Consider the following 230686-nt stretch of genomic DNA (forward strand, 5'->3'; position numbering starts at 1 on the left):
TATCTGATGAGCGTCTTTAATCCGCTGATGCCCTTTAATTTCCTCTTCACCGATATTGAGCAAGCCGACCGTGGGGTTAGCATTGTCGTCCACCGCTTTAGCCAGCACCGAACCCATGACCGCAAACTGTGCCAAAGTGTCTCCATCTACGCCGACATTCGCGCCCAAATCGAGCACATGGACATGGCCTTTCATAGTGGGCATGGAGGTACAAATGGCTGGACGATCAATATCAGGCAAGGTTTTCAAAACAAACTTGGCAACCGCCATCAGCGCACCGGTATTCCCCGCACTGACGCACGCCTGCGCCTCATCTTCTTTTACCTTATTCAAGGCGATACGCATCGAGGATTGACGTTTGTTTCGCAACGCTTTGGAAGGCAAATCATCCATTTCAACCACTTGTTCGGCGTGGCAAACGGTGACGCGGGACGCGTCGTATTGATGCTTAGACAGCTCCGCTCGGATCAGTTCTTCTTTTCCGACCAGGACAATGTGGATATCTGAAAATTTTGAGAGAGCATCGAGAGAGGCTGGAACGGTGACCGCGATCCCGTGATCACCGCCCATTGCATCGATGGCAATTTTAATACTCAAGACCAATTAGCCTTTATCTTGAACGACTTTCTTGCCTTTGTAGTAACCATCTGCAGTAACGTGGTGACGACGGTGAACTTCACCCGTTGTTTGATCTACAGTCAATGAAGGTGCAGACAACGCATCGTGAGAACGACGCATACCACGTTTTGAAGGGGTTTTACGATTCTGTTGAACAGCCATGTCAATCTCCTAGTTTACAATCTATTTCTTTAACCCTTGCAGCACTGCAAACGGGTTACTCTTTTGAGAACCACTCGTTTCGGAGTCGTTCTCCGCATTCTCATCCTCGGAAGGCTCTTTGGTATTTTCATACTCCATTGAGCTTCCTTCCTTGATTGGAGAAAGAGGCACGCATAACAGCAACTCTTCCTCAACCCACTCCGGCAGAGACACCTTCTCTTCCAGAAGCTCAAATATTTCGACATCCTCGGGAAGCTCATCCACCAGATCCGACGCTTCGACCAACACCCCTTTAACTTCGGCCTTAACCGGCAAATCAAAGGTTTCCAATGAGCGTTGGCACAGCAAATTCAAACTGGTTTCAAGCTTCATAATAAAGGCTGGCAATTTCAGCGCTTTATCATAAAAAAAATCCAACTCAACCAACACGTCACGATCGTGATCAACCAACTGCTCAGCAAGGCGTTTAAAACGTCCCTGGTTGACTCGAGCTTCAATATGTTTATTATGGTTGACAAGGTTAAGTGGATCGACCCATTCGGGTAGCTTCTCAAACATAGCGGCGCATCATACCTGTATACAATGATTAAGTCAAAAAAAACACGTGTTTTTTCGTTTTTTTCTTCAATTGGCGCAATTTCATTAAACAGTCGGGAAAACAACGAGATACTTCATTCTCGCCACGCCCGAATCAGAGAATCGGCCTTTCTGAAAAATCGCTGACCGTATCCAGATCAAAACTCAGAAAATGTCGCCAACCAGAATCGAACAAAATTATACCATTGGCACTATGAAAACCATCAAACAAAAAAAACAACTTCCACCTATTGTTTTAGGTTCGTCCTCTCCGTTTCGAAAACAGCTCCTGGAAAAGCTGCAACTCCCCTTTAGCCAGCACGCGCCGGACATCGACGAAACCCCTCTGAAGAACGAATCACCGCAACAATTGATCGAACGCCTCTCTTTACTGAAAGCGCAAGCGGTGGCCGAAAGCCACCCAGAACACATTGTGATCGCATCCGACCAATGCGCGACCTTTGACAATCGTCCGATCGGCAAACCCCATACCCATGAAAATGCGGTGAAACAACTCACTCAGTTCAGCGGCAAGACGATTATTTTTTACACAGGCCTGGTCGTCATCGATCCGCGTGACGGCGTCCACCACCAAACCCTGGACATCACTCAAGTCAAGTTTCGCCAGTTATCCCCGCAAACCATCGAAAACTATCTGCGCGCCGAACAACCTTATCAATGCGCCGGCAGTTTTAAATCTGAAGGCTTGGGCATCACCCTGTTTGAAGCCATCGAAAGCCAAGACCCCAACGCTCTGATCGGCCTGCCCCTCATTAAATTGACCTCCATTTTTCAAGACATGGGCATCACCCTCCCACTGGCCGACTGAATTTATCGCAAAAAAAACCGGCCAATCCGCCGGTTTTCTCATACGTTCATTTTTGAGCCGGTCTTTACCCCATATGTATGCGCGGCGTTAACCAACTGTGCAACTCCTGCAGTGAGTCAAAATGCGCTAACGGTTCATGTTCATCAAGTTCATGAGATTCATGCACCCCATAGGACATCGCCACCCGATCCATATCGATGTTTTTCGCCATCTGCAGATCAAACGTCGTATCCCCAACCATCAACGCACGCTCAACTGGCACATCCAGTTCCTGCAAAATCTGCTCCAGCATCAGCGGATCGGGTTTGGAGGCAGATTCCACGGGGGTACGTGTCATATCAAAATAAGGCCCCAATCCGCATTCCTGCAGCACCTGGTCCAAGCCGCGGCGACTCTTGCCAGTGGCAATCGCCAACTTCACACCGCAGCTTTTAAGCCCCAACAACAGTGATTCGGCGCCATCAAACGGTGCCATTTCCACCTGACTCTCTTGCAAAAAGCACTGCGAATAGGCATTGGCCATTTCAGCCACCTGTTCGTCACTGGCATCTGGGTAAAGTCCTAGAATAGCCTTATCCAGACTCAAGCCGATAATCTTTTTGGACACTTCATCCGGCAATACCGGCAACCCGCAACGCTCGGCGGCCGTCTGAATCGAAGCCACAATGCGTGCTTCGGAATTCATCAAGGTGCCATCCCAATCAAAAATCACTAACTGATATTTACTCACACTCTCGTCTCAACTCAATAAATCTCATTCAACGCAGCAACCATAAACCGAACAGGCCTGTTCGGGTTGCGGTCATGACGACTCGCCTTTTTCAGGCAGCGCCAACCGTTCGATAATTTTTTCAAAATCCGGCCACAATGGCGCTTCAATGCGCATACGCTCCTCGGTCACCGGATGGATAAAACCTAAAATGTGCGCATGTAACGCCAAGCGCTTTAACCCTAACGGACGGAAGCGCTTATTAAGGTCACGATCACCGTATTTATCATCCCCCACCAATGGACATCCTTGCGACAGAGCATGCACACGAATCTGATGGGTGCGCCCTGTTTCCAGCTTCACCGCCACCAGATCGCAACCCTGCAAATGCTGCTTGACGCTAAAATAACTCACTGATGACTTACCATCTTTCGCCACCACCACATGCCATCCACCCTCCTTAGGGCGATCTTTGCGCAACGGCAAATCGACCTTATGTTTATGCTGCGGCCACCGTCCTTTAATAAGGGCGAGATAGCGTTTTTCAAACTGATGGTCACGTATCTGCTGTTGCAACGCCTTAAGCACCGAGGCTTTTTTAGCCACCAATAGACAACCGGAAGTATCCCGATCGATCCGGTGCACCAATTCCAATCGACGCGCATGCGGTCGCAAAATTCGCAGCACCTCGATCACCCCCCAGTTCACTCCAGTACCACCATGTACCGCGACCCCGGAAGGCTTGTTCACCACCATCAGATCTTTGTCTTCATATAATATACTGTCTTCAATCCGTTTCAGCTGGGCGTGAGGAATCTCACTTTCCATCGCCTCATTTTTTTCAGGCAAGCTCACAGGGGGAATACGCACGACATCCCCGCTCTTCAAGCGGCTTGATGCCTGAACCCTTCCTTTATTAACGCGCACTTCACCTTTACGAATAATTCGATAAACCAAGGTCTTAGGTGCCTTTCTTAAAAAACGCATCAAAAAATTATCCACTCTTTGACCTGCGTCTTCCGAAGTCACTTCAACAAATTGAACCTTAGACGTTTTTGAAGACTGAGACGATTGATTTGACACCATAAAAACCCACTGAAACAAAACAAAGTAAGCAGGCTTGCCCCTAACCGCACTACGCAGATAAAACAATACGCCACTAAAAATCGATTATTCAACCAATAGATAGAGGCCAGACAAAAATCGGCCTGCTTAATAAATTGCGCTCAGTTTACATGTAGAAATTGAATCTGTCATTGCATACCCCCTAAATGAGTGATATATTTGCGAGGCTTAAAATGTGTAAGCAAAGGTTAGAGATGGCGCAACTCAAAACTGCGCAAGGAATTTATAAAACACGGATTTAATACCGAAAAAACAATTTGTTAGCGGTATTAAAGCTTTTTTAACGACCACATCGAAACCCCTTACAGCTAGATAGAGCATATGAAAGACCCGTTTCATTACAACCTAGTAATGTAATGACGGGCCCAAAAGTTAACAGGCGCAGCTACATTTAAACCTTTCAGCCTAAGACGCCTGCTTAACCATACGGGACACAACACGTTATAAAAAAGAATGTATATCGTTCAGACAACGGTCTGGACATGGCTAGAGCTTGGTGCAAAATCCTAAAAACAAAGCCCATCAAGCTCGATAAAAATGTTGTAAACAAGCAGGAGCGTAACACAGGTTAACATCCAATGATCCCTTCGAGATCATTCAAGCCGTGAATCAATACGGTTTCACGCAACACCTAACCCCTGTGAACATTAACGCCTGCGCAAACTTAAAACGGACAACAAAACGCCCCTTCTCATTCTTGCATTCGTCCAATCATAAACGGACAAATGCCATGGTCATGCGACCCCTCGTTCCCGTCAATCATGCCCCTATCGAACCTGTACCAGGGTTTCGGACCTAACAAAGAGAACAGCATGAAAAGAATGCTTATAAATGCGACTCAGCCAGAAGAGCTGCGCATTGCCCTTGTCGATGGACAAACCCTTTATGATCTAGACGTTGAAACGCCACACCAGCAAAAGAAAAAAGCCAATATCTACAAAGGCCGGATCACCCGCATTGAACCCAGCTTAGAAGCTGCGTTTGTTGATTACGGTGCCGAGCGCCACGGTTTCCTCCCCTTCAAAGAAGTGGCTGAAGAGTATTATCCGGACAGCAAACCGGAATCGGGACGCCTGTCGATTAAAGATGTGCTCACCGAAGGTCAGGAAATCATTGTTCAGGTTCAAAAAGAAGAACGCGGCAATAAAGGAGCGGCACTGACCACTCAAATCACCCTGGCCGGTCCTTACATCGTCATGATGCCAAACAACCCTAAAGCGGGCGGAATTTCGCGTCGCATTGAAGGGGAAGACCGCTCTGAAATTCGTGACGCTCTGCGTGACATCGACATTCCAGAAGGCATGGGACTGATCATCCGCACCGCCGGCGTTGGTAAAAGCCCGGAAGAGCTACAATGGGGCGTCAACTACCTGATCCAACTTTGGGACGCGATCAAAAAAGCCGCAGATTCTAAACCCGCGCCATTCTTGATCCACCAGGAATCGGACATGGTGATTCTCGCGATTCGTGACTATTTGCGTCAGGATATCGGTGAAATCATCATCGACGACATGGACACCTTTCATAAGGCGCGTGACTTCATTCAGCACGTGATGCCACAACAGGTCTACAAGGTCAAACCTTACCAGGATAAAATCCCACTTTTCACACGCTTCCAGATCGAATCGCAAATCGAATCGGCCTATCAGCGTGAAGTGACTCTGCCGTCCGGCGGTGCGATCGTCATCGACATCACCGAAGCCTTGACCGCGATCGATATCAACTCGAGCCGTTCAACCAAAGGCGGTGACATTGAGGAAACCGCTTATCACACCAATATGGAAGCGGCTTGCGAAATCGCACGCCAACTGCGCTTGCGTGATATTGGCGGCCTAGTGGTTATCGACTTTATTGACATGCACTCCAACCGCCATCAGCGTGAGGTGGAAAACAAAATCAAAGAAGCGGTTAAATCGGATCGCGCCCGTGTGCAAATCGGCAAAATCTCGCGCTTTGGGTTATTGGAGATGTCTCGCCAGCGTCTGCGCCCTTCTATCGAAGAGTCCACCCAGATTGTCTGCCCACGCTGCCATGGGGTTGGTGTGATTCGTGGCGTAGAATCGCTTGGTTTATCGATCCTGCGTCTGCTTGAAGAAGAGTCAATGAAGGAAAACACCCGTCGCGTTACCGTCCAACTGCCGGTAGACGTCGCCACCTTCTTGCTTAATGAAAAGCGCAACCAGATCACCAAGATCGAAGATCGCCATCACCTGCACATTCTGATTGTTCCAAACGAACACCTGGAAACGCCGCAGTACATCATGGAACGTACCCGCAATGGCGACGAAACGTCGAATGGCGCCAGCTATGAAATCAAGGAAATGATTCTTCCAGAAGACCACCTGGTGACCGAAGTGCCTAAAGCGCTCAATACCGAAGAGCCGGCGGTTAAAAACATTCAGCCGAGCGCTCCGCCGCCAGCGCCAACTGAGCCGAAAAAGCCAGGCCTGCTAAGCCGCATCTGGAAAGCCTTGTTCACGCCTGCCGAAGAACAAGAGGAAGCCCCACGTAAAGGCCGTGAAAAACAGGAGCGTAAGCGCCCAAGCAATCGCAAAGGCGGACGTCAAGGAGATCGTCGCCAAAACCGCCGCCGTCCGGAAGATCAGGATAAAACCGGTGGAGAGCGTCGCACCCAAGACAAACGTAAAGAGCGCGAAGAAGGCGACACTGAAGACAAGAGCAAACCTGCTCAATCACGCCGTTCACGCGATCGCCGTCGCCGTAAAAGCCGTGACAACAAACCGAATGAAAACCTAGAAGCACAAACAGTTCAAACGCCTCAAGAAGGTGAAACATCTAAACAGGAAGAGATCAAAGCCGCACCGGAGGCCGAAACCGGGGTTGAAACGGAAGTACGCAAGACGGATGAAGAAAAATCCGAGCGTCGAGGCGGCCAACGTCGCCGTAGCCGTTACAACAGCCGCAGCTACAACCGTCGTCGTCGCGCTCCGGCAGGTGCTGAAAGCATGTCTATCGAGTCGCCAGCACCGGGTAGCGAAGCCGCTCAAACAGCCGCTGAGCAAAGTGAACAGCCCCCCTCAGAATCACCGGCACCGGCACCGGCTCAGACTGAGGTGCCTGTAGAGGAGGCAACAGCCTCTTCAGCGGCTGCCGATAAAGCGGCTGAAACTCAAATGCCTCAGACAGCGTCAGAGAACCTTGAGACAAACGCGACTCACGAAGCAGAGGTCAAAACAGACTCTAAATCGGAAATGCCGATGGAATCTAACGAAGCGCCTGAGGGAGAACAAGAACCCTCAAAGGAACGCAAACCGCGTAGACCAAGAGCACCAAGGAAGGCTAAGCCAGAAAACACCCAATCTTCTGAACCGCTTGAAACATCCGAAGTGGCGGATAAGGGCTCAAGTGATGCCCCGGCTGAACAGACTGCACAAACCGCCTCTGCCAGTGATGACGCGGCACCGGCGGCCAGTAAAGTCGTTCAGGATAACGCAGCATCAACTGATTCTCCTGAAGTCTCGGGGGCTACAACAGAGAGTGAAACCAAAAATCAGGAAGCCTCAGATTCTGAAGCCACTGAAACCCTGGCAAACGCTGAAACAGACTCTTCAGAGAAAAAGGCTATTTGATTCAAATACAGATTAGGCTTGTTGGATAAGGTAACAACCTTATCCTGAGTTGATCTAATCAACACAAAAAAGGCGCTTAAAAATTCACTTTCTTAAGCGCCTTTTTTCATTTTAGCCGTTGAAAACACCAATCTTAAGCGAGATGTTTCTGACGAATCTCTTCCAGCAAGCCTCTAGATGCATCGGTGACCATATCAAACACCCGATCAAAGCCTTCTGGCCCCCCGTAATAAGGATCCGGAACCTCTCGCTCTTCCCAGTTTTCAGCAAAATCCAAAAACATGGAAATCTTGTCGTAATGCTCGGGCAGCGCCATCTCTTTTAAAATCGAATAATTGGCATCGTCCATCGCCAGCACATAGTCATACTGAATAAAATCGCCGAAATCGACTTTGCGGGCACGCAAATCTTTCATTTCAATACCACGCCCACGTGCCACTTTCACCGAGCGCTCGTCTGGCGGATTGCCGACATGGTAAGCATGAGTCCCCGCTGAATCGATTTCAACCTGCTTATGCAACCCTTCTTCTCTGACCAATTGACGAAAAACCGCATGTGCAGTCGGAGATCGGCAAATATTGCCCATACAAACAAAGAGAACACTTACTTTTTTAGACATATTCTTTTTCACCTTGGATAAAATACGCCCATAGTTTACAGGCCTGATTCGAAAAATGCACTCCGCCCCCATGCAAATGAAATCCTTTCAATTCAGTAAAAACTGGATTCTTTATCACGATGCCGACATTATCGTCGTCAACAAGCCATCCGGCCTGCTCTCGGTACCGGGACGCGGTCCGGACAAACAGGCCTGCTTGCTTTCGCACGTACAAACCGCCTATGCAGATGCTTTGATCGTCCACCGCCTTGACATGGATACCAGCGGCTTAATGGTATTGGCGCGCTCTGCCGAAGCACACCGTCATTTAAGTCGCCAATTCCAAGAGCGGCAAACCGATAAAACCTATCTCGCCCTATGTGCCGGCCGCCCTTCCGAAGAAGCCGGTTCGATCAGCCTGCCGATGCGCTGCGATTGGGAGCGGCGCCCACGGCAAATGATCGATTTTGTCCACGGCAAATACGCCGAAACCCACTGGCAGCGCCTGACGCAATATGATGGTTTTTTCAAAGTCCTGCTGACGCCGATTACCGGCCGTTCCCACCAACTCAGATTGCATATGAAAATGCTGGGACACCCGATTTTAGGAGACAATCTCTATGCCGACTTGCAGAGTCTGCAACGCATGCCACGCTTAATGCTGCATGCTTATAGTTTAAGTTTCACCCACCCTACGACAGACGAGCCGATGCGCTTTGTCTGTGAACACGAATTCGATTCGTTTATGGAAAACGAGACGGAACACCAACAGTCAAACAAATAGCATGGCATAGTTAATGCTTTTACGGCAATTAAGCCTAAACTCGGTTATCGATTAACGCACAGATTGCTATAAGGACGAGAGAGCATGTCAAATATCGACTTGGAACAAGACGACAAAGCCACAATGGAAATGCTTGCCATGATGGGAGAAGGTTCTGCTACGGAATCGGAAGCCTCTAGCGAGGCCATGGAAGTGGACGAACTGCTCAATGCCATTGACGATGCAGAAGCCACAGAGAGTGAAACCTCGGTCGAGCTGGACGACGCCTTTCCTAGCGACATCGCCGAAGAGGCAGCAACCGCGGCTGACAACCACGATGAACTCAACCCTATCGCAGAGGATGACATTGAAGCCCTGCTCAATCAAACCGAAGAAGCTGAAACCGTGGCGGAAGTCAGTGAGGGTGACACGAATGACGCCATGATGGCTGAAAGCGCTGGTATGCCGGAAGAAATGATTGATGATACCGATTCACTCTTGGCGGAAATCGAACACGTTGGCCACAGTGATACCGACGATAACCGCGAAGTGTTAGTAGCTGATACCTCTGTTTCGGAAGAACTCCCTGACACCATGCTGGCTGCGGAGGCTGGGGATGAATCCTCGTTGGAAATGGCAACCGAAAACTTTGAAGAAGCAGCCCTACCGGAACTTGACGATATCGATACGCTTAGCGCCGATTTGGATGATGAAACAGTCGAAGCCAGCGAAACCGAACTGGCAATGGGAGACATGACCGAGTCAACGCATGAGGACACAACGGATGCCGAGGTTCCAGCTCACTTTCCTGAAGAAGAGAGTGAGGTTGCAATGACAGAAGAGAGTCTGCTACCTGACGTGGCAACGGATAAGGTTGAAGCAGCCTTGGCAGAAGAGTCTGATTTAGAAAATGAACAGGCCTCTTTCGAATCTTCTCAAGACACTGACACAGCAGATGACAGCCGCATTGTTGAACAAGCCGCACAATCGATTGAAAGCATGGAAGATGCTCTGGAGATTGACCAGGAAATTCAATCGATTGCCGAGGAAGTCAAACAAACCGCTCAGGAAGCCACCCTATTGGCCATCGCCACGACGCAAAAAGCACATGCTTCAGCGGAAAAAACGCAAAAAGCCATCGAAGCGACATTTGCTGCTGCGGAACGCGCCTTTCAAGCGGCAAAAAACGCCGGCTACTCCCTTGAAATGGAAGGCGTGGAAACACCGCTCTCTGCTGACGAGATCGACGCCCAGCTTGAGCAGATCAGAGAAAAAAATGAGCAGCTGAGAACAGTTAACTTAAGCCTAAGAAACCAAATTGCTGAATTCAAATCTGGCTCATAAGACGATCCAAAAACGATTCTAAATGGACTGAACCACTATGACTGACCCATCCATGACTGACGATCTACTGGATGAACTTGAACAACTGGAAGCCTCTTCAGAAGCGCTAGATGAGCAAGTCAACCAAAACCAGAAAAAGCAGGAAGCGTTTCAGAAACTGGATTCCGCCAGTACCATTGATGCCGTTTCTCTTGCGCTGGAAACCGCTAAAACCGCCCAAGAAGCCGCTAATCAAAGCCAAAAAGCGGCTGAAACCGCCCTGGAACATGCGCAACGTCAGAAAGAACAGATTATGGAACTTTCTGATGCCAACTTTGGTTGGCGTCAAAATGTAAAAAGCGCCAATAAAGAGCTGCAATCCAGCAAAAAAAGCGTCTCAATCATGCTCGGCTTGACGGTGGTTTTGAGTCTGGTATCCATGTCAGTGATGGGCTGGCTACTCTACAACGTGCAACAAAAAGAGTTGCATCTCAAAGGCGAGATTTTAGATGTCCTGCAAACCGAAAACACATTGCACCAAAAACAGATCACCCTCAAAGTTGACGAACTGGCCTCCTTCATGGAAATGCTCGCCGCAGACCTAAAAAACCGCCCTGCCGCGATGCCAGGCACGACTGACAGCGAAACAGCTCAAACGACCTCTGCAGCAGATACAGCAGCCAAAACAATGGATGAAGCGGCATTGGTTAACCTGGCTTCCGAAGCCGATACAGGAAATAAGCCCGGCGAAGAACAGAACGCGTCCTCCCAGGAAGGCAGTGAACCAGATGTCGCTTCTAACAGCGAAACGGTTCACCAAACGATGGTTGCAGATGCCGCTTCACGCCCAGATGTCATGAGCGAAGCACAATACGCTGAACTTAAATCGCTCCTTGAACAGCTGTTGCGCGAACAGCAGAACGTGCAAATCCAAGCGCCTCCAAGTAAATCGCCGGTAATGGACACTAAAGAGGCCGCTGAGCTGAAGAAACAGCTGACAGATATTGGCTGGCTGGTACGCAAACAATCCGGCACGCTGGAAAAAATCAAACAGCAGCTTTCTCAGGCTAGTGGTACGGGGTCAAAAGAATCGGCAACCCAACTAGAGAAAAGCCTGAAAAAAGCCGAGCAAAACTACGAGGCCATTCAAAAAACGCTGAATGAACTCAAAGCACAGCTTGGCACACTGAAAAGCCAACAAAACATGCTGCAGGAACAAGTCAACAACCTGCAACAAGAGACTGAAAAACTCTCTGCCAAACCCAAACCTTACAGTTATCGGATACCTCAGTAGTCACGACCCGATGATCAACCGGTGACATCAATGTCGGCAACGCTAGACTTGAGACATTGTCGTGACGTTGCATTTGTCAACGTCACGACTTGGTCTGATGCCATTCTTGATTACGCCTAGGGCATTCCTTCTAATTCAGACGGAATTTCCATAAGCGTGCATTAGAGGCTCAGATCGCTTTCTAAAACTCCGACCACTCCACCTCGGCAACAGCCGATTTTTTGTGCTCACCGCCTGTAGGAACTTCAGTGCCGCTAACCGAAATGGCACTTGAGCTCTGAGTGTTCGCTTTATCTTCAATCTGCGGTACGCTCACTTGGCTGTGGCCCGGCAAGGAAGCACTCTGGTTTGGGCTTGGAACAGCGGTTTTAAAAAAGGCCATATCCTCAGACAGGATGACCGCTTGTTCACTTAAGTTTTCAGAAGCCGCAGTGGTTTCTTCAACCAGCGCTGCGTTTTGCTGTGTCGCCTGATCGATACTGGTGATGGCATCGTGAACCTGACTGATTCCCTGTGCCTGTTCATTTGAAGCCTTAGCGATTTCATTGATCATCGCAGCCACTTCATTAACCGATTGAGTAATCTCGCCTAAAACCTCTCCAGACTGAGAAGCGAGTTCGGTTCCTTGATCAATCCTTGCAACACTCTCCTCAATCAATCGCTTGATATCCCTTGCCGCTTCAGCTGATTTCTGGGCCAGATTTCGCACCTCTCCGGCAACGACGGCGAATCCACGGCCATGCTCTCCAGCTCTTGCCGCCTCAACGGCCGCATTAAGAGCCAGCAAATTCGTTTGAAAAGCAATGCCATCGATCAAGGTCACAATATCAGCAATCTTATGGGAAGAGTCTTGAATGGCCTCCATCGCTTCGATGGTTCGGGCCATAACCGACGAGCCATGCTCTGCTTCTTTCTGAACACTGAGAGCGACTTCTGCTGCGCGATTGGAATTTTCAGTATTGTGCTGAATCGTGGAATTCATTTGATCCATGGTGGCGGATGTCTGTTCAAGGGCCGCAGCCTGCTGCTGCACACGATCACTCAAGTCGTGCGAACCTTGTGACACCTCTTTTGCCGCCTCACCTACAACTCTGGAGGCTTCGACGGCCACGGCAACAATACCATGCAATTTTGAAATTGAGGTGTTAATCGCCGTTTTAAGGTCCCCCAAATCACCTTCATAATCACGCTCAATCAACCGGGTTAAATCGCCATTCGCCATGCCTGTTGTCACTGTTGTCACATCATTCATTGCCAACTGAATCGCATCTAACAACTCGTTAATTGAGGCACTCAACTCTTGAGCAACGCCTTCTACTTTGGACAGATCGATTCGATCTCCTAGATACCCTTTTTGCGCTAAGCTGACGGTTTTGTGGACGTTTTCAAGCAGCTGCACTTCCTGAGTTCGATCACGCCATTCCACAAGCGTTGCAGTTCGAACCCCCGTGCGATTTTTAATAGGCAGCATCGAAAGTTCAAAATGGTATCCCGCCACTTCAATATTCGCTGTATAGTTCTTGTCGAGAACGTCGAGCATTTTTCGTTGGTGAGCGGGATTTTTATGAAAGATATCGATATTGGCACCGATGATGCTGTCTAAATCAAACGCGGGCAAGGCCTCTTTAAGTCTTTCCTCTCGAGATTTCAGGAAGTCTCTTATAGAGTCATTCAGGTATGAAATGTTATAGTTCTCGTCGGCCATCATGACATTGCTTTGCAACTTATCCAACGCCATTTTTAATTGTCGTGCCTGATCGAGCTGATAGGCAGACTCTTCTTTACCTTCAAGAAAAGCCAGGTTGGTTGCAATCACCGTATTAGTGATCCCACCGCTAAAACTTTCAGGATCATAGGGTTCAGAGTCTAACCACTGCCCACCTGCCAGCCGCCTCAAAGATTCAATTGCGGATTGTTGAGATTGAGTGAGGCGAACCCCATAAACAGTCGAGACGAGAACCAGCCCTACCAATAAAACGGTAAGCGCTTCAGCAGATACTGAATCAGGACTTATCATATTGATCACACCGGGCAAGCCGGCTAAAACGAAAGTCAATGCAAATAAGATCGCCGCGGGTGATAGACGAGCAAAAACATTGAATTTTCTCCAATTGACCCCTCTGTACAACTGGCCATGTTTTATTTTCAACTGACCCGACTGCAAAGCCTTATAAGCCTCAGAGGCCGCTTTTTTCTCAGCATCCGAAATCCTTGAGCGTACAGACATATAGCCGACAATCTTGCCATTTTCGTAAAGCGGTGTAGCCTGAGCTTTAACCCAATAAAAACCGCCATTTTTTCTACGGTTTTTAACAAATTGCGTCCAGGGAAAGCCGCTCTTAAGGTCTCGCCACATATCCTCAAATACGGCCGGGGGGACATCGGGATGGCGAATGAGATTGTGCGGCTGTCCTATTAATTCAGACCGTGTATAACCACTGGCCGCTTCAAAAGCATCGTTACACTCAATGATGGTGCCGGAGAGATCGGTTTTAGATACCAGAGTTTGCCCATCTAAAACTTGATATTCCTCGTCAATTACCGGGAGATTATTTCTCATAAAACGTCTGAACCTCTGATTTTAGCTTGTATTACAAATACATCAACATAGCTATACAAAGATTATACAATACCGGAAAATTTAAAAGGAATTTTTTATCCTTGTTAACACCATAAAGCCATCAATACAAATGGTATCCAGCTCCACATCAAAACAAACGTCATTAGACGGTAGAGAGCTCTATGATCTCATTCCCCCTCCAACCTTCAGCCGAAGAATGCATATTACTTGGTCACACGCGAATATCTACGCCATTAAGCGCATTCAAAACGACTGTGAAAACAATAGTTGGCGATCAAATGCCACTCTCCCCACTATAAAAATGCAGAAGAAGTTACCCGGTAAAAGTTTTCGGGCAATCGCTGGATGAAGGTTAATCAAAACAGCCACAGAGATGAAATAAATTGAAAAGCCGGTTTGATAAAAACTTATACAAACTGAAACGACAAGAAAACTAGAGTGAAAGCGGAATTAAAGCTCACATCGCAAACATCAACATAATGACCCGGTCTTGTAGTTGACTGAGCGAAACGGTGGCATCCTCTGATATTGAGCAGGCCTGTGCGGTTTTATCGCATCAAAACGGCGCTTTGCCGATACTGCATCAGGAACTTAATCCGCTCTTGGATGGCCGGGTGATCAGATAGCCCCCGAATAAAATCGGCACCATACCCATAACCTGGAAAAGCTCGGGCGTCTCATCCAAAACCGCATACGCCAGCCCCATCGTCATCAGAGGGGCAAAGGCAAACAGCGCATTGACCTTGGTGATTGGCAGACGATAAATCGCCTCCACCCACAAAACTTTACCCACAAAAAACACCAAAAACCCGGTCAGCAGCAACCACAGCCACTGCGAACTCAAGCTCTCCCAAGAAGGTGATGCTTCAAACCACACCGCCAAACCCAAAATAAACGGCAAAGCGATTAACGAACGTGTCAGCAAAATGGTTTCACTGGACACCTGTGCACGGGATTTTTTCTGATAAAAATTAGCAACCGGTGCAATCATCGCCGCCAGCAGAACCAACCCGTCTCCCAAACGCAAGGCAAACTCGCCGGGAAACAACACCAGCAGCGCCCCCAATGTCATCAACAAAGCCCCAAACGCATGCTGGAGATCCAAAGCCTCCTCTTTACGCCGCCCTAGAAACAGATAACTAAACAGAATTTGCAAAAACAGGATAATCGCGACATTGGTCGCACAGGTGTACTGCAACCCCACAAACGTCAAAGCAAACAAACTGGTGATAAACAAGCTGGTCATAGCCAAATCGGACCAGGCCTGTCGATTTTTGATTTCATGAATTTTACCGCGCAATCCCCACCACACAGCCAGAAACAGTACAGCAATCAGCAAACTGTAAAAATAGGCATGCAAGCCGCCCAGTGCGGCCACGGTAAAGGAGGCAAAAATCGGAAACCAAGCTTCAATCAATGTAAGGCTGAGCGCAAAAAACTCACCCTTACGTTGCGACTCTGTTTGTGGCTTGAGTAACGGCGTCATGATCGGACAGTATTTCCTGATAGATTTGGCGATGAACGGAGATAAACTGCTCAAAGGAGTCGGCAATATTATACTCAAGCATATGTTCGCGCGCGCCCTCTTTCCAACGCTGACGCAAGACGGCATCCGACAGGGCTTGTGCCAGCCCTTCTATCCAGATCGACTTATCATTGGCTTTGAGCACCCAGCCCGTCTGCTCATCTTTCACCAAAGATTGCGGTCCGCCGACATCCGACACCAAACATCCCAAACCGCTGGCTTGCGCCTCCATCACCACCTGTCCCAGAGTGTCAGTAACCGAAGGAAAAATAAACAAATCCGCAGAGGCATAGACTTTTGACAGTGTCTCGCCAACGACCGGCCCCAGAAAATAGGCATGATGCACCCTCAACTTATCGGCCCATTTCCGATAGCGCCCTTCGCCCACCATCACCAAATCTGCCTGAATATGTGGATGAGAATCCAAAAAGGCCTGCCAAACCTCCACTAAAAAAGGCAGATTTTTTTCGATATTGATCCGTCCGACATAAAGTACTTTTAAACGCTCTGCCGACAAACCGAAATGCGGCCAGACACGTCGATCGGCATGCTGAGGATGAAAGCGTTGCAGATTGGTTCCCGGGAACAGCGCCATAGAACGCTCGTATCCAATACCGATATCGTTAGCCATGACTTCCAGATACGCCACCGAACGTGAAAACACATGCGAAAAAGGACGATAAAATCTCGTCATCTCATGATCGGTGCGATGTTTAATCCACTTGGAACCGGTTAAATCCAACAAATAAGCGGGAAAGTCAGTGTGGTAGGTTCCAATCAATGGAAAGCCCATTTTCTCGGCCACCTTTTTGGCCTGCCAGCCAAAAGGACCGGGAGTAGAAATATGCACCAGATCAGGCTGGTTTTGCTGCAAATACTCGCGAATTTGATGACGCTTGGCGATCACCAGATCCAGCTCCTGATAGAACGGCATCGGCAGCCTAAAGCGATAAGGCAGATTAACAATGTACATTTTTTCAGGCAAAGGCTTGCTGGTAGACGTCACAATTTGCAAATCAACGCCATTTAAACAGGCCTGTTCTCCCATATCCTGAATAAAGCGGGAAACACCATTCAGGTCGCCCAAAGTATCGGTAAACAAAGAAATTTTCATGACCCAACCCTCAACAATGATCTGAGAATTTTAGAGCTGTCATGTCTGTAGAAAATGAAGGCTAATTGAAGAATTTATGACAGGAAATCGCCTGTTGAAAAAAGAAGAAAATCGAAGACAGCAGGCAACGCTTTCCGACAGTCGATTTTGTCTGGAAAGCGTGTTGCTCACTGCATAAGTGATAAAGAGCGGCTTAATTAGATGAAAAATCTTACCAAGCTTTATAGGGTAGGAACTTACCGTTCATAGTCACCACAACGCGGTCACCGGCTGGGTTCTCTTCTTTGTCGATATCCATAGAAAAATCGATTGCACTCATAATTCCGTCACCGAATTTTTCATGAATCAATTCTTTCATTGTCGGACCATAAACACCGACAATTTCATACAATCGATAAATCAACGGATCAGTTGGAACCGCCTTCTCCCAAGATTTATGAGGAAACTGCTGCAAAGCCACTTCCACTTCAGAGCCTAAACCTAAGAGTGCACAGACTTTCGCAGCAGGCTCTGCATCAAGATGATTCATACCCAAACACGCTGAAGTTGTATAAACCTCACTTAAACCAGCAGCTGCCGCAATATCAGTCCAACCAACATTCTTTTCTGCTTTAGCCAATACAATTGCTTCTGTCATTTCAACTTTTGACATCATTATTGTTTCCTCCAAGGGGTTAAAATTCCCTTTCCCTATTGCAACTCCTATGCCAAAAACATAACACATTGATTTTTATTAGCTTTTTAATTTTACCAGACACGCCAGGTACATAATTGTTAACAATTGATATTAATTGTAGACATTTATTTACAAAACAATTAAAAGTTACCAGAGAAAATTAAACTAAAAAATAGGAAAATAAAGTTAATTTATTGTTTTTATTTAATTAATTATAACAATGGCACGATTCGGGCTATTTACTCCTCAAGTTTCGCCTGTCGAACTTTTTAACTTTTAATTTTTAGGAGATTAGCATGACTGAAGTAGTTATACCTTCTTGTTTACGTCCAATTGATACTGATGGTTTGAACAAACTTGGTGAAGCGGGTAAAGCAGACCCAAATGCCGTTAAAACTTTAAAATCTAAAACCGTTTTAGAAGGTCAGTTCAAAAACTTTAACTATATCCGTGACCTCGATCCAATCGTGGTTGATGAACCACCAGGACTACTAGGGGAAGATACTGCTCCAAATCCATCTGAAATGGCTTTACTTTCTCTAGGCTCTTGCTTGTCGGTTGGTGTTCAAGCGAACGCAACCAACCAAGGCATTCCATTAACAAAACTAGAAGTTGAACTGGAAGGGGATATTAACATCACAGCGGTTTGGGGAACAGGCGATCTTGACCCTAACAAACCGCTTGGTGTCACAGAAGTAAGAGCTTACTTCACCATTGAATCTCCAGGTACGCCAAAAGAAGTTCTAGAAGAATTAGTGGCTCACGCTATGAAATGGTCTCCAGTAGCCAACACCTATATGAACCAAGTCAAAATGTCAGGCGAATTAGTCGGCTAATTGAATAAGTGCCCTGATTTTCAGGGCATTAATTAATCTATTGGAGAAAGTTCATGATCAGTGAAATAGTTAAAAACGATCTTAAGCCCTTAACGCTTAAAATCGATCACGGTTATTACACCACAGAGGTTTTAGACAAATTAGGAAAGGCCGGTGCTTACCGCCACCACATTCCGTCTCAAAACAATGGTGATCTGGACCTATTTGGCACCATTAAAGACATGGCAACCGTTTCTGAAGAGTGTATGTCGACCGGATTCATGATGTGGGCACACACCGTATGCTGCTGGTATATCGAAAACTCTGAAAACGACTGGCTAAAAAGTGAAATTCTACCCAAAATGGTGAACGGCGATTATTTTGGCGCCACCTCACTTTCAAACCCAATGAAATATTTTGCCGGAATTGAAGATCTTAAGCTGACCGCTGAAGAAACAGAAGACGGTTACATCATCAACGGAACACTACCTTGGGTATCGAATCTAGAAGCTGGTTCTGACAAACACTTCTTTGGTTCCATTTTCCACGTACACAAGCATGGTGAAACCGAAACGCGTGACGTCATGGCCATCATTCCTTGTAATCTGGATGGTTTAACCATGAAACAGATGGTTCAGTTTGTGGGCATGGAAGGCACCGGGACTTACTCGTTAATCTTCGATAATGCTTTCTTACCTAAGAAATATCTGATTGCCGATCCCGTACAGCCCTATCTAAACAAAATCAAATCAGGATTTGTACTTCTGCAAACCGGAATGGCCGCTGGCGTCATTCAGGGAGCCATTAATGACATGGAAAAATCCAACCTGACGCTTTCTGAAATTAACGCTTATCTGGACGATTCTCCGGAAGAGCTTAAAGAAGAACTTGAAGACGCATTAGACCTGATTGAATCGCTGTGTGAAGACCCGTTTGAACCGGGCGACGAATTTTTCAAATCGGTATTGGAAGCTCGCCTATTGGGAGCGGAATTCTGCAAACGTGCCGCTGACTCTGTTATGCAGCATGCCGGCGCCAAAGGTTACATTGTTGACGCCGACGCTCAGCGTAAAATGCGTGAAGCCTACTTCGTCATTATCGTCACCCCATCTATCAAACATTTACGAAAAGAAATTGCACGCTTAGAGCAAGCGGCCTAGGAGCACATCATGAGCGCCGAATATAAAAAATACATTTGTAAAACCTGCGGTCTGATCTACGATGAAGCCGAAGGTGATCCAGATTCAGGACTTGCCCCTGGAACACGTTTTGAAGACATTCCAGACGATTGGTACTGCCCTCTATGCCTGGTCAGCAAGGATGACTTTGTCCTGCTTGACGAGAACAAGACTGCTGCAGTCGCTAAACCAAAACGCAAAGTCAGCACTCAAGCGGATGTATTAATTATCGGCGCAGGCTATGCAGGATGGCAGGTCGCGGAAGAGGTTCGGGCCAACCAACCGGACAGCGAAATTACGCTACTGACAGCCTGTGATGGAACGGTTTATGCCAAACCAGCCCTTTCCATGGCCTTAAGCCAAAATCGAACCGCTGATGACCTAAAAGAAGCCACCGCCCAAGAGAAAGCACAGCAGCTGGATATTGGGGTTAAAACCAATACCAAAGTGATCTCAATCAACACCAAACGCAAAAAAGTCATGACCACCGGCGGCAGTTTTAGCTACAACAAACTGGTCTTAGCGACCGGGGCACGCGCCGTCATTCCTCAAACAGAAGGAGATGCCGCTGCTGCCATTCAGGCCATTAACGACTTGGCAGCTTATCGACGCTTCCGTCGCGATTTGGAAAACAAATCTTCGGTAACGATTATTGGCGGCGGACTGATCGCAACGGAAATGGCTGAAGACTTGATTACTCAAGATATTGAAGTCAACTTAGTGGTTCGCGGCAAACACTTGATGGGACAATTGATTCCGGATTCCATTTCAGACTCGCTTAAAGAAAGCTTGATCCAAAAAGGCGTTAAACTCCACTTTAATACCCAAATGAGCTCATTAGAGCACTGTGATACTGGCTACAAACTGAACACGCAAAATGGTGAACAGATAGAAACGGGGATTGTCTTGGCGGCCGTTGGTCTAAAGCCTAATATTGATCTAGCCAAGAAAGCAAAACTCGACACACAGAAAGGGATTTGCATCAACGAATTCTGCCAAACTTCCGATCCGGACATCTATGCCATTGGAGACTGTTCTGAATTTGAAGGGTTTACCCAGGCCTACCTGGAACCTATTCGCCGCCAGGCCAAAACCATTGCTGGGCACATTAACGGTGATGAATCAACTCCATTCAAAATGGTTCCACCACTGGTGAAAACCAAAACACCTAGCCTGTCAATCATGGTAGCGCCGCCCCTGGACAGCCACCACGGCAACTGGGAACTTAGCGTACAGGCCGGTAATGGCCAGAAACTCTTCTACAAAGATGATGAGCACGTTTCCGGATTTGCTCTAAGCGGTGAACTGGTCACATCGGCCAACGATCTTTATCAAAAGTATTTCGCTGCTTAAAACACTTTCCACAAACCGCCTTAACTGACCTCTCGCCCCCTTACGGGGGGCTTTTTATTACTCCATCTCCAGCTTCTTCAAACGATAACCAAACTGTCTCGGCGTCATGCCTAACAATAAAGCCGCCCTGGTCTTATTTCCATGAGCCTGTCTAAGCGCCTGCTGAAGACGTCCTTTTTCATCCTCCGAAACCTTCCAATAGGCACGCTTACCATCCGCGCTATAAGACGCCAAAGGATCGACTGACTGATACTCATAGCTAGAATCCATCTGTGACTGAATATTATGACCTTCACCAAATGGATAATCCGGTTTAGACCCTTCTGAACTCACAGGTTCAGGCAAGGTCTCAGCAGATGGAACCGGTGCCGTCCTTTCAGCAGCAGACAGGCGATTTACTCCACTCTCTTCGCGGATGATCTTACTGATCAAATCCAGAGTAATGAAACGACTTTCATCCGCCATCAGTACAGCCCGCTTTACCACGTTCTCTAATTGGCGAATATTTCCAGGCCAATCATATTGCTCCAAGAACTTCATCGCATCGTGATCAAAAATAGCACTGGTTTGATACTCCTGGTTGGCAATATTCAGAAAATGGCGTGCAAGCAAACGAATATCCCCGTCACGTTCACGCAGTGCCGGTAACTCAATTGGAAACACATTCAAGCGATAAAATAAATCCAGCCTGAATCGGCCCTGATTGACGGCTTCATGAAGATCTTTGTGGGAGGCCACAATGATACGGGTATCAATTGGAATCGGCTTGGTCGCGCCAACACGGGTAATCGCCCGCTCCTCCAAAACGCGTAACAGTTTCGCTTGCAGACCGAAGTCGAGATCCCCAATCTCATCCAGAAACAAAGTACCGTGATTGGCTAATTCAATTTTGCCTTTCTTCGCTTGGGTCGCACCGGTAAAAGCCCCTTTCTCATGACCAAACAATTCTGACTCAAGCAATTCCTGGGGAATAGCCGCACAGTTAATCGCCACAAATGGACCATCCTGACGCTTAGATGCGAGGTGTAACATTCTGGAAAAACGCTCCTTACCTGTACCAGACTCTCCTTTCAACAACACTGTTACGGTCGCATTAGCAGCACGTGACACCTTATTCAAGGCGGCCATTAACGATCTGCTTTCGCCAATAATCCCGTACTGACTTCCTTGACTTAAAGCCAACGCTTTGAGCTGCTCATTCTCTTCTTTAAGAATTTGAGTTTGCGTCTCCAGCAACGCATTCACAGCCAAAATCTCACTGATGAAAACCGAAATCATCTTCAACAAATTCAGGTCACGATCCAGGGCACGCATGCGATTACTTAAGCGGTTGACCGCCAGAACCCCTATCACCGAGCCTTTACGTAAAATTGGGGTGGCAATAAATGCGACTTTTTCCTGTGGAAGCGTCGAACGATCAACCGTTCTACATAGATAATCTTCTTCTTTATCAATATCCGAAATAATCACAGGGGCACCGGTACTCATTACCTTCCCCGTAATCCCTTCGTTGACCGCAAAGCGGCTTCTTGAAATCTCATCCTGGGTCAGACCGTAAGCATAAGCCGTATAAAGATATCCTGACACCTTTTCCTGGAGCAGCACTCGGCCCCGGTTCAACCCCATCTGCCGGGAAATCAAACTCAAAATGGTATGAATCGCCTTATCCGGGTCAAAGGCATTTTCAATCTGCGAGGCCGCTTCTTTAATCACCATATACTCAGAGTGATTAGCTACATCAATTTCTTCTCTTTTTTTCATATCACCCCTTTAAAAAGGATCGTTATTTCTTGTATAACTCTGTTAGTTAAATTGAAAAGGATTTTTATATGCCTCTTTCTTGCCATCTTTATGACCAGCTCGAAATTGCGGCCATGAAAGGACTCGTCATTCGTATTGAATTCACGCCTCCCCAAAATGGAAAAACGGTTTACGAAGGTCGCATCAAAGACTTGCAATGTCATCAAGGACGCGAATATCTGGTTACCCCCAATGATGAAAAATGGTGGCTGGAACGTGTGATTTCGATACAAACGACAAACCCGCCAGACTAAGGGCGGGTTTTTTTAAGGCTTGTGTAACCTAGCAAGACCTCACTCTAGATTCCAAGAATAACGCTTGATCAACTTCGCGGCGACGGTATCCAAAAGGTAACCAATCACACCAATTACCACAACAATAGCCGCCAACTTATCGTAATCAAGAGTGTCACGTGCATCGTTGATCGCATACCCCAAACCTGACGTTACCCCCAGATATTCAGCAGGCACCAATACCACCCAGGCAACACCAATTGCTAAACGAATCCCAGCAAACACATCCTGTGCAATCGCAGGCATAATGACACGTCTTAGCATCTGGTAACCGTCGGCACCTAGATTGCGTGCCACTCTAAACCAGTTAGGGTCAATTCTCTGAACGCCATGGGCTGTCCCAAAGACAATCGGCCAAACAGTGGCCATGACAATCAAAAAGATAATGGCACCATCCCAGGTCTCAAAAGCCAGTACCGCAATCGGCATCCACGCCAAAGGGCTGATCATGCGTAAAAACTGGAATGGCATATTGGCAATTTGACGCACCGCAAGGAAATATCCAAGAATCACACCCACCGGAACACCAATCACGATCCCCCAGAACAGGCCAAATAAAATTCGTTCCAAACTAGAGGTAATGGTATCCCATAAGAATTCCGTTCCCAACAGGCCCCATAGCGCACTTAAGGCAGGCCCCGGAGCAAAAGCCGCAAAGGCCTCTGTATCCGGGTTGGACTCAATCAGAACCCCTCCGACCCACCAAAGAAACAACAAGATAGTCATACCCAATGTTGCATTCGTGAAGTTTTGCAGCCAGCCCGGCATCTTTTTATAGGTAGCCGTTATCTGTCCAAAACTGAATTTTTCTACTGTCATTGCATTACTCACAACTTGAACACCTCCTCGCGAGCCAATGGATTGGCAGGATCAACACCCTTGACCTTGTCCCAAACGCCATATTTATCCATCGCGTTTTTAACATAGTCATAATTCACCAAATCTTCGGTCACGAAATCTGTATCCAAACCTTGAAGGAACGTTGTATCCCCCGTTACCAGAGTTTCTTTCAACTGATCAACGATAAACTTCGTGGCAGAAGGATATGGATATGGGTTAAAGTCGATACGACCTACATCCCAGTCTTCATGCTTAATTGCATCTGGATGCTGGTACCCTGCCGGGTTGTAGTCAGTCATCGCCTTCAAAACAACCTTGGCCTTCATTGGAAGGTAACGCTTACCTTCACGAGACAACATCTTAGCCACCTCTTCCTTATTCTCTTGAGAGTACATTGCACCACGCACAACCGCATTCATCACTTTCTGAGACCACTCTTGCTGCTTTTCAACATGCTCATCATGCATACATACAACACAACATGGATGGTTCTTCCAAATATCACCGGTGAAGCGCAGCATTTTTCCACCTGCCAGCACTTCACCCGCGGCATTGAAAGGCTCAGCAACAATGTAAGCATCGATTTTCTTCGCAGCCAGTGCAGGCGGCATATCCGGTGGAGGCATAATTTGAAGGTTAACCTGATTAGGTTTTAGTGGATCTTTCTGATCCTGAATCACAGGTTCAAGACCGGCATTTTTCAGCGCCATTTGCAGCACAATATTGTGCATCGAATACCAATAAGGAACCGCAATCTGCTTACCGCCCAGTTGTTCAAACGACTCAACCCCGGTATGCTTTCCAACCACCAGACCAGAACCGTTTGTGTGAGCCCAGCCGGTAATTTTGACCGGGAACTTATTGTTGTATCGCATCCAGACCGGAATCGGCTTCAAAAAATGAACCAGGTTAAATTTATGCGCCGCAAACCCTTCAATCAGCGGAGACCATCCACGAATCAAAGTCGGCTTGTCCACTTTAAGGCCTTCCTCTTCAAAGAAGCCCATTCCATGCGCAACCAATAACGCACTGGCATCGGTAATTGGCAGATAACCGATTTTAACCACCTCATCAAAAGGCTTATCTGACGCCATAACATTGCTTGGCAGACTCAATCCACCCATTGCAGCAGCTAACCCTCCTGCTGCTGCCATACTATCCAAAATAAACTCTCTTCGTCCTTTCTCTGGGTTGAACTTATAGTCCAAATGAGACATTTCATTGTCGCAATTACAGTACTGACACATAATTATTCTCCTGTCGGGTGGTATCGTAAAAGGTGTAAAAAATTAAGAAGCTAATTGTTTCTCTAACTCCGCCTGCTTGGCTTGGTCAATTTTTTCAAACTCAGCAAACAGATACTCTTTCAGTTCAATAAATTGAGGTTCGCTACGATCACGCGGATATGGCAATTCGACATCCATGGAACCGACAATACGGCCAGGGTTATGGTTCATAATCACGACCTTATCCGCCATTGCGACAGCCTCTTCAATATCATGTGTTACCAGAACCATAGTGATGCCATAGTCATGGCAGATTTGCGCAACTTCAGTCTGCAAAGCAGAGCGAGTAAACGCATCCAAAGCAGAAAAAGGTTCATCTAAAAGAAGAACATCGGGTTCGGTCGCCAAGGAACGGGCCAACGCCACGCGCTGTTGCTGGCCACCAGATAACTGCTGGACATTCTTATCTTTATGCTCACTCAGTCCAACCATATCCAGCAACTCTTCTACCCGATCTTTTTTGCTCGCATAAGTTCCAGCGAAGACCAAGCCTAATGCTGCGTTTTCACGAACGGTCATCCAAGGATATAGAGAAGGCTTCTGAAACATCATGTTCCACTTTGCACTGGGTTTGGTTACCGTATGTGCATTAATACGAACACTACCTTCAGAAGGAATAAGAAGGCCCGCGATCATTTGTAAAAGAGTGGACTTACCGCACCCACTTCTTCCAATCAATGCGGTTAATTGCCCTTTAGGGATAGTTAAGTTGATATCTTCCAGCGTTGGGGTCGCTTGCTTTTTATCGTAATAATGATAAAGGTCTGTAATCCAAATGTTTGATGAGCCCATAGTCACTCCTAAATTGCTTTCGAGAGCAACATAACTCATTACAGGCCACAAATATTTTTTTAATAATTTTCAACAAGTTAACAGAAACCCCAATTAAAAAATAAACAAAACGCACCAAAATAACCAATTCCCACACTCAAATTGCATCAAATTGTATATATTTGACTATATTTGTTTACATTTACACACATGGCAAAGCCAACGCCTCTTCTGCCCCACAATCCAAAACCCAGCACCACTCCCGATACCACACCCAGGGAATTTGTTAACAAAAAACAACACTTTGTACACATTTAAAGACATTAAACGATCTCCCTCATACCAGATTAAAGCCTTCAAATATCATAAAAAACTTATATGCATTTGATTTATAAAGATTTAATTCCATTGGCACTTCCAAAGCTAAATAGCAGATGCATTAACTAGGAGATCACCCATGAAAAAAAGTGTTTTAACTCAAACTATCCACTCTCTATTAGGCGCTTCAACTTTAGGAGCAGGCCTGCTTTTGGCTCCCAATATGGCTTCAGCCGAAAGCTTTACAGAAGCGTTAACCGGCGGCAAACCTACCGTTGACATCCGAGTGCGATACGAAGGTGTCAGCCAAGAAACAAAGGATGATGCATCCGCCTTCACTGTTCGTTCTCGCATCGGTTACCTAACTGGAGATTACAAAGGATTTAATGGTTTTATAGAAATGTCCGATACCTCAGCACTAGGTGATCGAAAAGATTACTTTGCACCGGGACCATATGGCGGAGGAGACAGCACAAAAGCAACCGTTCTCGATCCAACCTTCACCAACCTGAACCAAGCATGGATTGGATACAAAAATGGATCAACCAGTCTTAAAGTTGGACGCCAGCGAATTATTATGGATACTCGCTTCTTAGGTAATGTAGGCTGGCGACAAAACGAGCAGATATACAGCGGCGCTAGCTTAAACACTAAAGCCATTCCAAGTACGGAGTTGAGTTATGCATACATCAATAACGTCAACAACCCTGTTGGCGCGGATATTGAAATGGACAGCCATGCGGCTAAACTTGATTTTTCAGGCATTCCTTTTGGAAAACTCACCGCCTACGGTTACTTCCTGGACTATGAAACAGGTACAGACAGCCAAACTCTTGGTGCCCGCTTAGCAGGTAAAACCAAGCTTAAGGAGAATATGAACCTGATCTATCATCTTGAGTATGCCTCACAAGACGACTATGCAGACAGCGACAACATTGGAGGTGATTACACGCGCGGTGAAATTGGCCTTGGATTAGGCAAAGTCACGGTACTGGCGGGTCAGGAAAAACTCGGAGGCGATGGCACAAGCTCTTTCCAAACCCCTTTGGGAACAGTACACCTGTATAACGGTTGGGCAGACATGTTTATCGGGCCTGTGGGTGGAACACCTGTTAACGGCTTGGTAGATAATTACCTTAAAGTATCCGGCAAGGCCCTAGGCATGAAGTTGGCAGCGGCTTACCATGATTTCAGCTCTGACAAAGGAAGCATCAACTACGGTACAGAATACAATTTACTGGCAGCGAAGAAGTTTAACAAAACATACACCGCTGGCATCAAGTACGCCTCCTATACAGCAGATGAGTATGCGCAAGATACTGACAAACTGTGGATTTGGGGGGAAGCGAAATTCTAAAATAAGACGTTCATAAACCAGCAATCTTGGCCCGTTTTAACGGGCCTTTTTTATTTTCATAAGTCGCTCGAGAAACAGCACTGACAACGCAAAAAATCCTGTTTTAAATATGGTTATCTCATGCAGAAAAGCACCTTTCTGAATGGCCGACACAAAGGGAATATGCTTCCAACAACAAACATTGCTTTATGAAGTGTTTATTTAAATGTAACCTGGTTTCGATTAGCCCTCTTGGACTCATAAAGCGCTTGATCTGCTCTTAAAATCATATCCTCCATTTGATCACCCTCTTCATAAAGCGTCATCCCTATACTGATGGTAAGTTTCACTGAGACATCAAAAATGGAATCTTGAACAGTATCTCTTAAATGATTTCCTAGCGACATAATGGCCTTTCTATCAGCCTTTGGAACAAGGATCATAAACTCATCACCACCCCACCGGCCAATAACATCCGTCTTTCGACACCCTTTTTTTAAGCGTTCTGAAACCCCTTTCAGCAATTTATCTCCAGCATAATGGCCAAACGCATCATTAATTTCTTTGAAATTATCAAGGTCTAATATAATTAGGCCAAACGGTGCATAATACCGATGAGCTAAATTTATATATTCCAGTAAAGTCGTATCTAACTTGTGTCTGTTGTACAAACCTGTCAGTTTATCTTGAATGGAAATGGACTCCATCTCCTCAAGCGCTCTTCTCAACTCTTCAGTTCGCTTACGCACTTCCTGCTCAAGTTGCTCGTTGTGCTCTTTAAGAACGACCTCCGCTTTTTTAAGTGAGGTAATTTCTCTTGACACCCCTAAAATTCGGGTGATCCCCGTATTCTTATCAACAACAGGCAAAATAGTGGTGCTCCAAACTCTCAGCCCCATGTCATCAATTTCATGTTCTTCTTCATAGGTAATCGGGACATTCATGGAGATACATCTATCGTAACGTTGTGCGATTTTTTTATAGACAGAATCGTCTAACATGTCTTTTAAAAGAACCCCATCAAGTTGGCCTGGATTTAACCCAAACGTCATCTCCATAGCACGATTGGACTTTTCGCTAATATAATCGCCATTAACATCCACCTTAACAATAAACATGTTGTCATGACTGGTACGCCAGAGGGTGCGGAACAATGAGAGTTCACCTTCGACAATAGGCTCATGATTAATTTCGTGCTTTATCAAAGTTCACTCCAAAAGTTACAAAACAAATGCGTTATATTTGTTAGAAAGAAACACACATAACAGAAATTCAGTATAGTTTATTTCGCATTGATTAAACTATGGCTGTTTTTGCAGCATAACCATGAATGAATTTACTGACACTCGAAAAGACAGGGAAATATAGAACTCGAAACGCTGGGCAAATTAAAATATAACCACAGACCTTAAGCACAAAGCTCAAAAAAACACAAAAACACCCGACAAATGCCAAATTTTAGGCAATAAAAAAGCCAGGCTTCAAAACACTGTAAGTGTATGAAATACCTGGCTTTCGAATTTGGTAGCGGGGGCAGGATTTGAACCTACGACCTTCGGGTTATGAGTAAACACAACATCCCATCCTACCTCATTGATTTTAAAATATAAAAACGCAATCACGCCTATCCTAACTACGCCACGATTGGCAACGATTTCATCGGACTGCCAACTACTTCTAGTCGCAAGCATGTCATAGATGATAGTTTCTTAATGTTTACATGATCCTAATATGAAAATGGCAACCAAATCATTTAACTCAAAATCCCTAACCCATTTAAAATTACAGGCCTGTTCTTGCAAGCGTACCTCTATGCATATAAGGCTCTAGGTAACAGAGTCTATATAAATTAACAGAGCGCCCATCATTAACTTTACTGGCTTCAGTATCAACCTGTATTAAACCTAAGTTAATTAAGAGTGATATTGCTGAACGAATTTCATTACGATTAATACCTGTGTATTCAGTAATTCTTTCATAACTCATTCTGCAACAATTCTCACTATTACTTCTAAAAGCCGCAATTAGTAAATACATTTTCAAAGCATTCAGCTCATTTTTAACTCTCAAGTGAAAACGATGAAAAGCGTAAAGCCTACTGCCTGTTTCACTATATAGTTTTTTTACTGGTAATTTTGCCCACCCTTTTTCTGATGCATAGTCTAAAAGTTGATAACGATTTTTGCGCCCTACTAAAATTTTTTTTACACGCTTCATCTCAATAAGAATCTTAATACCACCAGAAACTTTTGCTCTACTCAAGCCAGAAATCTCACTCAATTCCGAGTATGAAAGAGAACAAATACCTTGAACTGACTCACCATTAATCAAATCAATTTTTGCATGATGTACAAATACAATATAAATCATCAACGCTGCTATCTTATCTGCATTGTCTGAACCAGACCAACGTAAAGAAGATAATGAGTTTTCTCCATTATTTGTAATCCAATATGAAGGCATTTTTTCCCAATCTTTCATCCTATTCTCCCTCTATTTGGTTATAGCAATTAGAACAACATAAAGAGAAAGCCCATACAAAATCATTGCCAAAACAGAAATTACAAAAACTTTATCTTTAAAAAAAAGCCCAACTATTCGCTCAATAAAATCGATTTTCTTTTCCATATCCATGTCCAAAAATTTAATACACATGACACAGGATAACTATGCACGTTTACTCTTTCTAGAGAGAGTATGAAAAAAACAAGGCCAAAAAATAGTTATTTATTATTATAAATCAACATGTTAAATACAAATATTTCAGTACATTAAATAACCCATGATAGTTCATAAGACAAAAAAACATTTTAATTCAAACAATTAATTTAAAAATATAGAATTAATTGATAAAAACCTTAACAACTATACCCCGTATAAAATACACTCAATACTGTGTCAAAATTAAAAATACCATCTACCTTTTTAAAACTACGAAAGCACGAAATATTAACTAAAGAACTACCTAAGGGGTTATTTTGTGAGTATAAAAAGCAAGTCCAGGCGAGATGCTAAAAAAAAGAAAGCAATAAAAAGACAAAACAGCCTCCAATCAAACAATAAAAACCCTACAAAGCAACATTCTTCCAGCTCAGAATTTGTAATGATGAGAAATCCATTATCAAACTTAACTGACGAACAAAGAAGGAAATTCATTTCAGAACTTGGGAATGGAAGTAAAGACAAGTTCATTGAAACCCTTAATTCTTTAGATGAAATTTTGAGAGCCTACGATCCAATAACCCTAATAACCATTCTCTCAGGTTATGGCCTAACAATTGGTGTAAGTAATGATGGCCCCCTGTCAAGGGAGCCTACAGGAAAGATAAGTCAGGCAGACGTGGAGTTAATGCAGGCTCTAGCATTACAAATTCCCGAAGAGGAAATTGGTCGCCTGCCAGTTACTCCAGACGTAGTTCAAACAGCTTCGGAAAAATTAATTGAACTAAGCTCAGCGTTTAGGTTTAGCAGAATGAATGAAAACCTCATGGATTCTTCAGAAAGTGATATGGCTATCAACCTCGTCCAAGAGATGATTCGAGGCCATACCCAAGTAGTAAGAAACTGGGGATTTAATTCACAAATAATTACTATATCAAAAGAAATATATAGCTTTTTTGATGAACAAATTTTAAGTAATCTAGGATTTTCTGCTTCACATGCGATTGATGTTTTCAAAGCACTAATAGATTTAGTGGAGAACAGACTCTCTCAAAGACTACAAACATTATCTGAGCTTAAGTCTGTAAAAAAACCTTATGACATGCTGATTAAATATCACGAACTAATAGGGCAAGGAAAAGAAGAAGCAGACCATTTTGCTGAAAACTATGATTTGCGTAAGGTTTCCCATGACAATCTTTTCTTAATGTTATTGTCACATTATGACTTAAGAATGCCCGAAAATTTTCTTGTTGATGTAGATGAAATATCAGATCAGTTGAATCTTGACAAAGACATCATAAACAATGTCTTGAATCACTTTTCCTACGCATCGGGCGACCTCAATGGCGAGAATAGAGAATTTTTCTTTTTAGATAATCCTGTATGGACCAAACCAATAATTTCTTCAGACCGTGGATATTATTGTTCACTACCACAATTATTTTTTAGTTTTATCCTACAGTCGATGGATGAGATTACTGAGGGCTTTGATAAAGATGCCCTACACAAGCGAAGAGCAGATTATTTGGAAGCAAAAATCGAAAACATAGTTAAAGAAAGGTTTCCCGAATCCCAAGTGGTGACTGGTATTGAATGGAATTTTAATGGTGTTCAATATGAAACTGATCTTATCGTGTTTATCGATTCATTTGCAGTAATTATTGAAGCAAAATCACATAAGATTTCAAAACCAGCGCTAAGGGGAGCTCCAGACAGAATAAAGAGGCATTTTACTGAAATCTTGATTGATCCTGGAATTCAGTCACATCGATTAGAGCAAAAACTTAATGAACTAAAGTCCCAGGACTCTCCTAAAGATTCTTTATTGACAAAGCTTCCAGTAAATATAAATCAGATAAACAAAGTAATACGTGTATCAGTATCTTTAGAAGATTTCGCAATGCTCCAATCAAACTTGCGCTTGTTTGATAATACCGGCTGGATTCCGAATGATTTTGTGCCTTGTCCATCAATGAACCTTGCCGATTTTGAAACACTATTTGATTTTTTGGAACATCCCGTTCAAATTATCCATTACCTTCTGAAAAGAACTGAACTTGAAGGCAATTATAGACTTATTGGTGATGAACTTGATTTTATGGGGCTTTATAACTCTAACCTGTTGAATGTTGAAGGCATGGTAAGCGACAAACAAACAGAAATAATAATATCTGGAATGTCTGATCCATTAGATAAATACTATATTTCAAAAGATCAAGGCATATTAATTAATAAGCCACAACCGAATATATCTCCTTTATTCAAAGAGATTTTCTTCAAACTTGAAGAGAGAGCTACACCTCGCTGGACAGAAATAGGATGTATTCTTAATCGCTTTCCTCCTGATGATCAGAGCGAACTAGTTCGACATATACAAGATTTGTCTAAAGTAGTAGATAGAAGATGGCAGGTTGAAGAACATAAAAATATTATTGTGTATTGTCCACCAAACGCATCAGAATATGCTTTATCAATTGTTCTTTTCAAAGACGGGAATCAAGATAGGCGCTATGAATTCATCGAGCATGCATCTAAATTAGGTTTAGAACCTGAGCATGTAAAATACTGCCTAGTAATAGCAATTAACATCGATAGACGTGACATACCATATCACTATATCTCTCTTGTAGAAGGCTAATTTCGACTAGTGAATCAAATTTGATTATAAATATAAGGCATGGATAACCTAGAATTAATTATGGACTTTAATCGTTTTGAAATGCTGAAGGTTGTCCTTGAGTCAGATATTGACAATATTTTGGACTTAGTCAAATCGCTCAAGGAATTTGAACCAGAAGATAACTTTGACTTTTCAGTAATCAAGCCTTGGCACGATTTATATTTACTGGACTTTAGAGAGATTATCTCTCAGGCATCGGGAGTATCAAGAACAGAATCAACCCTTTCTTTAGAGAAAAGATACGAGTTTTTATTGAAGCTTCATGACAAAGAATTTTGGAAATCATGGATTTCAGACGTAGAAAAACACCCCAATAAACAACCTAAATCTGAACCACAATTGGATTACGACAAGAACTTTCCTGCATTTTACGTCCTGTTAAAAAGTTATGAATGTATTTTAATCCATAAAACATCAATGCAATCTCTATTCAAACAATTAGAACAGAACGACTTAATCAATGAAGAAACACTCCATAAAGTATTGCAAATTGACAAGACAATTATTTTCTATCCCCCTGTCAGAAACAGGATCAACGAAGCTGTTGTTTACAATGATTCAAGCTTCTTGAAAAACCTGTCGAAAGCGATATCTTCTGAAAAGCTAACCAAACCAAACAGAAGATATCCAGACCTTATTTTTGCTACGTGGTTATTAGTTGAAAATGGTTACTATGACCAATTATCAAAAGACCAAAAAGTCTCTTTTTTAAAAAAATACTACTCTGACTATAAAGAGCCAGAGAGCCTTTTTAGAGAAGTGAATCGAATCATAAAATCACTTAAGACATAAAATTGACAAAACGTGTCGATGATTTTTAATTGAGTAAGTTATTTAATCTGTTTCCAACGATCGATCGTTAATTTTGAGTAATTAACAAAGGAGACAGGTTATGTCTAATTCAAACATGAATTCTGAAATTGAGGCGCGTGAGAGCGCAGGCTTACAGGCAGGCGCAGGTTCTGCGCTGCCGAAAGGCTGCTCGCGAGCGTTCAATAAAGGTGCCTTACCTTGTAAGACAGCACCCCATACCTACAACAATGGTTCAATCATCACCCCGCTACGACAAGCTATAGATAGCCTATATTTAACATTTAGAGGAAAAATTTTTCCTGAAGTTGATGAACAACTAAATGACCTAAAACTCATTGCTGGTAACAAAACATCACTACATTCATCCAAGGCTGTGTTTAGAGTTTTAAATCATTGTTTTGAAGTGCGCCCTTCTGGTACAAAAAACTTCGCTTATGTACTTCAAGACAACTGGTTTTATATAAAAATCTCTTCTGCTAAAGCTACCACCTTGCCTTTAGCATCGGTTCAAATCAGTAGTGAATTACTCACCCATCAACCGCTAGAAAAGATATTGGATGACCTTCAGAAAACCATATCCACTATTGGCAAGATTACTGGGGAGGAACAATCATGTTAAATTCAACAAACCCTTTAATCAGTCGTATTGACCTATGCTTTGATTTCTTCTCTGATTCTTTCTCTTTCAATGATGTCTCAGACAGAGATTGGATTACACAAGCAAACAAGATCAATAGCTTTTTAATTAATGGAGAACGCTCTGGTTTTAAATTCGGTAAACAAGGTGTGGTCTGCCGTGTATATGACAAAACTCGTGAGATTAAAGAGCAATCAAACAAGGTGTATCTGTATGACCTGTGGAAGTCTCAAGGCTGGAATGGCGAATCTACTGTTTGGCGTGTCGAGTTTGAATTTCACACAGAAGTCCTAAAACAAATAGGCCTTAGGTCTATTGAACCAGCTATCGCCAAGCAGAAAGAGTTATGGGCGGCAGTTACCGAACACTGGCTCAAACTGGTCATTCCTAACCCCAAAGACTCTAATCGTTCACGCTGGCCTATTCACCCTGCTTGGAGTGAAATTCAGCAAGCGACCTCTCAAGGAGCTAGCCCTATTATCAAAGACGTTCCAACAACCAAGGAACCAATTGACAACACGCTATTTATAAATGGACTCGGATATTTAATCTCCTTTATGGCATCCAGACGTATTAACGATATAAACGAAGCTATTAGCGAATACGTCAGGCAAGCAGAGGTCTTTTACTCTCATAGAGGACAAACTCTAGGGGCTGTAGTCAATAGCAAACTCCGTGAACGTGCCAAGCGTTTCAATATCCCAATAGAGGAGTTATACGATGATTGAACAAACTCCCCTTTTATCACTCAAACAAGCCGCTGAAGCCCTAGGTTTCCATCCTGAGACACTTCGACGGAACATTAAACGATATGGCTACCCCCATTATAAGATCGGCGGTGAGCTACGCTTTAAATTGGAGGAATTGCTAAACGCAACACGAGTGAGTAATAATAGTGATTGGCGTGATTGCGTTGATCACAGGAGTAACGAGAAATGTCTCTCTATAAGCAACGCAACTCAAAATATTGGTGGTGTAAGTTCACAGCACCAGACGGATCGGTTATACGACAATCTACTCGGACTGAAACGCGTGCCTTAGCAGAAGAGTTTGAAGCCAAGCTTAAATACGAACTCTACCGCCAAGCACAGTTTGGAGAACGACCTGAAATGTCATGGCGCGAAGGTGTTATCAAGTATATTTCAGAATCAGAGACTAAAAGCCCAAAGGATAATATTTCACTCTTTCGGCTTTTAGACCCATACTTTGGGCATCTGAAACTTCATGAAATTACCGGTAAACACATTGAGCAATTGATCGAATCTCGTCAAAAACAAGGAGTGAAAAACGCCACGATTAACAAGTCTCTCGAAAAAATCAGAGCCTTGTTTAATCTGGCTTATAAAAAGTGGCGTGTAAAGTGCGACCCACCTTACATTAAGCTTTTATCCACCCCAAAAATGCGTGTGAGATGGATTTCACACCTAGAAGCCACAAAACTTCTAAAGCATCTGCAAACACATACCCAAGCAATGGCGCACTTTACCCTTGAAACGGGATTAAGAGAGTCAAATGTCACGGGTCTGCGTTGGGATCAGGTTGACCTTGATCGAGGTGTAGTTTATATCGAAGGAGAAGATGTCCTCAAAGACGGCAAGCCTTACCTAGTGGTGTTAACCGATGCGGCAAAAACGATTATTAATCGTCAAGTCGGAAAACACGAAACCTTTGTATTCACCTACAGAGGAAAACCTGTCAAAAAAGCAGGCACAAAGTCATGGCGACTCGCACTTGAAAAAGCAGGCATCCAAAACTTCCGTTGGCATGATTTACGTCATACATGGGCAAGTTGGCATATTCAAAATGGAACACCATTAGAAGTGCTTCAAGAGCTTGGCGGCTGGCGTGATATTAAATCGGTTCAGCGATATGCACACTTTAATGTAGATGCTTTGAAAGGCTATGCGAAAGGACTGGGCATAGTATAGGGCATAGAAATAAAAAAGCCGGAATAAATCCGGCTTCTTATATTAGCTAACTATATGAATTAACTAATTAAATTTGGTAGCGGGGGCTGGATTTGAACCAACGACCTTCGGGTTATGAGCCCGACGAGCTACCAAGCTGCTCCACCCCGCGTCAATTTGTAGTTCGTAACGTTTCCGTTTCGTTGGGGCGTATTATAGGGGGTTACAGGAATATTACAACCCCTTTTATAACATTTATTTTCTCTAAATCAGTTATTTTTTGTTTTAAGAAATTTTTTCAAATTATAGCGATAAATAAAGCCTGGAAAGGCGAAAATCATAAACATAAAAAACGTCACGGCATAGAATTCCCAATCTTGCTCCTGAACATGCCCCATGCTTTTCTGCTCAAGCAAATATGCAAAGATACCTGTCAGAATAAAATACAGCAACCACTCCAGTAAATTGACTACGACAGACTTCTGAGGCATCTTAATGAAAATGAAGATTCGGTTAGACAGAATCCATGGAATATTTGCCAGCACAATGGCTGTTATCAACAGTAACCATACCGCCTGATCAACACTCATGTTTGCCTCTCTTGTTTGTCAAATTAAGTTAGTTGGGATAGTTTAAACAATTTGCAGATGGCTGTTTATAAAAAAAGCCCGATAAACGGGCTTTTTACCAGGCCTGCTCAGATTAGTTGAGTCCGATACTTTGATAGCTCAGCTCAATCAATGAGGACGGCATTAGACCCAGAACCAATAAGGCCACAGAGACTAAACTTACCGCCCAGTTCAACTGAGAACTAACCGGAGCAATTGGTGCCGTCTCTTCGGCTTTATCAAAATACATAGCCTTAACCACACGCAAGTAGTAGAAGGCACTGATAACAGCAGTAACAACCGCGATAATCGCAATCCATACAAAGCCGGCTTTAACCACTTCTTCGATCACTACAACCTTGGCAAAGAACCCGATAAATGGAGGGATACCGGCCATAGAGAACATGACGATCAGCATCATGAAAGCCAGCCACGGATTACGTCCGTTCAAGCCTTTAAAGTCTGCAATTTTGTCAAACTCATTACCAGTACGGGCCAACGCGATAATCATACCGAAACCTGCAACACCGGTAATCGCATAGACAATAATGTAGAACATCGACGCCGCATAACCGTCAGGGTTCGCGGCCAGCACACCTAACAACAAGAAGCCTGCGTGACCAATCCCTGAATATGCAAGCATACGTTTTAAATTTTCTTGCACGATCGCCACGATTGCACCTACCACCATCGATAAGACAGACAGGATAATCAACAACGTTTGCCAATCGTGTACCAAACCTGGCATCCCTTCCGCCAATAGACGATAAATGATCGCAAACGCTGCAATTTTAGGCGCGGTCCCCAAATACAAGGTTACCGCGGTAGGCGAACCATGGTAAACATCCGGTGCCCACATATGGAATGGCACCGCTCCCAGCTTGAAGGCCAAACCGATCACCACAAACACCACACCAAATGACAATACCACTGGATCAGCCTTACCAGAATCGATGATTTGCGCAATTTCCGGGAAGGTAATAGAACCAGTCGCACCGTAAATCATCGAGAAGCCGTACAGCAGAATACCGGTTGCCAAAGCCCCCAATACAAAATACTTCATACCGGATTCAATCGCTTCGGAAGAATCACGACGCAGAGCGATCATGGCATAAATCGACAATGACATGATTTCCAGACCCAGGTACAAGGTAATGAAGTTATAGGCAGAGACCATAACAAACATCCCCAGAACCCCGAACAGGCCTAATACAAAATATTCACCGCTGTAGAACTTCTGCTGTAATAGGTACTCTTTAGAGAATAAGAAAATACCAAAAGAGACCAACAGAATAAACAGCTTAAGGATATCGGCAAAACTATCGCGAACGAAACTTCCATCAAAGGTGATGACTTGAGCTGTAGCAAAGCTGGTCATGATGAAGTACGCCACCACAATCATGGTCAGTTGCGTCGCATAGTATGTTGCAAACTGGTATTTCTTAGACCAGAAAGTATCCGCTACCAAAATAAAGGATGCCATAGCCAACAAAACCATTTCTGGAATTGCCGGGGCAAAAGCAGGAATTACAAAGTTCATACTGTTCATTCACCTATTAATTAAAGTTTTGAAGTTGTTGCTTGAACCAAAAGGTTTTCAACGGAAGTATGCATAACCTCCATCAACGGGCCTGGGTAAACACCCAGAACAACAACTGCAACAGCCAAGGTCGCCATAATGGCAAACTCGCGTTTATTTAGATCCTGAAGTTGTTCAACATTCTCATTGGTAATCGGACCGAAAAATACACGCTTAACCATCCACAACGTATAAGCGGCACCAATAATCAATGTCAGCGCGGCAATGGCACCAAACCAGATATTCGCCTTGAACGAGCTCAGAATAACCATGAACTCACCGACAAAACCGGATGTACCAGGCAGCCCCACGTTTGCCATGGCAAACAGCACGGCAAACATCACAAACCAAGGCATTTTGTTAACCACACCGCTATAAGCCGAAATTTCACGGGTGTGCATACGGTCATACAAAACACCAATCGCCAAGAACATCGCACCGGAGATGAAACCGTGTGAAATCATCTGCACCATCGCCCCTTCCATACCGAGCTGCGCACCCTGCAAAGAACCGGTTGACTGCAAAATGTCGTACAGTACAAACATACCCAGGGTGACGAACCCCATGTGCGAAATAGAGGAGTAGGCAACCAGCTTTTTCATATCGCTTTGTACTAAAGCCACGACACCGATATAGACGATTGCGATCAAGGACAACAAGATCACTAACCAATCCAGTTCCATCGATGCATCCGGAGTAATGGGCAGGCTGAAACGGACGAAACCGTATCCACCCATTTTCAGCATGATCGCAGCCAGCACGACTGATCCTGCCGTAGGCGCTTCAACGTGAGCGTCAGGCAACCAAGTATGTACCGGAAACATTGGAATTTTGACTGCAAACGCGATCAGGAATGCCAGGAAGATCAAAATCTGTGCGGTCATTCCCAAGTGCATGGTATGCATATCCAGGATTGAGAAGCTGCCTGACTGGTAATACATGTACAGGAAGCTGACCAGCATGAATACCGAACCGAAGAAGGTATACAAGAAGAACTTCAGCGTTGCGTAAACACGGCGCGGCCCCCCCCATTTACCGATGACGATAAACATTGGAATCAGCAGCGCTTCCCAGAACACATAGAACAGAATGGAATCCAATGCCACGAACACACCGGTCATCATACCGCCCATAATCAGGAAGGCACCCATGTACTGTTCAACACGCTCTTTGATCACATCCCAAGCAGAAGCAATCACTAAAACCTGAGTAAAGGTCGTCAATAGAACCAGTGGCATAGAAAGTCCGTCAACACCTAAGTGGTAATAGATGTTAAACGCCGGAATCCACTCAACCTTTTCAACGAATTGCATTGACGCAGTGGTCGTGTCAAAGCCGGTCCATAGTGGCAAGGACAACAGGAATGTGACAAAAGCTGTAATCAGAGAAAGCCACTTAGCGGCAGTGTCGTTATTTCGGCCAGCAAACAAAACGAGTAGGCCCCCGATAATCGGCAGCCAGATCAGTGTGCTTAATATAGGATAACTTGATAACATGGAATTTGTTCCCTTCTCTTCTTATTCTCTTAAATTACCAAAGTACCCAAATCAGCATGGCTAGCAGGCCGAAAATCATCACAAACGCATAATGGTACAAGAAACCGGTTTGTGATTGTCGTAGGGCCACCGCTGAATTGAACACGGCCATAAAAGTATTGGTTACCATACCCGTATCGATCATCTTCTGATCCACAACACGGGTAAAGAAGGCACCCAACTTACGCGTACCGTCAACGAAGACAATTTCATTCAAACGGTCAAATCCATAAGCATTTTCCAGAACATAGTGACCACGTGGGCACATGGCTTTTAGCTTAGCCGGAATTTGAGGCTGTTTGATATACATCAACCACGCCAGGAATACACCCGATAGAGCTAACCACACTGGCAATGTCATGAATGAGTGAACGATCATATCAACCACACCATGGAAATAGTTGTTGTAGACCGCCATCATGGTGTCGTTTTCAGCCAAGATAAATACCGAGTTGCCGAAATAACTGCCGTTTAACATCGGCTCGATCATTGGCAGCCCCATCAGTACCGCAGGAATCGACAATAGAATCAGCGGTAACGTCACTACCCATGGAGACTCTTTCATCTCATGCGTGCGCACGTATTCGCTCTCCTCACCATGGAAAACGATGAAGAACATACGGAAGCTGTAGAAAGCGGTAACAAACACACCAGCCATCAACAAGACATAGGCAAAGGTGGCACCAAAACGATCACTCTCATTCAGAGACAATAAGATACTGTCTTTCGAGAAGAATCCTGAGAAGCCAGGGAAACCGATCAAAGCTAAGGATCCGATTAACATCGCCGCATAAGTAATCGGCATGTATTTCTTAAGACCACCCATTTCGCGGATATCCTGCTTGTGGTGCATGGCAATGATGACCGAACCCGCCGCTAGGAAAAGCAACGCCTTAAAGAAAGCATGCGTCAGTACGTGGAACATACCGGCTGCATAGGCTGAGGCACCGAGCGCGGCTGTCATATAACCCAGCTGTGAAAGCGTGGAATAAGCCACTACGCGCTTGATGTCATTTTGAATCAGACCTAACAGCCCCATCATGAATGCAGTCAGGGCACCGACGATCAGCACAACACTCAATGCGGTTTCAGATAATTCAAACGCCGGCGACAGACGTGCCACCATAAAGATACCTGCAGTAACCATCGTTGCCGCGTGAATCAATGCCGAAATCGGAGTCGGACCTTCCATCGATTCTGGAAGCCACACATGCAGAGGCATCTGTGCCGATTTACCCATGGCTCCGATAAATAGCAGGATTAACATCAGGGTAATCATCGACCATTCAACACCCGGGATGATCTCAATCATCACATCGCGTTGTGAGGTCAATTGTGCAAAGAACTCTTGATAGTCCATGGTGTTGAAATAAACAAACACCATAGCAATCCCCAGAATGAAGCCGAAGTCACCGACGCGGTTCACCAAGAACGCTTTTAGGTTCGCTTGGATCGCTGATTCGCGCTTCATGTAGAAACCGATCAACAGATAAGAAACTAAACCAACGGCTTCCCAACCAAAGAACAATTGCAGGAAGTTGTTCGCCATGACCAGAGACAGCATGGAGAACGTAAACAGAGAGATGTAGCTGAAGAAACGCTGATAATAAGGGTTATCGTGCGAGTAGTCTTCATCGTGGTCCATATAACCGATGGTATAGATATGCACCATTAGAGAGACAAATGTCACCACCAACATCATGGTCGCTGACAATTCATCAATCATGTATCCAATTTCAAAGCGAATACCATCCGTTACCATCCAGGTATATAAACTGGCGTTGTAAACTTCATGACCATCGATCATGAACAGTTTGAAGACATAGAAAGACAGAATAGTGGAAATCGCAACCCCGGCAATCGTCGCCGAGTGCGCACCCTTGCGCCCGACCTGTCGTCCAAACAGACCAGCAATGATGGCACCAAACAGTGGCGCTAATAAAATAACGGTAAGAATTGTATGTAACATCAAGAACTACCCCTTCAGCGATCCAAGATCATCAACATTGATGCTCTTACGATTACGGAATACGAGCACAATAATAGCCAGACCGATCGCAGCCTCAGCCGCAGCAACCGTCAGGATGAAGAAAACAAAAATCTGCCCGGTCACATCATTCAAATAATGTGAAAACGCGACCAAATTGGTGTTTACCGCCAAAAGCAGAAGCTCAATTGACATTAACAACACAATAATATTTTTACGATTCAAAAAGATACCGGCCATACTGATGGTAAACAGAATCGCGCCAAAAATTAGATAATCAGACAACGCAATCACTTGCTCTCCTCCTCTTTTTCCGGCAGTTCTTTTTCTACAACCGATTCCATTTTGACCATCGTCAAACGGTCTGCCTTTTCTGTTTTTACCTGTTGATCAATGTTTTGGTACAACACTTCTCTAGGTGGACGACGGCGCAAAGTCAGAGCGATGGCCGCTACAATCCCGACCAAAAGCAAAACCGCCGCCAATACAAACGCATAAGCGTGAGTGGTATAAAGGGGTACACCAATCGCTTTGGTATTACTGAAGTTCGCAGACTGCTGCACAGGCGCACCGGTCACTTCCAAACCGAAATGATCAGGACCCAACACCATATACATCATCGCTAAAATACCCACCGACGCCATAGCGCCTAACGGCAGGTAACGGGTGAAGCCTTCTTTCAGCTGTGCCAAATTGATATCAAGCATCATGACAACAAACAGGAACAACACCATGACCGCACCGACATAGACCAGGATCAGTACCAAACCTAAAAATTCGGCTTGGGCCATAATCCAAACACCTGCCGTGGCAATAAAGGCCAACACTAACCAAAGCGCTGCTTTTACCGGGTTTTTAACTGTAATCACCATCAATCCGGAAACGATCGCTAGCGCACCAAGTACATAGAAAATAAATTGCTCAAAAGTCATTTTGGAATCTCTTTATTAACGATATTTAGCATCGGCTGCGCGATCAGCAGCGATTTGAGCTTCATGTTTATCACCAAAGGCCAATAATTTGTCTTTGGTCATAATATGCGGGCCGCGCTCTTGAAATTCATATTCAAAAACACGCGTCTCAACGATGGCATCAACCGGACAGGCCTCTTCACAGAAACCGCAGTAGATACACTTAAACATGTCAATATCATAGCGCGTAGTACGACGCGAACCATCGTCACGCTCCTCGGATTCGATCGTAATGGCATTTGCTGGGCAAACGGCTTCACATAATTTACAAGCAATACAACGCTCTTCACCGTTTTCGTAGCGGCGTAACGCATGATGCCCTCTGAAACGAGGTGATAATGGTGTCTTCTCTTCCGGATAACGAACCGTAATTTTCTTTTTGAATAGGTATTTTCCGGTTAATGCAAGCCCTTTGAAAAGCTCGGTCAATCCAAAGGTCTTAACCTGATGTTTGATAAATTTAACCATTTTTGCCTCTAATTAATTAAACCAAGGACCAAACTGGAAGTATTTCATTGCACCGACAACGAATACCCAGACAATTGTCACAGGAATTAACACTTTCCATCCCAAGCGCATAAGCTGGTCATAACGGTATCGAGGGAATGTGGCACGTAGCCAGATGAAAACAAACAGTAAGAAACTCACCTTAAAGGCTAACCAACCAAATGCTGGCACCCAAGCAAACAGGGTTTCTAATGGTGGAATACCTTCAAATGGTGACAACCAGCCACCCAAGAACATAATGGCCGTCATAAACGAGATCAAAATCATCATCGCATATTCCGCCAGCATGAACACCCCGAAGGTCATACCTGAATATTCAACATGGAAACCGGCAACGATTTCAGCTTCACCTTCTACGATATCAAATGGTGTACGGTTGGTCTCAGCCAGGCCTGATAGGAAGTAAACAACAAACATCGGCAACAACGGTAACAGGTACCAGTTCCATACGCCGCCCTGCTGCCCATTCACAATATCTTGCAAATTCATGCTGCCGGCAATCATCAAAACCGTCACCAACGCAAAGCCCATTGCGATCTCATAAGAGATTTTTTGTGCGGAACCACGCAGCGCACCCAAAAACGCATATTTTGAGTTAGATGCCCAACCGGCAATAACGGTCCCGTAAACCAAAATCGACGAAACGGCTAATACATACAAGATCCCGGCATTGATGTCCGCAACCACCACATCTGGCGAGAACGGGATAACCGCCCATACTGCGACAGCCGGTGCAATCGATAGCACCGGTGCAATAATAAACAGGTACTTATTGGATTGATGCGGAAAAATGACCTCTTTGGTCATCAGCTTCAAGGCATCCGCAATGGGCTGCAACCAACCGCCCGGACCAACGCGGTTCGGTCCCATACGAACCTGCATATAACCGATCACCTTACGCTCAGCGTAGGTCAGCCAGGCCACCGCCAACATAATCGGAAGAATCACCACTACCGCCTGAATCACCAAGGTGATGAGGATGGCCAACCAATCGTATAAAAAGCCAGATAAAAAAGCTTGGATCGCGTCAAACATCTACATTATCCTTTTTTCATTGGTTGAGCCTGAGCGTCAGGCGTAGCTTGCAAAGACGGCGCACGTCTTACAATGGCATCCGTCATATAAGGTGAAATAATAGAGAACGTGTCATCCCCACCTTTTAGCTCAATATCAACAGCTGAAAAGTCAACGGACTTGGCAGGGTTATCCAGCACTTCAGCCAACACTTCATTTGAATGTGTTTGTTCAAAACCAGTCACATCAAACAGATTGCCCAATACGCGTAATACTTTCCATCCCGCTTTGGCTTCACCTTTAGGTTCTACCGCCATTTTGAATGATTGCTTAATACCGTTTGCATTGATAAAAGTACCTGCCGTTTCTGCAAAGGTTGCGATAGGCAACAATACATCTGCATAATCACGCTGAACATCACTATCAAAAGCGGTGAAGTTCACCACAAATGCTGCTTTTTGCATAGCTTGCAATGCTTTATCGGCATGAATGGAATCCATTTCAGGTTCAACAGCATAATTGATGAAAGCGTTCATTGAACCTTCCAGCATTTGCGTGACATTCAAACCTTTCATAGGCAAACAGTTAACCAAGCTTGCACCAACCTCATTGGCAGCGATTGGCAAAATACTTAAAGTTGAACCTGTCATTTCAGCGATAACCGCGGCCAACTTCTGCAACTTAGCGTAGCTGCCATGCGTCAGGCTGATTTGACCTAACATCACTGCGGCTTTCTCCGAAGATTTCAAAGACTGTGCGATTTGACGATGTGAGTCGTTCACTTCAACAGCGTTTAACCAGGCCTGTTCGTTCTGTCCGGCGATTTCAACAGCGGCTTTAGCAATGGCAGCCACCTCAGAAACAAAGTTGGTTTCGCTCACCAGGTGGGTGGCTAGAGGATAGTTAAAGTCAAATTCAACCGGGTTGATCACATGTGCCTGCGCTTCTGCCAACACCGCTTTACGAATGCGATGGTTCAAAATCGGCAGTTCTTTTCTTAGGTACGACCCGATCACCAGAGCAGACTGCAGTTTTTCTGCCTCTTCTAGTGTTGGTACCAAAGAAGGGGTGTGGAATCCACTTGCATCGAGAGAGAAGTCGCGCTGTTGCAAACGGTGATCAATGTTCTCAATACCCACACCGCGTGCCAATTTTTGCAACAGATGCAGTTCTTCAACGGTTGCGTTGGCTGAAGCCAATACGCCAACCTTGGATGCATCTTTTAACTGTGTCTGAAGACCTTCAACCGCAAACTGCAGTGCGGTCTCCCAATCGACAGTTTTCCATTGGCCGTTTTCTTTAATTTGAGGCTGAGTTAAGCGCTCGTCGGAGTTGATCCCTTCATAAGAGAAGCGATCGCGATCTGAAAGCCATACCTCGTTGATCGATTCATTTTCACGCGGTACGACACGCTTAACTTCATTGTCTTTTGAATGCAGAATGATGTTTGATCCTATGCTGTCATGAGCTGCGATACCATTATGAGACTTCAATTCCCACGCACGTGCAGAATAACGGAATGGCTTTGACGTCAAAGCTCCTACCGGACATAGATCAATCATGTTTCCAGACATTTCAGACGTGATCGATTTTTCGATATAGGTACCGATCTCCATCCACTCGCTTCGGCCAGTTGCACCCAACTCCATCATTCCGGCGACCTCCTGACCGAAACGAACACATCGGGTACAGTGGATACAACGCGTCATATCGGTTTGAATAAGTGAACCGGCATCACGGTCACCGACAATACGTTTGGCTTCGGTATAACGAGAGACATCGTCACCATAATCCATAGCAACATCTTGCAGTTCACACTCACCACCTTGGTCACAAATAGGACAATCCAACGGGTGGTTGATCAGTAGAAACTCCATTACTGACTTTTGTGCCGCAATCGCTTTCGGCGATTTTGTAAAGACTTTCATTCCGTCAGTGACTGGTGTGGCACAGGCTGGAAGCGGTTTCCATGCACCTTCCACCTCTACCAGACACATACGGCAGTTTGCAGCAATCGAAAGTTTTTTGTGGTAACAAAAACGGGGAATTGAGATCTGCGCCTGATCAGCGACATCAATCAACATGTCCCCTTCACGCGCTTCGACAACCTGTCCGTTAATTTCTACTTTTACCATAATTCTTTAACCTAATTGAACTTAGCGAATTTGAGCAGGCCTACTCCCCAGGAGAGGCTTATTGACGATCGTAAATACTACAGCCGTGCTCAATATAATGTCTGAACTCGTGTTCATAATGTTCCAGCGCGCTGGTCAGAGCGATCGTTGCCGCATCGCCTAAACCGCAAATCACGTTACCCATGATTTTTCCGGAAACATTTTTCAAACTTTCAATATCTTCAGGGCGGCCTTTGCCTTCGCGGATACGCTTGACGACACGGTACAACCAGCCCGTTCCTTCACGGCATGGCGTACACTGACCACAGGACTCATCCCAGTAGAAATGACTCAGGTTTTCGATCACTTTAACGATATCGGTCTGGTCATCCATAATAATCACCGAACCCGCCCCCAGGAACGACCCGGCTTTAGCGATGCTGTCGTAATCCATGTTCATCGCCATCGCCTTTTCCGCTGGCAAAATGGCAGTCGAAGCGCCACCAGGAATCACGCACTTGAGCTTGCGTCCCTTCCAGATACCGCCCGCGGCTTCCAGCAGATCCTTAAACGGGGTACCCATACGGATTTCAAAATTACCCGGTTTCTCAACGTGCCCAGATACGGCATAAAGCTTAGTCCCGCCGGCATTTTCAACGCCTAAATCAGCAAACCACTGTCCGCCTTTAGCCAGGATCATCGGGATAGACGCCAGAGTTTCGGTGTTGTTGATGGTAGTCGGCTTACCGTATAAACCGTAACTTGCCGGGAAAGGCGGCTTGAAACGCGGCTGACCTTTTTTCCCTTCAATCGATTCGATCAAAGCAGTTTCTTCGCCACAGATATAGGCTCCGGCTCCCAGATGGGTATACAGATCAAAATCAAAACCGGATCCCAGAATATTCTTTCCTAACAAGCCTGCTTCACGTGCCTGTTTTACAGCGTTATTAAACCGCTGATAAGGTTCCCAGAACTCACCACGGATGTAGTTGTAGCCAGCCGTTGCACCAATTACATAGCCGGCGATCATCATCCCTTCTACCAACTGGTGTGGGTTATAACGCAGAATATCGCGGTCTTTGAACGTTCCTGGCTCACCCTCATCCGAGTTACACAGAATATACTTATCCCCTGGAGCCAGGCGATTCATAAAACTCCATTTCAAACCAGTCGGGAACCCGGCTCCGCCACGTCCACGAATTCCTGAAGTTTTGACCTCTTCAATAATTTCTTGCGGATCCAGCTCTCCAGCCAGTACTTTCTTCCAAATTTCATAGCCGCCGTTAGCCATGTAGACATCAATGTCCCACGAACGGTCCAAGTGGTTTAAACGGTAACAGCATTCATTTTGAGGCATCATATCGTTTACTCCAGCTCAGTAATCAGTTTGTCTAGATATTCTTCGGTAAGGTTTTCATGATACTCCTTACCAAGCTGCATCACTGGAGCTCCTCCGCAAGCCCCCAAACACTCAACTTTCTTGATTGAGAACTTGCCATCTGGAGTCACTTCACCTACTTTGATGCCTAAACGTTTTTCAAGATACGCAATAATGTCGTCTTTACCGCGCAACATACAAGAAATACTGTTGCAAACACAGAACTTGAATTCACCTACTGGCTTATGTTCATAGTTACCGTAAAAGGTGGCAACTTCATAAACCGCAATCGGTGGCATACCAAGATAATCAGCGATTTCATCCATCAATTCAGTAGTAAGGTAACCACCGTTTACCTCTTGCACAATACGCAAGGCTGGCATGACCGCAGATTGTCTTTGATCCGCTGGATAGTTTGAAATCCATTTATCGATTCGAGACTTCACGTCCCCTTTAATCATTTTGTACTCTGTGGTGGAGCTCATCGGTCAATTTCTCCAAATACAATATCTTGTGTTCCAATGATAGAAACTACATCAGCGATCATATGCCCTTTTGACATCTCTTCCAAAGCAGCCAAATGCGGGAAACCAGGAGCGCGTACTTTCAAACGATAAGGTTTGTTGGCACCGTCGGATACCATATAAATACCGAACTCACCTTTTGGATGCTCAACAGCGGAATACACTTCACCTGCTGGGACGGTGTAACCTTCAGTGAACAGTTTGAAGTGGTGAATCAGCGCTTCCATATTGGTTTTCACGTCTTCCCGTGGTGGTGGTGTCACCTTATGGTTTTCGGCCATAACCGGACCTGGATTTTCCTTTAACCACTTAACACACTGCTTGATGATCTTGTTGGATTCGCGCATTTCAGCGACTCGCACTAAATAACGGTCGTAAGTATCGCCCGTTTTACCAACGGGGATATCGAAGTCCATACGGTCATACACTTCATAAGGCTGTTTCTTGCGCAGATCCCAAGCGATCCCTGAGCCGCGCAACATCGGTCCTGAGAAACCTAGTTGCAGAGCACGCTCAGGCGAAACAATCCCGACATCAACCGTTCTCTGCTTCCAGATACGATTATCAGTTAATAGTGTTTCATACTCATCAACATAACCTGGGAAACGTTCAGTAAAAGCTTCAATAAAATCCAGAAGCGATCCTTCACGCGTTTCATTTAATTTGTCCAGTTTTTTACCAGAGTGCCACTTGGATTCTTGGTACTTCGCCATACTTTCTGGAAGGTCACGGTAAACACCACCTGGACGATAATAGGTCGCGTGCATACGGGCACCAGATACCGCTTCATAGCAATCCATCAAGTCTTCGCGTTCACGGAAAGCATAAAGGAAAACGGTCATAGCGCCGATATCCAGTGCATGAGCGCCCAACCACATCAAGTGGTTAAGGATGCGCGTAATTTCGTCAAACATGACACGAATATACTGAGCACGCTCAGGCACTTCCAGGCCAAGCATTTTTTCGATGGCCATGACATAGGCGTGTTCGTTCGCCATCATCGATACATAGTCCAAACGATCCATATAACCGATCGATTGATTGTACGGCTTATACTCAGCCAGCTTCTCAGTACCACGGTGCAGTAATCCGATATGGGGATCTGCACGCACAATCGTTTCACCATCCAGTTCAAGAACCAGACGCAACACACCGTGCGCGGATGGATGCTGCGGACCGAAGTTAAGCGTATAGTTACGAATTTCAGGCATAGTAATTCTCCTACTTACGCTTCAGCAGAAGCATCATCGCGAATGACGCGAGGGACATTCACACGGTTTTCAATAGAGACAGGTTCATAAACGACACGACCTTTTTCTGCGTCATAACGCATTTCTACATGGCCGGTAAGCGGGAAATCTTTTCGCAATGGGTGACCAACAAAACCATAATCAGTCAGAATTCGACGAAGATCAGGATGGCCGTTAAACAGAATGCCATATAGATCAAAGGCTTCACGTTCAAACCAGTTAGCACAATTCCATACATCGATCACAGAATCAACGACCGGCATTTCTGTAGATTCGGGATAGACCTTAACGCGAATACGCAGATTATTCTCAACAGAAAGCAGGTGGTAAGCGACTGCAAAGCGTCGTTCCATAGAAAGCGCATCGTCTTTTTCGTCTTCAGCAAAGTCAAAAACGCCACGGCTAAAACCGGTGTTTGCAGCGCGCATGGTTTCCCAGTTGGCTTGACCGTAATCCAGGTAATCAACCCCACAAAGATCGATCAGCTGTTCAAAACCAAGCTTATCTCTTAGCGTGGTAAAAGCAGAGATAGCATCTGATGGCTTAACCTCGATAGTCAATTCATTAAAAGCAACCGCTGAACTTACAACTTTATTGCCTAGCTCTTGGCTTACTTTATTTTGTAAATCTAATACAGACTGTTTCATAACTTACTTCTTAAGGGTCGTTATCGGGCAATGGTATTGGTACGCTTGATCTTGTTCTGCAACTGTACGATTCCATACAACAAAGCTTCAGCAGTCGGCGGACAACCAGGTACATAAACATCGACCGGAACAATCCGGTCACAACCACGTACTACAGAGTAAGAATAGTGATAGTATCCACCGCCATTAGCGCAGGATCCCATAGAGATCACCCAGCGTGGTTCGGCCATCTGGTCGTAAACCTTGCGCAAGGCTGGCGCCATTTTATTTACCAACGTACCCGCCACAATCATCACATCAGATTGACGTGGACTTGGACGGAAAATAATCCCGAAACGGTCCAGATCGTAACGTGATGCACCTGCGTGCATCATCTCCACAGCACAACAGGCCAATCCAAAGGTCATCGGCCAAAGCGAACCTGTACGTGCCCAGTTAATCAGTTTGTCTGCAGAAGTGGTAACCACCCCTTCCTTCAAAACACCTTCTATTCCCATTCCAGCGCACCTTTTTTCCACTCATAGATAAAGCCAACAACCAGCAGAGACAGAAAAACACCCATTGCTAGCAATCCAAATGTTCCAACCTCATCGAGCACAACAGCCCATGGGAAAAGGAATGCAATTTCTAAGTCAAAGATAATAAAAAGAATGGCTACCAGATAGAAACGCACGTCAAATTTCATACGGGCGTCTTCAAATGCCTCGAAACCACACTCATAAGGAGAGTTTTTTTCAGAATCAGGTCTCTGAGGACCCAAAAGATAACCCACCAAAATAGGCCCAACCCCAAAGAGCACACCTAATATGACAAAAACCAGGATAGGAAGATAACTTTCTAGCATTGGCTTTAGACCTCTTCTAGCGTTTTTTATAAAACGCCCCTGCAACAGTGCAAGGGCTTGTTAATTGGTGCCGATGGCCGGAGTCGAACCGGCACAGCTTGCGCTACCACCCCCTCAAGATGGCGTGTCTACCAATTTCACCACATCGGCTTTATTCGATATTTTCAATTAGTTCGGTACAACTGGGGTATCCGTTTCAGCTGGACTCTCTACCGGTTGTTGAACGGGTTGCTTCACAACACTTTGATACCCTTTTGCTTGCTGACTACCTAAATAGGCCAACGTCAAACTGGTAATAAAAAAGAGTGTGGCAATGATGGCAGTCAACCTTGACAAGAAGGTTGCCGAACCGCGACTTCCAAACACTGAAGTCGATGAGCCGCCGCCACCAAAGTTAGCGCCAGCATCTGCCCCTTTACCTTGCTGTAAAAGAACAAGAATCACTAAAATAAGCGCAATCAAAATATGAATTGCTAGGATAATTTGAAACATAATCAGCCTGCTGCTTTACAAATTGCAATGAAATCATCTGCATTTAAAGAAGCACCACCAATCAATCCGCCATCAATATCTGGCTGACTAAATAGTTGTGCAGCGTTATCCGGCTTCACACTTCCACCGTATTGAATTACTACTTTATCCGCAACACCGCTGTCTTGTTCAGCCAATTTGCCACGAATAAAGGCATGCACTTCCTGTGCTTGTTCAGGTGATGCAGTCTTACCCGTGCCGATTGCCCAAACCGGTTCGTATGCAATCACAATATTTTTGAATGCGGCGATCCCCACTTTATCAAGGACAGCATCCATCTGAGTGGCAATCACTTGTTCCATGACGCCTGACTCGCGCTCCTCTAGAGTTTCTCCCACACACAAAATAGGCGTCACCCCGGCTTCTAAAGCCACGGCCACTTTGTTGGCAATTTGAGCATCGGTCTCACCATAAATAGAACGGCGTTCCGAGTGCCCCAAAATCACATATTCACACCCCATATCCTTAAGCATCGCGACAGACTGTTCACCTGTATACGCGCCCTGGTGCGGTTCTTCAGCCATATTTTGCGCACCAACAGAAATTTTGCTTGTAGATAAAGTGCGATTAACATAATCTATGTAAATAGCAGGCGGACAAACGGCAACATCTACGTCACCCACTTGTTCAATCTTAGCGTTCAAATCGGACACTAATGTCAGGATCGACGCTTTAGATCCGTGCATTTTCCAGTTACCTGCAACAAATGGTTTTCTCATCTGCTATTCTCCAACACAAAATTTCAACAATATTAGCGTTTTCTTTTTGGAATTACAATATTGCAATTTTATGAAAATTCTGTTTGCACAACCGCAGAAAGCCGCTCTGCACAAGCCTCGACTAAGCCAAAGTCCATACCTTCTACCATCACTCTAATGAGCGGTTCAGTACCTGAAGCCCGAATCAAAACTCGCCCTTCTTGACCCAATTCTTTTTCGACTTCCGCAATCATTTTATTGAGCGCACCATTTGAAGTGATATCCGCACGTTTTTCAACAACAATATTTTTAAGGACATTGGGCAGTTTTTTCATTCCCTGCTTCAGTTCATGCAGTGTGGACTGCTGATCCGTCACCGCAGACATCACCTGCAGTGCAGCCACAATCCCATCGCCCGTAGAAATCTTATCCAAACAGAGCACATGCCCTGACGGTTCCGATCCAAATTGCCATGCATTTGCTGTAAGCTGTTCCATGACATAACGATCTCCTACCGAGGCACGTGTAAAATCGATCCCCATTTCCTTTATGGCCAGCTCAAGCCCCAAGTTACTCATCACTGTGCCGACCACACCTTCGATTTTTCCACGGTTAGCGCACGCCAATATATAGAGAACATCATCACCATCTAAGATTTCCCCTAAATGATCTACCATCATGACCCGATCGCCATCGCCATCAAAGGCAATACCCAAATCGGCCTTTTCAGCGATTACCTTTTCCTGTAACGCCTTAAGATCCGTTGCACCGCACCCCTGATTAATATTCACCCCATCCGGATTGACCCCGATTGCAACCACTTCCGCTCCAAGCTCTTCAAAAACGCTTGGGGCCACGTGATAAGTGGCACCATTGGCACAATCAAGCACAATTTTAAGACCGTCTAACTTAGCTTTACCCGTATAAGTGCTTTTGCAAAATTCAATATAACGCCCCTGAGCATCATCAACACGTCGAGCTTTGCCGAGCTCATGAGATGGAACCACCTCCATCTCTTCCTCAAAGGCCGCTTCTACCGCCAACTCCAAATCGTCAGAAATTTTCTTTCCATCCGCAGAAAAAAACTTAATGCCGTTATCATGATGCGGATTGTGAGAGGCACTGATCACAATACCCGCATCCGCATGCAACGTCTGCGTGAGATAAGCAATCGCCGGTGTTGGCATCGGACCCAGCAGCAGCACATCAATCCCCGCTGCGATAAAGCCGGCTTCCAAGGCGGACTCGAACATATAACCGGATATGCGCGTATCCTTACCGATCATCACCCGTTTCTGTCCGTTCGCCTTAAGCACTTTACCTGTCGCCCACCCAAGCTTTAGAATCTGGTCCGGACGAATCATCCCCTTTCCGACACGATTACGGATACCATCGGTCCCAAAATATTTTTTTTGCGCACTCATTTCTTATTAAAACTCTATATCCAACTCAGACAGAAATTCCGAATACATTTAATCGCACAACCCTTCTGCGACACTTAACGCCTGTACGGTTTCCTTAACATCATGCACCCTGAGAATCGCGGCCCCTTTTTGCGCCGCGACGACTGCGGCTACGACGCTCCCCACCATTCGCTCAGCAACGGGTACATCTCCCATCAAAGCGCCAATCATGGTCTTACGGGAAACCCCAACCAGCACAGGATACTGCCCTTGAGCAAACCGATCCAACCTACGGAAAAGAGCGATATTATGCTCTAATGTCTTGCCGAAGCCAAACCCTGGATCAATTAAAATATGCTCTGCTTTCACCCCCGCGTTTCGACAGGCCTGTACTCGCTCTTCCAAAAAACTGCTCACATCCGCCACCACATCATCATAGCGCGGGGCTATCTGCATCGTTTGCGGATCACCTTGTTTATGCATAATGCAAACCGGCACATCCGCTTGCGAAACCACCTCTAATGCCCCTTCGGCCTGTAGCGCGTTTACATCATTAATCAAGTCGGCACCGGCTAGCAATGTTTGCCTCATCACCTCTGTTTTATAGGTATCAATTGAAACGGCAACATCACTATTTTCCTTAACCCATTCAAGCGCGGGCAAAACTCGATCCAACTCCTCCTGAAGAGAAACCGGCGGCGCTCCCGGCCGCGTTGACTCGCCGCCAATATCAATAATATCCACACCCGCCGATACCATTTCTTCAATCTGACTTTTCATCGCGTCAGCACGATTGAACCGGCCACCATCAGAAAAAGAATCCGGTGTCACATTGAGAATCCCCATTACCAGCGGTCTTCCCAGCTCTTTAAACTGATGATTTAACAACGCCATAAATTTGTTCATATTGACTAATCCATTGACATAAAAAAGCCCCAGTTAAGGGGCTTAAGGCAGGCCTGATGACTTTTAATGCAACTTAGGCTCGCCACTATCCGGTGTCGGCTTATCGCCCGAAAGGTCATCCGAAACCGCATCGGCCGATTCCTCAGATTTGGACTCAACATCTGCATCTGAAGCTGCAGAAGCCCCAGAATCGCTGTCAGAAGACCCCCAACCTTTCGGTTCGCCAACCGGACGACCCTCCATAATGTTTTTGATCTGATCCGAATCAATCGTCTCATACTTCATTAGCGCATCCGCCATAATTTCAAGCTTATCCGCATGCTCTTTAAGAATCGCTTCGGCACGCTTGTAGTTACGATCGATGATGGCTCGAATCTCCATATCGATTTCTTTGGAAATTTCCCCCGACACATTCGCATTACGGGAGGTTCCCATAAAGCCACCTTTATCCTCTTCTTCATACATCAGCGGACCAAGCTTATCGGACAGACCCCATTTGGTCACCATGTTACGCGCCAACATCGTCGCACGCTCGATATCGTTACTCGCACCGGTTGTTACTGCATCGGGGCCATAAATCTGCTCCTCGGCAATACGTCCGCCGTACAGACTTGAAAGCTGACTTTCTAATTTACGCTTGCTGTAACTGTAACTGTCTTCTTCTGGCAGATACATAGTGACACCCAAAGCACGACCACGCGGCATAATACTCACCTTGTAAACCGGATCATGTTCTGGCACCAAGTAACCGACAATGGCATGCCCCGCTTCATGGTAAGCCGTCATTTTGCGTTCTTTCTCGCTCATGACCATGCTCTTGCGCTCGACTCCCATAATGATTTTATCTTTGGCTTTTTCAAAATGCGTTTGCGTAACTAACTTCTGGTTTTCACGCGCTGCAAACAGAGCTGCTTCATTCACCAGGTTAGCCAAATCCGCCCCTGAAAAGCCCGGAGTACCACGAGCAATCACCGCCGGATCGACATCTTCAGCCAAAGGCACTTTACGCATATGCACTTTCAAAATCTGCTCACGGCCACGAATATCCGGCAGACCCACGGTCACCTGACGGTCAAAACGCCCCGGACGCAACAGCGCAGGGTCTAAAACGTCTGCACGGTTCGTGGCAGCAATGACAATGACCCCTTCGTTGCCTTCAAACCCGTCCATTTCCACCAGCATCTGGTTCAATGTCTGCTCGCGCTCGTCGTTACCGCCACCCATGCCGGTGCCACGGCTGCGACCCACCGCATCGATTTCATCGATGAAGATAATACAAGGTGCATTGGCTTTTGCCTGTTCAAACATATCTCGAACACGCGACGCCCCAACCCCGACAAACATCTCAACAAAGTCCGAACCGGAAATCGTGAAAAACGGCACCTTAGCTTCACCCGCGATCGCCTTGGCCAACAGGGTTTTACCCGTTCCAGGAGGTCCAACCATCAGCACACCGCGCGGAATATTTCCGCCCAAATTCTGATACTTGCTGGGGTCTTTCAAGAAATCGACAATCTCTCCCACTTCCTGCTTGGCTTCATCCGCACCGGCCACATCATCCAAAGTGACTTTGACCTGATCACTGGTCAACATACGTGCTTTGCTTTTACCGAACGACATAGGACCGCCTTTGCCGCCCATGCCGCCGCCTACCGAACGCATAAAGAAAATCCACACTGCGATCAACAGCAGCATCGGGAACCAAGAGATGAAAATCTGCATCAGCACGCTTTGCTCTTCAGGAGGCTGGGCCGTAATTTTGACCTGGTTATCCAAAAGATCGCCCATTAACCCTGGATCACCCGGATTATAAGTGGAGAAACTATCGCCATTGACATACACACCACGAATGCTAGCCCCTTCAATCGACACCTTACTCACCTGCCCCTGGTGGACCTGCTCAATAAAGTCAGAATAGTCCAAACGGCTGGATGCACTCTGCGATTGACTGCTGAAGTGGTTAAATACGGACATCATCACCATCGCGACAACGACCCATATCAACACATTTTTTAACATATCATTCTTCATCGGATACCTTTGAGAATCACAAACTGGATTTAATTTATTACAAATACTTTACCATAAATTCGTATAAACGGAATTTATCGGTAATTTATTTTATTAATCATAACAATTAATATTGGCTACTTTTTCCCTCTAGCCAAAAGGTAAATTTCTTTACTTCGTGGACGCGAGGCCTTGGGTTTGCGCGTGATGACCTTACGGTATTTTTCGCGTAAGGTTTTCATTAACTGCTCATAACCTTCGCCCTGAAATACCTTCATCAGCAGATCACCATTCGGCTTAAGCACTTGATCGGCCAAATCGACCGTCAGCTCCACCAGATACATGGCCCGCGGAATATCCATCGCCTTATTGCCACTCATATTAGGCGCCATATCCGACATCACCACATCGACCTCTCGCCCGGCGAGTGCATCCAACAAGGCCTGGTAGACCTCATCCTCCTGGAAATCCCCTTGGATAAAAGTCACCCCGGCAAACGGTTCCACCGGAAGAATATCCAGAGCAAACACCTCACCTTCATTTCCAATTCGATGCGTGGTCCATTGTGACCATCCACCAGGAGCGGCACCCAAATCAACCACACACATTCCTGGCTTGAACAATTGATCCTTGTCGTCAATCTCCTGCAGTTTATACACTGCACGTGAACGCCACCCTTCTTGCTTGGCCTTATTCACATAATAATCATCAAAGTGTTCTTTAAGCCAACCGGAACTCGATTTACTTCTCGCCATCTGCTGTTTTCAACTACAATAGTGTACTTTAGACTCGTTAAGCGAAATTTTTCCACTTAACAAGCCAGAATACTTTAATTAATAATCATTACTGTCGGAATTTTCAATGAGCCAACCAGAAAAACTTTCTATGAACCAAAAAAAATACCTTCGAGGCATCGCCCATGGACTCAATCCAATGGTGATGATCGGTGCCAACGGTGTGACAGAGAGCTTAATGGCCGAACTGGAAAGTACTCTGAGTCATCACGAAATCTTGAAAATCAAGATTGCTGTGGATGACCGCGAAGACCGTAAAAAAGTGGTCGACCATATTCTTCAGGAGACTGGCGCTCTCCTGGTACAGTCGGTAGGTAAGACCTGCGTCATCTACCGTCAGAATGAAGAAACTCAACTGCCCCTACCCAAAAAATAAACAGTCTAACTGAACAGGCCTCCTCTAGCAGGCCTGTTCAAATCAAAGCGTCCAATCCTCGCGCCAAGTCGTTTTTAATATCCTCAATCGACTCCAAACCGACCGAAACACGCACCAAATTATCGGTAATACCGGCCTGTAAACGCTCTTCCGGCGAAACACGGCTGTGCGTTGTGGTGGCCGGATGAGTAATACTGGTTTTCACGTCCCCCAGATTGGCGGTGATCGACAACATCTGGGTGCTGTCAATCACTTTCCAGGCTTCCGGCTGCCCGCCTTTAATGCGGAAACTCACCAGACCTCCCCCAGCATCCTGCTGACGGCGAGCCAATTCATATTGAGGATGGCTGTCCAGCCCCGGATAAAACACCTGCTCTACGGCCGGATGTGCCGTTAGCCACTGCGCCAGCTGCTTGGCATTGTCACAATGCGCTTTCATGCGTACCGGCAGGGTTTCTAACCCTTTTAAAAATATCCAGGCATTAAACGGACTCATCGAAGGCCCCGCCGTGCGCATAAAACCGCGCACCGCATCTTCAATCAACGCCTCAGAACCGACAACCGCGCCACCGATCCCTCGCCCTTGTCCATCCAGAAACTTGGTCGCAGAATGGATGACAATATCCGCTCCCTGCTCCAGTGGACGCTGCAAAATCGGAGTACAGAAACAGTTATCCACAATCAATAAACAATCGTTCTGTTTTGCCAATGCAGAAAGTGCGCTCAAATCGGCAATTTCGGTCAGCGGGTTGGATGGGGTTTCCAAGAAAAAAGCCTTGGTATTCGGACGAACGGCTTGCTTCCACTGTTCGACATCCGTCTGAGAAACAAACGTAACCTCTAATCCGAACTTGGCAAGGTACTTGGTAAACAAGACCTTAGTCGTACCGAAAATGCTTTGCGATGACACCACATGATCGCCGGCCTGACAAATCCCCATAAAAGTAGACAGAATCGCTGACATGCCAGACGCCGTTCCAACACAGGCTTCCCCGCCCTCCATCAAAGCAAGACGCTTTTCAAAGGTACGCACTGTCGGATTGGTAAAACGTGAATAGACATTCCCTTTTTCCTCACCGCTAAAACGCGCCGCTGCTTGTGCGGCGGAATGATAGCGGAAACTGGAAGTCGGGAAAATCGCTTCACTGTTTTCCTGTTCAGGCGTTTGCTCATAACCGGCACGCACGGCCAAGGTTGCAATATCAAATTCGTTCATCACTGTATTCTGCCTAGTTTTCTGCCTAGTTTTCTGCTCAGCCCATTAAGAACCGTTATATATCCCTACCGGCTCCTGCCCGGCGGCGGCACGTGCACTTTGTGCATCATCATTACGCTCACTGTCAATCGATGCCAAATATTCAGGCGTAATATCACCCGTTACATACTCCCCGCTGAAACAAGAGGTATCGAACAGTTTGATTTGCTCGTTACCGACACCCACGGCTTCAATCAGATCATCCAAGTCCTGATAGAAAAGACGGTCCGCACCGATAAATTCAGCGATCTCTTCGGTTGTACGATTATTCGCAACCAGTTCACTGGCAGACGGCATATCAATACCGTATACATAAGGGAAACGCACCGCCGGGGCCGCTGAAGCGAAATAAACCTTTTTCGCCCCTGCTTCACGGGCCATTTCAACGATCTGCCCGGAAGTCGTCCCTCGCACGATGGAGTCGTCCACCAGCAATACATTTTTACCTTCAAACTCCAGATCGATCGGATTCAACTTCTGACGCACCGATTTCTTACGCAATTGCTGCCCGGGCATAATGAAGGTACGGCCAATGTAACGGTTTTTAATAAACCCTTCACGATAAGGCACTCCCAACTTCGAAGCCAACTCCAATGCAGAAGTTCGGCTGGTATCCGGAATCGGCATGACCACATCAATATCGTGATCCGGCCAGACACGTAAAATTTGCTCCGCTAACTTTTCACCCATGCGCAAACGTGACTTATAGACGGAAATATCATCGATCATGGAATCCGGGCGGGCAAAATAGACAAATTCAAAGATACAGGGCGAATACTGAGGGTTTTCAGCGCACTGTTCATAGAAGATCTCACCCTGTTCAGTAATCACCACCGCTTCACCAGGCGCCAAATCTTTTTCAAGAGTAAACCCTAAGCCATCTAACGCCACCGATTCGGAAGCCACCATGTAATCAGTACCATTGGCCGTTTCGCGCTTACCGACCACAACCGGACGGAGAGCAAAGGGGTCACGGAATGCAAATACGCCGACATTTGAAATGAGTCCAACCGCGGCATAGCCGCCTCGAGCACGTTTGTGAACCCCTCGAATCGCATTGAAAACATCACTTGGATCGATCACCAATTTCTTCTGCTGCATCAGCTCGTGTGCGAAGACATTCAGCAACACTTCCGAATCGGAATTGGTATTCAGATGACGCAAGTCCTGACGGTAAATTTCCTGCCCAAGCTGCTCAGCATTAGTAAGGTTACCATTGTGGCCCATGGCGATACCGTAAGGGGAGTTCACATAGAAAGGCTGCGCTTCGGCGCTGGAAGAGGACCCCGCAGTGGGGTAACGCACATGACCGATTCCCATACGGCCGTGCAAGTCTCGCATATGACGGGTACGAAATACGTCTTTGACCAGGCCATTATCCTTACGCTGATAAAAACGGCCGTTCTCACAAGTGACGATCCCGGCCGCATCCTGGCCGCGATGCTGCAAAATGGTTAAGGCGTCATAAATCTCTTGGTTCACAGAGTTGTGACCAACAGACACTATCCCAACAATACCACACATAGGGTTACTCTCTTTTTCAACGGTGAAAAGTTCTTAACGAACACAATGAATCAAATTCATAGATAAGACTGACTATTTTAACCGCTCAATTTGCGATTGGGTATGTAAAGCCTTATCAATTTTCTGTTTATCTCGCTCTGCGTCCGCCAAATTATCATATGGACCGGTACGAACCGAGAAGGTTCCAGTTTTTGGAAATTCTTTAATCCAGACTTTATAGTCACGATCCAACTCTCCCAACACTCGGTTGGCCTGGCGAATATCTTTAAAAGCCGCCACCTTCAACAACCATTGACCGCTGTTGTTTTCATTTTGCTTAGCCGAAACTGAAGTAGAAGTGTTGGTCGTTTTTTCTAAAATCGAAGAGGCCGCCGGCTGAGTTTTAACGGAAGATTTGGAAACACCGTCACCGGCTTGAGTTAACGCATTTGTGTCTGCCGCCGAATCCATTTGTCCATCTGCGCTAGGCAGAACATAAGCCTGATTCACCAGAGGCTGGTCGAAACTCTGTTCGATCACTTGCTCGCCTTCAGGCTGAAAATTCACCGGATTACTGTACCAGCTCGGCACAATGATGACTAACAACGTCAACCATATGACGGCGCCAGTCAACCTGAACTTACTGATTTCGTCCATTAAGACACCTGTTCCAAACGGGATGTTTCTGTGAATAAATCAGAACCACTCTGAAGCGCCTCCAATACCTGGGAAACGGTAAAAAAAGACCCCCATACCAAAACGGGCAATGACACATCATCCTGCGCTTTCACACTTTCTACACACGCTTTAATAGAGTCAAACCCTATGATCTGCTCTTTGGTTACCCCCGCCTCTACCAGAAAAGCGGCTAACGTATTCAAGTCGGTGGCGCGAGGAATCTGTAAATCCGCAATGCGCCACTCTTTCACCCAAGGCGCAATCTGACGAATCATCGGCACACAATCCTTATCATTCAAAACCGAAAACAGACTAACAAATTGAGGCGTCTCGGACTGTTCGGCCAAATAATCCGCCAGCGCTTGGGCCGACTGCGGATTATGCGCCACGTCAATCAGCCAAGCACGTTCGCCAATCTGCAAACTCTGCAAACGTCCGGGATGAACGGCTGTTTTGAGCCCCGTTTTAATCGCACCGCAATCTACCGGGAGACGTTCACGAATGGCATGCAACAGCGCGATCACACCGGCTGCATTCTGCAATTGAAATTCGCCTTTTAAGGCAGGAAACGGTAATTCTTTACAAAATAAAGTGTCTTGAGGTTCGGCTAAACTGAAAACCGACCAGGCCTGTTCGGTTTTAGCAAACCCAAAATCGCGCTGCAAGCCTTGCAGAGGCACTTGGTGCTGCTGGGCATAAGCAAACAGAGAGTGTGGCGGATTTGGGTCAGAACAGATCGCGGGTTTGCCCGAGCGGGTAATGCCGGCTTTTTCTATCGCGATCTGTGAACGGTCATCTCCCAACCAGTCGGCATGATCCACATCGATGGCGGTAATCAGAGCTGCGTCGGCATCCACCAGGTTCACCGCATCCAAACGGCCGCCCAAGCCTACCTCGAGTACAGCGACATCGACTTGAGCCTGCTTAAACAACCACAAAGCGGCCAAGGTGGAAAACTCAAAATAGGTGAGTTTAATGTCGCCGCGGGCCACTTCAATTTCAGCAAATGCCTCCACAATTGCCTGGTCAGAAGCCAGCTGACCATCAATCTGAATACGCTCATTAAAACGCAGGATATGCGGAGAGGTGTACTGTCCGACTTGATAGCCCTGAGCTTTCAGGATCGCCGAAAGCATGGCGACACTGGACCCTTTACCATTGGTACCGGAAACTGAAATCACAAACTCTGCAGGCCTGTTGATGTTCAGTTTTTCAGCTACTTGGCCGACACGTTCAATGCCCAGATCAATCTCCTGTGCATGCAGTGCGAGCAGCCAATCGATCCAGGCTTGAAGTCCAGATTGTCTGGATGGGGCGTTCATTAACTCTTAAATCAACCCTGTAATTACGCCGGCTTATTCAGCAGCATTTTACACATGCTGGAAATTTCATTGCTCAACTCGTGACGGTGAATAATGCGATCAACTGCACCATGCTCCAACAGGAACTCACTGCGCTGGAAGCCTTCCGGCAATTTTTCACGTACCGTCTGTTCGATCACTCGCGGCCCGGCAAAACCGATCAACGCTTTAGGTTCGGCCACATTGATGTCGCCCAACATCGCAAAACTGGCAGAAACGCCCCCCATGGTCGGATCGGTCAACACCGAAATAAACGGCAAGCCTTTCGCACGCAGACGTCCCAACGCGGCACTGGTTTTAGCCATTTGCATCAATGAGAACAAGGCTTCCTGCATACGCGCACCACCACTGGCAGAGAAACAGATCAGCGGGCATTCTCGCTCAATGGCTTCGTTCACGGCGCGTACAAACTTTTCACCCACGACCGATCCCATGGAACCGCCCATGAATTTAAATTCAAAAGCGGCCGCCACCACCTCCAAACCGTTAATCGTCCCCACTTCGGTAATCAAAGCGTCTTTTTCACCCGTGGCTTTTTGCGCTTGGGTAATACGGTCTTTATATTTTTTCAGATCCTTGAACTTCAACGCATCAACCGGAGAGATGTTGCCGGAAATCTCACGGCTGGAACCCTCATCAAAAAAGGCGTGCAAACGTTCACGTCCGCCCAAACGCATGTGATGGTCACACTTCGGACACACTTCCTGGTTACGTTTGACTTCCGCACGATACAAAGTGCTTTCACATTTTGGACATTTCGTCCACAACCCTTCCGGCACCGAGCTTTTGCGCTCAGTCACCTGTTTAATGCTAGGGAGGATCTTTTCAAACCAGTTCATCTTATACTTACTCCTGAACATTCAATGCGTCTGCGCGATCGATCGCAGCACGGAATTCTGTCATCTTCTCACCAAGCGCCAATTCGATCTCATACAGATCACAATGCGCGTTAGCCTCAATCAGGCTCACCAATGCGGAACCGACAATCACCGCGTCGCCTAACTGGGCCATCTGATAGGCATTTTCGCCGTTACGAATACCAAAACCGATCCCCATTGGCATATCCATTTTATCTTGCAGTCTTTCGATTTGACGGGCGACATCTGCCGCATCCAGTTCATTCGAACCGGTTACCCCCTTAAGGGAGACGTAATACACAAAACCGCTGCCCTTCTGATTTACCGCGGCCAAACGGGATTCCGGGGTCGTTGGCGAGACCAAGAAAATACGGTCGAGGCCCACTTGGTTTAGCGCTTCAAAGTAACCCATACTCTCTTCAGGCGGCATATCGACGGTCAACACCCCATCAACACCCACTGAGCTGGCTGCCGAGGCAAAAGCCTCGTAACCTTCAGCTTCAATTGGATTAAGGTAACCCATCAAAATAATCGGAGTTTCATTATCCTTTTCTCGGAATGCACGAACATACTCCAATACATCATCCAAACTGACATTATGCTCCAAAGCACGCTCAACCGCTTTTTGAATCACCGGGCCGTCCGCCATCGGGTCGGAAAAAGGCACACCCAGCTCAATCATATCCGCACCCTTTTCGACCAGTTTATGCATTAATGCCACCGTGGCGTTCGGTCTTGGATCGCCGGCAGTCACATAAGGGACTAAAGCGGTTTTTCCCTGTGCCTTCAGGGCGCTTAATGTTTTTTGAATCCTACTCATAATGTCTAAATTCTTTTCATCATTTTAAAAACTACCGCCATGTATTCTAACCGTCATGAGGTTAGCGAAATCGCGGCAAAAGCTCGGTGAAAAAAGCGCAGTTTGCGTTGGCAACTGAGCATTTTTGAATCCAGCTTTTAACAAAGAGTTTGCAAACCGCAATAGGTTAAAATTCGAAGCCTTCGATTTGGGCTATCGTATTCATATCCTTATCACCGCGACCGGAAAGGTTAACAATAATAATCTGATCTGCACTCATTGTCGGTGCCAACTTAGTTGCATAAGCGATTGCATGGCTCGACTCTAAGGCCGGGATAATCCCCTCATATTTGGTTAAATCACGAAAACCCTGCAGGGCTTCTTCGTCATTGATGGCCACATAATTGGCACGGCCAATGTCTTTTAACCACGCATGCTCCGGCCCGACTCCCGGATAATCCAGACCGGCTGAAATGGAGTGCGTGCCGACAATCTGCCCATGTTCATCCTGCATCAAATAGGTACGGTTTCCATGCAACACGCCAGGCTTCCCGGCACACAGAGGGGCCGCATGTTCACCCGTTTCTATTCCGTGGCCGGCGGCCTCAACGCCGTAAATCGCAACCCCCTCATCTGGAAGAAACTCATGGAAAAGACCAATGGCATTGGAGCCGCCACCGACACACGCCACTAACGCATCCGGCAGTTTGCCTTCTTTTTCCAGGATTTGTTCACGCGCCTCACGACCGATGATGGCCTGAAAATCTCTCACCATGGCCGGGTAAGGATGAGGCCCTGCGGCGGTCCCAATAATATAGAAGGTATTATCCACATTCGTCACCCAGTCACGCATGGCTTCATTCAAAGCATCTTTCAGAGTACGCGTACCCGATTCAACCGCTACCACGGTGGCACCCAGCATTTTCATGCGCGCCACATTCGGAGCCTGGCGAACCACATCATCCGCCCCCATATACACCACGCATTCCAGTCCCAAGCGGGCCGCAACCGTGGCACTCGCCACACCATGCTGTCCCGCTCCGGTTTCAGCAATAATGCGTGTCTTGCCCAAACGTTTTGCCAGCAAGGCCTGACCGATGGTGTTATTGACCTTGTGCGCACCGGTATGATTCAAATCTTCACGTTTCAGATAGATTTTGGCCCCGCCCAGACTTTCCGACCAACGTTTAGCGTAGTATAGCGGCGTTGGACGCCCTACATAATCACGCAAATCATCGTTTAATTCATTGAGAAAAGCCGGATCGTTTTTCAGGCTTTGGTATTCCTGATTCAACTGTTCCAATGCAGCCATCAGGGTCTCTGGCGCAAAGATACCGCCATAAGGCCCAAAATGACCGTGCTCATCTGGAAATTTTGCAAAATCTACTGTCATTCAACTGTACTCATTACTTGTTGCATAAATTCGATTATTTTTTCAGCCGATTTGACGCCCTTTTCGGCTTCGACACCGCCACTGACGTCCACCGCCCAAGGTGCGACTTGATAAATGGCATCGGCCACATTACCAGCCTTTAAACCGCCCGCCAGCACAATCGGCTTGACGAAATCGTGCGGAACCCATTGCCAGTTAAACTGTTCGCCGGTTCCACCGGGCACACCCGCTTTATAGGTGTCTAACAACAGAGCATTAGCCGACTCATACTCATTGGCCAGGGCGTGCAAATCGGTATGCGCCTGCATACGCACCGCTTTCATATAAGGACGTTTGAACTGCTCGCAAAATTCAGCGGTTTCATCACCATGAAACTGCAGCAAGTCAATCTGCACCGAGTCCAATACGGCCTGGACATACTCCGCACTCGGATTCACAAACAGTGCCGTTTTGGTGACAAACGCCGGCATGGAAGCTGCAATTAAGCAGGCCTGATCAATTTCAACATGACGCGGACTCGGCTCGTAAAATACTAAACCGATTGCATCTGCACCGCTCTGGGCGACCGCCAAACCGTCTTCTACCGAGGTAATGCCGCAGATTTTAACACGGGTTCTCAACGGCTTTTGAGCTGACCTTTGAGAAGATGTCATTGCCACAATACCTCATTGACCGGCACTCGAGGAATCTCTAGTTCATCTGGATATAGTGCGTTGACAAAATAAAGACCGCTCGCTGGAGCGGTCACGCCTGCTTGGGTTCGATCGCGCTGCTTTAACAGCGTTTCCACCCAGGATTCTGACTTTTCACCTCGGCCGATCTCCATCAGGGTACCGCTGATGTTACGCACCATGTGATGCAAAAAAGCATTTGCCTGAATATCGATAAACACAAAGTCTCCACGTCGCGAAACAGTGACTTGCTGTACCTCCCGCATGGCATGCGAGGCTTGACAAGCCGCCGCACGAAATGAAGAAAAATCCTGTTCACCAATCAAAGCTTGAGCCGCCCGATGCATGATGTCATGATCCAGCCACTGCGGTTCCCACGTCACACGATCCGCCAATACCGCAGAATGCACCGCACGATTAAAAATCACATAACGATATTGTCTCGCCACTGCACTGAAGCGGGCGTGAAAATCGTCTTCAACCTCTTTAGCCCAGGCAATGCGAATATCATACGGCAGCTTGGTATTCGCCCCCTGAACCCACGCTTTCAGAGGGCGTGAGTTCGCCGTTTCAAAATGCACCACCTGTCCAACGGCATGTACGCCAGTATCCGTTCGTCCGGCACAATGCAGTTCAACCTGGTGATCAGCAATTTCCGTTAGCGCTTTTTCTACCCAGCCCTGTACAGAATCACAATGTGACTGCCGCTGCCAGCCGCAATAACCGGTTCCTTGATACTCGACACCTAATGCAATACGTTTAGTCAAAACGTCGCCTGAACTTCAATTACAGATATTTTTCAATCAACAACTCGGCAATCTGTACGGTGTTGGTCGCCGCTCCTTTGCGTACATTGTCAGCGACAACCCACAGGTTCAAACCCTTTTCACAAGAGATGTCTTCACGCACACGCCCCACGTAAACCGGATTGGTATCTGCTGCATCGCTCACCGCTGTCGGATAACCGCCATCGACATGTTCGTCGATTAACACAATTCCGTCTGCCTTTGAAAATAGGCTCTTCGCTTCTTCGGCGGTAATTTTTTTCTCGGTTTCAACGTGAACGGCTTCGCTGTGACCATAGAAAACGGGGACACGTACCGCAGTCGGATTAACCAGAATAGCGTCGTCTGCCATGATCTTCTTGGTCTCCCACACCATTTTCATCTCTTCCTTGGTGTAGCCGTTATCCATAAAGACATCAATCTGAGGAATGCAGTTGAAAGCGATCTGTTTTGGATAAACTTTGCTTTCCACCGGCTTCATATTCAACAGATCTGCCGTCTGCTTAGCCAACTCCTGAATGGCTTCGTTACCCGAACCTGAAACAGCCTGATAAGTCGCAACATTGATGCGCTTGATCCCTACTGCATCATAAATTGGTTTTAACGCCACCAACATCTGAATGGTAGAACAGTTTGGGTTGGCAATAATGCCGCGCTGGGTATATCCAGCGACTGCATCCGGGTTGACTTCCGGAACCACCAGCGGAATATCATCGTCGTAACGGAATTGTGAAGTGTTATCGACTACGACACACCCCGCTTCCGCCGCTTTAGGCGCATAAATCGCCGACACACTGGCTCCAGGAGAGAACAGACCGATTTGCACTTTCGAGAAATCAAATGTTTCCAGGTCCTCTACTTCTACCCAACCACCTTTAAACTGCAATTTTTTCCCCGCTGAACGGCTACTTGCCAGAGGGTAGAGTTTGCCAACTGGAAAATCACGCTCTTCCAGTACTTTCAAAATAGTCTCTCCAACTGCTCCTGTAGCACCCACGACGGCGATGTCATACAACTTTGTCATGATTTCTCTCTTTCCTTGTTTTAAGGGTTGCCCCTCGTTCGTTGCAAATCAATAATTTTTTATTACTAAAACCTAAAAAGTTCAGGCTTGGTTTTTTAAGAGCGTTTCTTGTGCCGCTTCAGTTCTGGCCTCTCCAGCCTGCTCTTTTTGGCTTAAATCATCCAGGCCTGCTGGTGTCCACTGGCCCCTCTCCTCTTCTGGAAGGCTAACAATCAGCCCTCCTTCAGTCAATTCCCGACTCTCGCCAATAAATTTGCCGCCCGCTTCAATGGTCACCTCGCCGCAAATCAGCTCACCAATCAACTTTCCACCAGACAGGATATCAATCCGTTCGCAAGCCACCTTGCCCTCCAGCACGCCACTAAGCACGATTGTACGCGCCTTAATCAGGCCAACAACTTCTCCTTGCGCACCAATGGAAACATCGTAGTCACTCTCGATCACACCATCGATACGGCCATCAATATGCAAGGCTCCGCCTAATTGGCTGAATTCGCCGCTAAAGACACACCCCGGTGCAATAATTGTTTTTCCACCTTCTGAACGCGCTCGTTTACGACTTGACTTAAAGATCCCCATGGCACCCCCTCGACCTTTTGGAAAATGGTATCGTAAGCCTGCAGATTCCACTCCACAAACGGAGCCGGATTCAATTTACGCTGCACAAATGTCACTTCGTAATGCAGGTGATTTCCTGAAGAGAGGCCTGTGGAGCCAATCCCTCCGATAACGTCACCTTTTTGCACAAACTGCCCTGTCTTCACATCCAAACGACTTAGATGGCCATAATGGGTCTTAAAGCCATTCGCATGTGAAAGAATAATCAAATTGCCAAAACCACTGTTTTTGTGAAAACCGGCATACTCTACAACACCATCTGCGGTCGCAATGACGGCGGCCCCTTTTTCGCCGCGGTAATCAATCCCTTTGTGAAACTGCTTGGTCCCGCGAACCGGGTGAGTTCGCCACCCATAGGAACTGCTGACCCCGACAAAATCGGCCACCGGTCGGCCATTGGGAACCATCTCCAGCATCAGGCTTTTCCCCAGAGCGCTTAATTGAACCAGCTTGACCCGTTCCTCTACAGGCTTTTCCGGCTCTTCTGCACTGGTACTACTGCCGATCAACTCTTCCAAACCTTGCAGGGTCTGATCAAGCAGCTCTGCCTGTTTGGTCTTCTCTTCGAGTTCTGATTCCAGCAAACGCTTTTCCGACGAGAGATGAATGTAATCATTCTTCTTTTCGCTCAGCATCAGTTCATAGCTGTGAACGGCTTCACTGTGCTTGCGTTCAATCTGCTCGGCTTGATGGCTATACCACCAAATCGCGGCCGCACCACCAGACCAAACAATAAACAGAACAAACAGAATCAGCCACGCAAATCGCTTAAAAATCTGTTTAAACGAATAATCACGCGCGCCGTGCACGTCACTGATGGTGATCGTAAAATGATTACGCATGAAGAGCTTTAATTCTGTTCTGATTACAAAGCGGCAACGACGGCATCCCCCATTTCCGAACAGGTCACTTGAGTACAGCCTTCAGACCAAATATCCCCGGTACGCAGGCCTTGATCCAACACTTTAGAAATCGCATCTTCAATCTTAACGGCCAGATCTTCACGTCCCAGAGAGTAACGCAACATCATCGCTGCTGACAGAATGGTCGCCAATGGGTTGGCTTTGTTTTGACCGGCAATATCTGGAGCTGAACCGTGGCTAGGCTCGTACATCCCTTTATTATTTTCATCCAGAGAGGCAGACGCCAACATACCGATCGAACCGGTTAGCATCGACGCTTCGTCAGACAGGATGTCACCGAACATATTACCGGTTACCATCACGTCGAACTGCTTTGGATTGAGCACCAACTGCATGGCCGCGTTATCAACATACATATGTTTTACTTCAACTTCCGGATACTCTTTGGCCACTTCATCCACAACTTCGCGCCACATTTCAGTCACTTCCAGAACATTGGCTTTATCCACCGAAGTCAGCTTCTTGTTGCGCTTCATCGCAGCCTGGAAAGCCACATGAGCAATCCGCTTCACTTCCGACTCAGAATAGACATAAGTGTTGTAACCTTGGCGTTCACCGTTTTCCAGGGTGCGAATACCACGTGGCTGACCAAAGTAGATCCCACCGGTTAACTCACGAACGATAAGGATATCCAGGCCGGCTACAATCTCGGGCTTTAAAGTCGAAGCAGAAGCCAGTTGCGGGAAAAGCACCGCAGGACGCAGGTTGGCAAACAACCCCATCTCTTTGCGCAAACGCAACAGACCTTTCTCAGGACGTACAGAAATATCCAGCGACTCCCACTTGTACCCCCCCACGGCACCAAGCAAAACGGCGTCTGCATTGTGCGCTTTATCCATGGTCTCATCCGCCAGAGGAACGCCATGAACATCATAAGCCGCTCCACCCACCAGATCTTCTTCCATCGCAATATCCAAACCATCCGTTTCGACAAGCTTGTTTAAAACCTTCACCGCTTCTGCAGTAATTTCAGGGCCAATGCCGTCACCAGGAAGAATCAATACATTTTTAGTCATTCGTAAAATCTCATTCTTTGTTTTAACTATCGAGTAAATAAAACTCGGAAATGTTTATATTTCATTGAAAAAAGGCTTTTTAACGCCCTACTTTCTCAAACTAGTTTGCATACAGCCAAGGTTTAGTCGCCTTACGGTTCTCTTCGTACGCTTTAATCTCTTCAGAGTGCTGTAACGTCAGACCGATATCATCCAAACCGTTTAACAAACAGTGCTTACGGAAACTATCGACATCAAACTCAATCGCATCCCCATTTGGCTTAATAATCTTCTGTTCCGCAAGGTCAATCGTCAGCTGATACCCTTCATTGGCGAAGGTTTCATTAAACAGTTCATCCACCACTTTTTCATCCAAAATGATTGGCAGAATGCCGTTTTTAAAGCTGTTATTAAAGAAAATATCCGCAAAGCTCGGTGCAATAATCACATCAAAACCATAGTCTTTCAGTGCCCATGGTGCATGCTCACGACTGGAACCGCAGCCAAAATTTTCACGTGCTAACAGAATCTTAGCGCCTTGATAACGCGGCTGATTCAACACGAAATCTTTACGCAACGGACGCTTGGAGTTATCCGCGTCCGGCTGACCTACATCTTCATAACGCCACTCATCAAACAAGTTCGGACCGAAACCGGTACGCTTGATTGATTTCAAAAACTGTTTGGGAATGATCGCATCCGTATCGACATTCGCGCGATCCATTGGTGCCACAATAGCGGTCATTTTTACAAACTTATCCATCTTCGACTCCCCAAGGCTTACAAATAATCACGCACATCAACAAAATGGCCTGCTACCGCCGCAGCCGCCGCCATCTCAGGACTGACCAGGTGGGTACGTCCACCCGCCCCCTGACGCCCTTCGAAGTTACGGTTCGAAGTGGAAGCACAGTGCTTGCCGCTCGGCAGACGATCGGCGTTCATGGCCAAACACATTGAACACCCCGGGTTTCGCCACTCAAAACCGGCCTCAACAAAGATTTTATCCAGGCCTTCCGCTTCGGCCTGCTGCTTAACCAAGCCTGAACCCGGCACGGCAATGGCCAACTCCACTTTATCGGAAATCTTTTTGCCTTTAAGCACATTGGCCGCCGCGCGCAAGTCTTCAATACGCGAATTGGTACAGGAGCCGATAAACACATACTCCACTGGAATATCTTTAATCGCCGTACCCGCTTCCAAGCCCATGTATTTTAAAGCGTTACGAATAGAGGTCGCTTTAACCGGATCGCTCTCTTGGTCCGGATCAGGAATAATGCCGTCCACATCGAGCACCATCTCCGGTGACGTTCCCCAAGAGACTTGAGGTTGGATCTCAGAACCGTCGATTTCAATGACCTTATCAAAAACGGCATCATCATCGGAACGCAGCTCTTTCCACGCTTCTACCGCCTGATCCCACAACTCGCCTTTTGGCGCATACGGACGGCCTTTCACATATTCGATGGTCTTTTCGTCCACTCCGACCAGGCCGACACGCGCGCCACCTTCGATCGCCATATTACACACGGTCATACGTCCTTCAATCGACATGTCACGGAACACCTGACCGCCGAACTCCATCGCATAACCGGTACCGCCAGCGGTACCGATTTTACCGATAATCGCCAAAATCACGTCTTTTGGGGTCACACCCGGCTTGAGCTGACCGTCCACTTTGACCAGCATGTTTTTCATTTTCTTTTGGATCAAGCACTGGGTCGCCAAAACATGCTCAACCTCTGAAGTACCAATACCGTGAGCCAATGCACCCAAAGCACCGTGAGTGGCGGTATGCGAATCACCGCACACCAGAGTTGTGCCCGGCAAGGTCATGCCTTCTTCAGGCCCCACTACGTGAACGATCCCTTGGCGTGGATCTCCCATACCAAACTCGGTAATTCCGAACTCTTTGGTATTCATGCCTAGCGTCTGTACCTGAATGCGCGAAACTGGGTCTTCGATCGTATCCACACCACCTTTGAGCTCTGTAGTGGGCACATTGTGATCGCAGGTGGCAAGATTGGCTTCAACGCGCCAAGGCTTACGATGCGCAAGGCGCAAGCCTTCAAACGCCTGAGGAGAGGTGACTTCGTGAAGCAGTTGACGATCGATATAAATCAATGCTGTGCCATCTTCTTCCTGACGTACCACATGGTCGTCCCACAATTTGTCGTATAAAGTCTTTCCTGACATTGCTTTAACCCAATTCACGTAAATTTTAAAAATAGTTGCAAATTATATCATTTCAGACCCGTGTCTAAATAGTAAAATACGCCTAAGATTCGACAGAGACGACAATAAAATGGGTTATTCAGTCAAAGAGGTTTTTTACTCGCTGCAAGGAGAGGGATTTCACAGTGGCCGCCCGGCGATCTTTTGCCGCCTGAGCCAATGCAACCTATGGACCGGACGCGAACAGGACCGCGATAAAGCCGTCTGTCAATTCTGCGACACCGACTTTATCGGCACCGACGGACAGAATGGTGGCCGCTTCGACAACGCCGAATCACTTTGCCAACACCTGCTGCTGTTTTGGCCGCAAAACAAAGAAGACGGCTCTCCCTCCCCATTTGTGGTTCTCACCGGTGGCGAACCGCTACTGCAAGTAGATCAAGTTCTCGTAGACACCCTGCACCAGCATGGTTTTGAAATTGCCATTGAAACCAACGGCACCAAACACGCACCAGATGGCATCGACTGGGTGTGCGTCAGCCCCAAAGCAGGCGCCCCGCTGCTACTGGATCACGGCGATGAGCTAAAACTGGTCTATCCCCAGCCTCAGCTGCAGCCGGAAAAGCTAGCGCACCTGGATTTTGAGCATTTTTATTTGCAGCCAATGGATGACAAGAATCCGCAAATTAGCCAAGAAAACATTCGCCAAGCGGTTAACTACTGCCTGCAACACCCTCAATGGAAACTGAGCCTGCAGACCCATAAGCTGCTCGGCATTGACTAACACGCAGACGACAAACTGATCAGGCCCGTTGAATTTCAGATTTCATTTCACCACACAGACTTCCTTAATCACTATGAACCACACCAACACCTTGCTTCACCACCTGAAAATCGACGGTCTGACCCATGACGGTCGCGGCGTCGGCAAACGAGACGGCAAGGCGGTATTTGTCACGGGTGCGGTTCCCGGCGACGTGATTACGGCGCGTGTGACCAATTCACAAGCCAAATTTGACGAAGCGGACTTGGTTGAGGTGGAAACGGCTTCACCCGATCGCGTAGAGCCTTTTTGCGACATGTATGCCCAGTGCGGCGGCTGCCAGCTTCAACACCTCGACATTAACGCGCAACGCCATTGGAAGCACGAAAACTTCATCAAACGCTTGATGCAATCGGTCAATGCCCAGGCCTGCCAAGTTTTACCCCCGATTGTCGGCCAAGACACCCAATACCGACGCCGCGCCCGCTTTGGACTCGCCATTAACAAACAGGACAAACAGCCGCGTCTGGGCTTTCGCCAAAAAGCCTCCGAGGAGCTGGTTGACATCCAGCAGTGTCCAATCCTGACACCGGTGCTCAATCAGGTACTGGCCAATGAACGGGAAAATTTACTGAAAACGGCCAGCCGCGCCTACAAAGAGATCCCTCTGGTGGAGGCCGACAATGGCGTTTTCGGTCTACCAACGCCAACTAAAGAAGAACCGTTTTATGCTCTCGGCCCACTCCAGCTGCACTTCCCGGCCGACGGGTTTATCCAAATCAACCGCGAAATCAACCAGAAAATGGTCGCTCAAGCCCTACAGTGGCTCGAACTGTCTCCAACCCATCAGGTGCTTGACCTGTTTTGCGGCGTAGGCAACTTTACCCTGCCGATCGCACAACACGCTGAATCCGTTGTGGGCGTGGAAGGACTGGAGACACTGGTGAACACCGCCGCAGAAAATGCGCACAATAACCAACTTAAAAACACCGCTTTTTATAAAGCAGATCTATTCAAAGAAAGTCAAAACCGCGCTTGGTTCAAGCAAAAAACATACGATCGCATTCTCCTCGACCCAGGCCGCCAGGGCGCCTTACAAATCTGCAAAGAGCTTAACCAACTAAAAGCGGAGCTGATTGTCTATGTGTCGTGCAATGCCGCCACCCTTATCCGTGATGTACAAGCTTTGGAAAAAAGCGGCTACCACTTGACCAAAGCCGGTTTAATCGACATGTTCCCACACACCACCCACACCGAAGTCATGGTGCAACTCAAACGCAGCAAAAAACCGCTCAAGTCCGGCAAGCCGAAACGCCGGAAATTGCAATTCTAGATTACTTACAAACACTTACCTCCTTCTACACCGCTTTTTATTCTTGAAAAAAAGCGCGGTTCTGTTATAGTTTCACTATATTTTTAGTTAAGGCTAATTTTTTAATTAGAAACAACTTAGAAACTGAAAAAACATCCCAAACAACAACAGGCCTGCCATACACGATGATCACTCTTTTACTCAAGACACCAGCCTCCATCCAATGGTTTAGCAGACACATCATCCGGAATCGCAAAACAGTGCATCAGCTAATCCTGTTTGTGATCGCCCCGTTCCTGCTGTCCTTTAGCTGGAGCGCAAATGCACAGCTCAATATCGTCACCACCACAGGTATGATTGCTGACTTAACTCAAAACATTGGCGGAGACAAAGTCAAAGTCACCGCTCTGATGAGCAGCGGCGTCGATCCTCACCTTTACAAAGCTACTCAAGGCGATTTGCGCAAGCTGCTGCGCGCCGACCTGATTTTTTATAACGGACTGCACTTGGAAGGCAAAATGCAGGACGTATTTGAGAAAATGGCGCGTAAAAAACCGGTATACGCCATCTCGGCTGAACTGCCGCCAGAACGCTTGCGTCACTTTGACACCCACCCGGATCCGCACATCTGGTTTGATGTGCAACTTTGGAAACAGGCCGGTCAATACATTTTAAAGATGTTGAGTCAACACCAACCCGATGCCCGAAAAAGCTTTGAACATAACGCCCAACGTTATTTTCAACAGCTTGACGATCTGGATCAGTGGGTACGCCAACAAATGGCAACCATTCCGCAGAATCAGCGCATCTTGATTACCGCACATGACGCGTTCGGCTATTTTGGACAGGCCTACTCGGTTAAAGTGATGGGACTGCAAGGCATCAGCACCGCGGCTGAATTTGGCCTGCAAGACATGAAACAGCTCAAAGACGTGATTGTTAACAACGGGGTTAAAGCGGTCTTTGTTGAATCGAGCGTCTCGCCGCGTTTTATTGAATCTTTGATGAAAGGGGTTCGCGCCGAAGGCCATGAACTGAAAATCGGTGGCGAACTCTATTCGGATGCCATGGGGTTGCCTGGCACCCCTGAAGGCCATTATCTTGGTATGGTTCGTCACAATGTCAACACTCTGGTTCACGCTCTAAGTGGAGAAGCCCAATGAATTCAAGCCTTGTGTCGGCTCAACCGCCGATTCGCGTCACCAACCTGAGCATGCGCTATCACTATAAGCCGGTACTGACCGACGTCAGTTTCGAGATTCCGGAAGGTAAAACCATCGCCATTATCGGTCCGAACGGGGCGGGAAAATCCACCCTGCTCAAAGGCATGATGGAACTCGAACCGCTGATTGAAGGCCAGGTGGAATTCTTTGGCCAGCCACTGGCCAACAAACGCCTGACTACGGCGTATGTACCGCAGCGTGAAGAGATCGACTGGGATTTTCCAATCGATGTAATGGATGTGGTGTTGATGGGGCGTCACGGCCAATTGAAATTTTGGCAACGCCCCAGTGCGCAAGATAAACAGATTGCGGAACAGGCCTTAAAAGATTTGAAAATGTGGGAATTCCGTGACCGACAGATCAGTCAACTCTCCGGCGGACAGCAACAGCGCGTGTTTTTGGCACGCGCTCTGGCGCAGCAGGCCAACCTGTATCTAATGGATGAACCTTTTGCCGGCGTCGACATGGCCACCGAAAAAGCGATTATTGGGCTTTTCCATACCCTTAAGGCGCAAGGTAAAACCATTGTCTGCGTGCATCATGACCTGAACACCGTTGACACCTACTTTGATTGGGTCTTGATGATTAACGCGCGTTTAGTTGCCGCCGGCCCGGTAGAAACCACCCTGACACCGGAAAATCTGCAAAAAACCTTCGGCAGCCGACTGTCACTGCTCAACGACCTCACCGAAACCATGTACCGTACCCGCCTGAATCAGGCGCACGATCACGACTAGGCGGCGCAGATGCAAGCTGAATTCGAACTGTTAAACGCGCCCGGTTCCTGGGAACTGTGGCTGGAATTCTGGCGTTTTGAGGACATGAATGCCCTATGGGTACTCAGCGGCAGCATCCTGCTGGGCATCAGTGCCTCGGTGATTGGAGCTTTCGCTTTTTTACGCCGCCGCTCCCTAATCGGCGATGCACTGGCACACGCGGCTCTGCCCGGTGTGATGAGCGCCTTTCTGCTGTTTCAAACTCGTGATCCGGTGGTGATGTTTCTCGGTGCCGTGGTCAGCAGCTTTGCCGGTTTTTTTATGATTGATTGGCTACCCAAGCATACCAAGATCAAAGCCGATGCCGCTCTCGCGATTACCCTATCGTTCTTTTTTGCGCTCGGTCTCATGCTGCTCTCCTATATCCAAGGACTGAATGTCGAGAACAAGAGCGGCCTGGATAAAATTCTGTTTGGACAAGCCGCAGCCATGAGCCAACAAGACATCACCCTGTTGATGTATGTGACGGTGTTTATTCTGCTCGTTGTCACCCTGCTTTTCCAAAAACTGCGCCTGATCGCCTTCAACCTTAATTATGCGCGTACCCTGGGCATTCCGGTGCGTTTCTACGAATTCACCTTAGCCTTACTGATCGTCATGTCAGTCGTCGTAGGCCTGCAACTGGTGGGGGTCGTTTTGATGGCGGCGGTTCTGCTGACTCCGGTGGCGGCGGCGCGTTTTTGGAGCAATCAGCTAACGACCATTCTTGTGGTTGCCGGGGGGCTCGGCGCTTTCAGCGCTATCATCAGCACGCAGATTTCCTATCTCGCTCCTGCAATGCCAACCGGCCCTTGGATGGTGGTCAGCTTAGCGTTGCTGTTTATTATTTCCCTGTTGTTCGCGCCGCAACGCGGACTGGTGCATCGTTACCTACAGCAGAGGGCACTGCGCTTTAAAGTGGCACAGGAAAACATTCTACGTACGCTGTATAAGCTTTATGAACGCGGCGACTTTCAGCAACGACCGTTCAATATTGGGGATATTCAAGCGCTGCGAGCCATGCCGACCAATGCCCTGAAAAAAACCTTGAAGCGTCTCTGCCAGCAACAATTGATCGAAGACTCCGTGAACGGTTTCCGTCTGACCGAAGCAGGCTTGCAACAGGCTCAGCAATTAACCCGGCGCCACCGACTGTGGGAAAACTACTTGAATGAACAGATGGATCTGCCGCCGGATCAAGTACACACTCAGGCGGAACGCATCGAACACCTGCTGACGGAAGAACAGGAACAACAACTGGAAATGGAACTGGCCAACCCGCACTTCGATCCACACGGCCGCGATATCCCGCAAGGCGACGCGGAACGTCAACCCGGCGTGAAAGCACAAGGAGGCAAACATGATCAGTGATCTGTGGATTTTGGCAACCGCCTCCTTGGTGGCCGTCGCCTGCTCGATGGTCGGCAGTTTCTTGATTTTACGCCGCCAATCCCTGCTGGGAGATGCCATCAGTCACTCGGTACTGCTCGGCATTGTGCTCGCCTTTCTAGCCACCGATTCCCGCTCTCTGCCGGTCATGCTCAGCGGGGCGGTGTTGATCGGCCTGACCACCGCCTGGCTCAGCGACCAGCTGCACAAAACCGGACAGCTGCAAAGCGATGCCAGTATCGGCATTGTCTTCACCCTGTTTTTTGCCGTTGGCGTCATCCTAATTTCACTGTATGCAGGCGACATTGACCTCGACCAGGAATGCGTCCTCTACGGGGAGATCGCTTTCGTGCCTTTTGACACGGTGATTTGGGGCGACCTCAAAACCGGCATCGACCTTGGTCCACGTGCGTTTTGGATGATCCTGATCGTTTTTGCCGCGGTGTTGGCGAGCGTTGTGGTGTTTTACCAACGTTTACAGACTGTCACTTTTCACCCAACCCTAGCAGTCTCTTTGGGCATCAATGTGGTGTTCTGGCACTATTTCATGATGACGCTGGTATCGATGACCACCGTCGCCTCGTTCGATGCGGTCGGTGCGATTCTGGTGGTTGCACTGCTGGTAATTCCGGCCAGTACGGCTTACCTTCTGGCCAAATCCCTGAAACAGATGTTGTGGATGGCGGCGGGCTTCGCCGAGCTGGCGGTGCTCATCGGCTATGCGCTGGCCTTCTGGCTGGACAGCTCAATCTCAGCGTCCATTGCGGTCAGCGCGGGAATAGTGTTGTTGGCCGTCGTGGTGCAGCAGCAGTTCTACCAGCGGCGCTTGCGCACCCAGACCGCAATCCAATCGCCCCTCTCTGCAAACTAACCATTTCGGCCAGAGAAAACCAAAATGAACCCGAACAGGCCTGTTCAGTTTGGCTTCAACTTCGGTAAAAGGACCGTTTCCAGGTAGTGGGCCACGCCTTCTTCTGAGTTGGCGCGCGCAATATGCGCGCTGATTCCGGCCTGATTAAGCCAGGTTTTTACCGACTCAGCCGCATTGGCCATCACAACCGGATAACCAGCCAATTGCAACATCTCTTTGTCGTTCATGCCATCACCCAATGCAACGGTGCGTTCGGGCCGCAGTGCCTTTTGTTCCAGAATCATTTCCAGCGCCCTGCCTTTACATACCCCAAAATTCATGATTTCCAAATATTCCGGTGAAGTGAAGGTGATGCTGAGTTGATTGGCAAAACGCCGCCTCAAGGTGTGCTCTAATGGCTGTAGCACCTCGTGCGCCGCGGTAAAGTAGATTTTATCGATATGAGTGAGATCGAGCTGAGCAAAATCGGTGAGCTGGTACTCAAAGCCTGAGGTATCGTGGATTGCCAGCAATTCTTCGTGCGGCTCCTCAACGAGCCACAAATCCTGTTGATAAAGATTACGGTGAATTTCAAATCCGGAGGAGATTTCCAATACCTCACGAACCAGATTTTCCGGCATGTGATTTTCGTAAAGCACCCGACCATGGCGGTCGTGAACGCGCGCGCCATTCGAGGTGATCAGGTCCATTTCCACTCCCAACTGTTGAGCAATCAAATAGACATCTTGATAATGGCGCCCGGTTGCAATCATAAACTGCACACCCTGATCTACCAGGGCTCTAACCGCCGCAATGGTTCTTGGCGTCACTTTATGATCCGGGTTGAGCAACGTACCGTCAAGGTCACACACGACCAGATCGACGGCTTGCCGCAACTGAAGGTTTAGCTTGGAGTTCATCGAGGTACCTGAATTTCTTACAAAATTTCACACTCGAAGTCCGGCATTTTACCGAGTTCACGACAAGATTCAACTTTAAATGGCCAGGATAACCGCGACATAGGCCTTACAAGCTATGCGTTTAAAGTTCGCATCACGATCAGAAAGACGGATTAAAGGGTTAATCCATATGAGAGAAAGGATTGGGATGGGCAGCCGCCAACTCCTGAGCCGCCACGAAGCGGGTAATCTGAGCAATATCTTCATTGCTTAAATCAACAAACTCTAAACCGATCCGTTGCGCCCCCTGTGCGCCCTCTTCGAGTTCACTCTCCAGTAACGGAATAATATTCACGACGCGCCCATGCACCACCATTAACCGGTGTTCAATTTCAAACAAGACGCATAGGCGCTCGTAAAGTTCATAGTGTTCTGAGGTCACAAAATCCACGCCGCCGCTGCTTAAATTAACGGGATGAACAATCCACTGTTGTGGATCGGGTAGGTGACAACTTTGCGCCACTAAATCCTGATAGGCCTGTTCATAAACGGTAAGCTTTTCATTTAACTGCACCAACACCCGCGCCAACCAATTCCCCTGCTCAGCCAGAATCGACAGATTGGGCAGAAAATCCTCCGCCGAAAACAGCGTGTGATCCTCATACCCCATAATCAAACGCCTTACATCGGGGCTGCGCTCAATCGCAGCCAATAGTTCGGAAATACACAATTCAATGCGCTGATAAAACGCTTCAATCAAGGGAAATGTCTTGGTTGTATGCGATCCCTGTGGCGGCAAATGCATCTGATCTCGCTGCAATCGGTCACTAAAATCGTCCTGCTGACGCGGATCACGCCCCGCCAGGATTTCCTCCAGCAACCAGGCTAAAAAATCAATGCGCAGATTGATGCCTTGAAACAAGGTCACCGCACCATTGGCAATATGCACCGGATCTTTAAACAGTTGTTGCAAACGCTCGCTTGCTTTGTAGAACTTCTGTTTATGCGCTTCCGCAAGTTGCAGATGCCCTGCAATATGCAGGGTAGCGTCGGCATGACCTAAACGACGCACAAAAAGCGGGATTTGCATCTTTAAACGAAAAAAACGCCGTCTGTTTTCAGCCCCCACACCGGCCTCCTGTACGCTTTGTGAATGGACAGAACAAGAAGCAAGGAAGCACCTATGCCATACCCGGCTTCTTCGTTTACATTAAGCAACTATACGAAAAAGTGCCGAATATGGCAAAACACAAGCAGGATGTGATCGTCAGCTTTAATCGGTAAACGGTGCCCATAAGGCGGAAACATCGTCTACGGTTTCCGGCATCAACCACACCGACTGGTAAGGCTGCATGACATAACGGGTCTCAGCTGAAGAGACCCCCTGGTTATCGAGTAGATTGACCCAGTAAGAAAACCGTTCAATGCCTTCAATTTCCGATAGATTGATAAGCTTGATCTCACTGGTGAGATTATGAATCGCCAGTAATGGAAAACGCAGATCATCACTGTCACGCCATAGTGCAAAGAAATCCGACCCCAGGTCGATGACTTTTTGCGGTGTATCCGGGTGAAACGCTTTGTGTTTTTTGCGGCGCTGCAAAATATTGGTTAAACGCTTTAACACCTCCGCATTGGAGGTACGACCACTTTCAATCAAAGCCTGCAAGTACTCGTAATCCCAGCGACGGCGATTAATCGAGCGCGTGCGTCCGGTTTTTTCCACTCCGTCCCGGTCATTCGGCGTTGCGATCAAGCTGTGGATATAGAAAGCCGGAATCCCCTGCAAAGTCATCATAATATTCTGCGAACAGATAAAGCGCTCTACCTGCCACTGGTCCGGGCCATTTGAATTATGCGTTTCGCGCAAGGCACTAAAATAGGTGACGTTGATCTCATAGGGGCTTTCGCTGCCATCTGGATTGGATTTCATAGTCACGAATCCGCCTAAGCGATGCATGCCGGTGATGAGATCATCAACCTCACGTTGCGGCAAAATCCCTTCTACCGGACGCACCCCGATACCGTCATGCGATGCAGTAAAATTCAAGAAGGTACAGCCTTCAGGCGGCGGTGCCAAATTCATCGCCCATTCGGTCAAATAACTCCCGTCTCCACGATGAAGTGCATGCAACACCAAGGGCGCCAGCGCAAACTGGTAAACCATATGGGCCTCATCCTGCTCGCCAAAGTAGGAAAGGTTTTCGTGATGCGGCACATTGGTTTCCGTGAGCAAAATGGCATGCGGTTTGACATACTCCATGACATCGCGCAACAACTTAACCACTTCATGGGTCTGCGGCAGATGGATACAGGTAGTTCCAAGCTCTTTCCACAGAAATGCAATGGCATCCAAGCGGACGGTACGTGCGCCTTTTTGCAAATAGAGCAACAAAACTTCTGCCATTTTCAGCAACACTTTAGGGTTGCGGAAATTAAGATCGATTTGGTCGGCGCTGAAAGTGGCCCAGACCATCTTACGGCCACGATGGGTATAAGCGGGCACCAACAAAGGGGTATTGCGAGGACGGGTTACCTGACTGACATCCTCATTGCCTTCCATTTCAATAAAGAACTCGTTATAAGGCGAATTATTGGCTTTGTAATCGGTAAACCACAAGCTTTCCCGAGAGATGTGATTGATCACCAGATCAAACATCAAATCATAATGCTCACCGATATTATCCACATGTTTCCACTCCCCGAGATCGGGGTTGACCATGGTGTAGTCGATGACCGAAAAACCGTCATCCGAACTATAAGGAAAAAACGGCAGAATGTGCACATTATTGATTGACTGCTTGATATAGGTTTTAAGAAAGCTTAGCAGCGTTTCCAGCGGCCATTCCCCTTCCTTGAGAAACGTGTCACCGTAAGTGATCAGCATCACGTCTTCATGGGTCCAACGATGCGGCAATTCATCTTTTCCAAAAGCTTCTTTATGGCGCTTGAGCAACTTTTCCAGCTTAGTAAACGCAAACTCGGCGTCGGCATCGTCATAAATTCTAAGCAACCGGTTCTGGATACGTTTTAGAATCTCTTCACTCATACTTCTCATTCACCTCTGACCAGGCCTGTTCAGCTTTTTTAGCATTCAGGCCTTTCTTATGACTGGTTTCTTCCCAGCTTGACTTACTGATTATCCAGTTCCACCGCGTTGTGAATCTCTTCCAGGATATTGGGGCAAGCACTCACCACCCGGTTCCAGTTTGCCAAAAACGGGATCTCGCCTGGTGAGTCGATGAAGTCAATTCCCGCCTGCATAATGTTTTCCGCAAACAATTCGATCACCTGCTCCTCGGAGTGGCGATCCAGCGATAAGCCGTTCATTTCCGCATCAAACGCGTAGGATTCCAGCTGATCTAAAGCCGTACGGTAATATTTTGCGCGAATCGTGCGCAGATTGCTCGGTGAGAACGTATGACCGCGTACCGCCAATTTTCTAAACAAAGACTTGGCAATATCCTGGCTCATTCTTGACAGGCCTGCCTGTTTGTTCTCAAAAGAGACATCTTGGTGTTTGTGATCGTAAACATCGGCAATATCCACTTGGCACACCCGGCGATTGGAATAGTTACGCAACACCTCAGACATGACGCCGATTTCCAATCCCCAGTCGGATGGAATGCGGATCTCTTTGGTCAAATGCACGTCCATGGCAAATTCCCCCGCCAGCGGGTAACGGAAACTGTCCAGATAGCTGAGCAGATCATCTTGCCCCAGCACGCCTTTTAGCGCACGCAGCAACGGTGTCACCAACAGGCGTGAAGCACGCCCGTTTAACTTACCATCGGCATAACGCGGGTAGAACCCCTTGGAAAAGACGAAGTTAAAAGTTGGATGAGCCACTGGATAGATCAAGCGCGCCAAAAGGCTGCGGTCATAGGTCAACACATCACAGTCATGCAGCGCGACGACATCGGCCTGTTTGGAAGCCAATACATAGCCATAACAGTTCCAAACATTACTTCCCTTACCGCGCTCTTTGGGAGCCAAATCTTTTTCATTCAGTTTTGCGGTAATCGCCTGCATTCTTGGTCCGTCGTTCCAGACGATTTTCCAGTTTTGCGGCAGGCCGGAAAAATACTCTTTGGCGTAGGCGAATTGCTTTTCATCCGCGCGATCCAGACCAATGACGATCTGGTTCAGGTAAGGCACTTTCTTAAGTTCCTCGACAATATTCGCCAATGCCGGGCCTTCAAGCTCACTGAACAACGAAGGCAAAATTAAGCCCAAAGGACGCTGTTCACTGAACTTGACCAGCTCAGCTTCGATCTCCTCAAGCGGACGATCGGTAATGTTGTGGAACGTGGTCACGGTTCCATTTTGAAAAAAATCGCTCATAAGTGCCTCCTTTGGCTTACGTCCATCACGAAAAACGATTTCCTAATTGTTTAATCCGGTTAAAAGTGATGGGAGACTTTCCTCTGGGTAAAAATGGTTCACCGCTTCCACCCAGCCCCACGGCGCTTCTGCTTGCGCATAATAGGCACCATCAATTTGTAACGTTTGCCCTTTGGCTGGCGGCATCACCACCGCGATGTCCGCAGCCTGCAACATCGCCAAATCATTGCCACCATCTCCCAAAGCCAGAGTTTGCGGAAGTTGATCTTCATGAGCATAGAGCTCCGTCAGATAACGCATGGCATCGGCTTTATCATGCTGCCCCATGACATGATGAAACCGTCCCCCTTTTTTGAGGATTAAGTCCTCTTTCTCTAGCGCCTTCTCAAAAGCTTTAAAATTTTCTTCGCTGTCCTGCCATAAAATCGGCTCCGTGACCTCGCGCTCTTTAGCGCGAACGGCATCGGCCGATTTTAGGCCGGTATGATTCATCACCTCGGCCACGGTCCAATCGCCAAAGCCTTCAAATTTCCAGTCATTGGCTTTGCGCAGGTGTTTAATGAAAGAACGAATATCGGCATAGGGCGTGCCTAACAAATAGCGTCGATTCTCATCCCATTTAAATTGAATCACTCCGCCGTTCTCGGCGATAATCGGCGCCGTCACCGCCAGGCGTTGCTGCCAGATCGCTAGTTCGGAAAGCGTTTTGCTCGAATTAAGAATCACTTGAATGCCTTGTGCCTTCAAACGTTCAATGACAGGCTTCACCACCTCATACTCATAGGTATGATGGTTTAACAGAGTACCGTCCAAATCTGTGAAAATCAGTGGTTTCAACATTAACAGGCTCCGTGTCGAGTCATTTATCGAATATCAGATCGCCATAATCTGAATCGCTACTCGTCCAATTTACGCTTAGAATGCGACTCTTTTATGACCCATTTGTGATAAATCGACAAAGAGACAATGATTAGGGTAATGCCAATAATCAAATACAAGGCATAAAGCATCTGTGACGGATCATTCAATGCCGTTTTAAACACCACCATCAGTGCTTCGATCGATAGCGCGATGATAATGGCCGTTAAGAATTTGGAAAGCAGTCGAGTTTCATCTTTTTTGTCCGAATAGGCTTTAAAAAAGACCTCCCTTTCCAAAAGCGTCTTGGCCAAGTCAAAAATCGCCAAACCCATGGTCAGCGCGACAATCGGTTTAAACACACTCTCCAAGGTATACTGCTGGGGTTGGATTATTTGCAGAAAATAATCGTAAAAGGCATAACCAATCGACATTAACGAGAAAAAGACCAGAGACACCCCGATTCCCAAGTAAAATCCTTTAGAAACCAGGTTAAAAATAGGATGGCGTTCTACAAGGCCAAAACGCACCAGCAGTTTCGTTAAGTTGAAATCAAAGAAGTAGTAGCGCTGCTGACTGTAAAACATCACCGTGACACAGGGCTCACCGGTAGCCGAGCTCACATAGGGCTGACTGATAGAGACATCTTCTTCCTTAGGCGCAACTTTTGAAACCAGGTATTCACGGTTTTTACCTTTGGCCTCTTCTTTAACTCGGTTTTTATAGATGTTCGGCGAGACCTGTTTAAAGTCATTATCCGTGATGTAGATAAGCTCTAAACTCGGCAACACTTTGAAAAAGCGTTGCATGCTATCAGCTTCAACGCGCATTAACTGCCCGTTATTGCGGATGGTTTCAATCAAAAACTTTTCAATGTCGTTCTGATATTGATCATATAAACTGATAAACTCTTGCATCGCCGTTCACTCCCCGCTGAAAACTAAGCAGGCCTCCTGTTAAATTAAATTCCTTCTTCTCACTGCCACTCTTTGTTCTGCCCCCCCCCTAAAACGCTGGTAAAAAATAGCTATTTACATTTCATTCATGCCGCGGATTGAATCATGGCATAAGATCCACTGCCACGTTCAACACACACTCGATTCAAATCATCCAATGCCCCGTCCAATTCCATCGACACGCTGACAAAACGGTCCATTTTTTGGTCTCTAAGCTTCATCTGTTCGAAATCAGCATTCCCCATCTGCACATTCAAAGCCAGCACTTCTTTGACCAGTGCGTGCTGTTCCTGATGGAGCTCACTGGCTCTTTCATATTCAGGCAACTGTTTAATCGAAGCATCGGCAGACACCAAAGTCTGCAAAGCCTGACTGACATCACATTGAGAAGCATCGGCCGCATTATCAATATCCACTGTAACATTCACGCCATTTAAATAGGATTGCACACTGGTTAACCAGATGCGCATCTTCTGACGTACATCGGCCATGCGCACACCATAAACAGGCGGCGTACTTTGAATAAGCATCGCGGTTTTGGCCTCATCGATCTGGAACTTGCCTGTCTCATTCGACAGCAATTCCGCTTGAACTTTTAATGCATCCGATGCTTCAGAAGTTTTTTCAACCAGCGCGGCATTATTCTGAATATTGGCATCCAGCGTCTGGATGGCCTGTGATACCTCATGCACACTATGCTGTTGCTCGCGAATCGAATCCATCACTTGAGCGAGCGAGCGTCCTATACGACTGACTTCTTCATTGACCACCGTAAAGGCATTTTCAGTTTCTTGAACCTTGCTCACCCCCATATTCACCTTAACAGACGATTCGTCAATCAAGGTTTTAATCTCTTTGGCCGCATCCGCCGACTTTTGTGCCAAACTGCGCACTTCACCAGCTACCACAGCAAACCCTCTACCATGCTCTCCCGCTCTGGCGGCTTCTACCGCCGCATTCAAAGCCAGCAGATTGGTTTGGAAAGCAATGCCGTCAATCAAACCGATAATCGCTGAAATCTTATCCGAGGTTGTCTGAATGTCTTCAATCGCTTCAACCGTGGAGTTCAACGCCTGCTTGGCTTTGTCATTTTCCAAGACGGCTTCTTCTGCAATTTTCGCTACCTCAGCCAGCTCTTGACTGTTTTCAATTTGCGTCTGGTTGACGTTTTGCATTGTCGCATTAATTTCTTCAAGAGTGGCGGCGGCCTGCTGGGTACGCGTAGACAAATCTTGAGATGCCTTGGAGGATTCGTAAGCGGCATGATTCACGGTTTCAGCGGCTTGTTTGATATACCAAATAATCGAGCTTAGATTGTCCAAGGAAACGTTAGTCGCCCCCTTCATCGCCGCCAGGGAACCTTGCAGATCCTTCTGGATGCGCCCTCTGACGTCACCGGTTGCCAAACTGTTCATAACGAATACGACATCTTCAATAATTTCATTTAAAGACGCAAACAACTCATTGATATTATTAGAGGTATCCAGAAAAAAACCTTCAAGGTTTTTGTTATCCAAATGCAGTTGGGTATGCCCAATCGAAGCCATTTGCAATGTTGACTTCAGGGTATTCTCAATATTTTTTTGCTGCGTCAAATCCAACCACTCGATCACAGTCCCTATCTGATTGCCCTCTTGTTCGGAATACACCGGTCGAATTTTGATATTGAAGATAAACTCCGCAAACTTTGCTTCAAAATCCTGCATCTTGGAAAGATCTTTAAAACGCGTTTCTTCCTTAAATAGCACTTCAATGCGTTCGCCGATTAAGCGAGACGTTTCAAATTGTGGATAGGCGTTACGCAAGGCAGTTTGATGACTTTCAAAAAACGATTGCAATGCATCATTCATATACAAAATATTGCCACGGCGATCTACCATCATAATTTGAGATGAGGCACTGTCCAAAGCGGATTTCAGTCGCGTACTGCGGTTTAAACGGGTATGCGCATCGTCATACATTTCCCCTAGCTGAACCTGCATCACCTTAACCGCTGAAACCAGTTTGCTCAGAGAGTGTTGCCCGTAGGTATTCACCTGGCCGGAAAAATCACCTTCCCGCATTTTGTCTATCAGGCGTTTCGCCTGCCCTAGGCGGATGTAGGCGTATTTTCGTCCAGCCCAGGCATAGGCAAAAAACAGACCACTGATGACCGCAACCCAGATAACCGGAATATTGACGATATCGGCTTGAATCAAAGTTGCACCAATTCCGAGTAGCGCGATCATGGTCAACATCAAATTAAATGGGTGAATCTCATTGAAAAGGTAAATTCGTTGCAATGGACTGATTTGATAACCGTTACGAAGCGTCGTTCTTCCCTGCTGAATCTCTCGATAAAGCTGTTCCGCCTGTCGCTTCCGGGAGTCGTCGATCGCTCTTCTTACCGATAAATAACCGATGATTTTCCCATCTTTAAGCCTGGGAATAACACTGGCCTCTACCCAATAAAAGTGTCCGTCTTTGGTGCGGTTTTTAACCACTTGCACCCACGGTTTTCCGGACTGAATTGTCTGCCAAAAATCTTTAAATACGGCTTGGGGCACATCAGGATGACGCAGAATATTATGCGGCTGACCGATTAATTCCTCTCTGCTGTAGCCGCTTGCCTCTACGAAAGCTTCGTTGACATCCAAAATAGTGCCATTCACATCTGTCTTCGAGACAATCGTACCCAATGCCGAGATATCGATTTCCGTTTCTGTGACTGTGCGCTCCATAACGATTCCTAATTAAAAATTAAGGGTAAACTCTTCAAGATTGAGTTAAACAGAGATCTGCACCATTTCCGCGGCTTTATCGTGATAAAAAACGTCAAAACAAGCTACCACCCTCTGTCCTGAGGTCAAAGTAACCTGTTTGGAAACAGTCAAACACAACTGCATATCGATTAACGAACGATAGGGACCGGACACATAAATCGTGCCCGGTCGGTCCATCGCTTTGAAAAAATAACGGCGATTCTTCCAGCACAACCCTTTGCCTTTTTTTAACATCGCAAGATGATTTTCTGAGGGTTTACTGTTTTCTTCACTGATCTGATATCCTGATTCGTCCAAGACAAAAAAGCGTTTCACAAAGGAAAGACTGGATATTTCCTGCATCTTTCCTTCCAGCATGGCCACCTCGTGGCACTCATCTAACGATTCAAACAGGGTTTCATAACCTTTGCGCTGAATCTGACGAATAAACTCTTTTTCATTGGAATATTTCGGGTAAAGATCAACGATATGCTGCAGCTGTTTCTTTCCATTCACAAGGTTTTCAAGCGACACATCCGGCCGGGCGAAATAAAACCCTTGCACCAGGTCCACACCGACATCCATTGCCAGTAGCGCTTGATCCTCGGTTTCAATTCCTTCCAATAAGGAGATACTTCCAGCCTGCTTGATTAACTGTGATAAGTTTCTCAACACGCTTTGACTGCGGACACTTTTGCTTGCTTCCAACAGTACCTGTCTATCCAGCTTTACAATATCGGGTTGCGCCTTCCAGATGCGGTCGATATTGGAGTGGCCCGCACCAAAGTCGTCCAAGGCAATCAGACACCCCATTTTTCGAAACTGTAAAATCAACTCTTCAAACAGGCCTTCATCCGCAATTTCACTCTCTACGACTTCAATGACGATCTGGTTGCCGTCGACTTTCATTTCATCAAGCAACTCGTTCAAACAAAAGTCTTTTAAGCTGCTCAGATTTCGGAAATCCAAGTTAAGGAAGATCCAATTATCTTCTGGCTTAATGCTCTGCCAATTATTCAAATGCATGCGATTGAGCATGCGTGCATAATCAGCCTTAGTCATGCTCTCAGGTTTTTTTAGGCAATCCGCAACCGGAATTGCGAATCCGTGTTGATTCTTTCCTCTGACAAGTGCCTCAGCACCAATACAGGCCTGATTGGAAAAGCTGTAGATCGGCTGAAATACTGAATACAGTCGCTTATCCTCTACCTCAATAAAATTTTCTTCAGACTGTTCACTCTCAGAAATAGGTATCACGTTTCCGCTCATTCTCATTTTAAAAAAATCCAAAAACACCGATTGTTTCTTGCGTTTTATCTTTTTAAAAGATAAACGGTTCATCCATCCGTTTTTCGCTTTGGGACCCAACTCCAAACTTTGGCTGCATTCCATTATTTCAGGCCGACAACGCTTTAATTACATCGCAAATTTCATGCGCAATGACTGAAATCTTTTTTCCTTGGTCCATCGCCATTTTTCGCATCGTTTTATAAGCCTGATCTTCGGACATATGCTTGTATTCGATAAGAAGCCCTTTGGCTCTTTCAATCACGGCTCGCTCAGAAAGTTTATCCTTTACTTGGATCAACTCTTTCTTCAGGGCCTGACATTGTTTGAATCGCGCCATCGCCACTTCAATAATTGGCTGCATACGATCGGCATCCTTACCATCGACAATATAGGCAGTAATACCGGCTTTCACGGACTGAGCAATGATATGGGTATCCCGCTCACCACTAAAACAAATGACCGGTTTAGGACAATATTCATGCACAACGGCAAACTGCTCAAACAGATTCAGAGTAGGCTTTTCGACATCAACGATAATCAAATCTACCTCCAAATCCGCAATCGCTTTAAGTAGATTATCTTTGACGCCTATTCGTTCTACCTGTCCAATACCAGAACGTTCCAACCCTTGTTGTAATTCCTGGCAGGGCAAAACATCATCACACACCAGCAAGACTTTCAGTTCCATTTTCACTGCCCTCTTTTACTTCATTGCAATCCTAAAATAAACACATTGACAGCCAAAACATTTTTATCTTTTTATTTCAAATACTTAAGTAAAAATATTTCGCCAAACAATAATCACAAAATAAATAAAATTGAGGTGTTGCACCAAAATAAATCATAACCACCAGCAATTAGGGCAATGACTCTAGGCTTAGGTAAACTCGACAAACCGCCATAATTGAAAAACCATGTCTGTATCAATGAAAATTAAACATGGCGATCGAATGGGGTAAAATGAATTGCTTACGCCAATCAAAAGAAAAGGATTTCAAGCTATGTGGATAGAGCACATTGGGGAAATTGCACTCGGATTAATGATTGTTCTGCTCTTAGCTCACTTAGGTTTACATTTTTTATTCAAAGCCCAAAAAGCTAAAAAACGCAAGCAAGCTCAAAAACAGGACGCGAGCAAATAAAAAACCAGCAGGCCTGCTGGTTTTTTATTCAACAAGGTTTTCGAAAAATCGTATTTATTCAGGAATATAAGAGCAGCAATAATCGGCAATGGCATGCACCTTAATGCCAAATTTAGAATTGGCCGGAACATCGAAGCTGGATCCGTTGGGAATCGCCTTCCACTCTGTCTCTCCAGGTAGAAGAACTTCAACATCGCCCGAAAGCATCTCCATGTTTTCTGCCATATCGGTACCAAACTCGTATTCACCCGGCATCATAATTCCTAAGGTTTTTTTCGATCCGTCCGCAAACAACACAGTACGGCTCGTTACTTTGCCGTCAAAGTAAACCGACGCTTCCTTTAAGACGGTGACATTTTCAAATTTAGACATCACATTTCCTTTTCATATTCAGTTATCAAAACGCGCAGATTATAACCTTGATTCAACTCGGACAAACAACAATTCCATCCTCCCAAGGTCAGCCAACCTTCGCTTTAATTTAATATGTCGGATAATTCTCTAAAAGCACTGAAAATTATCTGAACCAAGGCTGGACAAAGGCTCACCGCCTCTTCGAGCGCTAATGGCTGCGCAAAAGCATTAGTCTTCCGTTCGCAAAACCGCTTTCTCGGCAGATTCCGGGTCGCAAATTGACACATCCAGATTATGCAAACGGCCATCTTTAATGTCATAAATAAAGCCATGAATACACAACTCTCTCCCCGGTTGCTTCCAGGCTTTTTTCACCGCGGGAACGTGACAGATATTACGCACCTGCTCCATGACATTGATTTCACACAAGCGATTCACCTTCTCTTCATAGGGCAACGCGTCGAGCTCTTGCTGAGCTCGACGGTAATACTTGCGGATTGGACGAATCCAGTGATCAATCAAATCCAGATTAGTCTCTTCTAACGCCGCCATAACACCACCGCAACCATAGTGGCCATTGACGATAATGTGCTTCACCTTAAGCACTTCTACCGCATACTGAATGACGCTCAACACATTCATATCACTGGAATTAACCAAATTGGCAATATTACGGTGAACAAAGATCGTACCGGGATCCATTTTAACCAATTCGTTAGCAGGCACCCTGCTGTCGGAACACCCAATCCACAAATACTCAGGCTTCTGCTGGCTGGACAGGTTTTTGAAAAATCCAGGTCTATCGTGATTAACCTGATCAACCCAGTCACGATTATTGTCTAACAGCAATTCAATAGAGGGGTGAGCATCACAGCATTTTTGGCACATAATTAATCCTTTTGAGATAATTTTACAGCGCTTTTAACAATGCCCCCGTACATTGAAAACGCATGCAATTGACACAAAAAATGCCCTCGATAAGGGCATTTTCTGGTGGTTTTAGAAACTTTCTAAAACACTATTATACCTATTTTAGTGGAATAAGAGGTTTCCATCGCCGCGATTCCTGTCTTGACTTCATCGATACAATATTGAAAACTTCCCTTGCCAATCCACTCCGGAACATTCAATCATACCTATTAAGACCCGTCTCGTTCCATGCACGAAGAAAATCGTCCAGCAAAACGGGCCATTGAAAAAACTCGTTACCACCAATGATGAGTGACGGGTTTTTCCTTTGGCCTATGCTCTTTGCCCAGTTCATAAGCAGCCTTAAGTGCTTTAGCTATCTGAGGATTCGCGTCCAAATCAAGTTGGTGATTTTCCGCTATGTTCTGCAAATAAGCCTCAGGCCCCACCTTTTGATAAAGATCCAGGAAGGTTTCGACTCGCATTGGCAGGTTAGGGATCGCCGACGCAATTCGAGATTGAAAGCGAATGACTTCAATCTCACTCGATTCCAACATCTCAAATTTATAAGAGATCACATCCATTTGATTCTGTTTGGCGATTCTATTAGGGAGCTGCTGCAAAAACAGCTCGACATCATCCACATAGGAAGGTAAATCAATATCGGCCTCATAGCAAAACGTTTCACCACGAAAATCGAATGTCGATCGAACCGTTATGGTTGATTTCATAGTTCCCTCTCGCACACTAATGTGTCAGCTTCATAAAGACTTGCGGCAACTGTTCCGGCAATTTCTCTACATGATCAATGACCGTATATTGATTACCGAATATATCCGCCACATATTCATCCGCATTTGGATCAAGTGTAATGCAGTAAGAATAAATCCCCTTGCTCTGCAACTCTTCGACCGCCTTGTGGGTATCCTGAATCAGCGTCTGCGGATCTTTGGCATCGATATCCGCCGGCTCACCGTCCGTTAATACCAACATCAACTTTTTCTCGGCCTGCTGAGCTTCGAGATAGTGTGCGGCATGCCGCATGGCCGCCCCCATTCGCGTTGAATAAGACGCTTCCATCGCCGCGATACGCGCTTTCACTTCATCGGTATACCCCTCCGAATAGCCCTTGATGTGCTGGTAACGCACTTCATGGCGCGTATCGGAACAGAAGCCGGCAATCGCAAACTTATCGCCCAGCTGCTCGACGGTCCAGGCGGTGATGGCCAAGGCCTCTTCGGAAAGCTCCAACAACGTCTGCCCGGTTTCCTGGTTACGCTCATTGAGTGATTGCGACGTATCCACCAATAACATCACCGCGATATTACGGCTATCCGTGGTATGGCTGTAGTTGATTCGCGGATCCGGCGCTTGCCCGCTCTTAAAGTCGATTACCGAACGCAGCGCTACATCCAGATCCAGCTCCTCCCCTTCCTCTTGGAAACGAATACGCTTTTTGTTCTGCGGCTTGAGCATTTCGATCATTTTCTTCAAACGCTTGGCAAGATCACCGTGTTTTTCCATCAAACGGTCGATCTTGCGGGGATCTCCAGACGGGTGCAGGCGTTCATAAACAGTGGTCCAATCAGGACGGTAACCTTCCGAAATATAATCCCACTCATCGTAATGACGCGGCGGCAAACCACCTTCATTATCCACCACCGGCTCTTCATTCTCATACTCGTTTGGAAGAATTTCATCTGGCTCATCATACTCTTCGTAGTAGAACCAGATATAACGATTATCGTCACGATAAGAAATTTCCGTATCGTCAAAGAAGACACTCGGCAGACTATCCGACGACTGCTTGCGGGATTTTACATAGAAATCGATTCCGAGCTCAGCCATATCCGCCGTGGTCGAGCTCTCGCCCTTCTCAGCCATGACTTTATGAAAGCGCTCACGAAAGGCTTCAAGCAGTGGGTTTTCCGGATCAAAGTTCTCATCTAGCAGCGCTCGTGACATACGCGTGGCACGGTAGCGCAGACACGACTGTTTGCTATCATCACAAGCGCCTTTTTTCGGATAAGGGTGCAGAGCCAAAAACAACTTCTTCAGACCGGGATATTTCTGTATGGCCAAATATTCAACACGGCTGTCTTCAAAGATCGAAATAAACAGCTGCATGTGCGGTGCATAATTATCCGCCATTAGCCGGGTTGACCACCTATAGTGTGCCATCATGTGAGCCAGCGTCGCACGATAACGGTCGATCCCAGAAACACCATTCTCCTCATCATACACATCAGGAACGGCAATCAAGGTTTCATCAAGATAAGGTACCGGCTTGCGCAGCTGGTCAAAAGCGGTCGCAAAGGTCTGGAAAGGCAGGTCGCAATCCCACATACAGGATTTCAACATATCCATATGACGCTCGACATCCTTGAAGGTCGTGCCTTTACGCTCACGGGTAATAATGCTCTTGGCATCGTGCGATTCCAGCTTGAAGTAGGCGATCTGCTCGTCCGGCGCATTCAGATAGTTACGCGCACCGTAATCGATGAAGTTGCGGATACCGTTCAGACATAGCTTGGAAATCAGCTGCGGCATGGACTCCAGCAACGCCACCATACCCGGACTTTCATAAAGGGAGTGGTGACCGTGAATAACCGTCTGCGTCTTCTCGACATACTCGTCGATAATCTCCAGATAGCGCTGCAGGTCCTCCACTGTATCGATGCGTCGACAAACACTGCTTAATGAATTCAAAAAGGGAATCAGGGCTTTTTTATTAGGACTGCGCGCCAGCTGATAGCTGTAGTCGGCAATCATTTTGTTGGTTCCCTGCCCGAAGTGTGAAGCGATATCCGGCATGACTTCCATAAAGACCAAAACCGGCTCGACGCCCTGGCCGATTTTACACAGGAAATTGGCCCCATCTAAATAGGCTTCAACCCCTTGTGGCGACAGCTTAGCAACGGCATCACCAAGCAGATCAGGAAACAGTTCGATCGCTTTTGGAAACTTACAGGTAAACTTCTGTTGATATTCGGCTAATAATTCTTCATTCATTCTTAAACGCTCTCATTCGTTTAATTGAAAAATAAACGCTCAAAACTAAGAGCAATCATCTATTTGAGACGGTCGATTTTGAGTGCAGAGCAAAGCCGGTTGAGGAAGTGTACGAATCGTACACGCCCGAAACCAATAATGCTCCGCGCCAAAAGCGGCAGAACTCAAATGATGATTTAGCCGAAAATCATTTCGATTGCGTTATCCAGGGTTTGGCGAATGTCTGCATCGTCGGTAATCGGACGAACCAATGCCATCTTACAGGCTTCAACCGGTGTAATACCTTTGTTGATTAGGGTAGCCGCATAAACCATTAGACGAGTTGAGATCCCTTCGTCCAGACCGTGTCCTTTTAAATTACGCGCGGTTTCACCGATCTGAACCAGTTTCTTCGCAGTCGCCTCATCCACACCACCTTCTTTTTGCAGGATATGCGCTTCGGTTTCTGCATCGGCATAATCGAAGTCCAACGCACAGAAACGCTGTTTGGTGGACTGCTTAAGGTCTTTCATGAGTGACTGATAGCCCGGGTTATAGGAGATAACCAACTGGAAATCTGGATGCGCTTTGATGAGTTCACCCTTTTTATCCAGAGACAGCTCGCGACGGTGATCCGTCAGAGCGTGGATCACCACCATGGTGTCTTGACGCGCTTCAACAATCTCATCCAGGTAACAGATGGCACCATAACGCGCCGCCATGGTGAGAGGTCCGTCAACCCAGCGGGTTCCGTTGGCATCCAGCAGGTAACGACCCACCAAGTCTGAAGCGGTAATATCTTCGTTACAGGAAACGGTGATGATTGGCTTACCGAGTTTCCAGGCCATATGCTCTACAAAACGCGATTTACCACAACCGGTTGGCCCTTTTACCATCACAGGAAGACGCGCATCATAGGCGGCTTCGTATAACTCAATCTCGTTGGATTGTGCATCGTAAAAAGGTTCATTGTCGATTTTATATTGTGAAATATCCATATCGTTCCCCGTAACAATTATGGTGAAAATAAGATGCCCGTCTACTTACCTCTGGGCGTGAAGTTATTTATGGTTGACCACTCCTATAACGAAGCGAGTCATCAATAAATAACCTAGTAAAATATTTGGTTTTTTTTGCTTGATTGAAAAAAAACCCCTGCCCGAGAGCAGAGGTTTCTTTACTAAGTGTTACCTTACGTAATTGACTCGCAATTACTTGTGCACACCTAGCTTCTCACGCCAACCTGGGAAGTACTTGTCAGCATCACCAGGGAAAGATTCAAATGCGCGAGCAAACTCTGGGTGATCCTTAGCGTATTCGATAGGATCTGCACCCGTTTTCCAGCACTCATAAGCTTGGCCTAGAGAGATACCACCGGCCGCTGGAGAATCGATGTGACCGAATGAACCACCACCACACGTGTTGATGACGTTACCATGACCTAGGTTTTCGAAGAAACCAGGTAGACGTAGCGCGTTCATACCACCAGAAATGATTGGCGTAGTCGGCTTCATGCCGTACCACTTCTGATAGAAGTAAGGTCCTTGACACTCGTCACGCTCAAGCATGTAAGCGAGTACACGCTCATCGCTGTGACCTTCCATCTTACCGTAACCCATAGTACCCGTGTGGATACCAGAAGCCCCCATTAAACGAGCAAGCTTCATGTAACATAGAGGATCCATACCCATTGGTGACTTGTAAGAAGTGACCGCACCATGACCTGCACGGTGGAAGTGTAGGTAAGTATCAGGGAATTCACGACGAGCCGTCGTCACACCCGCTGGACCCGTTACGAAACCGTCAACCAGGAATGCAACGTGTTTTTCATTACCGTACTTAGCGAATTCACCCAGGATGTACTCACCACGCTTAACCATTTCTTTATGGAAGTCGGCGGTCACGTTCGCAGAGAACAGTTTAGCTTGACCCGTCGCTTGTTGCGCACGATCCATTGCTTCGGCAACCTTAGGAATAACCACTTCCATTGGGCAGAAGTTTTGGTTTGCTTGTGGCTCATCGTTTTTGATGAAGTCGCCACCCAACCAGAAGTCATAACAGGCTTTCGCGAATGGCTCAGGACGTAGACCTAGTTTTGGCTTGATGATCGTACCAGCGATGTAACCACCGTCAACTTCTGGACGACCTAGAACTTTCCATAGATCAGCAATCGTTGTAGCAGGACCGTCGAACTTCTTGATCATTTGCTCTGGAACCAAGAAGTCCAACATACGTAGACCTTCGTGATCACCCATACCTTGGTTGTTCCCCAGGATTAGAGACCACATATGAGAAACGTTATAGAAACCATCGATCAGGTTAGGGTCGAACAGGTCAACTGGGTAAGCGATCTTCATCAGACCACCTTTGTCACCAAACGCCGCTTCGTCAATCTCGTATACTAGAGCATCAACACCACGAGTGAAGTCATCCGTAGTCGATACTTCAACGTTAGTACCCGTTGAAGATTCAGCAGCAACGTGAGCAGCTACTTCTAGGAAACCGTAACCAGCAGCTGGTTTTAAACGGTATGCAACAAGAAGGTGATTACCATCAGCAATCAACTTTTCTTCTGATAGAGTTAAGTCAGCGTAACGATTCGACTGATCCATTTTTCTTACCTCAATTTTTGGGACGCATCATTGCATTAGCAGATTGACCGCTGGCGCCCATAATTTTTAGTCATAAAATGCAAACTTCATTGTTTGGCACAGCATGACTCCCGAAACAGGTGCCATTATAAAGAGCGGTAAGATAACTTCAAATCAATAATTTTGATTAATTGGATAGATAAAAATCTATACAAAAATTTAACCCATAAAGACAAATCGATCAACTCAACTTATTGAAGGCTTGCTCACTGAGCGACTCCCCTTCCCGCTTCAACAACTCAATCAACTTCTCAGCCGCAATAGAAAGCACCTTGCCATTTGGATAAGCCAGATACCAATGGCGGTTGATCGGAAACCCTTTTACTTTAAGAATCGCTATTTCGCCGCGTTCAATCTCATTCAACAGGGTTGGAATCGAAGCCACAGTAATGCCAAGGTTTTGCATCAACCCCAGACGTATCGCCTCGTTGCTCCCCAACACCATTTTCACCGAGGGTTTAAAATCAAAACTCTGAAACACCTTTTCCACTTGCGCGCGGATTCCCGACCCAGTTTCGCGCATTAAGAAGGGTTCATGCTCTAAATCCTTGATCGACAAAGATTTGCCCACCAACGGGTGATTTGGATTGGCGACAAACGCCAGTGGATTAATCGCCAAAGGCGATGAACTCACATTCAACCCCTCGGGCGGCTGCCCGAGAAGATAAAAGTCATCCTTGTTCTGGGTAATGCGATCCAACAGGGTCTCTTTATTGCCGACACGCATCAACACCGTCACATTTGGATAGGCCTGGGTAAACTCCTGAATGACCTTCGGCACGAAATACTGCGCGGTAGAAATCACCGACAGTTTTACCGTTCCACCGGAAAAGCCCTTGAGATGATTGATTTTTTGTTCGGCAATCGAGAGTTTGGCGAGAATAGCCTCGGCCGCCTCATAGAGCGCTTGCCCGGCGGCGGTCAAATAGACCTTGCGGCCAATCTGCTCAAATAAGGGGGCATCGAGCACGTCACTGAGTTTTTTGACCTGCATGGAGACGGTCGGCTGGGTGAGATGCAACTCCTCCGCCGCTTTAGTAAAACTTTGGTTACGTGCAATACTTTCAAAGACCTGCAACTGACGCAAGGTGGCATTACGCGCTAAGAGTGAGATTTTTTCAGGCATAGATCAAAATCGATTAAAAAACACATTCCTATTATATTTGTTCTATACCCGCCACCGTAAAAAAGATGCACACACTATTTTTAGTGCGGTGCTCTGACCAGTTTCGCCACAATCTTGCGCACCATCGGCCCCACAAACATCACAATCGGAAAGGCGATCACAAAGGCAGAAAACCAGGCATGCATCCAGATTTGCACAAAGTTGGCAGGAAACCCGACATTAATGGCACTGATCACAGCAGACATTAAAAACGACATAAACAGAGCCATAAAAAAGGCCATTAAAATGGGTTGGTATTTGGGATCAAACATAACTCGACAATTAAATTTATAGATTCAAACGAAATACAAAAAGACCGAACAAACCCAACAGGCCTGTTCAGTCTTAACCAATTTAAAAGGGTATTGTATGTGAAACGCTTACTTACGAATACCTTCCAGGTTCAACTCCATCCAAACCGTGGTGGAAGCCGGGCCAAGATCATAGGTGATATTAAAGTCGGCCAATTTAAAGGAGGTGGTGCCGCTGAAACCACTGCGATAGCCGCCCCAAGGATCTTTCCCTTCCCCCATTTTTTTGGCTTCAATGACAACCTCTTTGGTCACCCCATTGAGCGTCAAATTGCCTTTCACTTGAATCGTATCATCCGTGCCACTGATTGCGGTACTCACAAACTTGGCATCAGGGTACTTTTTCACATTCAGGAAATCGGCACTGCGCAAATGCTTGTCACGTTCGGCATGGTTGGTATTCACACTGTCAGTCGAGATCATCACTTCAATATGACTGTTGGACAGCTTTTCATTATCATAAGTGTACTCACCGGAAAACTGGTTAAAACGTCCGGTCAACCAACTGTACCCTAAATGCTGGATTTTAAAATTAATCGATGCGTGCATGCCTTTGGTGTCGATCACATAATCCACGGGTTTCGCAAAGGCATAGCCGCTAAACGCCGTCGCCAAGGTTAAAGTCGTGGCTAAAATAACGGTTTTGGTACTCATTTTTCTCTTCTCCTGTTCATAAAATGACTCTGTTTGTTCAAGTGCTCTGCCTTGCTAACAGCATGCGCTTGAGTGTATTGTCTTGATTGATAAAATGATGCTTTAACGCGCCCACAAGGTGCAATGTCACCAAGCCCATCAAACTGTAAGCCAGCCACTCATGCACCTCGCCCGCGAGATCGGCCTGATTGTCAAATGGCGCAATCCACACCGGCACGTCAAACCATCCGAATACCGAAACAGCGTGCCCTTCGGCCGTCGAAATCAAGTAACCGCTGACGCCCAATGCCAGCACCCACAAGTAAAGCAGCCAATGAACGGCTTTAATGGCTCGGCGTTGCCAATGCGCAGAAACCCTACCCGTCTGGTGGACTAAAGGGGCAGGAGAGCCGCCAGCCAGATTCCAGCCCCATCTGATTATCATTGCCATCATGACCAAGACGCCAACCGACTTATGAATTTCAGGGGCTTGGTGATACCAGGTTGAGTAATAGTCGAGTTCCACCATCCAGACACCAAGCGCAAACAACCCTAGAATGGCGACCGCCAATAACCAGTGAAAGCCAATACTCACCCAACCGTAACCCTGCGCGCTGTTTGTCCACTTCATATTCAAAAATAAAACCTAAAAAGCCATTAAATTGTTAGCAATTAGGTTATCGATTCACAGTGAGAACAAAAAGCGAGCTTTACTCAAAAGAGTGTTGCGCTTTCAAGAACAATGAAATGTAACAGGCCTGGTGAAATGGAATAATAAGACAGGTGTAAACAAAAAAAGCCGGGCGAGGCCCGGCTTTTTAAACGCTAAAATGAATACAGGATTTAACCGCGGTCGTGACCTTCGCCTATGAATTCGATCTGGTATCCGTCCGGATCTTCGGCAAACGCGATAATGGTAGTGCCGGCGTTCATCGGACCCGCTTCGCGGATGATCTTACCGCCCTGCTGTTTAACCGCTTCCGCCGCCTCATAAACATCCGGCACCTCAACCGCAATATGACCGTAACCGGTTCCCAAGTCGTAAGAATCGACGCCCCAGTTGTAGGTCAGTTCCAGCACGGTGTTTTCCTCTTCATTGCCGTACCCCAGAAACGCTAAGGTAAATTCACCCTGTGGGTAATCTTTACGACGCAACAGTTTCATGCCCAACACCTTGGTGTAAAACTCGATCGACTTTTCCAAATCGCCGACACGCAACATCGTATGCAGTAATCTCATTACTCTATTCCCTATTCATTTGCATTATTTAAAACAGATTTTAACAAGCACAACCACAAACTCAACAGGCCTGTTCAAAACCCGACTCTATTCTCAATTTGATTCTCTGTTCTCTGGATTATGCTGCTTCAACAATACCAATACCAGCCAGGCAAACGGGCCAAACAACAATCCCATCGTCCCCCAAAACACTGCAGGTCGTCCTTTTCTCTGTGCCGTTCTGTGGCACAGATAAGCGCTCAACAACCCGATCAACACACTCAACCATAACGCGATCATACTCGTACTCCCCGCCAGGCGAACCACCACGCAACCAACACCGCCAATGCGCTCAAGCCATACGCCAATTCGGCATGCCCCCAACTCCAGGCGTAACCGGCGCTCAGCATCCCCACCGCGCCGCCTAAACCGTGACTGCTCGCCGCGAAGATCGCCTGGCCTTTACCGTGATGGCGGCCGCGGAAAAAATGATCGATCAGATGAATCGCCGCGGCATGGAACAGGCCGAAACTCGCCGCGTGCAGGGTTTGCGCCACCAGCATCCAACCGAGATGATCTGCCAGATAAGCGTTCATCAGCCAACGAATCAATGTCAACACGATGCTCAGCAAAATCAGAAAGCGTACCGAATAGGCCTGGAACAGGCGCGACATATACAGAAACACGCCGATTTCCGCGATGACGCCCAGCGCCCACAACCAGGCAATAGATGTTTTATCGTAGCCCAACTCGCTCAGGTGAATGGTAAAAAAAGCATAGTAGGTGCCGTGCGACAACTGCACCAAAAAACTGACCAGCAACAAATGCCACACCGCGGGCTGACGCACAATCTGCATAAAACCACTGTCGTCTTCATGCACAATGCGCCGACCACGGTCACGCACCAGAAAAGTGGTCAACCAAACCAGGGTCAGCAACGCAAACAGATCCCACGGCAACACGCCGACGCCAACCTGTTCGATCTGCCAGCCGATCAGCACCACCGCTGCAATAAATCCGACCGAACCCCACAGGCGAATTTCGCCGTAACGATGTTTTTCGTCGCCCAGGCAACCGAAGGTATAGGATTCAAACTGCGGCAGCGAAGCATGCCAGAAAAAACTGAAAAACAACACCGTCAGCAGCAGCGGCCAGTAGCTTGCAAAACTTACCAGGCCTATGCCGCTGACAACCGTCAACCCCGTCGCCAAACGCACCCATTTGATCGGCAAACCGGAACGGTCCGACAACCAGCCCCAGACATTGGGCGCAATCACTTTGGTGGCCATCAGCACCCCCAACAGTTGACCGATTTCGACCGGAGAAAAACTCAGTGACTGGAAATAGAGCCCCAGGTACGGCAACAGCGCGCCGAGGACGGAAAAATAGAAAAAGTAATGAATGGACAGCTTGGTGTAGGCTGTCCGGTACGAACACGGCTGTTCCGCCTGTGAAGAACCCGTTTTTAAAGAATCTTCTTTATTCGCCGACATGAGCCAGATCAGGCATCGGCGGCACCACATCGCCGTTTTGGGCACGGTTGCGCATAAAGTGGTCTAACAGCACAATCGCCATCTGCGCTTCGGCAATCGGCGTGGCACGGATTCCCACACAAGGATCGTGGCGCCCTTTGGTTACCATCTCGATCGCTTCGCCCTGCGTATTGACCGAACGGCCCGGCGTCATAATGCTCGAGGTCGGCTTCAAGGCGATGTGGGCAATAATCTCCTGCCCGGTGGAAATGCCGCCCAAAATCCCGCCGGCATGATTGGAAACAAAGCCTTGCGGCGTCATTTCATCGCGGTGCTCGGTGCCGCGTTGACCGGCTACGGCAAAACCGTCCCCGATCTCCACCCCTTTGACCGCATTGATGCTCATCAAGGCGTGCGCCAGATCGGCATCCAAACGGTCAAAAATCGGCTCCCCCAGTCCGACCGGCACATTCTTGGCAATGACGGTAATTTTCGCGCCCACCGAATCCTTCTGCTTGAGCAGGTTGTCCATATACTGGCGAATCTCTTCGCTCTTTTCAGGGTCCGGGCAGAAATATTCATTGCTGTTGTCAAACGGCCAGTCAACGTTCTCGACCTTAATCGGTCCCAGTTGCGACAGATAGCCTTTAATTTCCACCCCCAAACGCTCTTTGAGGTATTTTTTAGCAATCGCACCGGCGGCGACGCGCATCGCGGTTTCGCGCGCCGAAGAGCGCCCACCGCCACGATAATCGCGGAAACCGTATTTCTGGGTATAGGTGTAATCGGCGTGCGCCGGGCGAAAGGTTTCCGCCACCTTTGAGTAATCTTTAGAACGCTGATCGGTATTGTGAATAATCATCCCGATCGGCGTACCGGTGGTTTTGCCTTCAAACACACCGGACAGAATCTGCACCTCATCGGCTTCACGACGCGCCGTAGCATGCTTAGAGGTCCCCGGTTTACGGCGATCCAATTCCGCTTGAATATCCGCTTCGCTTAATTCCAAACCAGGAGGACAGCCATCGACAATACATCCCAGTGCTAAACCGTGGCTTTCTCCAAAGGTAGTGACGCGAAAATTTTGTCCCAGGGTATTTCCTGACATAATCTGACTCTCTAAGATTCGTTATAATCGCTGTATTCTACCAAAAACATCCCCAAAATCCCCTAAAAGTAGCGAATACGAATTATGAACGCATCCCTATCCCAATCCTTGCCCTGGCAACGCCCGTCACCCTTTATTTTGCCCCACACCGTCACGGAAGATGAGCTGGACTTTTTGGGGCACGTCAACAACAAAAGTTATTTGGGCTGGATTGAAAACGTCGCGTGGGCACACGCCAAATCGGTAGGCATTAGCCACGAAATGCAGAAACGGCTCAACCGGATTATGGCGGTGCATGCAAACTGCATGCACTACCATGCCAGCTGTTATTTGGGCGATGAACTGTTGATTGCCACCTGGGTTGGCGAACAAATCGGCTGCTGCCGACGCCAACGCTACTTTCAAATTATTCGTCCCAGCGACGGCAAAACGGTTTTCAGCGCCGAAGCCACTTACGTTTGCATTGATTTACACAAGCATCAGCCCAAACGCATTCCTAGCGAATTTATCGAACCCTATCAATCTAACCAGGCCTGATCAGAATTTAGAGCGGCACTAAAAAGCGTTACTCCTTGAGCTTAACACTCAACTCGCCCTCTTTGACCGTGATGTTCTCAACGCCTTCGGCGAAATTCTTCCAGAAACCGGGATCGGCACCAAACTCATTTACCAGATCGACGTTCTTGAGATTACCCAGCCAGGCGTTTGGAATCGGTACCCCCATCAAACTGACGCCTTTGAGTTTCACAATCGGTTTCGCCTCCCGGTAAGCGAGCTCCGCGCCGGCATGAATCCGCAATGTTTTGCCGCCAAGTACCGGAAAATCCTCTTCCAACGGAACCAACACTTTGACACTCAACAGGTCATCAGACAAATCCACCGCCACCTTTTGCGCCAAGTCGGTATTCTTGGCAAGCAATGCATTCAATTCACGTTCGCTAAACACTACCTCTCGCTTGGCACCTGCTTCGCTATACGCTTCCGGTTTCAGGTTGCCCTGCTCGTCGTACTCACTGACCTCAACGCCAATCACTTTCAACTTGGCGTTAAGCACCTGCTCCTCTTTCGGTTTCAACTCTACCGGAGTAAACGCTTTCAGAAAAAGCGCCTGACTCAGAATCCAATAGGTCAAACCGATCGTCACCAGCACGCTCGCCAGTACAATCCAAACCACCTTAATGGTGCTCATTCCCTGTTTGGCGGCTTCTGCTGAAGGGTTATTTGATTCAAGACTCATGATATTACCTGCCAGTATCCATTAAACGCACCGAGTAAAACGCCATATCCAAAACGATAGCAATTCAATATTAAACCCAACCGGCCTGCCAGTTCCAAACATCCGATCTTGGACATACTTATCCACCACAAACCGTCTGGTTTCGACCCAAAGCTTTAGCCCGGTACAAAGCTTTATCCGCTATTTCGATCAGGTTTTCGGTCATGCAGGTTTCCCCCTGGTTTGAAGTGGCAATACCAATACTCATAGTGACCTGTTGCATCACTTCGGATTTAACATGCGGTATTTTCAGCACCTTAAGCTTGTCGTGGATGCGTTCTGCAACCTGCAAGGCGCCCTCTTTAGGCGTATCGGGCATAACAATCACGAACTCTTCTCCGCCGAACCGAGCCACAAAATCGGAGGGACGTAGAATCGAATCCAGTAACACATCCGCCACCAGCTTAAGACATGCATCCCCCTGTTGATGGCCGTAATGGTCGTTGTATGCCTTAAACAGATCAATATCACACAACATCAGCGATAACGCTTTATCACTCCGATTGTGGCGTGCGCACTCCCTTTGCAGATAGTCATCAAACCCTCGGCGGTTGTTCAAGTGCGTCAGCGCATCCGTCGTCGCTAAACGGTTCAGCTCTTCAATGGCTTCATGCAGTTTTACTTCGACCTTTTTACGCTCTTCGTTCTCTTTAACCACTAACTCATTCAATTCAGAGATCCTGTCGTTCTGTTTTTGCAGGGCCACATTCTGCTTTTTTAACATCTCGTTTTTGGCATCCAAATCCTGAGTACGTTCGGCCACTTTCCGTTCAAGCTGATCATAGATCTGTGCATTATCGATCGCAATGGCAATATGTCCGCTAAGCAGCTTCAACAGTTCGATTCGTTCCTTGGTGAACACGCCGGACATCGAATTATTTTCAAGGTACACCACCCCTTTCACTTGCCCATGCAGTTTCAGCGGAATACACAGCACGGAAACCACCTGCCGCTCTACCACTTTGGCATCCTGACCAAAAATCGCACTTTGCCCGGCATTATCCAGCACAATCGGTTCTTCGGTACGCAGAACGTAGTTTACGATGGCCTGCACGAGATTGGGATTGTCGTGATAAGAGACGCGCTGCATCACTCTAACCTCTTCAGTATCCACGGACGCTTCCGCTTGCACCAGAAGCCTTTGATCCTCATGCATTAACAGCACTCCGCGCTGGGCTCCCGCATTTTCGATAATGATCTGGACAAGAGTCTCTAACAATTCCGACAGCCTTTTCTCTCGAGCAATGACTTCGGTGGCTTTCATTACAGTGATGACATCCAAGGCCGACACCTCAAACAGATCTTGTGTTTGCACGGCGTTTGAATTTGGTTGAATCCCCCAACGCTCAAACGCTTTTTCCGCAGCACTGCTGTACAGTTCAGCCGCTCTGTTTTGCTGTTTGACTTTATAGACGTCTGCCGCCAAACGGTTGGCGATCGCCGCCATATTGTATTGGCCGTAAATATTAGCCGCTTCAATGGCTGAATCGTAACAACGCAAGGCTTTTGGATAGTCTCTTTTTAAACGATAAAACTCGCCTTCCAGAACCCTTTGGCGCGCCAGAAAATTCTCCGCACAATCCACCGCCCAGCGCTTAAAACGACGAACAGTGCGCTTGATCTCCGCCTGATATTTACGGCGTTGCAAAGGACCTGCCTGAGGCATTAGCTGAGCTTGAATCAGCGCGGTAATAAAGTGATGTTCTTCGGCATGCAGCATGCCTTTGGAATCCCCCAAAAACGTCCGGCTTTTCAGACTGATTTCCATCGCTTCATCATAGGCCTGATGTAAATACAGCGTCGCCATTTTATTCACAAAGTAATAGTGAGCAAAATGGCGTGAACCGTACTCGCTTAACGAATCGACATAGGGGGCTTCATCAAACCCTTGCTCACTGAAAGAACGTTCTGATTCGGTCTGGCCACGCAGATTACGAATGGCTTGGCGAACGCTTAAAATTGCGCCCAACTGCTCTTGCGCCCCGATGCGTTGCAGTACTTGGCTAAAACGCTCGATTTCGCTTTCAATCTCAACAAACGGTTTACCGCGCATAAACAGACTCTGCACAATCCCAGCCGCGGCACATCCGGTATGAAACCAGTCACCGACTTCCAAACCATGTTTGTAGGCTGAATGCCATAACACTTCTGTACTGGCGGCAGGTTGACTCCAGGAGTGTGCAAAGTAACCGAATACAAATTCCACTTCGGCTTTTTGCAACTGATTGCCAAAACGCTCCAATAACGCCAAAGAGAGCTGGCCGTACTCATAGCCAATTTTGTGTTTACCCAAAACGCCGCTTTGAAAAATAATACCGAAAACGATATAGCCAATGACCGCCTCACGCGTATTTCCATAATCCAAACAGAGACGCACCACCTTTAATGAAATCGCCACGCACAGTTCCGGCTTAACCTGATAGGCCGCTTTTAACGTCACGGAAAGCAGACGAATCGCCATTTTGATCTGTTCGTCACGGGCTTCCGGCAGCTCCAAAAGTCCGGCAACCGGGTATTTCCTGAGTTTAGATTTCAGAACCAGCAAGTCTTTGACAAACAACCCTGGGTTAAAGCGCTGAGGCAGATTGATATCAAACATCTGCACGGCGTCACGACCGATTCGATAGGCCACGTCAAATTGTGAAATATCCGTGTAAAAAGTCACCATCAATTCATATACACGCGCTTTGACCAGACTATCGTCACTGGCTTGAAGCGCTTTACTGTAATACTGAATGGCTTTGTCATCATGGTTACATAAATGCTCGCACTCGGCACGCTCTCTAAGAAAATCAACATAGTTAGGATGTTGCTCCAGCTTTGGCATCCACTCACAGGCCTGACGAATATAACTCAATGCCAGTTCAAAATCGCCACTGAGCTTAGCCTGTGAAGCCGCAGAGAAATTTAATTCGGCCAAAGCACACCTTTCATCTTCTTCATTCTGCAAGCAAAACGCCGCATTCAGATGGTTGACGCATTCATAGAGTTTTTCCTTTTCAAGCGGTTGATACAGTTCTAAAAGGGTTTGCCCGATTAAAAGATGTAAACGCTCCTTCTCATCTGGATGCAGTAACGACCAAACCGCCTGTTGAATGCGGTCATGCGTAAACAGGTAATAGACGGATTCGCTCAAGGCACTGAAGGCCTCCATTCGCAACCAGCCTTCGGCCAGTGCGGTTTGCAATGCTCGGTCAACCCCCACATCGTCTTGATACAGCCTTCTAAGAAGAGCAGCTTCAAAACGGTTACCAATGCAAGAAGCGATTTTTAATAACTGCTGTACCTGATCTGGAAAGCAGGTAATTCGTGCTGAAAGGAATTCCACTATATTTTCGGAAGCCGGCAACTGTTGCAATTTATTGAGATCACTCACCCAACGGGAGGATTGAGCATCAAAATAAACAATTTTATCGCTCTGAAGTTGCTTGAGGTACTCGGTCACATAAAAGGCGTTGCCGCCCGTCTTCCGGTAGATCGCCTCGCTGATTTGAGCCGCGTCTTCTACCGGCATAGAATCAGAAACCATCTGCAATACGGATTCAGGATTTAGCTCGGAAAGGGCGATCTCTTCAGGCTCTATGCCTTTATCAGCCAAACGATGCAAGGAACGCGCAAAAGGATGGTGAGCCGGCACTTCATTATCACGATAAGCTGCGATGACAACAAAATAGGAAAGTTCCTCCAGAGCCACTTCAAGCCATTCCAAGGTCGCGGCATCCGCCCATTGCAAATCATCCAAAATCAAAAACACCGTCTGATCCGGTTGGGCAAATGCCTGAATCAAGCCGTTGATTAATAAATTCAAACGCGATTTAGCGTCCGACGGCGAAAGCGGTTCCGCTTGCGGCTGAGGCCCCAAGAGCCATTCCAACTCTGGAATTCCGGCCATCAGCAATTGAGCCTGCTGGCCTAAGACCTCCGACAATTTTCTTTTCCAGAAATCCAGCTCGTTCTCACCTTCCGTTAACACTTTAGCAATTAAATTGCCTAGCGCGGAATAGAGTAATTCGTACGGAGCGGCCGGTTTATATTGATCAAACTTCGCCTTCAAACAGTATCCGGAAAACGCCTCCAGTTGGTCAAAGGCCGCATCAACCAGCCTGGATTTTCCCACCCCGGAACCCCCTTTGACCGTAATCATAGAAGCTTTGCCTATTCCCGAAGTCTGCTTGATCAAACCCGTCAAACGGCTTAACTCTTGCTCCCGACCATACAGAGGAAGCGGTGAGCTGTTTTTCTGTTGCGATGCCGCAAGGGTGAACCGATCCAACTTAAAAAAGACTATCTCACCCTGCCCCTGCCATAAATCACGACAGTGTTCCAAATCTTTTTTGAGCGAAGTCACACTCGAATAACGCTCATCATGACTTTTAGTAAGCATTAACGAGATCATATCTGAAATCGCTTCCGGCACGGTATCGATCAGCGTGTTCAAGGCAGGTACGGGCTTGGCCATATGACTGTGTGCCAGGGTCATGACATCCTGAGCATCAAAAGGCAGGCGACCGCTGAGCATCTGAAAGAAAATCACTCCTAAAGCGTAAATATCGGCCGCATAACCGGTTTGCTGATTAACGATCTGACTCTGTTCAGGAGCCTTGTAGAGCAGTTCATACTCTGAAAAACGCTGTTCACCCGAGTCCGATGAACTTAAACGGCGTGCCGCATTGCCAAACCCTGTCAGTTTAATGGAAAGGTCATCAGGGTTAAGCAAAATGCAAGACGGTGTTAAATTGCCGTGAACGATCTCTTGATGATGCAACGCTTCAATCGCATCGGCCAACTGAATAGCTAAGTCCAAGAACATTTCCAGCTCTAGCGGTGCCTGAGACAAATAGGATTCTAATGAAATGCCGTCAAAATACTCACGCAACAGAAAGGTTCTGCCTTGAAGACTCTCAACACCATGAATCTGGAGAATCGCTGAATGATTGATCCCCTTTAACAGTTCAAACTCATTGACCAGTTCTTGAGTTTGACGTTTGCTCGTATACTCATCCTTGGACGTTTTAAACACCAAAGAGTGCATATTTTGGGTATGGGAGGCAAGCAAGAGCTGAGAATTGCGGGTGGTTCCAAGCGTTCGTTGTACCGAATAGCCATTGATGTCCTGCATTAAATCTTCACTTCATTCAAGGATTTAGACCAGAACTTCAAGTGTAACGCAGATTCTATCTTCCATCTATTTAAAATATGATGACTTCAAAAGCAGGCCTGTTCACTTCCCGACCTATGCATAATTTAGCCCTTAACTCGGGATTAAGACTTACACCAGTGGCGCAGCAAATTGTGGTACAACTCGGTCAACTGCAACAGTTCGGCCTGTTGTGACTGCGTCCCCAACTGCTTTCTTAACCCCTGGATAGATTGATCCAGTTGATAAAGCATAGTACGTTCGTTTTCATTTTTAACCATGCTTTGTACCCACATAAAAGAAGCAATACGTTGCCCCTTTATCACCGGTAGTACCTGATGCAAACTGCCGGAAGAATATAAAATCATATCCCCTGCCGGAAGTTTAATCTCCTGTACCCCCATACCAGTATCAATCTGCAGTTCACCGCCTTCATAGCTGTCAGGTTCGGTTAAAAACAGGGTCGCGGATAAATCCGCTCGCACCCGTTGATTGGTATATGGATGCACCAGTACCGCACTGTCGACATGTACACCATAATGTCCTCCATTCTGATAGAGATTGAATTTAGGCGGGTAGAACGTGTCCGGTAAAGCCATAGAGACAAACTGTGGATTCGCCAACAGGGTCGATTCAATGTACCGGCTTAATGAACGGGCAATATCACACTCATCATCCAACTGCAGATTCTGTTTAACGCTTTGAGCCAAACTTCCCGCCGTTTTACTCCCATCCATCCACGGTGCAGTCTGCATCCGTTCAAGAAAATCGGTCACTTCCTGCTTACTTAATACACTTTCAATTACTTGAAACACTCTTTTCTCCTCAATATTTAATCGCTACTTGCTTTCATATAGGCAGTGTCGCTCTATCTCATCGAGTTCTGCACAACCGGTCAAAGCCATACAAAGCTGTAACTCTTCACTCAATAGCTTCAATAAATGTGCCACCCCCAAAGCACCCGCGGTAGCCAGAGCATATACCTGTAATCTTCCAATCAATACCGCATCGGCACCCGCAGCCAAGAACTTAAAGATGTCGTAACCACTACGTACCCCACTGTCGGCCATCAACAAAAAATCGGCGCCAAGAGCGCGTCGCATGCTGGGCAATACGTCAAGCGGACTTGGCACACCATCCAGGGCTCGTCCGCCATGATTAGAAACCACTAAACCTTGAGCCCCTACGGATTTAAGCATCAGTGCATCATCCACACTCAACACCCCTTTAATCCACACTGGAATGGGGCTGTATTCAATGATGTCACGGATATCCTCCCAACTCGGTGCCTGCGCCATTAAACCTTGAAAAATATAACTTTCACCTTCTGTGACCTGAATCGTGGACGGATGGGCGTATTCAGCCAAGTTGGCCGCCTCAACCCGTGACTCTAAATGAAAGCCGAGACGCCTTGCTTCAAGAGAACTCGATTGCAACGGCGTATCCACCGTCACCATAAGCGATGCAAAACCAGCGCCACAGGCACGATCAATAAGATCATAAGTCACAGAACGATCTGGCTGTGTATACAGTTGAAAACTCTTAAACCCGGAAGTAGCTTCAGCTACGCTCTCTAACCTCTTAGTGGAAAGCGTACTCAAAACCAATCCCTGCCCAATTGCTTCGGCAGCTTGAGCACTCGCCAATTCGGCCTGCTCATCAACCAAGCCCTGATGGGCAACGGGAGCCAGTAAAATCGGTGCCGATAATTCATGTCCCAACAACGTATATCGACTATGACCATGATCAAGTTTTCTTAATACCCGCGGCTGCAACTGCAATTGATCCAAACGTTTTCGGTTGTGCTTTAGCGTTTGTTGCTGACCGCCACCTCCTGACAAATACGCATACAACGCTGGATCAAGATTTTTTTGGGCATAAAATTCAAAATCGGCGGGCGTCAAAATCTCTTTTTGCAGCTGGTGATATTGAAAAATTTGCTTCATTCGTATCATTCCCTTTACAAAAACCAAAGGGTCTTAGCGAAACTCCATTCGCTAAGACCCGAATGAACTCAAGGAGTAATCTCGGTATTTACCCGAATCACTCAAAGTAAATGAGACCGTTAGAACTCATAGTTCAACGTTAAACGCACATTACGCGCGTCTCCTTTATAGGCAAAGGAACCGCTTCTGTAAGCCGCAAGATAATAATCTTCATCCGTAACATTGCCGACATTCAGACGTGCATCGAACTGTTTACTAAACTCATAAGTGGCAAACAGGTCAAAGACGGTATAGGCGGGAATCTTAATGGCGTCACCAGCCGCCGTATCCGGTTGTCCGGCAAACATTTCACTTGAATAGGTAGCGCTACCGCCGAATGCAAACTTAGGCGTTAGCTTATAGTTCAGCTGTAAATAAGCTGAATTATCTGCGAAATTGCTCAACGTCTTGCCAACGTTATCCGGGGTAATGGATTCCAATACCTCAGCCTCCATTACGGCAATACCTGCCTGAGTACTCAATTTATCCGTCAGATTACCCACTAAACCAAGCTCAATACCCCGAACTTCATTTTTACCGGTGTTTGGTGTGCCGGCGCTGGAATAATCAGCGCCACGTTCGGCTTCCATCACATCACTTTTGGTAATTTGAAATACCGCAGCCGTAGCCAAAAGCTTACCGCCGTTAAATTCCCATTTAGTCCCTAACTCAAGGTTTTGAGTAGTTTCTGGTTCAGAGTCTGCAGCGGCGATAAAACCGCCATACCCGGAATTGGTACCAACGTCAGACTCTCCTCCGTTAATGTTGCTCGCCGTACTGTAGTTAAAATAGACATTACCGTTGTCCGCCACCTTATAGACCAGTCCCATATGACCGTTCCATAAACCGTCATCATAGCTGTATTCGCTAATCGTTCCGTCACGCCCTTTCGCCGACAGATCGTAATCAAACTGGTCATAGCGTAAGCCCGCAAACACGCTGAATTTATCGGTCACATCCACGGTATCCATCGCCGACAACGAGATGGTTTTCACCTGCCAGTCAGAATCCCAGTCGCCTTTTTGAATCTGTCGTCCCATCAGGTAATTAATACCCGGCACTGTGTTGCCGTTAACATCCTCAATGCAATACCCTTCCGATACGCCACCACGACCGGAAACCAAACAATTAGACTCTCCGGCATTCGTAATGTCATACACCCCGTTCAACACTTTATGGTCGGAAAACTCCGCACCAAACACAAATTGATTTTTCTTGCCGCCTATTTCAGTATCCCAGTAAGCATTCAACTGGTTGGCAAAGTATTCAACTTCTTGCCATCCCTGGTGAGTGCTTAAGGAGATCGTATCGTAAGCGCCATTCGGATCACTTGCATCCGTTGTGGTTCCTCTAGCCCCGGTCGTGACATAACCGTTATCAGTGGTACCGTAACGGGTCGCGTTTTCAATACGCAAATGATCGTTTGCTTGGTACCCTAAACGCAGAGTGAAAGTATCCACTTCCGAATCCAAGAAATCCTGATCCTGCAGATAAACCGGAATATCATCATTAGGTTTACCGGTCGTGCGATCGATATAAGAACCCAAATCAGGACTGTCTTTTGCATCCAAATGATAATAATCGGCAATAATCTCTAACTTATCGGTCGCTTGAAGCTTACCGGACAGGGCAATCCCGTCGCGCTGACGATCCGCCGGGGCACGATCCGGCACCTCTTCATAAGCTTGCAATACATTTAAACGCACCGCCGCGTCATCGGACAGCTTGACGTTGCTGTCCAACGTATAACGGTGATAGTCGTCAGAACCCACTCCACCGGAAAGTTTGGTCAAGTCGTATTCGGTACTGGCTTGCTTGGTGATACTGTTCACCGCACCACCTGTTGAACCGCGTCCGGCAAAAGTGGAACTTGGCCCCTTGGTGATTTCAATTTGCTCGGTCGCAAAACTTTCGCGAGTCGTCATGCCCGGATCACGCAGACCGTCAACAAACACATCAGAACGCGCTTCATGACCGCGGATAACATAACGGTCACCAAAAGCGTTACCGTTTTCACCGGTCCCCAATGTAATCCCCGGCTGGGATTGAACAATCTCTTTCAGGTCTGATTTTCCGGACTCCTCGATCTGGGTCTTGGTAAGCACTTGAATCGTCTGCGGTGTTTCCGCAATTGGCTTCACATGACGTTTGTCACCCGACACCTTCGCTTTATAGGGCGCACCCGGTTCCGCATAAGGATTGGTATCGATGGTACGCTCTTCAACTTGAAGCGCATCCATCTCAAACACTTCATCCTGAGCCCAAACCGGCGCCGCGGATAAACTGACAGCAACCCCCAATCCGACAGCCGTTCCCGCCTTCTTCAGGCTCGGATTACGCAAGCTGGTATCCGCTTTAAACTGAATTTGGCCATTTGCCAACGGAGTTTGCTTAGACTTTAAACGGTCTATACTCATTGTTTTCTCCTCACAACAATCGTTTACAAATTCACACAGAAATGTGTGCTCAACAGATGCATTAAAGGGGCATCCTTCCCTTGGCCTAACGTTAGAAAACTTATAAAAAACTGCCTAAAATTCTTCTGATTCAATCAGTAATCAGCTCATAATCCACCGGCAATGAAATCGTAATTCGGTCTCGTTTAAGGCGTTCCGGCAACACTGGCATCGGGCTGGCATCTTTAAGCATCTGCAATGCGGCTTTATCCAAGCCTGTATGCCCGGAACTGGATTCAACTCGTGCATTCAGCAACCGTCCATACCGGTCAATGGTGAATTGCACTACCACACGACCTTCAATCTTGGCTTTCTTCAAGCCAATCGGATAACGCTTATGAGCATTCAGCCACCTCTTTAACACACCAAAGTAATCTCGTGGACTCTGCCCGGATGTATCGGGCCGCCTCTCCTTTTTGGACATGATCGTTTGCGCCTCATCATCCAAAAATTCGGTCTTGTCCACATTGGATTTTGGCTTTGGTTCCGGCTTTGGTTCCGGCTTTGGTTCCGGTTTTGGTTCCGGTTTTGGTTCCGGTTTTGGTTCCGGTTTTGGTTCCGGTTTTGGTTCCGGTTTTGGTTCCGGTTTTGGTTCCGGTTTTGGTTCGGTTACAACCTCTGTGACGGGTGAATGCTCAGCCGCAAAGGCCGCCATATCCAACGTTATGCTCGATTGATTCGCCTCTTCTACACGTAGTGTTTGCGCTTTAAACGGCCACCATTGCAACATGGCAAAAAGCACTAGATGCAGGCCAACGGCCACCGACCAAGCGGTCAACCAACGTCCATATCCCATCAGATGCCTCTCTCTAATCCAGCGGTTGCTGCGTCACCAACTGAATCGTCGGATTAACGTCTAATAAACTTAGTTCGCTCAAAATCGGCAGTAACTCGCCCATTTTCAGACGACTATCGGCATAGATCTGCAATGTCATAGGTGCATCGGATTTAAATCCGGATTGCAATTTTTGGCTTAGTTGCTGTAGCGCTAGCGGTTCTCCGTTCAAACGAAGTTCGCGCTTCAACGTCACCGAAAGTTGTAACGGACCTTGCGTCAGTTCCGCCTGAGCCTGACTTTGCGGCAAGGCGATCTTTGCTTCCAGAGGCATATGGATCTGCCCTGAGATCATGAAAAAGATCAACAGCAAAAATACGATGTTAATCATTGGAACCAGGTTGGATTCAATGTCTGCCGAAGGTTTATCGCGTTTATGGCTTAATCGATTTTGGAGAGTCAGGGTATTCAGAATGCTCACTACATTGCCCCTTTCGAAGTTGTTTGCAGTACCGGTCCCAAGGAGATACCGTTGATCCCCCGTTTTTTGAATCCATCAAACACCGAAATAATCGTCTGAACCTCGACATCGCTCTGTGGATATATCACTGTGAGCGCATTATCTGGAAACGCCATGAAGTCCTGTGGCGTGATGTGCGAATAATGGCGATCTTGGCGCCATAAAGGTGACTGGATCGCCGTCGCTTCATTCAATGCGCTTAATCGTCCTGCGGAATCAAGCACCAACTGATAAATTTCTTGTTGCGTCTCCAAAATGGCAGACGAATTTTCCACGTCAATAGCAAAACTTTGCCAACGGATAAAACTGGTCGTGAGCATAAAGAACATCAGAAGAATAAACACCACGTCAATCAGCGCGGTTAAACTGATCGCCTGTTTGCGTGGTTTGTAAGTGAGCTCCGGCAACATCGTTTTACCCTTCTACGCGTCGGGGCCATTGTGCAAATACAAGCTGCAACTGGTTATTCATATGATGTGCATTATCTTCCAAACGACGCTCAAAATATTGATGCGTCATGGCCACGGGAATCGCCACGATCAAACCAGCCGCCGTGGTCAACAGCGCTTGCCAGATACCGCCTGACAACACCGCAGGATTCACATTGGCACCCGCCTGCTCCATTCCTTGGAAGGCGACAATCATACCGATCACCGTTCCCAGCAATCCAAGAAGCGGTGCCATCATCGCCATAACCTCCAGCGGTTTGAGATGCTTTGCCAAGCCGTAAAGGCGTACCTGAGCAAGACGAAACGCTTCCTGCTGCAAGGCAATACCATCCCTATTTCGCACCGAATCACTTTGAAGCACTTTGAGCAAATCTTGAGCAAGTGGATAATCATGTTGTGCAACAGACTCTCTCAGATGTGAGGGATGTAACGCTATAGCCTGCTCCAAGCAGTGTGTAAGCTGAGCCGCTTGGTGCGATGAGTAAGACCTGAACTCATAGAACTTAACCAACACAATCGCAACACTGGCCACCGAAAATAAAATCAAAATCCAGACAACAACCCCGCCGTGATCAAGAATCGTGAGAATATCCATACCGCCAACCTATAAATACTAATAAGAATGATTTGTATTATACATATACAATATAGACACACAAGCAAATAATAACCATTATTATTTTCAGTTATTAAGGAGAGCGGAATTTGACTGTCTAAAACTTAAAAAAATGAATAGGTCACTGACCTAAACGCTCCAAGAAATCGGCCACATAAGCGATAGAAGTGACGAGACAAACGGATAAGTAAATGGGTAAGAGTTGTAAATTATGGCTATGTAAATTTATAAGAGCACATAAAAAAACAGGCCTGTCCAAACAATGTTAAACAGGCCTGTTCAGTTTTAATCGCCGCAAGGCTTAGTAAAATTCGTAAAGTTGGCGATCGGTATCCGGTTCCATCCAGGATTTGAGCAGGCTTCGCGAGTAGATGGGCTGTACCGGACGTGCATTCTCTCCAAGCAGCTCATTGATTTTCTGAATTTGTAAGGCCGAGGCTTCAATCGGATGCTTAAATACCATCCAATACACGCCTTCCGAACACGGTGGCGTCGTCAAGGAACCGCTGTATTTATAAAATTCGGTATTCGGCGGTAGAAAATGCACCGGGTTCAATTTCAAATCGGTATGAATCTGCTCCTTGCCGACCTCTTTAGGCAGGCGCTTTAACAGACCGTTCAGATAAGGGTTTTCCTCTCCTTCCTGGAACAGGATCCCCAACACCGCTATATTGCCATCGCCATCGCGGTGCACTAAATGCATCTCCATCGGGTAAGCAAACCCCTCTTTATGGTGTTCGCTTGGCGTATGGAAATGATACTGAATCAATTCATAGCGATGGCCGCCGACTTTGATGTAGCTGCCCAACGGGTAATTCACTTGAACCGCATGCCCGTTATTGAGGATTTTCAGCGGTACTTCTTTGTAGGCAATATCCAGTTCAGGCAGACCTTGCGTGCCTAAAGCATGTTGGTCGCGCAGATCAATCGGCGATTGATTGCGCCCGGTTTTACAGGTAGCGAACTCGGAAGAGAGCTCCCCCCAGTATTTCGGACCGATGGCACCGGAATAGCCCCAGTGAGGAGGATGTTCAGCGTCGACATGCTCCACGGCGGGGGTGGTTTTGGTTGCTGTTTTACCCTGTGTAACAGCCGGGGCTTTCGTTGGTGCCGCTTGTGGTTTTTCAGTCGGGGTGGCCGGTGCCGGCTCATGACCAGTCAAACTCTTCAACTCGGCGCCTAAATCCAATAATGGCGCTTCGGCTTTATCGGCGGCCAGCCCGGCTCCAGCATTCAATAAACTGGCCGCTGCGACTAACATGGTTAAATAGAGATCACGTCTCATTCAAATCTCCAAATCGTTTGCTTTTTGTCTTTTATGGCCCTTCTCAACGCAAGACGACGCGTTTTAGACCGGCTGATTACAGAAGTTAACAACAATAAGCAAAATACCGGCCAGAAAAACCGTGCCGCTTTTTTGACGCAGGAAAAAATGCCATTACCCGTTAATACGCTGATCTAATAACGCTTGAAAGACATCGAGTTCGGATTTATGAATCGCAAACACGCCTTCGCCGCCATGTTCAAATTCAAACCAATAGAAAGGCAGTTCCGGGTAAGCCTGCTCCAGGTAATATTGAGAGACCCCCACTTCCACGATCAACACCCCTTCGTCGGTGAGATGCTCTGACGCCTGGGCCAGAATCTTGCGCACCAGATCCAAACCATCTTCACCCGCTTCTAGTCCCAAACGTGGTTCTTGTTGGAATTCCTCTGGCAGCGCGTCCATTTCAATGCGATCCACATATGGCGGATTGGAAACAATCAAATCGTACTTTTTGCCCTGTAAAGCGCTGAACAGGTCAGATTGGATTGCGTGCGCCGCCTCTTCAAGGTGATACAGTTCGATATTTTTCTGCGCGACTTCGAGCGCTTCCGCTGAAATATCCACCAGATCCACTTCGGCGTAAGGTAGCGCCTGCAGCGAGGCGATGCCGATACAGCCGCTTCCGGTACACAAATCGAGAACATGATGGACCTGGTCCGGGTTGACCCAGCCCTCAAACTGCTTGGCAATCAGTTCGGCAATCGGCGAGCGTGGCACCAGGGTCGATTCATTCACAATGAAACGCATTCCGGCAAACCAGGCCTCACCGGTCAGATAGGCAGTCGGTTTGCGGCTTTCGATGCGCAATCTAAACAGTTCGGTGACACAACATTTTTCGTGCTGAGATAATCGCGCTTGCCAGTAATTATCCGGAACTTCCTGCGGAAGACGCAAAGCGTGAAAGACCAACTGTTTGGCGTCGTCGAACGCGTTATCGGTACCGTGACCGAAATACAAACCGGCTCGTTGAAATAGAGAACCGCCCCATCGCACAAAATCGGTCACAGAATCCAAGCCATCATACTGGTAATTAAAGTCGGTCACGCTTAATCCTTTATTTATTATCTCTAAGCTCATTAAGGGATATTTTGAAGTTACGCTTTTTTAATGGCGTGTTTCGGGCGGAACGCTTTGACAAACGTCTCATCAGTTTCCAGATAAGGCCCTTCGATCAGATCCACGCAATAAGGCACCGCCGGAAAAACCGCTTCCAGACATTCACCAATCGCTGAAGGTTTGCCTGGCAGATTAATAATCAGACTCGAACCGCGTGTTCCAGCAATTTGCCGGGATAAAATGGCTGTGGGTACATATTGCAGCGACACCGCACGCATCTGCTCGGCAAAACCGTCCAAAATCTTATCGCATACCGCTTCGGTGGCTTCCGGGGTGACATCCCGTTTCGCCGGGCCGGTGCCGCCGGTGGTCAAAATCAAACAGCAGTTAAATTCATCCGCCAGCTCTTTCAGCGTCGATTCGATCAGAGCTTGATCATCTTCGATCACGCGCGCGATCGGGGTCCATTCATTGGTTAAGGCTTGGCCGATCCACTCCTGCATCGCCGGCCCACCCAAGTCTTCATACTCTCCTCGACTGGCGCGGTCGGAAACGGTGACAAATCCGATTTTAATGTCCTCTTTTTGCATCTTCTGTCCCACTCTTTTGTAATCGGTTCTTGAATCTGTGTAATACAATCCACATATAATACCCTACTTTGCCAGCAGGCCGCCAAACAGAGCATTGATACTTTTTGCGGTTCAGCCACCAGACCAGTGAATTACAAACTGAGTAGGCCTGGTCAAACCGAATTCATACTATCAACAATTAAAAACAGAGCTATGACAGACACTAATCACAACCAGGACATTCTGAACGAAACCGATTTGGAAGCAGCGGAAACTCAGTCTGAATCCGCTCTGGAACCCGAAAACACCGTACTGGATGGTGAACACATCGCCAATAATGAACCCGGTCAAAGCCGTCACTTGGTGAAACCGGGACTGACGCTGCCGGGTGAAATTTTCTTATTGCCGGTTAAGGACCGTCCGTTTTTTCCTGGCCAACAACTCCCCGTACTGCTTAACAAGGAATCGTGGCTGGACACATTTGAAGCGATCAAAAAAAGCGACCATCAGTACGTCGGCATGGTCTTTGTGGATTTCGACGACCATGAAAAGGCACCGCCGGAAAGCTTTTCTCCTATCGGCACTTTAGTGCGCATTCACGAGCCAAAGGTACGTGAAGATTACATCCAGCTGATTGCCGAAGGGATACAACGTTTCCAGATTGATGAATGGATTTCGGACAGTGCGCCATATAAAGCACGGGTCAGTTATCCGGCCGACATCCGCAATGGCACCGACAAAGAATTTAAAGCCTACGGATTGGCGATTATGAACGCCTTCCGCGACCTGCTGCCGCTCAATCCGCTTTACAGTGAAGAACTGAAATATTTCCTGAATCGCTTTAGCCCAAGTGACCCGACCCATCTGGCGGATTTTGCCGCCAGCCTCACCACTGCAGACAGCAAAAAACTGCAGGAAGTGCTGGAGACCTTTGACTTGGTCGAACGCCTGGAAAAGGTGCTGGACCTGTTTAAGCAGGAAATTGAAGTCACCAAGCTGCAGTTTAATATCCGCGAACGCGTCGAAGAAAACCTGAGCGAACAGCAGCGCGAATTTTTCCTGCGTCAGCAGCTCAACGAGATTCAAAAAGAGCTTGGCCTGGTCAAAGACGACCAAACACTGGACAGCGACCGCTTTCGCGAACGCATGGCGGCCCTTGAGTTAAGTGAAGAAGCCAAAAAGAAAGCGGAAGAAGAGCTGGACAAGCTGGCGATGCTGGATCCACAATCTCCGGAATACAATGTCGCACGCAACTGGCTCGACTGGCTGACCCTACTGCCTTGGGGGCAGCACACCAAAGACATTTTGGACCTGAAACGCGCTAAGAAAGTACTCGATAAACGCCACGACGGTCTGGAAGATGTCAAAGACCGCATTCTTGAATTTCTGGCGGTCGGGGCTCTCAAGGGGGAAGTTTCCGGTTCCATCATCTGTTTGGTTGGGCCTCCAGGCGTCGGCAAAACCTCTATCGGCCGTTCCATTGCCGACGCTCTCGGACGCAAGTTCTACCGTTTTTCAGTCGGAGGGATGCGTGATGAAGCGGAAATCAAAGGACACCGTCGTACCTACATCGGGGCCATGCCAGGCAAATTCATCCAGGCACTGAAAGATTGTGAGAGCGCCAACCCGGTGATCATGCTCGATGAGATCGATAAAATTGGGGCGTCATTCCATGGCGACCCGGCCTCTGCCCTATTGGAAGTGCTGGACCCGGAACAGAACAACGAGTTCATGGACCACTTTATGGACGTGCGCTTTGACCTTTCCAAAGCGCTGTTTGTCTGTACTGCCAATACCCTCGACAGCATTCCCGGGCCCTTATTGGACCGTATGGAGGTGATTCGCCTCTCCGGTTACATTACCGAAGAGAAGGTGGAGATTGCCAAGCATCACTTGTGGCCTGAACTGTTGGAAGAGGCCGGACTGAGCAAAGAGCAGGTGCAAATTACCGCTCCGGCGATCCGCCATGTGATCGAGGGCTACGCTCGTGAAGCCGGCGTACGTAATCTGAAAAAACAACTGGCCAAACTGGTACGCAAGCTGGCGTTGAAACTGGTCACGGGCGAAATCGAACAGGCACGCATTCACGTCCACGAACTCGAAGAGATGCTGGGTCAGCCTCGTTTCACCCCGGAAAAGATGAACCAGCAGATTGGCACCGTCACCGGCCTGGCCTGGACCTCGATGGGCGGCGCGACCCTGACCATCGAGGCGAGCCGTGTACATACCTTAAACCGTGGCTTTAAACTCTCCGGCCAGCTGGGTGATGTCATGCAAGAATCCGCCGGCATCGCCTACAGTTTTATCTCGTCCAACTTGGATAAATACAAGGCGGACCCCGAGTTTTTCGACAAGGCGTTTGTACATCTCCACGTTCCGGACGGCGCCACCCCGAAAGACGGACCGAGTGCCGGCATCACCATGGCCACCGCCCTGCTTTCACTGGCACGCGATGAGGCGATGAAAACACCATTGGCGATGACCGGAGAACTCAGTTTAACGGGCCAGGTACTGCCGGTCGGCGGGATTCGCGAAAAAGTGATTGCGGCCAAACGTATCGGCATTAAGGAGCTGATTCTGCCGCATGACAATAAGAAAGATTTTGAAGAACTGCCGGATTATCTCCAGGAAGACTTGACGGTCCACTTCGCCAAGCATTTCGACGACGTGGCCAAACTGACCTTTAATATCCGCGCCAAATCACTGGCGTTAAAGGTCTATAAAGCCAGGCAGAAAGAAGCCCAGGAGTCTTCCAACGAGGCGGCAACCAATCCTGCTCACCACTGAATAACCGGCGTTAAGCCGATTTTAAAGGACTAAAACGCAACAGGCCTGCTCAGTTTCAAACCGGGCAGGCCTGTTGATTTTGATCGCTTAAAAACCCTCGCTCGCGGTTTTAGGTCTTAAAAGCGTAAGACATTAAGGCCGTACGAATTTCCTTGATTACTTCATAGGGCATCATCAACTCTTGAATGCCGTCCCGCTCATACTGGCGCATCTCTTCACCACGGTAAGCGCCTAGCGAAATTTCGGAGACGATCGCATTGGCAATCTTGATCATCGCCACCATGGCGCGCACCCGTTCATTCTGAATACGCCCACACTCCTCAATGTGATGCAGCATGATCGCATTGATCATATCCACCGGCAGATGCCACTTTTTGGCGATTAACACCCCCACCATGGCATGATGGGTACCGTACTCTTTCTCTTCACGTTCAATAATCGACGTCGGCAACGACATGGAACTGCTGAAGAAAGGCACATAGCGTTTTTCGTCTTTGGACGTCAACAGCAGAGCGCCGCAATTATGGAACAGCCCTAACATATAGGCTTCATCACGTGAAATCCCTTCCACCCATTCGGAGATATCTGCCATACAAAACGCCACATCCACACTGTGATCCATAATGTCTTTAAACAGCCCTTTCTGGCCGAACATGTTTTTCAGTGCGGAAGAGACCAACAGATTGTAGATGTTATCCAGGCCAAGGACATTGACCGCATCACGGATCGAACGGCAGGGCTCTTTAAGCTTAATGATAGGAGAGTTGACCAGACGCATCAATTCACCGGACAAAGTGGTGTTTTTTTCGATAATGGAAGCCACGGTACCCAGGTTCACGAACTTGCTTTTTAATTCGCGTTCCAGCATCAATACTTCTTCAGGCAGCTCGGGAATCTTAGTCCCTTGAATCGCTTGCACCGCCCTTTTCAATTTCTCTTGCATAAACCGTGTTAATTCCGAATAGGTTACCTGTTATTCACCAGACTGTGACATGATGCGGAGTTTACTGCTAGTTTCGTCATTATAAATCAAATTTGGGGATTTGGTTTTTTTATGGCGCTTTAATATTGAGCGTTATACCGCTTGACCACCTACCCTCTTGTCCCTAGCAAAAAACCGAAAATTGCGGTTTACAATCCGGCATTACGCGATTCGAGCAGCGGCTGAATCAGCGCCCAAACGCGTTGATAGATTTGCACCTGCGCCTGAGCATTCGGGTGCAAGCCGTCCAATTGCATCAGATCTGGGTCAAGCGCGACCGGCTCAATAAAGAATGGATCAAACGCCACTGCGTTTTTTTCCGCAAGATCGGCATACATTTTCTGTAACATGCGCTCGTAGGCCGGGCCGTAATTGGTGGGCAGGCGAATTCCCAGCAAAACCGGCGTGCATTGCGCAGCCAAGCAGCGGTCAATCATCGCTTGCAGATTGCGTTCGGTGGTTTTTAGATTTTGCCCACGCAGTGCATCATTCGCCCCCAGCTCCAAAATTAAAATATCGGGCCGGTAGGTTTCCATCAGTTTGGGTAATCTCTGTTTGCCACCGGAAGTGGTCTCGCCACTGATACTGCTGTTGACCACGTTTAACTGCGGTTGCGCTTTCTGCAACAGCGCCACCCAGCCGTCATCCCGCTCCATCCCGTAAGCCGCACTCAAACTGTCACCATGCACTAAAAGTGTGATCTTTTGTACGCCCAGTGTTTGCGCTAAAGGTGTAGCAAACGTTACACTAGAGTGAAGTGCCAACAATAGCACACCCCCCAGTAGATAAAGTCGTATTAGGTTTAATTTTCTAACCCGTGGAACAACATGAAAACCAGCCCAGACACCCAGCCAAGCCAGTTTATTGATGCCCTTATGGAGCCCGCCGTTATTCAACTGCACGATGTTCACTATCAAGTTCCTTCTGATCACCAGGTTTTAGATATCATAAAAGCCTGCTCTTTGGCTGTCCAGCCACAGGAAACCGTGGCCATCGTCGGACGTTCCGGTTCGGGCAAATCCACTCTGCTGTCGCTCATGGCCGGTCTGGAAACGCCGAGCTCGGGGGATATTTCGCTTTTGGGACAAAACCTGTGTCATCTCAACGAAGACCAACGCGCCCGACTGCGAGCCCGTCAGGTCGGGTTTATTTTCCAGAACTTTCAACTGATGCCGAGCATGAGCGCGTTGGAAAACATTTTAATGCCGTTGGAACTGTTTCAGATTGCCGATGCCGAACCCAAAGCGCGGCAAGCGCTGAAACGTGTCGGCCTTGCCGCCCGAGCCAATCACCGCCCGGCCGAACTCTCCGGTGGCGAACAACAACGCGTCGCCATCGCCCGCGCCTTTGTCACCGAACCCAAAGTCCTGTTTGCCGACGAACCGACCGGTAACTTGGATGAAGAGACCGCCAAACAGGTTGAAGATTTGCTGTTTGAACTGAATCAGACCCTTAATACCACGCTGATTTTGGTCACTCACGATCTGGACTTTGCCCACCGTTGCCAGCGTACCCTGCATCTGCAACATGGTCACTTGGTTGAACAGCATAGTGAACAGGACGCCGGCGATGAATGAGTCTTGGCTTCAAGATGCCGGTACGGCCTCCCGCTGGTTTTTCCGCAGTCTCAAAAAAGGCGACTGGGTGTGGCTGGTGGTGGCGGTGATTATCGCCAGCCTGACCGTGACTCTGGTTAAACAGCTTGGTGAAAGCGTTCAGCAGAGCATGCTGCGCAAAGCCGCCGAATCATTGGGAGCCGATCTGGTGATTCGCAGCAGCCGACCGCTTGATCCCCAGTGGCAACAGCGTGCTCAAGCACAAGGACTGCAAACCGCACAAACGATTTCACTGGTCACCATGGCGTTAAGCGGCGAGCAGTTTCAGCTGGTTCAGCTCAAGGCCGTTCCCGAACACTATCCTCTGCGCGGACGCATTCAAGCCACCGCTGAGCTGGCATTCAAACCGTTGGATTCTCAGCAGGCCTGGGTAGAACCGCGCTTGTTAAATTTGATGGGATTGAACGCTCAAAGCACCCTGACGCTTGGCGAGCGCCCATTTACACTCGCCGGAAGCGTGCGCAATCCGCAAGGCTTTTCTCCAATGAGCGGCTTTGCGCCGTTGGTGCTGATTCAAACGGATGAACTTGAGGCCACCGGACTGTTAGGACCGGGCAGCCGCGCCCGTTATGAACTGCAATTGGCAGGAGAAGCCAAACAGATCGAACGCTTTGCTCAACAACTTAGAAAACAAGACAACCCTCACTGGCAGATTCTCTCTGCACAATCCCCCGGCGAAGATTTGGAGAAGTCGCTGAACACCGCTTGGCTGTTTCTCGATCTGTCGGCGCTTTCTGCGGTCTTGGTGGCGGGCCTGTCGATTTTGATCGCCAGCCGTTTTTACCTCAACCGCTGGCGCAGTAGCATGGCGTTGATGCGCGCCATGGGGGCCAGCAACCGCCAAATGCAGCGCCTGTTTGCCATGCAATTGAGTTGGATCGCGGTCTTCAGTAGTCTGATCGGGGTGGGGCTCGGCTATGGTCTGTCGGTTGGCTTGCAACCGTTACTGGCCCAATATTTCGATCCGCTGGTGATCGCCTCGCCATGGACCGCCATGCTCACCGGCTTTATCAGCGGACTACTGGTTCTGTGGAGTTTTGCCTGGCAGGCGTTCCAAAACGCAGTGGGCACCGCGCCGATGCATATCCTCAAAGCGGTTCCGCAGTCACCGGATACCCTGCACTGGCTAATCAGTTTTGCCCTCTTGCTTGGCCTGATCACCCTGATGCTCGGCATCGACTCTTTGCTATGGATTCTGGCAGGCCTGGTGGTGATCAGCCTGGCCTTGCTGCTGACCGCCCACCTGCTGTTAAAAGCCATGGGCATACTGCAAGTTCGCAGCCGCGGCTGGTTGCGTATTGCACTCTCTAACTTATTGAAAGAACCAGGCCTGGTTAAAATTCAACTGGTATCCGTGGGCATGGTGTTGTTTGTGCTCATGCTGATGACCTTTATCCGCCAGGACATGCTGCAAAACTGGCAAGCCACCCTGCCGGAAAACACCCCCAATACTTTTGTGATGAATGTCCAGCCTGATCAACTGGAAACCACGAATCACATTCTCGCTCAATTCAATCTCCATCCCGAAATGGTGCCGATGGCACGCGGTCGCTTAACCGCCATTAACGAAATTCCGTTACGCGCTTCAGAACAAACCGAAGATCGCGCTCGTCGTTTACTGGAGCGTGAATCGAACCTGGCTTTTCTCAATGCCATTCCGGCTCATAATGAAGTCGTAGCCAGATTACCAACTGACCGCACAAAGGCAAATCCACTGCCTTGGGTATCGGTAGAATCCGGCATGGCTGAACTGTTCAATATTCATCCCGGGGATCGTCTGAGTTTCAACATCAGTGGCCAGACTGTCACCTATCAGGTCAACAGTTTGCGTTCGGTCGAGTGGCAGAGCTTTCAATTGAATTTCTTCTTTATCCTGCAACCGCAGAACGAATCCGACATCCCGGTTTCTTACATCGGTAATTTTTATTTGGGCGGTGACAACGGCGAAACAGAAAGACTTACCCGTAACCTGGCTGAACAGGTTCCGGGAGTCTTGCTCATCGACGTGCGCCAAATCATGCAACAAATTCAGGAAATCATGTCACAGGCCAGTTGGGCGGTTTCAGGGCTGTATGGCTTTACTCTGCTGGCCAGCCTCGGCGTCCTCTTTACCGCCACGCTGGCCAGCCAGCAAGGACGGGTGCAAAGCTGGTTGTTGCTCCGTACCCTGGGGGCCACCAATCGCGAGATTTACCAGATCGGACTGACGGAATTTCTCCTTCTCGGCGGTTTGGCCGGACTGTTGGCCGCAAGCTTTGCGCAACTGAGCGGCGTGCTGATCAGTCATTTCCTGCTCAAAACCGAGGCACAAGTCGAGCCGCAACTATGGGGATTAAGCGTGATCAGTGGAATGGGATTATTGCTGTTGATTGGGTTGCTGACCCAGCATCGTTTTTTAAGAAAAAGTCCGCAGCAACTCAAACTCTATTTGAACCACCACGGCTAACAAGATTCCTGACGAAACCGAACAGGCCTGTTCGGTTTCGTCTAAAGAGAAGCATAAACCTGTAATAACAGCCTTAGCCAGCCTCTGACGCATGACTAAAACGTTCGACCCATTGCGGATCAAAACGCCGCTGTTCCAACGCAATGCCATGCTCTCGCAACCTGGTTTCCAAAGCGTGTTTTTCGGCCTGTAAATCAATCAACGCGGTGCTGTTCTCTTCCAAACGGTGCATCTGCGCCAACCCTAGGTGATAAAAACGCAGAATTTTCATCGCCTCTTCATCCCCCGCTTCCACGGCTTCCTGAATTGGGCGCAACTTGTTCGTAATATGCATCAGACTGCGCTTCAAACGCCAAGCATACATGGCCTCTTTCATCCACGGTTGATCCTTAAAAAACCACTTAACAATGAATCCGGTCAGTACCAATCCGGCAAAGGCGCCCATAAAGTTCAATACGATCAGGTTATTGGAATAGTCACCTAGCCAGTGTACAAACAGTCGCGCAGTCGCCAAGCCTACGACCATAAACATCGCCATAATAATCATGGTCGATTTACGCGTCTGCTTGCGGTAATGTTGCGGATCAATTTCTTGTAACTCAAACACGGAAATTTCCTCTTACTGTTAAGACAGCGCAGTATATTACCATCTTAAAAGAAACGGTTGATCAAGTTCTTTTCAGAACCTTAAAGTGCTTAACCATCATCATCCCGCATGCCACCGACTTTGCGTTGTTATTTATACAAAACCACTACCCCCCTACCAATCAATCGTCTCAAAGGGTTAGCGTCTTTACATTGAGTTATTGAATAAAACGCTCTAGAATCGAAGATAAAACGGTCAAAAATCCCAAAGTAGATCCATAGTGAAAACCTTATACAACAGCGATATCCATTCGGGAAAAATCATCTTTTTCGTTTGGGACGCCTCCCAAAACTGGCGAGTCAAAAGCGTTTCTGAAAGTATTTTTCCAATTCTCGGCTATGCAAGCGAAGACTTTGAAAGCGGTGACGTTGATTATGCATCCCTTATCCATCCGGATGACCTCGCCAAAGTCAAACAAGCACTCAGCTATGCGGTGCGAACGGGAAAAGATGAATTTAGCCATGAAATTTACCGCGTTAAGGGGGCGGACAATCAATACCGTTATGTCTATGACCATACCAAAATCATTCGTAATGAGACTGGCGAGGTCATTGAATATCACGGCTATGTTGCGGATGAAACCAAGCTTACCGAACAAAATATCCGCCTGGAACTGGTTCTATCCGGCACCGGTTTAGGCTTATGGGACTGGAACCCGCAAACCCATGAAGTCACTTTTGACGAACGCTGGGCCGAGATGTTGGGCTACAAGCTTTCAGAAATCGAACCCAGAGTGGAATCCTGGGAATCCAGAGTACACCCGGACGATCTGCCAAAGTGTTATGAAGATTTGCAGGCACACATGGACGGCAAAACCGAGCTTTACGAAAACGTGCACCGCATGATGCATAAAGACGGCAAATGGCGCTATATTCTCGACAGAGGGCGTATTGTTGAACGTGATTTGGACGGCAAACCAACCCGTTTCTCAGGCACCCATACCGACATCACCCATATTAAAGAGATTCAGTTTCAGCTGGAGAGAAAAAATCAGGAGCTCAAAAAACTTCATGATTCATTAAACGAAGCGTCCAAAGTGGCCAAAATTGGATTTTGGGAATACATAGACGGCGCCCCGTTTTTAAGTTGGAGCGAAGGCACCTACGACATCTTCGAAATCGGCGATTACCAGCAAAAAATCTCATATGCTGATTTTCTCAACCATCTCGATCCTGCCGAAGCGGAAACCTTGAACGCCACTTTCCAACACTCTATTCAAAACCAACGGCCTTATTTCACAACCCATAAAATCCGCACCGCTGAAGACCATATTAAATATGTCGAAGAACGAGCTGTTCATTATTATGATGAAACCGGTCGCTACCAAAAATCCGTAGGCAGCATCTACGATGTCAGCGAACAATATTTGGCGCAGCAGGACTTGGAAAAACAGCGAGTGAAATATCACACGCTGATGAACAATGCTTCTGACGCCCTGTTCATTATGTCTATCGATGGCAGACTGGTTGAATACAGCAAACAAACCCATGAGCTGCTCGGCTACACAGATGATGAAATGAAAAACCTCACCGTCTTTGACTGGGATAAAGAGATCACTGAAGCAGAATTTCAAGGCATTGTCGATGCCCTCTCACAGAAAAATCAAGCGATTACCGTAGAGCGCACCCATACCCGTAAAGACGGTTCAGAATATACGGCTGAAATCACAGCCAATCTGGTGGAAATCGGCGATGAACGGTTTGTTTATGCCGCAGTCCGAGACATCACCGAGAAAAAACAGCAGGACGCTTTGATTCTTGAACAGCGCAACGAACTGGAAACCATTTTCAGCTCAGCTCTGGAAGGTATAGGCCTGATCAATTTAGAGCATGGCTTCATCAAGGCCAACAATAAGTTGATGGAAATCCTGGGATACCGCTTTCCAGAACTACAACAGAAACAATTCGATGAATTAGCGCATCCCGACGATCAGGAAAAGGCAGGTAATATCTATCTCACTGCTATTCAAAAAGGCACCTGTGAAAATACCGAAGTAAGATTTATTAGCAAAGACGGCTCTGTCAAACTGTTGAATATCTCGATGGCACTCATGCCCAATAAACAAGAGTTGCTCATGACGATGGCCGACCATACCGAGTTGTGGAAAAAAGAGCAGCTGTTGATCGAAAAGTCTTATACCGATGAATTAACCCAACTGCAAAACAGAAAGGCGTTTAAGAAAAAATTGAATGAACTTTTATCCTTAAATAAACGTTACGGTTCAACTTTCTCTTTTGTCATTTTTGACATCGACAATTTTAAAGCCATCAATGATACCTTCGGCCACCAGGCCGGCGACCGGGTTCTAATCAATCTCAGCGAGTTGATTCAAACCTCCATTCGGGAAAATGACTATCTCTTCCGGATTGGTGGTGAAGAGTTTGTCATTCTCATGGCAGAAACAAGTGTGCACAATGCCGCACAGGCGGCTGAAAAGTTACGCGAAGCCATTAATGCACAATTAACACTGCATGAAAATGCGGTCACAATCAGTCTTGGCGTCACCGAAGTCAAGGAGCTCGATGATGAAGACGACATCTACATCAGAGCGGATAACTTTTTGTACCAATCCAAAGCGGAAGGCAAGAATATGGTGACAAGCGGGTAAGACAATATAAAATCGCCCCACATATATGCATATTCAATGGATGTTTTTGGGATAAATCAGAAATAAAGCCAATATAACTTATTGATTTTATTATATATAAATGGTCGGAGTGACAGGATTTGAACCTGCGACCACCACACCCCCAGTGTGGTGCGCTACCAAACTGCGCTACACCCCGATATAAGAGAGTTAGAATTATAGGGAGTTTGTGCGACAAATCAACCAGGCCTGCCTGTTTTTGACTGGTTTTTTTATCTTCTCATTGCGCGCGATCCAGCTGCGAAATGCAAGCACTCCCTATAAGGTTTAATTACATCAAGGCTTTGGTTCCGCTTTTAACCAGCTACCGCCCAGAGCTTTATAGAGGCTGACCAAGGCGCTGGAATGGTTCAGCTTCATGGTCACTTCAGCCAATTCGGCATTGAACAGGTTGCGCTGAGCGTCCAGTACTTCCAGGTAACTGGAATAACCGGCATCGAAACGATTCTTCGCCAAGTCCAATGTCTGCTTCAAAGCGCTCACCTGACGCTTCTGAGCTTCAAGCTGCTTACTGCTGCCTTCCAACTGCGTCAAGGCATCCAAAACCTCTCTGAAAGCGTTACGAACCGTCTGCTGATAATTGATCACCATCGCTTTCTTGTCCGCTTCACTGTATTGAACCATGGCTTGACGGCGGCCGTAGTCGAAGATCGGCGCACTGATTCCAGCCGACGCGTTCCACATGACCGAATCGTCATCAAACAGATGGCTCAAGGCTTCACTCTGGAAGCCCAACAGGCCTGTCAGACTGATCGAGGGGAACAAGGCCGCTTTGGCGACACCGATATTGGCATTCGCGGCAATCAAACGCTGTTCGGCTGCATAAATGTCCGGGCGGCGGTCCAGTAAGTCCGACGGCAGACTTTTCGGTATCGGTAAGCTGTGAGTAAAGGCTAAAGATTCCGTTGGCATTGTTTCAGCGGACATTTCGACCAGAGCTTTCGGTGAGCGTCCGACCAAGACGCCTAATGCATGCAACTGCAAGTCACGCTGTTCCTGAAGCTGGTGAAGCGAAATCTCCACCGCAGCCAGTTCGGATTCGGCCTGATAGACCGTCAAAGGGGTCACACTTCCATACTCCAACTGGGTCTGCCGCAGTTCAAGCGTCTCTTTTCTCGATTGCACCGTGTTCTGCGCCAACTTCAAACTCTGATTCAGGGCCATCAGGTTCAGATACGCCTTGGCAACCGCGGCACTGATGCTCAGCTTCAAGGTATGCTGATCAGCTTGTGTGGCTTTGAGCGTCGCCTCGGACTGTTTCACCGAAGCGTCAACCCTGCCCCACAAATCGATTTCATAGCTCAATAGGGCCCCCAGAGAAAAATCACCGAAAGTGGTCCCCTGCTGGAGTGGATAAGCTTGGTCACTACTCTGAATTCGAGCCAGTCCAGCGTTGGCATTCAGTTCAGGATACTGTCCGGAGCGGCTCTGGCGTAATACTGAGACCGCTTTTTCCAAATTCACACGCGCCAGAGCAATGTCCTGATTGTGTTGCAGTGCGTCGGCAATCAGCTTATCCAATGTCGAGTCGCCACATAACTGCCGCCACCAAACCGATTCATCCGCAGCGACGCTTTTCAGCTGCTGGGTCTGGGTCAGTGGCCACTGCTCCGGAAGTTCGGTTTTCGGTTTTTCATAAACCGGAATCTGACTGCATCCCGTCAACAACAAAATCGGCATCAGTATAGACCACGGTTTTAACACCGTACGATTCATCGCTTTATTCAACGTGAACTGTTTCATCTTTCTGACTCCTGTGTGATGGCCGGTTTCTCAATTTTAGTCCCTTCTTTACCGGAAATGCGTTCCGAAAATTCGGCGATCCAGCGGAAGAACATCGGCACAAACAACGGAGCGAAAACGGTTGCCGCAATCATTCCACCCACCAATCCGGTTCCCACCGCCTCACGGGCGGCGGCGCCGGCACCGGTACTCAACATCAGAGGCACCGCCGCAATGGTGAATGCCAGCGAGGTCATCACAATCGGACGGAAACGCAATTTGGCGGCATGTTGCGCCGCTTCCACCAAGGGCACACCTTTCTTACGTTCCTGCATCGCCACCTCGACAATCAGAATCGCATTCTTCGCCGACAGACCGATCAAGGTCAGAAGCCCGAGTTCAAAATAGATGTCGTTACTCAAGCCACTCAACCAGACGGCAATCGACGCACCTAGCACCGCAAACGGCACCGCGGTGATGACAGCCAACGGAATCGACCAACGCTCATATTGTGCCGCCAGGATCAGGAAAACAAACAGCAGGCCAAACAGAAACGCCTGGTTACCGGCACTGGCCGATTGCTTCTGCTGATAGGCTTCACCCACCCAGCCTAGCGAATACCCTTCCGGCAAGACTTCTTTGGCCACCTCTTCAAATGCGGCAATCGCTTGACCGGAGCTGTAACCTGGGGCCGGCTCCCCCATCAATTTAGCGGCCGGGAACAGGTTAAAACGATCGACAACGTCGGCTCCGGTCAGACGCTTGAAGGTCACCAAACTGCTCAACGGAATCATTTCACCGGTTTGCGAACGCACGAACACTTGTGACAAGTCATCCGGTTTTTCACGGTAATCGGCTTCTGATTGCAGATTCACCTTGTAGGTACGCCCGTATAGGTTGAAGTCATTAACGTACAAGCTTCCGAACGTGGCCTGCATGGCCGCAAATACTTCTTTGGCGGAAACCTGCATGCTCTGTGCCTTCTCTCGATCCAATACCACCTCATACTGTGGAACCTTGGTCGAGAAGGTTGTGCGCACCTGTTGCAACTCAGGACGTGCCGCCGCTTTGGCGATCAACTCATCGGTCACCTTACTCAGAGCAAGCGACCCCTGGCCTGTCCGGTTTTGCAGATAAGCTTCAAAACCACCGGTCATACTCATCCCCATGATGGTCGGCATGCCGATCGGGATACTGAAGGCATCCGGTACGGCCATCAATTGGCCGAATAGCTGTCCAACAATCGCATCAGACGACAATTCAGGCGATTGACGCTCATCCCAGTGTTTCAGTTTCACAAATGAAACCGCCGAATCGGTTTTTTGGGTGAATGTCTGCAAGTCGAATCCAGCGAAACTAATGGCGTGTTCGACCCCCGGATGCGCCAATAAGGTATCACTTACCTGATCACGCACCACTTCCATCCTCGACAACGAAGAAGCCGGTGGCAAGTAGCTTAATACAAACAGCGTTCCTTTATCTTCTTGTGGTAACAGGCTTTTCGGCAAATGACTTAAAGACTGATAAGTCACGGCAATCAAACCACCGAACAGAATGACGCTGATCAAACTGTAACGCATCACCAGACGGACACCGGAACTGAACCCGGAAGTCAGCCAATTGAAGAAGCGGTTGAAGGCACCGAAGAAACGGCCCTCCTCCAAATGTCCCGACTTCAACATATTGGCACACAGCGCCGGCGTCAAGGTCAGTGCGACAATACCGGAAATGGTGACCGAAATCACGATGGTAATGGCGAACTGCTTGTACATCTGACCCGTCAAGCCGCCGATAAAGGCGACCGGCAGGAACACCGCTGCCAATACCAGTACGATGGCGATGATCGGACCGGTGATCTCGCTCATCGCTTTCAGCGTCGCCTCACGTGCGGACAGGTGATAGGTTCGCATAATGCGCTCCACGTTCTCTACCACGATAATGGCGTCATCCACCACAATCCCGATTGCCAGGATCATACCGAACAGCGTTAACTGGTTGATCGAGAAACCAAGCAGGTACATACCGATGAAGGTTCCGATAATCGAAACCGGAATCGCCAAAACCGGAATCAAAGTCGCACGGAAGTTCTGCAGGAACAGGAACACCACCAGAACAACGAGAACCAGTGCTTCAAGCAAGGTATAGATAACTTTGTTAATGGAGATCTCGACAAACTCGGTGGTATCGTAAGGCACAGCATAAGACAGGCCTTTCGGAAATTTCGCCGCGAGTTCTTCCAGCTTTGCGTCGATCAACTTGGACGTTTCCAAGGCATTCGCGCCTGGTTGCAGGAACACCCCCATAGGCACAGTTGGCTTACCGTCAAAGGTCGCATTGAAGTTATACGCTTGCGCGCCCAGCTCGACTCTGGCAACATCTTTCAGGCGCAACATCGCACCGTCTTTTTCCGCGCGTAGAATGATATTTTCGAACTGAGAGACATCAGACAAACGCCCTTCGGTCGTCACCGTATAAGTGAAAGCTTGCGCTCTATCCATAGGTTCCTGGCCGAAACGTCCGGCCGCAAACTGAGAGTTCTGCGCCTTGATCGCTGCCGAAATGTCGTTCGGAGTCAAATTAAACTTCGCCAGTTTGTTCGGATCCAGCCAGATACGCATGGAATAATCCTTGGAACCGAACTGTCTGACCTCGCCCACGCCTGGAATACGAGACAAATCGTCCAGCACATTGATCAGGCCATAGTTCGCGATAAAGACCGTATCCAGACTCGAATCATCGGAGTAAAGCGCGATAACCTTAAGGATACTGGAAGACTTTTTGTTGACCTGTACACCCAATTGCTGAACTTCGGCAGGCAAACGGCTTAAAGCTCCCTGAACCTTGTTGTTCACGTTGATGTTAGCCTGATCGATATCGGTACCAATATCGAACGTAACCGTCAAGGTCAAGGTGCCGGAAGAGGAGGTGACACTGTTGATGTACAACATATCGTCAATCCCGTTAATGGCCTGCTCCAAAGGCGCCGCGACGGTGTCGGCGATGGTTTCCGCACTGGCTCCCGGATAGGTCGCGACCACACTCACCTGCGGCGGGACAATTTCAGGATATTCGGCGATAGGCAGCGATTTCATTCCCATGTAACCGGCAATCACGATGATGAATGAAAAAACCGTGGCCATGACCGGACGGTCTATAAAGAATCTCGAAAACATGACTTATCCTTTTCCGCTTAGATTATTGCGCTTTCTGTTTCTCGACTGAAGCCGTAGCTGGCAAAATCTGCACAGGGGATTTAGGTCTCAACTTGATGAGGTTACTGACAATGACCTGATCACCGTCTTCCAGCCCTGATTCCACCAACCAGTTTTCACCATCCTGTGCCGCCAGAACGACTGGGTAAAGCTCAGCCAATCCCTGCTTGACGACATAGACAAAGGCTTGTTGCCCCATTTGCAGAACCGCTTTTTGCGGAATTGAAAACACGTTTTTACGCGTTGCGGAATACACTCTCAAACGAACAAATTCACCGGGCAGAAACTGCGAATTTGAATTATCGAAAATCGCGCGTGCCTGAACACTCCCGGTTTCAGCATCAATCTTACTGTCGGTAAAATCGACAACTCCTTTCGCCAATACCTGTTGCTTGTCGTTGATGATTTCGGCACGCAATTTGTCGTCGCTGACCACTTGAACCTTACCTTCTACAATTTGTTTGTGCAAAGAAAGGCGTTGGCTATCCGGAATCGCATACACCACATAAATCGAATCCAACTGAGTGATGGTGGTCAGCACGCTGTTGTTCGCGTCCGTACCGACCAGATTCCCTAGATCCTGCTGTTTGATACCGGTCACGCCGGAAATCTCCGCTCTAACCTTGGTGTAATCCAAGTCGATCTGAGCATCGTTCAAAGCCGCTTTCGCCCCTTCCAATGACGCCCTGGCCAATTCAAGGCTGGAAATAGCCGTATCTCGTTCCTGCTCGCTCACCGCTTTCTTCTTGTAAAGCCCACTGACTCGATTGTATTCCCTTTCCGCCTGGTTTAAATTGGCCTGAGCGACCTGAACCTGGGCCTTGGCCTTATTTACCAGTGCCTGATAACGGCGATCGTCGATCTGATACAACACCTGACCCGCTTTTACAGTTTGGCCATCCTGATAGAACTTCTTCTGCAGAATCCCGTTGACGCGTGCATAGACTGTCGCTTGCTGAACCGCCTGGGTTCGTCCTGGATACTCGAAAAAGACTGGCTTATCCTCACTTTTCACTTCCAGGACATTGACCGGCATTGCTGAACGTGCAGCGGCTTCACCCTTTTCCTGAGCGGAATAAGCTTCGACCGGTATTAACATGGTTGCAGCAAATAGCCATGCGCCCACTTGAGCCAAGGTTTTGGAAACAGTGAACATAGGATCTCCCTCAAACTGAATTTGTCATAAAAAAGAAGTGTAACATACACTACACTTTATTCACAATTAGAGAATTTCACTTTTTGGTATCATAACCACATAAAATAAAATGCAATAGATTGAATACCCAATTCGTCAAATCAAGAGTCGTCAAACCAAGAGAAAATCGATGTCGAAAGCACCCGTTAATAAAACCGCCACTGTACCAGCAACAACCAAAAGAGGACTGGCCCGCCAACAGAAATTTATTGAGGTAGCGGAGCACTTTTTTTTAGAAAACGGTTATGAAAGCACCAGCGTCAACGAAATCGTAAAAATTGCCGGCGGTTCCTTAGGAACGCTTTATCGACTGTTTGGTAATAAGCTCGGATTATTTGAAGCGGTATTCAAAAAGAAATCAAAAGAACTGTTTTCACAGTTTGATCGGGCCGATTTTTGGACCGATGACCTGCATAACAGCCTGTTTCAGTTTGGTAACTCTCTGCAAAAATTAGCCCTTTCCCGCGATGGAATTGCCATTTATCGTTTGGTGGTCACAGAAAATAACCTCGACCAGGGGGAGATTCAAAAAATCTTTTATAAATACGGACCACAAACTGCTATTTGCATGCTCTCAACGTATCTACAAAAACAATTGGATAACGGAAAAATAGAGTTGATTGACCCACAGCTTGCCGCTTCCCAATTTCTGGAAATGATCAAAGGGCCCTTTACGTTACGCGCTCTGTTTGGTGAGGAGATTCAACAAAAGGAACTGGATATGGCTCTGGAGCAAGCAATCCATATTTTTTTACAGGGATGTAGGGTCAAACAATAGCCGTAGAGCGTGCTTGGACTGATTAAGCGAATAGGCGGGATTGACTAAGGCGGCGGCACCCGGCCGGTTTTTAAATTAATCTAGCACTACACATTGGAGAGACGTTAATAACGCTGATTAATATAGTTTCTGAACTCTTTGATTTCGTTACGAATCGTCTGCATCTGTTCCAGAACACTGCGCTTTTCTTCAGGCAGATCCGCTGAATTTGGATTGACCCGGTTTTTAGCTAAACGGGCTTTAGCCCCCGGAATGGTGAAACCTTGATCGTGCAATAGACTTCTGATCTCGAGGATCAACTCAACATCATTTCGTTGATAATAGCGACGGCCACTACGTTTACTGGGTTCCAGCTGCGGAAACACCTGCTCCCAATAGCGCAATACATGCGACTTCAGAGAGCATAATTCAGCCACCTCCCCAATCGTAAAATACTTCTTATCAGGGAGGTCGATTTGCAGCTGTGTATCCGGTTTAGGCTTCGCCATGATTATCGATTTGTGCACGCAGTTTCTGACCAGGTTTAAATGTTACCACCCTTCTGGCAGAAATGGGAACATCTTCACCGGTACGAGGATTACGTCCTGGACGAGACGATTTGTCTCTTAACTCGAAATTGCCAAAACCAGATAACTTAATCTGCTCACCCGAAACCAACACTTCACTGATTTGATCATAGAATTGCTCTACGATCTCTTTCGATTCACGTTTGTTAAATCCAAACGTATCAGACAGTGTTTGTGCAATATCTGCTTTTGTAAGAGTCATGGTTTTTTATCCTTATTGTTATCCGCAGAGGCCAGAGAACTCCAACCGATCTGCTTTTACCAATGCTGTCTAAATCAATATTTACTGTTTATCGCAAAACAGCGTTCACCGCTTGTTTAGCTGAAGCCAATACTGACTCCACCAGAGCGTCAACCTCTTCATCCTGAAGAGTACGCTCTGCATGTTGAACCTTCAGAGTCAATGCCACACTCTTCTGACTTTCTTCAATTCCTTGTCCGCGGTAAATATCAAAAATCTCCACCTTTTGAAGAATATCCGAATCCACGGCCACGACGGCATCAACCAGCGCCTGAACCGGCACCTTATCGTCGACGACAAACGCTAGATCACGTTGAACTTCCGGGAATTTAGAAATGGCTTGTGCCGCCGGTACCTGCATCGTCATTAAAGCATCCTGACGAATTTGGAATAAGAACACATCGCCGCTGACGCCCATCGGTTTGGCCAGTTGCGGATGCAATTTACCCATCACACCAACTTCCTTGCCGTCTTTCATTAGGGCCGCAGACTGTCCAGGATGTAATGCCGGATGCTGACACGCTTCAAAACGGATGGTTCCCAACTGATGACTCATTCGCAACAGGGTTTCAACATCCCCTTTCAGGTCAAAGAAATCCGCCTTGCGGGCCACTTCATCCCATCCGGAATCAGCCACACCCCCCACAATAGCACCGCCGATCATCGGGACTTGCGTCGCCCCCGTTGGATCCGCTTCATTTTTATAAAACACCAATCCACTCTCAAATACACGTACTCGAGACTGCTGACGGTTTTGGTTATAGGCGACGGTTTGCAACAAACCTGGGAATAAGGTGGTACGCATTGCTTTCATATCATCTGAAATGGGATTTTTCAGCAATACATAAGGCAGATCCGGAGCCAACAGCTGTTGTTTGCCTTCTTCCACAAAGCTATAGGTAATCACTTCATTGTAACCACGCTGCACCAGCGCCGTTTTCAGGGCATGCAATTCTTGTTCGGATTCTGGCAACTCATTCAACGTCATTGGCGCCATCACCGGCGTTTCCGGCAGATTGTTATAACCGTAAACTCGCCCGATCTCTTCAATCAGATCCATCTCGATCGCCATATCAAAACGGAAAGTCGGGGCAGTAACCTGCCAACCCGAATCGGTTGCCACGCACTCAAATCCAAGGCCGGCAAAAATCGCTTCGACTTTACTGTCTTCAATCTGAAGTCCGAGACGTTTACCAATCGTCTCACGTCGCAATTCAATGGTCACTGGCTTGGCCAAGTTCGCATCATCCACCACTGAAACAATTTCGCTGACCTCTCCGCCAGCGATTTCGGTAAACAACTGCAATGCGCGATTTAGTGCACGCTCAGGCAGCATTGGATCCACACCACGCTCAAAACGATGAGAAGAGTCTGTGTGTAGTCCATATTGACGCGCTTTACCGACAATCGCCAAGGGTGAAAAATGCGCGCATTCAAAGAAAATAGACTGGGTTTCATCGGTAACTGACGTAGACAAACCGCCCATGATCCCAGCCAAAGCAATGGCACCGGAATCGTCCGCAATGACCAAGGTGTCGTCATTTAGGTTCAGCTCTTTGTCATCCAAAGTAACCAACTTTTCCCCCGCTTTAGCCAGACGAACTTGAATCTCACCTTGCAGCTTATCCAAGTCAAACGCATGCATTGGCTGGCCAAGTTCCAGCAACACATAGTTGGTAATATCAACCACCAAGCTTAACGAGCGGATACCACCACGTTGCAGCTTCTGTTTCATCCACAGCGGCGTTTGCGCCTGTGCATCAAACCCTGTGACCACACAACCCAAATATTTTGGACAGGCCTGTCCATTTTCAACCGTAACTTTCTGCGAACAAGCACCGCTAAAGTTCAACTCAGCCGCTGAAAACGGCACGTTAAAATCGGCGCCGCTGATGGCGGCGACATCACGCGCAATTCCTTCTACACTCAAACAATCGGCCCGGTTTGGCGTCAGATCGACATCAATCATATGGTCATTTAGATCGAGATAGTCACGCACATCCATACCGACAGGGGCATCATTCGGCAGCACCAGCAAACCGTCCACCCCATCATCTTCTAAGCCGATTTCGGTCGCGCCACACAGCATACCGTTTGAAGGGACACCTCGCAGTTTGGCTTTTTTAATCTTGAAGTCACCCGGTAATACCGCGCCGACCTTGGCACAACAGGCTTTCATCCCTGCGACAACGTTTTTTGCACCACAAACGATTTGCAGCGGCTTCTCTTCGCCCACATCAACCTGAGTCACATTCAACTTATCGGCATCCGGATGCTTCTCCACCGAGATGACATGCCCCACGACGACATGAGTAAACGCTCCGGCAACCGGCTCAACAACATCCACTTCCAAACCGGCCAAACTCAATGCCTCGGCCAGCTCATTGGTATTCCATTCAGGATTGGTCCACTCTCTTAACCAATTTTCACTTAATTTCATATCTCTTACTCATCCGGCCCGTTTTAACTAAATTGCTTCAAAAAACGCAGATCATTTTCAAAGAACTGACGCAAGTCTTTAACGTTATAACGCAACATCGCTAAACGCTCGACTCCCAGTCCAAATGCCAGGCCGGTGTATTCATCCGGATCAATCCCAACATTCTTAAGCACATTAGGATGAACCATGCCACAACCAAGCACTTCGATCCAGCGACCATCACCAAACAGGTTGGTCGCAATATCCACTTCGGCCGACGGCTCTGTAAACGGGAAATAGGAAGGACGGAAACGGACTTTCAGGTTTTCATCCTCAAAGAATTGACGCAAGAACTCGATCAACAGCGCACGCAACTGAGCAAAACTTGCATCTTTTTCAATGATCAACCCCTCTACCTGATGGAACATCGGCGTGTGTGTTTGATCGGAATCACATCGATAAACTCGCCCCGGTGCCACAATACGCATCGGCGGCTGCTTATTCTCCATAGTACGGATTTGCACGCCAGAAGTATGCGTTCTTAGAACCGTATTTTCGTTGATATAGAAGGTATCATGCATCGCACGTGCCGGATGGGTTTCCGGAATATTCAACGCTTCAAAGTTATGCCAATCGTCTTCAATTTCTGGACCCGTTTCTACATCAAAGCCGGCTTTTGAAAACAGCGTTTCGATGCGGCGCAAGGTACGCGTAACAGGATGCAAACTACCCAGATCGACATCACGCCCAGGCAAAGTGACATCGATCTTCTCTTCAGCCAGCTGTTTCGCCAGCTTGGCATCATCCAATGCCTTTTTCTTATTGTTAATAAGCGCTTGTACTGTCTGTTTAGCTTCGTTTATTTGTTGACCAGCTTTAGGACGTTCTTCAGCAGAAAGCTGTCCTAATGTTTTCATAATGTCGGTCAAAAGACCCTTTTTACCGAGAAAACGGACGCGAATCTCATCAAGTTCAGTCAGCTCCGACACACCGTCTATAGCTTCCTGAGCTTGCGAAATAATGGCTTGAAGTTTTTCTTGCATAATTAAGAGATGCCTTACGAATCGATTGAAAGGAGCCTAGCCAATTCGCACTAAATGGAATTTTCAGGCTCCATAATAAATAAGCGATAAAACAACATACGTAAGCCTCTGGCTCTCCCGACCGGCTTAAATACCCTGTTTTATACGCTTATCGCGTATCTTTCCAACGCAGGAAAGAATCAAAAAAAAATAGGGGACAAAAGTTACATTCCTAACTCATGCCCCCTATTGGGTTGCAGTCAACCAGAAACGATGTCTGGTCAGACAGCACAACGCAAGCGATTAAGCCAGTGCTGCTTTTGCCTTCTCTGCGATCGCAGTAAATGCCGCCGCATCATGAATAGCGATGTCAGAAAGCACCTTACGGTCAACCGCGATACCAGCTTTGTTCATACCATCGATCAGACGGCTGTACGTCATACCGTTCATACGAGCCGCAGCGTTGATACGCGCAATCCATAGACGACGGAATTGACGCTTACGCTGACGACGGTCACGGTAAGCATATTGACCTGCTTTGATTACGGCTTGCTTAGCAACACGAAAAACCTTGCGACGTGCACCGTAATAACCTTTTGCTTGTTTTAAAACCTTATTGTGTCGACGACGAGCGATAACACCTCTTTTAACTCTAGCCATTATTCAATCTCCTTAGCTATATGGCAACATACGGCGAACCATCGCCACATCGTGATCGTGAATCATGCTAGCGGCACGCAATTGACGCTTACGCTTAGTCGATTTCTTAGTCAAAATGTGACGTAGATGAGATTGTTTGCACTTAAAACGGCCAGAACCGGTTTTTTTGAAGCGCTTTGCAGCACTACTGTTTGATTTAATTTTTGGCATTGAATCCAACTCCGCATTTAGCAACCCTTATGGATTATCATCTTTAGAGGTTGCTTTCAGTTTTAACACAGGCCATCCGAAAACGGCCTTACTCGGAACAACGAACAGCACTGAGGGAGCTGCACCGGTAACGAATTCAAGAATCCGTCCCAGTTGTTGTATGGCAGCAATCGTTTGAGATTACTTACCTTTTTTTGCTGGAGCCACCATCATTTGCATCTGACGGCCTTCCATTTTCGGCATTTGTTCAACGGTCGCAACCTCTTGAATGTCATCCCGAACGCGCTCCAACATTTTCAATCCCAGTTCCTTGTGGGTAATTTCACGGCCACGGAACCAAATGGTTACCTTGACGCGATCTCCCTTATCTAGGAATTTCATCAGGTTGCGTAGTTTGACCTGATAATCTCCCTCCTCAGTTCCCGGGCGAAACTTAACTTCCTTAACCTGCACTTGCTTCTGTTTTTTCTTCGCTTCGTGCTGTTTTTTCTGTTGCTGGTAAAGGTATTTACCATAATCCATAATCCGGCAGACCGGCGGAGTGGATTTTGCAGAAATTTCGACTAAATCTAATTCTGCTTCCATGGCAGCATTCAGAGCCTGTTCAATTGAAACAACACCTAATTGCTCTCCATTTTCATCAATCAAGCGAACTTCACTTGCTGTTATAGCCCTGTTAATTCTGTCTTTTGGGGCTTCTGGCTGCTGTGGTCTTCCACGACCTCTTCTGATTGCGATGGCAATACCCTCCAATTAATAATGCAACAGATTCACTATGCCGTTTCGACAATACGTCCCAGGTTGGCGATATCTTGATTAAGCAGGTCAACCATTTCTTCAAAGCTGAAACTGCCCATATTTTTACCGCCGCGGGCGCGAACATTCACGGTACCGTCTTGCATTTCCTGATCACCGACGACCAGAATATAAGGTACGCGTTGCATAGTGTGTTCGCGAATTTTAAACCCAACCTTCTCATTTCTCAAGTCTGTTTCGACTCTAAACCCATGTTTTTTCAATTTATTAGCGAAATCGGCCACATATTCATTATGGACTTCTGAGATCGAAGCCATCACAACTTGAACCGGTGCCAACCAGGTTGGGAATTTCCCTTCATAATGCTCAACCAGAATACCAACAAAACGTTCAAGCGAACCCAGGATGGCACGGTGTATCATGACCGGATGGTGTTTTTCGTTGTCGGCACCGACGTAAACGGCATCTAAACGTTCCGCCTGAGTCATCGAGAAATCCAATTGAATCGTTCCACACTGCCATACGCGGCCGATACAGTCTTTTAACTGGAATTCGATCTTAGGGCCATAGAAAGCGCCTTCGCCCGGTTGCAACGCATAATCCAGACCGGCGTTTTTCAAGGTGTTTTCTAAAGCCGTTTCCGCCAGATCCCACACCTCGTCCGATCCAACGCGCATTTCAGGACGAGTCGAGAATTTGACGGCAATATTGTCAAAACCAAAATCGGCATACGTCTGGAAAACCAAATCGATACACGCCTGCACTTCCTGTTCGATTTGCTCTTCGGTACAGAAAATGTGCGCGTCATCCTGGGTAAAGGAACGAACACGCATCAAACCATGCAAGGTACCGGAAGCCTCATTACGGTGTACCAAACCGAATTCCGCAATGCGTATCGGCAGATCACGATAGCTGTGTAGATGACGGTTATAGACCTGAATATGCCCAGGACAGTTCATCGGTTTTACGGCATAGTCGCGGTTTTCCGTTTCGGTGGTAAACATATTGTCTTTGAACTTATCCCAGTGGCCGGACTTTTCCCACAATACGCGATCCATAATCAGCGGCGTACGGATCTCTTCATAATCATTCATCACCAACTGTTCACGCATGTAGTCTTCAACGATGCGGTACAGAGTAGTCCCTTTCGGATGCCAAAACGCCATTCCCGGCGCAATATCTTCAACATGGAATAGATCCAACTGACGGCCAAGCTTACGGTGGTCGCGTTTTTCAGCCTCTTCCATCATATGCAAGTATTCTTTTAGCTCGTCTTTACTGGCGAAGGCCACCCCATAGATACGCTGCAGCATCTTGTTTTCAGAATCACCACGCCAATAAGCTCCGGCGACATGTGTCAGCTTAAACGCCTTAATGAATCCCATATTTGGAACGTGCGGCCCACGACACATGTCAATGTATTCTTCGTGATAGTAGAAACCAAATTCGGTTTCGGCCGGCATATCGGCAATCAATTCCAATTTATAGTCTTCGCCACGTGATTTGAAAATCTCAATCGCTTCATCGCGCGGCGTCATTTTTTTGATCACAGGGTATTTAGTCTTAGCCAACTCCTGCATGCGTTTTTCAATCACCTTCAAATCTTCCGGCCCGATTTTAGTCTCCATATCGATGTCATAATAGAAACCGTTTTCAATCACCGGACCAATCGCCATCTTCACATCTGGATAAAGCTGTTTCAGGGCGTGCCCTAACAGGTGTGCACAGGAGTGGCGCATAATGTGTACGCCATCATCATCTTTCAAGGTGACAATTTCCAGAGAAGCGTCTTGTGTAATCAAATCACAGGCGTCTTTCAACTCACCGTTTACTCGTCCAGCAATGGTCGCTTTTGCCAAGCCCGCACCAATGCTTTCAGCCACCTGTATGACCGAGACCGCTTCGTCAAAAGTTTTAGTAGAACCGTCAGGTAAAGTTATGATTGGCATCGAATTCTTCTCTTTGGCGTACAAATTAAAAATCAAGCTGAATATTTTAGCATTTTCTTATGTGGACATGTAAGGGATTCAAGCGTGATTTGATGGATTATTCATTCACTTGAATCGAATAAAATGAAACTGAGCAGGCCCGCTCAGTTTAGGCAAGTTAAGCTAAAAGTTACAGCATTCCGGCCTGCTCGGCTGTTTCACGCGCCTTTTGCAGCATTTCGTCGTACTGTTCCAACTCCAGACCAAAAAAACCAAGCGCCCCCATCAATTGGGAGGAAGGCGTATCACGCTCTTCTTCACTTAAATCTGCAACACCGTTTTCCACATCCAAGCGGAAAGCGCCCTGTTCAGCCAAATAGGTCAGGTAAGCATGGGTTTGGAATTTGCCATCGGCTTTTTCCGGCGTATGGTGATTCGCTACCCCCATAATCACTTCCTGAGGGAACTTCCATTGCTGCAACAGACGCGCACTCATCATGGCATGATGAGTGCCAAATACTTGAAACTCTGCCGGTGCCAATCGGCTGATCTGGTAGTCGGTTAAACGCATCACTTCCAAATATTTTTCGCGATCTTCCACCGCCAGCAAATAGATGCCAATATCATGCATCAAACCGCATAAAAACGCTTCACCCGCATTGATATGCAACGCCTTCGCCAAGGTTTGGGCCACAAAAGCGGATAATAAAGCGTGTCTTAGGAAATGCTTCTCACTGAATGGCGGCTTGGTTTTAAAGGTTGACTTATAGTTAATCGCGTGTGCCATCAAACGCACATCCTGGGTACCGATGCGCATTACCGCTTCTGACAGGTCACTGATCTTTTTACCCATCGAATACTTGGCCGTATTCACCACGCCAATCAAACCGGCCGCTAAACGAGGGTCCAATGCAATCAGCTGTACAACATCATCAACATGAACATCTTCACCGCTCGCTATCAGACGCTCCAGTTTCATCAACGCATCTGGAAAATGTGGAAGATCATCTAATGCCTGCAAACGCTCAATGATCGCTTTACTTACATTTGGCTTGTTTGTCGCTTCTGCGCTCACAAAATTTTCCCCATATTCAAGCCGATTATTCAAAATGGCTAATTTTACAGATAGGCTAATGACAATTAGGCGTTAATTTTTACATAAAAATCGGATAAAATCCGCACCGATTATCTATAAATTTTAAAACACTTTTTGCCTAGGGGTGGCGTTACAGCCTGAGATCTTCGCTTAAAGAAGGAACCCTAAGAACCTGATCCAGTTAATACTGGCGTAGGGACAGGCCGCAGCATACGACATTCAAAAGAACCTTTTGAATCAACAGGTTCCATTCGTTCGATTCACTGATCTGCTCTTCCTGTCCTTTTAGATAACTAAAAGGAATTTCCAATGAAACGCAAACCACTTGTTTTTGCTCTAGCCGCACTTGGCTGCACATCAAGTTATGCCGAGCAACTCGACACCATTACCGTTAACGCCGACTTTCGTCCGCATGCACTGGAAGAAACCGCCTCCAGCGTCAGCGTCATCAGCTCCGAAGAGATGCAAAAGCGCTCGGCGCAACACTTGGAAAACGTCCTTAATTTAGCCCCTAACGTTAACTCGGCAAGCGGAGCTTCTCGGAACAAGTACGTTCAAATTCGTGGAATCGGTGAACGCGGTCAATTTTCAACCCCGATCAACCCATCCGTTGGCCTTTCTATCGATGGCATTGATTACAGCCGCAGTGGCGCGGCCGGCACCCTGTTTGACACAAAACAGGTAGAGATCCTTCGCGGCCCACAGGGCACGCGTTTTGGCGCCAACGCACTTGCAGGCATGATTTTACTGGAAAGCAATGAGCCCACCAATCATACCGAAGCGCACATTGAACAAAGCATTGCATCTCGCAACACCCGTTCCACCGGAATTGCTGTAGGCGGACCTTTAATCAAAGATAAATTACTAGGCCGCGTTGCCATTCACAAGCACGTCTCGGACGGCTATATGGAAAACACCTATCTGGATCGTGAAGACACTCAGAACCAGGATGAGTTAACCGGCCGCGCCCATCTGAAATGGCTGGCCAGCGATGACTTAACGTTGGATCTGAAAGCGCTGCATATCAATATGGATAACGGCTACGACGCATTCAGTTTTGACAATGATTTCACCACCACAACCGACCAACCGGGAAAAGACACTTTAAAATCAGATGCCCTGGCATTTAAAGCGACCTGGGACATTAACCCGTCGGTAACCATGGAAACCACGCTGACCCAATCCGATTCCGAACTGGAATACAGCTATGATGATGACTGGACCTATGACGGCCAGTATGCCGGCGGCTACAGCGCGTTCGATCAATACCTTAGAGATCGCAAGAACCGTTCCATTGATATGCGTTTCCTCTCCGCCGACCAAGGTCGCATTTTCAACAATACCACCGACTGGGTGGCGGGTTTCTATCAGCTTAAACAAGATGAAGACCTGCATCGCACCTACCCTTATGTGGATTCCCCGAGCGGCAAAGAGTCCAGCAGCTACCAAACGACCAACACGGCGTTGTATGGTCAGCTGGACCACCACCTCAACGACAAAACCACACTGACCGTCGGCCTTCGTGCCGAACAGTTTGAAGCGGATTACCGCAATTCCTATGGCTTCAGCCATGACACCGACGAATTGCTGTATGGTGGCAAAATCGGCCTGCAACACCAAATCAATAAAGAGCACCTTGGCTTTGTCACCCTGTCTCGCGGCTATAAAGCCGGCGGCGTGAATGACGACGCCTCACTGCCGGAAGACAAAATCGCGTTTGACACCGAAACCCTCTGGAATCTGGAAACCGGATTAAACTCATCCATGCTCGACAATCGCTTAAAAACCCGCTTAACCGTGTTTTACATGCAGCGTAACGACCAGCAGGTTAACAGCTCAACCCAAAAAGATGGCTCGCCAGACTTCACCATCTATTTGGACAATGCCGCTCAAGGCGAACATTATGGCTTAGAAACAGAGATCGATTGGAGCATCAATCGTGAATGGCGCCTTCTGGCTTCGCTTGGGTTGCTTAACGCCACTTTCACCGATTACACCTACGTGGATCCAAACGACACGTCTAACACCATCAGCCTGGATGGCCGGGAACAGGCGCATGCGCCTCGCTATCAATTCTCATTGGGCGGAGAGTACTACTTCGCACCAGGCTGGATTGCCAGCGCCAACATTGAAGGTAAGGACGCGTTCTACTTCTCCAACAGTCACAATGCTCGCTCTGATGCTTATCACCTGATTAATGCCAGCCTGGAATACATGACCGGTGACTGGACCTTTACCTTGTGGGCACGCAATCTCGCCGATACCGAATACGATGTACGCGGCTACCACTTTGGGATTGACCCAAGCCTGGAGTATGATTCCTCTAATGGCGACTGGGGCTACGATCCGGCCACCTACACTCAAAAAGGCGAACCACGTACCGTTGGCCTAACCGTCTCCTGGGACTACTGATCCGGAAAACCCGCAGGGCTTATAACCTTTAAACTAAGCCCTGTTATCGAGCTCAACAAATCCAAAACGATCATGAGGATTGATTTATGAGAGTATCCATCGACATCAGCATGTATCCTCTTCAAGAAGAGTACTGCCAACCGATCCTGGACTTCATTGACCGCATCGAACAAAACCCGCACCTGAAGGTGGAGCGTAACAGCATGAGCACACAGGTATTCGGCGAATACCGCACCGTCATGGCGGAATTGAATGAAGAAATACTGATCGCACTTGAAAAACTGCCGCAAACGGTATTTGTACTCAAACTCGTCGGAACCGACCGTTCCAGAGCGGTAATTAACGCTTGTGAATGAGCCTTTCCTGCAAACCGTAAGCACACTGCTTTCCGCCCTCTCGGGCTGGGAGTGGATTGCGACGACACTGGGCATTTTATATGTCATTCTCGCCGCAAAAGAGTCTATCTGGTGCTGGCCAACGGCCTTTGTCAGCACGTTGATCTACACCCTGTTATTTTGGGAAGGTCAGCTGCCGATGCAGGCACTATTGAATGCCTACTATCTGTTCATGGCCGTGTACGGCTTTATGCTCTGGCGCAAGCATGGAGATCAAAAAGAGGACCTGCGCATTTCCACCAGGCCTGTTCGGTTTCATATTATCTATATCGTCAGCGGAGCAGTGCTGACCGTCGCCACCGGTTTTTATATCGATAACGTCTTGCATTCACGCCTGCCGTTTCTCGATGCCTTTGTCACCGTTTTTTCCGTTATGAACACGGTCTTAATGGCGAGAAAGGTTTTAGAAAACTGGCTTTACTGGCTCATCATCGACAGTGCCGCCATCGCACTCTACTGGCAAACCGGCTTCCACATCACCATTATCATGTTCGGCGTATACCTGATCTTGGCCATTGTCGGTTACTATAACTGGAAAAAGCTTTTCCAAACCCGAACTCAGAGCAGCTAATTTAATCAAAACGGGTTGGCGCGTTCATCCACGCCTCTAAAGAGGATTCGCCCAACACATTCATTAAAAACAACAGCAATCGATAGACTGTTCTGTCCTCGCCAATCACCGGAACAGAAGCAAGTATCTCATACTCCTGCTTAAAGAGTTGCGCCTGCTGTTCATCCAGCAGATATTCAAGCATCACCCACTCTAACTCGCGCGCGCCCCACACCATGGCATCCACATCCACCAAAACCAGCTGGTGAGCATGGCGTAAAAACTGATCCCAGCGTAAATCCGGCATAATCGGCACAAACTCAGCAGGCCGGTTCGACCAGGCCTGTTCAAAACTATGCAACGGCTTGGCGTACGCTTGAACATCCACTTTTAAGCTTTCCGCCAATTCCTGAATGGTGGCCACCACCTTCCTGCCCCAATCATCAGCCTCAACAGTCGGCTCAAACAAGGGACCAAAGTGCCGGGAACGTTGTTGATGCAACAAGCCTAAGTGCTGCGCCAACATGGAAACTTCTACAAGGCCTACCACTTCTGCGACAGCCCCCCCTTCCACTTTTTCAGCTAATAACCAACCACAAGATTCGGTTTGGGCGCCTGCCGCCGACAATAGTCTTGGAACAGGCAATCCTCCCCACTGCTCAAGCAGACGATACACTTCGGCATAACGCCCCATCTGCAAGGCAAACTTCAATCCAAAGAGTTGTGACATCCCCATCCAAAAAGGGGATTGATCTAACACCGACTGCGAGCACAGCTTTAAGACGGCCTCAACCTCTTCTCCCTGATCTGGCAATACACACTTTGCCTGCCACAGCTGATTGGTACTGTCCTCGTACCGCACCGGCATCCGCTCGACCTCGCTTAATTGAGGAAAACGAGCCCTCTGAATCCCGGAAAGGCATTGATAAATGAACTCCATACTCATAAACAAAAGCATAGCATCAAATGCCACACACCGTACGCCATCTATTGCTTTATGTGTTCCCTGCCTCCAACAAACCAGGAGCAGTTTAAAGGCGACAGAATACAAATAGAGTACCTATTAAACGGTTTTTTTAGATATAATGATCGGCTGAACTTATTTTTATTGGCTTTTCCAAGCATTAACATAACAGAGCGCATGCTTGGGATTGGAATAACTGAAAGGAACCCGTTATGAATTTCGATCAAGCTCGTTTTTTGATGGTAGAACAACAAATTCGCCCGTGGGACATTCTTGACCAAAAAGTGCTTGATCAATTTCTTGAAACCCCTCGTCACGAATTTGTTGATGACGCCAACCGTGCGCTGGCCTACACCGACATCGAACTGCCCATCGGTCACGGCGAAGTGATGATGGCCCCTAAGATTGAAGCCAAACTGCTGCAAGCCGTGGACATTGATGACAGTGATACGGTTCTTGAAATTGGAACGGGAAGCGGTTTTTTAACCGCATTGATGGCCAAACTTGGAAAATCCGTCACCACGGTTGAAATCCATGAAGACCTGCAAGCGATCGCCAAAGAACGCTTAAAAGAATTCGACAACATTGAATTTTACATTGGTGATGGCAGTGAAGATTGGGCGGACAGCAAACAGTATGACGTCATTGTATTAACCGGGTCAGTGGCCGAAATTCCACAAGCCTACAAAGAAAAATTGAACTTGGGCGGGCGCCTTGCCGTCATTTGCGGCCAATCACCGGCGATGACGGCTGAAGTGTTAACGCGCATCAGCGAAGGCGAATGGGAAACCGAACCCCTGTTTGAGACCGACCTGAAGCCATTGGTTAATGCAGAAGCCAAAGCCCAATTTTCTCTGTAACAAGGCTTTTCGCTGCCTGTTTTATCCCGCCCTCTTTTCCCTGACAGAGACAACATTCTTTCAAGCCTCCGCGTAAGTTGTCTCTGTTGAACGTCTGTGCTCGCTTGCTCCTAGCCTCTCCACCTTTTCAATCAACTTTCGATCAAAAACTTGACAAATGTCAAATAACCTTCAAACTCAAGCATAGAAATGCGTAACATTTCTTACTAAACTGACACTCAACGGTGGAAACTTATCCAGCTGGAACCGAATTCAACTTTCCGATTCACCTTAGCACGCTTTTATCAACATAATTTTTTTATAGTCTCATTAATAAAAATTTTTGAATTCCATTCCTGTGCGGTCATTCTAGAATAGTCTTTAGCTATAAGTACCACTTATACAGCATAAACTTCACTAATTATAAGGAAATTCAAAATGGATTTGATTAGCCTTTATCCAACCTGGTATGAACCCATGGTCGGCTCGGGATGGGTGGTTGCCCTGATCGCAACTTTCCATGTACTGGCCTCACATACCTCAGTAGGGGCGGCCCTGCTTTTTGCCTATCTCTCGCATAAGGCTTATCGCGAGGATCGCGAAGACTTGCTGGACTTCATTAAGAAGTACGGTCTTTTCTTGCTGGTATTCACCTACGTCGCGGGCTCCATTACCGGCCCGGGAATTTGGTATTCCACCACCGTCGCCAGCCCTAACGGAATTGGTGCACTGATTCACTCCTTTGTGTGGAAATGGGCTACTGAATGGGTCTTCTTCGTCATCGAAGTGGTCGGTGTTTACATGATCGTCTATCTCGTCGGTCGCGTTGACAAGCAAACCCACATGAAGATTTCGGTTATTTTCGGAATCGCCTCTTTGGCCACAATGGTCATCATCGTTGGGATCCTGTCATTTATGATGGTTCCAGGTAAAGAGATTTGGTTTGAAGAAGGCGGATACCTAAACGGCTTCTACGGCACCAACACCTTTATCCAGTTGGGTATGCGTATGGCGTTTATGTTCACGATCACCGCCGTGGTGGGCGGCATTGTGGTTGCCGGCATCAAAGATCCTGAATTCAAAAAGGAGATGGCGCGTAAACTCGGCTGGTTAGGGATTATCTCTACACTTATCGGAGCGGCTCTGCTTCAGTGGTACTTAACGTCGGTTCCAGATCAGGCGTTGCTGGTTATGGAAAACCGTTTGCCAGAATACTTCGTACCAAGCATCGTAGCAGTACTGGCAGGGACTTTGGCCTACTTCATCATCACCATGCTGCGTCCACAGACACTGGTGCAAGGGTTTGCCGGATTCATGTCGGTCGCCATCCTGGTCGCCGGTCTGTGGCCTGAAGAGACCGCACGTGAATCGATGCGTAAACCTTGGGTAGCCGGTCAATATGTCTACTCAAATCAGGTCATCGGCCGCGATGTTCCTGGTATGGACATCAAATCCCAACTGCCGATTATTGAAAAAGTCGGGATTTTGAAAGCGCACCCATTCACCCCGGAGCATCTGCGCGAAGTAAATGACGGTAATATGATCCAGGCAGGTGAATTCATCGCCATGACTTACTGCTCTAACTGCCACTCACCAAGCGAGACCGGTATCCGTCCTCTACACCGCTATTTCCCTGACGGTGTCACGCAAGAACGCATGGAAAAGTATGTTAAAGGTGTGCTGACCACTGGCAACATCGCCTATATGCCCAAAATGCCGATGCTGGATTCGGAAGTCAAAGCGCTTTCCGCCTACTTGGTGATGAATAACAACAGTGGTCCGGAAGCAACCAAAGTGGCCATCAAACAAGAAGTGGAAGCACGCAACCGCGCTCTAGCCGAAAAGCAAGCGCAGGATAAAGTCGCTACGCTTGATCTAGCACAGGAGGTGAAATAATGGACGCTTCTCAAGTTTCACAAGTCACAGAAATGATGTATGCCTTGCGCAACCCGGCAGGCGTCCCAACCTATCCGATTATCTTTATCGGACTGGGGGTCCTGACCTTCGCGCTGCACATTCTCTTTGTTCAGCTTATGTTGGGCACCTCGGCCATCACCCTCTACGGCGCATTTAACAGCAATCCATACTGGCGCCGTCTAGGAGCTGCCATGCTGGAAATCGCCAAGGTTTCGGTGTCGGTAGCGATTGTCGTCGGGGTTGCACCACTGCTGTTTGTACAGGTGGTCTATGACCCACACTGGTATACGTCTAACGTCCTATCTGCCAACTGGGTTATCGGCTTTATCATTATTTTGATTTTGGCTTACTGGGCGATGTATTACTTTTACTTCGTCAACGGCAAAAACCAAGATAAAACCGTACAGCCAACATCCCGCTGGGCGATGATTTTGAGCTTGGTTTTGATGCTGGTGGTTGGTTTCATCATGCACAGCCTAACCTCTCAGATCCTGCACCCCGAACTGTGGAAAGAGTGGTATATCCAAAACGGTGTTCTGGATTATTCCGGTTCCGCGTTGCATGCTTATAACCCTTGGCGTTTTGCCTTCTTTATCAGCTTGGCCGTACCGGTTGCCGGCGGCATGTTAGTGACTTACCGTCGCTTTAAGATGGTGCGTGAAGATGCCGATCACGACTACCTGAACTGGGCCGCTGAAGTCGGTAAAAAATGGATTAAAGCCGGTTCAGTGATTTCTACTGTTCTTTATGTTGCCTGGATGATGACCCTGCCTGAAACGGCTGGTGACTTTGCAACCTCGTTCTGGGGAATTGCCGGTGGTATCGCTGTGATCTTCTATGCGGTATGGGCTCAATTGCGCCTGAAAGGTGAAGCCAACTTCTGCAGCTACATGGCACTGCCAATGGCGCTGGTTGTTGGATTGGTGGTTGCGATTTCTCGCGAAATGCTGCGCTACGGCATCCTGAACGACTTTTTCCACTATGACTTCATGGACTACAAAGTCGTCATGGACTGGTACTCAACAGGCCTGTTCTTCCTAACCTTTGCCATCGTGGGTGGTTCAGTACTGGCTTACTTCCTCACCATTGCCTGGAAAACCGGGCAAACAGTCGGAGTGTACACACCAAGTGCTGCAGTCAACAAAATGGGAACCATCGCAATCTGGATCATGATCATTTGGATGATTCAATTCTTTGTCGTCGGTTTCTACATCTGGGCGAAGTAAGGAGGCTTTTATGAAACAGTCAATGAAACTAAACACGCTATTGGCCGCCTTCTCTTTGATGGCCGCCACCTCCGCCCAGGCGGAACCGCAAATGGCAACGGGTGGTGCCATGGCATGGCAATGCGCCCCTTGTCACGGCACCAATGGGCAAGAATTTGTGGAGGCGATGCCACCTCTGGCTGGCATGCCTGCCAAACAATTTATCGACGCCATGATCGCTTACCGTGAAGGCACTCGTGCCGCCATCATTATGGATCGTGTTGCACGTGGCTTTACCGACGATGAAATTAAAGCCATGGCGGCTTGGTTTGAAAAACAACCGGTTAAACAGTGGGAAAACACCAGCTTAACCGAATCGCTTGAAGCTCAAGCGGCCGCAGAAGCGACAGGAGGTCAAGAATGAGCCAATTAGAAAACAAAGTCTTCGACAGCAAAGTCACACGTCGTGACCTGATCAAAGTATTCGGCGCTTCTGCAGTCGCAGCCACCGGTCTGTTCGGTGCCAGCAAAAACGCCTTTGCCAAGTCAGCACCGCATGTGGTGGTACTGGGTGGTGGTGTTGGTGGCTCTACTTTCGCCAAATACCTGCGCTTTGCAGACCCGGATGTCAAGATCACCATTATTGAACAGTTCCCGGAATACATTACCTGTCTGCGTAGTAATGACGTGATCGTGGGTTACCATACCTTGGATGAACTGACCTTTAACCTGGACACCATCAAGTCAAAATACAACGTCAATGTGGTTATCGATAAGGTAATCGGTGCCGATTTTGACAAGAGAACCGTGCAAACGGCTAAAGGCCACACCCTGTCTTACGACAAACTGGTGGTTTCTCCGGGAATTGACTTCAAATTTGAAGACTATGAAGGCCACAGCAAAGAACTGGCTGAAACCAAAATTTTCCACGGTTATAAAGCCGGGCCACAAACCTTGGCGCTAAGACAACAGCTGCTATCGGTACCGAAAGGCGGAACGGCGATTATTGCTCCTCCGCAAAACCCGTTCCGTTGTCCTCCAGGGCCTTATGAACGTGCCTCGTTCTTTGCGGAATACTTCCAGAAGCACAACCCAACCGCCAAAGTGATCGTACTGGATCCAAAAGACCGCTTCACCAAAGATGGTCCTTTCAAAAAGGCGTGGGAACGTCTGTACGGTTATAAAACCGACAACTCGTTGATTGAATGGGTATCCGGTTCCGAAGGGGGTCGCGTGCTTTCCGTTGATGGTGACAACCTATCGGTTGAAACCATGGCGGGGACCTTTAAGGCCGACATGATCAATATCATTCCAAACCAACGTGCCGGTAAACTGGCGCAAAAACTGGGATTGACGGATGCATCAGGCTGGTGCCCAATCAAACGTGAATCAATGGAATCTCAAATCCAGCCCGGCGTCTATGTGCTCGGCGACAGCTCGATTGCTGATGCTATGCCAAAATCAGGCTACTCCGCCAACTCCCAAGCGAAAGTATGCGCACGCGCGGTGGCAGACACCCTAAGGGGAAATGAATTAGGTAAAGCCATTTACTCTAACGTGTGCTACAGCTTGGCAGGTGAAAACTACGGTGTTTCCATCGCTGCAATCTATGAAGTGCGTGACGGCTTGATCCAGCCAAAAGGGAAATCAGCCGGTGTCTCGCCTATTACTGACAAGCCTGCGCAGCCTATTCTGGAAGCGGTTTACCAGAAGAACTGGCAACGTGAGTTTGTAAAAGACGTGTTCTCTTAATTAAGTGGTGGAGGAAAAGACAATGTTGAAAAAAACTTTATTAGCTGCCGCTTTAATTGGGTTTACCGGCACAGCCATGGCCAGCGGGCATGGCGAAAAACCTGATGCACACCCTTGGAGCAACTTCTCGCTGGATCAAAAAATCCAGTCCATGCCTGAAGGCGATGCGACGCGTGGTCAGGACATCCATGCACAAATGATGTGTAATGCCTGTCACGGCGAGAAAGGGGAATCCCCTTCCCGTAACTACGCGTCCATCAACGGACAGCCTAGCGAATACACCATCAAAATGATGCTGGACTACCGTGACGGCCGTCGCTGGGAAGATTACAAACAAGCCAACATCATGGTTAAAATCGCACAAGCGTTAAACGACCAGCAGATTGCCGACTTGGCGGCGTTCTATGCTCAAAGCACCCCCCAACCTTGGGAATATGCCGGTAGCCTGGAAGCCGACGTTCACAGTAAAGTGGACCGTTTGGTGCGTAAAGGCGATGCTTCTCGCATGATCGTCCCTTGCGCTTCGTGCCACGGTGCACATGGTGAAGGCAATGCGATTACGCCAGCCTTGGCCGGACAAATTCCAGAATATTTTGTTCGCACCATGCAAGCGTATAAACATGGCCATCGCAATAACGACGTCAACGAAGGGATGTCCCAGTTCACTCACGATTTAACCGACGAAGAAATTCAAGCCTTGGCTGAATACTACGCGTCGCTTAACGAAGCCAAATAAGGAGCTGAATCATGAATGGAATCAAAGCCATCATTTGGGGGCTGATTTTAACTTTCGGCTCCATCGCACTGATGTGGTGGTTAAGCACCATGACGGTCGTAAGCCTGTAAACAGCGCTTGCAAATCAGAAAAGCCGCATTTATCGCGGCTTTTTTTATCCCTGGCACAAAGAAGTTTAAAACTTAACAGGCCTGTTAAGTTTTAAACATCCAACATGGAAATCACTAGGAGAACCCATGAAAATCGCACTCACCAGCCCCAACGGCACCACCCTCTCCGGCCACGCCGGCAAGTGTCCTGGCTATTTAGTGTTTGTAATAGAAGACGGCAAAATCCTGCCGCAAGAGCATGTCAAACTCACTCGTCAACAGACCCTGCGCAATCTTGAAGGAAGACTGTCCGACCACCCTGATCACCCCTTGTACGGTATGAATGTTTTTATTACCCAAGGGCTGGGCGAAGGTCTGATGAGAAAACTGCACAAGGATAAGATCACCATTTATCAGACAGAAGAGCCCGACCCGATCAATGCGCTTAAACAATTCCACTTGATCAATGAATCACTTGACTGAAATCAGGACCAATAAAAAAGGAGGCTCAAAAGCCTCCTTTGGATTAAACGCACCTCCATACAGACGCATGAGAGGCAGACAAGATCTTTATTGTGCGATCTTTTGTCGTTTCTGGATCGACTTGATATTGATGAGCATAGCGATGGAGATCGCCAATGCCACGATAAAAAACCCAGAGAACACATACAGGGTTTCTGCATAAGAACCGGTGGCGTCTTTGACCATTGAGATAATCAACGGTCCCACCAAACCGGCAGCTGCCCAGGCGGTCAAAATATAACCGTGAATCGCCCCCAGCTCTTTGGTGCCGAAGATGTCTCCAATATAGGCTGGAATGGAGGCAAACCCACCGCCGTAACACGACATAATGAAATACAAAACCACCTGGAAAATAATGATTTCAGTAATCGACGGCAAGGCATAGAAGGCCACCGCTTGCGTCGCAAAGAAGGTGATATACACCACAGGCCGGGTCAGATAATCCGACAATGACGCCCAGAAAATTCGCCCCGCACCGTTGAAAATCCCCATTAACCCAACAGCCGCCGCAGCGGCAATGGCGGAGACACCCAACACTTCCTGCAACAGGGGCGACGCCACCCCGATAATCGCAATTCCACAAGTAACGTTAATAAACAGCATCAGCCATAAACCGTAAAAGCGCGGAGTCTTAACCGCTTCATGCACGCCCAGCATCGCCAGATCCGGTTTGATCTCCTTATGACCGGCCTCGACTTTTTTCTTAAAGCCTTCCGGCAGGTAGCCCTCTTCCGGTTTTTCCAAATAACTGGCTGACGCGAACATAATCACGAAATAGGTCGCCCCCAAAACAATAAAAGTGTACGCCACGCCGATTGACGAGATCAGTACTTTGATGGTTGGCCCCCATACGGCGGAAGCAAAACCGAACCCCATAATCGCCAACCCCGTCGCCAAACCGCGTTTATCCGGGAACCACTTCACCAGGGTCGACACGGGAGAAATATAACCTATTCCAAGCCCACATCCACCGAGCACACCGTAGAAGAAATACAGGAGCAACTTGGATTCCATCAAGATAGCCAAACCGGAACCCGCCGTCCCCAAACCAAACAGCACCGCCGCAATAATTGCAGAAACTCGCGGACCATTGCGCTCAACAAATTTCCCCATTAAAGCCGCGGACAACCCCAAGAAGAAAATCGCGATACTGAACGCAATCGTCACATCGGTTAAGGTCCAATTCATCTCGGCTTTAATCGGATTAACGTACACACTCCACGCGTACACAGAGCCGATACAAATATGCACACCCACAGCCGCTAAGGCCATCAGCCATCTATTCTTTTCCATATAAAAACCTCTCCAAAAATTGCCTGCGTATTATATCGAACTTAACCTTTCCAATATCGTGGATAATCGACATGATGTCCACATATAAAACCGATTCTTAAAACCAATAATTCTTACACCCATATAAGGAATTACAATCATCCAGAAAAACGCCATGCCAAAAACAAAAAAGCCAGCTAAATGCTGGCTTAAATCCGAAACTGAACAGGCCTGTAGATTTTTTTCTATTGCGTACAATTTAAACCTAGTTGTGGGTTTTCCTTAGCTTGTACATATGCAACGATATAGGCGTCTTTAACTACTTGGCTAGCTTGCTGTGGAGTTAACATTGCAGCTCCGATCAACCTTAATGTCGAAGTTAGATCAGAATCACTTCCTTTGATCTCTTGCGATAATGACCCAAGAAGTTCATTGCATTTTTCTTTTGTCACCATCTCCACGGGAACTTGATATAAGTTTTGAATTATTAATCTATGATCTTTTGACACAGTATATTTTGTAAAAGAATCAATTTTATTTTCTGAATCATTCTCATGTTTAATAGCCATGTCCATTAGTGTCATCATGTTTAAATTGTTAGCCAGTAAATCAAGATAAGACACCTCCGACCTTGATAACGCTTTTCCGATATCGGATGCTAAAGAATTTGGCACAATAAAAACGAGTCCAATAATAATTAGATATATTTTGTTCATCTCATCCCCTTATTTCTTATCTTAAAAAATACTACCCTGCCTTTATGCTAACTAAAGATACGTAATACATCTACCTAAAAATTTTTGACATAAAAAAAGCCGAGTCATTTCTGACTCGGCTTTTCTAAAACCAATCCAATTTTTAGGCGGCGCTTTGCTCAAGGTCAAGGCGCTTTTCGGGGAGGTGTACAATTAGTACACGCCCCGGAAAGCAACGCAGAGATTGAGCAAATAAGCCCCTAAAAAATTAGTTTTTCTCTTGGTCGATGATTTTGTTCGCTTGAATCCAAGGCATCATCGCACGCAATTTAGCCCCTACCTGCTCGATCGGGTGTTCCGCGTTCAGACGACGCATTGCAGTCATGGATGGGTAACCGGCTTGCCCCTCAAGGATGAAGTTCTTAGCGTATTCACCAGACTGGATGTCAGCCAATGCTTGACGCATCGCTTCACGAGACTCTTCGTTGATGACGCGAGGACCGGTGACGTACTCACCGTACTCCGCGTTGTTAGAGATGGAGTAGTTCATGTTGGCGATACCGCCTTCGAACATCAAGTCAACAATCAGTTTCAATTCGTGCAAACATTCGAAGTAAGCCATCTCTGGCTCGTAACCCGCTTCAACCAAAGTTTCGAAGCCCATTTTAACCAGTTCAACCGCACCCCCACAAAGAACGGCTTGCTCACCGAACAGGTCGGTTTCACACTCTTCACGGAAAGTGGTTTCCAGGATACCGGTACGACCACCACCAACAGCAGAAGCATAAGAAAGTGCGATGTCACGAGCTTGACCGGAAGCGTCCTGCTCAACTGCGATTAGGTCAGGAATACCGCGACCGGCAACGAACTCAGAACGTACTGTGTGACCAGGAGCCTTAGGCGCGATCATGATCACATCCAAGTCTTTGCGAGGCACGATTTGGTTGTAGATGATGGCAAAACCGTGTGCGAATGCAAGCGCGGCACCTTCTTTGATGTTTGGCTCGATCTCTTCTTTATATAGCTGACCTTGGAATTCATCCGGAGTCAGGATCATCACCACATCTGCACCGGCAACAGCGGTAGGAACATCAGCGGTTTTCAGGCCGTAACCTTCCGCTTTTTTGATCGAAGATGAACCAGGACGAAGACCGACAGTCACATCGACACCTGAATCTTGAAGGTTGGCTGCGTGAGCGTGACCTTGAGAACCGAAGCCGATAATCGCTACTTTTTTACCTTGGATGATTGAAAGATCGCAGTCTTTATCGTAATAAGCTTGCATTACTCTATTCCTTAAATATGTTTAAAGTTAGTTTTGAATTCTGTAAGTGGCGGCCGCTGATTCGCTTGACGACCGCCGGACGGATAATTCGCCGCAAAGTGTGCGGGAATTATCCATTATGCCTTTATAGGTGTAAACACTTTTCTCCGCGCATGACACCGACGGTTCCGGAACGGACCGTTTCCAAAATCAGGCCTGGATCAATGGCGTCAATAAAGGCATCCAGCTTTTTGCTTTCCCCCACCATCTGCACCGTGTAGGTGGTAGAGGTGACATCGATGATGTCACCACGGAAAATATCCGCCAAACGCTTATATTCTTCGCGCATGTCACCGGTCGCAGACAGTTTGATCAGCATCAGTTCGCGCTCGATGTGCGCCCCTTCGGTCAGATCCAAAACCTTAACCACGTCGATCAGACGGTTCAGGTGTTTGACAATCTGCTCGATTTGCTGCTCGGTTCCACTCGTTACCAGCGTTAAACGGGACAATGACTCGTCTTCAGTTGGCGCGACCGTTAACGCTTGAATGTTATAGCCGCGTGCCGAAAACAGGCCGGCAACACGAGACAAGGCACCCGATTCGTTTTCCATTAACATTGAAATCACATGTTTCATCGGACCCCCTCTATACCAAAATCATTTCATTCAAACCGGCACCGGCAGGAATCATTGGATACACATTTTCCTGCTGATCGGTAATGATGTCGATAAATACGAAGCGATCTTTGTACTTGTCTGAAAACGCTTCGGCCAGGTCTTCTTTCAGGGTCTTTGGATTATCGATACGAATCCCCACATGCCCGTAAGATTCCGCCAACTTGACGAAGTCCGGCAGCGACTCCATATAAGACATCGAATAACGACGCTCATAGAAGAACTCCTGCCACTGACGCACCATGCCTAAGAAACCGTTGTTCAAGCACACCACTTTGACCGGCAAGCCATATTGCAAACAGGTGGAAAGCTCTTGAATATTCATTTGAATCGAACCTTCCCCGGTCACACACACGACCGTCGCGTCAGGATGCGCCATTTGCGCGCCCATGGCTGCTGGCAGACCAAAGCCCATGGTCCCCAAACCACCGGAGTTAAGCCAACGACGCGGTTTATTGAACTTATAGTACTGCGCCGCATACATCTGGTGCTGACCGACGTCGGATGCGACATACGCCTCGCCGTTAGTCACTTCCCACAAGGCTTCAACCGCGGCTTGCGGTTTGATCTTGGAGCCCAAAGTGTCATAGCGTAAACAATTGGTTGCACGCCACTCTTCGATTTGCTGCCACCAATCGGCCAACGCTTGCTCATCGATTTTCTGCTTGGTTTTATCCAAAATCGAGATCATCTCGGCCAGCACTTTCTTCACCGGCCCGACGATCGGAATATCCACAATCACGTTTTTAGAGATCGACGCCGGATCGATATCCACATGAATGATCTTGGCATCCGGACAGAACTTCTCCAAATTTCCGGTGACACGGTCATCAAAACGCGCGCCAATGGCAATGATCACATCGCTGTGATGCATCGACAAGTTGGCTTCGTAGGTACCGTGCATACCCAACATCCCGACAAACTGCTTGTCTTCAGCCGGATACGAGCCTAATCCCATCAGAGTATTGGTAATCGGAAAGCCTAATTTACGAGTCAGTTCTGTCAACTCTTCTGAAGCATCTCCCAACACAACGCCGCCACCGGTATACAGGATCGGGCGCTTGGCTGAAAGCATCAATTCCACCGCTTTTTTGATCTGACCGCTATGACCCTTTGTCACAGGTAGATAGGAGCGCATCTCAACTTCTTGTGGATATTCATAGGTGCTTTTGGCGTTTTGGACATCTTTCGGAATGTCAACGACCACCGGGCCGGGTCGGCCGGTGGTGGCAATATGGAACGCTTTTTTGAGCGTCGCAGCCAACTCGTTAACATCCTTGACCAAGAAGTTGTGTTTGACGATTGGTCTTGTGATCCCAACGGTATCAATCTCCTGGAATGCGTCCAAACCGATCAGGCCTGTTGGCACCTGACCGGTAATGCATACCATTGGAATTGAGTCCATATAGGCCGTCGCAATACCGGTGACGGCATTGGTCGCCCCCGGACCGGAAGTCACAAGAACCACTCCTGGCTTACCTGTAGAGCGCGCATAGCCGTCCGCAGCGTGAACTGCAGCTTGTTCGTGACGCACCAAAATATGGTTTAATTTTTTAGCGTCCGTATCCAGGGCATCGTAGATAGGCAGAACCGCCCCTCCAGGATAACCCCATATGTGCTCTACTCCCTCATCTTCGAGATAGTTAACGAAGATTTGGGCACCAGTCATTTCCACAACAATGGTCCTCCATTTTTTCCTGACCATGCAAAATAAAAAACCTTTGAAAAACAAAGGTTAATTATTAAGTTAGCCAGGCTTAAACGTTTTAAATTATCCGCCCATTTCCTTTTCAGGAATTGAAGCGGGAAAACGCTAAATTATATAAAATTTTGAACGCTTTTAGAACTCAAACCCGACCTTATTTATCTGTTTTTTCATTGTTTTTTATCTATGACGTTCGATAAAAGAAACAATTTGACCTAAAACAGGCTTAAAAAGCGTCTTTAAACAGGCCTGCTCGATAATGCTTAAGCTCGTCGATTGACTCCATAATATCCGCTAACGCCAAGTGCGCGCCGCTCTTTTTATGCGACTGGTAAACCTTTGGCGCCCAACGCATTGCCAACTCTTTCAGGGTGCTCACATCCAGATTGCGGTAATGAAAGAACGCCTCCAATTCAGGCATCTGTTCGACCATAAAGCGGCGATCCTGACAGATGCTGTTACCGCACATCGGCGATTTTCCGGCCGGCACATACTGTTTTAAAAATTCGATGGTCTGCAACTCGGCTTCATGCATTGAAACCGTGCTCTCTTGGACACGTTTGGTCAATCCCGAATTACCGTGATGGGTGACACACCAGTCGTCCATCTTATCCATCTCAGCCTGTTCGGTCTGGATGGCGATGACCGGCCCTTCGGCAATCACATTCAGCTCGCTGTCAGTGACTACCGTGGCAATCTCAATGATCTTATGGGTTTTCGGATCCAACCCGGTCATCTCCAAATCAATCCAAATTAAATTCTTATCCGACTTCATAAACCTTTCTCTTTTCACATACAATATGGCGTTATCTTAACTGAAAAACAGTGAAATAAAACCATGAACTGGATCACACAACTTTTTTTAACCGCCCTGATTTTAAACCTGCTGATTGAAGTTTGGCTCAACATCAAAAACCAATTTCACATCGGCTTGCATCGCAAACAGGTGCCGGACGAATTCAGCGACGTGGTCACTCTGGAAGCCCACCAAAAAGCCGCAGATTACAGCCGCGCCAAACTCCAGCTGGGCCGTTTGGGACTGTTTTACGATGCCGCGATTCTGGCCTTTATGACTTTAGGCGGCGGGTTTCAGGATATTTATAACCTGTGGCTGTCGACGACACTGGAACCGATCTGGCGCGATGTCGGTTTCCTGCTGTCCACCTTGTGGTTTCTGTCTTTGCTGCATCTGCCTTTTACTATTTTCAGTACCTTTAAGATCGAAGCCGATTTTGGCTTTAACAAAACCACGCCGGTCAAATTTGTCAGCGACCTCGTCAAGCAGTGGCTTCTGATGCTGGTGCTGGGCGTGCCATTGCTGTGGGTGGTGCTGAGCATTATGAACAGCTATTTTGAACAGGCCTGGTGGCTTTACACCTGGGTGGTGTGGATGGCGTTCCAACTGTTTATTATGTGGGCCTATCCAAAATGGATCGCACCGATCTTCAACAAATTCACCCCACTGGAAGACGAAGCGATGAAAGCACGTATTCAAGCCCTGCTGGAGCGCACCGGGTTTGAATCCAACGGTATTTTTGTCATGGACGGTTCTTCGCGTTCCGGTCACGGCAATGCCTACTTCACCGGGTTTGGCAAAAACAAGCGCATTGTCTTCTTTGATACTTTGCTCGATAAGCTCAATCCGGACGAAGTGGAAGCGGTGTTGGCGCATGAACTGGGTCACTTTAAACATGGTCACATCAAACAGCGCCTGGTTGAGAGCAGTCTGATCAGTCTGGCGGGCTTGGCCCTACTTGGCTGGTTGGCGCAGCTACCGGAATTTTACTCGGGCCTCGGCATGAATACGCAGAGTGCCGCTGCGGCCCTTCTATTGTTTATGACCGCGGTGCCCACCCTGTTCTTCTTTATGGGACCGATCTTTGCGATCAAAAGCCGCAAACACGAATTTGAAGCCGATGCCTTTGCGGCGCAACACGTTGGTGCCCAGCATCTGGTGTCCGCACTGCTGAAAATGTATCGTGACAACGCCAGCACCTTGACGCCGGACCCAAGCTATTCGGCGTATCATGACAGCCATCCGCCGGCGAAAATTCGTATTGATCATCTGAATTCATTGCCCTTAAACACCCAAGAGGTGTCCTTGGAATCAACGAGCATGACAGGAGAAAAACATGACTAATGAACTGAATCAAGATCTAACCGCTTTACAGTGTGAAGAGATTCCAAAAGGCAGCAAATCTCTGATTATCCCAACCATCGAAAGCAACTTGAGCCAGCTACGAGGTTGGGAAGCGCCTTTGAACTATGCCGAAATCAATAAGACGTTCCAGTTTAAAAACTACTATCAGACGGTCGCCTTTGTGAATGCGGTGACCTGGCTGGCCAACAAAGAAGACCATCATCCTGAAATCTGTTTTGGTTATAACCAGTGCCGCATCACCCTGACCACGCATAATGCCAAAGGCCTGACCATGAATGACATGATTATGGCGGCCAAAATCGACGCCCTGCTCGACTGATCGATGAGAAACCTTTAATGGCCAAGCGCAAACTCACCACCCAGCAGAAACGCCGCGTTCAGCAAAAGCGTCAGAAACACGGCCTGCAACCAGAGCGCGACATCACCAGCGATAACAGCCTGCTAGGTGAAGAACAGACTGGCCTGGTCATTACCAGCTTCGGTAAACGCGTGCTGGTGGAGTCGCAACAGGGTGAAACCTACAACTGCGCGATTCGCCAGCACCTGGGCAAACTGGTCGCTGGCGACCGTGTCATCTGGCAAACCGATGTCGAACCACACAGCGGCGTGGTGGTCAGCGTCTTGCCTCGCAGCCATGAATTGAGCCGTCCCGGTTTTCGCGGCCAAAAGCGCATGGTCGCCGCCAATATCGACTTTATCGGCGTCGTTACCCCGGTGGTGCCGGGCATTCACCCCGATATGATTGACCGCTATCTGGTCGCCGCCAAGCAGCTCGACATTCCGGTCGTGATCATCATCAACAAGGTCGATTTGATTGATTCTGAAGACGGCTGGGATCTGGTCGCGGAACTGTTGCAGCCTTACGATGAAATGGGTATTGAACTGGTACCCGCTTCCACGGTATCCAATGAAGGTTTGCATGACCTGCGCGCAATTATGGCCAACAAAAACTCCGTGTTTGTCGGCCCGTCAGGCGCAGGAAAGTCGTCACTGATCAATGCGCTGATTCCGGATTTGGATATCCGTACCGGTGAATTGTCGGAAGCCTCTGGACTGGGCAAACATACCACCACCAACAGCATTCTCTATCACCTTCCCGAATCGCAACCGGGGGCCAATGACGGCGGCAATCTGATCGACTCTCCCGGCGTCAGACAGTTCAGCCCGATGCCGTGCAGCTTAAGTGAATTGGAATCGATGTATCCGGATTTTGCGCCTTTTTTGGGGCAGTGCAAGTTCAACAACTGCACCCATACCATTGAACCGCAATGCGCCATTAAGCAAGCGGTGGAAGCCGGAGAAATCGCCTATACGCGCTATCAGAGCTTTCAGCGACTGCGTGAAGAGTTTGCCCAATCGCTACAGGAAGAGTCTTAAGCAGCCTTATCTTCGTGCGACCAAATGCCGATTTGAACAGGCCTGTTCAGTTTGCTTGGATTTCATTAAGCCTGACTGGTAAACCAAACGGACACGCCGTAAAGCAGCAGGGTCGTTCCCATAATCACCGCCACCCAAAACAGAAACACCCAGCCGATGTGTTTGGGTTTGTTAATGAGCCTTAAAACCAACCAACTCAGTGCGGTCATCACTAATACTATGAGCCATAATCGAAACAATACCTTCTCCTCAAACCATTTACACCATTATTGCTACGAAATACATCGTAGACATAACAACCATATTGTCTTAATTTACCGATTGAAAAACGGACAAGCGATCCAACCTGTAATGAACTTTGTGTATTACTTTATCAAAGGTCTGAGCCAAAGCTTATGGTTTTGTTCACTTTTTGCCCCCTTTTTCAAGATTACTCAAGGGTTCTACCTTGACTCGAATAGGGTTTTCGTTTGTAATTGCACCCAGGGTAAAACCCGAACCTTTTATCAAGTGCTTTAGGAGAGTACATTATGAAAAATACAATGATCGCTCTAGCGACTGCTGGTCTAATTTCTTTCGGTACTGCTGCTCACGCTGGTGATGCTGCTGCTGGTCAAGCTGCTTACGCTACTTGTGCTGGTTGTCACGGTGGTGCTGGTGAAGGTGGTGTTGGTCCTAAACTAGCTGGTCAAGCTGCTGCAGATATCTCTGCTAAACTTCACAAGTACAAAGCTGGTGAGCAAGTAGGTCCTATGACTTCTATGATGGCTCCTATGGCTGCAGGTCTTTCTGACGCAGACATCGAAAACATCGCTGCTTACGTTGCTACTCTGTAATTTTACAGTTTAAAGCAAAGCGTAACAAAACCGCTTCTGGATTCCAGGGCGGTTTTTTTTTGCGTGAATTTTAGCCAATCACAAACGTCAATGGCTCACAATGCTTGACCCTGACGCCATATTCGCTTTTAATGTTGGCGATTCACTGAACAAATTATGGGAATAAGATTATGAAAACACTACTGGTTGCCGCTCTTTCTACGGGCCTACTATTCACTGCTTCCGCTTCTGCTTCTGAAGCACCTGCCAAAGCCAATACTTGCGTGGGATGTCACGGAATGGATGGTAACAGTGTGGTTCCAAACTTTCCTAAACTGGCTGGACAACACGCTTCTTACCTTGAGAAACAATTGAAGGATTTCCGCGACGGTTTCCGCAAAGACGCAACCATGGCGCCTTTTGCTAAGGGCCTAACGGACCAAGAGATCAAGGATCTGGCGGCTTACTACGCCGCTCAAGCGCCTAAATAATGTACGTTTGAATTTAAACGGGGAACACCTGTGCTATAGCAGGCCTGCTCGGTTTAAATAATCCAACCAATAAAAAAGCGCTCTTCAGAGCGCCTTTTTTATGCAGCCGAACCCTCGGCTTTTTACCAGAAAACTATAACAGCACTTTCTCAATACCGCCCGCTTCCAACTTCTTCAGGAATTCCGCATTCCATTTCTCGCCATAACGGTTTTTCATCAACTCGACGACGATGTAATCGGTATCCAGACCGGTGTTATCGGCGTAACGCCCCAGCCCTTGCTGACACGCCGGGCAGGAGGTGAGCAGTTTCACGCTGCCATCCGAAACCTTATCTTTACCGGTCAGATCAATCAGCCCTTTTTTCAGCTCCTCTTCCTTACGGAAGCGTAACTGATTGGCGATGTCCGGGCGTGCTGTCGCCAAGGTACCCGCTTCGGCACAACAGCGGTCACTGAACTGCACTTCCGCCTGCAACAGGTCTTTCGCCACCGCGGTGCCATCCATCTGCTTCATGGGGTCGTGACACGGTGCATGGTACAGATATTGTTTTCCGGTTGTGCCTTCCAAGCCCATGCCTTTTTCAGTGAGGAATTCATGAATATCCATTAAACGGCAACCCGGGAAGATGCGTTCAAACTCGTACTGCGTCAGCTGATCGTAACAGGTTCCGCACGAGACAATCACCGTCTTGATGTCCAGATAGTTCAGCGTATTGGCCACACGGTGGAACAGAGCGCGGTTTTCCGTGGTAATTTGTGAACTGACCTGGGCTTGACCGGCGGCCGCTTGCGGATAACCACAACACAGATAACCCGGCGGCAGAACCGTCTGCACCCCCGCATCGTACAAGGAGGAAATGGTCGCCAAACCGATATCACTGAACAGACGCTCTGACCCACATCCGGGGAAGTAGAACACCGCTTCTGAATCTTCCGTGGTTTTTTGCGGGTCACGCACAATCGGCACCTGAGTTTCATCCTCCAAGCCCAAGACATTACGGTAACTCGACTTGTTCGGCCCAGTATTCAGGGGCTTGCGCACAAAGTTCACCACATGCTGCTGTAATGGTGCCGGCTCTGAGGTACTTGCAGGCAGCGCATTTTTGCGCTCTACCAGGCCTGTCCACTTCGCCACTTTGTGTGCGGCGGTCATTGCCTTGGCCCCCCAACCGATCATGGTTTTGCGCAACAATTTAATGGTCAGAGGGTTTTTGGTGTTCAAGAAATACAACGCCGCCTTAACCATCAGACTGCTTTTCTTCTGCCCCATATTGGTCAAAATGGTGCGCATACGGATAGAGACATCACCGAAATCGATGTCCACCGGACACGGTGTCGCGCACTTGTGACAGGTGGTACAGTGATCGGCGACATCGTTCATCGCATCAAAGTGATGCAATGAAATCCCGCGACGCGTCTGCTCTTCATACAGAAACGCTTCAATCACCTGCCCGGTCGCCAGAATTTTATTACGGGGCGAATACAGCAGGTTGGCGCGCGGAATATGCGTTTGACAGACCGGCTTACACTTACCGCAGCGCAAACAGTCTTTGATATCGTTATTCAGCGCGTCCAGCTCATTGGCTTCCAGAATTAAAGCTTCTTGCTGTACCAGCTGCAACGACGGGGTGTAAGCCTTTTGCAGCCCGGAACCCGGCATTAACTTACCTTTGTTAAAGCGCCCTTCCGGGTCAACCTGGTTCTTATAGCGAACGAAATCCTCAATCTTGTCGGCTTCCAAGTATTGGAATTTGGTAATTCCGATTCCGTGCTCCCCGGAAATAACGCCACCCAATTGGTGGGCGATGTCCATAATACGATCCACGACCTTGTCTGCCTGATGGATCATCTCGTAATTATCGGAATGCACCGGAATATTGGTATGGATATTTCCGTCACCGGCATGCATATGCAGGGCCACAAACAGGCGTGCATTACGCAGTGCAAAGTGCAACTCTTTGACTTTTGCCAGAATCGCTTCAAAGTCATGCCCCATAAAGGTTTCTTTAAGGAACGCCAACACTTCTTTACGGTAGGAGATCACCAGTTCACGGCGCAGCAACAGGTTAATGACCTTGTCGCCCGCACGGATCTTGTCACTGACGCCTTCAGGATAAAGATTCAGATGCGCTTCTGCCGGGTCATCCAAGTGTGCCAACACCGAAGACCAACGTTGTTTAACTTCGTTCAAATGCGATTTAGTGGTTTCCACCTTGCCCGCAAAATAACTTGCCGGGCCTTTACTGTCCTCAAAGTCGTCAGCCTGGCTGAACTCTTTAATCGGGCCAGAGAAATATTCGCTCAAACTATCCAGAATCGCCAGTTTGTTCTCGATCGACAATTCAATGTTAATGCGTTCGATCTCGTTGTTGTAATCATTCAAACGCTCCAGCGGAATGACCACGTCCTCATTGATTTTGAAGGCGTTGGTGTGGGCAGAGATCGCCGCTGTACGAGAGCGGTCTGACCAGAAACGTTTTCTGGCCTCTTCACTGACGGCAATAAATCCTTCAGCATCACGCTTGTTGGCCAGTTCAACAATTTCGCTACAGGTTTTCGCGACTTCAAAACCGTTTTCTCCGCACACATCGGCCAATAGAATCATCTTTGGCAAGCCTTTACGGTTAGCTTTGGTGTTGTACTTCACCGCACGGATATAGCGCTCGTCCAAGTGCTCCAACCCAGCCAGCAAAATACCTTGCTGTTTTTTCTGCTCAATGTATTCGGTAATTTCAACGATGGCCGGTACGGCAAGACTCAAATCGGTACCAAAAAACTCCAGACAGACGGTACGTGTATGGCTTGGCATACGGTGCACGACAAAACGTGCAGAAGTAATAATGCCATCGCACCCTTCTTTCTGTACTCCAGGCAACCCGCTTAAGAACTTATCGGTCACATCTTTCCCCAACCCGGCCTTGCGGAAAGCCGATCCAGGCATCTGCAGGCGTTGCGGCTCGCCAATCGGCGTAGTACCATCGGTCTGATAACGGCGCAGCTCAAACTCTACGGTTTTTTGGTCCTGTAACTTGCCCAGATTATGGTTGATACGGTGTACTTCCATCCAGGTTGCATCCGGCATCACCATCTTCCAAGAAGCCAAATTGTCCAGAGTGGTGCCCCACAAGACCGCTTTTTTTCCTCCGGCATTCATCGCGATATTCCCGCCGATGCAGGAAGCATCTTGCGAGGTCGGATCCACCGCAAATACATAACCAAACGCTTCCGCCTGCTCCGAAACGCGACGGGTCACCACTCCGGCACCGGTCTGAATCGTTGGCACTTTACCGATGCCCGGCAATTCAACCTGTTCAACCAAACCGAGGTATTCCAATTTCTCAGTGTTGATGACCACCGAATCAGGATGGAGAGGAATCGCCCCACCGGTATAACCGGTTCCGCCGCCCCGCGGAATCATGGTCAGACCCAGTTCGATACAAGCCTGAACAATATACGCAACCTCATCCTCCGTATCTGGAGACACCACCACCAAAGGCAGTTCAACCCGCCAGTCGGTGGCGTCAGTGGCATGAGACACACGCGCTAAACCACCGAAATCAATATTATCGTTACGGGTAAACTTGGAAAGTTTTTTACGCACCTGCTGGCGTAATTGAATCTGCTTTGGAAACCAAGCGCTAAAGTCGTTCACCGCTTCGCGGATGGACAACAATAACGCTTCGGCGAGTTTGTTGCCGTCTAAACGCTTTTCAACCTGCTTCAAGCGGTGTTGCAACGCATCAATCAATGCATCACGACGCTTTGGATTTTCAATCAGATCATCTTGAATATAAGGATTGCGAGTGACGACCCACATATCCCCAAGGACTTCAAACAGCATGCGGGCAGAACGCCCGGTATTACGGCAATCGCGCAGGGATTCAATCGTTTTCCAACCCGACTCTCCCAAAAAGCGCAATACAATTTCCTTGTCAGAAAAAGAGGTGTAATTGTATGGGATTTCACGAATTCGCTTTGCCGGATTAGGACTCATGCTTGCTTCAACTCTCAAATAATATCGGAAAGAATCTTAAGGCAGACAGGCCTGCCCAGTCTGTTTTAGAAATTTCTTTAATGGAAGGTTTGAAGCTTCCATTCAGTTTGCTTAAGTACGACGCTTTGGCGGGCGCTTTTTCTTTTTCACCGGAGCGGGACCTGCATCCTGCTTGCGAATACGATGCGCCATCTTGTTTTTACGGCCTTCAAACGGGTTACTGGTGACCTTGTACTCCACGGTCACCGGCGTGCCTACCCATTTAAATGCTTTACGAAATACATTGATCAGATATTTCGTATAGGCCTGTGGCAGTTTGTCGACCTGAGTACCATGAATAATCACCCGCGGTGGGTTCAACCCACCCAGGTGAGCGTAACGCAGTTTGACACGGCGCCCACCGATTAATGGTGGCTGATGCTCCAATACCGCTTGTTCCAGCACGCGGTTCAAATCCGCAGTGGACACCCGCTTCATCGCCGCCTGATATACCGCATTCACGGTTTTGAACAGATCGCCGACACCGGTTCCATGCAGCGCGGAGATCAAATGTTGTTTCGCATATTCAACAAACTGCAAGCGGTAACTCAATTCATGGCGTACTTTCTGACGCTGATCACTGTCAAGGTTATCCCATTTATTAATCGCTAAAACCAGTCCGCGACCGGATTCAATAGCCAGCCCCAACAGGGTTAAATCCTGATCCGTCAGCCCTTCTGATCCGTCAACCACCAGAATGACGACATGGGAATCTTCCATCGCCTCTATGGCTTTGACGATACTGAACTTCTCGATCTTTTCAGAAATGTTTTTGCGTCGTCTCACCCCGGCCGTATCGATCAACGTATATTCCTGACCATCACGCTCAAAGGGAACATAAATACTGTCTCGCGTGGTACCCGGCATATCAAAAGCCACCACACGCTGCTCGCCGATCATACGGTTAATCAAGGTGGATTTACCGACATTTGGGCGACCAATAACCGCAACACGGATTCCTGGGTGGTCATCCAGTTCCAAATCAGAAGCCGCCTCCTTCTCCGGAATTTGATCTAAAACATGGTTAATGCACTGCGCCACATTGTCGCCGTGGGCCGAAGAGATCGCCATCGGCTCACCAAGGCCCAATTGATAGAATTCGGACTTGGCCATCTCTTGGTCATAACCCTCGGTCTTATTCACCAAAAGCTGCACCGTTTTATCAAATTGGCGCACGTAATTGGCAATGACTTCATCACCATGGGTTAACCCCTGACGCCCATCAACCAGAAACAAAACGGCATCGGCCTCTTCCAGTGCCGCTTCAACCTGACCAGCCATCAATGGATCCACCCCTTCGGTTTCACCACTCAAGCCACCGGTATCCACAACGATATAGTCTGAATGTCCGACTCGACCGGTGCCATATTGTCGATCACGCGTTAAGCCCGGATAATCAGCAACAATCGCATCTCGCGTACGCGTCAAGCGGTTAAACAAAGTCGATTTACCGACATTAGGGCGACCGACTAAAGCAATGACCGGTTTACTCATTCTTGGCCTCTCTTAACACCAGAATCCGTGAGCGCATATTTGTCCACCAGATCGGAAGGCATCACATGATAACTGTTTACCCCACCCTTATTATCCAGCAGATATAGAGTGTCATCCTGTGCCAAGGCATCCAAAACGATATTTTCATCGCCAAAGTCATTACTGTGCTTAGCTCTCGCCACTATCGTACCGTGGGTTTTATTTAGCCAATGTAAATAGCCGTAACCATCTATGGCTAACAACTTATCTTGGTAAAAGATCAAATCGGCCAGATTTCGATATTTCAACCCGACCTGACTCCATAATTTGGTACCGTTAGACAGATCAAAAGCATGCAGAACATCATCTTCATCCACCACGTAAATGGCCTGATCGTCTGCAACAAAATCACGGTAACCCGATACATCTTGAGCAAAATACAGATTACCATTTTCAAGATTTAACGCCGCCAACTTGCCTTGATAACCCAGTGCAATCAAGCGATCATTCTTCAACACCAGCGCGGCTTGAACGTCCACCATTCTCTCCAAATCGGTACGCCCGCTTGGAATTGCGATACGGCTTTCCCACAAAGACACCCCCGACTCAGCTGAAATCGCTTCAATTTTACCGGTTTCCCAGCCAACATAGAGCACGCCTCGATCATATAAAACTGGAGCAGAACCTCTGAGCGAAAGGTTTGGAATCTGGTGCTCGGTCACCCAGACCACTTGACCGTTGGTTGCATCCAATGCATACAAGTGTCCGTCGACGGTACGGGTAAAAAGCTTCTGCCTAGCAAACACAGGGCGACTTAAGACTTCACTGGAGAGTTGTGTTTGCCACAAAACCTCACCACGGTCAGCCGACAGTGCAACCACTTTTCCTTTCGCCGTACCGACAACGAGCTGCCCATCAAAATAGGTTGGACCGGACACCACCTTTTCATCAAAACGACTTTGCCAGATGACTTGATCAGTCCAACGGCTCTGATTGGCTTTTTTAAATGCAGAGATGAGCCCCTGCGCATCCGCCGTAAAGACAGCCTTTTGATCCTGAGCAAACGCCAATCCATTGCCTGCGTAGTTTGGCATCGCATTGAGCTGAACCTGCCAGTTTCGCTCGATCGTTAAGGTTGAATTGAGCGTTTCAAGCTGGGTCGGTACTCTGACCACATTGGATGAAGAACAGGCGCTCATCAAGGCTGCCGCCAATGCCATCGCTGTCCACTTAATCACACCTAACCTGTTCAATGGAAAATATCCTATTTAACTGTTGTAACGTTTAATCTTGCGCTATCAGGCAGCCAGATCGTCTAACTGAATCTGAGCAATGCCTTTTAGCGTTTTAGAAGCATCCATATTCTCAACCACCTTAGCAAAAGATTGTCGAGCAGCGTCTTTATCTTCTTGACCAAGTGCAATCAAGCCACTGACATAGTCAAAATTCGCCTTCTCTGCCGCAGGCAACTGATTACTCGAGATTGAAGTCAGCATTTCTTGCGCTTGAGAATACTCTTTTTGATCGGCCAACAAACGGGCTAAACGCAAAGTCGCCACTTGCTTTAGTGCTGCATCAGCGCCATTCACACGCACCCATTCAAGGTGGTGTTTCGCCTCCCCGACATCCCCTTTATCCAAACTGAATTTGGCCAACAGGAGTGCCGCACCTGAAGCATATGGGCTTTCAGGCTGTTCCTGTATTAACTTCAGCCCTTCGCGCGATACTTCGCCGAATGTACCCTGTTGCATATTGGCTTGCAAGATTTCAAAGATCGCGGATGCATTCGTCGCTTTAACGGCTTGCTGATGATTCCAATAGCGCCAGCCGCTAATGGCTACCACTACGACTAGAATCAGGGTTAACAGCTGAGTTCCGTTCTTTTTCCACCAGCTTTTAATCGCTTCAATTTGTTCTTCTTCCGTTTCATAACGACTCATAATCTACATCCCTAAAGAAGTTTGGATAATGTTAAATGCTAACTTTAGTTTAAACACAGCTTAAGGTGCTCAGTTAAGGCATCCCAACTCACGGTTATTTGCTCGCCCTGTTCACGCAGGGGTTTAAGAGCAACCACTTGTTCCTCCACCTCTTGATCACCCAGTACAACGGCATAGCGCGCGCCGGACTTATCCGCCTTTTTAAACTGGCTCTTAAAGCTTCCACCACCACAATTCATCTGCACATTCAGATGCGGTAGATCATCACGGATTTTTTCAGCAATGATCAAGCCTGGACGCTCAGCTTCTTTACCCGCCAAGACAACATAAATGTCCGGCACGGCGTGCGCCGGAACCAATTGCTTATCAACCAGAAGTGCCGTCAGACGCTCAATTCCCATCGCAAACCCTACCGCAGGTGTCGGTTTGCCGCCTATTTGTTCAACCAAGCCATCATAGCGCCCACCGGCACATACCGTTCCTTGAGCACCTAATTCATCCGTTACCCACTCGAACACGGTACGGTTGTAGTAATCCAGCCCTCGAACCAAATTTGGGTTCACAACATAATCGATTCCCAAATCATCCAGGTAGCGCTTTAAATCTTCAAAGTGGGCCAAAGAGACTTCGTCCAGATGATCGATCAATTTAGGAGCCCCTTCAACCACGGATTTCATATCTGGATTTTTGCTGTCAAGGATGCGCAGCGGGTTCGACTCCAAACGGCGTAAACTGTCTTCATCCAGCTCAGACTTATGCTGGTTGAGATATTCCACCAGAGTTTCACGATAAGCCGCGCGGGCCTCTTGGCTACCTAAAGAGTTCAACTGCAGCTCAAGATTTTCCAGTCCCAGTTTTTCCCACAAGCGTGCCGTCAAGGCAATGAGCTCTGCATCGATATCCGCTTCGGAAAGACCGAATACTTCCACACCAAATTGATGAAACTGACGATAACGTCCTTTCTGTGGTCGCTCATAACGGAACATGGGACCGCTGTAATAGAGCTTTTGAATTTGATTATGGATCAAACCGTTTTGAATGACAGCACGCACGCACCCAGCCGTCCCTTCTGGTCGCAAGGTCAAACTGTCACCATTACGGTCATCGAAGGTATACATCTCTTTTTCAACAATGTCGGTTACTTCACCGATTGAACGCGCAAACAGTTCGGTTTTTTCCACAATAGGAAGACGAATCGATTGATATCCGTACTGTTTTAATGTTTCTTGAGCCTGTTCAAGAAGGTAATCAAACGCCTCTACTTCAGTTCCATAAAGGTCGTTTATACCGCGAATTGCGGAAATCTGTTTTCCCATACGTTTTTTTAAACTCTTTAATAATCTATTGTCTGTTATTTGTTAATTAGGCCAGATAATCCAACAAGAACCAAACCAGGGCCCCTCCTAGGACAATCAATAAAACCCAAACAACGAAACGGCCAAAACTGCCTCTAATCAAAGGTTTGGGTGCTGGGTACTGAAAACGCTGCATCGACTTAAGTTCACTTCCCGCAGACGAAACCGCATCCAGGTAAGATTCCACAACGGCTTCATCAACATCCAACAGCTGCGCATAGTTTCTTAAGTAACCTCGTTCAAAAGGCCCCATGGTCGCAAGATCACAAGAGGCCTGCTCAAATTGTTGCAGTTGTGCCTCGGAAAGATTCAGCTTCTTTGCCGCCTCTTTGATGGTGAGCTTTTGCGACTTTCGCGCATCACTCAGCAGTTGGTTCAATGGAGTTTCGGCATTCGGCTGTTCTGTCATTCCTTTGATCCTTTGCGTTACTCGTTGAGTGCTCTACCCTCAAACTCCACCCGATGCAGAGTTCGTTTGGTTCTGTCTTTTACCCGTCCCGCAAGCTGTCCACACGCCGCATCAATATCATCGCCTCGCGTTTTCCGGACAGTGCAGTTCAAGCCTGCGTCCATCAACTTCTGCTGAAACCGGTGAATGGCATTATTTGATGAGCGTTTATAGTCGGTATTCGGAAACGGGTTAAATGGAATCAAGTTAATCTTGCAAGGCAACCCCTTGAGTAACTTGATCAACTGCTCTGCATGCTCAGGCAAATCATTAATCTTATCCAGCATGACATACTCAACCGTCACATGCTTTTTACTATGCCCGCCCTCTACAAAACGATGTAAAGCCGGAAGCAACTCTTCCAACGGATACTTCTGGTTAATTGGCACTAAAATATCACGCAACGGATTATTGGGCGCGTGCAACGAAATCGCCAAACTGACATCGACCTCTTCCTTGATCTTATCAATCGCAGGAACAACACCGGCCGTACTGATCGTTACCCGCCGTTTGGACAGGCCGTAGGCATAGTCATCCATTAAGATGCGAGCCACCGGGAATACATGGGTAACATTCAACAACGGCTCTCCCATCCCCATAAACACCACATTTGAAATACGGCGTTCTTCTTTCGGCTTACACCCCAAAGCTTTATTAGCGACCCACATCTGGGCGATGATCTCCCAATTCTCCAAGTTGCGGTTAAACCCCTGCTGACCTGTCGAACAAAAGCTGCATTCCAGGGCACAGCCAACTTGAGAGGAGATGCATAAAGTTCCTCGATTTTTTTCCGGGATAAAAACGGTTTCAATCGAGTTATGATGATCTACTTCCAGCAACCACTTGATGGTTCCATCATCGGAGTGCTGTTCAGCAATAATCTTGGGGGTACGTACCTGAGCAACCGCTTTAAGCTTTTCGCGCAAGGCTTTGCTTAGGTTGGTCATTTCATCAAAATCGCTCACGCCATGCTGGTGAATCCACTTCATCACCTGAGAAGCACGAAAAGGCTTCTCTCCAATCTCCTTGAAGAAAGCCTCCATAGCGGTTCGATCCATGCCGAGTAGATCGACTTTGTCTGTCACTTCTGTTACCAACTTTGAGTCACCCAATTATTCACCGCGCGGGCACAATTCAATTTGACTGAAAAAATAGGAAATCTCTCTGGCCGCACTTTCGATCGAATCCGAACCGTGAACAGAATTTTCACGCACGCTCAAAGCATAATCGGCCCGAATCGTTCCCGGAGCCGCTTTTTGCGGATCAGTCACCCCCATCACTTCACGATTTTTAACAATGGCGTTATCACCTTCAAGTACCTGTACAATAGAAGGCCCGGAAATCATATATTCAATTAGCGGTTCATAAAAATCACGCCCTTCATGCTCAGCGTAAAACCCTTCTGCCTGCTCACGTGTCATTTGGATCATTTTGCAAGCGACGACGCGCAATCCATTTTCTTCCATACGCGCCAGGATTGCTCCAACCAGATTTCTTTTTACCGCATCTGGTTTAATAATCGAAAAAGTCCGTTCCATTCTTTTTTCCTAAAAAATCAGTGGCATTATTCTAACAAATTATTCACTGATACGGCATAAAAACAAAAACCCCGGCGGCTTGCCAGGGTTCCATCGAATAAGGCGTTCAACAAGGAGAATATCGGGAAAATTTAAACTGTAAATGACTCTCCGCACCCACAGCTTTCTTTCACATTCGGATTTCGGAAATCAAACCCTTCGTTAAGCAGGCTTTCTTTAACGTAATCAATCTCCATACCATCAATATTGGGTAAACTTTTAGGATCAACGACCACTTTCACGCCAAAGGATTCAAACACAGCATCCTCATCTTGGATTTCATCCGCATAATCCACGACATAGGAAAAACCTGCACAACCACTCACCTTGGTCGACACTCTCAAGCCAACCCCCGAACCTCGCTTGGCAATCATTGTTTTAACCCGCTGAGCAGCGGCCTCTGTTAGGGTAACAGCCATATATTCTCCCTAAATCTACCCAAACTTAATCTCTTTGAGATTATTTACTTTTTTATCCATCAAAGACTGCAGTGTAATGCCTTTCAAAAAGGAGTCAATCAACATACTCAAATCACTCCATAATTCATGAGACAGGCACTGCTCACCCCCATGACAATTCGCTTTACCGCCACACTTTCTTGCATCAATAATTTCATCCACTGCATGAATGATATCACTGATCGAAATCTCATCTGCAGGGCGACTTAGCCTATAACCGCCGCCAGGGCCTCGTGCGCTAGAAACGAGGTCTGCCTTTTTCAGCTTTGCGAACAACTGCTCCAAATAAGAGAGCGAAATACCTTGTCGCTCGGAAATAAGAGAAAGGGTAATTGGCCCCGTCCCCTGATTTAAAGCAATATCAATCATGGCCGTAACGGCATAGCGTCCTTTCGATGTCAGCTTCATTCTATTTCCTGATCTAAACGAATATAAACCAAGTATATGATAACCCAGCAAACAACTCAAGTATTAAGATAAACAGGACTTATCCGCACATTGGAATGATTAATCATTATTTATGGAGCCCGTTTTCTGTCCTGCTTTCAGGTGTGCCGCCTGCTGAGGATCTGAAGGATCCAAGACCGCATCATCCAACTTTGGAAAATGCATATCAATCGCCCCCCCACCCAATTTCTTTAACTCCGAAGCCAACATTTCCAGCTTTTCATCTTGAACCTGTATATGATCCAACAAACTGTATATCGCCTTTTCAACCGGATCGGTCACATCTTGTTTAACACCGTAAGCATCAAACCCTATTTTTTCCGCCATCTTGGCACGGCGTTTTTTCTTATCTGAATCACTCGGTTCAACCACCCGTCCTGGAATCCCCACCACGGTGCGTCCAGCAGGAACCGGTTTAACCACCACCGCATTGGAGCCGATACGCGCATCATCACCCACTTCAATCGGACCGAGAACCTTGGCCCCTGCCCCAACCACGACCCGATCTCCCAAAGTAGGATGACGCTTGCCTTTTTGCCAAGTCGTCCCCCCTAATGTCACTCCGTGGTACAAGGTACAGTCATCCCCGATTTCAGCCGTTTCGCCAATAACCACTCCCATGCCGTGATCAATAAAAAAACGTTCGCCGATTTTACAGGCTGGGTGAATCTCAATTCCGGTAAACCAACGTGCTGCCGTCGAAATGAAGCGCGCCAGCCATTTCATCTTTCTGTTCCACAAGAAATGCGCCGCACGATACCAGATAATCGCATGCAACCCAGGGTAAGTTGTTAACACCTCAAATGTATTCCTGGCCGCTGGATCACGGTCAAAAACACATTGAATATCAGATTTCAGTCGCTTAAACACCCTTTCCTCTCTTAGCTGTTTTCCGCACTTTTATTAGCTTTACGCTGTGCTGCGGTTAATATACCACGCAATATATCAATCTCTTTGACATCCAACTGCGCTCGATTAAACAGTCGGCGCATCCGACGCATAAAACGCGCATTTTTGCTCGGATCTAAAAACTCAATATCCTGTAATGCCTGGTGCAGATGACCATAAAACCCTTCAAGCTGATCTGCCGAGGCCAGCTTATGGCGGTACCCTTTACTGTACTCGCGTTCAATCCCCGCGGCCATCAAACACTCATAAGCAAATACTTGGACCGCCGCCCCCAGGTTTAAGGAACTGTAAACGGGATTAGTAGGGATATGTGAAAGGTAATTACACTTATCCAGTTCATCATTACTCAAGCCGGAATCTTCGCGCCCAAAAACCAGTGCCACCTCCCCTAACTCGGCTGTTTGCAACGCCAACTCGGCCGTTTGACGCACATCCAACTGCGGCCAGGATACCTTGCGCAAACGGGCACTGGCTCCGAACACCAAATCCGCCCCCTGCAGCGCTTCATCCAAGCTACCCACCACCTTAGCCGAATTTAATACATCCGCCGCACTTGAAGCACGGACCGAAGCCACCTGGCTTGGAAACTCCTTTGGATTCACCAGCACCAACTGGCTCAACCCCATATTCTTCATGGCCCGCGCCACACTGCCGATATTTCCTGGGTGCGATGTCTCAACCAACACCACACGAATGTTTGCCAACCCCTTGTGCAAGGAATAGTTCTGATTAAGCAACGGATCAAATCTTGATTCAGAGCACTCTCCATTTCCCGGATGATCCCCTGTCATTTGCATAGCTTGATCTTCATTCATGATGTTTTTCCGTTATAATTCCTAACCATTTTATATATTATCTCTACATTAAGGCTTTTGCCGTTCAAACCTGAACCCAGAAGCCTTCGCAAACACGCCATTACCTACAGGAAAATGCCATGCATCCGTTAGTCAATATTGCCACGACCGCCGCCCGTAATGCCGGCCAGCAGATTTTACAACACCTAGAAAACATCGATCGTCTGAATGTTGAGCACAAAGGTAAAAACGACTATGTTAGCGAAGTCGATAAAGAAGCTGAACAGATCATTATACAGACCATTCGCAAGTATTATCCAGACCACAACATTCTCGCCGAAGAGAGTGGACAAGCACAAAACGACGGCAAGAAATCGGACATTGAGTGGATCATTGACCCTTTAGATGGCACCACCAATTTCTTGCATCAATTCCCACAATTCTCGGTATCCATTGCTATTAAAGAGAAAGGTCGCTTGATGCATGGCGTGATCTTTGACCCGCTCCGGGACGAAATGTTCACCGCCAGCCGCGGCTCCGGTGCCAAGCTGAACAACTTCCGTATTCGTGTCAGCGAACAAAAAACGCTGGATAACGCCTTGCTGGCCACCGGCTTCCCATATCATGACTTCAGTTATCTGGATAGCTATATGAATAGTCTAAAAAGCTTCATGCAGTCCACCGCCGGCATTCGCCGTGCGGGATCGGCTGCTTTGGATCTGGCTTATGTTGCCTGCGGACGGGTAGACGGCTTCTGGGAATTTAATCTTAAGCCTTGGGACATTGCCGCCGGCGCTTTAATTGCTCAAGAAGCCGGTGCATTGGTCACCGATTTTATCGGTGCCGAGAACTATCTACAAAGCGGCAACATCCTCGTGGCCAACCCTAAATTGTACAAGGAGATGGCACAAACCCTCTCCAAAACCATTCCGGCTGAACTACGCAGTTAAATCACCATCACCAGGCCTGTTGAGTTTGAACAGGCCTGGTTATTCCAGCCTTCATTGGTACATCCATCGAACCCACCTAAAGCGAACGTGACATCAACAAAGCATCTTCTTTGCCTTCCACCAACTCCCCAGTTTGCTCACGCCACTCCTGACAACGGTAGTAGTTACGGCGAACACCGTCAGTTTGAAACCCACATCCCAAATACAATTTCTGAGCAGGCAGATTCGACTCACGCACCTCAAGCAGTAGCTGTTCATATCCGGCTTGTTTGAGCTTGTCCATTAACTGCTGAAGTGCTGCTCGTCCAATACCCGATTTTCGAAAAGCAGGTGCAATGCAAAAATTTAACAGCTGCGCTTCATCCAAAACCGTCAAGACGCAGGCGTAGCCCATCATCTCATGCTCAGCACTGCAGAAAATATAGTTCACGCCCTGATCGAGACTGTTTTCGAAACCTTTCTGCGACCACGGAAAATCGTACGACTGCTGTTCAACTTGTAATACCCAATGCAGATCGGTCTCTTGCATAAGACGCAAGTAGCTTAATTCAGACATGACTGTTTCGACTCCATCCTAAAAAGATGGCTATTGAGAAATGAAAGGAAGTACCGCTTGATAGAACGAGCGTTTTGCATAGGGATCCGACAGCATCTCTTCCAAAGTCGGCACCTCAATCAGCACCATTCCTTCAGAAAGCTGTTGACTCAAGGAGTGATCGACATCCATGGTTAAAACCTGCTCAGCGCCCGAAGACAGAATCTCCTCAAAAGAAGCATAAATCGCCTCTTCGGTGGTCAGGACTTCCGTATCAAAAAAACGAATGTCGTGCATCCATCCCAAGGTTTCACAAATCTGACCCCAGAGCTGCCACTCCAGGCGAGATTCATCTTCCCAAAAACCGTGCAGGCCGCCGCCGATCAGAATCAGTTCATGGGAAACCATTTCATTTGAAACCGCCTGAAACATCGTCGCGTCCGCCGCACGACTTTCTTCCACTTGTAATAAAGAGTGTTCTATAGGCTCGACCGTCGACGCACCTGTATTAGAACCAGCCTCTTCGCTACAGGCCTGTTGAAATGCACCTTGGTAGTTTGAACGCAACTGCCAGCTTACGCCTCCGAGCTGTTCAAACAGGCCTGATGAAAATTTAGGCGACACCATAAAACTGAAGTAACCCCGCAGCCATCGATTAAACCGGGGCCTGTGGGTGCGCTTTGCTCGCTGCACCTAACAGTTTATTCAGACCGTTAATATAGGCTTTTGCAGAAGCGGTCACAATATCCGTATCCGCTCCCTGGCCATTGACAATACGCCCGGCCAATTCTAAACGTACCGAGGTTTCGCCCATGGAATCGGTACCGTTAGTGACGTTACTGACGGAATACAGCTCCAAAGTCGCACCGGAATGCACCAGGTTTTCAATCGCTTTGAAGGTGGCATCCACGACACCGCCACCATCGGCCACGGCGGTTTTTTCTTCGCCATTCATCCATAAGGTGACTTCCGCATGCGGCTTTTCACCGGTCTCTGTCGCCACTTTGAGGGATACAAGGCGGTAAGTTTCATTTTCAGCGCGCTCGGCCGAGCTGTCGGTGACCAGCGCCTGCAGATCTTCATCGTAAATCTCATGCTTGCGGTCTGCCAGATCCTTAAAACGGACAAACGCATCGTTTAGCTCCTGCTCGGTCTCAAAAGTAATCCCCAACTCTTCAAGACGGGTGCGAAAGGCGTTACGCCCGGAGTGTTTACCAAGCACCATTTTATTGGTCGTCCAGCCCACATCCTCGGCACGCATGATCTCATAAGTTTCACGATGCTTAAGCACACCATCCTGGTGAATTCCGGACTCATGCGAAAACGCATTCGCGCCGACAATCGCTTTATTCGGCTGTACGGCAAATCCGGTAATCCCTGAAACCAAACGGGATGCGGCGACAATTTCGCGAGTATTGATACGCGTATCCACATCAAAAATATCCTGACGCGTCTTCACCGCCATCACCACCTCTTCCAAAGCGGTATTTCCGGCACGTTCTCCCAAGCCATTGATGGTACATTCAATCTGACGCGCGCCATTGCGCACGGCCGCCAGAGAGTTCGCCGCCGCCAAACCAAGGTCATTGTGACAATGCGCCGAGAAAATCGCCTTATCTGAATTCGGAATACGCTCAATCAAGGTCTTGAACAACTGGCCGAATTGGTGTGGAACGTTGTAACCAACCGTATCCGGGATATTGATGGTGGTTGCGCCGGCATCGATTGCCGCTTCGATCACCCGGCACAAAAAGTCAATTTCCGATCTGCCGGCATCTTCCGGCGAGAACTCAACATTATCGGTAAAGTTACGCGCTTTTTTTACCGCCCAAATCGCCCGCTCAACCACTTCATCCGGGGACATGCGCAGCTTCTTTTCCATGTGGATCGGCGAGGTGGCAATAAAGGTATGGATACGTCCGGAGTTGGCAGGCTTAATTGCTTCACCTGCGCGCACAATATCATTCTCAACTGCGCGGGCCAAACCACAGATCGTACTCTCCTTTACCACAGAAGCGACCGCTTTTACCGCTTCAAAATCCCCTTCACTGGCCGCAGGAAAGCCTGCTTCAATGACATCCACCTTTAGCTTTTCCAACTGCTTGGCAATACGGATTTTCTCGTCACGGGTCATGGAAGCGCCAGGGCTTTGCTCCCCATCACGTAAGGTCGTATCAAAAATAATTAAATGATCTTTCATGGAAACTCTCGAAATTAATTGATGAAGCCAGGAACTTATGCCTCGGTTTCATTTTTCTGTTCATCCTGAATGTCGGACGAAGCTTTTTTATGTTTTTTTCTTAATGAACGCGTTTTACGAAGTGCCAACAAGGTCAGGACCGGCCCCGAAAAAGCGTATATCAGAAAGATGGCAAACAAAATCATAGCCGGCTTAATCGTGATAACCACCAGAACCAGCACAATCACCGCCAAGGTCACAAACGGCACCTTATCTTTCAAATTGAGTTCTTTAAATGAGCTGAAACGCACATTGCTGACCATCATCAGACCGGCAAATAACGTCAGCAGCAGAGCGACAATCGACTCTAAGCCGGTCTCGATATGATTGGTTTCCACCATCCACACCAAGCCTGCCAATAACGCTGCCGCAGCGGGACTCGGCAATCCCTGAAAATAACGTTTATNGATATGATTGGTTTCCACCATCCACACCAAGCCTGCCAATAACGCTGCCGCAGCGGGACTCGGCAATCCCTGAAAATAACGTTTATCCGCAATTCCGACCTGAGTATTAAAACGTGCCAAACGCAACGCGGCGGCGGCGGTATAAATAAAGGCAACCAACCAACCAAACTTGGCAAAATCTTGCAATGCCCACTGATAAATCAGTAACGCTGGCGCCAATCCAAAAGAGATCATATCGGCCAGGCTGTCGTATTCCGCTCCAAAAGCACTGCACGAATTGGTCATACGCGCCACTCGACCATCCAATCCGTCAAAGATCATTGCTACAAAAATCGCAATGGCCCCCGCCTCATAATGTCCTTGCATACCGGCAATGACCGCGTAAAACCCGGCAAACAATGCAGCCGTAGTCATTAAATTAGGCAGCAGATAAATGCCTCGTTCGAAAGGTTTCATAAAATCAGGTATCCCTTAAAACAACCGGATTCAAACACCCAAGTGCACAAAAACTGAACAGGCCTGTTCAAACAAACCTATCTCTGCAAAGGGTCTTTTTACATTAAGAGCGCTATTCTAACAACATTTAGTTTGTTGCGGTTATGAGGTTTCTATTTAGACACCTTAAATTAGACAACTTCTCCTCGGCCCACGCCAAAGTAGCGGAAACCTTGCTCCATAATAACATCCGGCTCATAAATATTACGCCCATCAAAAATGACTGGGCGCTTCATGCGTTGTCTCATCAAATCATAGTCCGGACTCCAGAACATTTTCCATTCGGTCAGGATAACGAGCGCGTCGGCCCCATCAAGCGCATCATACATATCCGCCACCAACTCTACTCGGTCATCACCCTGCCAATGCTTCTGAAAATCCGTCATGGCCTTAGGGTCATAAGCCTTAACGGTCGCTCCCTGAGCAACAAAAGCCTGAATCGTCTTCAAACTGGGTGCATTTTCAACCGTTGACGTATTCGGCTTGAAAGACAGCCCCCATACGGCAATCTTTTTACCTTTTAGCTCGGTATTAAAAAAACGCCAAGCTTTACGGAACAGCACCTCTTTTTGCACTTCGTTGTTACTCAACACGGTTTTTAACAGATCTGCGTCATATCCCTTGCTCTGCAATGTATTCACCAGGCTTTTCACATCAGCGGCAAAACTGGGGCCACCGAATCCGCAGCCGGGATAGAGATAGTTAAACCCAATCCGGTGATCCGAGCCTAAACCTTGACGAACCTCTTCCATGTCAATATCGAAATGCTCCGCATTGTTTGCCAATTCATTAATCAGGCTGATACGCGTCGCCAACAGTGCATTCACGGCGTATTTGGTGTATTCTGCGGCGCGGGTACTCATCACCTTCAACTGATCGGTAACTCGATTAAAAGGGCGCATTAGGTCGCGAATCTGTTTAATCGCTTGAGGATCTTGACTACCAAGAACAATCCTATCCGGCTTCACAAAATCATTAATGGCTGACCCCTCACTGATAAACTCAGGCATCGCCACCACGGCCACCTTGGCCACCAAACCGCGTTTGGCGAACGCCAATTTGATCTGAGCCTCAAAACGGTCCGCGGTTCCAACCGGAAAAGAACTTTGGTTGACCACCAGCACGTCTCCTTCTGCACAGTCCCCAATCACCTGAATCACTTCCTCAGCACGATCCAGACGCCATGAAGGCATGCTTAAAAACAGTACCTCACCATGGGCGACCCCTTTTTTCCAATCTTCTTCAAAATGTAAACCGCCTTCTTTTACCTGGGTTTGAATCAAATGCTCCAAACCCGGCTCTTCGCGCGGTAATTCGGCTTTTCTCAGATGTTCAACTCTCCCCGTTCCTATCGGTAAAGCGAATACCTGATTGCCTGTCTGGGCCAAGGCGCCTGCAGTGACCAAACCACCTAACTCACAACCGAAAACCGACACTCTCATTTTGCAATCCTCCTAATCAAGTTCGCAGTCGAAGCATCAAAGCTTTCGGCTAACGATGGGGTTTTAATGGCGGCATGGGTCTCTTTGGCAATTAATTTACCGAGCTCAACCCCCCATTGATCGAAAGGGTTGATTTCCCAAATGACTGATTCCACAAAGGTCTTATGCTCATAAAGTGCCACCAACATACCCAGAGTCTTAGGAGAAATGGTTTTTAATAAAATGGTATTTGACGGCTGATTCCCCGGATAATGTTTAAACGGCGAGTCAAACTGAGACTTAATGGAATCCGGAATCGCAGCATCTCCAAGCATCAAAACCCGTGATTGTGCAAAGCAGTTTGCCATCGCCAGCTCATGCTGATAACGTAAACTCTCATCTTTTTCCGAATGAGAATTCCGATCAAAATCATCTCTTTCAACCGGAGCGATAAAGTCACACATCACCGCCTGAGTCCCCTGATGTAATAGCTGATAGAATGCATGCTGGGCATTGGGCCCCACCTCACCCCAAAGGATTGGACAGGTTTTGTAGTTAACCGATTCACCATTACGATTAACCGATTTTCCATTACTTTCCATCACCAGCTGCTCAAAATAGGATGGCAAGTACTTTAAACGCGCATCGTAAGGCAAAATCGCTTTCGCCTGGATATTAAGAAAGTTGATATTCCAAACATCAATCATTCCCATTAATACAGGCATATTCTGCTCAAGCTCTGCGGTCGCAAAATGGTTGTCCATAATATGGGCCCCTTGCAACATTTCCCGAAAACCAGACATCCCCACCTTCAGCGCAATTGGCAACCCAATGGCCGACCACATGGAATAACGTCCGCCAATCCAGTCCCAAAAAAGCAGTTGATTCTCTTCAGGAATCCCCCACTCACTCATCATATCTGGCTTGGTCGAAACACCGAGGAAGTGTTGAGACAACAGGGTCTTAGAATCCTTAATCTTTTCTTTAAGCCAATCCTTGGCCGTCTCTGCATTGGAAAGCGTATCAATGGTCGTAAAGGATTTTGAAGCAAGAACAAATAGAGTCGTTTCTTGATTAAGGCTTTTTAAAAGATTGGAGGTTTGGGTTCCATCGATTGAAGAAATAAAGTGCAAATTGACTGGAGAACTAATGGTTTGTAGCGCATGTGTGACCATTAAAGGCCCTAAATCAGACCCGCCGACACCAATATTCACCACATCGGTGATCGGCTTACCACTGTATCCACGCCAGCTTCCTGAACGGATTTGTTCAACAATCGTCGCCATCTTATCGAACTGCTGTTCGATTTGTGGCTGCACTTCCAGCGCATAGCCCGATACATCACGGCCTTCAGAACGAATCGCGGAGTGCATCGCCGGTCGGCCTTCGGTATCATTCACCTCATCCCCGCAGATTAAACGCTTAATCCATTCAGGCAATGACTGCTGGCGGGCCAGCTTCATCAGCAATTGAATCGTTTCTTCACTGACACGATTCTTTGAAAAATCCAAAAACAGATCATCTAACTCTATAGAAAAGCGTTGTGCCCGATCTTCTTCAGAAAACAGTGTCTTTAGGTGAACACTTCCTGCTCCCTGTTCACAGTGCGCATTTAAAGCCTGCCAAGCATTAGAACTTTCCACACCCATATTGGCCTCTCTGTTTGCTTTGCATAATATTTTCAGTCGGATAGATTTCCTAATGCAGAAAATTACTCTGACAACTCTAATTCTTTCAGATAGTTCTTAAAGCCTTCACCCACCTTGGCGTCACGCAAAGCATATTCCACATTGGCCTGCAAATAACCTAGCTTATCGCCACAGTCATAACTCTTACCGTCCTTAAATTCAAAACCAAACATCACCTCTTCTTCAAGCAGCTTATCCATGGCATCTGTCAATTGAATCTCGCCGCCAGCGCCTGGACGGGTCTGTTTCAATAACTGCATTAATCTTGGGGTAAAAATATAGCGACCTACAACAGACAGGTTAGATGGCGCTTCTTCTTGCGAAGGCTTCTCGACCAGCTCGGAAATCCGCAAATCAGGACCTTTAACAGCAGCAATACCATACTTCTCGACCTGATCGTCCGGTACCTCTTCTAGAGCCACCACACTGGTGTGCACTTTTTTGTAGGTATCCACCATCTGAGCCAAACACCCTTTTTTAGAGTGATACATCAAAACATCAGGCAACAACACGGCAAACGGCTCATTCTCTGCAATAACCGGTTCAGCACACAAAATCGCATGCCCCAACCCAAGCGCCTCAGGCTGACGTACACTGACAAGTCTCACCCCTTCTGGCGTAATCTCTTGCAGAGGCTCTAAACGCTCCTGCTTTCCTCTCAGCTCCAACTCGGTTTCCAACTCGTAATGTTTGTCAAAGTGGTTTTCAATCGCCCCTTTACTGGAGTGTGTCACCAAAATGATATCGGTGATCCCGGCCTCGGCCGCCTCATGCACTATATATTGAATCAACGGCTTATCAACAACGGTAAGCATTTCTTTAGGAATGGCCTTAGTGGCAGGTAAGAAACGGGTTCCTAAGCCCGCAACAGGAAGAATCGCTTTGGTAAGTGGTTTATAAGACATCTTTACTCACTTGATGATTTATTAAATTAAACAAAAAGACTCTGTGTGGAGGGGGTATGCGCAAAATAGCTTGGGGCACCGGCGAATTCAATGCCGTCTATCAGCTCGGATTCGCCAATACCCATTGCCTCGAGCGTCATCTGACAGGCCGTCATCTTAACCCCTAACTCTAAACATAATGCCCGCAGCTCTTCAATGGGAAGCTGCCCTTGCGCCTTCATTTGCTTCTTAAACGCCGTTGTCGCCAAAGCACTCATACCTGGCAGAGTCCAAACCAGGCCTGGTAAATTTTGGTTCCAGTCGATTTTTCGGAACCACTGAGGACCTACCGGACTTCTTATCAACATATCCGGCCTTCCAAGCGGGGATATTTTCAAACCACTGGTATCTTTAAATAAACACTTTAAACCGTAAAAACTGAAAAAAAGCTCAACCTTTTTATCCATCGCAGCGGCTGTACTCGCAAGAATAAAAGAGGCATAGGCCCAGTCCAGCGTCCCTTTTGACTGAATCAAACTAAATTCATCAGGCAACACTTCAGGAGATTGCTGACTCATATAGTCTGCCTTTGAATTTCAAAGCGGATGACCGACCCTGCCTGCTCTTTAAGCACGCAATGCAGGTTTTGCTGAGCACAAAAAGCCGGGATGTCTCTCAAAGCCCCCTGGTCGGATACACTCATCTCAAAAGCATCGATCAAATCAGGGTTTTGCGCTAAAAACTTTTTCAGCTTAATGACAGGCATTGGGCAGGCAAGACCTGAAAAATCTAATTTTTGCATGAACTACCCATTTTAAACATGTTCAGACATTCAAAGATAAGCCACAATAATGAAATCGACTTAGATCAAATATTACAACACCCTGACTCTAAGCGCCAACGAGATTGATTTGAATTCATACAACTATAATATAAGCCTATTTTTAAATATCAAATGCCGCCTACCGAATTGGAGTCCATTAAGCGCATGAACCATTCAGCCATCGCCTCCCCCCCCCACCTCTTTGTAGTAGTGCCTATTCTGCTCATTATTGCACTGTGCACTCCAAACAAGGCCAACGCAACAGATAGCTTGCCTGATCTAGGCTCATCTGATCTCGTTGAATATACGCCCGAAAAAGAACAAGCCTTAGGCCGAGCTTTTAAAGCAGAACTCCACACGCATTACAACATAGTATCCGATCCTGACATCACCGGTTACGTCAGACGGATAGGCCATAAAATAGCGCAATACTCAAACGATGACCGCCACTTTAGTTTTTATGTCATTGATCATCCGGAAATCAATGCTTTTGCAGGACCGGATGGTGTCATCGGAATACACACAGGCCTGCTGCAAGCGGTAAAGTCTGAGGACGAATTGGCTTCTGTCATCGCACATGAGATTGCCCACGTGACTCAAAACCACCTCTCAAGGCGTTATGAATTACAATCCGGAACCAATCTAACCCATTTAGCTTCGTTTATAGCCGCCATCCTTATCGGCATGCATGACACTTCTGCTGGAATGGCCACCTTAATGGGAAGCATGGGGGCAGATTTACAACAACAACTCAAACATTCGCGCATCCATGAAGCGGAAGCAGATTATGCAGGAATTGATTATCTTTACCAGAGTGGATACAACCCCTACGCAATGGGGGACTTCTTCGGGCGACTTGCTATGGAATACCAGAACAATGAATTTAAACCACTGGAAATCTTGATGACCCACCCGGTCACAGAACACCGTTTAGCAGAAGCGAAAAATCGTGCAGAAACCTACCCGCCTTTGATCTTTGAACACGATACAGAAACCCTCACTCTAATAAAATTACGCTTACAGGCAAAAACAGGCGTTCGCGACGCAACACTTCAAGAAAAGCCCTTAAACGACGCACAGCAATGTTACCAAAACACAGTCAATACCCTCTTCAACTATTCTGACAAGCTATCACACCAGAACAAACCAACAGACTGTTTAACGCGCATCATCAGAAACCATCCCCTGCAACCTCTGTATCGCACCCTGCAACTTGAAACTTTTAATCAGGCCAAAAAAACAAAAAAGAAAGACGCTCTCAAGTTAGCTGAAATAGCAAACGACTTATTTCCTCAAAATGCTTCAGTACTGATTCAATATGCCAAACTGCTAGAAAAATACAATAAACCTAAAAAAGCCATTGATCTCTTGGAAGGACAGGTTGATAAACTGCTTTACAAGCAGAAAGTGTACAAACAACTCAGCCGACTGTACGCCGACATGGACGACCTAGCCTATGCCTATTTCTACGAAGCACTCGGCCAATTTGAAATTGGAAACCTTAAAAAGACAGAAATCTTCCTAGAAAAAGCGGAGGAAATAAGTAATTCAGACCACAAAGATTTAAACAATAAAATCCTAATATTCAGAACGGAATATAGCAACTTATTGAAACAAAAGAGCAAACTTAAGACGTCATAAAAATGTCATAAGATTTTATTAACGACCAATTAAATAAAACTATACAAAATCGCCGCAAAAAACTTGCGTTTGAGATTTTAGTGGGTAAGCTTACTCTCCAAGAGCAAATTTTGTTCAAATAATAAAACCCGGACAGATAGAGAAACGGGAAAGTTAATAAGACTCTTTAGGAGGAGAAGAATGTTTAATTCTAACATGAAGAAGTTGTTGACTGCTTTAGCAATCTCATCAGCTGTAATTGCTGCCCCTGTAACCTCTATGGCTGCAGAAAAAGGTGCTTCTACAGTTGAAGAAGGCAAAAAGCTTGCTTTTAGCCGCTCTAAAGGTAACTGTCTTGCATGCCACATGACTGGCGACGGTGCAATGCCTGGAAACATCGGACCTGCACTAATTGCAATGAAGCTACGTTACCCTGATAAGCAAAAGTTGTACGACAAAGTTTGGGGCAAGCCTGAAACTCAGACCGTTCCAAACAGCATGATGCCTCCATTTGGACAACATGGAATTCTTACAGATGAAGAAATCAGCAAAATTGTTGATTACATCTACACTCTGTAATTTTTTATTTATAAATAACCTTAACCGGGAGTTTAAAACCTTATGAAACGTAGATCTTTCCTTAAAGGTACCCTTGCAACTGGCGCAGCGGCAGTAGCTGTAAACGCTGGTCTTCTAACCCCTAGCACAGTATTGGCTGAGTGGAACAAAAATGCTTTTTCAGCTAAAAGCACTGATGATGCTCTAAACAGCGTTTTCGGTTCAACTTCAGCTGCAGCTTCTGGTGACATCAAATTGAAAGCACCAGCAATCGCTGAAAACGGTGCGGTAACTCCTGTTACTGTTGACGCTTCTGCTATGAGCGGTGTTGAATCGATCGCTATCCTAGCTAGCAAAAACCCAATGCCTTTAGTTTGTACTTACAACTTCGCAAGCGCTGCAGAAGGTTATGTTTCTACTCGTATCAAAATGGGTGAAACTATGAACGTGATTGCCGTTGTTAAAGCTGGTGGAAAACTATTCAAAGCCGAGCAAGAAGTTAAAGTAACAATCGGTGGATGTGGTGGTTAATCCCCACTCATAGACTTATTTTCAAGTTTATTGAATTCCGAATTTACTGAATATATTTAAAAGGAAATAACATGGCTATCAAAATCAGAATGCGTGGTAAATCAAAAGGTGGCGTTGCAGAAGTTAAGGCGCTAATCAAGCACCCAATGGAATCTGGTGTACGTATGAACAAAAAAACTGGTAAACCATATCCAGCTAAGTACATCGATACCGTAAAAGTAACTGTAAACGGTGCTGATGCAGTTGATGCTCAATGGTCTGGTGCGGTTTCAGCAAACCCATACATGGCTGTTAAAGTAAAAGCCAACGCTGGTGATGAAGTTAAACTTTCTTTGACTGACAACACTGGTGAAACTGGTGAAGAAACTCTTAAATTGAAATAATTTAAAGAGTGTGTGCTCGCGTAGCGGGCACACAACCAAATAAAAAACATAATAAAAGAAATAACAGAGCTCTCGGACGGAGGATTGGAATGAAAAAAACACTACTAATCGCCTTATCACTAGGTGTTTCGGTAGGTGCCACCTCAGCAATGGCAAATACTGTGGACCCTGAAACTGATCGCCAGCAACTGGTTGATTTTTTCAAAGCAAAAAGTCCTAAGATTGACATCGCTGACTATAAAAATGGTGCTTACATCTATTCAGCAGACAAACTCGCTCAATGGGAAGCGGCTGAAGAATTCCCTCCATATTTAGATGCGATCGATGCCGGTGAAGCAGCATGGAACAAAGACAAAGCGGTCTTTGAAAAATGTTTCGGTTCTGATGTGTCAAAAATTCGTGTTAAATACCCTTACTTCGATGAAGGCACACAACAAGTTGTGACCCTTGAAGGTGCAATCAACAAATGTCGTACTGACAACGGCCTTGAAGCCTACAAGTGGAAAAAAGGCACGCTGGCTCAAGTAAGTGCTTATTTAGCTTACAATGCTCGTGGTCAAAAAATCGACGTTAAGATTGACAGCGAAGGCGCCAAGAAAGCCTTTAATGCTGGTCGTGAACTGTACCTCATGCCTCGCGGACAACTGAACCTGTCATGTGCCAAATGTCACACTTACAATGCAGGCCGCCTAGCACGTTCAAACATTCTTTCTCCGAATGTTGGTCATACAACTCACTTCCCTGTATTCCGTGCGAAGTGGCAAGCTCTAGGTACTCTGCATCGCCGTTATGACGGGTGTCACAAAAATATGCGTGCAACCCCGTTTAAGGCTCAGAGTGAAGAATATCGTAACCTTGAGTTCTATGAAGCCTATATTTCAAACGGCCTAGAAATCAATGGTCCTGGTTACCGCGAGTAATCTGATTCTTTGCTTCAATAAAAAACCCGGCATAGCCGGGTTTTTTATTGTCTGCGATTATTACACTCCAATCTGGCCAGCGATTTTCACTCACATTTAACCCCCTTCAAACCCTTCCAAAATACTTTACTTGGAACAACTCAACCAAAACATTTTTACTGTCGAGTTTCTGCACCTCTGCCGCCTGCCAACCTTACTACATTCCAGCGAAATAAAAAAACCGGCAAAAGCCGGTTTTTTTCAGCTAAAACTCTGACTTGAATTACTCCAACATCTGCTCGCCTTCATAAATCCAGTCAAACCCTTGTCGCACCCATTTCTCAATGCGCATTAACAGCTCAGGATCATTCAGACCCATTTTTTGAGCGATGAGAAAGACTTTATCCTGTTCTTCCTTACCAAAATGCCCATCTTTATAGGAAATTTTAATAATTTCCTGCAACGCAATAATCCGCGATTTCTTTGTATCCAATGCCTTAATATGCCCTTGGATATCTATGTCAGATTTATCCAAGTCATACTCAATGCCATAAGCACTACTGAAATCCTTTAGATACTGAACTTCTTCTTCAGAAACGTCATTATCTGCTGCGGCGATATGAGCAGCCAGATCAAACACGACTTGGCGCTGCTCCTGCGTTAATCTATCTGAAAACATCTATTTTCCCCCTAATTATTAACGATGTTCAATCTGGTCCACATCACGTACGGCACCAAATGCAGCACTGGTTGTCATAGCCGCATAGGCACGTAGTGCCGCACTCACCTTGCGAGGTCTTTCAACAGCAGGTTTCCAGGCATCACGCCCTTTTGCCACCATCGCTTGGCGTCTCTCGGCCAACTCCTCATCAGTCAGAAGCACATTAATCGTACGATTTGGAATATCGATTTCTATGGTATCGCCATTTTCTACCAGACCAATATTACCGCCCTCAGCCGCTTCCGGTGAGGCATGACCTATTGAAAGTCCAGAGGTACCGCCAGAAAAACGTCCATCTGTTAACAAGGCACAAGCTTTCCCCAAACCTTTCGATTTTAGGTAGCTGGTCGGATAAAGCATTTCCTGCATACCCGGACCACCTTTAGGCCCCTCATAACGGATAATGACCACCTCACCTGCTTTAACTTCATCCCCTAAAATCCCCGCAACGGCTGCATCTTGGCTCTCATAAATGCGCGCTTTACCTGTAAACTTGAAAATCTCCTCGTCTACACCCGCTGTTTTCACCACACAGCCATCCAAGGCAATATTTCCGTAAAGCACCGCTAAGCCGCCATCTTTTGTATAAGCATTCTCAACACTACGGATACAGCCTGATTTTTCATCCTTGTCTAAAGTTTTCCAACGCTTGTCTTGGCTAAATGCAACGGTGGTGCGCACATTTCCAGGTGCAGCCTTAAAGAACTTTTCAACCGCAGGATCCTCTGTTCGACGAATGTCCCACAACTCCAATGCCGCCGCCATAGTCGAAGCATGAACGGTTGAGACATCCGTATGAAGGAGACCGGCCCTTTCCAGCTCACCCAAAATACGCATGATCCCACCTGCTCTATGAACATCTTCCATATGATAAATTTTCGAGTTCGGCGCCACCTTGGACAAACAAGGCACACGTCGCGAAATATGATCGATGTCCGCCATGGTAAATTTCACTTCGGCTTCACGTGCAATCGCCAATAGATGCAGAATCGTATTCGTTGACCCCCCCATAGCCACATCCAAAGACATCGCATTTTCAAAGGCTTCAAAGGTTGCAATTGAACGTGGCAAAACCGAGTCATCATCTTGCTCATAATACTGCTTGGTAATCTCCACAATACGACGACCAGCCTCTTCAAACAGGTGCTTACGATCAGCATGCGTTGCCAAAGTCGTTCCATTTCCTGGCAGCGCAATCCCCAATGCTTCTGCCAAACAGTTCATTGAGTTTGCCGTAAACATCCCTGAACACGACCCGCACGTTGGGCAGGCTGAACGTTCAACTTCCTCTACATCAGAATCCGAGCAGTGGTCGTCTGCCGCCATCACCATCGCATCAACCAGATCGAGCTTAATACCTTCGCCACCAAGAACGGTTTTACCGGATTCCATCGGTCCACCCGTTACGAAAATGGTTGGAATATTCAAGCGCATCGCGGCCATCATCATACCCGGAGTGATCTTGTCACAGTTTGAAATACACACTAGTGCATCGGCACAATGGGCATTGCACATGTATTCGACCGAATCGGCAATCAAGTCACGCGATGGCAAGGAGTACAACATACCGTCATGGCCCATCGCGATCCCATCGTCCACAGCAATGGTATTGAATTCTTTGGCCACCCCGCCGTGTTCTTCAATCACTCTCGCTACCAGCTGCCCCATATCCTTCAAGTGAACATGGCCCGGCACAAACTGGGTAAATGAGTTGGCAATCGCAATAATCGGTTTACCGAAATCTTGGGTCTCCATTCCAGTGGCACGCCATAGTGCGCGTGCACCCGCCATATTGCGACCATGCGTACTGGTTCTAGAACGATACTGTGGCATCTGAAACTCCTTAATACTGGGCATTATTTCGCCAATAGCATATTGGCTGTTATACTAATCTAAATTTTTGACTATTTTCTCATATCTGTGCGGCAGATAGGACAAAACGGGCGGTTTTTTTGGCTATAGCATAGAGCAAGAAAATCGACAGATGACGTAACCACACCAACTCATCCAGGTTGAACATCAAACCGGAAATAGAGACGGAATTTGCGAGTAAAGCGAACCAAGGTATGCAACCTTCTGAACTGGAATTCATTAACAGCTTAAGACAATCTTCGCGCTACATTGAGCAGCACCGAGGCAAGACCTGCGTCATTTACCTTCCCGGCGAGCTGTTACTGGAAACCGCCAGCCGCCATCAGCTTGCACAAGACATAGGACTCCTGCACAATCTGGGCTTAAAAATTGTGCTCGTAATGGGAGCCACCCCACAAATTGATTCCGCATTAGCCGCGCATGGCATTGAATGGCAAAATCACCGACAGTTCCGCATCACCCTCGGCGAGATGCTTCCGGTTTTTCAACATGCGGTTTATGACGTTAAAACCCAGCTCGAAGCCAGCTTCAGTCAATCCACTTGTCAGCAACGCAGTCCATTAACCATCACCAGCGGGAATTGGGTCATCGCTCAGCCTAAAGGAATTATCGAAGGCATTGATTTCCAACATACTGGAAAGTTACGCAAGATTAATCACCACGCCATTGCGTCAAACCTGGAAAATGGGCATATCGTCCTGCTCACGCCTCTCGCTTATTCCTTGACCGGTGAAGTTTTCAACTTAAACACCCTGGAACAAGCTTGTGAAGTGGCTGCGGCACTGAAAGCGGATAAGCTAATGCTTTTCACCCAACCCGAAATCTTAGCAGGCCTGCCCAAACACCTGAGTCTACCTAAACTGGAAACGGCGTGTAAACAACCGCAAAACAATCAACAAGCCAGCCTCTTAAACCAAGTGCGTCAAGCCAGTGCCAATGTAAAACGAATTCACCTGATCGATAAACAGGACCCGAGCGCCATTCTCGTTGAACTGTTCACACGTGATGGCTGCGGAACCTTGATTTTCAGCGACCGCTATCACCAGGTACGCCAAGCACAAATAGAAGATGTTGGCGGCATTCTTGAATTGATTGAACCGCTTGAACAAGAAGGCATTCTGGTCAAGCGTTCTCGGGAACGTTTGGAACTGGAAATCAACAACTTCACGGTGTTAGAACGCGATGGCGACATTATCGGTTGTAGCGCCCTTTATCTTCATGATGCCAACATGGGCGAACTTGCGTGCTTGGCTGTCCACCCTAACTATCAGGGACAGGAACTGGGAACAGAACTGCTCTCAGCGATTGAAGCACAAGCGCAACAAGCCGGCTTACACTCGCTTTTTTTACTTACCACTCATACCCACCATTGGTTTATTGAACACGGTTTCGAACTTGGTGAGTTAGGCAAACTGCCCGAAAGCAAACAAGCGCTGTACAATTTCCAACGCAACTCAAAAGTATTAATTAAACCCCTTTAAGAGTTCCATGACTAGGAACACCCAAACTCATTTGAACCGCTGAAGTTATCTCAGCTAAAGTATGCAACATGCCCCGAATCACTCAAATCAAAGATCGTTTCCGCGGATTTCTTCCTGTAGTGGTGGATGTAGAAACCGCCGGTTTTAATGCAGATACCGACGCCTTAATCGAAATGGCGGTCGTCACACTAAAGATGAATTCCGAAGGCTTACTGGAGCGGGATGAGACATTTGCTCGCAACATCCTGCCGTTTGAAGGAGCCAATTTGGATCCGTCCGCTCTGAAATTCATTGGCGTGGAAGATCCTTATCACCCTTTCAGACAGGCTTTGCCAGAAAAGGAAGCTCTTAAAGAGTTATTTGAACCCATTCATCAACAGATCAAACAAGAAGCATGCAGCCGGGCGATTTTAGTGGGACATAACGCTTTTTTTGACCTTGGCTTTGTAAAACAGGCTGCTGAACGCTGCAAATTAAAATCGCCGTTTCACGAATTCAGCACCTTTGATACGGTCTCATTGGCAGGTTTAGCTTATGGACAAACGGTGTTGGCCAAAGCCGCTGAAAAAGCGGGAATGGACTGGGACAACAGTCAGGCACATTCCGCCATTTACGACACCGAAAAAACGGCTGACCTGTTCTGCCAAATCGTCAATCAGTGGCCACTACACCAATAATCCAAAACAAGCAGGCCTGCTCAGTTTACAAAACTGAAGTCTGATACTTGCGAACAAAATGCGCCTGTCGACAAAATAAAAAAGCCCCTTATGCTACTAAGCATAAGGGGCTTTTTTACGGCAAACACAAACTTTAAGGTTTAGCCCGCATTCGCCTCACTTTTCGCATTCGCCTCGGCCATCATCTTTTTCAATTCGCCGGATTCAGCCAGTTCCAGTGTGATATCGCACCCGCCCTGCAACTCGCCGTCAATGTACAGTTGAGGGAAAGTAGGCCAATCCTGGTATTTCGGCAGATGTTCAAAAATAGCCGCATCGGCAAGAATATTTACAAATGCAAACTTTTCTCCAGTCTCTACCAAAGCTTGTGCAGCACGGCTGGAAAAACCACAAGAAGGCATTTGCGGTGTACCTTTCATATACAGAACCACCGGATTATTCTTAACCTGCTGGTCAATACGCTCTAAAGTCTCTTTTTCCAAACTATCTGACATTACATTGCCCTTTGTTAAACTTTTAAAATTCCAGAGTATTTTACTAGGTTATAGACTTTATGTATAGAGTCACCTTATTAATGATCAAATACATTTATCATTAAGTAATTTTATCAGAGTGTTTTATCCACATGCTTTTGCAGCCAGAACTCCAATAAAGCCGCATGCCACAGCTTGCTGCCTTGAATCGCAGTAAACTGTTCTGGCGCCTCAGGATCGTCCAATAATTTCTGCAAGGCCGACTCATTAAAAATGCCACGTTCTTTCGCTTGAGGAGAGGTCAAAATAGACTTCATAAATTCATAAAACTCACCCCGAACATATTTGAGTGCCGGCATTGGAAACGCCACCTTGGGACGATCAATCACCGAGTCCGGAATCAATCCTCGGGCAATACGTTTCAACAGATATTTGCCATCGTCTCTCAGCTTCAGTTCCGGCGGTGCCGACATCGCCAGCTCAACCAGCTTATGGTCAAGAAACGGCACGCGGGCCTCCAGCCCCCATGCCATGGTCATGTTATCTACACGTTTGACCGGATCGTCGACAATCAAAGTCGTCACATCCAGGCGCAATACCTGATCCAGAAACGTATCCGCATCCGGCTCAGTTAAACGGTGCCCGACATATTCGGAAGTGACATCATGTACATGGTATTGTGAATTAATAACCTCCAGCCACTCCTGGTGCGAGCGGTCGAAATAATAAGGACGAAACGCATTCAGTGCCGCTTCGGGATCGGTCAAATCAATTCCATCCCCCGCTTGCGCCATTTTCGGATACCAGAAATACCCGCCGAACACCTCATCCGCTCCTTGTCCCGACATGACCACCTTGACATCCCGAGCGACCTGTTCGGAGAGCAGATAAAACGCCACCGCATCCTGCCCAACCATCGGTTCAGCCATCGCTTCAACGGCTTCATGCAGCCGTGGTAAAACATCCCTGTTGGAAATCAGATACTTTTTGTGGTCGGTTTGGAAACGCTCCGCCACCTGATCGGAATATTCAAACTCACTGCCTTTTTCTTCAGGCGCATCCTCAAAGCCGATCGAGAACGTCTTGATGTTTTCCACCCCCGCTTCGTGCAGCAATCCGACGATTAAACTCGAATCCAAACCACCTGAAAGCAGAACCCCCACCGGGACATCCGCAGCCGTCAGGCGTTTGTGCACGGCCTCTTTCAAAGAGGCATGAATAGCATCAACCCAGGCCTGCTCGGTTTTTGGCGCCGCTTCGCCTTGCGGCCGCTTGGCTTCCAGGAACCAGTAACGTTTTTTATAAATCTGCCCATCCGGATTGACTATCAACCAGTGGCCGGGCTCCAATTTGCGTACCCCTTTTAAAATGGTATGCGGCGCAGGAATCACCGCATGCAAAGTCAACTGATGGTGTAAACCTACCGGATCAATCGAGGTGTCGATATCCTCTGCCGTCAACAACGCTTGCATGTTAGATGCAAAACGCACACCGCCTTTGACCGGTGCATAATACAAGGGCTTGATTCCCAAGCGATCGCGTGCCATCAGCAACTGATGGGTATCATCGTCCCAAAGTGCAAAAGCAAACATGCCTTCAAAGCGGGTTACACAATCCATTCCCCATTGACGATAGGCCTTCAGAATCACTTCGGTGTCAGAATGCGAAACAAAAGTTTGACCTAGATTTTCAAGCTCCGCTTTCAATGCCTGATAATTATAAATACACCCATTAAACACCAGAGTGAGCTCAGCATCACGCATTGGCTGGTGTCCGCCCTCGGTCAGATCAATAATAGACAGACGGCGGTGCCCCAACCCCACATGATCTTGCACCCAGGTTCCGCCATCATCCGGACCTCGACGCTCCAATTCACATAGCATTGGCTTCAAGCGACTTTCAGTCGCAAGCTGCCCATCCCAATAAATTTCACCGCAAATTCCACACATAATTGCCAGCCATTTAATTCGAATTTTTCTATTGTACCAATTTCAATCACGATAAAAGGCAGTGAAACAACGCTGCTGTTTTATGAGCATGATCTTTAACAACCGAAAATTGACCTCATATTATCAATTAATTAAACGTCTTATTCGTCATTTACCGTAGTAGTAATTTTTGATAATCTATCTTGCATAGGTACGACTGATCCTCTTTAATTAGCCTCCTAAGTGAGACTGGGTTATTTACAACGATGTATAAATATCAAAAAAAGATCTTAACGGTCCTGACACTCATCGCAACGTTCATCTTTTCTGCTCACGTTCAGGCCAAAGTAGTAACCCATACCATTACCCCTCAAAATGTGACCGCAGAGGCCGAATACTTACCTGGAGATATCAACAAACCAGCGGTATTGATCCTGCATGGTTTTTTGACTACCAACCAGTTTCATACCGTGAAATCCATGTCCCAAGGGTTTCACGATGCCGGCTATAGCACCCTGTCGCCGACCCTAACTCTGAATATTAACCATAGAAAGCAATCTCTTAAATGCAACTCCATCCATACACATACTCTACAGGGCGACATTGAAGAAGTGATTGCTTGGATCAACTGGCTTGAGCAGCAGGGATACAAGGAAGTTGTCCTTGTGGGGCACTCTAGCGGCAGTCAAGAGCTTTTAGCCCTTCTGGAAAATTATCACGACCCTCGCATCAAACTGGCGATCTTTACCAGCCTGTTTTATCTAAACGGTGAAGAACTTGGAACACGCCCGCAAGAAATTGAATTTGCCAAACAGGCTGTCTTGACAGGCAACAAACGCCCGCATAAATTCAACTTTTTATTCTGCAAAGACAATTACTACGCCACGCCAGAGAGTTTTTACTCTTACCAAAAAATTGACCGAGCCTATATCCTCCAACAGCTAGAACAACTGAAAATACCACATTACACCATCATGGGCAGTGCAGATAAGCGTTACAAAAGCACCGGAGAAAACTGGTTAGACGAATTGAGACAGAGTGGCACCCATCTGATTGTAGTGGATGGCGCGAATCACTTTTTCTCAAGTGAATATGAATTTGACCTTCAAGATCATTGTGTCAAAATTTTGGACTCCCACTTTAATAGCAGGCCAACTGTTCAGTGAAGCTTCAATCTACTTTCAGTCGCCCCCTTCGTTTCTATTTCGCACTGTTCTTAAGTGCCGGCTTCATACTGCTGGCCGTGCTTATCGGCTCTCTTTATTTGGAAAGCCACTCTTTACAAAAAAATGTTCTGGAACAAGCTCACAAAGAAGCTCAACAGGAACTGTTTAGTGCGGTTGAAAACACCTTAAAAGTCACTGACGACCAACTGAGTGCATTAACCGAATGGGATGAAGTTCATCAACAGTTTCATGATCCCAGCTATTACTTCTATTGGCACGATGACCGCCTACAAGAGAGTGGATTTTATTACCCATATTATGAAGCACTGGAACTCTACACCCCTCATGGACAGCTTTTAGCGCCTGCTTCTCCAGGCCAACAATACACCAAACACTTGCCGACCTCTTTTACTGAGCCTCAGGCAAAAATCGTGGGCCAAGAAGATGGTTCTGCTTATTTACTTCAATTCCATCCTATTTACAATCGAGACTCTGGGACGCTACTGGGCTATGTCGGGGTCTCCATTAATTTCTTCCAGGCCCTCTATCAGCTTAACCAGTTCTACTATTTGGATACCCTGACACCCAGAGTCAAGACGGCAACTCCTTTTGAGGTTTCACAACTGCCGGAGAACATAACATTCGCAGCGGTTTCCAATCCGGTCAACAGCTATTTGTGGACGCTAATGGAAAAATTCATCGGCGAATTAGTTGTAACCTTACTGTTAGCGGCACTCCTGCTACTGTTCTTTTTTAACAAGGTCATTCGCTCCCCTTTGTTAGTGCTTTCGGATTACCTGCACCAACTTAAGGCCTCACCCGATACCGAACAAAAACCGCCTAAAGCGCATTTCTGGATTCAGGAATTTGAAGAATTCAAGCAAACACTTTATGAATTTCATCACAATCTGCGTCAAGCGCAGCAAAAGCTCGATAAACAAAATGAGCTGGTTTGGGAACAAGCCCGCCGAGATGCGCTCACCAATATCTTTAACCGCCGTGCTTTTGACGAAGCCTGGGGGGAAGTCGTTGCCGATTTTCAGGCGCAACCGATTCCGACCGCCTTTATGCTCTTCGATTGCGATTTCTTTAAAGCACTAAACGACACCTATGGACATGAAATCGGCGATGAAGTCATCCGCATTTCGGCTAAAATCATTCAAAGCAGTCTGCCTCTAGAATGTCCTGCTTACCGAATTGGTGGCGATGAGTTTGCAGTCATCGTCCAACATCGTGACCAGGAAGAAATCGAAAAGATCGCACAAAAATGTCTAGATGAACTTAAGGCCTACCCTTTTAATTCGATTGGAATCGTAGAAAAACTGAGCTTCAGTGTAGGCATCAGCAGCCTCGCCAAGTATCGCAACGACGTACTGACCAATCTGCCAAGACAGGCTGATTTGGCAATGTATAAGGCCAAACAGTCCCATCAGACGAAAATTCAGTTTTACAGTGAAATGCTTGAAGAAGAGGCCAGCGCACTGGTATCAAACCGGGTTACAAACCGCGTGGTCGAAGCGATCCATACCGGGGAGCATATTGAAATGCATTTTCAACCGATCATCTCAGTCGATCAATCCAGTTGTTACTACGAAACCTTAGTGCGTATTCGAGGAGAAGAAGGACTCATTTATCCCAATGAACTGTTCACGGTAGTTGAACGTCGTCGTCTCGAGGTTGAGTTAGACCAGCGAGTGATCGAACACACTCTGAAGTTCATGGAACAGAATCAACTTCCCGATCAATGCGGCCTGTCGATTAACCTTTCGGGAAAAACACTGCTGCAACCGAATGTTATCGAACTATTCAAACCGTTTAAAAAATGGCTAAAAGAACACAAGCTGGTGATCGAAGTCACGGAAAACTTCCTGATCACCCACATTGATCATGCTAAACAAGTACTCAATGAACTCAGGGAACTTGGATTTGAAATCGCTCTCGATGACTTTGGCAGCGGCTATTCTTCCATTCGCTACCTAGCCCATATGCCGGTAGACATCATTAAATTTGACCGTTCCATGACCCTGGCCCTTACCAGCGATACACGCACCCAACAGATCATTCAAGCCACGGCAGACATGATTCGTCAAAGTGGCTACGACCTGGTGATGGAAGGAATTGAAGACCAGGTGATGCTTGAGGCCGCAAATCAAGCCGGGGCGACGCATGTACAAGGCTACTTGATCGGCCGTCCCGAAAACCACTTCAGCACAGAATGTCACTCAGGGTGCTGCGACAACAGCGGTTGCTGTGCCTCATGAAGCGACCTCTGATCGTTGGACTGACTGGAGGCATTGGCTGCGGCAAAAGTACCGTATGCGATTATTTCTCGCGCAACGGCATTCCGATTATTGATGCCGATCTGATCGCCCGTGAACAGGTCCAGCCCGGCACGCTAGGACTGCAACGCATTATTGAAGTCTTCGGTAAAGAATATTTGACCGAAGACGGTCATTTAGACCGCAACAAAATGCGTAATCTGGTTTTCCACTCGTCGGAAAAAAAGCAACTGCTTGAAACGATTCTGCACCCATTAATTCAAAAGCGCATCATGACTCAAATCGAAGAGGCGCAATCTAAAAATCAAGCACAGCCCCCCTTCATCATCGTGGCAATTCCGCTATTGATTGAAAAAATCCACGAGTACGAGAACCAAAATTATCTCAATGAAATCTGGGTGATTGATTGTCCGGAAACCATGCAGTTAGCGAGAGCCTCTGCTCGAGACCAGCAAAGCCAAGAACAGATTCAAAAGATCATCAATCACCAAGCCTCCCGCAAAGAACGTCTCAAGTGGGCCACTCGCGTCATCCGTAATGACAAAGATCTTTCATATCTTTATCAGCAACTGCACGACATCTTAAACGAACTTAAGTGAGCGTTCCCCCGAGATTATCGGCATCAATCCGGCCAAATGCCTCGCGTTAAGGCGACGCCTTGGGCGCCTTGAGCCTTGGCCGATTCAACATCTTGCAACGTCATACCGCCAAGGGCATAAACCGGAATCGGCACCTCATCGATCCAGGCTTTAAGCTGCTCCCATCCAATCGCTCCTAAGTCTGGATGCGCTGAAGTCGCTTTAACCGGAGAAAGCTGTAAAAAATCTGCCTCCAAATCCAGAGCCGCTTGCATCTCGTCAATATTATGTGTGGATACGCAGAGCCATTTCTCTGCCGGTAACGGTCGGCTTTGATAATGTTTTGCCTGTTTGGAGGAGAGCTGAATGCCATCGGCCTGAGAGACCTTTCGAACCATCTCAAGCGGCGCATTCAATAACAGCTTGGCTTCATATTGATGGGCCAAATCACACAGATCAGACGCCAGAACCAGCCACTCCGCTTCGGGTTGCTCCTTGTATTTAAACTGTGCCAAACGAACCCCCTGTTCCAATGCTTGGCGAAAACGCTCCAGACAATCGTCGGCATCACGATAACCACCAATTGAAAGATAAATATCCGGCAAACGCAACGCCGTCAAAATGCCCCGGTTGGCCGGCGGAAAGGCTTTTTGATCCAGCTCGGCCAACGGACACCACTCAATTTTCTGCCCCTCTTTGCCGTGTGCCTCCCCGCCAAATTGATCGCTGGTAAACACATGCAAACGCACAGAAACCGTGTTGTAATGCCACGGTACGGTCATTAAAAACCGCCAATTCTCTGTCTGCACCCCCAGTTCTTCGGCAAATTCACGCTGCAAAGCCTGTTCCAGTGTTTCATTCGCTTCAATTTTGCCACCCGGAAATTCCCAATGGCCACTCAAATGCTGATGCGACTGACGCTGACTCAGACAAACCGCTCCGTTTTTTTTCAACAGGCCTATGGCTACTTCTACCCAGTGTGCAGGTGATTGCATTGTCATATACGGTCTCTTCAATTCGTTTAAACAATTGCACCTTATTTTAGCTTCTCATACAGAGCTTAAGGTAAAATAACGCACAATTGATAAAACCTTGTAACCCCTTTTTAATTTTATTAGCGGACCGTCTTTATGAGCCAGTTCTGGAGCGATATTGTTCACACTCTGACCCCTTACGTACCCGGGGAACAGCCAAAGGTGACCAACCTGATTAAACTGAACACAAATGAGAACCCTTACCCACCTTCACCGAAGGTGCTCGAAGCGATTCGTGAACACACCAATGAATCGCTCCGTCTCTATCCGGATCCGAATGCCGATCAACTTAAGCAAGTGATTGCTGATTACCACAACTTGCGCGCCGATCAGGTCTTTGTCGGTAACGGTTCCGATGAAGTATTGGCCCATACCTTTCAGGCTTTGCTGAAGAAACAGCAGCCGCTGCTCTTTCCAGACATTACTTACAGCTTCTACCCGGTCTATTGCGGCCTTTACCAAATCGACGCGGTTCAAGTACCGCTTAATGATCGCTTTGAGATCGACGTTACAGATTATCAGCAGGCCTGTGGCGGGATTATTTTCCCGAACCCGAATGCTCCGACCGGCTGCTTGTTACCCCTGGAAGCAATTGAAACTCTATTGCGACAACACCCGGATGTCGTCGTCGTTGTGGACGAAGCCTATATTGATTTTGGCGGTAACAGCGCTGCGGAACTCGTACCAAACTACCCGAATCTGCTGGTGATCCAAACACTGTCCAAATCCCGCTCCTTGGCCGGGATGCGTGTCGGTTTCGCATTGGGACAAGCACATCTGATTGAAGCGCTGGAACGCGTTAAAAACAGTTTCAATTCCTATCCTTTAGATCGCTTGGCCCTGCATGCCGCAATCGCGTCCTTTGAAGATCAGTCATACTTTGAACAGGCATGTCAGAAAATCATCGCTACCCGTGAGCATTTAGTCGACCACCTGCAAACGTTAGGCTTTGAGGTGCTGCCATCGGCCGCCAATTTCGTCTTTGCACGCCATCCGGATTACGAGGCCGAACAGATTGCACAACAGCTGCGCGAACAATCGATTATCGTGCGCTATTTTAAACAGCCAAAAATCGATCAGTTTTTACGCATTACCATTGGCACGGATAATGAAAACCAACGCCTTTGCGACGTGTTAAGTGAAATTATTACGGCCGGGCAATAAGGCTAAGATTTTTGAAGATAAGCGGCGGCGTTGAAGAAGAGAGAAACGCGGTGCATTTAACCAGGCCTGCTTAGAGTTTAACAGGCCTGTTCAGTTTTAACGGGATCAAGCGCTCGTTATCCGCTCTTTGGCATTAAGTGCGGTACTCGGCATTGATTTTGACGTAATCATAAGAGAAATCGGTGGTCCACACCGTTTCTTTGACATTGCCACGATGCAACTTAATAATAATGCGAATGTCGCTCTGATCCATGACCTTTTGCCCGGCTTCCTCCGTATAAGAAGCGGCGCGTCCGCCCTTTTCAACAATGCAGACATCATCCAGATAGATCTCGATCGCATTGATATCCAGCGCATCCACCCCAGCGCGCCCAACCGCAGCCAAGATCCGTCCCCAGTTAGGATCGGAGGCAAACAGCGCAGTTTTGACCAATGGGGATAGAGCAACGGCATGCGCCACCTTAAGCGCTTCCTGAGAATCACGCCCGCCTTCGACTTCGACACTGACAAACTTAGTCGCTCCTTCCCCATCGCGCACAATCATCTGCGCCAGTTCGATCATCACCTCATTGATGACGGCTGAAAACTGCTGGTAAGCCGCTGAATCCAGCGAATCGATCACCGGCATATCGGCTTGCTGAGTGGCCGTCAAGGTACAGGCATCATTGGTAGAGGTATCGCCGTCCACCGTAATCCGGTTAAAGGAAAGGTTGGTCGCCTCTATTAAACAATGCTGGAGACAGGCCTGCGTGATTTTAGCGTCCGTGGCCACAAAACCCAGCATCGTCGCCATATTCGGATGAATCATCCCTGATCCTTTGGACATCCCGGTAATAGTGACACGGTGACCCTCAATGTCCACCACCCGGCTGACTTGTTTGGGTACCGTATCGGTGGTCATGATTCCGGCGCACGCTTCTGCCCATCCGGTAATGCTTAAGTTGGCGCTGGCCTGGGCAATTCCCAGATGGATTTTGTCCATCGGCAGGTTTTCACCAATCACGCCCGTTGAAAATGGCAGAACCTCTTCTGTTTTACATCCCAGTTCATTCGCAAGCCATTCACAGCTCTGCAAGGCGTCTTTGAGTCCCTGTTCACCCGTACCGGCATTGGCATTCCCACTATTAATCAACAGTGCGCGAGGCGCATGTTGTTGCAAGTGCTGCTTGGCTACCGTGACCGGTGCCGCACAAAATGCATTTTGGGTAAATACCGCAGCGGTAATCGCTTCAGGAGCCAACTCAATCACGACCAAATCGGTTTTGCCATTCTTTTTGATCTTGGCTTGAGTCGCTCCTAAATAGAAGCCGCTTACCGGATGAATAGAAGAATCTGTCATCATCTGTTCCTATAATCAAATGTCTGTTTATCAAATATCTTTGAAAATATTGTTAGCACCTTAAATACGTCACCATCGGCCCCTTCAAATTCCGAGGGTTAGGCACGGACTTCAAGGCACCGTTTTATGCGCATCATAGCGCGAAACGCTCAAGGCGCAAAATAAAAAACCCGCGTTTCGGAGAAAACGCGGGTTCTTAAACAGAATGGCCTCTAATTCAAACGCTTAACTGAGTTTACCGCAACACTGCTTGTATTTTTTACCGGAACCGCAAGGACATGGATCATTGCGCCCCACCTTAGGCATTTCACGCCGGTAAGTGCCCTCGGTTTCTTCTTCTGCTTGCGCTTGCTGCGTTTCAGAAGAGACGGCATCGGCAATCCCTGCGGCTGCGGGGTGCGTTGCCTGCAAGTGCTGAGGACGTTCGGCGACCTGCTGATTTTCGAATTCGTCCACATCCTGGCTGCCTTCAATCTGTACCAGGGACAGAATCTTGATGGTTTCTGTCATCACCGCATCCAAGAAACCGCGGAACAGTTCACCCGATTCACGACGGTATTCTTGGAATGGATCTTTTTGTGCATAGCCGCGGAGATGGATACCTCGGCGCAGATAATCCATCTCGGCCAAATGCTCACGCCACTGTTTATCAATGGTACGCAACAAGACTTCTTTTTCAAAGTGATGACGGGTTTGCGAGTCCAATACCTGCATTTTCTCGAGATACTGGGCGGAAATCGTTTCCACCAACTTTTCACGCAATTTCTCTTCGTAGAGGTTTTTATCCTCATCCAGCCACTGCTGGATCGGCAGCTCTGCACCCAACTCTTCATGAAGCGCCTTTTCCAAACCAGCCACATCCCACTGTTCCTCCAATGAGCCCGGCGGGATATACATATTGACGATATTGTTCACCACCTCTTCACGAAGCGAATCGATGGTTTCCGAAACATCGTCCGACTCCATCAACTCATTGCGCTGTGCATAGACGACCTTACGCTGTTCGTTAGCGATATCATCAAATTTCAACAGGTTGGCACGTTCATCCTGATGCATGCGCTCTACCTGCTTCTGTGCGCGCTCGATCGACTTGGTCACCATCTTGTGTTCGATCGCCTCGTCGGATTTCATCCCTAAGCGCTTCATCATCGCTTTGACCTTATCGGATGCAAAACGGCGCATCAGGTCGTCATCCAAAGAGAGGTAGAAGCGCGTCACCCCAACGTCTCCTTGACGACCCGAACGGCCGCGCAACTGGTTATCGATACGACGAGATTCGTGACGCTCTGAACCGATCACCTTCAAGCCGCCGACACTTAATACAAAATTATGCCGCTCCTGCCAGTCGGCTTTGACCTTTTCAATCTGCTCGGGTGTCGGATCCTGAAGGGCTTCCAGCTCCATCTCCAAATTACCACCCAAGACAATGTCCGTACCCCGTCCGGCCATATTCGTCGCGATAGTCACCGCGCCCGGCATCCCCGCTTGGGCAATAATCATGGCCTCTTTCTCGTGTTGTTTGGCGTTCAGAACATTATGTTTGATGCCGGATTTTTGCAGAAGACGTGACAGCAGTTCAGACATCTCGATGGACGCGGTTCCCACCAATACCGGTTGCTGCGTTTTTTGGGTTTCACGAATGTCTTCCACAATCGCGGCAAACTTACCTTCCATATCCAAAAACACCAAATCCGGTAAATCCTGACGCTGAGGTGTTTTATTCGGGGGAATGACCACCACTTCCAGCTTATAGGTCGACAGAAATTCGCCCGCTTCGGTATCGGCCGTCCCGGTCATACCGGAGAGTTTTTCATACTGACGGAAATAATTTTGAAACGTAATCGAGGCGAATGTCTGACTTTCCAGCTGGATTTGCACATTTTCTTTGGCTTCTACAGCCTGATGCAAGCCGTCACCCCAGCGTCGCCCTTCCATCTTACGCCCAGTAAATTCATCAATGATGACAACCTGACCGTCTTGAACGATGTAATCTCGGTCCTTTTCAAACAGCAGGTTAGCGCGCAGTGCAGCGTTGACATGAATCATCAAACCGATATGCGCCGCATCGTACAGACTTTCGTCTTCACCGATCATGCCGATTTCAGCCAGCATCTGCTCAACTTTTTCATGCCCCTGATCGGTCAGGTACACCTGCTTGGCCTTTTCGTCAATGGTAAAGTCACCGGTTGAGATCTTGGTTTCAGGGTCTTCTTCACCCTGTTCCAGATTGGCAATCAATGGATTGATCTGGCGGTAAATTTCCGATTTATCCTCTGACGGACCGGAAATGATCAACGGAGTACGCGCCTCATCGATCAGGATCGAATCCACCTCATCGACCACCGCAAAGTGCTGGCCACGCATCACCTTCTCCGCCGAGAAAATCGCCATATTGTCACGCAGGTAATCGAAACCGAATTCATTATTGGTTCCGTAGGTAATGTCCATGGCATAAGCCAGCTGTTTTTCCTGCTGGCTTTGCCCACTCAAAATCACACCGGTGGACAATCCAAGATATTCAAACAGCTGTCCCATCCACTCCGCATCACGCTTCGCCAGATAATCATTGACGGTAATAACATGCACACCCTTGCCGGTCAACGCATTCAAATAAACCGGCAGGGTCGCAACCAGGGTCTTCCCTTCACCGGTACGCATCTCTGGAATTTTGCCCTCATGCAGCGCTATCCCCCCCATCAACTGCACATCGTAATGGCGCATGCCAAAAACACGTTTACCGGCTTCACGCACCGTTGCAAACGCATCCGGAAGCAGATCGTCCAAGCTTTTTCCGTTGGCTAATTCCGCTTTAAACTCTTCTGTCTTTAACTTAAGTTGCTCCTCGCTCAACTGCTCATAAGCGTCTTCCAGGGCATTGATTTGTTGTACTACTTTTTGATATCGCTTAAGGATTCGGTCGTTACGACTGCCAAATATTTTTTTGAAGATGTTTAAGGCCATTGAGCGTGATTTCCAATTTAAGTTAGGCTGAATGATACTAAGTAGTTGAATCAACTGCATCTAAACCCTTGCGAGCTGAAAAAGCCCACAGTAAAGGCTCAGAAAACAGCCAAAGATACTGTAAAATGGCAATTATTCTATCATAACTGCCAGCGATAACATTATGAAACCCTTATTAAATAAACAAAGCGCTCAGTTAGAAAATTTAATCCGCGAAGCCCAGCTATTTCAGGCGCTTCTGGAAGTGGGGCAGGATGCGTTGCCAAGCGAACTTAAGCCGCATCTGGTCGGGGTGAGTTTTGAAAAAAACACCCTGATTTTACAGCTCGACGACAACCTGTGGGCGACGCAACTCCGCTTCCACGAACCGAACTTGCTCGGAGTGTACCAGAGCCATTTTCCCCATCTGCAGCTGAGAAAAACCAAAATTAAGATTATTCCGATCAGCGTTTCGCCTCAGCCTAAACGCCCGGTATCAAGCTCACCCTCCGAGCAAGACGCCAAGGAGATGTTGGAAATAGGTGAAAAAGTGCAATCAAAAGGCTTACGCGATGCCCTGCATAGGTTGAGTCTCAGGGCTCAGGAAAAACGAGATTCGTCAGAGAAGGAATAAGGTGAAAACCACGGTAAACTGAACAGGCCTGTTCAGTTTACCCTTAGCCAGGAAATTGAGAGCCTGATGAGCCCAGAACCGGTGTCGTTATACCAGAATTTTACTGCTACCAAAATGAACCGGTGCCGGTCCCTCTTCAAAACTGACGATTTCGTAAGCATCCGGTTGCGCTTTTAACGAACGTAGCAGCTGGTTATTAAGAGCGTGGCCCGACTTATGCGCAGTAAACTCACCAATAATCGGATGGCCGATCATATACAAGTCGCCCACCGCATCAAGAATTTTATGACGAACAAACTCATCTTTGTTGCGCAGACCTTCAACATTCATGACGCCCTTGTCATCGAGCCCGATGGCGTTATCCAAACTGGCACCGAGAGCCAAATTTTTCTGACGCAGCATCTCCATGTCCTTCATAAAACCAAAGGTGCGCGCACGACTGACCTCTTTAAAATAGGAAGTAGATGAGAACTCCAAAGTCATCTTCTCAGCCGTCGCACTGAAGGCCGGATGATCGAAGTCGATCGAAAAGTTCAGACGGAAGCCATCATACGGACTGAATTCGGCCGAACCGCCTTTATCATTTTCAACCCGAATCGGTTTCAAAATACGAATAAAACGTTTGGGCGCATCCTGGATGTTAATTCCTGCCGATTGCAGCAAGAAGATGAAGTGCGATGAACTACCATCCATAATTGGCACTTCGTCAGAGTCAATATCAATATAAACGTTATCAATTCCAACTCCTGCCAACGCTGACATCAAATGCTCAATCGTGGCAATTTTAATTCGCCCTTGAGGCTGGTCGCTGACAATCGTCGTACACAACATAGTCTCACCGACAATTTCGGGAGAAACTTTAAATTCAACAGCAGGATCTTGATCGATGCGGCGGAATACAATTCCGGTATCCACCGGGGCCGGTCTCAACGTCATAATCGATTCATGACCGGTATGCAGACCAATGCCTTTGGCCTTAATTTGATTGGCAAGAGTTCTTTGATTCACTTACAGCTCTTTCATTACTGTTCCGAAAAACAGGTTTCAACAGGCCTGGTCGGCAGCCCGTAATCAGATTAAAAAATTAGGACAATTTTAGCACAACTGTCTTGTTAACCAAGGTGATTTTTATTCTCAATTAGAAGAGAATATACGACAAATCCAGCGCTGGATTAGATACAGACCCGAAGAATAAACGGGCCTGTCAAAAAGAAGTGAACCGGGAAAGTTTTAAAAACTTTTCTTAAACCAGTTCTTCATACGGTTAAAGAGGTCTTCGGCGCCAATGCCGGATTTGCGGGTTTCTTCGTCAAACACGGTTTCACCAATATGCTCTTTGGCATACATCAGCAGACCAACCGTAGTGGCATAAGAAGGGTTATTAACCTCTTCCGTCAACCCGCTTACCCCCTGCGGATACCCTAGACGTACAGGCATATGAAACACCTCTTCCGCCAATTCAACCGCGCCTTCAACTAAAGAGCTACCACCGGTCAACACCACACCCGCGGCCAGCATGTCTTCAAATCCAGAACGACGCAGTTCCGCCTGAATCAATTGAAACAGCTCTTCATAACGGGGCTCTATCACTTCCACCAGGGTGCGGCGCGACAAACATCTGGATGGGCGATCTCCAACGCTGGCCACTTCAATCTCTTCGTCTTGATCGATGAGTTGCGGCAAGGCACAGGCATATTTACGTTTAATGTTCTCGGCCGCTTGGGTTGGCGTTCTCAGGGCAACAGCAATATCATTGGTTACCTGATCACCGGCCACTGAAATGACCGCTGTATGGCGAATCGCACCGCTATGGAAGACCGCAATATCCGTGGTACCCCCACCGATATCGACCAAACAAACCCCCAATTCTTTTTCGTCTTCAGAAAGCACCGATTCACTGGATGCCAGCTGCTCAAGAATGATATCGGACACGCCCAGATTGCAGCGTTCGACGCACTTGATAATATTTTGCGCAGCACTGACAGACGCCGTTACCATATGCACCTTAGCCTCAAGGCGGACACCGGACATACCGATCGGTTCGCGAATCCCACCCTGCCCATCAATTTTGTATTCCTGGGAGAGAATATGCAGCACACGCTGGTCGCCTGGAATCGCAATGGTTTGTGCGGCATCCATCACCCGCTCTATATCTTCAGGCTGCACATCCTGATTGCGAATCGCCACCATTCCATCCGAATTAAAACTCTTAATATGACTGCCGGCAATACCCACATAAACCGATTCAGCCGTAAAGCCAGACATACGCTCGGCTTCATCAATGGCTCGCTGAATGGACTCGACTGTCGCGTCAATATTAACGACGACCCCTTTCTTCAAACCTCTTGAAGGATAGGTTCCCATTCCCACGACTTCAATTTCGCCGTCCGCCTTGATTTTCCCAATAATCGCAGCAATTTTTGAGGTCCCGATATCCAAACCCACAACCGTGTTCGAAGCTTGCTGTTTACGAGCCATGTTGTCTTTTACCCTTCCCACTTAGACTATTAACTTTGATTGGTGTCGTCCGACTTGTCCGTTTGATTTAGCTTAATCGCAAAACCATTACTATAGCGTAAATCATACACCCGTGCCGATTTTCTATAACGCTTCTGCAACAGCGGATAGGCCGTTACAAAGCGTTCCAGTTTATGCGCTTCATCTCCCCGGTCAAGAATCATGATCGCACCATTGAGCAGTTTCAATTCCCATACGCCGCTGGCGCGCTCTTTAAGCATAGAGATCTTCCATTCCAGCTTGTTCAAATGTTCCTGAAATGAGGCAAGCTTGAGCAACAGTTCGCGGACATTCTCAATACGCCCATCCAATTTAACAAACTTTTCAAATCCGTCTAGGGTGCGAGGAAAAAAAACTTCTCCCTTGTGGTTTACCAAACCATTTTCGCCCCAGCGTGCCACCGGAACTTGCTCTTCAATATGAACCGTTAATTGATCTGGCCAACTCCGCCTGACCACGGCCTGGCTGACCCAATCCAGACGCACCAGATCGGACTGAATCTTATTCAGCTCCACTCCCCAAAACGAATTCCCCAAATAAGGCGCCAAGACCCGATCAACCTCCTCTGGTGTGAGCTGCTTCAACTCAGAAGTCAATTTATAGGAATCCACCGGCCGGTCGCTGTTCATTTCCTGATAGGAGACAACCCAAATCACAACCGCCAAAAAAACAAAGGAAAGGGCCAGTACGCCGGCTTTTCTTGCTTTAGTCATAACACCTTTCCCTAGAAACCTGTCTCAAACTTAACTCTCAAAGTGTACTTTTAAGAATCTCTACGACCAGTTTTTCAAACGAACGCCCTGATGCCCTGGCCGCCATAGGAACCAGACTGTGATCGGTCATCCCCGGTACCGAATTCAGCTCAATGAGCCAGGGTTGATCCTGTGCATCCAGCATGACATCAATACGCCCCCAGACACGTGCTCCCACGACATCAAAGGCGCGTAACGCCATCTGTTGAATTTGCATTTCAATTTCTTCAGGCAAACCGCACGGACAGTGATACTGGGTATCATTAGACTGATATTTGGCATCAAAATCATAAAAATCATGAGTGGTTTGCAGACGGATCAACGGCAATGCCTCACCATACAGGATACCCGCAGTGAACTCTTGCCCATCAATCCATTGTTCAATCAATACTTCGGCGTCGTACTGCTGAGCGAATTCAACCGCCTCTTGCAACACCTCTAGCGAATCGACTTTGCGCATACCAATGCTGGAACCCTCATGCGACGGCTTTACGATCACCGGGAAAGGAATGGAAAAGCTATCAGCATCAAAGGGTTGATTGGGGGACACATGAACAAATTCAGGGGTTGGCAGCCCAGCCCCCCGCCAAAGCCATTTGGTACGAAGCTTATCCATGGCGATGGAAGAGGCCGCCATGCCGCTGCCGGTGTATGGCAGACCCAAATCATCCAAAACCGCTTGAACCGTGCCGTCTTCCCCCCAACGACCGTGCAACGCAATGAATGCACGATCATAGGTATCTGCCACCTGCTGCAAGTCGATAATCGAGCTGACATCACATGCCACGGCATCCACACCTTGGCTTTGCAACGCTGCGGTAACCGCTTGACCACTTTTTAATGAGATTTCACGTTCAGCGGCCTTCCCGCCCATTAAAACCGCGACTTTTCCAAACTCGGTCACTGACTTTTACTCCTTACACGCACTCTTGCCATGACTTTGCCACTCTTTGGCAAGCTGACCAATATTGCCGGCTCCCATCACCAGGACCACATCGCCGTCTTGCAACACATCATCCGCCAAGGATTCTAACTGTTCAAAATCATCGGCATAAATGCCTTGCTGACCGCCACGCAAGCGCATAGCCTGCAATAATGACTTGGAATCAAAGGTTGGAATCACCGCCTCCCCGGCGGCATAAACTTCAGTCAAAATAACCACATCGGGTTCCAGCAAAGCTTGCACAAAATCGTCAAAAAGATCACGTGTTCTCGAATAACGGTGCGGTTGAAACACCAGTACCAAGCGCTGTCCGGGAAACGCTTCCCGTGCGGTTTGAATAGTAGCAGCCAACTCTGTGGGGTGGTGTCCATAATCATCCACCAACGTCACAGTACGGTTGCCGATACAGCGTTCCGGGTAAACTTCAAAGCGACGACCCACACCGCCAAACTGACTCAATGCTTGTTGAATCGCTTCAATACTGACATTTAACTCAAGCCCCACCGCAATGGCCGCCAACGCATTCTGCACATTGTGCAGGCCCGGGATATTGAGTGTGACATCAAAACTCTGTTCGCGTCTGACCAGCACCTGAAAAGTCATCTGCAACCCTTGCGAACGAACATTAATCGCACGGATATCCGCTTCTTCGTCAAATCCATAAGTCAGGGTCTTACGCGTCAATTTGGGAATCAAAGCGCGCACATTTTCACTGTCCAGGCAGATGATTGCCAGACCGTAAAAAGGCAACTGCTGGATAAATTCGATAAAGGTATTTTCCAGGTTGTGATAATCACCTTGGTAGGTTTCCATATGATCTTCATCGATATTGGTCACCACCGACATCATTGGAGAAAGGTGCAAAAATGAAGCATCCGATTCATCGGCTTCTGCAACCAGGTATTGACTGGAACCTAAACGGGCATTGGTCCCTACCTGATTCAATTTACCACCAATCACAAAGGTCGGATCCAGTCCGCCTTGAGTCAATACCGCCGCAGTTAGACTGGTCGTGGTGGTCTTTCCATGGGTTCCGGCAATGGCAATACCAAAACGCATACGCATCAGTTCCGCCAACATTTCGGCACGCGGAATCACCGGAATACGCGCCTCCTTGGCCCAGGAGACTTCAGCATTGTCTTGAGGAATCGCCGTTGAAACCACGACCACATCGGCATGTTTAACGTGCCCGGCGTCATGCCCCAACTGAATATGCGCCCCCAATGATTCCAGATGAGCCACAGTTGAATTATGTTTTAAATCGGATCCACTGACGGTATATCCCAAGTTTAAACAGACTTCCGCAATTCCGGCCATACCCACACCGCCAATGCCTACAAAATGTATCTGTCTAACCTTGTCTCTCATAACCGCCCGTCTTGTTCATTTGTACTTGGAATAGGCCACCGCCTGACAATATGATACCGTGCTTTTTGCATGGAAAAGAGAGATTCTTGAGGAGAATTACGAGAAAAAACAGAGCACGGAAAATGACGTGATTAAGTTATTGAAAATTCAATGTAACGCTTTATCTGGAAAAACGTCTTCTTCACATTCAGACAGGCCTGGTGAAGCGACTGGTTCAGGAATTACCCAAAAATATTGGGCAAGAATAGCGGCTAACTCGGATGGTTTATGTAACGGATCGGTCAATTCGAAATGGTTGAGATAAGCACCATGCAGCACTCCAGCTTCAAGTGCTTCTTCAACCAAAGCCAAAACAACATTCGCTCCTTCACCCACCAGCTTGCGCTCTTCGGGATGCCACCACAGCACATACTCTTTATCGCGGTCTTGAACCGCCGGACCGATTGAGGGCAGAGGAATCAGCTCTAAACGGATCCATGGCAGAGAAACTGAAGCGGGGGGATTTGCATACTCTTTTGGCGTTTTCATAATTCCCCCTATCCTCAACACTATACAAGCATTTCTTTGGCTTCTTCAATTGCCGCCACCAGCCGATCAATGTCTTCGCGATTATTGTACACCCCCAAAGAGGCGCGTACCGTCGCCGGCACATTAAAGTGCTGCATCACCGGCATGGCGCAATGGTGACTTGCACGCACCGCAATCCCGTCCTGATCCATCAGCGTCGCCAGATCATGTGGATGCGCGCCATCAAGCACAAAGGAAACCACGCCGCCTTTATGCTCTGCTGTTCCAATAATACGCAGCCCCTCAATTTCCTGTAAGCGCTCGGTTGCATAATCAAGCAGATCGGCCTCATACGCGGCAATCCGCTCCAGTCCGATCGACTGCATAAACTGCATGGCCGCGCCCAATCCGATCGCTCCGGCAATATTCGGTGTTCCGGCCTCAAACTTGTACGGCAGGACATTGTATTCGGTTTTTTCAAACGTCACCGAATAGATCATGTCCCCCCCACCCTGATAAGGCGGCATAGCCTCAAGCAATGCTGCTTTGGCGTACAACACACCAATACCGGTTGGGCCATACATTTTATGCCCTGACAGAGCATAAAAATCACAGTCAATATCACGCACATCAACTTGCATATGGGGGGTCGCCTGCGCGCCATCGATCAAAACCTTTGCGCCGACAGAGTGGGCAATCTCCACCATTTCTTTGACCGGGTTAATGCTCCCCAAAGCATTTGACATATGGGTCACAGCCAACAATTTGGTTTTGTCTGAAACCAGACCTTTCAGCGCATTCAGACAAATCTCGCCGGCATTATTGATGCGCAACACCGTCAGGCGAATACCTAGCTGATCCCGTAATAACTGCCAGGGAACGATATTAGAGTGATGCTCCATCTCGGTCACGATGACTTCATCACCGGCTTTCAGATTGGCCCGACCCCAACTGTGGGCAACCAGGTTAATGGCTTCGGTGGTGCCGCGCACAAAGACAATCTCTTTGGTAGAGTGGGCGTTGAGGAATTGACGACTGATCTCTCTTGCGCCCTCATAGAGCTCAGTCGCACGTTCGCTCAAACCGTAAACACCGCGATGAACATTAGCATTTTGTTCACGATAGTAGCGATCAATCGCTTCAATGACCTGCAGAGGTTTTTGGGAAGTCGCCCCATTATCCAAATAGACCAAAGGCTGGCCGTTTTCACTCTGTTGCAGAATCGGAAACTGTGCACGCACTGCGGCAAAGTCAAACTCAGACTGGCTCATGCATTTACCCGTTTAACGCATTAGATAGGGCGTTAGCGACCCATTGACGAATCTCATTATTGCTGACATCCTCTAACGGCTCCAACAAAAATGCTTCGGTAATCATACGTATCGCTTGAGACTTTGGAATCCCGCGAGCTTGTAGATAGAACACCTGGTCTTCGTTGATTTGCCCGGTGGCCGAACCGTGCGAACACTTCACATCATCCGCATAAATTTCAAGCTGGGGCTTGGTATCCATTTGCGCCTGATCAGACAGCAACAGGTTTTTATTATCCATTTGGCCGTCAGTTTTTTGCGCCGCCTGCGCCACTTTGATCATGCCATTAAACACGCCGACCGCTTCGCCATCCAACACGTATTTGTGCAGCTGCTGACTGAACCCGGCTACCTGATTATGTTCGGTATAGGTACGCGAATCCACCGTTTGTTTACCGGTTGCATAACAAGCGCTATTTTGGATCGATTCAATGTGTTCGCCGTCCATCTGCAAATGGTTCTGATGACGCGAAGTCATGCTTCCCGTACTGGCATAAAGCGTATTAAAGGTGCTTTGCTCGCCCTGATACACAAACTGGTTGTTAAAGTAATAACTCGATGGAGCCTGCTGCTGCAAAATCACCTGTTTGACGCGTGCATGCGCAGCAATATCAATTTCGGTAACCACGTTGGTAAAGCCACTGAAAGCCTCTGCACTTCCTGTTAGGGTCACATACGACTCTACCAAAGTGATTTCAGCATTTTCTTCAACCTCAATACGGTTTCTTAGGTTAGAAAGATGCCCATCTTCCGTTTGGATATGCAGCACAAATACCGGCAACTCTAACGCACAGTTTCGGCTTACTTGCATGTAATAACCATCAGACAGCAGCATCGTATTCAGTACCGCAAAAGGCTCTTTCTCTATCTCGCCTTGATGTTGATTAAGCACCTGATGAATCGAAGGAATTTCTGCCATATCCTTCAAGGCTTCAATGGACACCCCTGCCGGCAGCTCAGAAAGATCATCCGACAGACTTTCACTAAACCAACCATCAATCATCACAATACGCAATGCCGGATACTTAGGCAAAAACGGCTGAATATCACTCAATTCGAGGTGGGTCACCCCTTCAAGCCGGTAATGCGTTTGTACAAAATCCGTCAGCTTGGTATAGCCCCAATCTTCATCACGACGCCCCGGAAACCCCTGCTCCAAAAACCGGGTTTTCGCAGCTTGACGCAACTCGACAAAATTCGCATTATCACACGCCTTATTGAGGTCGTCTGATAGCTGCGCGTAATGGTCCATAGCGGCCCTAACCGCCGGAGAGAACTTCTTAACCAATGGTCTACTCTCCCTGGTATTGCTGAATAATGTCGTCGTAACCGTTTTGCTCCAGCTCATTGGCCAATTCAAAACCGCCCGACTTGATGATCTTGCCGTTATACAGCACATGGACGTGATCCGGTTTAATGTAATCCAATAGGCGCTGATAGTGGGTGACCACAATGAAGCTGCGCTCTTCGGAGCGCAGAGCGTTCACCCCGTTCGCGACCACACGCAGGGCATCGATATCCAGGCCGGAATCGGTCTCATCCAGAATGCACAGTTTAGGCTCCAACAGCGCCATCTGGAAAATATCGTTACGCTTTTTCTCACCACCCGAGAAACCGACGTTCACCGAACGCTCCAGCAGATCGGCACGCATGTCCAGCAATTCAATTTTCTCTCTGGCGTATTCGTCGAAGTCGAACATATCCAAAGCGGGCAGTCCTTTTTCTTCACGCACCGCATTCACCGCGGTCTGCATAAACAACTTGTTGCTGACTCCAGGAATCTCGACCGGATACTGGAACGCCAGGAACAGTCCTTTACGGGCACGCTCCTCCGGATCCATTTCCAACAGATCTTCGCCGTCAAATTCAACCGACCCCTCGGTCACTTCATAATCTTCTCGACCGGCCAATACACTGGCAAAGGTACTTTTACCGGAACCGTTCGGCCCCATAATGGCATGCACTTCTCCTGGATTGACCTCAATATTCAATCCTTTAAGGATCTGCTTTTCATCAATTTGCGCTTGAAGGTTTTCGACTTTTAATAACATGTGCTTAATTCTTTGCGTTAAATGAATATCATTGAGTTGGATTCAGCGGGTTTAACCCACCGAACCCTCCAGGCTAATCGCCAACAGTTCTTCGGCTTCTTGTGCGAACTCCAGCGGCAATTCGCTGAAGACCTCTTTACAGAACCCATTGACGATCATCGAAATCGCATCCTGTTCGCTGATGCCGCGTTGTTGACAGTAAAACAGCTGATCTTCGCCGATACGTGACGTGGTCGCTTCATGCTCTACCTGGGCCGTGGCATTTTCCACCTCAATATACGGGAAGGTATGCGCTCCGCACTGATCGCCGATCAGCATGGAATCACACTGGGTGAAGTTACGCGCGCCTTCCGCAGTCGGGGCAATTTTCACCAGGCCTCGGTAAGTGTTATCACTCTTCCCGGCAGACAACCCTTTGGAGATAATCGTGCTGCGAGTGTTTCTGCCAAGGTGAATCATCTTGGTTCCAGTATCGGCCTGCTGGCGACGGTTGGTCAGGGCCACCGAATAAAACTCGCCAATCGAGTTATCCCCTTTCAAGACACAGCTCGGGTACTTCCAGGTAATCGCCGAACCGGTTTCCGCCTGCGTCCACGACAGTTTGGAATTTTTGCCTTCACAGATGCCGCGCTTGGTCACGAAGTTCAAAATACCGCCTTCGCAATCCTCATCTCCTGGATACCAGTTCTGCACCGTAGAGTATTTCACTTCGGCGTCTTCATGCACAATAACCTCCACCACGGCGGCATGCAGCTGATAGGTGTCGCGTACCGGAGCCGAACAGCCTTCCAGGTAGCTTACATAGCTGCCCTTCTCGGCAATCAGAATGGTGCGTTCGAACTGGCCGGTTTTAGCTTCATTGATCCGGAAATAGGTCGACAGATCAATCGGACAGCGCACCCCTTCCGGCACATACACAAAAGTACCGTCCGATGCCACCGCCGAGTTCAACGCGGCAAAATAGTTATCGTGATAGGGCACCACCGTACCGATGTACTTCTGAACCAACTCCGGGTAATCCTGCACCGCTTCAGAAAACGAACAGAAAATAATACCCAGTTTAGCCAGTTCCTCACGCTTGGTGGTTGAAACTGAAATGGAATCGAAGATCGCATCTACGGCCACATTGGCATCACTGTCATCAATCGGCACCCCCAGAGCGGCAAACGCTTTGGCGACTTCCGGATCAATGACTTGCTCCTGATCCGTCTCACAGCTCCCAGCGCAAGAACCGCACTCAGGAGCCGAATAATAGCTGTAATCCTGATAATCCAGCGGGGTATATTCTGCTTTCGCCCAATGAGGTTCTTCCATATTCTTCCAATGGTTAAACGCTTTTAGACGAAATTCCAGCATCCACTCCGGTTCATTCTTTTTCGCCGAAATCGCACGCACTACGGCTTCATTAATCCCTTTTTCAAAGGTTTCAACTGCAGTCGTTGTAACAAAGCCTTCTTTGTAGTGCTTGCTTTTGCTCAGCAGATCGTTGATCTCCTGATATTGTGTCTCTTGTGTTGTAACTTGTGTCTCAGACATGGAATCGTTTCACTTAAAACTTAATTCATACTATTTTAGTCAGTTATTCCATAAATGTCCATATCAAGGCCATTAATGATTTAAATAACCGCCACGTTTTGAATCCGCTTTTAACCAAAATTTTCAGCTATTTACGGACGCAGCAGACTGGCCTGAATGATTTCGTTCAGCCACCGCTTGTCAAGATCAATTCCTTCAATACGGATCTTGCCAGGCGCCTGATCCAATCCAGCCGCATAACAGTCCCAACGAAAAGGCGTCGCTTCAACGGCAACCGTATTCTCGTACTCAAAGGTATCAATCACCGCCTGAACACGCCAAATATCGACGCCAAGATTTTGCCGTGAATTATCCAGCCCCATCATCAGATGATCGAGATGAACCCTGCCAACCTCAAATTCAAAACATTGCAGAGTCAGCGGCGGCAATGGCTCCCCTGACTTCTCTTTTTCCGTTTCATCAATCTCAAAGCCTGACCAAGATTCAGGGAAACGCCGATTCAGCAGCCGTACAATCGGCACATTGGATTCCTGCTGGCGTACCCACTGCGTCCAGAAAGCCTGCGCTTCCAGATCGGCCGCCTCGACAAAACTGAAAATCACGCCATCGGCATAGGCCAGCAAACTCTGTAAATGCTTTTCAACCGCACCGCCAAGCGCGATGCCAACCAGCGGACGCACGTCAATCACACACCAGGCCTGCCCGGTTTTTGCAGACGGAATCATCACCGACGTAACAATGCGCTGCGGATCATAACCAAACTGTTCAACCAAAGCCCGCTTTACCCGGTCTTTACCCGAACCAGGCAACCCCAATAGGGTAACCGACGCTGCCAACTCGTTTGAAGACACTTGCTTACCGCTCCTTTGAAGACTTAGCGGCCAGACATTGGTAAAACGCATGCGCCAGATTCAACAACAATTGATCATACGGGACAAACCCCTGACTTCCTTTGGCGTCTTGAATATTGATTCCAATAGGGTCCAGGCTGCCCATACGGACCTGCAATCCGGATACAACCGCAGAAACGCGTTTTTCGGGGAACTGCGGTTCCTTGAACACACATTTGACCTTCTGCTCCTGCATTCTGTGACGGATTGCCTGGATACGCTTAATGCTTGGCGCAATCTCCGGATTCAGGCGAATCGACCCAACGCCATTAAGCTGGTAACGCTTTTCAAAATATTGGTAAGCATCATGCAGCACAATAAACGGCTGTTCTTTCACCGGCGTCAACTGCGTTTGAATGTCTGCATCCACTTGGCTAAGACGGTTTAACCAGGCCTGGGTTCGCTGTTGAATGTGCTGCGCCTTGTTTGGTTGCAGGGCTTGCAACTGCAGACTCAAGGCCTTTACCAGCACTTGGGCATTATGCATCGACAGCCAAATATGCCCATCCGGACGGTGCAGAGACCTCGAATCCGTTTCATGCACATGCGCGTCGCCGTCCAATTCATGTTGCATCTCACCATGTTCTACATGTTCTTCATGATGAGCATCGGCATGAGTCTCCGCCGCAGCGTGCGGGGCATGCTTCTCCCACACACCACCCTGCCGCATCGGCAAAAACGCTATACCCGCCAACTGGCTCATCTGCAGGTGGGGCATGGCATGGTGCTGCATAGGCTTCTCGATCCACGCATCCACCGGCGTACCGACCGAGACAACCAAATCTGTTTTTTGTAGCAGCCATAAATGGGACGGTTTGATTTGAAACCCGTGCGGGGAAGCGCCAGGCTGCAATAAAACGGTTAGCTGATCGTCCTCGTCCAGCAAGGGGGCAACCAAGCCGGCCAAAGGCGGAATCGTGACCGTCACTTGCATCGCCTGCAACGGTAAAGCCCATAACAAAACACTCAAACCGATTAATTTTCGTAACATCTGCTCACTCTTAATAGTGTGTTATACGATTGAAAATGCCCATCACTGGGTAATTTAACTATAAAATAGACAAAATCTATCTATGATCCTCGATGATCATTTTATTGAGTCGGTCACCCACTCAGTCACCACAACTCTATGACCCATATAAGATGACGTTATTAATTGAAGCCAACCATATTTTCCATCGCTTTGAAGACCATGAAGTGCTTCATGACATTTCATTTCGAATTCATGCCGGCGAAATCGTTACGATCATCGGTCCTAATGGTGCCGGTAAGTCAACCCTGCTTAAAATCCTATTAGGCCTTATCGAACCGACTGCAGGACAGGTTGGTCAAAAACCGCGCCTGCGAATCGGATTTATGCCGCAAAAAATTCAAGTGGACCCCACCTTTCCTTTAACGGTAAGACGGTTTTTAAGCCTGGCGCTCGATCCTTCCTACAAGAATGTAAAAAAATGGGCAGGCCTGTTCGGTTTCAGCGCGAATCATACCACAGCCCTGGATCAAGTAGTGGATGAACTCAATATCCGCCACCTCCTTCACCAACCGATTCAAAAAGTGTCCGGTGGAGAAATGCAGCGCATTCTGCTCGCCAGGGCGCTCCTGAGAAATCCGGACCTTCTAGTATTGGATGAACCCGCCCAGGGAGTGGATGTTCATGGGCAGGCGGAACTCTATCACTTCATTAACGAATTGCGTAAACGTTTTAATTTAGGCATATTAATGGTCAGCCACGACCTGCATATTGTGATGAAAAGCACCGATCAGGTACTCTGTCTCAACCAGCACTTATGCTGTTCCGGCACCCCGCAAAGCGTCAGTCAGACTCCCGAATTTGCCGCAATTTTCGGTGACAGCGCCAAGGAACTCGCACTGTATGAACATCATCATGACAATCATGAATGCGAGTTGGCACACGGCCACATTCACATTAAAGAATAAGAGACACTCCAATGTACGGAATTCCTGATTTTCTGCTTTTTGCTCTATTAGGTGGATTGGGCATTGCCTTAATTGCTGCGCCACTCGGCGTGTTTATGGTCTGGCAGCGCCAGTCCTATTTTGGCGCCACCTTAGCCCACTCGGCACTTCTGGGTGTCAGCTTCGGTCTATTCCTGCAAATGGATCTGACCCTAAGCGTTATTTTAGTGTCACTGTTAATCGCGCTAGGCATACATCAGATGCAACAAAGAACGCAGCTCTCCTCAGACACTCTGCTAGGCATTCTCGCCCACAGTAGTCTAGCACTGGGGTTAGCTCTGCTAAGCCTACAAAATGCGGTCCAAATCGACATTATGGGGTACCTTTTCGGTGACATTCTCAGCGTCACCGGTTCGGATCTCATTCTGATTGCCATTGTCGGTTTATTGACCCTACTCTTTTACCTAAAACACTGGCAAGACCTGCTTAACATTACCCTCAATCCCGAACTGGCACAGATTGAAGGGATTCGCGTAAAATCGGTTCAACTCAATTATGTGCTGCTCTTGGCTCTGATGATCGCACTCTCCATGAAAATTGTTGGTGTTTTACTGGTTACCTCATTGCTGATTATCCCCGCCGCGACGGCTCGACGTTTGGCGCACAGTCCGGAAGGCATGCTGGGGTTTAGTTTACTGCTGGGAGGTCTTTCTGTAATCAGTGGATTAGCCGCCTCAATGGCATGGGACATTCCAACCGGGCCAGCCATTGTTTTAATGGCCACGGCGATCTTTCTCATTCTATTAATGAAAAAAGCCCCGAATTAACGGGGCTTTTTAAACATGAGATCAGAGTTCAACTCTATGCTTGCGAGCCCAACTCCTCGATAATTTGATAGAGAATCTCGACGACCTTTTCACTGTATTGATCTACCATTCTCAATCCCGCCTCAACGGCCTCCTGATCACCAAGCTCTTTCGCATCCATCACTTTTTTGATGCCTTGATGCATCTGCATATGTTCGTCTCCCAGGGTTTTCATCAACGGCAAATGCATAAATTTCTGCCCTTCACCGTAATACCATTTACCTAAGGCACAAGCGGTATGATCCGTAGCTGTTTCGTAGTTCACCCCGATATCAATACCTTCTACGAAACCACGAATTTTTGATTTCCACGCCAAATGGGCTTCAATCATTTTTTCAAACAGGCCACCATCATCACTGCTAATCAACAGCTGCATTCGCCGCTCGGTTAGGTTTTCCAACTTGAAACGTTGCACCTGTTCTTTAAGCATCTCGGAGTCTTTTAACAGATCCTGGCTTCCAGCCGCCGTTTGTTCAATCACCGCGGCACTTTCCTGTGTCATATGATCCATAGAGGCAACAGAACTGTTGACCTGCTCAATTCCCTGCGCCTGCTCATGGCTGGCTTCAGAAATGCCGGCAATCATGTCGCCCACGGTTTGGATAGAGCTGCTGATCTGTTCCATGACATCACTGGTTTGACGCACATATCGCCCGGTGGTCTCACTGATTTCAACGCTGTTTTCAATCAACGATTTAATTTCACCCGCGGCTTCTGCCGATTTTCCAGCCAAACTTCTCACCTCACTGGCGACCACTGCAAAGCCGCGGCCATGCTCGCCAGCTCGCGCGGCTTCAACCGCCGCATTCAGTGCCAACAGGTTGGTTTGGAAGGCAATGCCGTCAATCAAGGTAATGATTTCGCTGATTTTCTGGCTCGCTTCAACCATTTGTTCCATTGAGGTTAAGGCGTTTTGCATGGTTTTCAAGCCACCGGAGAGCTGCTGCTGAGCTTCACTGGACATTTGATTAGCTTGTTGAGCATGCTCGGCGTTTTTACGCACCGTTGCCGTCATCTCTTCCATGGTCGCCGCGGTCTCTTCCAAGGCTGCGGCTTGCTGCTGAATGCGCTGTGACACATTTTGACTGCCTTTGGCCATTTCACCCGCTTCAACTGTGACGCGACCCGCTACCGCGCCGACTTTACCAACCATAACCGAGATATTCGCCACGGAGCTGTTAAGCGAATCTTTCAGCACCGCCATCTTACCTTGGTAACCCCCTTCAACTTTGTGCGTTAGATCGCCTTCACTGATCCCCGCCTGTACACGCGCCACTTCATCCACGAAGCGTTCAAGATCGTTCAATGAAGCATTCAACGAATCTTTTAGAGACTTAAAATCCCCGTCAACTTCAATTTCTGAACGGACAGAGAAATTACCTTGCGACAAGGCCTCCAACGTCTTGGCAATCGATTGTACACTGGCTTTCATGGTGTCAGCAGACTGCCTCAAGTTCAGCACTACTTCCGAAAAACTGCCTTTTAACTCCACGCTTTCATCATGGGCTACTGTCAGGCGGCACTCACTGAAATTCTCAGCCGTGTGGCACAGCATCTTCATAACGCCATCAAGTTGATCCAAAGAAGCGTTGACACCTTGCTTCAACTGCAAGAACTGACCACGCTTACCAACTTCAACCCGTCGATCAAAACGTCCTTCAGCCACTTCATTCATCACTGACACCACATCCGTAATGGCACGATCCATGCGGTTAAACAACGT

Annotated in this window: 209 protein-coding genes, 3 tRNA genes, 1 pseudogene and 1 riboswitch (2 of these 214 only partly in view); of the genes and pseudogenes, 59 read left to right on the forward strand and 154 right to left on the reverse strand. The window is 47.6% G+C overall.

The genetic code is table 11. From position 1 onward, the window contains the following. The 3 genes in view from plsX to QCB44_RS06200 are tightly spaced (at most 21 nt apart) and all read right to left on the reverse strand, a layout consistent with a single transcriptional unit that may run on beyond the window. Positions 1-597 carry the 5' portion of a phosphate acyltransferase PlsX gene (gene plsX / locus QCB44_RS06190; RefSeq protein WP_279408664.1) on the reverse strand. 432 nt of this gene lie to the left of the window's left edge, so the window shows 597 of its 1029 coding nt (coding positions 1-597); the start codon lies at positions 595-597; the stop codon falls past the left edge of the window. 6 nt (positions 598-603) lie between these two features. Then, the gene (gene rpmF / locus QCB44_RS06195; protein WP_279408665.1) at positions 604-780 is read right to left on the reverse strand and encodes a 50S ribosomal protein L32; all 177 of its coding nucleotides are present in this window, start codon (positions 778-780) and stop codon (positions 604-606) included. A gap of 21 nt (positions 781-801) precedes the next feature. After that, on the reverse strand, positions 802-1338 hold the full coding sequence (locus QCB44_RS06200; protein WP_279408666.1) for a YceD family protein: 537 nt from the start codon (positions 1336-1338) through the stop codon (positions 802-804). A 232-nt stretch (positions 1339-1570) separates the two neighbouring features. On the opposite strand from QCB44_RS06200, the gene QCB44_RS06205 reads away from it, so the two are divergent. Continuing rightward, positions 1571-2185, forward strand: a complete 615-nt coding sequence (locus QCB44_RS06205) for a Maf family nucleotide pyrophosphatase (RefSeq protein WP_279408667.1) — start codon at positions 1571-1573, stop codon at positions 2183-2185. Between the two features lie 64 nt (positions 2186-2249). Here QCB44_RS06205 and QCB44_RS06210 read toward each other — a convergent pair whose 3' ends face one another. Together QCB44_RS06210 and QCB44_RS06215 are read right to left on the reverse strand one after the other, a co-directional pair. Continuing rightward, the gene (locus QCB44_RS06210) at positions 2250-2915 is read right to left on the reverse strand and encodes an HAD-IA family hydrolase (RefSeq protein WP_279408669.1); all 666 of its coding nucleotides are present in this window, start codon (positions 2913-2915) and stop codon (positions 2250-2252) included. A gap of 72 nt (positions 2916-2987) precedes the next feature. Then, positions 2988-3980: an RluA family pseudouridine synthase gene (locus QCB44_RS06215; protein ID WP_279408670.1), complete on the reverse strand. Its 993-nt coding sequence runs from the start codon at positions 3978-3980 to the stop codon at positions 2988-2990. A gap of 851 nt (positions 3981-4831) precedes the next feature. Here QCB44_RS06215 and QCB44_RS06220 point away from each other — a divergent pair. Beyond that, positions 4832-7609 carry an Rne/Rng family ribonuclease gene (locus QCB44_RS06220; RefSeq protein WP_279408671.1) on the forward strand — a complete coding sequence of 926 codons (2778 nt, stop codon included), beginning with the start codon at positions 4832-4834 and terminating at the stop codon, positions 7607-7609. A 133-nt stretch (positions 7610-7742) separates the two neighbouring features. Here QCB44_RS06220 and QCB44_RS06225 read toward each other — a convergent pair whose 3' ends face one another. After that, positions 7743-8228 carry a low molecular weight phosphotyrosine protein phosphatase gene (locus QCB44_RS06225; RefSeq protein ID WP_279408674.1) on the reverse strand — a complete coding sequence of 162 codons (486 nt, stop codon included), beginning with the start codon at positions 8226-8228 and terminating at the stop codon, positions 7743-7745. Between the two features lie 55 nt (positions 8229-8283). Between QCB44_RS06225 and QCB44_RS06230 the strand changes: the two genes are divergently transcribed. The 3 genes from QCB44_RS06230 to QCB44_RS06240 all read left to right on the forward strand — a co-directional run bounded on the left by QCB44_RS06230 (position 8284) and on the right by QCB44_RS06240 (position 11587). Beyond that, positions 8284-8991 carry an RluA family pseudouridine synthase gene (locus QCB44_RS06230; protein ID WP_279408675.1) on the forward strand — a complete coding sequence of 236 codons (708 nt, stop codon included), beginning with the start codon at positions 8284-8286 and terminating at the stop codon, positions 8989-8991. Positions 8992-9075: 84 nt separating this feature from the next. After that, positions 9076-10314, forward strand: a complete 1239-nt coding sequence (locus QCB44_RS06235) for a hypothetical protein (RefSeq protein WP_279408677.1) — start codon at positions 9076-9078, stop codon at positions 10312-10314. Positions 10315-10351: 37 nt separating this feature from the next. Beyond that, positions 10352-11587 (forward strand): hypothetical protein, encoded by a 1236-nt coding sequence (locus QCB44_RS06240; protein WP_279408679.1) that lies wholly within the window; start codon positions 10352-10354, stop codon positions 11585-11587. Positions 11588-11768: 181 nt separating this feature from the next. On the opposite strand, the gene QCB44_RS06245 is transcribed toward QCB44_RS06240, so the two are convergent. From QCB44_RS06245 to cynS, 4 genes are all read right to left on the reverse strand, one after another. Continuing rightward, positions 11769-14147 carry a PAS domain-containing methyl-accepting chemotaxis protein gene (locus QCB44_RS06245; protein WP_279408681.1) on the reverse strand — a complete coding sequence of 793 codons (2379 nt, stop codon included), beginning with the start codon at positions 14145-14147 and terminating at the stop codon, positions 11769-11771. 604 nt (positions 14148-14751) lie between these two features. Next, complete coding sequence (locus QCB44_RS06250) at positions 14752-15654, reverse strand: DMT family transporter (protein WP_279408682.1); 903 nt, start codon at positions 15652-15654, stop codon at positions 14752-14754. Further along, entirely contained in the window at positions 15614-16807 is a 1194-nt protein-coding gene (locus QCB44_RS06255; RefSeq protein WP_279408683.1) for a glycosyltransferase family 1 protein, read from the reverse strand. The genes QCB44_RS06250 and QCB44_RS06255 overlap by 41 nt, the downstream gene beginning before the upstream one ends. A gap of 211 nt (positions 16808-17018) precedes the next feature. Then, a complete protein-coding gene (gene cynS / locus QCB44_RS06260) occupies positions 17019-17462 on the reverse strand; it encodes a cyanase (protein ID WP_279408685.1) in 444 nt (147 codons plus the stop codon). 317 nt (positions 17463-17779) lie between these two features. Here cynS and QCB44_RS06265 point away from each other — a divergent pair, with 317 nt between their 5' ends. The 4 genes and pseudogenes from QCB44_RS06265 to QCB44_RS06280 all read left to right on the forward strand — a co-directional run bounded on the left by QCB44_RS06265 (position 17780) and on the right by QCB44_RS06280 (position 20829). Beyond that, positions 17780-18319: an OsmC family protein gene (locus QCB44_RS06265; RefSeq protein WP_279408687.1), complete on the forward strand. Its 540-nt coding sequence runs from the start codon at positions 17780-17782 to the stop codon at positions 18317-18319. A 53-nt stretch (positions 18320-18372) separates the two neighbouring features. After that, positions 18373-19458 carry an acyl-CoA/acyl-ACP dehydrogenase gene (locus QCB44_RS06270; RefSeq protein ID WP_279408689.1) on the forward strand — a complete coding sequence of 362 codons (1086 nt, stop codon included), beginning with the start codon at positions 18373-18375 and terminating at the stop codon, positions 19456-19458. Between the two features lie 9 nt (positions 19459-19467). After that, positions 19468-19641, forward strand: a pseudogene (locus QCB44_RS06275) (rubredoxin); the annotation flags it as partial. A gap of 63 nt (positions 19642-19704) precedes the next feature. After that, positions 19705-20829 (forward strand): FAD-dependent oxidoreductase, encoded by a 1125-nt coding sequence (locus QCB44_RS06280; RefSeq protein ID WP_279409197.1) that lies wholly within the window; start codon positions 19705-19707, stop codon positions 20827-20829. Positions 20830-20886: 57 nt separating this feature from the next. On the opposite strand, the gene QCB44_RS06285 is transcribed toward QCB44_RS06280, so the two are convergent. Beyond that, positions 20887-22590 (reverse strand): sigma 54-interacting transcriptional regulator, encoded by a 1704-nt coding sequence (locus tag QCB44_RS06285; RefSeq protein ID WP_279408691.1) that lies wholly within the window; start codon positions 22588-22590, stop codon positions 20887-20889. A gap of 68 nt (positions 22591-22658) precedes the next feature. Here QCB44_RS06285 and QCB44_RS06290 point away from each other — a divergent pair, with 68 nt between their 5' ends. Further along, positions 22659-22883, forward strand: a complete 225-nt coding sequence (locus QCB44_RS06290; RefSeq protein ID WP_279408693.1) for a Rho-binding antiterminator — start codon at positions 22659-22661, stop codon at positions 22881-22883. Positions 22884-22922: 39 nt separating this feature from the next. On the opposite strand, the gene QCB44_RS06295 is transcribed toward QCB44_RS06290, so the two are convergent. From QCB44_RS06295 to QCB44_RS06305, 3 genes are read right to left on the reverse strand one after another with little or no spacing between them, the layout of a single operon-like run. Continuing rightward, positions 22923-23753: an ABC transporter permease gene (locus QCB44_RS06295; protein ID WP_279408694.1), complete on the reverse strand. Its 831-nt coding sequence runs from the start codon at positions 23751-23753 to the stop codon at positions 22923-22925. Then, the gene (locus QCB44_RS06300) at positions 23750-25009 is read right to left on the reverse strand and encodes an ABC transporter substrate-binding protein (RefSeq protein ID WP_279408696.1); all 1260 of its coding nucleotides are present in this window, start codon (positions 25007-25009) and stop codon (positions 23750-23752) included. Before QCB44_RS06300 ends, QCB44_RS06295 begins: the two co-directional genes overlap by 4 nt. A 42-nt stretch (positions 25010-25051) precedes the next feature. Beyond that, entirely contained in the window at positions 25052-25840 is a 789-nt protein-coding gene (locus QCB44_RS06305; protein ID WP_279408698.1) for an ABC transporter ATP-binding protein, read from the reverse strand. A 436-nt stretch (positions 25841-26276) separates the two neighbouring features. Between QCB44_RS06305 and QCB44_RS06310 the strand changes: the two genes are divergently transcribed. Next, on the forward strand, positions 26277-27494 hold the full coding sequence (locus QCB44_RS06310) for an alginate export family protein (RefSeq protein ID WP_279408700.1): 1218 nt from the start codon (positions 26277-26279) through the stop codon (positions 27492-27494). Between the two features lie 197 nt (positions 27495-27691). On the opposite strand, the gene QCB44_RS06315 is transcribed toward QCB44_RS06310, so the two are convergent. Together QCB44_RS06315 and QCB44_RS06320 are read right to left on the reverse strand one after the other, a co-directional pair. Then, positions 27692-28678 (reverse strand): diguanylate cyclase, encoded by a 987-nt coding sequence (locus QCB44_RS06315; RefSeq protein ID WP_279408702.1) that lies wholly within the window; start codon positions 28676-28678, stop codon positions 27692-27694. A 577-nt stretch (positions 28679-29255) separates the two neighbouring features. After that, positions 29256-29954: a helix-turn-helix domain-containing protein gene (locus QCB44_RS06320; protein ID WP_279408703.1), complete on the reverse strand. Its 699-nt coding sequence runs from the start codon at positions 29952-29954 to the stop codon at positions 29256-29258. 499 nt (positions 29955-30453) lie between these two features. Between QCB44_RS06320 and QCB44_RS06325 the strand changes: the two genes are divergently transcribed. The 5 genes from QCB44_RS06325 (at position 30454) to QCB44_RS06345 (ending at position 36195) form a co-directional block, all read left to right on the forward strand. Then, positions 30454-32775, forward strand: coding sequence for a hypothetical protein (locus QCB44_RS06325; protein WP_279408705.1), 2322 nt, complete (start codon positions 30454-30456; stop codon positions 32773-32775). Positions 32776-32835: 60 nt separating this feature from the next. Beyond that, positions 32836-33609 carry a hypothetical protein gene (locus tag QCB44_RS06330; RefSeq protein WP_279408706.1) on the forward strand — a complete coding sequence of 258 codons (774 nt, stop codon included), beginning with the start codon at positions 32836-32838 and terminating at the stop codon, positions 33607-33609. Positions 33610-33709: 100 nt separating this feature from the next. Continuing rightward, the gene (locus QCB44_RS06335; RefSeq protein ID WP_279408709.1) at positions 33710-34249 is read left to right on the forward strand and encodes a hypothetical protein; all 540 of its coding nucleotides are present in this window, start codon (positions 33710-33712) and stop codon (positions 34247-34249) included. Continuing rightward, positions 34243-34995: a hypothetical protein gene (locus QCB44_RS06340; protein WP_279408711.1), complete on the forward strand. Its 753-nt coding sequence runs from the start codon at positions 34243-34245 to the stop codon at positions 34993-34995. Before QCB44_RS06335 ends, QCB44_RS06340 begins: the two co-directional genes overlap by 7 nt. Before the next feature lie 207 nt (positions 34996-35202). Then, on the forward strand, positions 35203-36195 hold the full coding sequence (locus tag QCB44_RS06345; protein ID WP_279408713.1) for a site-specific integrase: 993 nt from the start codon (positions 35203-35205) through the stop codon (positions 36193-36195). Between the two features lie 74 nt (positions 36196-36269). Here QCB44_RS06345 and QCB44_RS06350 read toward each other — a convergent pair. The 23 genes from QCB44_RS06350 to rlmE form a co-directional block, all read right to left on the reverse strand. Beyond that, positions 36270-36346: transfer RNA gene (locus QCB44_RS06350), tRNA-Met, on the reverse strand. 97 nt (positions 36347-36443) lie between these two features. Further along, positions 36444-36764: a DUF2818 family protein gene (locus tag QCB44_RS06355; RefSeq protein ID WP_279408715.1), complete on the reverse strand. Its 321-nt coding sequence runs from the start codon at positions 36762-36764 to the stop codon at positions 36444-36446. 112 nt (positions 36765-36876) lie between these two features. Beyond that, entirely contained in the window at positions 36877-38322 is a 1446-nt protein-coding gene (nuoN, locus tag QCB44_RS06360) for an NADH-quinone oxidoreductase subunit NuoN (RefSeq protein WP_279408716.1), read from the reverse strand. 20 nt (positions 38323-38342) lie between these two features. Then, on the reverse strand, positions 38343-39857 hold the full coding sequence (locus QCB44_RS06365) for an NADH-quinone oxidoreductase subunit M (RefSeq protein WP_279408718.1): 1515 nt from the start codon (positions 39855-39857) through the stop codon (positions 38343-38345). A gap of 34 nt (positions 39858-39891) precedes the next feature. Further along, positions 39892-41865, reverse strand: a complete 1974-nt coding sequence (gene nuoL, locus QCB44_RS06370; protein WP_279408720.1) for an NADH-quinone oxidoreductase subunit L — start codon at positions 41863-41865, stop codon at positions 39892-39894. A gap of 6 nt (positions 41866-41871) precedes the next feature. Next, complete coding sequence (gene nuoK / locus QCB44_RS06375) at positions 41872-42177, reverse strand: NADH-quinone oxidoreductase subunit NuoK (RefSeq protein ID WP_279408722.1); 306 nt, start codon at positions 42175-42177, stop codon at positions 41872-41874. Next, the gene (locus QCB44_RS06380) at positions 42174-42815 is read right to left on the reverse strand and encodes an NADH-quinone oxidoreductase subunit J (RefSeq protein ID WP_279408723.1); all 642 of its coding nucleotides are present in this window, start codon (positions 42813-42815) and stop codon (positions 42174-42176) included. Before QCB44_RS06380 ends, nuoK begins: the two co-directional genes overlap by 4 nt. A 15-nt stretch (positions 42816-42830) precedes the next feature. Then, entirely contained in the window at positions 42831-43322 is a 492-nt protein-coding gene (nuoI, locus tag QCB44_RS06385) for an NADH-quinone oxidoreductase subunit NuoI (protein WP_279408724.1), read from the reverse strand. Between the two features lie 12 nt (positions 43323-43334). Then, the gene (gene nuoH, locus QCB44_RS06390; RefSeq protein WP_279408725.1) at positions 43335-44396 is read right to left on the reverse strand and encodes an NADH-quinone oxidoreductase subunit NuoH; all 1062 of its coding nucleotides are present in this window, start codon (positions 44394-44396) and stop codon (positions 43335-43337) included. A 5-nt stretch (positions 44397-44401) separates the two neighbouring features. Then, on the reverse strand, positions 44402-46510 hold the full coding sequence (gene nuoG, locus QCB44_RS06395) for an NADH-quinone oxidoreductase subunit NuoG (protein ID WP_279408726.1): 2109 nt from the start codon (positions 46508-46510) through the stop codon (positions 44402-44404). A 58-nt stretch (positions 46511-46568) separates the two neighbouring features. Next, positions 46569-47849: an NADH-quinone oxidoreductase subunit NuoF gene (gene nuoF, locus QCB44_RS06400; RefSeq protein ID WP_279408728.1), complete on the reverse strand. Its 1281-nt coding sequence runs from the start codon at positions 47847-47849 to the stop codon at positions 46569-46571. Positions 47850-47854: 5 nt separating this feature from the next. After that, positions 47855-48352, reverse strand: coding sequence for an NADH-quinone oxidoreductase subunit NuoE (gene nuoE / locus QCB44_RS06405; RefSeq protein WP_279408731.1), 498 nt, complete (start codon positions 48350-48352; stop codon positions 47855-47857). Then, positions 48349-49602, reverse strand: a complete 1254-nt coding sequence (locus QCB44_RS06410; RefSeq protein ID WP_279408732.1) for an NADH-quinone oxidoreductase subunit D — start codon at positions 49600-49602, stop codon at positions 48349-48351. The genes nuoE and QCB44_RS06410 overlap by 4 nt, the downstream gene beginning before the upstream one ends. A gap of 14 nt (positions 49603-49616) precedes the next feature. Further along, the gene (locus QCB44_RS06415) at positions 49617-50288 is read right to left on the reverse strand and encodes an NADH-quinone oxidoreductase subunit C (RefSeq protein ID WP_279408733.1); all 672 of its coding nucleotides are present in this window, start codon (positions 50286-50288) and stop codon (positions 49617-49619) included. A 20-nt stretch (positions 50289-50308) separates the two neighbouring features. Beyond that, positions 50309-50785, reverse strand: coding sequence for an NADH-quinone oxidoreductase subunit B (locus QCB44_RS06420; protein WP_173291700.1), 477 nt, complete (start codon positions 50783-50785; stop codon positions 50309-50311). After that, complete coding sequence (locus tag QCB44_RS06425) at positions 50776-51132, reverse strand: NADH-quinone oxidoreductase subunit A (protein WP_279408736.1); 357 nt, start codon at positions 51130-51132, stop codon at positions 50776-50778. Before QCB44_RS06425 ends, QCB44_RS06420 begins: the two co-directional genes overlap by 10 nt. A gap of 65 nt (positions 51133-51197) precedes the next feature. Continuing rightward, positions 51198-51282, reverse strand: a tRNA-Leu gene (locus tag QCB44_RS06430). Between the two features lie 18 nt (positions 51283-51300). Continuing rightward, a complete protein-coding gene (gene secG, locus QCB44_RS06435) occupies positions 51301-51624 on the reverse strand; it encodes a preprotein translocase subunit SecG (protein WP_279408737.1) in 324 nt (107 codons plus the stop codon). A gap of 2 nt (positions 51625-51626) precedes the next feature. Then, complete coding sequence (tpiA, locus tag QCB44_RS06440) at positions 51627-52382, reverse strand: triose-phosphate isomerase (RefSeq protein WP_279408738.1); 756 nt, start codon at positions 52380-52382, stop codon at positions 51627-51629. 68 nt (positions 52383-52450) lie between these two features. After that, entirely contained in the window at positions 52451-53785 is a 1335-nt protein-coding gene (glmM, locus tag QCB44_RS06445) for a phosphoglucosamine mutase (RefSeq protein WP_279408740.1), read from the reverse strand. Between the two features lie 48 nt (positions 53786-53833). Beyond that, positions 53834-54670, reverse strand: coding sequence for a dihydropteroate synthase (gene folP / locus QCB44_RS06450; protein ID WP_279408741.1), 837 nt, complete (start codon positions 54668-54670; stop codon positions 53834-53836). 63 nt (positions 54671-54733) lie between these two features. Further along, a complete protein-coding gene (gene ftsH / locus QCB44_RS06455) occupies positions 54734-56689 on the reverse strand; it encodes an ATP-dependent zinc metalloprotease FtsH (RefSeq protein ID WP_279408745.1) in 1956 nt (651 codons plus the stop codon). Positions 56690-56817: 128 nt separating this feature from the next. Then, positions 56818-57435 (reverse strand): 23S rRNA (uridine(2552)-2'-O)-methyltransferase RlmE, encoded by a 618-nt coding sequence (gene rlmE / locus QCB44_RS06460; protein ID WP_279408747.1) that lies wholly within the window; start codon positions 57433-57435, stop codon positions 56818-56820. Positions 57436-57541: 106 nt separating this feature from the next. Here rlmE and yhbY point away from each other — a divergent pair, with 106 nt between their 5' ends. Next, positions 57542-57850 (forward strand): ribosome assembly RNA-binding protein YhbY, encoded by a 309-nt coding sequence (gene yhbY, locus QCB44_RS06465; RefSeq protein WP_279408749.1) that lies wholly within the window; start codon positions 57542-57544, stop codon positions 57848-57850. A gap of 37 nt (positions 57851-57887) precedes the next feature. Here the strand turns inward: yhbY and QCB44_RS06470 are convergent, their stop codons facing one another. The 15 genes from QCB44_RS06470 to leuC form a co-directional block, all read right to left on the reverse strand. After that, complete coding sequence (locus QCB44_RS06470) at positions 57888-59066, reverse strand: O-succinylhomoserine sulfhydrylase (protein WP_279408750.1); 1179 nt, start codon at positions 59064-59066, stop codon at positions 57888-57890. Between the two features lie 45 nt (positions 59067-59111). Continuing rightward, a complete protein-coding gene (gene purF / locus QCB44_RS06475; protein ID WP_279408751.1) occupies positions 59112-60629 on the reverse strand; it encodes an amidophosphoribosyltransferase in 1518 nt (505 codons plus the stop codon). Positions 60630-60701: 72 nt separating this feature from the next. Further along, positions 60702-61265, reverse strand: a complete 564-nt coding sequence (locus QCB44_RS06480; protein WP_279408753.1) for an SPOR domain-containing protein — start codon at positions 61263-61265, stop codon at positions 60702-60704. Beyond that, a complete protein-coding gene (gene folC / locus QCB44_RS06485; RefSeq protein ID WP_279408755.1) occupies positions 61265-62608 on the reverse strand; it encodes a bifunctional tetrahydrofolate synthase/dihydrofolate synthase in 1344 nt (447 codons plus the stop codon). The genes QCB44_RS06480 and folC overlap by 1 nt, the downstream gene beginning before the upstream one ends. Before the next feature lie 23 nt (positions 62609-62631). After that, a complete protein-coding gene (gene accD, locus QCB44_RS06490) occupies positions 62632-63486 on the reverse strand; it encodes an acetyl-CoA carboxylase, carboxyltransferase subunit beta (protein ID WP_279408757.1) in 855 nt (284 codons plus the stop codon). A 7-nt stretch (positions 63487-63493) separates the two neighbouring features. Further along, on the reverse strand, positions 63494-64324 hold the full coding sequence (gene trpA / locus QCB44_RS06495) for a tryptophan synthase subunit alpha (protein WP_279408758.1): 831 nt from the start codon (positions 64322-64324) through the stop codon (positions 63494-63496). Positions 64325-64490: 166 nt separating this feature from the next. Continuing rightward, the gene (gene trpB / locus QCB44_RS06500; RefSeq protein WP_279408759.1) at positions 64491-65696 is read right to left on the reverse strand and encodes a tryptophan synthase subunit beta; all 1206 of its coding nucleotides are present in this window, start codon (positions 65694-65696) and stop codon (positions 64491-64493) included. Continuing rightward, a complete protein-coding gene (locus QCB44_RS06505; protein ID WP_279408761.1) occupies positions 65693-66349 on the reverse strand; it encodes a phosphoribosylanthranilate isomerase in 657 nt (218 codons plus the stop codon). The genes trpB and QCB44_RS06505 overlap by 4 nt, the downstream gene beginning before the upstream one ends. After that, positions 66346-67134 carry a tRNA pseudouridine(38-40) synthase TruA gene (truA, locus tag QCB44_RS06510; protein ID WP_279408764.1) on the reverse strand — a complete coding sequence of 263 codons (789 nt, stop codon included), beginning with the start codon at positions 67132-67134 and terminating at the stop codon, positions 66346-66348. Before truA ends, QCB44_RS06505 begins: the two co-directional genes overlap by 4 nt. 19 nt (positions 67135-67153) lie before the next feature. Then, a complete protein-coding gene (locus tag QCB44_RS06515; RefSeq protein WP_279408767.1) occupies positions 67154-68176 on the reverse strand; it encodes an aspartate-semialdehyde dehydrogenase in 1023 nt (340 codons plus the stop codon). An 81-nt stretch (positions 68177-68257) separates the two neighbouring features. Next, complete coding sequence (locus QCB44_RS06520; protein WP_279408768.1) at positions 68258-68647, reverse strand: polymer-forming cytoskeletal protein; 390 nt, start codon at positions 68645-68647, stop codon at positions 68258-68260. An 8-nt stretch (positions 68648-68655) separates the two neighbouring features. Then, positions 68656-69636 (reverse strand): M23 family metallopeptidase, encoded by a 981-nt coding sequence (locus QCB44_RS06525; protein WP_279408770.1) that lies wholly within the window; start codon positions 69634-69636, stop codon positions 68656-68658. A 23-nt stretch (positions 69637-69659) separates the two neighbouring features. Beyond that, a complete protein-coding gene (leuB, locus tag QCB44_RS06530) occupies positions 69660-70733 on the reverse strand; it encodes a 3-isopropylmalate dehydrogenase (protein ID WP_279408773.1) in 1074 nt (357 codons plus the stop codon). 100 nt (positions 70734-70833) lie between these two features. Then, positions 70834-71475, reverse strand: a complete 642-nt coding sequence (gene leuD, locus QCB44_RS06535; protein ID WP_279408774.1) for a 3-isopropylmalate dehydratase small subunit — start codon at positions 71473-71475, stop codon at positions 70834-70836. Positions 71476-71492: 17 nt separating this feature from the next. Then, a complete protein-coding gene (leuC, locus tag QCB44_RS06540) occupies positions 71493-72908 on the reverse strand; it encodes a 3-isopropylmalate dehydratase large subunit (RefSeq protein WP_279408775.1) in 1416 nt (471 codons plus the stop codon). Between the two features lie 109 nt (positions 72909-73017). Here leuC and queE point away from each other — a divergent pair, with 109 nt between their 5' ends. From queE to QCB44_RS06570, 6 genes are all read left to right on the forward strand, one after another. Further along, positions 73018-73671: a 7-carboxy-7-deazaguanine synthase gene (gene queE, locus QCB44_RS06545; RefSeq protein ID WP_279408776.1), complete on the forward strand. Its 654-nt coding sequence runs from the start codon at positions 73018-73020 to the stop codon at positions 73669-73671. A gap of 73 nt (positions 73672-73744) precedes the next feature. Continuing rightward, positions 73745-74983, forward strand: a complete 1239-nt coding sequence (rlmD, locus tag QCB44_RS06550) for a 23S rRNA (uracil(1939)-C(5))-methyltransferase RlmD (RefSeq protein ID WP_279408778.1) — start codon at positions 73745-73747, stop codon at positions 74981-74983. Positions 74984-75222: 239 nt separating this feature from the next. Next, positions 75223-76125: a zinc ABC transporter substrate-binding protein gene (locus tag QCB44_RS06555; RefSeq protein ID WP_279408779.1), complete on the forward strand. Its 903-nt coding sequence runs from the start codon at positions 75223-75225 to the stop codon at positions 76123-76125. Then, on the forward strand, positions 76122-76922 hold the full coding sequence (locus QCB44_RS06560; RefSeq protein ID WP_279408781.1) for a metal ABC transporter ATP-binding protein: 801 nt from the start codon (positions 76122-76124) through the stop codon (positions 76920-76922). The genes QCB44_RS06555 and QCB44_RS06560 overlap by 4 nt, the downstream gene beginning before the upstream one ends. Positions 76923-76931: 9 nt before the next feature. Beyond that, entirely contained in the window at positions 76932-78311 is a 1380-nt protein-coding gene (locus tag QCB44_RS06565; protein WP_279408782.1) for an iron chelate uptake ABC transporter family permease subunit, read from the forward strand. Then, positions 78301-79200 carry a metal ABC transporter permease gene (locus tag QCB44_RS06570; RefSeq protein ID WP_279408785.1) on the forward strand — a complete coding sequence of 300 codons (900 nt, stop codon included), beginning with the start codon at positions 78301-78303 and terminating at the stop codon, positions 79198-79200. Before QCB44_RS06565 ends, QCB44_RS06570 begins: the two co-directional genes overlap by 11 nt. 44 nt (positions 79201-79244) lie before the next feature. Here the strand turns inward: QCB44_RS06570 and QCB44_RS06575 are convergent, their stop codons facing one another. The 23 genes from QCB44_RS06575 to aroC all read right to left on the reverse strand — a co-directional run bounded on the left by QCB44_RS06575 (position 79245) and on the right by aroC (position 104221). Then, on the reverse strand, positions 79245-80099 hold the full coding sequence (locus QCB44_RS06575; RefSeq protein ID WP_279408786.1) for an HAD family hydrolase: 855 nt from the start codon (positions 80097-80099) through the stop codon (positions 79245-79247). Positions 80100-80259: 160 nt separating this feature from the next. Further along, positions 80260-81168, reverse strand: a complete 909-nt coding sequence (locus tag QCB44_RS06580) for a PilZ domain-containing protein (protein ID WP_279408789.1) — start codon at positions 81166-81168, stop codon at positions 80260-80262. A gap of 183 nt (positions 81169-81351) precedes the next feature. After that, positions 81352-83127 (reverse strand): sugar phosphorylase, encoded by a 1776-nt coding sequence (locus QCB44_RS06585; protein ID WP_279408790.1) that lies wholly within the window; start codon positions 83125-83127, stop codon positions 81352-81354. A gap of 83 nt (positions 83128-83210) precedes the next feature. Further along, on the reverse strand, positions 83211-84422 hold the full coding sequence (locus tag QCB44_RS06590; protein WP_279408791.1) for a glycosyl transferase: 1212 nt from the start codon (positions 84420-84422) through the stop codon (positions 83211-83213). Between the two features lie 42 nt (positions 84423-84464). Further along, the gene (locus QCB44_RS06595) at positions 84465-85262 is read right to left on the reverse strand and encodes an HAD-IIB family hydrolase (RefSeq protein WP_279408793.1); all 798 of its coding nucleotides are present in this window, start codon (positions 85260-85262) and stop codon (positions 84465-84467) included. 56 nt (positions 85263-85318) lie between these two features. Next, a complete protein-coding gene (locus tag QCB44_RS06600) occupies positions 85319-86197 on the reverse strand; it encodes a hypothetical protein (RefSeq protein WP_279408794.1) in 879 nt (292 codons plus the stop codon). 125 nt (positions 86198-86322) lie between these two features. Beyond that, the gene (locus QCB44_RS06605) at positions 86323-88956 is read right to left on the reverse strand and encodes a methyl-accepting chemotaxis protein (RefSeq protein WP_279408795.1); all 2634 of its coding nucleotides are present in this window, start codon (positions 88954-88956) and stop codon (positions 86323-86325) included. Positions 88957-89001: 45 nt separating this feature from the next. Then, a complete protein-coding gene (locus QCB44_RS06610) occupies positions 89002-90234 on the reverse strand; it encodes an EAL domain-containing protein (RefSeq protein WP_279408797.1) in 1233 nt (410 codons plus the stop codon). Positions 90235-90373: 139 nt separating this feature from the next. Continuing rightward, a complete protein-coding gene (locus QCB44_RS06615) occupies positions 90374-90955 on the reverse strand; it encodes an ANTAR domain-containing protein (RefSeq protein WP_279408798.1) in 582 nt (193 codons plus the stop codon). Positions 90956-91463: 508 nt separating this feature from the next. Then, positions 91464-91781 (reverse strand): pyrimidine/purine nucleoside phosphorylase, encoded by a 318-nt coding sequence (locus tag QCB44_RS06620; protein WP_279408800.1) that lies wholly within the window; start codon positions 91779-91781, stop codon positions 91464-91466. 210 nt (positions 91782-91991) lie between these two features. Further along, the gene (locus tag QCB44_RS06625; protein ID WP_279408803.1) at positions 91992-92651 is read right to left on the reverse strand and encodes a carbonic anhydrase; all 660 of its coding nucleotides are present in this window, start codon (positions 92649-92651) and stop codon (positions 91992-91994) included. A 317-nt stretch (positions 92652-92968) separates the two neighbouring features. Beyond that, positions 92969-93403: a hypothetical protein gene (locus tag QCB44_RS06630; RefSeq protein WP_279408805.1), complete on the reverse strand. Its 435-nt coding sequence runs from the start codon at positions 93401-93403 to the stop codon at positions 92969-92971. A 16-nt stretch (positions 93404-93419) separates the two neighbouring features. Then, positions 93420-95684, reverse strand: coding sequence for a VWA domain-containing protein (locus QCB44_RS06635; RefSeq protein ID WP_279408806.1), 2265 nt, complete (start codon positions 95682-95684; stop codon positions 93420-93422). Between the two features lie 176 nt (positions 95685-95860). Next, on the reverse strand, positions 95861-96661 hold the full coding sequence (locus QCB44_RS06640; protein ID WP_279408809.1) for a CbbQ/NirQ/NorQ/GpvN family protein: 801 nt from the start codon (positions 96659-96661) through the stop codon (positions 95861-95863). A gap of 213 nt (positions 96662-96874) precedes the next feature. Further along, the gene (locus QCB44_RS06645) at positions 96875-98275 is read right to left on the reverse strand and encodes a ribulose-bisphosphate carboxylase (RefSeq protein WP_279408811.1); all 1401 of its coding nucleotides are present in this window, start codon (positions 98273-98275) and stop codon (positions 96875-96877) included. Positions 98276-98495: 220 nt separating this feature from the next. Beyond that, a complete protein-coding gene (locus QCB44_RS06650) occupies positions 98496-99440 on the reverse strand; it encodes a LysR substrate-binding domain-containing protein (RefSeq protein ID WP_279408814.1) in 945 nt (314 codons plus the stop codon). A gap of 80 nt (positions 99441-99520) precedes the next feature. Then, positions 99521-99751 carry a DUF2798 domain-containing protein gene (locus QCB44_RS06655; protein WP_347710086.1) on the reverse strand — a complete coding sequence of 77 codons (231 nt, stop codon included), beginning with the start codon at positions 99749-99751 and terminating at the stop codon, positions 99521-99523. 108 nt (positions 99752-99859) lie between these two features. Then, positions 99860-100444 carry a YceI family protein gene (locus QCB44_RS06660; protein ID WP_279408817.1) on the reverse strand — a complete coding sequence of 195 codons (585 nt, stop codon included), beginning with the start codon at positions 100442-100444 and terminating at the stop codon, positions 99860-99862. Positions 100445-100481: 37 nt separating this feature from the next. Continuing rightward, positions 100482-101054, reverse strand: a complete 573-nt coding sequence (locus QCB44_RS06665; protein ID WP_279408818.1) for a cytochrome b — start codon at positions 101052-101054, stop codon at positions 100482-100484. 212 nt (positions 101055-101266) lie between these two features. Next, the gene (gloA, locus tag QCB44_RS06670) at positions 101267-101662 is read right to left on the reverse strand and encodes a lactoylglutathione lyase (protein ID WP_279408819.1); all 396 of its coding nucleotides are present in this window, start codon (positions 101660-101662) and stop codon (positions 101267-101269) included. Positions 101663-101755: 93 nt separating this feature from the next. Then, entirely contained in the window at positions 101756-101941 is a 186-nt protein-coding gene (locus tag QCB44_RS06675) for a hypothetical protein (RefSeq protein ID WP_279408820.1), read from the reverse strand. Beyond that, positions 101938-103134, reverse strand: coding sequence for an MFS transporter (locus QCB44_RS06680; RefSeq protein WP_279408822.1), 1197 nt, complete (start codon positions 103132-103134; stop codon positions 101938-101940). The genes QCB44_RS06675 and QCB44_RS06680 overlap by 4 nt, the downstream gene beginning before the upstream one ends. After that, the gene (gene aroC, locus QCB44_RS06685; protein ID WP_279408823.1) at positions 103121-104221 is read right to left on the reverse strand and encodes a chorismate synthase; all 1101 of its coding nucleotides are present in this window, start codon (positions 104219-104221) and stop codon (positions 103121-103123) included. The genes QCB44_RS06680 and aroC overlap by 14 nt, the downstream gene beginning before the upstream one ends. Positions 104222-104305: 84 nt before the next feature. Between aroC and QCB44_RS06690 the strand changes: the two genes are divergently transcribed. Continuing rightward, positions 104306-104758 (forward strand): acyl-CoA thioesterase, encoded by a 453-nt coding sequence (locus QCB44_RS06690; protein WP_279408825.1) that lies wholly within the window; start codon positions 104306-104308, stop codon positions 104756-104758. 28 nt (positions 104759-104786) lie between these two features. On the opposite strand, the gene QCB44_RS06695 is transcribed toward QCB44_RS06690, so the two are convergent. The 12 genes from QCB44_RS06695 to mog all read right to left on the reverse strand — a co-directional run bounded on the left by QCB44_RS06695 (position 104787) and on the right by mog (position 120408). Next, positions 104787-105458, reverse strand: a complete 672-nt coding sequence (locus QCB44_RS06695) for an arginine N-succinyltransferase (protein ID WP_279408826.1) — start codon at positions 105456-105458, stop codon at positions 104787-104789. Between the two features lie 118 nt (positions 105459-105576). Continuing rightward, a complete protein-coding gene (locus tag QCB44_RS06700) occupies positions 105577-110616 on the reverse strand; it encodes a diguanylate cyclase (RefSeq protein ID WP_279408828.1) in 5040 nt (1679 codons plus the stop codon). A gap of 143 nt (positions 110617-110759) precedes the next feature. Then, positions 110760-111449 carry a Fe2+-dependent dioxygenase gene (locus tag QCB44_RS06705; RefSeq protein WP_279408829.1) on the reverse strand — a complete coding sequence of 230 codons (690 nt, stop codon included), beginning with the start codon at positions 111447-111449 and terminating at the stop codon, positions 110760-110762. 24 nt (positions 111450-111473) lie between these two features. After that, positions 111474-112580 carry an alpha-hydroxy acid oxidase gene (locus QCB44_RS06710; RefSeq protein WP_279408830.1) on the reverse strand — a complete coding sequence of 369 codons (1107 nt, stop codon included), beginning with the start codon at positions 112578-112580 and terminating at the stop codon, positions 111474-111476. Between the two features lie 119 nt (positions 112581-112699). Next, positions 112700-115036: a TonB-dependent siderophore receptor gene (locus QCB44_RS06715; protein WP_279408832.1), complete on the reverse strand. Its 2337-nt coding sequence runs from the start codon at positions 115034-115036 to the stop codon at positions 112700-112702. Positions 115037-115166: 130 nt separating this feature from the next. Next, positions 115167-115871, reverse strand: coding sequence for an energy transducer TonB (locus tag QCB44_RS06720; protein WP_279408834.1), 705 nt, complete (start codon positions 115869-115871; stop codon positions 115167-115169). 13 nt (positions 115872-115884) lie between these two features. Further along, positions 115885-116331 carry a biopolymer transporter ExbD gene (locus QCB44_RS06725; RefSeq protein ID WP_279408835.1) on the reverse strand — a complete coding sequence of 149 codons (447 nt, stop codon included), beginning with the start codon at positions 116329-116331 and terminating at the stop codon, positions 115885-115887. Then, positions 116331-116780: a biopolymer transporter ExbD gene (locus QCB44_RS06730; RefSeq protein WP_279408837.1), complete on the reverse strand. Its 450-nt coding sequence runs from the start codon at positions 116778-116780 to the stop codon at positions 116331-116333. Before QCB44_RS06730 ends, QCB44_RS06725 begins: the two co-directional genes overlap by 1 nt. 4 nt (positions 116781-116784) lie before the next feature. Next, positions 116785-117414 (reverse strand): MotA/TolQ/ExbB proton channel family protein, encoded by a 630-nt coding sequence (locus QCB44_RS06735; RefSeq protein WP_279408839.1) that lies wholly within the window; start codon positions 117412-117414, stop codon positions 116785-116787. Between the two features lie 322 nt (positions 117415-117736). Then, entirely contained in the window at positions 117737-118720 is a 984-nt protein-coding gene (locus QCB44_RS06740; protein WP_279408841.1) for a carbonic anhydrase family protein, read from the reverse strand. Positions 118721-118873: 153 nt separating this feature from the next. Then, positions 118874-119806 carry a 50S ribosomal protein L3 N(5)-glutamine methyltransferase gene (prmB, locus tag QCB44_RS06745; protein WP_279408842.1) on the reverse strand — a complete coding sequence of 311 codons (933 nt, stop codon included), beginning with the start codon at positions 119804-119806 and terminating at the stop codon, positions 118874-118876. A gap of 50 nt (positions 119807-119856) precedes the next feature. Then, positions 119857-120408, reverse strand: a complete 552-nt coding sequence (mog, locus tag QCB44_RS06750) for a molybdopterin adenylyltransferase (RefSeq protein WP_279408844.1) — start codon at positions 120406-120408, stop codon at positions 119857-119859. A 192-nt stretch (positions 120409-120600) separates the two neighbouring features. On the opposite strand from mog, the gene lon reads away from it, so the two are divergent. Beyond that, positions 120601-123174, forward strand: a complete 2574-nt coding sequence (gene lon / locus QCB44_RS06755; RefSeq protein ID WP_279408846.1) for an endopeptidase La — start codon at positions 120601-120603, stop codon at positions 123172-123174. A 109-nt stretch (positions 123175-123283) separates the two neighbouring features. Here lon and QCB44_RS06760 read toward each other — a convergent pair whose 3' ends face one another. Together QCB44_RS06760 and QCB44_RS06765 are read right to left on the reverse strand one after the other, a co-directional pair. Further along, a complete protein-coding gene (locus tag QCB44_RS06760) occupies positions 123284-124117 on the reverse strand; it encodes an HDOD domain-containing protein (RefSeq protein WP_279408847.1) in 834 nt (277 codons plus the stop codon). Between the two features lie 188 nt (positions 124118-124305). Continuing rightward, positions 124306-124929 (reverse strand): arylesterase, encoded by a 624-nt coding sequence (locus QCB44_RS06765; protein WP_279408848.1) that lies wholly within the window; start codon positions 124927-124929, stop codon positions 124306-124308. Positions 124930-124983: 54 nt separating this feature from the next. Here QCB44_RS06765 and QCB44_RS06770 point away from each other — a divergent pair, with 54 nt between their 5' ends. Next, positions 124984-125733, forward strand: coding sequence for an ABC transporter ATP-binding protein (locus QCB44_RS06770; protein ID WP_279408849.1), 750 nt, complete (start codon positions 124984-124986; stop codon positions 125731-125733). Beyond that, positions 125726-128218 (forward strand): FtsX-like permease family protein, encoded by a 2493-nt coding sequence (locus QCB44_RS06775; RefSeq protein WP_279408850.1) that lies wholly within the window; start codon positions 125726-125728, stop codon positions 128216-128218. The genes QCB44_RS06770 and QCB44_RS06775 overlap by 8 nt, the downstream gene beginning before the upstream one ends. A gap of 73 nt (positions 128219-128291) precedes the next feature. Here QCB44_RS06775 and QCB44_RS06780 read toward each other — a convergent pair whose 3' ends face one another. Continuing rightward, positions 128292-128825: a DUF3087 family protein gene (locus QCB44_RS06780; RefSeq protein WP_279408853.1), complete on the reverse strand. Its 534-nt coding sequence runs from the start codon at positions 128823-128825 to the stop codon at positions 128292-128294. A gap of 259 nt (positions 128826-129084) precedes the next feature. On the opposite strand from QCB44_RS06780, the gene QCB44_RS06785 reads away from it, so the two are divergent. After that, positions 129085-131472 carry a PAS domain-containing protein gene (locus QCB44_RS06785; RefSeq protein WP_279408855.1) on the forward strand — a complete coding sequence of 796 codons (2388 nt, stop codon included), beginning with the start codon at positions 129085-129087 and terminating at the stop codon, positions 131470-131472. A 101-nt stretch (positions 131473-131573) separates the two neighbouring features. Here QCB44_RS06785 and QCB44_RS06790 read toward each other — a convergent pair. From QCB44_RS06790 to QCB44_RS06805, 4 genes are all read right to left on the reverse strand, one after another. Next, positions 131574-131650 (reverse strand) — tRNA-Pro (locus tag QCB44_RS06790). A 137-nt stretch (positions 131651-131787) separates the two neighbouring features. Continuing rightward, positions 131788-133254: an efflux transporter outer membrane subunit gene (locus QCB44_RS06795; RefSeq protein WP_279408856.1), complete on the reverse strand. Its 1467-nt coding sequence runs from the start codon at positions 133252-133254 to the stop codon at positions 131788-131790. Then, positions 133251-136406, reverse strand: a complete 3156-nt coding sequence (locus tag QCB44_RS06800) for a multidrug efflux RND transporter permease subunit (RefSeq protein WP_279408858.1) — start codon at positions 136404-136406, stop codon at positions 133251-133253. Before QCB44_RS06800 ends, QCB44_RS06795 begins: the two co-directional genes overlap by 4 nt. Positions 136407-136428: 22 nt before the next feature. Then, positions 136429-137601, reverse strand: a complete 1173-nt coding sequence (locus QCB44_RS06805) for an efflux RND transporter periplasmic adaptor subunit (RefSeq protein WP_279408861.1) — start codon at positions 137599-137601, stop codon at positions 136429-136431. A gap of 169 nt (positions 137602-137770) precedes the next feature. Here QCB44_RS06805 and QCB44_RS06810 point away from each other — a divergent pair, with 169 nt between their 5' ends. Beyond that, positions 137771-138418 carry a TetR/AcrR family transcriptional regulator gene (locus tag QCB44_RS06810; RefSeq protein WP_279408862.1) on the forward strand — a complete coding sequence of 216 codons (648 nt, stop codon included), beginning with the start codon at positions 137771-137773 and terminating at the stop codon, positions 138416-138418. Between the two features lie 104 nt (positions 138419-138522). Here QCB44_RS06810 and QCB44_RS06815 read toward each other — a convergent pair whose 3' ends face one another. The 9 genes from QCB44_RS06815 to QCB44_RS06855 all read right to left on the reverse strand — a co-directional run bounded on the left by QCB44_RS06815 (position 138523) and on the right by QCB44_RS06855 (position 147295). Next, on the reverse strand, positions 138523-138906 hold the full coding sequence (locus QCB44_RS06815) for a MerR family transcriptional regulator (RefSeq protein WP_279408864.1): 384 nt from the start codon (positions 138904-138906) through the stop codon (positions 138523-138525). Next, the gene (locus QCB44_RS06820) at positions 138893-139186 is read right to left on the reverse strand and encodes an integration host factor subunit alpha (protein WP_279408866.1); all 294 of its coding nucleotides are present in this window, start codon (positions 139184-139186) and stop codon (positions 138893-138895) included. The genes QCB44_RS06815 and QCB44_RS06820 overlap by 14 nt, the downstream gene beginning before the upstream one ends. Positions 139187-139274: 88 nt before the next feature. Beyond that, positions 139275-141665 (reverse strand): phenylalanine--tRNA ligase subunit beta, encoded by a 2391-nt coding sequence (pheT, locus tag QCB44_RS06825; RefSeq protein ID WP_279408869.1) that lies wholly within the window; start codon positions 141663-141665, stop codon positions 139275-139277. Positions 141666-141688: 23 nt separating this feature from the next. Next, a complete protein-coding gene (gene pheS, locus QCB44_RS06830) occupies positions 141689-142687 on the reverse strand; it encodes a phenylalanine--tRNA ligase subunit alpha (RefSeq protein ID WP_279408870.1) in 999 nt (332 codons plus the stop codon). Between the two features lie 282 nt (positions 142688-142969). After that, positions 142970-143326 (reverse strand): 50S ribosomal protein L20, encoded by a 357-nt coding sequence (rplT, locus tag QCB44_RS06835; RefSeq protein WP_279408871.1) that lies wholly within the window; start codon positions 143324-143326, stop codon positions 142970-142972. Positions 143327-143338: 12 nt separating this feature from the next. Then, positions 143339-143536 carry a 50S ribosomal protein L35 gene (gene rpmI, locus QCB44_RS06840; protein WP_279408873.1) on the reverse strand — a complete coding sequence of 66 codons (198 nt, stop codon included), beginning with the start codon at positions 143534-143536 and terminating at the stop codon, positions 143339-143341. A gap of 180 nt (positions 143537-143716) precedes the next feature. After that, a complete protein-coding gene (infC, locus tag QCB44_RS06845; protein ID WP_347710092.1) occupies positions 143717-144268 on the reverse strand; it encodes a translation initiation factor IF-3 in 552 nt (183 codons plus the stop codon). Positions 144269-144309: 41 nt separating this feature from the next. Next, positions 144310-146241, reverse strand: a complete 1932-nt coding sequence (gene thrS, locus QCB44_RS06850) for a threonine--tRNA ligase (protein ID WP_279408875.1) — start codon at positions 146239-146241, stop codon at positions 144310-144312. A gap of 169 nt (positions 146242-146410) precedes the next feature. Then, a complete protein-coding gene (locus tag QCB44_RS06855; protein ID WP_279408877.1) occupies positions 146411-147295 on the reverse strand; it encodes an HDOD domain-containing protein in 885 nt (294 codons plus the stop codon). Between the two features lie 131 nt (positions 147296-147426). Further along, a riboswitch (TPP riboswitch) is annotated at positions 147427-147533 on the forward strand. Between the two features lie 92 nt (positions 147534-147625). Between QCB44_RS06855 and QCB44_RS06860 the strand changes: the two genes are divergently transcribed. The 3 genes from QCB44_RS06860 to pnuC all read left to right on the forward strand — a co-directional run bounded on the left by QCB44_RS06860 (position 147626) and on the right by pnuC (position 150694). After that, a complete protein-coding gene (locus QCB44_RS06860) occupies positions 147626-149728 on the forward strand; it encodes a TonB-dependent receptor (RefSeq protein WP_279408879.1) in 2103 nt (700 codons plus the stop codon). 86 nt (positions 149729-149814) lie between these two features. Continuing rightward, positions 149815-150084, forward strand: a complete 270-nt coding sequence (locus QCB44_RS06865) for a hypothetical protein (protein WP_279408881.1) — start codon at positions 149815-149817, stop codon at positions 150082-150084. Continuing rightward, positions 150077-150694 (forward strand): nicotinamide riboside transporter PnuC, encoded by a 618-nt coding sequence (gene pnuC / locus QCB44_RS06870; RefSeq protein WP_279408884.1) that lies wholly within the window; start codon positions 150077-150079, stop codon positions 150692-150694. Before QCB44_RS06865 ends, pnuC begins: the two co-directional genes overlap by 8 nt. A gap of 1 nt (position 150695) precedes the next feature. Here the strand turns inward: pnuC and QCB44_RS06875 are convergent, their stop codons facing one another. Next, positions 150696-151646: a hypothetical protein gene (locus QCB44_RS06875; RefSeq protein ID WP_279408886.1), complete on the reverse strand. Its 951-nt coding sequence runs from the start codon at positions 151644-151646 to the stop codon at positions 150696-150698. Positions 151647-151849: 203 nt separating this feature from the next. On the opposite strand from QCB44_RS06875, the gene QCB44_RS06880 reads away from it, so the two are divergent. The 7 genes from QCB44_RS06880 to QCB44_RS06910 all read left to right on the forward strand — a co-directional run bounded on the left by QCB44_RS06880 (position 151850) and on the right by QCB44_RS06910 (position 158658). Then, positions 151850-152497, forward strand: coding sequence for a protein-L-isoaspartate O-methyltransferase (locus tag QCB44_RS06880; RefSeq protein ID WP_279408887.1), 648 nt, complete (start codon positions 151850-151852; stop codon positions 152495-152497). A 417-nt stretch (positions 152498-152914) separates the two neighbouring features. After that, complete coding sequence (locus tag QCB44_RS06885; RefSeq protein WP_279408889.1) at positions 152915-154372, forward strand: cytochrome c; 1458 nt, start codon at positions 152915-152917, stop codon at positions 154370-154372. Further along, positions 154372-155619, forward strand: a complete 1248-nt coding sequence (locus tag QCB44_RS06890; RefSeq protein WP_279408890.1) for a hypothetical protein — start codon at positions 154372-154374, stop codon at positions 155617-155619. The genes QCB44_RS06885 and QCB44_RS06890 overlap by 1 nt, the downstream gene beginning before the upstream one ends. Before the next feature lie 10 nt (positions 155620-155629). Next, positions 155630-156022, forward strand: a complete 393-nt coding sequence (locus QCB44_RS06895) for a c-type cytochrome (protein WP_279408892.1) — start codon at positions 155630-155632, stop codon at positions 156020-156022. Next, on the forward strand, positions 156019-157350 hold the full coding sequence (locus QCB44_RS06900) for an NAD(P)/FAD-dependent oxidoreductase (protein WP_279408894.1): 1332 nt from the start codon (positions 156019-156021) through the stop codon (positions 157348-157350). The genes QCB44_RS06895 and QCB44_RS06900 overlap by 4 nt, the downstream gene beginning before the upstream one ends. 22 nt (positions 157351-157372) lie before the next feature. Continuing rightward, positions 157373-158086 carry a c-type cytochrome gene (locus tag QCB44_RS06905; RefSeq protein WP_279408895.1) on the forward strand — a complete coding sequence of 238 codons (714 nt, stop codon included), beginning with the start codon at positions 157373-157375 and terminating at the stop codon, positions 158084-158086. Between the two features lie 236 nt (positions 158087-158322). After that, a complete protein-coding gene (locus tag QCB44_RS06910) occupies positions 158323-158658 on the forward strand; it encodes a NifB/NifX family molybdenum-iron cluster-binding protein (protein WP_279408897.1) in 336 nt (111 codons plus the stop codon). Positions 158659-158745: 87 nt separating this feature from the next. On the opposite strand, the gene QCB44_RS06915 is transcribed toward QCB44_RS06910, so the two are convergent. From QCB44_RS06915 to orn, 6 genes are all read right to left on the reverse strand, one after another. Next, positions 158746-159990, reverse strand: a complete 1245-nt coding sequence (locus tag QCB44_RS06915) for an OFA family MFS transporter (protein ID WP_279408898.1) — start codon at positions 159988-159990, stop codon at positions 158746-158748. Positions 159991-160214: 224 nt separating this feature from the next. After that, positions 160215-160685, reverse strand: coding sequence for a hypothetical protein (locus QCB44_RS06920; RefSeq protein ID WP_279408899.1), 471 nt, complete (start codon positions 160683-160685; stop codon positions 160215-160217). A 247-nt stretch (positions 160686-160932) separates the two neighbouring features. Then, positions 160933-161949 (reverse strand): ketol-acid reductoisomerase, encoded by a 1017-nt coding sequence (gene ilvC / locus QCB44_RS06925; protein ID WP_279408901.1) that lies wholly within the window; start codon positions 161947-161949, stop codon positions 160933-160935. Between the two features lie 124 nt (positions 161950-162073). Beyond that, positions 162074-162565: an acetolactate synthase small subunit gene (gene ilvN, locus QCB44_RS06930; protein WP_279408904.1), complete on the reverse strand. Its 492-nt coding sequence runs from the start codon at positions 162563-162565 to the stop codon at positions 162074-162076. A 10-nt stretch (positions 162566-162575) separates the two neighbouring features. Further along, a complete protein-coding gene (locus QCB44_RS06935; RefSeq protein ID WP_279408906.1) occupies positions 162576-164279 on the reverse strand; it encodes an acetolactate synthase 3 large subunit in 1704 nt (567 codons plus the stop codon). A gap of 256 nt (positions 164280-164535) precedes the next feature. After that, a complete protein-coding gene (gene orn, locus QCB44_RS06940; protein ID WP_279408907.1) occupies positions 164536-165084 on the reverse strand; it encodes an oligoribonuclease in 549 nt (182 codons plus the stop codon). A gap of 63 nt (positions 165085-165147) precedes the next feature. Here orn and QCB44_RS06945 point away from each other — a divergent pair, with 63 nt between their 5' ends. From QCB44_RS06945 to rsgA, 3 genes are read left to right on the forward strand one after another with little or no spacing between them, the layout of a single operon-like run. Next, positions 165148-166449: a M48 family metallopeptidase gene (locus tag QCB44_RS06945; protein WP_279408908.1), complete on the forward strand. Its 1302-nt coding sequence runs from the start codon at positions 165148-165150 to the stop codon at positions 166447-166449. Continuing rightward, the gene (locus QCB44_RS06950) at positions 166442-166789 is read left to right on the forward strand and encodes a 4a-hydroxytetrahydrobiopterin dehydratase (protein ID WP_279408911.1); all 348 of its coding nucleotides are present in this window, start codon (positions 166442-166444) and stop codon (positions 166787-166789) included. Before QCB44_RS06945 ends, QCB44_RS06950 begins: the two co-directional genes overlap by 8 nt. Positions 166790-166806: 17 nt before the next feature. Next, positions 166807-167847, forward strand: a complete 1041-nt coding sequence (rsgA, locus tag QCB44_RS06955) for a ribosome small subunit-dependent GTPase A (protein WP_279408914.1) — start codon at positions 166807-166809, stop codon at positions 167845-167847. A gap of 65 nt (positions 167848-167912) precedes the next feature. Here rsgA and QCB44_RS06960 read toward each other — a convergent pair whose 3' ends face one another. After that, complete coding sequence (locus QCB44_RS06960) at positions 167913-168086, reverse strand: hypothetical protein (protein WP_279408915.1); 174 nt, start codon at positions 168084-168086, stop codon at positions 167913-167915. A gap of 291 nt (positions 168087-168377) precedes the next feature. Here QCB44_RS06960 and QCB44_RS06965 point away from each other — a divergent pair, with 291 nt between their 5' ends. Next, complete coding sequence (locus tag QCB44_RS06965; protein ID WP_279408916.1) at positions 168378-168683, forward strand: c-type cytochrome; 306 nt, start codon at positions 168378-168380, stop codon at positions 168681-168683. Between the two features lie 170 nt (positions 168684-168853). Then, positions 168854-169153, forward strand: coding sequence for a cytochrome c (locus QCB44_RS06970; RefSeq protein ID WP_279408917.1), 300 nt, complete (start codon positions 168854-168856; stop codon positions 169151-169153). A 133-nt stretch (positions 169154-169286) separates the two neighbouring features. On the opposite strand, the gene QCB44_RS06975 is transcribed toward QCB44_RS06970, so the two are convergent. From QCB44_RS06975 to QCB44_RS07030, 12 genes are all read right to left on the reverse strand, one after another. Further along, entirely contained in the window at positions 169287-173147 is a 3861-nt protein-coding gene (locus QCB44_RS06975) for a DUF3683 domain-containing protein (protein WP_279408919.1), read from the reverse strand. 111 nt (positions 173148-173258) lie between these two features. Further along, complete coding sequence (der, locus tag QCB44_RS06980; protein ID WP_279408921.1) at positions 173259-174680, reverse strand: ribosome biogenesis GTPase Der; 1422 nt, start codon at positions 174678-174680, stop codon at positions 173259-173261. Beyond that, entirely contained in the window at positions 174677-175897 is a 1221-nt protein-coding gene (gene bamB / locus QCB44_RS06985) for an outer membrane protein assembly factor BamB (RefSeq protein WP_279408922.1), read from the reverse strand. The genes der and bamB overlap by 4 nt, the downstream gene beginning before the upstream one ends. A gap of 60 nt (positions 175898-175957) precedes the next feature. After that, entirely contained in the window at positions 175958-176599 is a 642-nt protein-coding gene (locus QCB44_RS06990) for a tetratricopeptide repeat protein (RefSeq protein ID WP_279408923.1), read from the reverse strand. Positions 176600-176643: 44 nt separating this feature from the next. Then, entirely contained in the window at positions 176644-177915 is a 1272-nt protein-coding gene (gene hisS / locus QCB44_RS06995) for a histidine--tRNA ligase (RefSeq protein ID WP_279408925.1), read from the reverse strand. Between the two features lie 46 nt (positions 177916-177961). Beyond that, positions 177962-178363 (reverse strand): helix-turn-helix domain-containing protein, encoded by a 402-nt coding sequence (locus QCB44_RS07000; protein ID WP_279408927.1) that lies wholly within the window; start codon positions 178361-178363, stop codon positions 177962-177964. A 17-nt stretch (positions 178364-178380) separates the two neighbouring features. Further along, complete coding sequence (gene rlmN, locus QCB44_RS07005) at positions 178381-179487, reverse strand: 23S rRNA (adenine(2503)-C(2))-methyltransferase RlmN (RefSeq protein WP_279408930.1); 1107 nt, start codon at positions 179485-179487, stop codon at positions 178381-178383. Between the two features lie 27 nt (positions 179488-179514). Further along, positions 179515-179940 carry a nucleoside-diphosphate kinase gene (ndk, locus tag QCB44_RS07010; protein ID WP_279408932.1) on the reverse strand — a complete coding sequence of 142 codons (426 nt, stop codon included), beginning with the start codon at positions 179938-179940 and terminating at the stop codon, positions 179515-179517. A 131-nt stretch (positions 179941-180071) separates the two neighbouring features. Continuing rightward, positions 180072-180398: an iron-sulfur cluster assembly accessory protein gene (locus QCB44_RS07015; protein WP_279408934.1), complete on the reverse strand. Its 327-nt coding sequence runs from the start codon at positions 180396-180398 to the stop codon at positions 180072-180074. A 15-nt stretch (positions 180399-180413) separates the two neighbouring features. Next, the gene (locus tag QCB44_RS07020; RefSeq protein WP_279408937.1) at positions 180414-180845 is read right to left on the reverse strand and encodes a Fe-S cluster assembly transcription factor; all 432 of its coding nucleotides are present in this window, start codon (positions 180843-180845) and stop codon (positions 180414-180416) included. Positions 180846-180944: 99 nt separating this feature from the next. Further along, on the reverse strand, positions 180945-181754 hold the full coding sequence (gene cysE, locus QCB44_RS07025) for a serine O-acetyltransferase (protein ID WP_279408938.1): 810 nt from the start codon (positions 181752-181754) through the stop codon (positions 180945-180947). Positions 181755-181765: 11 nt separating this feature from the next. Then, positions 181766-182608, reverse strand: coding sequence for an RNA methyltransferase (locus tag QCB44_RS07030; protein WP_279408939.1), 843 nt, complete (start codon positions 182606-182608; stop codon positions 181766-181768). A gap of 119 nt (positions 182609-182727) precedes the next feature. Here QCB44_RS07030 and QCB44_RS07035 point away from each other — a divergent pair, with 119 nt between their 5' ends. Next, positions 182728-183537, forward strand: a complete 810-nt coding sequence (locus QCB44_RS07035; protein ID WP_279408941.1) for an inositol monophosphatase family protein — start codon at positions 182728-182730, stop codon at positions 183535-183537. A gap of 76 nt (positions 183538-183613) precedes the next feature. On the opposite strand, the gene rimI is transcribed toward QCB44_RS07035, so the two are convergent. From rimI to QCB44_RS07080, 9 genes are all read right to left on the reverse strand, one after another. Continuing rightward, positions 183614-184093 (reverse strand): ribosomal protein S18-alanine N-acetyltransferase, encoded by a 480-nt coding sequence (gene rimI, locus QCB44_RS07040; protein ID WP_279408943.1) that lies wholly within the window; start codon positions 184091-184093, stop codon positions 183614-183616. Positions 184094-184123: 30 nt separating this feature from the next. Next, entirely contained in the window at positions 184124-184699 is a 576-nt protein-coding gene (locus QCB44_RS07045; RefSeq protein WP_279408945.1) for a hypothetical protein, read from the reverse strand. A 28-nt stretch (positions 184700-184727) separates the two neighbouring features. After that, positions 184728-186272, reverse strand: coding sequence for a 2-isopropylmalate synthase (locus QCB44_RS07050; RefSeq protein WP_279408946.1), 1545 nt, complete (start codon positions 186270-186272; stop codon positions 184728-184730). A gap of 35 nt (positions 186273-186307) precedes the next feature. After that, complete coding sequence (gene pssA, locus QCB44_RS07055; protein ID WP_279408948.1) at positions 186308-187174, reverse strand: CDP-diacylglycerol--serine O-phosphatidyltransferase; 867 nt, start codon at positions 187172-187174, stop codon at positions 186308-186310. Between the two features lie 170 nt (positions 187175-187344). Beyond that, a complete protein-coding gene (locus QCB44_RS07060; protein ID WP_279408951.1) occupies positions 187345-188655 on the reverse strand; it encodes a UDP-glucose/GDP-mannose dehydrogenase family protein in 1311 nt (436 codons plus the stop codon). Next, positions 188652-190283 carry a glucose-6-phosphate isomerase gene (gene pgi, locus QCB44_RS07065; RefSeq protein WP_279408953.1) on the reverse strand — a complete coding sequence of 544 codons (1632 nt, stop codon included), beginning with the start codon at positions 190281-190283 and terminating at the stop codon, positions 188652-188654. The genes QCB44_RS07060 and pgi overlap by 4 nt, the downstream gene beginning before the upstream one ends. A gap of 62 nt (positions 190284-190345) precedes the next feature. Further along, complete coding sequence (gene galU / locus QCB44_RS07070; RefSeq protein ID WP_279408955.1) at positions 190346-191227, reverse strand: UTP--glucose-1-phosphate uridylyltransferase GalU; 882 nt, start codon at positions 191225-191227, stop codon at positions 190346-190348. Between the two features lie 26 nt (positions 191228-191253). Then, positions 191254-191784, reverse strand: coding sequence for a DsrE/DsrF/DrsH-like family protein (locus tag QCB44_RS07075; protein ID WP_279408957.1), 531 nt, complete (start codon positions 191782-191784; stop codon positions 191254-191256). Beyond that, positions 191781-192008 (reverse strand): sulfurtransferase TusA family protein, encoded by a 228-nt coding sequence (locus tag QCB44_RS07080; protein ID WP_279408959.1) that lies wholly within the window; start codon positions 192006-192008, stop codon positions 191781-191783. Before QCB44_RS07080 ends, QCB44_RS07075 begins: the two co-directional genes overlap by 4 nt. A gap of 186 nt (positions 192009-192194) precedes the next feature. On the opposite strand from QCB44_RS07080, the gene QCB44_RS07085 reads away from it, so the two are divergent. The 5 genes from QCB44_RS07085 (at position 192195) to soxA (ending at position 196041) form a co-directional block, all read left to right on the forward strand. Further along, a complete protein-coding gene (locus QCB44_RS07085) occupies positions 192195-193670 on the forward strand; it encodes a M48 family metalloprotease (RefSeq protein ID WP_279408960.1) in 1476 nt (491 codons plus the stop codon). Between the two features lie 180 nt (positions 193671-193850). Next, positions 193851-194228 carry a sulfur oxidation c-type cytochrome SoxX gene (soxX, locus tag QCB44_RS07090; protein WP_279408962.1) on the forward strand — a complete coding sequence of 126 codons (378 nt, stop codon included), beginning with the start codon at positions 193851-193853 and terminating at the stop codon, positions 194226-194228. Between the two features lie 42 nt (positions 194229-194270). Beyond that, positions 194271-194738 (forward strand): thiosulfate oxidation carrier protein SoxY, encoded by a 468-nt coding sequence (gene soxY / locus QCB44_RS07095; protein WP_279408965.1) that lies wholly within the window; start codon positions 194271-194273, stop codon positions 194736-194738. Positions 194739-194809: 71 nt separating this feature from the next. Beyond that, positions 194810-195121 (forward strand): thiosulfate oxidation carrier complex protein SoxZ, encoded by a 312-nt coding sequence (soxZ, locus tag QCB44_RS07100; protein ID WP_279408966.1) that lies wholly within the window; start codon positions 194810-194812, stop codon positions 195119-195121. Between the two features lie 89 nt (positions 195122-195210). Then, positions 195211-196041, forward strand: a complete 831-nt coding sequence (gene soxA / locus QCB44_RS07105) for a sulfur oxidation c-type cytochrome SoxA (RefSeq protein ID WP_279408967.1) — start codon at positions 195211-195213, stop codon at positions 196039-196041. Between the two features lie 262 nt (positions 196042-196303). Here the strand turns inward: soxA and QCB44_RS07110 are convergent, their stop codons facing one another. Together QCB44_RS07110 and ilvD are read right to left on the reverse strand one after the other, a co-directional pair. Next, the gene (locus QCB44_RS07110; protein ID WP_279408969.1) at positions 196304-196699 is read right to left on the reverse strand and encodes a TerB family tellurite resistance protein; all 396 of its coding nucleotides are present in this window, start codon (positions 196697-196699) and stop codon (positions 196304-196306) included. Between the two features lie 18 nt (positions 196700-196717). Further along, entirely contained in the window at positions 196718-198574 is a 1857-nt protein-coding gene (gene ilvD, locus QCB44_RS07115) for a dihydroxy-acid dehydratase (RefSeq protein WP_279408971.1), read from the reverse strand. A gap of 233 nt (positions 198575-198807) precedes the next feature. Between ilvD and argA the strand changes: the two genes are divergently transcribed. After that, entirely contained in the window at positions 198808-200094 is a 1287-nt protein-coding gene (gene argA / locus QCB44_RS07120; protein WP_279408973.1) for an amino-acid N-acetyltransferase, read from the forward strand. 68 nt (positions 200095-200162) lie between these two features. After that, the gene (gene rnt / locus QCB44_RS07125) at positions 200163-200771 is read left to right on the forward strand and encodes a ribonuclease T (protein WP_279408976.1); all 609 of its coding nucleotides are present in this window, start codon (positions 200163-200165) and stop codon (positions 200769-200771) included. A 140-nt stretch (positions 200772-200911) separates the two neighbouring features. Here rnt and grxD read toward each other — a convergent pair whose 3' ends face one another. Both grxD and QCB44_RS07135 read right to left on the reverse strand, forming a co-directional pair. Beyond that, on the reverse strand, positions 200912-201265 hold the full coding sequence (gene grxD / locus QCB44_RS07130; RefSeq protein WP_279408978.1) for a Grx4 family monothiol glutaredoxin: 354 nt from the start codon (positions 201263-201265) through the stop codon (positions 200912-200914). Between the two features lie 113 nt (positions 201266-201378). Continuing rightward, positions 201379-203193, reverse strand: coding sequence for an N-acetylglutaminylglutamine amidotransferase (locus tag QCB44_RS07135; protein WP_279408979.1), 1815 nt, complete (start codon positions 203191-203193; stop codon positions 201379-201381). A gap of 245 nt (positions 203194-203438) precedes the next feature. Here QCB44_RS07135 and QCB44_RS07140 point away from each other — a divergent pair, with 245 nt between their 5' ends. The 3 genes from QCB44_RS07140 to coaE are packed head-to-tail and all read left to right on the forward strand — an operon-like array spanning position 203439 to position 207216. After that, entirely contained in the window at positions 203439-204338 is a 900-nt protein-coding gene (locus tag QCB44_RS07140; RefSeq protein ID WP_279408980.1) for a DUF1749 domain-containing protein, read from the forward strand. Further along, positions 204335-206599 carry a bifunctional diguanylate cyclase/phosphodiesterase gene (locus QCB44_RS07145; protein WP_279408981.1) on the forward strand — a complete coding sequence of 755 codons (2265 nt, stop codon included), beginning with the start codon at positions 204335-204337 and terminating at the stop codon, positions 206597-206599. Before QCB44_RS07140 ends, QCB44_RS07145 begins: the two co-directional genes overlap by 4 nt. Further along, positions 206596-207216: a dephospho-CoA kinase gene (gene coaE, locus QCB44_RS07150; RefSeq protein ID WP_279408983.1), complete on the forward strand. Its 621-nt coding sequence runs from the start codon at positions 206596-206598 to the stop codon at positions 207214-207216. The genes QCB44_RS07145 and coaE overlap by 4 nt, the downstream gene beginning before the upstream one ends. 23 nt (positions 207217-207239) lie before the next feature. Here coaE and QCB44_RS07155 read toward each other — a convergent pair whose 3' ends face one another. Further along, positions 207240-208196: a Nudix family hydrolase gene (locus QCB44_RS07155; RefSeq protein ID WP_279408984.1), complete on the reverse strand. Its 957-nt coding sequence runs from the start codon at positions 208194-208196 to the stop codon at positions 207240-207242. A gap of 129 nt (positions 208197-208325) precedes the next feature. On the opposite strand from QCB44_RS07155, the gene hisC reads away from it, so the two are divergent. Further along, positions 208326-209393: a histidinol-phosphate transaminase gene (gene hisC / locus QCB44_RS07160; protein ID WP_279408987.1), complete on the forward strand. Its 1068-nt coding sequence runs from the start codon at positions 208326-208328 to the stop codon at positions 209391-209393. A 133-nt stretch (positions 209394-209526) separates the two neighbouring features. Here hisC and argJ read toward each other — a convergent pair whose 3' ends face one another. After that, entirely contained in the window at positions 209527-210735 is a 1209-nt protein-coding gene (gene argJ, locus QCB44_RS07165; protein WP_347710087.1) for a bifunctional glutamate N-acetyltransferase/amino-acid acetyltransferase ArgJ, read from the reverse strand. A gap of 222 nt (positions 210736-210957) precedes the next feature. Then, the gene (gene secA / locus QCB44_RS07170; RefSeq protein ID WP_279408991.1) at positions 210958-213693 is read right to left on the reverse strand and encodes a preprotein translocase subunit SecA; all 2736 of its coding nucleotides are present in this window, start codon (positions 213691-213693) and stop codon (positions 210958-210960) included. 163 nt (positions 213694-213856) lie between these two features. Between secA and QCB44_RS07175 the strand changes: the two genes are divergently transcribed. Beyond that, positions 213857-214306 carry a DciA family protein gene (locus tag QCB44_RS07175; RefSeq protein ID WP_279408993.1) on the forward strand — a complete coding sequence of 150 codons (450 nt, stop codon included), beginning with the start codon at positions 213857-213859 and terminating at the stop codon, positions 214304-214306. A gap of 87 nt (positions 214307-214393) precedes the next feature. On the opposite strand, the gene lpxC is transcribed toward QCB44_RS07175, so the two are convergent. From lpxC to QCB44_RS07235, 12 genes are all read right to left on the reverse strand, one after another. Beyond that, positions 214394-215314, reverse strand: coding sequence for a UDP-3-O-acyl-N-acetylglucosamine deacetylase (lpxC, locus tag QCB44_RS07180; protein WP_279408994.1), 921 nt, complete (start codon positions 215312-215314; stop codon positions 214394-214396). Between the two features lie 222 nt (positions 215315-215536). Next, positions 215537-216784, reverse strand: a complete 1248-nt coding sequence (ftsA, locus tag QCB44_RS07185; protein WP_279408995.1) for a cell division protein FtsA — start codon at positions 216782-216784, stop codon at positions 215537-215539. A gap of 29 nt (positions 216785-216813) precedes the next feature. Further along, positions 216814-217536 (reverse strand): FtsQ-type POTRA domain-containing protein, encoded by a 723-nt coding sequence (locus QCB44_RS07190; protein WP_279408996.1) that lies wholly within the window; start codon positions 217534-217536, stop codon positions 216814-216816. 37 nt (positions 217537-217573) lie between these two features. Further along, positions 217574-218479 carry a D-alanine--D-alanine ligase gene (locus QCB44_RS07195; RefSeq protein WP_279408997.1) on the reverse strand — a complete coding sequence of 302 codons (906 nt, stop codon included), beginning with the start codon at positions 218477-218479 and terminating at the stop codon, positions 217574-217576. 6 nt (positions 218480-218485) lie between these two features. After that, on the reverse strand, positions 218486-219886 hold the full coding sequence (murC, locus tag QCB44_RS07200; protein ID WP_279408998.1) for a UDP-N-acetylmuramate--L-alanine ligase: 1401 nt from the start codon (positions 219884-219886) through the stop codon (positions 218486-218488). Between the two features lie 147 nt (positions 219887-220033). Continuing rightward, positions 220034-220414: a hypothetical protein gene (locus tag QCB44_RS07205; protein WP_279408999.1), complete on the reverse strand. Its 381-nt coding sequence runs from the start codon at positions 220412-220414 to the stop codon at positions 220034-220036. A 20-nt stretch (positions 220415-220434) separates the two neighbouring features. After that, positions 220435-221664, reverse strand: coding sequence for a cysteine desulfurase (locus tag QCB44_RS07210; protein WP_279409000.1), 1230 nt, complete (start codon positions 221662-221664; stop codon positions 220435-220437). 4 nt (positions 221665-221668) lie between these two features. Beyond that, positions 221669-222955: a Fe-S cluster assembly protein SufD gene (gene sufD / locus QCB44_RS07215; protein ID WP_279409001.1), complete on the reverse strand. Its 1287-nt coding sequence runs from the start codon at positions 222953-222955 to the stop codon at positions 221669-221671. A 40-nt stretch (positions 222956-222995) separates the two neighbouring features. Further along, positions 222996-223754 (reverse strand): Fe-S cluster assembly ATPase SufC, encoded by a 759-nt coding sequence (gene sufC / locus QCB44_RS07220; RefSeq protein WP_279409002.1) that lies wholly within the window; start codon positions 223752-223754, stop codon positions 222996-222998. 51 nt (positions 223755-223805) lie between these two features. Further along, a complete protein-coding gene (sufB, locus tag QCB44_RS07225) occupies positions 223806-225290 on the reverse strand; it encodes a Fe-S cluster assembly protein SufB (RefSeq protein ID WP_279409005.1) in 1485 nt (494 codons plus the stop codon). Between the two features lie 131 nt (positions 225291-225421). After that, positions 225422-226141 (reverse strand): hypothetical protein, encoded by a 720-nt coding sequence (locus tag QCB44_RS07230; RefSeq protein ID WP_279409006.1) that lies wholly within the window; start codon positions 226139-226141, stop codon positions 225422-225424. 4 nt (positions 226142-226145) lie between these two features. Beyond that, entirely contained in the window at positions 226146-227171 is a 1026-nt protein-coding gene (locus tag QCB44_RS07235) for a zinc ABC transporter substrate-binding protein (protein ID WP_279409008.1), read from the reverse strand. Between the two features lie 152 nt (positions 227172-227323). On the opposite strand from QCB44_RS07235, the gene QCB44_RS07240 reads away from it, so the two are divergent. After that, a complete protein-coding gene (locus QCB44_RS07240) occupies positions 227324-228118 on the forward strand; it encodes a metal ABC transporter ATP-binding protein (RefSeq protein WP_279409010.1) in 795 nt (264 codons plus the stop codon). Between the two features lie 11 nt (positions 228119-228129). Continuing rightward, entirely contained in the window at positions 228130-228924 is a 795-nt protein-coding gene (locus QCB44_RS07245) for a metal ABC transporter permease (protein WP_279409012.1), read from the forward strand. 34 nt (positions 228925-228958) lie between these two features. On the opposite strand, the gene QCB44_RS07250 is transcribed toward QCB44_RS07245, so the two are convergent. Beyond that, positions 228959-230686, reverse strand: partial view of a methyl-accepting chemotaxis protein gene (locus QCB44_RS07250; RefSeq protein ID WP_279409013.1) — the 3' portion only. The gene runs 747 nt beyond the window's last position; the window shows 1728 of its 2475 coding nt (coding positions 748-2475); its start codon lies off the right edge, out of view; the stop codon is at positions 228959-228961.

The sequence above is a fragment of the Thiomicrorhabdus sp. zzn3 genome (assembly GCF_029767755.1).
Lineage (GTDB): Bacteria > Pseudomonadota > Gammaproteobacteria > Thiomicrospirales > Thiomicrospiraceae > Thiomicrorhabdus.

What these genes read in the sequence shown, in the direction of transcription:
- rpmF (WP_279408665.1), bottom strand. Translation starts at nt 780, where the DNA reads ATGGCTGTTCAACAGAATCGTAAAACCCCTTCAAAACGTGGTATGCGT.
- QCB44_RS06200 (WP_279408666.1), bottom strand. Translation starts at nt 1,338, where the DNA reads ATGTTTGAGAAGCTACCCGAATGGGTCGATCCACTTAACCTTGTCAAC.
- QCB44_RS06205 (WP_279408667.1), top strand. Translation starts at nt 1,571, where the DNA reads ATGAAAACCATCAAACAAAAAAAACAACTTCCACCTATTGTTTTAGGT.
- QCB44_RS06215 (WP_279408670.1), bottom strand. Translation starts at nt 3,980, where the DNA reads ATGGTGTCAAATCAATCGTCTCAGTCTTCAAAAACGTCTAAGGTTCAA.
- QCB44_RS06220 (WP_279408671.1), top strand. Translation starts at nt 4,832, where the DNA reads ATGAAAAGAATGCTTATAAATGCGACTCAGCCAGAAGAGCTGCGCATT.
- QCB44_RS06225 (WP_279408674.1), bottom strand. Translation starts at nt 8,228, where the DNA reads ATGTCTAAAAAAGTAAGTGTTCTCTTTGTTTGTATGGGCAATATTTGC.
- QCB44_RS06230 (WP_279408675.1), top strand. Translation starts at nt 8,284, where the DNA reads ATGCACTCCGCCCCCATGCAAATGAAATCCTTTCAATTCAGTAAAAAC.
- QCB44_RS06235 (WP_279408677.1), top strand. Translation starts at nt 9,076, where the DNA reads ATGTCAAATATCGACTTGGAACAAGACGACAAAGCCACAATGGAAATG.
- QCB44_RS06240 (WP_279408679.1), top strand. Translation starts at nt 10,352, where the DNA reads ATGACTGACCCATCCATGACTGACGATCTACTGGATGAACTTGAACAA.
- QCB44_RS06245 (WP_279408681.1), bottom strand. Translation starts at nt 14,147, where the DNA reads ATGAGAAATAATCTCCCGGTAATTGACGAGGAATATCAAGTTTTAGAT.
- QCB44_RS06250 (WP_279408682.1), bottom strand. Translation starts at nt 15,654, where the DNA reads ATGACGCCGTTACTCAAGCCACAAACAGAGTCGCAACGTAAGGGTGAG.
- QCB44_RS06255 (WP_279408683.1), bottom strand. Translation starts at nt 16,807, where the DNA reads ATGAAAATTTCTTTGTTTACCGATACTTTGGGCGACCTGAATGGTGTT.
- cynS (WP_279408685.1), bottom strand. Translation starts at nt 17,462, where the DNA reads ATGATGTCAAAAGTTGAAATGACAGAAGCAATTGTATTGGCTAAAGCA.
- QCB44_RS06265 (WP_279408687.1), top strand. Translation starts at nt 17,780, where the DNA reads ATGACTGAAGTAGTTATACCTTCTTGTTTACGTCCAATTGATACTGAT.
- QCB44_RS06270 (WP_279408689.1), top strand. Translation starts at nt 18,373, where the DNA reads ATGATCAGTGAAATAGTTAAAAACGATCTTAAGCCCTTAACGCTTAAA.
- QCB44_RS06285 (WP_279408691.1), bottom strand. Translation starts at nt 22,590, where the DNA reads ATGAAAAAAAGAGAAGAAATTGATGTAGCTAATCACTCTGAGTATATG.
- QCB44_RS06290 (WP_279408693.1), top strand. Translation starts at nt 22,659, where the DNA reads ATGCCTCTTTCTTGCCATCTTTATGACCAGCTCGAAATTGCGGCCATG.
- QCB44_RS06300 (WP_279408696.1), bottom strand. Translation starts at nt 25,009, where the DNA reads ATGTGTCAGTACTGTAATTGCGACAATGAAATGTCTCATTTGGACTAT.
- QCB44_RS06305 (WP_279408698.1), bottom strand. Translation starts at nt 25,840, where the DNA reads ATGGGCTCATCAAACATTTGGATTACAGACCTTTATCATTATTACGAT.
- QCB44_RS06310 (WP_279408700.1), top strand. Translation starts at nt 26,277, where the DNA reads ATGAAAAAAAGTGTTTTAACTCAAACTATCCACTCTCTATTAGGCGCT.
- QCB44_RS06320 (WP_279408703.1), bottom strand. Translation starts at nt 29,954, where the DNA reads ATGAAAGATTGGGAAAAAATGCCTTCATATTGGATTACAAATAATGGA.
- QCB44_RS06330 (WP_279408706.1), top strand. Translation starts at nt 32,836, where the DNA reads ATGGACTTTAATCGTTTTGAAATGCTGAAGGTTGTCCTTGAGTCAGAT.
- QCB44_RS06335 (WP_279408709.1), top strand. Translation starts at nt 33,710, where the DNA reads ATGTCTAATTCAAACATGAATTCTGAAATTGAGGCGCGTGAGAGCGCA.
- QCB44_RS06340 (WP_279408711.1), top strand. Translation starts at nt 34,243, where the DNA reads ATGTTAAATTCAACAAACCCTTTAATCAGTCGTATTGACCTATGCTTT.
- QCB44_RS06345 (WP_279408713.1), top strand. Translation starts at nt 35,203, where the DNA reads ATGTCTCTCTATAAGCAACGCAACTCAAAATATTGGTGGTGTAAGTTC.
- QCB44_RS06355 (WP_279408715.1), bottom strand. Translation starts at nt 36,764, where the DNA reads ATGAGTGTTGATCAGGCGGTATGGTTACTGTTGATAACAGCCATTGTG.
- nuoN (WP_279408716.1), bottom strand. Translation starts at nt 38,322, where the DNA reads ATGAACTTTGTAATTCCTGCTTTTGCCCCGGCAATTCCAGAAATGGTT.
- QCB44_RS06365 (WP_279408718.1), bottom strand. Translation starts at nt 39,857, where the DNA reads ATGTTATCAAGTTATCCTATATTAAGCACACTGATCTGGCTGCCGATT.
- nuoL (WP_279408720.1), bottom strand. Translation starts at nt 41,865, where the DNA reads ATGTTACATACAATTCTTACCGTTATTTTATTAGCGCCACTGTTTGGT.
- QCB44_RS06380 (WP_279408723.1), bottom strand. Translation starts at nt 42,815, where the DNA reads ATGACTTTTGAGCAATTTATTTTCTATGTACTTGGTGCGCTAGCGATC.
- nuoI (WP_279408724.1), bottom strand. Translation starts at nt 43,322, where the DNA reads ATGGTTAAATTTATCAAACATCAGGTTAAGACCTTTGGATTGACCGAG.
- nuoH (WP_279408725.1), bottom strand. Translation starts at nt 44,396, where the DNA reads ATGTTTGACGCGATCCAAGCTTTTTTATCTGGCTTTTTATACGATTGG.
- nuoG (WP_279408726.1), bottom strand. Translation starts at nt 46,510, where the DNA reads ATGGTAAAAGTAGAAATTAACGGACAGGTTGTCGAAGCGCGTGAAGGG.
- nuoF (WP_279408728.1), bottom strand. Translation starts at nt 47,849, where the DNA reads ATGATGCCTCAAAATGAATGCTGTTACCGTTTAAACCACTTGGACCGT.
- nuoE (WP_279408731.1), bottom strand. Translation starts at nt 48,352, where the DNA reads ATGAGCTCCACCACAGAGTACAAAATGATTAAAGGGGACGTGAAGTCT.
- QCB44_RS06410 (WP_279408732.1), bottom strand. Translation starts at nt 49,602, where the DNA reads ATGCCTGAAATTCGTAACTATACGCTTAACTTCGGTCCGCAGCATCCA.
- QCB44_RS06415 (WP_279408733.1), bottom strand. Translation starts at nt 50,288, where the DNA reads ATGAAACAGTCTGTATTAGATTTACAAAATAAAGTAAGCCAAGAGCTA.
- QCB44_RS06420 (WP_173291700.1), bottom strand. Translation starts at nt 50,785, where the DNA reads ATGGGAATAGAAGGTGTTTTGAAGGAAGGGGTGGTTACCACTTCTGCA.
- QCB44_RS06425 (WP_279408736.1), bottom strand. Translation starts at nt 51,132, where the DNA reads ATGCTAGAAAGTTATCTTCCTATCCTGGTTTTTGTCATATTAGGTGTG.
- secG (WP_279408737.1), bottom strand. Translation starts at nt 51,624, where the DNA reads ATGTTTCAAATTATCCTAGCAATTCATATTTTGATTGCGCTTATTTTA.
- tpiA (WP_279408738.1), bottom strand. Translation starts at nt 52,382, where the DNA reads ATGAGAAAACCATTTGTTGCAGGTAACTGGAAAATGCACGGATCTAAA.
- glmM (WP_279408740.1), bottom strand. Translation starts at nt 53,785, where the DNA reads ATGAGTGCGCAAAAAAAATATTTTGGGACCGATGGTATCCGTAATCGT.
- folP (WP_279408741.1), bottom strand. Translation starts at nt 54,670, where the DNA reads ATGAACAAATTTATGGCGTTGTTAAATCATCAGTTTAAAGAGCTGGGA.
- ftsH (WP_279408745.1), bottom strand. Translation starts at nt 56,689, where the DNA reads ATGTTAAAAAATGTGTTGATATGGGTCGTTGTCGCGATGGTGATGATG.
- rlmE (WP_279408747.1), bottom strand. Translation starts at nt 57,435, where the DNA reads ATGGCGAGAAGTAAATCGAGTTCCGGTTGGCTTAAAGAACACTTTGAT.
- yhbY (WP_279408749.1), top strand. Translation starts at nt 57,542, where the DNA reads ATGAGCCAACCAGAAAAACTTTCTATGAACCAAAAAAAATACCTTCGA.
- QCB44_RS06470 (WP_279408750.1), bottom strand. Translation starts at nt 59,066, where the DNA reads ATGAACGAATTTGATATTGCAACCTTGGCCGTGCGTGCCGGTTATGAG.
- purF (WP_279408751.1), bottom strand. Translation starts at nt 60,629, where the DNA reads ATGTGTGGTATTGTTGGGATAGTGTCTGTTGGTCACAACTCTGTGAAC.
- QCB44_RS06480 (WP_279408753.1), bottom strand. Translation starts at nt 61,265, where the DNA reads ATGGACGAAATCAGTAAGTTCAGGTTGACTGGCGCCGTCATATGGTTG.
- folC (WP_279408755.1), bottom strand. Translation starts at nt 62,608, where the DNA reads ATGAACGCCCCATCCAGACAATCTGGACTTCAAGCCTGGATCGATTGG.
- accD (WP_279408757.1), bottom strand. Translation starts at nt 63,486, where the DNA reads ATGAACTGGTTTGAAAAGATCCTCCCTAGCATTAAACAGGTGACTGAG.
- trpA (WP_279408758.1), bottom strand. Translation starts at nt 64,324, where the DNA reads ATGAGTAGGATTCAAAAAACATTAAGCGCCCTGAAGGCACAGGGAAAA.
- trpB (WP_279408759.1), bottom strand. Translation starts at nt 65,696, where the DNA reads ATGACAGTAGATTTTGCAAAATTTCCAGATGAGCACGGTCATTTTGGG.
- QCB44_RS06505 (WP_279408761.1), bottom strand. Translation starts at nt 66,349, where the DNA reads ATGACATCTTCTCAAAGGTCAGCTCAAAAGCCGTTGAGAACCCGTGTT.
- QCB44_RS06515 (WP_279408767.1), bottom strand. Translation starts at nt 68,176, where the DNA reads ATGACAAAGTTGTATGACATCGCCGTCGTGGGTGCTACAGGAGCAGTT.
- QCB44_RS06525 (WP_279408770.1), bottom strand. Translation starts at nt 69,636, where the DNA reads ATGCGTAATCATTTTACGATCACCATCAGTGACGTGCACGGCGCGCGT.
- leuB (WP_279408773.1), bottom strand. Translation starts at nt 70,733, where the DNA reads ATGACTAAAAATGTATTGATTCTTCCTGGTGACGGCATTGGCCCTGAA.
- leuD (WP_279408774.1), bottom strand. Translation starts at nt 71,475, where the DNA reads ATGGATAAGTTTGTAAAAATGACCGCTATTGTGGCACCAATGGATCGC.
- leuC (WP_279408775.1), bottom strand. Translation starts at nt 72,908, where the DNA reads ATGTCAGGAAAGACTTTATACGACAAATTGTGGGACGACCATGTGGTA.
- queE (WP_279408776.1), top strand. Translation starts at nt 73,018, where the DNA reads ATGGGTTATTCAGTCAAAGAGGTTTTTTACTCGCTGCAAGGAGAGGGA.
- rlmD (WP_279408778.1), top strand. Translation starts at nt 73,745, where the DNA reads ATGAACCACACCAACACCTTGCTTCACCACCTGAAAATCGACGGTCTG.
- QCB44_RS06560 (WP_279408781.1), top strand. Translation starts at nt 76,122, where the DNA reads ATGAATTCAAGCCTTGTGTCGGCTCAACCGCCGATTCGCGTCACCAAC.
- QCB44_RS06565 (WP_279408782.1), top strand. Translation starts at nt 76,932, where the DNA reads ATGCAAGCTGAATTCGAACTGTTAAACGCGCCCGGTTCCTGGGAACTG.
- QCB44_RS06570 (WP_279408785.1), top strand. Translation starts at nt 78,301, where the DNA reads ATGATCAGTGATCTGTGGATTTTGGCAACCGCCTCCTTGGTGGCCGTC.
- QCB44_RS06575 (WP_279408786.1), bottom strand. Translation starts at nt 80,099, where the DNA reads ATGAACTCCAAGCTAAACCTTCAGTTGCGGCAAGCCGTCGATCTGGTC.
- QCB44_RS06580 (WP_279408789.1), bottom strand. Translation starts at nt 81,168, where the DNA reads ATGCAAATCCCGCTTTTTGTGCGTCGTTTAGGTCATGCCGACGCTACC.
- QCB44_RS06585 (WP_279408790.1), bottom strand. Translation starts at nt 83,127, where the DNA reads ATGAGTGAAGAGATTCTAAAACGTATCCAGAACCGGTTGCTTAGAATT.
- QCB44_RS06590 (WP_279408791.1), bottom strand. Translation starts at nt 84,422, where the DNA reads ATGAGCGATTTTTTTCAAAATGGAACCGTGACCACGTTCCACAACATT.
- QCB44_RS06595 (WP_279408793.1), bottom strand. Translation starts at nt 85,262, where the DNA reads ATGTTGAAACCACTGATTTTCACAGATTTGGACGGTACTCTGTTAAAC.
- QCB44_RS06600 (WP_279408794.1), bottom strand. Translation starts at nt 86,197, where the DNA reads ATGCAAGAGTTTATCAGTTTATATGATCAATATCAGAACGACATTGAA.
- QCB44_RS06605 (WP_279408795.1), bottom strand. Translation starts at nt 88,956, where the DNA reads ATGGAGCGCACAGTCACAGAAACGGAAATCGATATCTCGGCATTGGGT.
- QCB44_RS06615 (WP_279408798.1), bottom strand. Translation starts at nt 90,955, where the DNA reads ATGGAACTGAAAGTCTTGCTGGTGTGTGATGATGTTTTGCCCTGCCAG.
- QCB44_RS06620 (WP_279408800.1), bottom strand. Translation starts at nt 91,781, where the DNA reads ATGTCTAAATTTGAAAATGTCACCGTCTTAAAGGAAGCGTCGGTTTAC.
- QCB44_RS06625 (WP_279408803.1), bottom strand. Translation starts at nt 92,651, where the DNA reads ATGTGCCAAAAATGCTGTGATGCTCACCCCTCTATTGAATTGCTGTTA.
- QCB44_RS06630 (WP_279408805.1), bottom strand. Translation starts at nt 93,403, where the DNA reads ATGAAATCAACCATAACGGTTCGATCGACATTCGATTTTCGTGGTGAA.
- QCB44_RS06635 (WP_279408806.1), bottom strand. Translation starts at nt 95,684, where the DNA reads ATGAATGAAGAATTATTAGCCGAATATCAACAGAAGTTTACCTGTAAG.
- QCB44_RS06640 (WP_279408809.1), bottom strand. Translation starts at nt 96,661, where the DNA reads ATGGATATTTCACAATATAAAATCGACAATGAACCTTTTTACGATGCA.
- QCB44_RS06645 (WP_279408811.1), bottom strand. Translation starts at nt 98,275, where the DNA reads ATGGATCAGTCGAATCGTTACGCTGACTTAACTCTATCAGAAGAAAAG.
- QCB44_RS06650 (WP_279408814.1), bottom strand. Translation starts at nt 99,440, where the DNA reads ATGCCTGAAAAAATCTCACTCTTAGCGCGTAATGCCACCTTGCGTCAG.
- QCB44_RS06655 (WP_347710086.1), bottom strand. Translation starts at nt 99,751, where the DNA reads ATGTTTGATCCCAAATACCAACCCATTTTAATGGCCTTTTTTATGGCT.
- QCB44_RS06660 (WP_279408817.1), bottom strand. Translation starts at nt 100,444, where the DNA reads ATGAGTACCAAAACCGTTATTTTAGCCACGACTTTAACCTTGGCGACG.
- QCB44_RS06665 (WP_279408818.1), bottom strand. Translation starts at nt 101,054, where the DNA reads ATGAAGTGGACAAACAGCGCGCAGGGTTACGGTTGGGTGAGTATTGGC.
- gloA (WP_279408819.1), bottom strand. Translation starts at nt 101,662, where the DNA reads ATGAGATTACTGCATACGATGTTGCGTGTCGGCGATTTGGAAAAGTCG.
- QCB44_RS06675 (WP_279408820.1), bottom strand. Translation starts at nt 101,941, where the DNA reads ATGATCGCGTTATGGTTGAGTGTGTTGATCGGGTTGTTGAGCGCTTAT.
- QCB44_RS06680 (WP_279408822.1), bottom strand. Translation starts at nt 103,134, where the DNA reads ATGTCGGCGAATAAAGAAGATTCTTTAAAAACGGGTTCTTCACAGGCG.
- aroC (WP_279408823.1), bottom strand. Translation starts at nt 104,221, where the DNA reads ATGTCAGGAAATACCCTGGGACAAAATTTTCGCGTCACTACCTTTGGA.
- QCB44_RS06690 (WP_279408825.1), top strand. Translation starts at nt 104,306, where the DNA reads ATGAACGCATCCCTATCCCAATCCTTGCCCTGGCAACGCCCGTCACCC.
- QCB44_RS06695 (WP_279408826.1), bottom strand. Translation starts at nt 105,458, where the DNA reads ATGAGTCTTGAATCAAATAACCCTTCAGCAGAAGCCGCCAAACAGGGA.
- QCB44_RS06700 (WP_279408828.1), bottom strand. Translation starts at nt 110,616, where the DNA reads ATGCAGGACATCAATGGCTATTCGGTACAACGAACGCTTGGAACCACC.
- QCB44_RS06710 (WP_279408830.1), bottom strand. Translation starts at nt 112,580, where the DNA reads ATGAAGCAAATTTTTCAATATCACCAGCTGCAAAAAGAGATTTTGACG.
- QCB44_RS06715 (WP_279408832.1), bottom strand. Translation starts at nt 115,036, where the DNA reads ATGAGTATAGACCGTTTAAAGTCTAAGCAAACTCCGTTGGCAAATGGC.
- QCB44_RS06720 (WP_279408834.1), bottom strand. Translation starts at nt 115,871, where the DNA reads ATGGGATATGGACGTTGGTTGACCGCTTGGTCGGTGGCCGTTGGCCTG.
- QCB44_RS06730 (WP_279408837.1), bottom strand. Translation starts at nt 116,780, where the DNA reads ATGTTGCCGGAGCTCACTTACAAACCACGCAAACAGGCGATCAGTTTA.
- QCB44_RS06735 (WP_279408839.1), bottom strand. Translation starts at nt 117,414, where the DNA reads ATGGATATTCTCACGATTCTTGATCACGGCGGGGTTGTTGTCTGGATT.
- QCB44_RS06740 (WP_279408841.1), bottom strand. Translation starts at nt 118,720, where the DNA reads ATGAGACGTGATCTCTATTTAACCATGTTAGTCGCAGCGGCCAGTTTA.
- mog (WP_279408844.1), bottom strand. Translation starts at nt 120,408, where the DNA reads ATGCAAAAAGAGGACATTAAAATCGGATTTGTCACCGTTTCCGACCGC.
- lon (WP_279408846.1), top strand. Translation starts at nt 120,601, where the DNA reads ATGACAGACACTAATCACAACCAGGACATTCTGAACGAAACCGATTTG.
- QCB44_RS06760 (WP_279408847.1), bottom strand. Translation starts at nt 124,117, where the DNA reads ATGCAAGAGAAATTGAAAAGGGCGGTGCAAGCGATTCAAGGGACTAAG.
- QCB44_RS06770 (WP_279408849.1), top strand. Translation starts at nt 124,984, where the DNA reads ATGAAAACCAGCCCAGACACCCAGCCAAGCCAGTTTATTGATGCCCTT.
- QCB44_RS06775 (WP_279408850.1), top strand. Translation starts at nt 125,726, where the DNA reads ATGAATGAGTCTTGGCTTCAAGATGCCGGTACGGCCTCCCGCTGGTTT.
- QCB44_RS06795 (WP_279408856.1), bottom strand. Translation starts at nt 133,254, where the DNA reads ATGAAACAGTTCACGTTGAATAAAGCGATGAATCGTACGGTGTTAAAA.
- QCB44_RS06800 (WP_279408858.1), bottom strand. Translation starts at nt 136,406, where the DNA reads ATGTTTTCGAGATTCTTTATAGACCGTCCGGTCATGGCCACGGTTTTT.
- QCB44_RS06805 (WP_279408861.1), bottom strand. Translation starts at nt 137,601, where the DNA reads ATGTTCACTGTTTCCAAAACCTTGGCTCAAGTGGGCGCATGGCTATTT.
- QCB44_RS06810 (WP_279408862.1), top strand. Translation starts at nt 137,771, where the DNA reads ATGTCGAAAGCACCCGTTAATAAAACCGCCACTGTACCAGCAACAACC.
- QCB44_RS06815 (WP_279408864.1), bottom strand. Translation starts at nt 138,906, where the DNA reads ATGGCGAAGCCTAAACCGGATACACAGCTGCAAATCGACCTCCCTGAT.
- QCB44_RS06820 (WP_279408866.1), bottom strand. Translation starts at nt 139,186, where the DNA reads ATGACTCTTACAAAAGCAGATATTGCACAAACACTGTCTGATACGTTT.
- pheT (WP_279408869.1), bottom strand. Translation starts at nt 141,665, where the DNA reads ATGAAATTAAGTGAAAATTGGTTAAGAGAGTGGACCAATCCTGAATGG.
- pheS (WP_279408870.1), bottom strand. Translation starts at nt 142,687, where the DNA reads ATGCAAGAAAAACTTCAAGCCATTATTTCGCAAGCTCAGGAAGCTATA.
- rplT (WP_279408871.1), bottom strand. Translation starts at nt 143,326, where the DNA reads ATGGCTAGAGTTAAAAGAGGTGTTATCGCTCGTCGTCGACACAATAAG.
- rpmI (WP_279408873.1), bottom strand. Translation starts at nt 143,536, where the DNA reads ATGCCAAAAATTAAATCAAACAGTAGTGCTGCAAAGCGCTTCAAAAAA.
- thrS (WP_279408875.1), bottom strand. Translation starts at nt 146,241, where the DNA reads ATGCCAATCATAACTTTACCTGACGGTTCTACTAAAACTTTTGACGAA.
- QCB44_RS06860 (WP_279408879.1), top strand. Translation starts at nt 147,626, where the DNA reads ATGAAACGCAAACCACTTGTTTTTGCTCTAGCCGCACTTGGCTGCACA.
- QCB44_RS06865 (WP_279408881.1), top strand. Translation starts at nt 149,815, where the DNA reads ATGAGAGTATCCATCGACATCAGCATGTATCCTCTTCAAGAAGAGTAC.
- QCB44_RS06880 (WP_279408887.1), top strand. Translation starts at nt 151,850, where the DNA reads ATGAATTTCGATCAAGCTCGTTTTTTGATGGTAGAACAACAAATTCGC.
- QCB44_RS06885 (WP_279408889.1), top strand. Translation starts at nt 152,915, where the DNA reads ATGGATTTGATTAGCCTTTATCCAACCTGGTATGAACCCATGGTCGGC.
- QCB44_RS06890 (WP_279408890.1), top strand. Translation starts at nt 154,372, where the DNA reads ATGGACGCTTCTCAAGTTTCACAAGTCACAGAAATGATGTATGCCTTG.
- QCB44_RS06895 (WP_279408892.1), top strand. Translation starts at nt 155,630, where the DNA reads ATGAAACAGTCAATGAAACTAAACACGCTATTGGCCGCCTTCTCTTTG.
- QCB44_RS06900 (WP_279408894.1), top strand. Translation starts at nt 156,019, where the DNA reads ATGAGCCAATTAGAAAACAAAGTCTTCGACAGCAAAGTCACACGTCGT.
- QCB44_RS06905 (WP_279408895.1), top strand. Translation starts at nt 157,373, where the DNA reads ATGTTGAAAAAAACTTTATTAGCTGCCGCTTTAATTGGGTTTACCGGC.
- QCB44_RS06910 (WP_279408897.1), top strand. Translation starts at nt 158,323, where the DNA reads ATGAAAATCGCACTCACCAGCCCCAACGGCACCACCCTCTCCGGCCAC.
- QCB44_RS06915 (WP_279408898.1), bottom strand. Translation starts at nt 159,990, where the DNA reads ATGGAAAAGAATAGATGGCTGATGGCCTTAGCGGCTGTGGGTGTGCAT.
- QCB44_RS06920 (WP_279408899.1), bottom strand. Translation starts at nt 160,685, where the DNA reads ATGAACAAAATATATCTAATTATTATTGGACTCGTTTTTATTGTGCCA.
- ilvC (WP_279408901.1), bottom strand. Translation starts at nt 161,949, where the DNA reads ATGCAAGCTTATTACGATAAAGACTGCGATCTTTCAATCATCCAAGGT.
- ilvN (WP_279408904.1), bottom strand. Translation starts at nt 162,565, where the DNA reads ATGAAACATGTGATTTCAATGTTAATGGAAAACGAATCGGGTGCCTTG.
- orn (WP_279408907.1), bottom strand. Translation starts at nt 165,084, where the DNA reads ATGAAGTCGGATAAGAATTTAATTTGGATTGATTTGGAGATGACCGGG.
- QCB44_RS06945 (WP_279408908.1), top strand. Translation starts at nt 165,148, where the DNA reads ATGAACTGGATCACACAACTTTTTTTAACCGCCCTGATTTTAAACCTG.
- QCB44_RS06950 (WP_279408911.1), top strand. Translation starts at nt 166,442, where the DNA reads ATGACTAATGAACTGAATCAAGATCTAACCGCTTTACAGTGTGAAGAG.
- rsgA (WP_279408914.1), top strand. Translation starts at nt 166,807, where the DNA reads ATGGCCAAGCGCAAACTCACCACCCAGCAGAAACGCCGCGTTCAGCAA.
- QCB44_RS06965 (WP_279408916.1), top strand. Translation starts at nt 168,378, where the DNA reads ATGAAAAATACAATGATCGCTCTAGCGACTGCTGGTCTAATTTCTTTC.
- QCB44_RS06970 (WP_279408917.1), top strand. Translation starts at nt 168,854, where the DNA reads ATGAAAACACTACTGGTTGCCGCTCTTTCTACGGGCCTACTATTCACT.
- QCB44_RS06975 (WP_279408919.1), bottom strand. Translation starts at nt 173,147, where the DNA reads ATGAGTCCTAATCCGGCAAAGCGAATTCGTGAAATCCCATACAATTAC.
- der (WP_279408921.1), bottom strand. Translation starts at nt 174,680, where the DNA reads ATGAGTAAACCGGTCATTGCTTTAGTCGGTCGCCCTAATGTCGGTAAA.
- QCB44_RS06990 (WP_279408923.1), bottom strand. Translation starts at nt 176,599, where the DNA reads ATGAGTCGTTATGAAACGGAAGAAGAACAAATTGAAGCGATTAAAAGC.
- hisS (WP_279408925.1), bottom strand. Translation starts at nt 177,915, where the DNA reads ATGGGAAAACAGATTTCCGCAATTCGCGGTATAAACGACCTTTATGGA.
- QCB44_RS07000 (WP_279408927.1), bottom strand. Translation starts at nt 178,363, where the DNA reads ATGACAGAACAGCCGAATGCCGAAACTCCATTGAACCAACTGCTGAGT.
- ndk (WP_279408932.1), bottom strand. Translation starts at nt 179,940, where the DNA reads ATGGAACGGACTTTTTCGATTATTAAACCAGATGCGGTAAAAAGAAAT.
- QCB44_RS07015 (WP_279408934.1), bottom strand. Translation starts at nt 180,398, where the DNA reads ATGGCTGTTACCCTAACAGAGGCCGCTGCTCAGCGGGTTAAAACAATG.
- QCB44_RS07020 (WP_279408937.1), bottom strand. Translation starts at nt 180,845, where the DNA reads ATGAAGCTGACATCGAAAGGACGCTATGCCGTTACGGCCATGATTGAT.
- QCB44_RS07030 (WP_279408939.1), bottom strand. Translation starts at nt 182,608, where the DNA reads ATGAATGAAGATCAAGCTATGCAAATGACAGGGGATCATCCGGGAAAT.
- QCB44_RS07035 (WP_279408941.1), top strand. Translation starts at nt 182,728, where the DNA reads ATGCATCCGTTAGTCAATATTGCCACGACCGCCGCCCGTAATGCCGGC.
- rimI (WP_279408943.1), bottom strand. Translation starts at nt 184,093, where the DNA reads ATGTCTGAATTAAGCTACTTGCGTCTTATGCAAGAGACCGATCTGCAT.
- QCB44_RS07045 (WP_279408945.1), bottom strand. Translation starts at nt 184,699, where the DNA reads ATGGTGTCGCCTAAATTTTCATCAGGCCTGTTTGAACAGCTCGGAGGC.
- QCB44_RS07050 (WP_279408946.1), bottom strand. Translation starts at nt 186,272, where the DNA reads ATGAAAGATCATTTAATTATTTTTGATACGACCTTACGTGATGGGGAG.
- QCB44_RS07060 (WP_279408951.1), bottom strand. Translation starts at nt 188,655, where the DNA reads ATGAGAGTGTCGGTTTTCGGTTGTGAGTTAGGTGGTTTGGTCACTGCA.
- pgi (WP_279408953.1), bottom strand. Translation starts at nt 190,283, where the DNA reads ATGGGTGTGGAAAGTTCTAATGCTTGGCAGGCTTTAAATGCGCACTGT.
- galU (WP_279408955.1), bottom strand. Translation starts at nt 191,227, where the DNA reads ATGTCTTATAAACCACTTACCAAAGCGATTCTTCCTGTTGCGGGCTTA.
- QCB44_RS07075 (WP_279408957.1), bottom strand. Translation starts at nt 191,784, where the DNA reads ATGAGTCAGCAATCTCCTGAAGTGTTGCCTGATGAATTTAGTTTGATT.
- QCB44_RS07080 (WP_279408959.1), bottom strand. Translation starts at nt 192,008, where the DNA reads ATGCAAAAATTAGATTTTTCAGGTCTTGCCTGCCCAATGCCTGTCATT.
- QCB44_RS07085 (WP_279408960.1), top strand. Translation starts at nt 192,195, where the DNA reads ATGAACCATTCAGCCATCGCCTCCCCCCCCCACCTCTTTGTAGTAGTG.
- soxX (WP_279408962.1), top strand. Translation starts at nt 193,851, where the DNA reads ATGTTTAATTCTAACATGAAGAAGTTGTTGACTGCTTTAGCAATCTCA.
- soxY (WP_279408965.1), top strand. Translation starts at nt 194,271, where the DNA reads ATGAAACGTAGATCTTTCCTTAAAGGTACCCTTGCAACTGGCGCAGCG.
- soxZ (WP_279408966.1), top strand. Translation starts at nt 194,810, where the DNA reads ATGGCTATCAAAATCAGAATGCGTGGTAAATCAAAAGGTGGCGTTGCA.
- soxA (WP_279408967.1), top strand. Translation starts at nt 195,211, where the DNA reads ATGAAAAAAACACTACTAATCGCCTTATCACTAGGTGTTTCGGTAGGT.
- QCB44_RS07110 (WP_279408969.1), bottom strand. Translation starts at nt 196,699, where the DNA reads ATGTTTTCAGATAGATTAACGCAGGAGCAGCGCCAAGTCGTGTTTGAT.
- ilvD (WP_279408971.1), bottom strand. Translation starts at nt 198,574, where the DNA reads ATGCCACAGTATCGTTCTAGAACCAGTACGCATGGTCGCAATATGGCG.
- argA (WP_279408973.1), top strand. Translation starts at nt 198,808, where the DNA reads ATGCAACCTTCTGAACTGGAATTCATTAACAGCTTAAGACAATCTTCG.
- rnt (WP_279408976.1), top strand. Translation starts at nt 200,163, where the DNA reads ATGCCCCGAATCACTCAAATCAAAGATCGTTTCCGCGGATTTCTTCCT.
- grxD (WP_279408978.1), bottom strand. Translation starts at nt 201,265, where the DNA reads ATGTCAGATAGTTTGGAAAAAGAGACTTTAGAGCGTATTGACCAGCAG.
- QCB44_RS07135 (WP_279408979.1), bottom strand. Translation starts at nt 203,193, where the DNA reads ATGTGTGGAATTTGCGGTGAAATTTATTGGGATGGGCAGCTTGCGACT.
- QCB44_RS07140 (WP_279408980.1), top strand. Translation starts at nt 203,439, where the DNA reads ATGTATAAATATCAAAAAAAGATCTTAACGGTCCTGACACTCATCGCA.
- coaE (WP_279408983.1), top strand. Translation starts at nt 206,596, where the DNA reads ATGAAGCGACCTCTGATCGTTGGACTGACTGGAGGCATTGGCTGCGGC.
- QCB44_RS07155 (WP_279408984.1), bottom strand. Translation starts at nt 208,196, where the DNA reads ATGACAATGCAATCACCTGCACACTGGGTAGAAGTAGCCATAGGCCTG.
- hisC (WP_279408987.1), top strand. Translation starts at nt 208,326, where the DNA reads ATGAGCCAGTTCTGGAGCGATATTGTTCACACTCTGACCCCTTACGTA.
- argJ (WP_347710087.1), bottom strand. Translation starts at nt 210,735, where the DNA reads ATGATGACAGATTCTTCTATTCATCCGGTAAGCGGCTTCTATTTAGGA.
- secA (WP_279408991.1), bottom strand. Translation starts at nt 213,693, where the DNA reads ATGGCCTTAAACATCTTCAAAAAAATATTTGGCAGTCGTAACGACCGA.
- QCB44_RS07175 (WP_279408993.1), top strand. Translation starts at nt 213,857, where the DNA reads ATGAAACCCTTATTAAATAAACAAAGCGCTCAGTTAGAAAATTTAATC.
- ftsA (WP_279408995.1), bottom strand. Translation starts at nt 216,784, where the DNA reads ATGGCTCGTAAACAGCAAGCTTCGAACACGGTTGTGGGTTTGGATATC.
- QCB44_RS07190 (WP_279408996.1), bottom strand. Translation starts at nt 217,536, where the DNA reads ATGACTAAAGCAAGAAAAGCCGGCGTACTGGCCCTTTCCTTTGTTTTT.
- murC (WP_279408998.1), bottom strand. Translation starts at nt 219,886, where the DNA reads ATGAGAGACAAGGTTAGACAGATACATTTTGTAGGCATTGGCGGTGTG.
- QCB44_RS07205 (WP_279408999.1), bottom strand. Translation starts at nt 220,414, where the DNA reads ATGAAAACGCCAAAAGAGTATGCAAATCCCCCCGCTTCAGTTTCTCTG.
- QCB44_RS07210 (WP_279409000.1), bottom strand. Translation starts at nt 221,664, where the DNA reads ATGAGCCAGTCTGAGTTTGACTTTGCCGCAGTGCGTGCACAGTTTCCG.
- sufD (WP_279409001.1), bottom strand. Translation starts at nt 222,955, where the DNA reads ATGGACCATTACGCGCAGCTATCAGACGACCTCAATAAGGCGTGTGAT.
- sufC (WP_279409002.1), bottom strand. Translation starts at nt 223,754, where the DNA reads ATGTTATTAAAAGTCGAAAACCTTCAAGCGCAAATTGATGAAAAGCAG.
- sufB (WP_279409005.1), bottom strand. Translation starts at nt 225,290, where the DNA reads ATGTCTGAGACACAAGTTACAACACAAGAGACACAATATCAGGAGATC.
- QCB44_RS07235 (WP_279409008.1), bottom strand. Translation starts at nt 227,171, where the DNA reads ATGTTACGAAAATTAATCGGTTTGAGTGTTTTGTTATGGGCTTTACCG.
- QCB44_RS07240 (WP_279409010.1), top strand. Translation starts at nt 227,324, where the DNA reads ATGACGTTATTAATTGAAGCCAACCATATTTTCCATCGCTTTGAAGAC.
- QCB44_RS07245 (WP_279409012.1), top strand. Translation starts at nt 228,130, where the DNA reads ATGTACGGAATTCCTGATTTTCTGCTTTTTGCTCTATTAGGTGGATTG.